Source organism: Arthrobacter sp. 9MFCol3.1 (genome assembly GCF_000620385.1).
Taxonomy (GTDB): domain Bacteria; phylum Actinomycetota; class Actinomycetes; order Actinomycetales; family Micrococcaceae; genus Arthrobacter.
This window is the reverse complement of sequence record NZ_JIBJ01000004.1, coordinates 282525-513210: the sequence shown is the minus strand read 5'-3', so window position 1 is coordinate 513210 and position 230686 is coordinate 282525. Positions and strand designations below refer to the sequence as shown.

General features: G+C 66.8%; 196 protein-coding genes. 69 read left to right on the top strand and 127 right to left on the bottom strand.

Features of this window, described 5'->3' with window-relative positions:
• Positions 1–295 precede the first annotated feature (295 nt).
• The 6 genes from tkt to pgl all read left to right on the top strand — a co-directional run bounded on the left by tkt (position 296) and on the right by pgl (position 8551).
• Entirely contained in the window at positions 296–2413 is a 2118-nt protein-coding gene (gene tkt, locus C560_RS0105100; protein WP_026537370.1) for a transketolase, read from the top strand.
• A gap of 63 nt (positions 2414–2476) precedes the next feature.
• Positions 2477–3592 carry a transaldolase gene (gene tal / locus C560_RS0105095; protein WP_026537369.1) on the top strand — a complete coding sequence of 372 codons (1116 nt, stop codon included), beginning with the start codon at positions 2477–2479 and terminating at the stop codon, positions 3590–3592.
• A 6-nt stretch (positions 3593–3598) separates the two neighbouring features.
• Complete coding sequence (locus C560_RS0105090; RefSeq protein WP_026537368.1) at positions 3599–5233, top strand: glucose-6-phosphate isomerase; 1635 nt, start codon at positions 3599–3601, stop codon at positions 5231–5233.
• Positions 5234–5248: 15 nt separating this feature from the next.
• Positions 5249–6811, top strand: coding sequence for a glucose-6-phosphate dehydrogenase (gene zwf, locus C560_RS0105085; RefSeq protein WP_018772990.1), 1563 nt, complete (start codon positions 5249–5251; stop codon positions 6809–6811).
• Positions 6808–7749: a glucose-6-phosphate dehydrogenase assembly protein OpcA gene (locus C560_RS0105080; protein WP_018772991.1), complete on the top strand. Its 942-nt coding sequence runs from the start codon at positions 6808–6810 to the stop codon at positions 7747–7749. The genes zwf and C560_RS0105080 overlap by 4 nt, the downstream gene beginning before the upstream one ends.
• Positions 7739–8551, top strand: a complete 813-nt coding sequence (gene pgl, locus C560_RS0105075) for a 6-phosphogluconolactonase (protein ID WP_026266348.1) — start codon at positions 7739–7741, stop codon at positions 8549–8551. Before C560_RS0105080 ends, pgl begins: the two co-directional genes overlap by 11 nt.
• Here the strand turns inward: pgl and C560_RS0105070 are convergent.
• The 17 genes from C560_RS0105070 to C560_RS0104990 all read right to left on the bottom strand — a co-directional run bounded on the left by C560_RS0105070 (position 8510) and on the right by C560_RS0104990 (position 28352).
• On the bottom strand, positions 8510–8905 hold the full coding sequence (locus C560_RS0105070; RefSeq protein WP_026537367.1) for an RNA polymerase-binding protein RbpA: 396 nt from the start codon (positions 8903–8905) through the stop codon (positions 8510–8512). The genes pgl and C560_RS0105070 overlap by 42 nt on opposite strands.
• Before the next feature lie 118 nt (positions 8906–9023).
• Positions 9024–9281 (bottom strand): preprotein translocase subunit SecG, encoded by a 258-nt coding sequence (secG, locus tag C560_RS0105065; RefSeq protein ID WP_018772994.1) that lies wholly within the window; start codon positions 9279–9281, stop codon positions 9024–9026.
• A gap of 48 nt (positions 9282–9329) precedes the next feature.
• Positions 9330–10145 (bottom strand): triose-phosphate isomerase, encoded by an 816-nt coding sequence (gene tpiA, locus C560_RS0105060; protein ID WP_018772995.1) that lies wholly within the window; start codon positions 10143–10145, stop codon positions 9330–9332.
• 110 nt (positions 10146–10255) lie between these two features.
• Complete coding sequence (locus C560_RS0105055) at positions 10256–11482, bottom strand: phosphoglycerate kinase (protein WP_018772996.1); 1227 nt, start codon at positions 11480–11482, stop codon at positions 10256–10258.
• A gap of 10 nt (positions 11483–11492) precedes the next feature.
• On the bottom strand, positions 11493–12503 hold the full coding sequence (gap, locus tag C560_RS0105050) for a type I glyceraldehyde-3-phosphate dehydrogenase (RefSeq protein WP_018772997.1): 1011 nt from the start codon (positions 12501–12503) through the stop codon (positions 11493–11495).
• 287 nt (positions 12504–12790) lie between these two features.
• The gene (locus C560_RS0105045) at positions 12791–13414 is read right to left on the bottom strand and encodes a superoxide dismutase (protein WP_018772998.1); all 624 of its coding nucleotides are present in this window, start codon (positions 13412–13414) and stop codon (positions 12791–12793) included.
• Positions 13415–13581: 167 nt separating this feature from the next.
• Positions 13582–14562: a DNA-binding protein WhiA gene (gene whiA / locus C560_RS0105040; protein WP_018772999.1), complete on the bottom strand. Its 981-nt coding sequence runs from the start codon at positions 14560–14562 to the stop codon at positions 13582–13584.
• A gap of 10 nt (positions 14563–14572) precedes the next feature.
• Positions 14573–15592 carry a gluconeogenesis factor YvcK family protein gene (locus C560_RS0105035; RefSeq protein WP_018773000.1) on the bottom strand — a complete coding sequence of 340 codons (1020 nt, stop codon included), beginning with the start codon at positions 15590–15592 and terminating at the stop codon, positions 14573–14575.
• Positions 15592–16515, bottom strand: coding sequence for an RNase adapter RapZ (gene rapZ / locus C560_RS0105030; protein ID WP_018773001.1), 924 nt, complete (start codon positions 16513–16515; stop codon positions 15592–15594). The genes C560_RS0105035 and rapZ overlap by 1 nt, the downstream gene beginning before the upstream one ends.
• Before the next feature lie 121 nt (positions 16516–16636).
• Positions 16637–18646 carry an excinuclease ABC subunit UvrC gene (gene uvrC / locus C560_RS0105025; RefSeq protein ID WP_026537366.1) on the bottom strand — a complete coding sequence of 670 codons (2010 nt, stop codon included), beginning with the start codon at positions 18644–18646 and terminating at the stop codon, positions 16637–16639.
• Positions 18647–18743: 97 nt separating this feature from the next.
• A complete protein-coding gene (locus tag C560_RS0105020) occupies positions 18744–19412 on the bottom strand; it encodes a lysophospholipid acyltransferase family protein (protein WP_026266350.1) in 669 nt (222 codons plus the stop codon).
• Positions 19399–20163: an HAD hydrolase-like protein gene (locus C560_RS0105015; protein WP_026537365.1), complete on the bottom strand. Its 765-nt coding sequence runs from the start codon at positions 20161–20163 to the stop codon at positions 19399–19401. The genes C560_RS0105020 and C560_RS0105015 overlap by 14 nt, the downstream gene beginning before the upstream one ends.
• Positions 20164–20326: 163 nt before the next feature.
• Complete coding sequence (gene uvrA / locus C560_RS0105010; protein WP_026537364.1) at positions 20327–23275, bottom strand: excinuclease ABC subunit UvrA; 2949 nt, start codon at positions 23273–23275, stop codon at positions 20327–20329.
• Between the two features lie 67 nt (positions 23276–23342).
• On the bottom strand, positions 23343–23735 hold the full coding sequence (locus C560_RS0105005; protein ID WP_018773006.1) for a GntR family transcriptional regulator: 393 nt from the start codon (positions 23733–23735) through the stop codon (positions 23343–23345).
• A complete protein-coding gene (locus tag C560_RS0105000; protein WP_331280258.1) occupies positions 23732–25573 on the bottom strand; it encodes an ABC transporter ATP-binding protein in 1842 nt (613 codons plus the stop codon). The genes C560_RS0105005 and C560_RS0105000 overlap by 4 nt, the downstream gene beginning before the upstream one ends.
• Before the next feature lie 113 nt (positions 25574–25686).
• Positions 25687–27438, bottom strand: a complete 1752-nt coding sequence (locus C560_RS0104995; RefSeq protein WP_197026114.1) for an ABC transporter ATP-binding protein — start codon at positions 27436–27438, stop codon at positions 25687–25689.
• A 134-nt stretch (positions 27439–27572) separates the two neighbouring features.
• Positions 27573–28352, bottom strand: coding sequence for a trans-aconitate 2-methyltransferase (locus C560_RS0104990; RefSeq protein WP_026537361.1), 780 nt, complete (start codon positions 28350–28352; stop codon positions 27573–27575).
• Positions 28353–28508: 156 nt separating this feature from the next.
• Here C560_RS0104990 and C560_RS0104985 point away from each other — a divergent pair, with 156 nt between their 5' ends.
• The 3 genes from C560_RS0104985 (at position 28509) to C560_RS0104975 (ending at position 33080) form a co-directional block, all read left to right on the top strand.
• Positions 28509–31055 carry a DEAD/DEAH box helicase gene (locus tag C560_RS0104985; RefSeq protein ID WP_026537360.1) on the top strand — a complete coding sequence of 849 codons (2547 nt, stop codon included), beginning with the start codon at positions 28509–28511 and terminating at the stop codon, positions 31053–31055.
• 89 nt (positions 31056–31144) lie between these two features.
• Positions 31145–31702: a GNAT family N-acetyltransferase gene (locus tag C560_RS21290; protein ID WP_051533006.1), complete on the top strand. Its 558-nt coding sequence runs from the start codon at positions 31145–31147 to the stop codon at positions 31700–31702.
• A 19-nt stretch (positions 31703–31721) separates the two neighbouring features.
• Positions 31722–33080, top strand: coding sequence for an alpha/beta fold hydrolase (locus C560_RS0104975; RefSeq protein WP_026537359.1), 1359 nt, complete (start codon positions 31722–31724; stop codon positions 33078–33080).
• Positions 33081–33229: 149 nt separating this feature from the next.
• Here the strand turns inward: C560_RS0104975 and C560_RS0104970 are convergent, their stop codons facing one another.
• From C560_RS0104970 to coaE, 3 genes are all read right to left on the bottom strand, one after another.
• A complete protein-coding gene (locus C560_RS0104970) occupies positions 33230–34258 on the bottom strand; it encodes a TerC family protein (protein ID WP_026537358.1) in 1029 nt (342 codons plus the stop codon).
• 163 nt (positions 34259–34421) lie between these two features.
• Positions 34422–36503: an excinuclease ABC subunit UvrB gene (uvrB, locus tag C560_RS0104965; RefSeq protein WP_018773014.1), complete on the bottom strand. Its 2082-nt coding sequence runs from the start codon at positions 36501–36503 to the stop codon at positions 34422–34424.
• Between the two features lie 40 nt (positions 36504–36543).
• Entirely contained in the window at positions 36544–37920 is a 1377-nt protein-coding gene (coaE, locus tag C560_RS21285) for a dephospho-CoA kinase (RefSeq protein ID WP_197026106.1), read from the bottom strand.
• Positions 37921–37942: 22 nt separating this feature from the next.
• Here coaE and C560_RS0104955 point away from each other — a divergent pair, with 22 nt between their 5' ends.
• Positions 37943–38644 (top strand): IMPACT family protein, encoded by a 702-nt coding sequence (locus C560_RS0104955; protein ID WP_026537357.1) that lies wholly within the window; start codon positions 37943–37945, stop codon positions 38642–38644.
• Positions 38628–39227 carry a GNAT family N-acetyltransferase gene (locus C560_RS0104950; protein ID WP_026537356.1) on the top strand — a complete coding sequence of 200 codons (600 nt, stop codon included), beginning with the start codon at positions 38628–38630 and terminating at the stop codon, positions 39225–39227. The genes C560_RS0104955 and C560_RS0104950 overlap by 17 nt, the downstream gene beginning before the upstream one ends.
• 674 nt (positions 39228–39901) lie before the next feature.
• Here C560_RS0104950 and rpsA read toward each other — a convergent pair.
• The 3 genes from rpsA to polA all read right to left on the bottom strand — a co-directional run bounded on the left by rpsA (position 39902) and on the right by polA (position 45879).
• Positions 39902–41377, bottom strand: coding sequence for a 30S ribosomal protein S1 (gene rpsA / locus C560_RS0104945; protein ID WP_026537355.1), 1476 nt, complete (start codon positions 41375–41377; stop codon positions 39902–39904).
• Between the two features lie 238 nt (positions 41378–41615).
• Positions 41616–42902, bottom strand: a complete 1287-nt coding sequence (locus C560_RS0104940) for a GNAT family N-acetyltransferase (protein ID WP_026537354.1) — start codon at positions 42900–42902, stop codon at positions 41616–41618.
• Positions 42903–42981: 79 nt separating this feature from the next.
• Positions 42982–45879, bottom strand: coding sequence for a DNA polymerase I (gene polA / locus C560_RS0104935; RefSeq protein ID WP_442853143.1), 2898 nt, complete (start codon positions 45877–45879; stop codon positions 42982–42984).
• On the opposite strand from polA, the gene C560_RS0104930 reads away from it, so the two are divergent.
• The gene (locus C560_RS0104930; RefSeq protein WP_026537352.1) at positions 45878–46342 is read left to right on the top strand and encodes a hotdog fold thioesterase; all 465 of its coding nucleotides are present in this window, start codon (positions 45878–45880) and stop codon (positions 46340–46342) included. The genes polA and C560_RS0104930 overlap by 2 nt on opposite strands.
• A gap of 40 nt (positions 46343–46382) precedes the next feature.
• On the opposite strand, the gene C560_RS0104925 is transcribed toward C560_RS0104930, so the two are convergent.
• The 7 genes from C560_RS0104925 to C560_RS0104895 form a co-directional block, all read right to left on the bottom strand.
• Positions 46383–46931 carry a dihydrofolate reductase family protein gene (locus C560_RS0104925; RefSeq protein WP_018773022.1) on the bottom strand — a complete coding sequence of 183 codons (549 nt, stop codon included), beginning with the start codon at positions 46929–46931 and terminating at the stop codon, positions 46383–46385.
• Between the two features lie 74 nt (positions 46932–47005).
• Positions 47006–47227 (bottom strand): hypothetical protein, encoded by a 222-nt coding sequence (locus C560_RS0104920; RefSeq protein ID WP_026537351.1) that lies wholly within the window; start codon positions 47225–47227, stop codon positions 47006–47008.
• On the bottom strand, positions 47224–48429 hold the full coding sequence (locus C560_RS0104915; RefSeq protein WP_026537350.1) for an inorganic phosphate transporter: 1206 nt from the start codon (positions 48427–48429) through the stop codon (positions 47224–47226). The genes C560_RS0104920 and C560_RS0104915 overlap by 4 nt, the downstream gene beginning before the upstream one ends.
• A gap of 266 nt (positions 48430–48695) precedes the next feature.
• On the bottom strand, positions 48696–49382 hold the full coding sequence (locus C560_RS0104910; RefSeq protein WP_026537349.1) for a hypothetical protein: 687 nt from the start codon (positions 49380–49382) through the stop codon (positions 48696–48698).
• A 102-nt stretch (positions 49383–49484) separates the two neighbouring features.
• The gene (locus C560_RS0104905) at positions 49485–50354 is read right to left on the bottom strand and encodes a universal stress protein (protein WP_026537348.1); all 870 of its coding nucleotides are present in this window, start codon (positions 50352–50354) and stop codon (positions 49485–49487) included.
• Positions 50355–50387: 33 nt separating this feature from the next.
• Positions 50388–51704 carry an erythromycin esterase family protein gene (locus tag C560_RS0104900; protein WP_026537347.1) on the bottom strand — a complete coding sequence of 439 codons (1317 nt, stop codon included), beginning with the start codon at positions 51702–51704 and terminating at the stop codon, positions 50388–50390.
• On the bottom strand, positions 51701–53083 hold the full coding sequence (locus C560_RS0104895) for an MBL fold metallo-hydrolase (RefSeq protein WP_026537346.1): 1383 nt from the start codon (positions 53081–53083) through the stop codon (positions 51701–51703). The genes C560_RS0104900 and C560_RS0104895 overlap by 4 nt, the downstream gene beginning before the upstream one ends.
• Before the next feature lie 335 nt (positions 53084–53418).
• Here C560_RS0104895 and C560_RS0104890 point away from each other — a divergent pair, with 335 nt between their 5' ends.
• Positions 53419–55158, top strand: a complete 1740-nt coding sequence (locus tag C560_RS0104890; RefSeq protein WP_026537345.1) for a long-chain-fatty-acid--CoA ligase — start codon at positions 53419–53421, stop codon at positions 55156–55158.
• A gap of 52 nt (positions 55159–55210) precedes the next feature.
• Here C560_RS0104890 and C560_RS0104885 read toward each other — a convergent pair whose 3' ends face one another.
• From C560_RS0104885 to C560_RS21270, 5 genes are all read right to left on the bottom strand, one after another.
• A complete protein-coding gene (locus C560_RS0104885) occupies positions 55211–56071 on the bottom strand; it encodes a hypothetical protein (RefSeq protein WP_026537344.1) in 861 nt (286 codons plus the stop codon).
• 1 nt (position 56072) lies between these two features.
• Positions 56073–57773, bottom strand: a complete 1701-nt coding sequence (locus tag C560_RS0104880; RefSeq protein ID WP_026537343.1) for a multicopper oxidase family protein — start codon at positions 57771–57773, stop codon at positions 56073–56075.
• Between the two features lie 117 nt (positions 57774–57890).
• The gene (locus C560_RS21280; RefSeq protein ID WP_043422514.1) at positions 57891–63269 is read right to left on the bottom strand and encodes a peroxidase family protein; all 5379 of its coding nucleotides are present in this window, start codon (positions 63267–63269) and stop codon (positions 57891–57893) included.
• 485 nt (positions 63270–63754) lie between these two features.
• A complete protein-coding gene (locus tag C560_RS21275) occupies positions 63755–64951 on the bottom strand; it encodes a glycosyltransferase (protein ID WP_231494267.1) in 1197 nt (398 codons plus the stop codon).
• On the bottom strand, positions 64890–65960 hold the full coding sequence (locus C560_RS21270) for an SDR family NAD(P)-dependent oxidoreductase (RefSeq protein WP_269320017.1): 1071 nt from the start codon (positions 65958–65960) through the stop codon (positions 64890–64892). The genes C560_RS21275 and C560_RS21270 overlap by 62 nt, the downstream gene beginning before the upstream one ends.
• A gap of 424 nt (positions 65961–66384) precedes the next feature.
• Between C560_RS21270 and C560_RS0104860 the strand changes: the two genes are divergently transcribed.
• Positions 66385–68733: an FdhF/YdeP family oxidoreductase gene (locus C560_RS0104860; protein WP_026537342.1), complete on the top strand. Its 2349-nt coding sequence runs from the start codon at positions 66385–66387 to the stop codon at positions 68731–68733.
• 109 nt (positions 68734–68842) lie between these two features.
• Here C560_RS0104860 and C560_RS23310 read toward each other — a convergent pair whose 3' ends face one another.
• On the bottom strand, positions 68843–68995 hold the full coding sequence (locus C560_RS23310; protein ID WP_018773036.1) for an LPXTG cell wall anchor domain-containing protein: 153 nt from the start codon (positions 68993–68995) through the stop codon (positions 68843–68845).
• A gap of 82 nt (positions 68996–69077) precedes the next feature.
• Entirely contained in the window at positions 69078–70478 is a 1401-nt protein-coding gene (locus tag C560_RS21265) for an MFS transporter (RefSeq protein ID WP_081801621.1), read from the bottom strand.
• A gap of 145 nt (positions 70479–70623) precedes the next feature.
• On the opposite strand from C560_RS21265, the gene C560_RS0104845 reads away from it, so the two are divergent.
• The 3 genes from C560_RS0104845 to C560_RS0104835 all read left to right on the top strand — a co-directional run bounded on the left by C560_RS0104845 (position 70624) and on the right by C560_RS0104835 (position 72955).
• Complete coding sequence (locus C560_RS0104845; RefSeq protein WP_026537341.1) at positions 70624–71169, top strand: hypothetical protein; 546 nt, start codon at positions 70624–70626, stop codon at positions 71167–71169.
• Between the two features lie 243 nt (positions 71170–71412).
• Positions 71413–71802: a VOC family protein gene (locus C560_RS0104840; RefSeq protein WP_026537340.1), complete on the top strand. Its 390-nt coding sequence runs from the start codon at positions 71413–71415 to the stop codon at positions 71800–71802.
• A 520-nt stretch (positions 71803–72322) separates the two neighbouring features.
• Positions 72323–72955 (top strand): CG0192-related protein, encoded by a 633-nt coding sequence (locus C560_RS0104835; RefSeq protein ID WP_026537339.1) that lies wholly within the window; start codon positions 72323–72325, stop codon positions 72953–72955.
• Between the two features lie 12 nt (positions 72956–72967).
• On the opposite strand, the gene C560_RS0104830 is transcribed toward C560_RS0104835, so the two are convergent.
• The 4 genes from C560_RS0104830 to C560_RS0104815 all read right to left on the bottom strand — a co-directional run bounded on the left by C560_RS0104830 (position 72968) and on the right by C560_RS0104815 (position 76084).
• On the bottom strand, positions 72968–74089 hold the full coding sequence (locus tag C560_RS0104830; protein WP_051533020.1) for a YihY/virulence factor BrkB family protein: 1122 nt from the start codon (positions 74087–74089) through the stop codon (positions 72968–72970).
• Between the two features lie 118 nt (positions 74090–74207).
• The gene (locus tag C560_RS0104825) at positions 74208–74816 is read right to left on the bottom strand and encodes a DUF3618 domain-containing protein (RefSeq protein WP_026537337.1); all 609 of its coding nucleotides are present in this window, start codon (positions 74814–74816) and stop codon (positions 74208–74210) included.
• Positions 74817–74834: 18 nt separating this feature from the next.
• Positions 74835–75236 (bottom strand): phage holin family protein, encoded by a 402-nt coding sequence (locus C560_RS0104820; RefSeq protein WP_043422603.1) that lies wholly within the window; start codon positions 75234–75236, stop codon positions 74835–74837.
• A gap of 8 nt (positions 75237–75244) precedes the next feature.
• Entirely contained in the window at positions 75245–76084 is an 840-nt protein-coding gene (locus C560_RS0104815) for a hypothetical protein (protein ID WP_026537335.1), read from the bottom strand.
• A 315-nt stretch (positions 76085–76399) separates the two neighbouring features.
• Here C560_RS0104815 and C560_RS22940 point away from each other — a divergent pair, with 315 nt between their 5' ends.
• From C560_RS22940 to C560_RS21260, 6 genes are all read left to right on the top strand, one after another.
• Positions 76400–76888, top strand: coding sequence for a MarR family winged helix-turn-helix transcriptional regulator (locus C560_RS22940; RefSeq protein WP_081801620.1), 489 nt, complete (start codon positions 76400–76402; stop codon positions 76886–76888).
• A gap of 171 nt (positions 76889–77059) precedes the next feature.
• On the top strand, positions 77060–77326 hold the full coding sequence (locus tag C560_RS0104805; RefSeq protein ID WP_018773045.1) for a GlsB/YeaQ/YmgE family stress response membrane protein: 267 nt from the start codon (positions 77060–77062) through the stop codon (positions 77324–77326).
• 312 nt (positions 77327–77638) lie between these two features.
• Positions 77639–78085: an Hsp20/alpha crystallin family protein gene (locus tag C560_RS0104800; RefSeq protein ID WP_026537333.1), complete on the top strand. Its 447-nt coding sequence runs from the start codon at positions 77639–77641 to the stop codon at positions 78083–78085.
• Positions 78086–78727: 642 nt separating this feature from the next.
• Complete coding sequence (locus C560_RS0104795; RefSeq protein WP_026537332.1) at positions 78728–79678, top strand: PRC and DUF2382 domain-containing protein; 951 nt, start codon at positions 78728–78730, stop codon at positions 79676–79678.
• 235 nt (positions 79679–79913) lie between these two features.
• Positions 79914–82580, top strand: a complete 2667-nt coding sequence (locus tag C560_RS0104790) for a PEP/pyruvate-binding domain-containing protein (RefSeq protein WP_026537331.1) — start codon at positions 79914–79916, stop codon at positions 82578–82580.
• A 167-nt stretch (positions 82581–82747) separates the two neighbouring features.
• A complete protein-coding gene (locus C560_RS21260) occupies positions 82748–83143 on the top strand; it encodes a DUF7793 family protein (RefSeq protein ID WP_051533004.1) in 396 nt (131 codons plus the stop codon).
• A gap of 142 nt (positions 83144–83285) precedes the next feature.
• Here C560_RS21260 and C560_RS0104780 read toward each other — a convergent pair whose 3' ends face one another.
• Entirely contained in the window at positions 83286–83876 is a 591-nt protein-coding gene (locus tag C560_RS0104780) for a helix-turn-helix domain-containing protein (RefSeq protein ID WP_026537330.1), read from the bottom strand.
• A gap of 156 nt (positions 83877–84032) precedes the next feature.
• Between C560_RS0104780 and C560_RS0104775 the strand changes: the two genes are divergently transcribed.
• Positions 84033–84668, top strand: coding sequence for a class I SAM-dependent methyltransferase (locus tag C560_RS0104775; RefSeq protein ID WP_026537329.1), 636 nt, complete (start codon positions 84033–84035; stop codon positions 84666–84668).
• Positions 84669–84705: 37 nt separating this feature from the next.
• Here the strand turns inward: C560_RS0104775 and C560_RS0104770 are convergent, their stop codons facing one another.
• Positions 84706–85026, bottom strand: coding sequence for a hypothetical protein (locus C560_RS0104770; RefSeq protein WP_081801619.1), 321 nt, complete (start codon positions 85024–85026; stop codon positions 84706–84708).
• Between the two features lie 461 nt (positions 85027–85487).
• Between C560_RS0104770 and C560_RS0104765 the strand changes: the two genes are divergently transcribed.
• Complete coding sequence (locus C560_RS0104765; RefSeq protein WP_026537327.1) at positions 85488–86162, top strand: ScbR family autoregulator-binding transcription factor; 675 nt, start codon at positions 85488–85490, stop codon at positions 86160–86162.
• A gap of 377 nt (positions 86163–86539) precedes the next feature.
• Here the strand turns inward: C560_RS0104765 and C560_RS0104760 are convergent, their stop codons facing one another.
• Entirely contained in the window at positions 86540–87028 is a 489-nt protein-coding gene (locus C560_RS0104760) for a GNAT family N-acetyltransferase (protein ID WP_051533003.1), read from the bottom strand.
• A gap of 632 nt (positions 87029–87660) precedes the next feature.
• On the opposite strand from C560_RS0104760, the gene C560_RS0104750 reads away from it, so the two are divergent.
• Positions 87661–88713, top strand: a complete 1053-nt coding sequence (locus C560_RS0104750; RefSeq protein ID WP_026537324.1) for a S66 family peptidase — start codon at positions 87661–87663, stop codon at positions 88711–88713.
• 40 nt (positions 88714–88753) lie between these two features.
• Here C560_RS0104750 and C560_RS0104745 read toward each other — a convergent pair whose 3' ends face one another.
• The 5 genes from C560_RS0104745 to C560_RS0104725 all read right to left on the bottom strand — a co-directional run bounded on the left by C560_RS0104745 (position 88754) and on the right by C560_RS0104725 (position 93308).
• On the bottom strand, positions 88754–90127 hold the full coding sequence (locus C560_RS0104745) for an FAD-binding oxidoreductase (protein WP_026537323.1): 1374 nt from the start codon (positions 90125–90127) through the stop codon (positions 88754–88756).
• Positions 90128–90187: 60 nt separating this feature from the next.
• The gene (locus tag C560_RS22600; RefSeq protein WP_051533002.1) at positions 90188–90637 is read right to left on the bottom strand and encodes a cupredoxin domain-containing protein; all 450 of its coding nucleotides are present in this window, start codon (positions 90635–90637) and stop codon (positions 90188–90190) included.
• A 114-nt stretch (positions 90638–90751) separates the two neighbouring features.
• On the bottom strand, positions 90752–91513 hold the full coding sequence (locus C560_RS0104735) for a MerR family transcriptional regulator (RefSeq protein WP_026537322.1): 762 nt from the start codon (positions 91511–91513) through the stop codon (positions 90752–90754).
• 18 nt (positions 91514–91531) lie between these two features.
• The gene (locus C560_RS21250) at positions 91532–92794 is read right to left on the bottom strand and encodes a Fic family protein (protein ID WP_231494265.1); all 1263 of its coding nucleotides are present in this window, start codon (positions 92792–92794) and stop codon (positions 91532–91534) included.
• Positions 92795–92918: 124 nt separating this feature from the next.
• A complete protein-coding gene (locus C560_RS0104725) occupies positions 92919–93308 on the bottom strand; it encodes a VOC family protein (RefSeq protein ID WP_026537321.1) in 390 nt (129 codons plus the stop codon).
• Between the two features lie 422 nt (positions 93309–93730).
• Between C560_RS0104725 and C560_RS23790 the strand changes: the two genes are divergently transcribed.
• Complete coding sequence (locus C560_RS23790; RefSeq protein ID WP_231386238.1) at positions 93731–93949, top strand: hypothetical protein; 219 nt, start codon at positions 93731–93733, stop codon at positions 93947–93949.
• Positions 93950–94084: 135 nt separating this feature from the next.
• Here C560_RS23790 and C560_RS0104715 read toward each other — a convergent pair whose 3' ends face one another.
• Entirely contained in the window at positions 94085–94477 is a 393-nt protein-coding gene (locus tag C560_RS0104715; RefSeq protein WP_043422505.1) for an SHOCT domain-containing protein, read from the bottom strand.
• Positions 94478–94582: 105 nt separating this feature from the next.
• Complete coding sequence (locus C560_RS23305) at positions 94583–94738, bottom strand: hypothetical protein (RefSeq protein WP_155855742.1); 156 nt, start codon at positions 94736–94738, stop codon at positions 94583–94585.
• 131 nt (positions 94739–94869) lie between these two features.
• On the opposite strand from C560_RS23305, the gene C560_RS0104705 reads away from it, so the two are divergent.
• Complete coding sequence (locus tag C560_RS0104705; protein WP_026537318.1) at positions 94870–95313, top strand: DUF3054 domain-containing protein; 444 nt, start codon at positions 94870–94872, stop codon at positions 95311–95313.
• 88 nt (positions 95314–95401) lie between these two features.
• Complete coding sequence (locus tag C560_RS0104700) at positions 95402–95683, top strand: Lrp/AsnC family transcriptional regulator (protein ID WP_018773069.1); 282 nt, start codon at positions 95402–95404, stop codon at positions 95681–95683.
• A 71-nt stretch (positions 95684–95754) separates the two neighbouring features.
• Here the strand turns inward: C560_RS0104700 and trpD are convergent, their stop codons facing one another.
• Positions 95755–96816 (bottom strand): anthranilate phosphoribosyltransferase, encoded by a 1062-nt coding sequence (trpD, locus tag C560_RS0104695; RefSeq protein ID WP_026537317.1) that lies wholly within the window; start codon positions 96814–96816, stop codon positions 95755–95757.
• A 112-nt stretch (positions 96817–96928) separates the two neighbouring features.
• Here trpD and ctaE point away from each other — a divergent pair, with 112 nt between their 5' ends.
• From ctaE to qcrB, 4 genes are all read left to right on the top strand, one after another.
• Positions 96929–97603: an aa3-type cytochrome oxidase subunit III gene (gene ctaE / locus C560_RS0104690; protein ID WP_279293852.1), complete on the top strand. Its 675-nt coding sequence runs from the start codon at positions 96929–96931 to the stop codon at positions 97601–97603.
• Between the two features lie 86 nt (positions 97604–97689).
• Positions 97690–98478: a cytochrome bc1 complex diheme cytochrome c subunit gene (gene qcrC, locus C560_RS0104685; RefSeq protein ID WP_026537316.1), complete on the top strand. Its 789-nt coding sequence runs from the start codon at positions 97690–97692 to the stop codon at positions 98476–98478.
• Positions 98479–98578: 100 nt separating this feature from the next.
• On the top strand, positions 98579–99649 hold the full coding sequence (gene qcrA / locus C560_RS0104680; RefSeq protein ID WP_026537315.1) for a cytochrome bc1 complex Rieske iron-sulfur subunit: 1071 nt from the start codon (positions 98579–98581) through the stop codon (positions 99647–99649).
• Positions 99627–101306 (top strand): cytochrome bc1 complex cytochrome b subunit, encoded by a 1680-nt coding sequence (gene qcrB, locus C560_RS0104675; protein WP_026537314.1) that lies wholly within the window; start codon positions 99627–99629, stop codon positions 101304–101306. The genes qcrA and qcrB overlap by 23 nt, the downstream gene beginning before the upstream one ends.
• A gap of 154 nt (positions 101307–101460) precedes the next feature.
• Here qcrB and C560_RS0104670 read toward each other — a convergent pair whose 3' ends face one another.
• Positions 101461–102252 (bottom strand): GntR family transcriptional regulator, encoded by a 792-nt coding sequence (locus C560_RS0104670; protein WP_026537313.1) that lies wholly within the window; start codon positions 102250–102252, stop codon positions 101461–101463.
• Between the two features lie 271 nt (positions 102253–102523).
• Between C560_RS0104670 and C560_RS0104665 the strand changes: the two genes are divergently transcribed.
• The gene (locus C560_RS0104665; protein WP_026537312.1) at positions 102524–102817 is read left to right on the top strand and encodes an HPr family phosphocarrier protein; all 294 of its coding nucleotides are present in this window, start codon (positions 102524–102526) and stop codon (positions 102815–102817) included.
• A gap of 155 nt (positions 102818–102972) precedes the next feature.
• Here the strand turns inward: C560_RS0104665 and C560_RS0104660 are convergent, their stop codons facing one another.
• The 5 genes from C560_RS0104660 to C560_RS0104640 form a co-directional block, all read right to left on the bottom strand.
• Positions 102973–103374 (bottom strand): cytochrome c oxidase subunit 4, encoded by a 402-nt coding sequence (locus C560_RS0104660; protein ID WP_026537311.1) that lies wholly within the window; start codon positions 103372–103374, stop codon positions 102973–102975.
• A complete protein-coding gene (gene ctaD, locus C560_RS0104655) occupies positions 103371–105092 on the bottom strand; it encodes an aa3-type cytochrome oxidase subunit I (protein WP_026537310.1) in 1722 nt (573 codons plus the stop codon). The genes C560_RS0104660 and ctaD overlap by 4 nt, the downstream gene beginning before the upstream one ends.
• Before the next feature lie 10 nt (positions 105093–105102).
• On the bottom strand, positions 105103–105975 hold the full coding sequence (ctaC, locus tag C560_RS0104650) for an aa3-type cytochrome oxidase subunit II (RefSeq protein ID WP_026537309.1): 873 nt from the start codon (positions 105973–105975) through the stop codon (positions 105103–105105).
• 207 nt (positions 105976–106182) lie between these two features.
• The gene (locus C560_RS0104645; protein ID WP_018773080.1) at positions 106183–106572 is read right to left on the bottom strand and encodes a HesB/IscA family protein; all 390 of its coding nucleotides are present in this window, start codon (positions 106570–106572) and stop codon (positions 106183–106185) included.
• A gap of 169 nt (positions 106573–106741) precedes the next feature.
• Positions 106742–108172 (bottom strand): dipeptidase, encoded by a 1431-nt coding sequence (locus C560_RS0104640; protein ID WP_026266366.1) that lies wholly within the window; start codon positions 108170–108172, stop codon positions 106742–106744.
• A 106-nt stretch (positions 108173–108278) separates the two neighbouring features.
• Between C560_RS0104640 and C560_RS0104635 the strand changes: the two genes are divergently transcribed.
• Positions 108279–108878, top strand: a complete 600-nt coding sequence (locus C560_RS0104635) for a DUF3043 domain-containing protein (RefSeq protein ID WP_026266367.1) — start codon at positions 108279–108281, stop codon at positions 108876–108878.
• Between the two features lie 101 nt (positions 108879–108979).
• On the opposite strand, the gene C560_RS0104630 is transcribed toward C560_RS0104635, so the two are convergent.
• The gene (locus tag C560_RS0104630) at positions 108980–110053 is read right to left on the bottom strand and encodes a quinone-dependent dihydroorotate dehydrogenase (RefSeq protein WP_026537308.1); all 1074 of its coding nucleotides are present in this window, start codon (positions 110051–110053) and stop codon (positions 108980–108982) included.
• Between the two features lie 144 nt (positions 110054–110197).
• Here C560_RS0104630 and C560_RS0104625 point away from each other — a divergent pair, with 144 nt between their 5' ends.
• Entirely contained in the window at positions 110198–111892 is a 1695-nt protein-coding gene (locus C560_RS0104625; protein ID WP_051533001.1) for an FAD-binding dehydrogenase, read from the top strand.
• A 45-nt stretch (positions 111893–111937) separates the two neighbouring features.
• A complete protein-coding gene (locus C560_RS0104620; protein ID WP_026537306.1) occupies positions 111938–112909 on the top strand; it encodes an alpha/beta hydrolase in 972 nt (323 codons plus the stop codon).
• Positions 112910–112915: 6 nt separating this feature from the next.
• On the opposite strand, the gene C560_RS0104615 is transcribed toward C560_RS0104620, so the two are convergent.
• The 3 genes from C560_RS0104615 to leuA form a co-directional block, all read right to left on the bottom strand.
• Complete coding sequence (locus C560_RS0104615) at positions 112916–113767, bottom strand: isoprenyl transferase (protein ID WP_018773086.1); 852 nt, start codon at positions 113765–113767, stop codon at positions 112916–112918.
• A gap of 20 nt (positions 113768–113787) precedes the next feature.
• On the bottom strand, positions 113788–114540 hold the full coding sequence (gene recO, locus C560_RS0104610) for a DNA repair protein RecO (RefSeq protein WP_018773087.1): 753 nt from the start codon (positions 114538–114540) through the stop codon (positions 113788–113790).
• 189 nt (positions 114541–114729) lie between these two features.
• Positions 114730–116469 (bottom strand): 2-isopropylmalate synthase, encoded by a 1740-nt coding sequence (leuA, locus tag C560_RS0104605; protein ID WP_026537305.1) that lies wholly within the window; start codon positions 116467–116469, stop codon positions 114730–114732.
• Positions 116470–116721: 252 nt separating this feature from the next.
• Here leuA and C560_RS0104600 point away from each other — a divergent pair, with 252 nt between their 5' ends.
• Together C560_RS0104600 and C560_RS21245 are read left to right on the top strand one after the other, a co-directional pair.
• Complete coding sequence (locus tag C560_RS0104600) at positions 116722–118674, top strand: M13 family metallopeptidase (RefSeq protein WP_026537304.1); 1953 nt, start codon at positions 116722–116724, stop codon at positions 118672–118674.
• A 218-nt stretch (positions 118675–118892) separates the two neighbouring features.
• A complete protein-coding gene (locus C560_RS21245) occupies positions 118893–119342 on the top strand; it encodes a hypothetical protein (RefSeq protein ID WP_155855741.1) in 450 nt (149 codons plus the stop codon).
• A 139-nt stretch (positions 119343–119481) separates the two neighbouring features.
• Here C560_RS21245 and C560_RS0104590 read toward each other — a convergent pair whose 3' ends face one another.
• From C560_RS0104590 to C560_RS23785, 6 genes are all read right to left on the bottom strand, one after another.
• A complete protein-coding gene (locus tag C560_RS0104590) occupies positions 119482–121053 on the bottom strand; it encodes an LCP family protein (RefSeq protein WP_026537303.1) in 1572 nt (523 codons plus the stop codon).
• A gap of 132 nt (positions 121054–121185) precedes the next feature.
• The gene (gene era, locus C560_RS0104585) at positions 121186–122145 is read right to left on the bottom strand and encodes a GTPase Era (RefSeq protein ID WP_018773093.1); all 960 of its coding nucleotides are present in this window, start codon (positions 122143–122145) and stop codon (positions 121186–121188) included.
• On the bottom strand, positions 122129–123460 hold the full coding sequence (locus C560_RS0104580; RefSeq protein ID WP_026537302.1) for a hemolysin family protein: 1332 nt from the start codon (positions 123458–123460) through the stop codon (positions 122129–122131). The genes era and C560_RS0104580 overlap by 17 nt, the downstream gene beginning before the upstream one ends.
• On the bottom strand, positions 123457–123930 hold the full coding sequence (gene ybeY, locus C560_RS0104575; RefSeq protein ID WP_026537301.1) for an rRNA maturation RNase YbeY: 474 nt from the start codon (positions 123928–123930) through the stop codon (positions 123457–123459). Before ybeY ends, C560_RS0104580 begins: the two co-directional genes overlap by 4 nt.
• Positions 123927–125015: a PhoH family protein gene (locus C560_RS0104570; protein WP_018773096.1), complete on the bottom strand. Its 1089-nt coding sequence runs from the start codon at positions 125013–125015 to the stop codon at positions 123927–123929. The genes ybeY and C560_RS0104570 overlap by 4 nt, the downstream gene beginning before the upstream one ends.
• 162 nt (positions 125016–125177) lie before the next feature.
• A complete protein-coding gene (locus C560_RS23785) occupies positions 125178–125366 on the bottom strand; it encodes a hypothetical protein (protein ID WP_026537300.1) in 189 nt (62 codons plus the stop codon).
• A 167-nt stretch (positions 125367–125533) separates the two neighbouring features.
• Between C560_RS23785 and C560_RS0104560 the strand changes: the two genes are divergently transcribed.
• On the top strand, positions 125534–126211 hold the full coding sequence (locus tag C560_RS0104560) for a class I SAM-dependent DNA methyltransferase (RefSeq protein WP_026537299.1): 678 nt from the start codon (positions 125534–125536) through the stop codon (positions 126209–126211).
• Positions 126212–126215: 4 nt separating this feature from the next.
• On the opposite strand, the gene C560_RS0104555 is transcribed toward C560_RS0104560, so the two are convergent.
• On the bottom strand, positions 126216–127262 hold the full coding sequence (locus C560_RS0104555) for an NAD-dependent epimerase/dehydratase family protein (RefSeq protein WP_026537298.1): 1047 nt from the start codon (positions 127260–127262) through the stop codon (positions 126216–126218).
• 60 nt (positions 127263–127322) lie between these two features.
• On the opposite strand from C560_RS0104555, the gene C560_RS0104550 reads away from it, so the two are divergent.
• Positions 127323–127766 carry a GNAT family N-acetyltransferase gene (locus C560_RS0104550; RefSeq protein ID WP_043422493.1) on the top strand — a complete coding sequence of 148 codons (444 nt, stop codon included), beginning with the start codon at positions 127323–127325 and terminating at the stop codon, positions 127764–127766.
• A 42-nt stretch (positions 127767–127808) separates the two neighbouring features.
• On the opposite strand, the gene C560_RS0104545 is transcribed toward C560_RS0104550, so the two are convergent.
• Both C560_RS0104545 and C560_RS0104540 read right to left on the bottom strand, forming a co-directional pair.
• On the bottom strand, positions 127809–128306 hold the full coding sequence (locus C560_RS0104545; RefSeq protein WP_026537296.1) for a GNAT family N-acetyltransferase: 498 nt from the start codon (positions 128304–128306) through the stop codon (positions 127809–127811).
• An 87-nt stretch (positions 128307–128393) separates the two neighbouring features.
• A complete protein-coding gene (locus C560_RS0104540) occupies positions 128394–129467 on the bottom strand; it encodes a DNA polymerase IV (RefSeq protein WP_442853142.1) in 1074 nt (357 codons plus the stop codon).
• Positions 129468–129821: 354 nt separating this feature from the next.
• On the opposite strand from C560_RS0104540, the gene C560_RS0104535 reads away from it, so the two are divergent.
• The gene (locus C560_RS0104535; protein ID WP_026537294.1) at positions 129822–130748 is read left to right on the top strand and encodes a GerMN domain-containing protein; all 927 of its coding nucleotides are present in this window, start codon (positions 129822–129824) and stop codon (positions 130746–130748) included.
• 52 nt (positions 130749–130800) lie between these two features.
• Here the strand turns inward: C560_RS0104535 and C560_RS0104530 are convergent, their stop codons facing one another.
• From C560_RS0104530 to hrcA, 3 genes are all read right to left on the bottom strand, one after another.
• Positions 130801–131589 (bottom strand): 16S rRNA (uracil(1498)-N(3))-methyltransferase, encoded by a 789-nt coding sequence (locus C560_RS0104530; RefSeq protein WP_026537293.1) that lies wholly within the window; start codon positions 131587–131589, stop codon positions 130801–130803.
• 2 nt (positions 131590–131591) lie between these two features.
• The gene (gene dnaJ / locus C560_RS0104525; protein ID WP_018773105.1) at positions 131592–132722 is read right to left on the bottom strand and encodes a molecular chaperone DnaJ; all 1131 of its coding nucleotides are present in this window, start codon (positions 132720–132722) and stop codon (positions 131592–131594) included.
• A gap of 77 nt (positions 132723–132799) precedes the next feature.
• Positions 132800–133813: a heat-inducible transcriptional repressor HrcA gene (gene hrcA, locus C560_RS0104520; protein WP_018773106.1), complete on the bottom strand. Its 1014-nt coding sequence runs from the start codon at positions 133811–133813 to the stop codon at positions 132800–132802.
• Positions 133814–134129: 316 nt separating this feature from the next.
• On the opposite strand from hrcA, the gene C560_RS0104515 reads away from it, so the two are divergent.
• Both C560_RS0104515 and C560_RS0104510 read left to right on the top strand, forming a co-directional pair.
• A complete protein-coding gene (locus C560_RS0104515) occupies positions 134130–134981 on the top strand; it encodes a DUF3097 domain-containing protein (RefSeq protein ID WP_026537292.1) in 852 nt (283 codons plus the stop codon).
• A 143-nt stretch (positions 134982–135124) separates the two neighbouring features.
• Positions 135125–135544 carry a DUF4870 domain-containing protein gene (locus C560_RS0104510; RefSeq protein WP_026537291.1) on the top strand — a complete coding sequence of 140 codons (420 nt, stop codon included), beginning with the start codon at positions 135125–135127 and terminating at the stop codon, positions 135542–135544.
• A 130-nt stretch (positions 135545–135674) separates the two neighbouring features.
• Here the strand turns inward: C560_RS0104510 and hemW are convergent, their stop codons facing one another.
• Together hemW and lepA are read right to left on the bottom strand one after the other, a co-directional pair.
• Positions 135675–136913, bottom strand: a complete 1239-nt coding sequence (gene hemW, locus C560_RS0104505; protein ID WP_026537290.1) for a radical SAM family heme chaperone HemW — start codon at positions 136911–136913, stop codon at positions 135675–135677.
• A 45-nt stretch (positions 136914–136958) separates the two neighbouring features.
• The gene (gene lepA / locus C560_RS0104500) at positions 136959–138812 is read right to left on the bottom strand and encodes a translation elongation factor 4 (RefSeq protein WP_026266375.1); all 1854 of its coding nucleotides are present in this window, start codon (positions 138810–138812) and stop codon (positions 136959–136961) included.
• Positions 138813–139171: 359 nt separating this feature from the next.
• Between lepA and C560_RS0104495 the strand changes: the two genes are divergently transcribed.
• The gene (locus C560_RS0104495; protein WP_026537289.1) at positions 139172–139789 is read left to right on the top strand and encodes a type II toxin-antitoxin system PemK/MazF family toxin; all 618 of its coding nucleotides are present in this window, start codon (positions 139172–139174) and stop codon (positions 139787–139789) included.
• 203 nt (positions 139790–139992) lie between these two features.
• Positions 139993–140253 (top strand): 30S ribosomal protein S20, encoded by a 261-nt coding sequence (gene rpsT, locus C560_RS0104490; RefSeq protein WP_018773112.1) that lies wholly within the window; start codon positions 139993–139995, stop codon positions 140251–140253.
• A 179-nt stretch (positions 140254–140432) separates the two neighbouring features.
• Here the strand turns inward: rpsT and holA are convergent, their stop codons facing one another.
• The 3 genes from holA to C560_RS0104475 all read right to left on the bottom strand — a co-directional run bounded on the left by holA (position 140433) and on the right by C560_RS0104475 (position 144116).
• Positions 140433–141449 (bottom strand): DNA polymerase III subunit delta, encoded by a 1017-nt coding sequence (gene holA, locus C560_RS0104485; protein ID WP_026537288.1) that lies wholly within the window; start codon positions 141447–141449, stop codon positions 140433–140435.
• The gene (locus C560_RS0104480) at positions 141383–143347 is read right to left on the bottom strand and encodes a ComEC/Rec2 family competence protein (RefSeq protein ID WP_231494264.1); all 1965 of its coding nucleotides are present in this window, start codon (positions 143345–143347) and stop codon (positions 141383–141385) included. Before C560_RS0104480 ends, holA begins: the two co-directional genes overlap by 67 nt.
• A gap of 103 nt (positions 143348–143450) precedes the next feature.
• A complete protein-coding gene (locus C560_RS0104475) occupies positions 143451–144116 on the bottom strand; it encodes a helix-hairpin-helix domain-containing protein (RefSeq protein ID WP_231494263.1) in 666 nt (221 codons plus the stop codon).
• 896 nt (positions 144117–145012) lie between these two features.
• Here C560_RS0104475 and C560_RS0104465 point away from each other — a divergent pair.
• Positions 145013–145582, top strand: a complete 570-nt coding sequence (locus C560_RS0104465) for a hypothetical protein (protein ID WP_026537285.1) — start codon at positions 145013–145015, stop codon at positions 145580–145582.
• Here the strand turns inward: C560_RS0104465 and C560_RS0104460 are convergent.
• From C560_RS0104460 to leuS, 3 genes are all read right to left on the bottom strand, one after another.
• Positions 145566–145751: a hypothetical protein gene (locus C560_RS0104460; protein WP_018773116.1), complete on the bottom strand. Its 186-nt coding sequence runs from the start codon at positions 145749–145751 to the stop codon at positions 145566–145568. The two genes, C560_RS0104465 and C560_RS0104460, sit on opposite strands and share 17 nt — an antisense overlap.
• Before the next feature lie 104 nt (positions 145752–145855).
• On the bottom strand, positions 145856–146932 hold the full coding sequence (locus C560_RS0104455) for a DegV family protein (protein ID WP_026537284.1): 1077 nt from the start codon (positions 146930–146932) through the stop codon (positions 145856–145858).
• A gap of 136 nt (positions 146933–147068) precedes the next feature.
• The gene (gene leuS, locus C560_RS0104450) at positions 147069–149600 is read right to left on the bottom strand and encodes a leucine--tRNA ligase (protein ID WP_026537283.1); all 2532 of its coding nucleotides are present in this window, start codon (positions 149598–149600) and stop codon (positions 147069–147071) included.
• A gap of 849 nt (positions 149601–150449) precedes the next feature.
• Here leuS and C560_RS0104440 point away from each other — a divergent pair.
• From C560_RS0104440 to C560_RS0104420, 4 genes are read left to right on the top strand one after another with little or no spacing between them, the layout of a single operon-like run.
• A complete protein-coding gene (locus C560_RS0104440) occupies positions 150450–153626 on the top strand; it encodes an efflux RND transporter permease subunit (RefSeq protein WP_026537282.1) in 3177 nt (1058 codons plus the stop codon).
• Positions 153623–154081: a hypothetical protein gene (locus C560_RS0104435; RefSeq protein ID WP_051532998.1), complete on the top strand. Its 459-nt coding sequence runs from the start codon at positions 153623–153625 to the stop codon at positions 154079–154081. The genes C560_RS0104440 and C560_RS0104435 overlap by 4 nt, the downstream gene beginning before the upstream one ends.
• 1 nt (position 154082) lies before the next feature.
• Positions 154083–157229, top strand: a complete 3147-nt coding sequence (locus tag C560_RS0104430) for an efflux RND transporter permease subunit (protein WP_026537280.1) — start codon at positions 154083–154085, stop codon at positions 157227–157229.
• Positions 157230–157259: 30 nt separating this feature from the next.
• Positions 157260–158195 carry a hypothetical protein gene (locus tag C560_RS0104420; RefSeq protein ID WP_231494262.1) on the top strand — a complete coding sequence of 312 codons (936 nt, stop codon included), beginning with the start codon at positions 157260–157262 and terminating at the stop codon, positions 158193–158195.
• Positions 158196–158328: 133 nt separating this feature from the next.
• Here C560_RS0104420 and glpK read toward each other — a convergent pair whose 3' ends face one another.
• From glpK to C560_RS0104405, 3 genes are all read right to left on the bottom strand, one after another.
• Positions 158329–159843 carry a glycerol kinase GlpK gene (glpK, locus tag C560_RS0104415; protein ID WP_026537278.1) on the bottom strand — a complete coding sequence of 505 codons (1515 nt, stop codon included), beginning with the start codon at positions 159841–159843 and terminating at the stop codon, positions 158329–158331.
• A 42-nt stretch (positions 159844–159885) separates the two neighbouring features.
• Complete coding sequence (locus C560_RS0104410) at positions 159886–160638, bottom strand: MIP/aquaporin family protein (RefSeq protein WP_026266377.1); 753 nt, start codon at positions 160636–160638, stop codon at positions 159886–159888.
• Positions 160639–160794: 156 nt separating this feature from the next.
• Complete coding sequence (locus C560_RS0104405; RefSeq protein ID WP_026537277.1) at positions 160795–162561, bottom strand: glycerol-3-phosphate dehydrogenase/oxidase; 1767 nt, start codon at positions 162559–162561, stop codon at positions 160795–160797.
• Between the two features lie 123 nt (positions 162562–162684).
• Between C560_RS0104405 and C560_RS0104400 the strand changes: the two genes are divergently transcribed.
• The 4 genes from C560_RS0104400 to C560_RS0104385 all read left to right on the top strand — a co-directional run bounded on the left by C560_RS0104400 (position 162685) and on the right by C560_RS0104385 (position 166626).
• Positions 162685–163647 carry a sugar-binding transcriptional regulator gene (locus tag C560_RS0104400; RefSeq protein WP_026537276.1) on the top strand — a complete coding sequence of 321 codons (963 nt, stop codon included), beginning with the start codon at positions 162685–162687 and terminating at the stop codon, positions 163645–163647.
• A gap of 83 nt (positions 163648–163730) precedes the next feature.
• Complete coding sequence (locus C560_RS0104395) at positions 163731–164600, top strand: aldo/keto reductase (protein ID WP_018773128.1); 870 nt, start codon at positions 163731–163733, stop codon at positions 164598–164600.
• Between the two features lie 11 nt (positions 164601–164611).
• Positions 164612–165538, top strand: a complete 927-nt coding sequence (locus tag C560_RS0104390; RefSeq protein WP_026537275.1) for an alpha/beta fold hydrolase — start codon at positions 164612–164614, stop codon at positions 165536–165538.
• On the top strand, positions 165535–166626 hold the full coding sequence (locus tag C560_RS0104385; RefSeq protein WP_026537274.1) for a glycosyltransferase family 4 protein: 1092 nt from the start codon (positions 165535–165537) through the stop codon (positions 166624–166626). Before C560_RS0104390 ends, C560_RS0104385 begins: the two co-directional genes overlap by 4 nt.
• Before the next feature lie 321 nt (positions 166627–166947).
• On the opposite strand, the gene C560_RS0104380 is transcribed toward C560_RS0104385, so the two are convergent.
• The 13 genes from C560_RS0104380 to pyrR form a co-directional block, all read right to left on the bottom strand.
• The gene (locus tag C560_RS0104380; RefSeq protein ID WP_026537273.1) at positions 166948–169140 is read right to left on the bottom strand and encodes a primosomal protein N'; all 2193 of its coding nucleotides are present in this window, start codon (positions 169138–169140) and stop codon (positions 166948–166950) included.
• A 236-nt stretch (positions 169141–169376) separates the two neighbouring features.
• Positions 169377–170612 carry a methionine adenosyltransferase gene (metK, locus tag C560_RS0104375; RefSeq protein WP_026537272.1) on the bottom strand — a complete coding sequence of 412 codons (1236 nt, stop codon included), beginning with the start codon at positions 170610–170612 and terminating at the stop codon, positions 169377–169379.
• A 77-nt stretch (positions 170613–170689) separates the two neighbouring features.
• The gene (locus C560_RS0104370; RefSeq protein ID WP_026537271.1) at positions 170690–172003 is read right to left on the bottom strand and encodes a bifunctional phosphopantothenoylcysteine decarboxylase/phosphopantothenate synthase; all 1314 of its coding nucleotides are present in this window, start codon (positions 172001–172003) and stop codon (positions 170690–170692) included.
• A gap of 52 nt (positions 172004–172055) precedes the next feature.
• On the bottom strand, positions 172056–172316 hold the full coding sequence (gene rpoZ, locus C560_RS0104365; RefSeq protein ID WP_018773134.1) for a DNA-directed RNA polymerase subunit omega: 261 nt from the start codon (positions 172314–172316) through the stop codon (positions 172056–172058).
• A 39-nt stretch (positions 172317–172355) separates the two neighbouring features.
• Positions 172356–172928, bottom strand: coding sequence for a guanylate kinase (gene gmk, locus C560_RS0104360; RefSeq protein WP_018773135.1), 573 nt, complete (start codon positions 172926–172928; stop codon positions 172356–172358).
• Between the two features lie 40 nt (positions 172929–172968).
• Complete coding sequence (gene mihF / locus C560_RS0104355; RefSeq protein WP_018773136.1) at positions 172969–173286, bottom strand: integration host factor, actinobacterial type; 318 nt, start codon at positions 173284–173286, stop codon at positions 172969–172971.
• A gap of 188 nt (positions 173287–173474) precedes the next feature.
• Positions 173475–174341, bottom strand: a complete 867-nt coding sequence (pyrF, locus tag C560_RS0104350; RefSeq protein WP_026537270.1) for an orotidine-5'-phosphate decarboxylase — start codon at positions 174339–174341, stop codon at positions 173475–173477.
• Positions 174334–177633, bottom strand: a complete 3300-nt coding sequence (gene carB, locus C560_RS0104345) for a carbamoyl-phosphate synthase large subunit (RefSeq protein ID WP_026537269.1) — start codon at positions 177631–177633, stop codon at positions 174334–174336. The genes pyrF and carB overlap by 8 nt, the downstream gene beginning before the upstream one ends.
• Complete coding sequence (gene carA / locus C560_RS0104340; protein ID WP_155855740.1) at positions 177633–178856, bottom strand: glutamine-hydrolyzing carbamoyl-phosphate synthase small subunit; 1224 nt, start codon at positions 178854–178856, stop codon at positions 177633–177635. The genes carB and carA overlap by 1 nt, the downstream gene beginning before the upstream one ends.
• Positions 178857–178923: 67 nt before the next feature.
• Complete coding sequence (locus C560_RS0104335; RefSeq protein ID WP_026537267.1) at positions 178924–179445, bottom strand: PH-like domain-containing protein; 522 nt, start codon at positions 179443–179445, stop codon at positions 178924–178926.
• Positions 179442–180830: a dihydroorotase gene (locus C560_RS0104330; RefSeq protein ID WP_026537266.1), complete on the bottom strand. Its 1389-nt coding sequence runs from the start codon at positions 180828–180830 to the stop codon at positions 179442–179444. Before C560_RS0104330 ends, C560_RS0104335 begins: the two co-directional genes overlap by 4 nt.
• Positions 180830–181900, bottom strand: coding sequence for an aspartate carbamoyltransferase catalytic subunit (locus C560_RS0104325; RefSeq protein WP_026537265.1), 1071 nt, complete (start codon positions 181898–181900; stop codon positions 180830–180832). Before C560_RS0104325 ends, C560_RS0104330 begins: the two co-directional genes overlap by 1 nt.
• Positions 181897–182496, bottom strand: coding sequence for a bifunctional pyr operon transcriptional regulator/uracil phosphoribosyltransferase PyrR (gene pyrR / locus C560_RS0104320; protein WP_026537264.1), 600 nt, complete (start codon positions 182494–182496; stop codon positions 181897–181899). The genes C560_RS0104325 and pyrR overlap by 4 nt, the downstream gene beginning before the upstream one ends.
• 136 nt (positions 182497–182632) lie before the next feature.
• On the opposite strand from pyrR, the gene C560_RS0104315 reads away from it, so the two are divergent.
• Positions 182633–183907, top strand: a complete 1275-nt coding sequence (locus C560_RS0104315; protein ID WP_026537263.1) for a PrsW family intramembrane metalloprotease — start codon at positions 182633–182635, stop codon at positions 183905–183907.
• 152 nt (positions 183908–184059) lie between these two features.
• Here the strand turns inward: C560_RS0104315 and C560_RS0104310 are convergent, their stop codons facing one another.
• The 17 genes from C560_RS0104310 to C560_RS0104230 all read right to left on the bottom strand — a co-directional run bounded on the left by C560_RS0104310 (position 184060) and on the right by C560_RS0104230 (position 199932).
• Positions 184060–184887: a cation diffusion facilitator family transporter gene (locus C560_RS0104310; protein WP_026537262.1), complete on the bottom strand. Its 828-nt coding sequence runs from the start codon at positions 184885–184887 to the stop codon at positions 184060–184062.
• Positions 184884–185210 carry an ArsR/SmtB family transcription factor gene (locus C560_RS0104305; RefSeq protein ID WP_026537261.1) on the bottom strand — a complete coding sequence of 109 codons (327 nt, stop codon included), beginning with the start codon at positions 185208–185210 and terminating at the stop codon, positions 184884–184886. The genes C560_RS0104310 and C560_RS0104305 overlap by 4 nt, the downstream gene beginning before the upstream one ends.
• A gap of 245 nt (positions 185211–185455) precedes the next feature.
• Positions 185456–185866, bottom strand: a complete 411-nt coding sequence (gene nusB / locus C560_RS0104300; RefSeq protein WP_018773145.1) for a transcription antitermination factor NusB — start codon at positions 185864–185866, stop codon at positions 185456–185458.
• A complete protein-coding gene (gene efp / locus C560_RS0104295) occupies positions 185866–186429 on the bottom strand; it encodes an elongation factor P (protein WP_018773146.1) in 564 nt (187 codons plus the stop codon). The genes nusB and efp overlap by 1 nt, the downstream gene beginning before the upstream one ends.
• Positions 186430–186584: 155 nt before the next feature.
• The gene (locus tag C560_RS0104290) at positions 186585–187103 is read right to left on the bottom strand and encodes a tetratricopeptide repeat protein (protein ID WP_026537260.1); all 519 of its coding nucleotides are present in this window, start codon (positions 187101–187103) and stop codon (positions 186585–186587) included.
• The gene (aroB, locus tag C560_RS0104285; RefSeq protein WP_026537259.1) at positions 187103–188194 is read right to left on the bottom strand and encodes a 3-dehydroquinate synthase; all 1092 of its coding nucleotides are present in this window, start codon (positions 188192–188194) and stop codon (positions 187103–187105) included. Before aroB ends, C560_RS0104290 begins: the two co-directional genes overlap by 1 nt.
• Positions 188194–188748 carry a shikimate kinase gene (locus C560_RS21235; RefSeq protein WP_269320014.1) on the bottom strand — a complete coding sequence of 185 codons (555 nt, stop codon included), beginning with the start codon at positions 188746–188748 and terminating at the stop codon, positions 188194–188196. Before C560_RS21235 ends, aroB begins: the two co-directional genes overlap by 1 nt.
• A gap of 65 nt (positions 188749–188813) precedes the next feature.
• Positions 188814–190013: a chorismate synthase gene (aroC, locus tag C560_RS0104275; RefSeq protein ID WP_026266381.1), complete on the bottom strand. Its 1200-nt coding sequence runs from the start codon at positions 190011–190013 to the stop codon at positions 188814–188816.
• Positions 190014–190039: 26 nt separating this feature from the next.
• Positions 190040–190951 (bottom strand): shikimate dehydrogenase, encoded by a 912-nt coding sequence (locus tag C560_RS0104270; RefSeq protein WP_026537257.1) that lies wholly within the window; start codon positions 190949–190951, stop codon positions 190040–190042.
• Complete coding sequence (mltG, locus tag C560_RS0104265; RefSeq protein WP_026537256.1) at positions 190948–192735, bottom strand: endolytic transglycosylase MltG; 1788 nt, start codon at positions 192733–192735, stop codon at positions 190948–190950. The genes C560_RS0104270 and mltG overlap by 4 nt, the downstream gene beginning before the upstream one ends.
• A complete protein-coding gene (ruvX, locus tag C560_RS0104260) occupies positions 192732–193316 on the bottom strand; it encodes a Holliday junction resolvase RuvX (RefSeq protein ID WP_026537255.1) in 585 nt (194 codons plus the stop codon). The genes mltG and ruvX overlap by 4 nt, the downstream gene beginning before the upstream one ends.
• Positions 193317–193326: 10 nt before the next feature.
• Positions 193327–196005, bottom strand: coding sequence for an alanine--tRNA ligase (alaS, locus tag C560_RS0104255; protein WP_026537254.1), 2679 nt, complete (start codon positions 196003–196005; stop codon positions 193327–193329).
• 175 nt (positions 196006–196180) lie between these two features.
• Entirely contained in the window at positions 196181–196447 is a 267-nt protein-coding gene (locus C560_RS21230; RefSeq protein ID WP_196802329.1) for a DUF6167 family protein, read from the bottom strand.
• A 19-nt stretch (positions 196448–196466) separates the two neighbouring features.
• Positions 196467–196841, bottom strand: coding sequence for a DUF948 domain-containing protein (locus C560_RS0104245; RefSeq protein WP_018773156.1), 375 nt, complete (start codon positions 196839–196841; stop codon positions 196467–196469).
• Between the two features lie 180 nt (positions 196842–197021).
• Positions 197022–197648 (bottom strand): 30S ribosomal protein S4, encoded by a 627-nt coding sequence (gene rpsD, locus C560_RS0104240; protein ID WP_018773157.1) that lies wholly within the window; start codon positions 197646–197648, stop codon positions 197022–197024.
• A 186-nt stretch (positions 197649–197834) separates the two neighbouring features.
• Entirely contained in the window at positions 197835–198233 is a 399-nt protein-coding gene (locus C560_RS0104235; RefSeq protein WP_026537253.1) for a hypothetical protein, read from the bottom strand.
• Between the two features lie 265 nt (positions 198234–198498).
• Positions 198499–199932, bottom strand: a complete 1434-nt coding sequence (locus C560_RS0104230; protein WP_026537252.1) for a replication-associated recombination protein A — start codon at positions 199930–199932, stop codon at positions 198499–198501.
• 64 nt (positions 199933–199996) lie between these two features.
• Here C560_RS0104230 and C560_RS0104225 point away from each other — a divergent pair, with 64 nt between their 5' ends.
• From C560_RS0104225 to C560_RS21225, 6 genes are all read left to right on the top strand, one after another.
• Positions 199997–200641 carry an acVLRF1 family peptidyl-tRNA hydrolase gene (locus C560_RS0104225; protein WP_026537251.1) on the top strand — a complete coding sequence of 215 codons (645 nt, stop codon included), beginning with the start codon at positions 199997–199999 and terminating at the stop codon, positions 200639–200641.
• Between the two features lie 421 nt (positions 200642–201062).
• Positions 201063–203576: a galactose oxidase early set domain-containing protein gene (locus C560_RS0104220; protein ID WP_231494261.1), complete on the top strand. Its 2514-nt coding sequence runs from the start codon at positions 201063–201065 to the stop codon at positions 203574–203576.
• Positions 203573–204298, top strand: coding sequence for an excalibur calcium-binding domain-containing protein (locus tag C560_RS0104215; RefSeq protein WP_026537249.1), 726 nt, complete (start codon positions 203573–203575; stop codon positions 204296–204298). The genes C560_RS0104220 and C560_RS0104215 overlap by 4 nt, the downstream gene beginning before the upstream one ends.
• 112 nt (positions 204299–204410) lie before the next feature.
• Positions 204411–205700, top strand: coding sequence for a glycosyltransferase family 2 protein (locus tag C560_RS0104210; protein WP_026537248.1), 1290 nt, complete (start codon positions 204411–204413; stop codon positions 205698–205700).
• 39 nt (positions 205701–205739) lie between these two features.
• Positions 205740–207359 (top strand): ArnT family glycosyltransferase, encoded by a 1620-nt coding sequence (locus tag C560_RS0104205; protein WP_026537247.1) that lies wholly within the window; start codon positions 205740–205742, stop codon positions 207357–207359.
• Between the two features lie 25 nt (positions 207360–207384).
• Positions 207385–208626 carry a glycosyltransferase gene (locus C560_RS21225; protein WP_051532997.1) on the top strand — a complete coding sequence of 414 codons (1242 nt, stop codon included), beginning with the start codon at positions 207385–207387 and terminating at the stop codon, positions 208624–208626.
• Positions 208627–208651: 25 nt separating this feature from the next.
• Here C560_RS21225 and C560_RS0104195 read toward each other — a convergent pair whose 3' ends face one another.
• Together C560_RS0104195 and aspS are read right to left on the bottom strand one after the other, a co-directional pair.
• On the bottom strand, positions 208652–209527 hold the full coding sequence (locus tag C560_RS0104195) for a GNAT family N-acetyltransferase (RefSeq protein ID WP_231494260.1): 876 nt from the start codon (positions 209525–209527) through the stop codon (positions 208652–208654).
• 119 nt (positions 209528–209646) lie between these two features.
• Positions 209647–211410: an aspartate--tRNA ligase gene (gene aspS, locus C560_RS0104190; protein ID WP_026537245.1), complete on the bottom strand. Its 1764-nt coding sequence runs from the start codon at positions 211408–211410 to the stop codon at positions 209647–209649.
• A 123-nt stretch (positions 211411–211533) separates the two neighbouring features.
• On the opposite strand from aspS, the gene C560_RS0104185 reads away from it, so the two are divergent.
• Positions 211534–212913, top strand: coding sequence for an APC family permease (locus C560_RS0104185; RefSeq protein WP_026537244.1), 1380 nt, complete (start codon positions 211534–211536; stop codon positions 212911–212913).
• Here the strand turns inward: C560_RS0104185 and hisS are convergent.
• A complete protein-coding gene (gene hisS / locus C560_RS0104180; protein WP_026537243.1) occupies positions 212910–214253 on the bottom strand; it encodes a histidine--tRNA ligase in 1344 nt (447 codons plus the stop codon). The genes C560_RS0104185 and hisS overlap by 4 nt on opposite strands.
• Positions 214254–214530: 277 nt before the next feature.
• Here hisS and C560_RS0104175 point away from each other — a divergent pair, with 277 nt between their 5' ends.
• The 3 genes from C560_RS0104175 (at position 214531) to C560_RS0104165 (ending at position 217833) form a co-directional block, all read left to right on the top strand.
• Positions 214531–215337, top strand: a complete 807-nt coding sequence (locus C560_RS0104175; protein WP_026537242.1) for a peptidylprolyl isomerase — start codon at positions 214531–214533, stop codon at positions 215335–215337.
• Positions 215338–215398: 61 nt separating this feature from the next.
• A complete protein-coding gene (locus tag C560_RS0104170; protein WP_026537241.1) occupies positions 215399–217063 on the top strand; it encodes a DUF349 domain-containing protein in 1665 nt (554 codons plus the stop codon).
• A 116-nt stretch (positions 217064–217179) separates the two neighbouring features.
• Positions 217180–217833 (top strand): type IV toxin-antitoxin system AbiEi family antitoxin, encoded by a 654-nt coding sequence (locus C560_RS0104165; protein WP_231494259.1) that lies wholly within the window; start codon positions 217180–217182, stop codon positions 217831–217833.
• Positions 217834–217875: 42 nt separating this feature from the next.
• Here the strand turns inward: C560_RS0104165 and C560_RS0104160 are convergent, their stop codons facing one another.
• The 9 genes from C560_RS0104160 to pdxT form a co-directional block, all read right to left on the bottom strand.
• Positions 217876–220194, bottom strand: a complete 2319-nt coding sequence (locus C560_RS0104160; protein WP_026266386.1) for a RelA/SpoT family protein — start codon at positions 220192–220194, stop codon at positions 217876–217878.
• A gap of 215 nt (positions 220195–220409) precedes the next feature.
• On the bottom strand, positions 220410–221429 hold the full coding sequence (gene secF / locus C560_RS0104155) for a protein translocase subunit SecF (protein WP_026537239.1): 1020 nt from the start codon (positions 221427–221429) through the stop codon (positions 220410–220412).
• Positions 221430–223205, bottom strand: coding sequence for a protein translocase subunit SecD (gene secD, locus C560_RS0104150; RefSeq protein WP_026537238.1), 1776 nt, complete (start codon positions 223203–223205; stop codon positions 221430–221432).
• Between the two features lie 105 nt (positions 223206–223310).
• Positions 223311–223733: a preprotein translocase subunit YajC gene (gene yajC / locus C560_RS0104145; RefSeq protein ID WP_026266388.1), complete on the bottom strand. Its 423-nt coding sequence runs from the start codon at positions 223731–223733 to the stop codon at positions 223311–223313.
• A 262-nt stretch (positions 223734–223995) separates the two neighbouring features.
• Entirely contained in the window at positions 223996–225120 is a 1125-nt protein-coding gene (gene ruvB, locus C560_RS0104140; protein ID WP_026537237.1) for a Holliday junction branch migration DNA helicase RuvB, read from the bottom strand.
• The gene (ruvA, locus tag C560_RS0104135) at positions 225113–225757 is read right to left on the bottom strand and encodes a Holliday junction branch migration protein RuvA (protein ID WP_026537236.1); all 645 of its coding nucleotides are present in this window, start codon (positions 225755–225757) and stop codon (positions 225113–225115) included. Before ruvA ends, ruvB begins: the two co-directional genes overlap by 8 nt.
• Before the next feature lie 125 nt (positions 225758–225882).
• Entirely contained in the window at positions 225883–226461 is a 579-nt protein-coding gene (ruvC, locus tag C560_RS0104130) for a crossover junction endodeoxyribonuclease RuvC (RefSeq protein WP_026537235.1), read from the bottom strand.
• A 48-nt stretch (positions 226462–226509) separates the two neighbouring features.
• Complete coding sequence (locus tag C560_RS0104125) at positions 226510–227265, bottom strand: YebC/PmpR family DNA-binding transcriptional regulator (protein WP_018773179.1); 756 nt, start codon at positions 227263–227265, stop codon at positions 226510–226512.
• A 3-nt stretch (positions 227266–227268) separates the two neighbouring features.
• On the bottom strand, positions 227269–227970 hold the full coding sequence (gene pdxT, locus C560_RS0104120; RefSeq protein WP_026537234.1) for a pyridoxal 5'-phosphate synthase glutaminase subunit PdxT: 702 nt from the start codon (positions 227968–227970) through the stop codon (positions 227269–227271).
• Between the two features lie 114 nt (positions 227971–228084).
• Between pdxT and C560_RS0104115 the strand changes: the two genes are divergently transcribed.
• From C560_RS0104115 to C560_RS0104105, 3 genes are read left to right on the top strand one after another with little or no spacing between them, the layout of a single operon-like run.
• Positions 228085–229374 carry a Mur ligase family protein gene (locus C560_RS0104115; RefSeq protein WP_026537233.1) on the top strand — a complete coding sequence of 430 codons (1290 nt, stop codon included), beginning with the start codon at positions 228085–228087 and terminating at the stop codon, positions 229372–229374.
• Positions 229371–230168, top strand: coding sequence for a type 1 glutamine amidotransferase (locus C560_RS0104110; RefSeq protein WP_018773182.1), 798 nt, complete (start codon positions 229371–229373; stop codon positions 230166–230168). Before C560_RS0104115 ends, C560_RS0104110 begins: the two co-directional genes overlap by 4 nt.
• Positions 230169–230173: 5 nt before the next feature.
• A complete protein-coding gene (locus C560_RS0104105; protein WP_026537232.1) occupies positions 230174–230662 on the top strand; it encodes a GNAT family N-acetyltransferase in 489 nt (162 codons plus the stop codon).
• The last annotated feature ends 24 nt before the right edge of the window (positions 230663–230686 follow it).

Genomic DNA, 230686 nt, shown 5'->3' with positions numbered 1-230686 from the left:
CTCACCGGCCCCGCGGCGGACGGTGATTCATATAAGCGAAATCAGGTCCAATTGGTGAGATATACGCTGACCACAAAGTGGAATGGGACTAGGCTGTCCTTAGATCAGCGCACACGGGCACGCATACAGGCACTTGCCGGACACGCGGCTCTGCATCTGCGTCTGAATGATAGATCAACGTTTCGATGGTGAACGGCTGGTACGAACCGCAGCGGGCACCGAACTGTGCCCGGGCGGAATATAGAGCGTACCGCCGGCCGTCAGCACAGAGAGGGGCCCGGTTTTCGTGCCACATTTGGAAGAGCAAGAACTGTCATGGACTGACTTGGACCAGCGCGCGGTGGACACCGTCCGTGTGCTGGCCGCGGATGCGGTGGAGAAGGTCGGAAACGGCCACCCGGGAACGGCGATGAGCCTGGCCCCGGCCGCGTATTTGTTGTTCCAGAAGCTGATGCGCCACGATCCGGCGAACCCGGACTGGCTGGGCCGCGACCGGTTCATCCTGTCGCCCGGACACACGTCCCTGACCCTGTACATCCAGCTGTTCCTCTCCGGCTACGGCCTGGAGCTGAAGGACCTGGAGGCGCTGCGGACCTGGGGCTCGCTGACCCCGGGCCACCCGGAGTACAAGCACACCAAGGGTGTAGAGATCACCACCGGCCCGCTGGGCCAGGGCCTGGCCTCCGCGGTCGGCTTCGCCTATTCCCAGCGCCGGATGCGCGGCCTGTTCGACGCCGACGCTCCCGCCGGCACGAGCCCGTTCGATCACACCATCTGGGTGATCGCCTCCGACGGCGACCTGCAGGAAGGCGTCACCTCCGAGGCGTCCTCACTCGCCGGGCACCAGGAACTGGGCAACCTCGTGGTGATCTACGACGAGAACCACATCTCGATCGAGGACGACACCGACGTGGCGTTCACCGAGGACGTCCTGGCCCGCTACGAGGCCTACGGCTGGCACACCCAGCGGGTCGACTGGACCCGTACCGGCGAATACGTCGAAGACGTGCAGGAACTGCACTCCGCACTGCTTGCCGCGAAGGCCGAAACCGGCAAGCCCTCCATCATCTCGCTGCGGACCATCATCGGGTACCCGGCGCCGAAGAAGCAGAACACCGGCAAGATCCACGGCTCCGCCCTGGGCGCTGAGGAAGTCGCGGCCCTGAAGAAGGTCCTGGGCTTCGACCCGGAACGCGCCTTCCAGGTCGATGAGGACGTCCTGGCCCACGCCCGGGCCGTCCAGGACCGCGGCGCGGCCGCCCGCACCGACTGGCAGGCCTCGTTCGAGGCGTGGCAGGCCGGCAACCCCGAGGCCGCTGCACTGCTGGAACGCGTCGAGGCGAAGAAGCTCCCGGGCGACTTCGAGGCCGCCCTGCCGGTCTTCGAGGCCGGCAAGGACGTCTCCACCCGGGCCGCCTCCGGGAAGGTCCTGAACGCGATCGGCCCGGTCATGCCCGAACTCTGGGGCGGCTCCGCCGACCTCGCGGAGTCGAACAACACCACGATCGAAGGCTCGCCCTCATTCATCCCCACGTCCCGGTCCACCGCGGCGTGGAAGGGCAACCCCTACGGCCGGGTCCTGCACTTCGGCATCCGCGAGCACGCCGCGGCATCGATCGTGAACGGCATCTCCCTGCACGGGCGCACCCGGGCGTTTTCCGGAACGTTCCTGATCTTCTCCGACTACCAGCGCCCCGCGATCCGGCTTGGCGCCCTCATGGGCGTCCCGTCGCTGTACGTCTGGACGCACGACTCGATCGGCCTGGGCGAGGACGGCCCCACGCACCAGCCCGTCGAGCAGCTCGCCTCCCTGCGTGCCATCCCGGGCCTGGACGTCGTCCGCCCGGGCGACGCGAACGAGGTTGCCGCGGCCTGGAAGGCCATGCTGGAAAACCACGAAAACCCCGCCGGGATCGTCCTGACCCGGCAGAACATCCCCACGTACGCCCGCGGCACCGGCGTGGCCGACGGCGACACCTTCGGCTCCACTGCCGGCGTCGAGAAGGGCGGCTACGTCCTGGCTGAGGCGTCGAAGGACGGCAACACCGTCGAAGCCCAGGTCATCCTGATCGGCACCGGCTCCGAGGTCCAGCTCGCCGTCAACGCCCGCGAGGCGCTGCAGGCCGAGGGCATCCCCACCCGTGTGGTGTCCATGCCCTGCGTGGAATGGTTCAACAAGCAGGACGCCGCCTACCGCGACGCCGTGCTGCCCCCGGCCGTGAAGGCACGCGTCTCGGTCGAGGCCGGACTGGCCCTGGGCTGGAAGGAATTCGTCGGCGACGCCGGCCGTTCCATCTCCCTGGAGCACTTCGGCGCGTCCGCGGACTACAAGCGCCTCTTCCAGGAATTCGGCATCACGGCAGAAGCAGTCGCCGCCGCCGCGAAGGAATCCCTCGCCGGCCTCACCAACTGATCCACCACCACGGTTCCGGGGGACGCTGTGCCCCCGGAACCCATGATTTCCAGGAGTTATGAAATGACTACCCCCACCCAGCAGCTCTCCGACGCCGGCGTCTCGATCTGGCTCGATGACCTCTCCCGCGGCCGCCTGCAGACCGGCACCCTGCGCAAGCTGATCGAAGAGAAGAACGTCGTTGGCGTCACCACCAACCCGTCGATCTTCCACGCCGCCATCACCGCCGGCCACGACTACGACGCCGTGATCGCCGCCCAGGCCGCGGCCGGCGCCACCGTCGAGGAGACCGTCTTCGAAATCACCACCACCGACGTGGCCGACGCCTGCGACCTGTTCGCCCCCGTCGCCGCAGCCACCAAGGGCGTCGACGGCCGCGTCTCCATCGAGGTCGACCCCCGCCTGGCCTGGGACACCGCCGGCACCATCGCCGAAGCGAAGCACCTCTACAAGAAGGTCAACAAGGACAACGTCCTGATCAAGATCCCGGCAACCCTCGAAGGCCTCGAGGCGATCACCGCCACCCTGGCCGAGGGCATCAGCGTCAACGTGACCCTGATCTTCTCGCTGGAACGCTACCGCGCCGTGATCAACGCCTTCCAGTCCGGGCTCGAGCAGGCCAAGGACAACGGCCACGACCTCTCCACGATCCACTCGGTCGCGTCCTTCTTCGTCTCCCGCGTCGATGCCGAAATCGACAAGCGCCTCAACGCCATCGGCACCGAGGAAGCCAAGGCACTCAGGGGCAAGGCCGGCCTGGCCAACGCCCGCCTGGCCTACCAGGTCTACGAGGAGCTGTTCTCCACCGAACGCTGGGCCCTGCTGGCCGAGGCCGGCGCCCTGCCGCAGCGCCCGCTCTGGGCTTCCACCGGCGTGAAGGACCCGGCCTACCCGGATACCCTCTACGTCACCGAACTCGTCGCCCCCGGCGTCGTCAACACCATGCCGGAGAAGACGCTCGACGCGACGTTCGACCACGGCACCGTCACGGGCGACACCGTCACCCGCGGCTACGACGACGCCAACGCCACGCTGAACTCCCTCGACGCACTGGGGATTTCCTACAACGAGGTCGTCGCTCTGCTCGAATCCGAAGGCCTGGACAAGTTCGTGGCCAGCTGGAAGGAACTGCTGGGCGACGTCGAAGGCGCCCTGGCCTCTGCACGGAAGGCTTCCTAACCCACCATGAGCACACTCAGCTACGACGCCACCGGCGCAGCCCGCCAGGCACATGAGCAGCACCTCCCGGCACTGCTGGAAGACCGCATTGCCACCCGGATCTTCGCGAAGGACCACACCCTATGGGGTCCGGACGCAGAGCAGGAATCCGCTGTCCGGCTGGGCTGGGTCGAGGCGGCCACCGTCTCCCAGCCGCTGGTCGGCGACATCCTCGAACTCCGCGATGCGCTGAAGGCCGAGGGCGTAACGCGGATCGTCCTCTGCGGCATGGGCGGTTCCTCCCTGGCGCCCGAAGTCATCGCGGGCACCGCTGGCGTCGAGCTGACTGTGCTGGACAGCACCGACCCCGAACAGGTCAGTGCCGCGGTGGCGGACCGGCTGGCCGAAACCGCCATTGTGGTTTCGTCCAAGTCCGGCTCCACCGTGGAAACCGATTCCCAGCGCCGGATCTTCGAGCAGGCGTTCACCGATGCCGGGATCGACGCGAAGAGCCGCATCATCATCGTCACCGACCCGGGGTCGCCGCTGGACAAGGCCTCACGGGAGGCCGGCTACCGCGCCGTCTTCAATGCAGACCCCAACGTCGGCGGCCGCTTCTCGGCCCTGACCGCGTTCGGGCTGGTCCCGTGCGGGCTGGCCGGAGTGGACATCCAGGCTTTCCTGGATGAGGCCGAAGAAGCCGCCGAGATCCTCAATGAGGACTCGGAGGACAACATCGGTCTCGCCCTCGGCACCGCACTGGGCGGCACCACCCCGCTGCGCAACAAGATCGTCATCGCGGAGGACGGGTCCGGGATCGTGGGCTTCGCCGACTGGGCCGAACAGCTCATCGCCGAATCCACGGGCAAGCTCGGCACCGGCGTGCTGCCGGTCGTGGCCGGTCCTGCCTCCCCGGAGGCCACCCTGGGCGCTCCCGATGTGCTGGTCATCCGGCTCGTCGCGGCGGACGCCGACGTGCAGCTCGGCGAGAACGAGGTCGCCATTGCCGGCGGCCTGGCCACGCAGATGATGGTGTGGGAATTCGCCACCGCCGTGGCCGGCCGCCTGCTGGGCATCAACCCGTTCGACCAGCCCGATGTCGAGGCAGCGAAAATCGCCGCCCGCGGCCTGCTGGACGAACAGCCCGAACCGACGCCGGCGAATTTCACCGACGGCGCCATCGAGGTCCGCGGCGGGGCATGGCTCGGCGACGCCGCCACCGCGGCAGAGGCGGTCGGCGCACTGCTCGCCGAACTCGGCCCGGACAACTACCTCAGCGTGCAGGCCTACTTCGACCGGCTCGCCTACGCCAGCTTCGAAGGCGTCCGGGACGAACTGGCCGCTGTCAGCGGACGCCCGGTCACCTTCGGCTGGGGCCCGCGGTTCCTGCACTCCACCGGCCAGTTCCACAAGGGCGGACCCGCGATCGGCGTCTTCCTGCAGGTCACGGCCGCGTCCGCGGCTGACCTGGCCATCCCGGACCGGCCGTTCACGTTCGGCGAGCTGATCTCGGCGCAGGCCGCGGGCGATGCCCAGGTCCTCTCCGAGCACGGCCGTCCGGTCCTCCGGCTGCACCTCACCGACCGCGCCGCGGGCGTGAAGCAGCTCCAGGAGCTCGTCACGTCCCTTGCCGGCCAGGCCGCATCCTCCACTGAAAGCTAAGGCACCCACGCAACCATGCCAGAAACCTACAACGGCGGCAGGAACACGGCCGGCCGGGGGCGCAATCCGCTCCGGGACCCCCGTGACCGCCGTCTGAACCGTATTGCCGGGCCGGCGTCGCTGGTCCTGTTCGGGGTGACCGGGGACCTCGCCCGCAAGAAGCTCATGCCGGCCGTGTATGACCTCGCCAACCGCGGGCTGCTGCCGCCGAGCTTCGCGCTGGTGGGCTTTGCCCGCCGCGAGTGGGAGAACGAGGACTTCGCGGCGGAGGTCAAGGAGTCCGTCAAGACCTACGCCCGCACCCCGTTCGATGAAACGGTCTGGAAGCAGCTCTCCGAGGGCATCCGCTTCGTGCAGGGCGAGTTCGACGACGACGAGGCGTTCAAGCGGCTCTCCGACACGATCGATGAACTCGACGAACAGCGCGGGACGCGGGGAAACCACGCGTTCTACCTTTCAATCCCGCCCAAGGCCTTCGAACAGGTTTGCCGCCAGCTCTCCAAGCACGGCCTGGCCCAGGCCGCGGGCGACAACTGGCGCCGCGTGGTGATCGAAAAGCCGTTCGGACACGACCTCGAATCGGCCCGCCAGCTCAATGACATCGTCGAGTCGGTGTTCCCGCCGGACGCGGTGTTCCGGATCGACCACTACCTGGGCAAGGAGACGGTGCAGAACATCCTGGCACTGCGCTTCGCCAACCAGCTCTTCGAGCCGCTCTGGAACGCCAACTATGTGGACCACGTCCAGATCACCATGGCCGAGGACATCGGCACGGGCGGCCGGGCCGGCTACTACGACGGCGTGGGCGCGGCCCGCGACGTCATCCAGAACCACCTGCTGCAGCTGCTGGCCCTGACAGCCATGGAGGAGCCGATCTCCTTTAACGCCGATGACCTGCGGGCCGAGAAGGAAAAGGTCCTCGCCGCCGTCAGGCTCCCCCACGACCTCTCCACCCACTCCGCCCGCGGTCAGTTCACCGGCGGCTGGCAGGGCGGCGAGGAAGTCCTCGGGTACCTGGAGGAAGAGGGCATCCCCGCCGATTCCAAGACCGAGACGTTCGCGGCGATCCGGGTGGACATCAACACCCGGCGCTGGTCCGGCGTGCCGTTCTACCTGCGTGCCGGAAAGCGGCTGGGGCGCCGGGTGACGGAGATCGCCGTCGTGTTCAAGCGCGCACCGAACCTGCTCTTCACCGACCACGGCGAGGACGACTTCGGCCAGAACGCCGTGGTGATCCGGGTCCAGCCTGACGAGGGCGCCACGATCCGGTTCGGCTCCAAGGTCCCGGGCACCCAGATGGAGGTCCGCGACGTCACCATGGACTTCGGCTACGGCCACTCCTTCACCGAGTCCAGCCCCGAAGCCTACGAACGCCTCATCCTGGACGTGCTCCTGGGAGAGCCGCCGCTGTTCCCCCGGCACCAGGAAGTCGAGCTGTCCTGGAAGATCCTGGATCCCTTCGAGAACTACTGGGCCGGCCTCGACGAACAGCCCCAGCCCTACGCTCCCGGCAGCTGGGGCCCTGCCTCGGCCGACGAGCTCCTTGCCCGCGACGGACGAACCTGGAGAAGGCCATGATCGTAGATCTTCCCGACACCACCACCTCCAAGATTTCCAAGAAGATCATGGCCCTGCGGGAGCAGGGCGGCGTGATCGCCCTGGGCCGGGTCCTGACCCTTGTGGTCGTCACCCGCTCCGGGCTCGAAGAGGAAGCCATCGAGGCAGCCAACGAGGCCAGCCGCGAACACCCGTGCCGGATCATCGTCCTCGCCGACGCCGGGGCCTCGGCCCCGACCCGGCTGGACGCCCAGATCCGCGTCGGCGGCGACGCCGGGGCCTCCGAGGTGATCCTGCTGCGCGGCTACGGCGAACTCGCCGAGGAAAGCGAATCCCTCGTCGCGGCCCTGCTGCTCCCGGACGCCCCGATCGTGGCGTGGTGGCCGCACGGCGCACCCAGGAATGCGTGCCAGACCTCGATCGGGGGCATCGCGCACCGCCGGATCACCGACTCGGCCAACGAAGCGGACCCGGTCGCGGCGCTGGAAAACATCCGCCGCACCTACAAGGCCGGCGACACGGACCTGGCCTGGACCCGGCTGACCAACTGGCGCATCCAGCTGGCTGCGGTCCTGGACCAGGTGGACGACTCACCGGTGACGGCCGTGGCCGTCGAGGGCGCCTCGGACTCCCCCAGCACCGTGCTCCTCGCCGCCTGGCTCACCCTGGCCCTGGACGTTCCCGTGACGATCGTGGCGGATCCGGCCGGAACCGGCATCCGGCGCGTCCGGCTGACCCGGCCCGGCGGCGACATCCAGCTTTTCCGGCCCGGGCTCACCATTGCGGAACTGACCCAGCCCGGCCAGCCCGCGCAGCGGATCTCACTGCCCCGCCGCAGCCTCAAGGACTGCCTGGCCGAGGAACTCCGCCGCCTGGATCCGGACGAAGTCTTCGGTGAAGTGATTACTATGGGACTGCCGCGTACCAATCTAAGGAGTGTCCGTCCCAGTGAGCGCTGACCCGAGAGTAAGCATCCATCCTGATTCGACCGTTCTGATGGCTGCGATCGCAGCCCGCCTGATTACCAAGCTTGTGGATATCCAGGACCGGCACGGCGAGGCCACGGTGGTGCTTACCGGGGGAACGATGGGCATCGGCTCGCTCAAGGCCGTGGCCGAGTCGCCGGCGGCGCGGGCCGTGGACTGGTCCAAGGTGAATTTCTGGTGGGGGGACGAGCGCTTTGTGGCGGCAGACGACGCCGAGCGCAACGCCCGACAGGCCCAGGATGCGCTCCTGTCCCACATCGGTGTTGATCCGGCGCGCGTCCATGTGCCCGGTTCCACCGATGACTTCGACAGCCCGGACGACGCGGCGGCCGACTATGCCCGCCGCCTCGCCGAGGCAGCGGCCGCCGAGCACGCCGCGGACATGTCCGACGACAGGCCGGAAATGCCGGCGCGGCTCCCCCGCCTGGACATTGTCCTCCTCGGCGTCGGGCCGGATGCGCACGTCGCCTCGCTCTTCCCGGAGCAAGCCGGCATCCGGGAGAAGGAACGGACTGTCGTGGGTGTCCACAACTCCCCCAAGCCGCCGCCGGCGCGGGTGTCGCTGACGTTGCCGGCGATCAATACGGCTTCCGAGGTGTGGATGGTGGTGGCCGGTGACGACAAGGCCGGCGCCGTAGGGCTCGCCCTGGCCGGCGCTAATCCGGTGCAGGTTCCCGCGGCGGGCCCGCGCGGCCGCCGGGAAACCCTGTGGCTGATTGACGAGAACGCGGCCTCACGGGTCCCGGAGCAGCTCGTCCGGAAGGGTGCGTCCTGAGCGTAGCCGTTCCAGCGCTCCGGCCAGCACGTCTTCGGCGTCCTGGCTGGAGCGCCGTTCTTTAACGTATTCCAGGTGCGTCTTGAAGCCCTCTGTCGGTGCTTCCTCCAGGGCAAACTTTGATTCGTCGCGGGTTGCGGTGCCGCCGCAGCGCCGGCAGTCCCAGACGCCGGGGATCTGTTCCTCCGGCAGCTGGGCGAACACGAGCGAGGTTTCATGGCCCTTGGCGCACCGGAAGGAGACACGAATACGGGGCTGGCGTACGCCGGCCCCGTTCAGTGGTTCATGGCGGGGAGATGCCCCCTCGGTGGCGCCCACGCGGATTCCCTTGAATCCGGAAGCAGAATGCAGCATCGGGAACTCCTGGCTACTTAGCTGGTGGAAGTGCAAGACGACAGCCACAGTGTAGTTCGTGAGTTCCCGATGCCGGGAGGGCCATAAGGACCCCATATGGAGTTTTCGGACGGGCGTCCTAGGAATCGGCGCCCGTGCTGAACCGCATGAGCAGGCCGAGGGCGATGATCACCACTCCCCAGGTGATTCCCAGGATGACGGTGAACCGGTTGAGGTTCCGTTCCGCGACCCCGGAGGAGCTCAGCCCCGAGCTCATGCCGCCGCCGAACATGTCGGACAGGCCGCCTCCGCGTCCCTTATGGAGCAGGATGAGCAACGTCAGCAGGAGGCTGGTGATGCCCAGGAGGACCTGCAGAATGACATGAAGAACGTCCACGACGGCCTTTCAGAAGGATTGGATTGCGGGGGTCAGGCTGTGTCCGGACTAATCCGTCAACAGGTGACTCTCGAACCTGACAATATTAGCAAACTCGGCAGCGTCCAGGCTGGCACCGCCGACCAGCAAGCCGTCGACGTCGCGCTCCTTGAGGATCGACGCCGCGTTGTTGGCCTTGACCGAGCCGCCGTAGAGCAGGCGGGTCTTGGCGGCCACGTCGGCGCCGAAGAGGGTGGACAGTTCGGCGCGGATGGCTGCGCACATTTCCTGCGCATCTTCCGGGCCCGCGACCTCGCCGGTGCCAATGGCCCACACGGGCTCGTAGGCAACCACGAGCTCGGCGGCCTGCTCCGGGGTGAGGCCTTCGACGCCGGCGCGCAGCTGGGCGAGGGTGTGGTCCACGTGGGTGCCGGCCTGCCGGATCTCCAGGCCTTCACCGACGCAGAGGACCGGGGTGATGCCATGCCGGAAGGCTGCCTTGGTCTTGGCGTTGAGCACGGCGTCGGACTCGTTATGGATGGTGCGGCGTTCGCTGTGGCCAACCAGGACGTAGCTGCAGGCAAGCTTGGCGAGGAACTGGCCGGAAATGTCGCCGGTGTAGGCGCCGGAGTCGAACTGGGAGAGGTCCTGGCCGCCGTAGACGACGGCGAGCTCGTCGCCCTGGACCAGCGTCTGAACGCCGCGGAGATCCGTGAACGGCGGGAAGACGGCGACCTCCACCCGGCTGTAGTCGTGCTTGGCGTCGGACAGGGTCCATGCCAGCTTCTGCAGGAGGGTGATGCCCTGGACGTGGTCCATGTTCATCTTCCAGTTGCCGGCGATGAAAGGCTTGCGGTCGAATTTACCGTTGGTTGACGTGGTCACATGATCTCCAGGAGTTCTTGGTGTGTGGGAGCAGCCGGCAGGGTACCCGGTTCGCTGCGGAGGGCACCCTGCCGGCTCAAATGCCGGTGCTTTTAGCGCGGTCTGTGCTTCTAACGGTCGAGGACGCTCAGGCCGGGGAGTTCCTTGCCTTCAAGGTACTCCAGGCTTGCGCCGCCGCCGGTGGAAATGTGGCCGAACGCCTCATCGGCGAAGCCGAGGGTCCGGACCGCTGCCGCCGAGTCGCCGCCGCCAACGACGGTGAACGCGTCCGTCTCGGTCAGGGCCTGGGCGATGGCCCGGGTACCGCCGGCGAAGGCCGCGAATTCGAACACGCCCATGGGCCCGTTCCAGAACACGGTCTTGGCGCCCTTGATCCGTTCCGCGAACGCCGCTGCCGATACCGGCCCGATGTCCAGCCCGATGCCCTGCGCTCCGAAGCTGCCCGACTCGATGGCGTCGGCCGCGACGGTCTCGTGCTCGGCGTCGGCGGCGAACTTGCTCGCCACCACAACATCGGTGGGCACAACGAACTCGGTGCCGGCGTCGGCGGCCCGCTTCAGGTAGTCCTGGACGACCGGGATCTGGTCCTCTTCGAGCAGGCTGCCCGCGACCTTGTGACCCGCGGCGGCGAGGAAGGTGAACAGCATGCCGCCGCCCACCAGGATCGTGTCCGCCTTGCCCAGGAGGTTGTCGATGACAGCGAGCTTGTCGGAGACCTTGGAGCCGCCGAGGACAACGACGTAGGGCCGCTGGGTGTCGGTGGTGAGCTTGCGCAGCACCTCGACCTCCGTGCGGACGAGGTCGCCCTGGTAGGACGGCAGCCGCGTGGCGACGTCGTACACGCTGGCGTGCTTGCGGTGCACGGCACCGAAGGCATCGTCGACGAAGGCGCCGTTATCACCGGTGAGCGCGACGAGTTCGTCCGCGAAGGCGCCGCGTTCGGCGTCGTCCTTGGACGTCTCCCGCGCGTCGAAGCGCACATTTTCCAGGACCAGCACTTCGCCGTCCTGCAGCGCGGCGGAGAGCTCCTTGGCCGACTCGCCGACGGTGTCAGTGGCAAGTGAGACCTTGAACCCGGCAAGCTCGGCCAGCCGTGCGGCTGCGGGCTTGAGTGAGTACTTCTCCTCCGGGGCGCCCTTGGGGCGGCCGAGGTGTGCTGTGACCAGCACGCGGGCACCGGCGTCCGTGAGCTTCGCCAGCACTGGCAGGGAGGCCTTGATGCGGCCATCGTCAGTCACTGTAGAGCCGTCGAGCGGCACGTTCAGGTCACTTCTGACCAGAACGTACCGCCCGCGGACACCATCAGCGATCAGTTCGTTGAGGGTGTGAAATGTCATGAGTCTTACCCTAGCCCAGCTTGGACGCGACAAGCTCCGTGAGGTCCACGAGGCGGTTGGAGTAACCCCACTCGTTGTCATACCAGGACACAACCTTGACCTGGTCGCCGATCACCTTGGTCAGGCCGGAATCGAAGATGGACGATGCCGGGTCGCCGACGATGTCCGAGGAGACGATCGGCTCGTCGGTGTAGGTCAGCAGGCCCTTGAGCTCCTCGGTCTCCGACGCTGCCTTGAGGGCGGCGTTGACTTCGGCGACCGTGGTCTCGCGGGAGACCGTGACGGTCAGGTCCGTGGCGGAACCGGTGGGGACGGGCACGCGGATGGCGTAGCCGTCGAGCTTGCCCTTGAGTTCCGGCAGGACCAGGCCGATTGCCTTGGCGGCACCGGTGGAGGTGGGCACCATGTTGATGGCGGCGGCGCGGGCGCGGCGGAGGTCCTTGTGCGGGCCGTCCTGCAGGTTCTGGTCGGCGGTGTAGGCGTGGATGGTGGTCATCAGGCCACGCTCGATGCCGAAGGCGTCATTGATGACCTTGGCCAGCGGGCCGAGGCAGTTGGTGGTGCAGGAGGCGTTGGAGATGATGTGGTGCGTGGCGCTGTCGTACAGGCCGTCGTTGACGCCCATCACGATCGTGATGTCCTCATCCGACGCGGGGGCGGAAATCAGGACCTTCTTGGCGCCGGCGTCGATGTGCTTCTGCGCATCGGCGGCCTTGGTGAAGAAGCCGGTGGACTCGATGACGATGTCGACGCCGAGCTCGCCCCAGGGCAGCTTCGCGGGATCGCGTTCGGCCAGGACCTTGATGATGTTGCCGTCGACGACGATGTTGCCGTCTTTGACCTCGATGGTTTCGGCCAGGCGGCCGCCCACGGAGTCGTACTTGAAGAGGTGAGCGAGGGCTTCCGGGCTCGTGAGGTCGTTGACCGCAACAATCTCAAGGTCTGCGCCCTGTGCGAGGGCGGCGCGGAAGTAGTTGCGGCCGATACGGCCAAAGCCGTTGATGCCAATACGGGTCGTCACGTTTTCAGTCTCCTTGGTGCTCTTGCGAGCACGACTAGTTGAGAAGGCGTTCAAGCCAACTAACAGATCCCGCACGCCATTGGGCAGAGATAATTACCAGATCGGAGGGCGACCAGCCACATTGCTGAAGGCTAACCGCCTTCCGTGATCCATCTTACGTTTAACCGGGACTGCCCCCGCAAGTGCAGGGGCAGTCCGTCCACATTTCGGGCCGACGGGCCCGTAATGTGAGGTTTGTTACAAACGGAAGTCGATTCCGTCACCCTGTGCAGGGTAATGGGACCTGCCTAGAGGGTGATGAGACCCGTCGCGTTCTTGCGGGCGGCGTCGAAGCGCTTGGCGACGTCGGCCCAGTTCACGATGTTCCAGAAGGCCTTGACGTAGTCAGCCTTGACGTTGACGTAGTCCAGGTAGAAAGCGTGCTCCCACATGTCCAGCATCAGCAGCGGGGTGGTGCCGAGTGCGACGTTGCCCTGCTGATCGTAGAGCTGTTCGATGACCAGGTTGCCGCCGATGGGTTCGTAGGCCAGGAAGCCCCAGCCGGAGCCCTGCAGGCCCAGCGCCGCGGCGCTGAACTGGGCACGGAATGCGTCGAACGAGCCGAAGGCGTCGTCAATGGCCGCGGCGAGCTCGCCCTCGGGCTTGTCGCCACCGTCCGGGGAGAGGTTCTTCCAGAAGACGGAGTGGTTGATGTGCCCGCCGGTGTGGAACGCGAGGTCCTTGGAGAGGCGGTTGATGTTGGCGAAGTCGCCCTTTTCGCGCGCCTCGGCCAGCTGGGCCAGGGCGTTGTTGGCGCCAGCCACATAGGCGGCGTGGTGCTTGCTGTGGTGCAGCTCCATGATCTTCGCGGAGATGTGCGGTTCCAGCGCTGCGTAGTCATAGTCGAGCTGGGGCAGTACGTACTCGGTCACAAAATCCTCCAATGTCGTGGACGGGTTGTCCGGTTCGGTAACTCTCGGATTGTGCATCCGGATGCGGGCATCCGGAAAATTGCGGTGGGATCCAACGGCGACAACCCGCCGCGGCTCCCGGGTATTTCCATTCCCGGTATATTCCTGCTGTTGATTCTAGGGGCGGGCTAGTCGTCGAGCATTTCCGGCGTCACATTGGCTTCCGTGCCCGGGATGCCGAGGTCCTGGGCCCGTTTGTCCGCCATGGCCAGGAGCCGGCGGATCCGGCCGGCGATGGCATCCTTGGTCATGACGGGGTCGGCGAGCCGGCCCAGCTCGTCCAGGCTGGCCTGCTTGTGCGCGACCCGGAGTTCACCGGCATACTTCAGATGGTCGGGTACGTCGTCGCCCAGGATTTCCAGGGCCCGGTCCACCCTGGCGCCGGCGGCCACGGCGGCCTGCGCGGAACGGCGCAGGTTCGCGTCATCGAAGTTGGCGAGCCGGTTGGCAGTGGCCCGGACTTCCTTGCGCATGCGGCGTTCCTCCCAGACCATCAGGGCGTCATGTGCGCCCATGCGCGTGAGCAACGCGGCGATCGTGTCGCCGTCGCGGATCACCACGCGGTCCACTCCCCTGACCTCGCGGGCCTTGGCCTGGATGCCCAGGCGGCGGGCGGCGCCGACGAGGGCCAGGGCCGATTCGGGGCCGGGGCAGGTGACTTCCATGGCCGAGGACCGGCCGGGCTCGGTGAGCGAGCCGTGGACCAGGAACGCGCCGCGCCAGACGGCTTCGGCGTCCGCGGCGGAGCCGTTGACCACTACCGACGGAAGGCCGCGCACGGGGCGGCCCCGCGCGTCCAGCAGTCCGGTCTGGCGGGCGAGGGCCTCACCGTCGCGCACCACCCGCACCACATAGCGGCTGCCGCGGCGCAGGCCGCCGCCGGAGACGACGATGATCTCGCTCTGGTGGCCGTACACCTCGGCGATGGCGGCGCGCAGCCGCCGGGCGGTCGACGCGAGGTCGACTTCGGCCTCGATCACAATCCGGCCCGAGATGATGTGCAGCCCGCCGGCGAAGCGGAGCATGGCCGAGACCTCGGCCTTGCGGACTGAGGACTTCTTGATATCCAGACGGGAAAGTTCTTCCTTGACTGATGCTGTCAGTGCCATGGCACCTTTCCTAACTATTCCCGAAAATATCGTGGTACGCCGTCGCCAGCCGCAACGGATCGTGGACCGGACGGCGACCAGACGCCCCCACTTTACCCAAGACCACCTCGGCACCGAGCATTCCTGCCGCCGCCTCGAAGTCGGGCAGGTTCTGCACCGACGCCGGGTCGGCCAGGATGACGTCGATCGTGAACTCCGGCGCGTACTCGCGCAGCACCCGGAGGTGGTCGGCGGCGGTCATGCCGGCGGTCTCCTTGGTATCTGTGGCCAGGTTCATGGTCAGGCACCGGCGGGCGGCCGTGTTGGCGAGGGCCTCGCGCATTTCGGGCAGCAACAGGTGCGGCAGGACGGACGTGTACCAGGAGCCCGGCCCGAGAATGACCCAGTCTGCCAGCTCGATCGCCGTCAGTGCCTCCGTGCAGGCCGGAGCGTTCTCAGGCAAGAGCCGGACGTGCTCCAGGGATCCTGCCACCGCGCACTTGGCCTGGCCGGTGAGGGTCTGCAGTGCCGTTGCGCCGTCCGGGGCGGTGACCCGGACCTGGCCCTCGATGGTCAGCGGGACGCTGGACATTGGCAGGACTTCGCCGCGGGCGCCGAGCAGGGCGCCGGCCCACTTCAGGCCCGCGACGGTGTCGCCCAGGAGCTCCCAGAGCGTGACGATCAGAAGGTTGCCCATCGCGTGTTCATCGAGGGAGCCGCCGCGTCCTTTGCCGGGCGCGAAGCGGTGCTGCATGACGTCGCGCCACGTGCGGCCCCAGTCGGTGTCATCGCACAGCGCGGACAGGGCCATCCGGAGATCGCCGGGCGGCAGGACGCCGTACTCTTCGCGGAGCCGGCCGGAGGAGCCGCCGTCGTCCGCGACCGTGACGATCGCGGTGAGCTCGGAGGTCAGCAGGCGCAGGGCCGACAGCGAGGCGGAGAGACCGTGGCCGCCGCCGAGCGCGACGACGGAGGGTCCTTTGTCCTGCTGGCTGGCGAAGGCCGCGCTGGCGGGCGGGACAAGGGGCAGCGGGCCGGTCAGCAGCGCCATTACTCGCGGCCCAGGTCCCGGTGCGTCGTGGTCACGGTGACGCGCGGATATTGCGCCAGCCTCCGTGAGAGTTCGACGGCGACCGCCACGGAACGGTGCTTGCCGCCGGTGCAGCCCACGGCGATGGTGGCGTAGTGCTTGTTCTCCCGCCGGTACCCGTCCAGGACCGGTTCGAGGGCCAGCACGTAGCGTTCCACGAAGTCGCTGACGCCTTGGGCCTCCAGCACGTAGTCGCTGACGTCCTTGTCCAGCCCGGTGTGTGGGCGCAACTGCGGCACCCAGTGCGGGTTGGGGATGAAGCGGGCATCGGCCACGAAGTTGGCATCGACCGGGAGTCCGTACTTGAAGCCGAAGCTCATGACGTTCAGCCGCAGCGCCACCGGCCCGGTCTCGCTGAAGAGTTCGGTGATGGCGGTGGCGAGGCCATGGACGTTGAGGGAGGACGTGTCCAGGACAATGTCGGCGGTGTCCTTCAATTCACGCACCAGCTCGCGTTCGGCGGCGATGCCGTCGAGGATCCGGCCGCCGCCCTGGAGCGGGTGGGGCCTGCGGCCCTGCTCGAAGCGGCGCACCAGGACGTCGTCGTTGGCGTCGAGGAACAGCACGCGGAAGCTCACGCCCGTGGCTTCCAGGGCGCGGAGCGCCGCGCGCATGTCGACGAACAGTTCCTTGCTCCGGACGTCCATCACGACGGCGAGCTTGGACATCGAGTGCGGTGTCCGGGACACCAGTTCGGCGAGCGTGCCGAGCATCTGCGGCGGCAGGTTTTCCACGACGTACCAGCCATGGTCCTCAAGGGCGTCCGAGGCGGTGCTGCGGCCGGCTCCCGACATTCCGGTCACCACGAGCAGTTCAGCCTCGACGGGTTTGACGGGTGTCATGCCGTCCGCATCCGTCTCGGATCCTGCCGTCGACTCTGCCATCAGTGAAGCCCCATCTCTGCCTGTGCGATTTGCTGTTCCGTCAGGTTTGCGCGCCGGCCGCGGTGATGCCGCGGCCGTGCCGTACCCAAGTCTTTACCCTAGCTAAGTTTGGCGGCGCTAGCTAAGTGTCGAGGATTTCGCCGGTGGTCATGTTGACGGCAGGAACCGTGGCGGCTTCCTCGAGGCCGCCGGCAGTGAAGTGCCGGACGATCGCGGCGGCCAGGGAGGGGCCGATCCCCTTGGCACCGACGAGTTCCTCCTGCGTCGCGGACTTGATTGCCTTGACGGAGCCGAACTCGGCCAGGAGGGCCTTGCGTTTGGACTCGCCCAGCCCGGGCACGCTGTCCAGCGCGGACACCGTCATGGCCTTGCCGCGCTTTTGCCGATGGAAGCTGATGGCGAAGCGGTGGGCCTCGTCGCGGATCCGCTGCAGCAGATACAGGCCGGCGGAGGCGCGCGGCAGGATCACCGGGAAGTCGCTGTCCGGCAGCCACACTTCCTCGAGCCGTTTAGCCAGGCCGACCACATAGACGTCCTCGATGCCCAGCTCGTCCAGCGCCCGCGCGGCGGCATTGACCTGCGGTTTGCCGCCGTCGACGACGACAAGGTTGGGCGGGTAGGCGAATTTGCTCCGCGGCGCCGGCGTCGTGGAGTCCGCGACCGCCGCGGCGGTTGCCGCGTCCAGGGCCGCCTGGTGCGCCGGTTTGGCCGCGGCCGCCGCGTGCTCGTTTTTCTCCTGGAGATAGTGCCGGAACCGGCGGGTCAGCACATCGTGCATGGCCGCCGTGTCGTCGGTGGCGGCGGCTCCGGTCACGGCGAACTTCCGGTAGTCGGACTTTTTCGGCAGGCCGTCCTCGACCACCACCATCGAGCCGACCACGTTGGTGCCCTGGACGTGCGAGATGTCGAAGCACTCGATCCGCAGCAGCGCCACGGGAAGCTCGAGCGCCTCCTGGATTTCCTGCAGGGCCTGGGAGCGCATGGTGAGGTCGCCGGCGCGCCGGGATTTATGGAGTTTGAGGGCGTGCTCGGCATTTTCACGGACCGTGGACAGGAGGGCGGCCTTGTCGCCGCGCTGGGGGACGCGGATGTCCACCCGGGCCCCGCGCAGGCCGCTAAGCCATTGTGCGAGCTCCGGGGCGTTGCTGGGTTCGGCGGGCACCAGCACTTCCCGGGGCAACCTGCCCTGCAGCCCGGCTTCCTCGCCGTAGACCTGCTGGAGCAGGTGTTCGACCAGTTCCGGGGTGGTGGAGTCCTCGACCTTTTCCACCACCCAGCCGCGCTGGCCGCGGATCCGTCCGCCGCGGACGTGGAAGACCTGGACGGCGGCCTCGAGTTCGTCTTCGTGCAGGGCGAAAACGTCGGCGTCCGTGCCCTCGGCCAGGACGACGGCGTTCCGTTCGAAGACCTTTTTCAGCGCCACGATGTCGTCCCGGAGCCGGGCCGCGCGCTCGTAGTCGAGCTCGGCGACCGCCGCGGCCATCTCCCGTTCCAGCCGGTTGACGAAGGGCTTGGCTTCGCCGCCCATGAACGTGCAGAAATCCTCGGCCAGGGCGCGGTGGTCCGCAGCGGAGATCCGGCCGACGCATGGCGCGGAGCATTTGTCGATGTAGCCGAGCAGGCAGGGCCGGCCGCTGGCTTCCGCGCGTTTGAGCACCCCGGGACTGCAGCTGCGCACCGGGAACACGCGCAGCAGGGTGTCCATGGTGTCCCGGATCGCGCCTGCGGTGTACGGGCCGAAGTACCGGGTCCCCTTCCGCCGGTCGCCGCGCAGCACCTGGACGCGCGGGTACTTCTCCCCCATCGTCACGGCGAGGTACGGGTAGCTTTTGTCGTCCCTGAACATCACGTTGAAGCGGGGCGTGAATTCCTTGATCCAGGTGTATTCCAGCTGCAGCGACTCGAGCTCGCTGCCCACCACGGTCCATTCGACGCTGCTGGCCGTGTGCACCATCGCGTAGGTTTTGGGCATGAGCCCGGCGGGGTTGGCGAAGTAGGTGTTCAGCCGGGCACGGAGGTTTTTGGCCTTGCCGACGTAGATGACCCGGCCGTGCGGATCGCGGAAGCGGTACACGCCCGGATTGGTCGGAATTTCACCCGTCTGGGGTCGGTAACTCGCTGGATCTGCCACAGATCAAGTCTACTGAGCCTCCGGCGGTGCCGTTGCACGTGCACCGCCGGAGGCCCGGCGGAGGCCTGGGGCAGGAAGCCGGGCAGGAAACCGCGGGCTATTCGGCCGACTTGCTCTGGTTGTAGCTGGTGGAGCGTTCCTGGCCGCTGAGGTCCGCGATGGCGTCCATGATGCGGTCCGTGACCTGGCGGCGGGCCGGCAGGGAATGGTCCGGTCCGGTCTTCTCGAAATACAGCGGCTCGCCCACCTTCATGGTGAAGTGCTGCGGTTTGACGGACTTGCTGTCCGCGGGCTGCAGGTGTTCGGTGCCGATCAGGCCCACCGGGATCACGGGCGCGCCCGTGGTGAGGGCCAGCCAGCCGACGCCGGTGCGGCCGCGGTACAGGATGCCGTCGCGGGAGCGGGTGCCTTCGGGATAGATGCCCACGCCCTTGCCGGAGTCGAGGATGTCCAGCAGCGTCTTCAGAGCCTGGACGCTCGCCGCCTGCTCGCCGCGTTCCACCGGAATGGAGCCCACGGCCTCGAAGAAGGACTTCATGGCTTTGCCCTTGATGCCGCCGGTGGTGAAATATTCAGCCTTCGCGAAGAATGCCACGGGCCGCGGCATGAGGGCCTGGACGATCACGCTGTCCAGGAAGGAGAGATGGTTCGGGGCCACGATGAACGGCCCGTCCTTGGGCACGTTTTCCAGGCCGATGACCGTGGGACGGCACGTGGTGGTTACCAGCCCCCGCGTGGTCCAGCGGATTGCGTCAAACATTGCCATCGGTGTGCACCTCGTTCAGGGCTGTGGTCCCCGGGCGTTCGGAGAGCCGGTTAATCGTCGCGTGTAGCGCCGCGGTGGTGTGCACGATCTCGACGGCACCGGCCGCGTGCAGTTCGCCGTCGGGCGCAAACCCCCAGCCTACGCCGATGCAGTCCAGTCCGTTCGCAGCGGCCCCGGCGACGTCCTGTGCCCGATCCCCCACCATCACGGCCCGGCCGACGGCCGAAGGGACAGCGACAGCCAGGTCCGAGAGCGCGGCAGCGACAATGCCGGCCTTGCCTTCTGGAACGGAGGCTTCTGGGACGGAGCCTTCGGGAACGGAGCCCGCGGCCTCGTCGGCGGCGGAGCCCCGGATGCTGTGGAAGAGCCCGGCGATGCCGTGGTGCGCCAGGACGGTGCGGGCCAGCCCTTCCGGCTTCTGGGTCGCGACGGCGATGGGCCGTCCTGCGGCGACAAAGTCCTCGAGGAGGCCGCGGATTCCCGGGTAGAGCCGGCTCTGCGCGATTCCCGTGGCAACGTAGTGCGCGCGGTAGATGCGGATGGCGTCTTCCAGCTGTGCGGCCGGAACGTCGGCGATTTCCGTCAGGGAATGGCTGAGCTTGGGCCCAATCATGGCGTCCATCCGGGACTTATCCGGAACCGGCAGGCCAAGTTCGGTGAGGGCCGCGGCGATTCCGTCCGTAATTCCCCCGGCGGGATCGACAAGAGTGCCGTCAAGGTCGAAGATCACGGGCACTGTTGTATGCGTCACCGGCTTAGTTTCTCACGAGTGTGCGGTTGCCAGAAATTCGCATGCTCCTTCGGGAATACATCACGTGGTACATCAGCGAATAGATCAGGCGGTGACATCCCTGCGGGGGACGCGTGCGGCGGAGGCATGCCTTGCCCGCCGCACGGTCCCCCGGCGTCCGGGGTCAGGCGAGGAGCTCGGCGAGGAACGCGGCGGTGTGGCTTTCGCTGGACTTGGCCACCTGCTCGGGGGTGCCGGACGCGACCACACGGCCGCCACCGGACCCGCCGTCGGGGCCAAGGTCCACGATCCAGTCGGCGCTCTTGATGACGTCGAGGTTGTGTTCGATCGTGATCACCGTGTTGCCCTTCTCCACGAGGCCCTGCAGCACCATGAGGAGCTTGCGGATGTCCTCGAAGTGCAGGCCGGTGGTGGGCTCGTCCAGGACGTAGACGCTGCGGCCGTTGGAGCGTTTCTGGAGCTCGGCTGCGAGCTTCACGCGCTGGGCCTCACCGCCGGAGAGCGTGGTGGCGGGCTGGCCCAGCCGGACGTAGCCAAGGCCGACGTCGACGAGCGTGTTGAGGTGCCGCGCGATCGGCGAGAAGGCCGCGAAGAACTCGGCCCCTTCCTCGATGGGCATGTTCAGCACATCAGCGATGGTCTTGCCCTTGTAGTGGACCTCCAGGGTTTCGCGATTGTACCGGGCGCCATGGCAGACCTCGCAGGGGACGTAGACGTCCGGCAGGAAGTTCATCTCGATCTTCAGGGTGCCGTCGCCGGAGCAGGCCTCGCAGCGGCCGCCCTTGACGTTGAAGGAGAACCGGCCCGGCAGGTAGCCGCGAACCTTGGCTTCGGTGGTCTCGGCGAACAGCTTCCGGATGTGGTCGAACACGCCGGTGTAGGTGGCCGGGTTCGAGCGCGGCGTGCGGCCGATGGGGCTCTGGTCGACGTGCACCACCTTGTCCAGGTGTTCGAGGCCCTGGACGGACTTGTGCCGGCCGGCCACCTGCTTGGCGCCGTTGAGCTTGTTGGCGAGCACTTTGTAGAGGATCTCGTTGACCAAGGTGGATTTGCCCGAGCCGCTGACGCCGGTGACGGCGGTGAAGAGGCCCAGCGGGAAACTGGCGTCGATGTTCAGGAGATTGTTCTCCTTCGCCCCGACCACCTTGAGCTCGCGCTTCTTGTCGTATTTGCGCCGCTTCTTCGGGATCTCAATTTTCCGCCGGCCCGAGAGGTAGTCGCCGGTGAGTGAGTCCGTGTTTTCCAGCAGTGCCTGGTAGGAACCGGAATGGACCACCATGCCGCCGTGCTCGCCGGCGCCCGGTCCGATGTCCACCACCCAGTCAGCCTCGTGGATGGTGTCCTCGTCATGCTCCACGACGATCAGGGTGTTGCCGAGGTCCCGGAGCCGGGTGAGTGTCTCGATCAGGCGGCGGTTGTCCCGCTGGTGCAGGCCGATCGAGGGTTCGTCCAGGACGTACAGCACGCCCACGAGACCGGAGCCGATCTGGGTGGCCAGCCGGATGCGCTGGGCTTCGCCGCCGGACAGGGTGCCGGAGGGCCGCTCCAGGTTCAGGTACTCGAGTCCGACGTCGAGGAGGAAGGTCAGCCGGGCCTGGATTTCCTTGAGGACCTGGTGGGCGATCTGGGCCTCACGGCCGGTAAGGACGAGGTTGTCGAGGAAGCCTGCGCATTCCCGCATGGGCAGCGCTGCGACCTCGGCGATCGACTTGCCGTTGATCAGCACCGAGAGCGACGCGGGGTTCAGCCGTGCCCCGTTGCAGGCCGGGCACGGGACCTGGCGCATGTATTCCTCGTAGCGGTCGCGCGCGTAGTCGGAATCGGTCTCGCCATGCTTGCGGTGGACGTACTGCACGACGCCCTCAAAGCCGGTGCTGTACTTGCGTTCCCGGCCGAAGCGGTTGCGGTATTGCACCACCACCTTGTGGTCCTTGCCGTGCAGGACGGTCTGCCGGACGTCATTGTCGAGCTTCTCCCACGCCGTCGTCATGGAGAAGCCGAGTTCCTCGGCGAGGCCGGCCAGCAGCCGGTTCCAGTACTCCGTGGTGGCGGTGCCCAGGGACCACGGCGCAATGGCCCCCTCGGAGAGCGAGAGCTCCGGGTTGGGGATGAGGAGTTCTTCATCGACCTCCAGCTTGGTGCCGATGCCGCTGCACGCGCTGCAGGCGCCGAACGGGTTGTTGAACGAGAAGGAGCGGGGCTCGATCTCGTCGATCGCCAGGGGGTGCTCGTTGGGGCAGGCGAGGTGTTCGGAGAACGCCCTGATCCGCTCGGGATCGTCCGCTTCGAGGTCGACGAATTCGGCCAGAATGCGGCCCTCCGCCAGTCCGAGGGCGGTTTCGACCGAGTCGGTCAGGCGCTGGCTGATGCCTTCCTTGACCACGAGGCGGTCCACCACCACTTCGATGGTGTGCTTGAACTGCTTGCCCAGCTTCGGCGGATCACTCAGGTGGACGAGCTCGCCGTCCACCCGGGCCCGCGAGTAGCCCTTGGCGGTGAGTTCCTTGAAAAGATCCACGAATTCGCCCTTGCGGCCGCGGACCACGGGTGCCAGCACCTGGAAGCGCGTGCCGTCCGGGAGTTCGAGCAGCTGGTCGACGATCTGCTGCGGGGTCTGCTTGGTCACAGGCTCCCCGCAGACGGGGCAGTGCGGCCGGCCCACACGGGCCCAGAGCAGGCGCATGTAGTCGTAAATCTCGGTGATGGTGCCCACGGTCGAGCGCGGGTTCTTGGACGTGGACTTCTGGTCGATGGACACCGCCGGCGAGAGGCCCTCGATGAAATCGACGTCGGGCTTGTCCACCTGGCCCAGGAACTGCCGGGCGTAGGCGGAGAGCGATTCGACGTAGCGGCGCTGGCCCTCGGCGAAGATGGTGTCGAAGGCGAGGGAGGACTTCCCGGAACCGGACAGGCCGGTGAACACGATCATGGCATCGCGCGGCAGGTCCAGGTCCACGTTGCGCAGGTTGTGCTCGCGGGCGCCCTTGACGACGAGTCGCGTCATGTCCGGACGTTTCAGGACGGGGCGGGACGGGACCGCATCCCGGACTGCCAGCGGCTCGACGGCGGAATGGACTTCAACGGCTGGATCTTCAGCTACAGCTTTAGGCACGAATCTAATGCTAATCGAAAACTTCTTCGAAAAACTATTCCGCGAGCCTAGGGCGGCACCGGATGTGCTACTGGCGGTCGTAGGCGGCGGCCAGCAATTGCACGGCCTCGGCAAAACTCGCACCCTGGGCCTTGGCGGCCGCGGCGAACTCCTCTGCGGCGGCGGACAGCGAACTCCAGGCCGCATCGCGGGCACACACAACGGTGCCGTTGCGGCCCTTGGTCACCACAACGCCGGCGGCCTCGAGTTCCTTGTAGGCCCGCGCCACGGTGTGCGGAGCCACGCCCAGCTCGCCGGCGAGGCTGCGCACGGCCGGAAGCCTGGTGCCCGGCGCGAGCGTGCCGTTGTCGGCGCGTTCAATGACGTAGAGCCGCAGCTGTTCGAAGAGCGGGACGGAGCTGGCCGGATTGGTCCGCCAGGATCCCGGGAAGCGCTCCCCCGCGGCGTCCGCGGGGCTCACTGTTCGGCCTTCCGGACGGCCGGGACCTGTTCGCGGCCGGCGAACTGGGCCTCGTACAAATCCTTGTAGAGGCCCCGCCGCGAAACCAGCTGCTGATGGGTGCCGTGTTCAACGATTCGTCCGTGGTCCATGACGAGAATTAGATCAGCGTCCCGGACCGTGGACAAACGGTGCGCGATCACGAAGCTCGTATGACCTTGCCGCAGCTGCTCCATGGCATGCCGGATCTGCACCTCCGTGCGGCTGTCGACGGAACTCGTCGCCTCGTCCAGCACCATGATGTTGCGCCCCGCGAGCTGCGCCCGTGCGATCGAGACGAGCTGGCGCTGGCCCCGGCTAAGGGAGTCGCCGTCGTTGCCGAGCATCGTGGCGTAGCCGGCCGGCAGGGACCGCACAAACTGGTCCACGTGGCTGGCGCGGGCCGCCGCGACGATGTCGGCGTCGGTGGCGCCGGGCCGGCCGTATTCGATGTTCTCCCGGATGCTGCCGGTAAACAGCCAGGCATCCTGCAGGACGATTCCGAAGGCGCGCCGCAGCTCGTCCCGCGGGATGGTGGCGATGTCCGTCGAGTCCACCAGGATCCGGCCGGAGTCGAGTTCGTAGAAGCGCATCAGGAGGTTGACGACGGTGGTCTTGCCGGCTCCGGTGTGTCCCACGATCGCCACCGTCTGTCCCGGGTCCACCGTGAAGGAGAGGTCCTTCACCACGGGGGTGCCGGGGCTGTAGCTGAAGCTGACGTGTTCGAACGTTACCCGGCCTGCCACCGCGCCCGGATCCAGTAAGTCGCCGGGCGTGGGCGGCGCAGGGGGTTTGCGTCCGTTGGAGGATTTGCGCGGGACATGGAACTTCCGCGCGGCCGTGCCGCCGCGCAGCTTGCCGGCGCCGTTTGCCGAAACGGCGGGCACAGCGCTGTCCGCAGGGATCTCCGGGGCGTCCAGCAGCTCGAACACGCGCTCGGCCGAGGCCAGGCAGGACTGCACGAGGGTCAGCATGCCGCCGATCTGGCTCACCGGCTGGCTGAAAAGGCGGGAGAACTGGACGAAGGCCTGGATGCCGCCGATCGTCAAGAGCCCTGCGGTGACCTGCAGCGCCCCCACAACAGCAATCGCGATGTAGTTGAGGTTGGCGACAAACACCAGCAGCGGCTGCACGATGCCGGAAAGGTACTGGGCGCGGGTGCTGGATCGCGTGAGCTTCTCGTTGCGCTCCCGGAAGCTCGCCGCCGACTCTTCCTGCCGGCCGAAAGCCTTCACCACTTCATGCCCGGTGAAGAATTCCTCGAGTTGGGCGTGCAGTGCCCCGGTGCTGCTCCACTGCTCCTTGAAGTGCGCCTGGGAGTGCCGGGCCACGAGGACCGTGATGACCGTGGACACCGGCACCGAGAGGACCGCGATCAGCGCCAGCAGCGGCGAGAGCCACAGCATCATGGCGAGTGCGGCCGAGAGCATCAGGACGGACATGATCAGCTGGTTGAGGAGCTGGTTGAGCGCCTGGGAGATATTGTCGACGTCGTTCGTGGCCCGGCTGAGCACGTCGCCGCGGCGCTGCTCCTCGAAATGGCTGGACGGCAGCACATGGAGTTTTTTTTCGACGGAGCCGCGGAGGCCGTAGCTGAGGCGCTGCACCGCGGTGGCGGTGAGGCTGCCCTGGATCCAGCTGAACAGCGACGCCCCGACGTACATGGCGGAAACCGCCAGCAGCCGCTCGGCCAGCTGTTGCTCGTCGAGGGAGCCGCCCAGGAAGCCATCGACGACGACGTCGGTGGCGTCGCCCAGGACCTTGGGCGCCGCCACGTTCAGTGTCACGAACGCACAGGTGGCGGCGATGACACCGGCCATCCGCCATTTCAGCGGCAGCAGCAGGCCAAGCAGCCGGGCGGCGGTGCGCCATTTGATGCGCTCCGGCACGCCGGGTCCGGCAACGGTCCCGGCGCGGTGTGCCCGCGCGCGGCTCACGGGGCTTCCTCCAGCACCAGCTGGGACGCGGCAATTTCCTGGTAGCTGGGCGAGGACTCCATGAGTTCGCTGTGTGTGCCCTGCGCGACGACCCGGCCGCCCTCCAGTACCAGGATCAGCCCGGCGTCCACGATTGTTGACACCCGCTCGGCCACGATCAGCACGGTCGCCGAGCGCAGCAGCGGCTCAATCGCTGCCCGGAGCCTGACGTCGGTGCCGTAGTCCAAAGCCGAGAAACTGTCATCGAACAGGTAGGCGGGGGCCCGCTTGAGCAGGGCCCGCGCGATGCACAGGCGCTGCCGTTCGCCGCCGGAGAAGTTGGTGCCACCCTGGCTTACGGGGGTTTCGAGCCCGAGCGGCAGGGCACGGACAAATTCGGCGGCCTGGGCAGCTTCGAGCGCCTGCCACAATTCGGGCTCGCTCGCGGCGGGCGCCCCGAGCCGGAGGTTCTCCGCGACCGTGTCCGCGAAAAGATAGGACTGCTGCGGGACTATAGCCATCAGGCCGCGCAGGACGTCCAGCGGCATCGCCCGCACGTTGTCCCCGCCGATGCTGATCTCCCCGGCCGTCGCGTCGAGGAACCGGGGCAGCAGGTTCAGGAGTGTCGTCTTGCCGCTGCCGGTCGCGCCGATGATCGCCGTCGTGGTCCCGGCCCTGGCGGTGAATGAGACGCCGTCCAGCACGGGCGCTTCGGCGCCGGGGTACGCGAAGGACACGTTCCGGAACTGGACAGCGCCAGAGCGGTCCGTCGCGGCAGTGGAGGCCCCACCGGCGGCAGTGGAGGCCCCGGCGGGAACGGCCGGATCCGCGATGGCCGGTTCCGTGTCCAGCACTGCGCGGATCCGTTCCGCGCACGCCGCTGCCCGGGGGGCGGTCATGAAGACGTACATCGCCATCATGATGGCAATCAGGATCTGCAGGATGTAGGCGATGAACGCCGTCAGCGCCCCCAGCCGCATTTCGCCGGCGTCGATCCGATGCCCGCCGAACCACACCACGAACACGGAGGAGATGTTGACCACGAACATGATCATCGGCATCATCGCCGCCACCAGGAGGGCGGACTGCAGATTGTTCCGGGTGAGGTCCTTGTTGGCTTCATCGAAGCGGCGGACCTCGTGGTCCTGCCGGACAAAGCCGCGGATAACATTCGCGCCGATGATCTGCTCCCGCAGCACCCGGCCGATCCGGTCCAGGAGGCCCTGGCCCTGGCGGTACAGGGGAATCAGGCGGCGGACGATCACCGTCATGATCACCGTCAGGACCGGGATCACCACGACCACGATCCAGGACAGCACCACGTCCTGGTGCACGGCCAGCACGATGCCGCCGATGAAGATCGCCGGTGCGGCAATCAGCATGATGAACACCAGGACGGCAAGGTTTTGGATCTGGGCGACGTCGTTGGTGGCCCGGGTCACGAGGCTGGGCGCCCCGAAAGCGCTGACCTCCTGGGAGGAGAAGGACTGCACCTTCGCGAACAGCTCCCCGCGCAGCTGGCCGCCAATCTCCATGGCGACCACGGCGCCCAGATATCCCGCCGCGACGGCCGTGATTACCTGGACGGCAGCGATTCCGGCCATCCAGGCCCCGAGGTGGAGGATCTCCCCGGTGTCCCCGCCGATGATGCCGTCGTCGATGATCGCGGCATTCAGGGTGGGCAGGAGCAGGTTGGCGGTGGCTTGAACGAGCTGCAGCACAGCGATGGCCAGCACGGTCCCCTTATGCGCGGACAACAGCCGCGACATCAGGCCTATAAGCACTGAACCTCCATTACTAGCCCAGGGCCCGGAATGGTGATCAGCCTAACGGCCGCCCCACACCGCCACGTCATTGTAAGCCCCATTCCGGAGTGCTTCGTGTCATCCGGCAGACACGCCGCCTACCCGCTTTTCTGCGCCACCGCGAACGTGCGGCGGAACGGGAAGACCGTCCCGTGCCGGCCTGCCGGATATGCGTCGTCCAGCCGTGCCGAATACTCGGATTCGAACTCCCTGGCCTCCTCCTCCGGGAGGGCCGCGAGGACCGGCCTGAGTCCGGTGCCGCGGACCCACTCCAACACCGGGTGGGCGCCCGGGAGCAGCTGCTGGTAGGTGGTCTCCCAGGCGTCGGCGGCACAACCGGCGTCGAGCATGATTTCCAGGTATTCCGCCGCTTCCCCCACCACGTCGTCGTGGCGCAGCACCCCGGCGAGCCGCCCCGCCCAGGCCGGAGATTCGGCCAGCTCCCGCATCAGGGTGTGCGACGGGGCATTGAAGTTCCCCGGCACTTGCAGCGCGAACCATGCGCCCGGCTTGAGGGCATCGAGCCATCCAGGCAGCAGCTTTCGGTGGCCGGGCACCCACTGCAAGGCCGCGTTGGTGACCACCACGTCCGTGTCGCCGGACGGCAGCCAGTGCTCAATGTCGGCCAGCTCGTAGGAGAGATTGGCCGCCGCGGCTGCGTGGTCCTTGGAAATGGCCAGCATTTCCGGCGACGAATCCAGACCGACCACCTGCGCGCCCGGCCAGCGGTCCGCGAGCGTCGCGGTCAGGTTTCCGGGTCCGCAGCCGAGGTCCACCACGTGCCGCGGTGCTTCGGCATGGATCCGCCCCGTCAGATCGAAAAATGGCCTGTCCCGGTAGTCCCCGAACTGCACATATTTCTCCGGATCCCACTTCATGGCTGCCTCCAGTTCCCGGCACGTTGTCCTAACCGAAGCCTAGTCCCGGCCCGTGGGACAGCCAAGGAAACGCGCCTGCGCTGCGTGCGGCGCACGGCCGGCGCCTGCCCTGCGTGCGGTGCCGCGGCTACCACGCGGGCACTAAGCTGGACAGCAATGAAACTCGTTGATCAGCTCCCCGCCCCGGCCGCCCGTATCCCCGGCAGGACGGGCCTGGACCCGGACGAGCTCTACACCCGGTTTGTCGAGTGGACCGAGACCCGCGGACTGGCCCTGTACACCGCCCAGGACGAGGCCATCATGGAGCTGGCCGCCGGCTCCAACGTCATCCTGGCCACCCCGACCGGGTCCGGGAAATCACTCGTCGCCATCGCCGCGCACTTCCAGGCCATGGCCCGCGGGCAGCGGAGCTACTACACCGCCCCGATCAAGGCCCTCGTCTCGGAAAAGTTCTTTGCCCTCTGTGAGATCTTCGGCGCCGACAACGTCGGCATGATCACCGGCGACTCCGGCGTGAACCAGGACGCCCCGATCATCTGCTGCACGGCCGAAATCCTGGCCAACATCGCACTGCGTGAAGGTTCGGCGGCGCAGCTAGGCGCCGTGATCATGGACGAGTTCCACTTCTACTCGGACCCGCAGCGCGGCTGGGCGTGGCAGGTTCCGCTGCTTGAACTGCCCCAGGCGCAGTTCCTGCTGATGTCGGCGACACTCGGCGACGTCAGCCGGTTCGAGGACGGCCTCAGCGAACTGACCGGCCGCACGACGACGACCGTCAGTTCCGCGGAACGCCCCATTCCGCTGCACTACTACTACGAACAGACCCCGGTCCACGAGACCCTCGAGGAGCTGCTCGCGACCAAGCAGGTCCCGGTGTATGTGGTCCACTTCAGCCAGGTCGAGGCGATCGACCGGGCCCAGAACCTGATGAGCATCAACGTCTGCACCCGCGAGGAAAAAGACAAGATCGCCGAGCTCATTGCCGGGTTCCGTTTCGCCGCAGGCTTCGGCAAGACCCTCAACCGGCTGGTCCGGCACGGGATCGGCGTCCACCACGCCGGCATGCTGCCGAAGTACCGCCGGCTGGTCGAACAGCTGGCCCAGGCCGGCCTGCTGAAAGTCATCTGCGGCACGGATACGCTCGGGGTAGGCATCAACGTGCCCATCCGCACCGTGCTGCTCACCGCCCTGAGCAAGTACGACGGCGTCCGCACCCGGCTGCTGAACTCCCGCGAGTTCCACCAGATCGCAGGGCGCGCCGGCCGCGCCGGCTATGACACCGCCGGGACCGTGGTGGTCCAGGCCCCGGAGCACGTGACGGAAAACGTGAAGGCGATGGCCAAGGCCACGGCCAAGTTCGGCGACGACCAGAAGAAGCTGCGCCAGGTGGTGAAGAAGAAGCCCCCGGAAGGCTTCGTGTCCTGGGGTGAACCGACGTACAAGCGGCTGGTCGAGTCCGTTCCCGATCCGCTGACGTCGAGTTTCACCGTGACGCACGCGATGCTGATGAACCTGATGGAACGCCCCGGCGACCCGTTCCAGGCCGCCCGCCGCCTGCTCACCGAAAACCACGAGACCCGTCCGGCCCAGCTGCGGCTCATGAAGAAGGCCCTGGGAATTTACCGCGAGCTGCTCGCTGCCGGCGTCGTGGAGCGGATCCCGGCCGCGGAGCAGGGCGCTGACGGCCGCACGGTCCGGCTCACGGTCCACCTGCAGGCAAACTTTGCCCTCAACCAGCCGCTGTCCCCGTTCGCGCTGGCCGCGCTGGAGCTGCTGGACCCGGAGTCGCCGTCGTACGCCCTGGACGTGGTGTCGGTGATCGAGGCCACCCTGGAGAAACCGCGCCAGATCCTCTCGGCACAGCAGAAGAAGGCACGCGGCGAGGCCATCGCGGCGATGAAGGCCGACGGCATCGAGTATGACCAGCGGATGGCAATGCTCGAAGAGGTCACCTACCCGCAGCCGCTCGCCGAGATCCTCGGCGAGGCCTTCGATGTCTACCGCAAGGCCGCGCCCTGGGTCGGCGACTTCGAGCTCGCGCCCAAGTCCGTGGTCCGGGACATGTACGAACGCGCCATGAACTTCGGCGAGTTCGTCCAGTTCTACGGCCTCGCCCGCTCCGAAGGGATCGTGCTGCGCTACCTCGCCGACGGTTTCAAGGCGCTCCGCCAGACCGTCCCGCAGGATGCCCTCCGTGAGGACCTCGAGGACCTCATCGCCTGGCTGGGAGAACTGGTCCGGCAGGTGGACTCCAGCCTGCTGGACGAATGGGAAGAGCTCACATCCGGCGCCGCGCCCACACCGCACGACGCTCCCCCGCCCCCGCCGCCCTCGCTGACCTCCAACATCCGGGCCTTCCGGGTGATGGTGCGCAACGAGATGTTCCGCCGCGTGGAACTGTTCGCCGATGAGGCCGCCACGGCCCTGGGCGAGCTCGACGCCGGCTCCGGCTGGGACGCGGAGCGCTGGGAAGATGCCCTCGATGACTACTTTGATGAGCACAACGACATCGGCACCGGCCCGGATGCCCGCGGCCCCGGGCTACTGATCATCACCGAGGAGCCCGGGGTGTGGAAGGTGCGGCAGATCTTCGATGACCCCGCCGGCAACCACGACTGGGGCATTTCCGCCGAAGTGGATCTGGCGGCCTCGGACGAGTCCGGGACCGCCGTCGTCCGCGTCACCGACGTCAACCGGCTCTAAGCGGGACGGCACGGGGCGGGCGCAGGGCTGAAAGCACGGCGGGCTTGAGCGCAGGGCCGGGGCCTTCGCGCCGCGGGTAAACTCGAACAATGAGTGTAATCCGGCCTGCCACAGCGCATGACGTCCCTGCCATCCTGCAGATGATCCACGACCTCGCCCTCTACGAGAAGGAACCGGACGCCGTCCGGAACACCCCCGAGATGCTCACCGAGGTCCTTTTCGGCGACAATCCCAAGGTCTTCGCCACGATGGCGGAGAACGCGGCGGGCGAGGTCCGCGGCTTTGCCCTCTGGTTCCTGAACTACTCCACGTGGGAGGGCGTGCACGGGATCTACCTGGAAGATCTCTACGTCAGGCCGGAGGCCCGCGGCGAGGGCCACGGCAAGGCACTCCTGCAGCACCTGGCGGCGACCGCCGTCGAGCGCGGCTACGCGCGCGTCGAATGGAGTGTCCTGGACTGGAACGAGCCCTCCATCAACTTCTACAGGAAGCTCGGCGCCTTGCCGATGGAGGAATGGTCCACCTTCCGCCTCACCGGAGCGGCACTGGCGGCTTTCGGCGGCCGCGCAGTTGCCGGTGCCGGCTCCCCGGCCGGCTCAAGCTCCGGTTCCCGCTCCGGTTCTCGCGAGGCGGCAACCCGTGGCTGATCTCCCAATGACTGGACTCATGGGAGCCTCCCTCCTGGAGACTGCATCCAGCGACGGGCGCAAAGTTCCGCACAGCGTCCGGGCACGCCACACCTACCGGGGCATGCGGACCGCGGAACACTACTTCCAGGTCCCCCTGGACCACTTCAGCGAGTCGGGGCGCCGCGGCGAAACCATCACCGTGTTCGCCCGCGAGTACGTGTCCACCGAACACAGCGAGGAAGCGGCCGCCGGGCTGCCCTGGCTGCTGTTCCTGCAGGGCGGTCCTGGTGGCCGCGGAAACCGGTTCCCGTCGCTGGGCGGCTGGAGCAAGGCCGCCGCGAAGGACTTCCGGATCCTCATGCTGGACCAGCGCGGCACCGGACTGTCCTCGCCCGTGGACCGCAACACGCTGCCGCTGCGCGGGACCGCCGCGGAGCAGGCCGACTACCTGAAGCACTTCCGCGCCGACTCGATCGTCGCCGACGCCGAGGCCATCAGGACCGCCCTGGACTCCGCCCCCTGGACCATCTACGGCCAGAGCTACGGCGGATTCTGCGCGCTCAGCTACCTCTCCTTCGCCCCCGAGGGGCTGCGCGAGGCACTCGTGACAGGCGGGCTGGCCCCGCTGGGCGGCTCCGCGGACCGTGTGTACCGGGCCACGTTCCAGCGGGTCGCGGCACGGAACGCCGAATACTTTGACTGGTACCCCGAGGACCGGGCCGCCATCACCCGGATCGCCAGGCACCTGCGGGAAACAGAGGAGGTCCTGGCCGACGGCGGCCGGCTCACGGTGGAACGGTTCCAGATGGTGGGCTCGTTCCTGGGCGGAAATACCCGGGTGGACGCGCTGCACCACCTGCTCGAGGACGCCTTCGTGGCCACACCCGGCGGCGACCGCCTCTCGGACGCCTTCCTGGAACAGGTCCGCGGCCTCGTGTCCCGGGCCGCGAACCCGCTGTATGCGTTGATGCACGAGTCCATCTACGCCCAGAACGGTGCCACCAACTGGGCCGCCTGGCGCGTGCTGGAGGAATTCCCCGAGTTCCGCCCCGACGCCGGCGAGCCGCTTCTGACCGGGGAAATGGTGTACCCGTGGTACTTCGAGCAGGACCCGGCGCTGCGCCCGCTGCAGGAGGTGGCCCGGCTCCTGGCCGAAAAGGACGACTGGGCGCCGCTCTACGATCCGGAGCGGCTGGCACTGAACACCGTGCCCGTCGCCGCGGCCGTCTACACCGACGACATCTACGTGGACCGGGAGCTGTCCCTGGAGACGGCGGCCGCGGTCCGGGGCCTGCAGGTCTGGGAGTCCGGCGAGTTCCACCACGACGGCATCGCGGACGACGGCGAGGCGATCTTCGGGCGCCTGCTGGGGATGGCCCGTTCCGCCCGCCGCTGACCCGGCCACCGGCCAGTCACGGTCCCGGCCCAATGGCGCCCGGCTCAACAGTTAGCCGAAACAGGTACGGCGCTGACCCCGCGAGGGGCCAGCGCCGTACTGCTGTGCGCTGCTAGGCATGCGCTGCCGGGTACCCCGGCGGTGCGGAACTAGTCGACGTCGCTCAGGCTCTTGCGTGAGTCCTCTTCCAGCCGGGCGTCCAGCTTCGACTTGGACGCCTTGGAGCTCACCAGGCTGGCGATCACCGCGATGACGATGGTGCCGATGATCACCCCGAGCGAGACGTAGGTGGGGATCTCGGGGGCCCATTCGATGTGCTGGCCGCCGTTGATGAACGGCAGCTCGTTGACGTGCATGGCGTGCAGGACCAGCTTGACACCGATGAACGCCAGGATCACGGACAGGGCGTGCTTGAGGTAGATGAGCCGGTTCATGAGGCCGCCGAGCAGGAAGTACAGCTGGCGCAGGCCCATGAGGGCGAAGATGTTGGCGGTGAAGACGATGAAGGCGCTCTGGGTGAGGCCGAAGATGGCCGGGATGGAGTCGACCGCGAAGAGCAGGTCCGTCATGCCGATGGTGACGAAGACGATCAGCATCGGGGTGAAAACCTTTTTGCCGTCGACGACGGTGCGGAGCTTGCCGCCGTCGAACTGCTCGGACATCGGCAGGACCCGGCGGATCCGGGCGATCAGCGGGTTTTCCTTGTCCTCCTCGTCCTCGCCCTCGTCCTGGGCCTGCTTCCAGGCGGTCCAGAGCAGGAAGGCGCCGAAGATGTAGAAGACCCAGCTGAACTGCTCGATCACAATCGCGCCGAGCATGATGAATATGCCGCGGAGGATCAGGGCGATGATGATGCCCACCATGAGCACTTCCTGCTGGTACTTTCTCGGTACCGAGAAGCGGGCCATGATGATGATGAAGACGAACAGGTTGTCGATGCTCAGGCTGTATTCGGTCACCCAGCCGGCGATGAACTGGCCGCCGAATTCCGGGCCGGTGAAGGCGAACATGGCGCCGGCGAAGACCAGGGCCAGGGCCACGTAGAACGCGACCCACAGTCCGGCTTCTTTCATGGAGGGCTCATGCGGGCGTTTGAGGACCATCAGCAGGTCGATGGCCAGAATGACGCCGAGGACGACAAACGAGCCGATCTCGAACCACAGGGGAAGCTCGGGCACGGGGGAAATACCTTTCGTAGGGTACAGCTCAGCGGTGTAAGTCTCTCCGACCGCCGGCGCATGACGCTGCCTGGCTGCCCGCTACGCCCGGCACGGCATCGTAGCCGTGCGTGTTGACGATCGTAGCGTTTCGGATACTCCCCTACGTTTGACCGAGTTTACCCTAGGCGTGCCCCGCGGATTGCATTTGCCGCAGTTCCTTCTTCAATTCGCCCACCTCATCGCGCAGCCGGGCGGCCAGTTCGAACTGCAGCTCCCCGGCTGCGGCGTGCATCTGTTCGGTCAGCTGTTCGATCAGGCCGACGAGGTCCTCTGCCGGCGCGGCGGCGAGACCGTCCGCACGGATGAGCGAGGTGCCCTTGCCCTTGCCGCGGTTCTTCCCGGCCGCGGCCAGCAGCTCGCGGGTGTCTGCGTCTTCCTTGGCCAGCTGGTCGGTGATGTCCGCGATCTTTTTCCGGAGCGGCTGGGGATCGATTCCGTTCTCCGTGTTGTAGGCCACCTGGATAGCGCGGCGGCGGTTCGTCTCGTCGATGGCGTGGGCCATCGAGTCGGTGATCCGGTCCGCGTACATGTGCACCTGGCCGGAGACGTTTCGGGCGGCGCGCCCGATGGTCTGGATCAGGGAAGTCGAGGAGCGCAGGAAGCCTTCCTTGTCCGCGTCCAGGATGCTGACCAGCGACACCTCCGGGAGGTCCAGGCCTTCACGGAGCAGGTTGATGCCGACGAGGACGTCGAAGACACCCATCCGCAGTTCGCGCAGGAGTTCCACGCGGCGCAGCGTGTCGACGTCGGAGTGCAGGTATTCCACCTTCACGCCATGGCCCAGCAGGTAGTCCGTCAGGTCCTCGGCCATCCGCTTGGTCAAGGTGGTGACCAGGACCCGCTCGTTCTTCGCGGTGCGGGTCCGGATTTCGCCCAGCAGGTCATCGATCTGCCCCTTCGTGGGCTTGACGACGACTTCGGGGTCGATCAGGCCGGTGGGGCGGATGATCTGCTGGACGAAGCCGTCGGACTTGCCGAGCTCGTACTTGCCCGGTGTGGCGGAGAGGTAGACGGTCTGGCCCACGCGGTCCTGGAACTCGTCCCATTTGAGCGGGCGGTTGTCCATCGCCGAGGGCAGCCTGAAGCCGTGGTCCACGAGGTTCCGCTTGCGGGACATGTCGCCCTCATACATGGCGCCGATCTGCGGCACGGTGACGTGGGATTCATCGATCACCAGGAGGAAGTCGTCCGGGAAGTAGTCGATCAGGCAGTGCGGCGCGGTCCCGCGGGCACGGCCGTCGATGTGCGAGGAATAGTTTTCGATGCCGTTGCAGAACCCCATCTGCTGCATCATTTCCAGGTCATAGGTGGTGCGCATCCGGAGCCGTTGGGCCTCGACCAGCTTGTTCTGGCTTTCCAGCACGGTGAGGCGCTCGGCCAGTTCGTCTTCGATCCGCTTGATCGCCCGGCCCATCCGTTCCGGACCGGCGACGTAGTGCGAGGCGGGGAAGACGTACATTTCGTTCTCGTCCCGGAGCACTTCGCCGGTCAACGGGTGGAGGGTCTGGATATTTTCGATCTCGTCACCGAAAAACTCGATCCGGATCGCCAGTTCCTCGTACATCGGAATGATTTCCACGGTGTCCCCGCGCACCCGGAACGTGCCGCGGTGGAAGTCCATGTCGTTGCGGGTGTACTGCATGGAGACGAACTTCCGGAGCAGGTCGTCGCGGTTCATTTCCGCCCCCTTGCGGAGCGTCACCATGCCGGCGATGTATTCTTCCGGGGTGCCGAGGCCGTAGATGCAGGAGACGGTGGCGACCACGATCACGTCGCGGCGGGTCAGCAGCGCGTTGGTGGCGGAGTGGCGGAGCCGTTCGACTTCCTCGTTGACGGAGGAGTCCTTCTCGATGAAGGTGTCCGTCTGGGCGACGTAGGCTTCCGGCTGGTAGTAGTCGTAGTAGGACACGAAGTATTCCACCGCGTTGTTCGGCAGCAGTTCGCGGAATTCGTTGGCCAGCTGCGCGGCGAGGGTCTTGTTCTGCACCATCACCAGGGTGGGACGCTGGACCTGCTCGATCAGCCAGGCCGTGGTCGCGCTCTTACCGGTACCGGTGGCGCCGAGCAGCACGACGTCTTTCTCGCCGTTCTTGATGCGCTCGGTCAGCTCTGCGATGGCGGCCGGCTGGTCACCCGCCGGCTGGAACTCACTGATGACCTCGAAGGGCGCCACGACGCGGTTGATTTCCTGGGCAAGACTCATGTACCTAATCTACCGCCGGGCTGTGACAGGATGGCCTGATTCAGCTTTGGGCAGTACCGGGGCCGACCCTGGCGCCGGCGCTTTGTCCCGGCGCAGGGCCGGTGGCAGGTGCCGTGGAAGAGCTGGCGGCAGGGGCCGTTGCGGCGGCGCCGCCAAAGGTGCCTGTACCGGCGTCGTCCGTTCCGCCGTCGTCTGCTCCGGCGCTGTCCGGGTACGACGGCGGCTGCCATCCCGTGCGCTGCACCCACGCTTCCATCCGGGGCGCGGCGTAGTCGGTGAACCAGCCCTCCTTGTCGGCCGCGTAGCCGGCGGTGGACTTGTCGACGTCGTGCAGCCCCGCGACCCGCTGCTTTTCGGCGACGTAGTCCGCCCGGGCCTCGGGATCGGCGCGCAGCCAGTCGCGGAAGCACAGCGCGTAGCGCCAGCCTGGCGAGCCGGCCGCGCGGAGGTGCAGATTCACCGGCCGGCCGGGGTCGGCGTTGCCGTGCAGCCGCTTGCCCCAGTCCGCAGGGTCCGGGTGCGAGGGCTTGGGGTTGTCGGCGATGATGCCGGGCCAGCGCGGGAATCCTGCGGCGGCCAACAGCGGCGCGATCCGGTCCGCGGCGTCGAGGTCCCGGACGCTGAGCTGGAGGTCGATCACATCTTTGGCGTCGAGGCCAGGGACGGCCGTGGACCCGATGTGGTCCACGGCCAGGACATCCCGTGGAACCGCTGCCCGCAGCCGGGAGATCAACCGGGAGGCCTGCGCGGCCCACGCGGGATCGGCCGGGGCGAGGACCGGCCCCGCCGTCCGTGGGGCAATCCTCTGCTCCTTGAGGTTCAGTGCGAACGGCGTCAGCCGCTCCTCCCACAGCGCGTTGACCGCGTGCCGGAGGCCCTCAAGGGTGCCTGAGTTATCCAGCACGACGTCCGCAGCGGCCAGCCGGTCCTCGCGGCCCGCCTGGGCTGCCATCCGGGCGCGCGCCTCGTCGGCGGTCATGTTGCGGTGTTCGGCCATGCGGTGGACCCGGACGTCGTCGGGGGCATCCACAACGACCACCAGATGGAAGTTCTTCCCTTGTCCGGTTTCGACCAGGAGCGGGATGTCCTGGACCACGACGGCGCCGGCCGGGGCGGCGGCGACCATCGCCGCGGCGCGCTCCCGCACCAACGGGTGGATGATCCCGTTGAGCGCGGCCAGGCGCTCCGGATCACCGAAGACCAGGGCACCGAGCCGTGCCCGGTCCAGCCGGCCGTCCGGGGTCAGGACGGCAGCACCGAAGGCCTCCACCACACTGGCCAGCCCGGGCGTACCCGGCTCCACAACCTCCCGGGCCAGCGCGTCGGCGTCGACAAGCACTGCTCCGAGGTCGCGCAGGCGCGCGGCAACTATGGACTTTCCCGAGGCGATTCCGCCGGTCAACCCGATCTTCAACACCTCACCAGACTAAACTGAACCGGTGGCAGATGCGGCGGAATTACCCGAGAGCAGGACGGCCGCTTACACCACCCTCGCCGCGGGGCCCGGGTTTCGCAACGAAATCGAGGTCAAGCGGTCCCGTTTCATCACCGTGCTGGCCCGCACGGCGGACGAGGACGCCGCCCGGGCCGTCCTGGGCCGGTTACGCCGGGAATTCCATGACGCACGGCATCACTGCTTCGCCTTCGTGCTCGGTCCCGACCGGGACGTCCAGCGGTCCAACGACGACGGCGAGCCGTCCGGCACCGCGGGCGTCCCCATGCTTGAGGCGCTGCTGAAGCGGGAGACCGCACCCGGCGTCACCGACCTCAGCGACGTCGCCGTCGTCGTCGTGCGCTATTTCGGAGGCATTCTCCTGGGTGCCGGCGGCCTGGTCCGGGCCTATTCCGAATCGGTGTCCGGCGCGCTGGAGCTCGCTCCCCTTGTGCGGCGCCGCCGGCTGCGCATTTGCTCGGTGCCGGCGCAGCACGCCGTGGCCGGCCGGCTCGAGAACGATCTGCGCGCCGCGGGGTATGTCATGGCCGAAACCCGTTACGAGGCGCAGACTACTGTCCTGAGGCTGGCCCTGCCGGATGATCCGGAAGAACTGGCCCGGGCCGCGGACCGTGTGGCCGCCATGTCGGCCGGCAGCGCGTCGCTGCTGCCCGGAGAAACGGAGTGGATCGATGTCCCCATCAGCTGAGCCTGTGCCCGCGGTCGAGCTGCTTGACGTCAGCGAGGAGCTACTCGAACAACTCCTGGAACTTGCGCTGCGGGACGCCGACGCCGACGAGGTCACCCCGCCGCTGGGCACGACCGCCGGCTGGAACACCGACCGGATCAGCTGGTTCCGCGAATTCCACCGCGCCGCCGCAGCCGGCCTGGACGGTCCAGCGGGGCAAAAGACGTGGGCCATCCGCTGCGACGGGCAGCTGGCAGGGTCCATCCGGCTCAAGCGGATGGACGCGGAGCCGGCAGAAGCGGGTGACGGCGCGGCTGGTGGTGCCGGGGCCGGTGGTGGTGGTGCCGGGGCCGGTGGTGGTGGGGCGCTGGAAACCGGGATCTGGCTCGCCCGGAGCTTCCGCGGCCGGGGTGTGGGCCGCGAGGCACTGCGCCTCGTCAAGGCTCGCGCCGCGTCGGCCGGGGCAGCCGTCCTGGTGGCCGAGACAACGGCCGGCAACGTCGGAGCCCTCGCGTTGCTGAAGTACGCGGGCGCCGAACTGGTGACCGGTGCTCCCTCGGAGACGGAGACGGTACCGGTCATAGGGAAGATCCCGCTGCGCTGAGGGCATAGCATCCGGGCCGAGTCCTGCTATGCCCATCCCACGTTCCCAACATTGGACATGCCCTCCGTCGGCAGCGCCTGGCTGCCTAAAGGAGCCTACATTCCAGGGGCGACCCCGTGCTTGTCCTGACAAGCAGGAAACGCGTGGCAGCTGCAGCCCAGTGCCTAGTGCCTAGTGCGAGGAATGGGCATGTCCGGTAGTCCGGGCGCCTTCGGGGCATGTCCGGCGCCACGGCCTGGCGTGTGCCTCCCAGCACTGGACATGTCCCGCGCCCAGGGCCAGGACTGGGCACAATCCACAAATGTCCACGGGCCGGCTCGAAAAATGGGCATGTCCCCGGAGGGAGGGCTTCAAAAATGGGCATGTCCGGTGGCCCGGGCGCCCGCGGGGCATGTCCGGCGCCAGGGCCTGACGCCTGCCTCCCAGCACTGGACATGTCCCGCGCCCAGGGTCAGGACTGGGCACAATCCACAAATGCCCACGGGCCAGCCCTAAGAATGGGCATGTCCCCCGGGGAAGGGTTCCAAAAATGGGCATGTCCCCGGAGGGAGGGCTTCAAGAATGGGCATGTCCCCCGGGGCACAAAGAAAGGTGGCCGCCCCCGAGGGGACGGCCACCTTCAAGCTACAAACTGCCTGGCCTCAGGGAGCGGACTCCGTGAGGGACACGGGCAATTAGTTGCCGGTCAGCTTCTCGCGCAGAGCGGCGAGAGCCTCGTCCGAAGCAAGCGTGCCTGCACCGGTCTCGGTCGCAGCCGGCTCGGAGGAGTAGCTGGTGGTGCCGGAATCGCTCTCGCCGGACGTTGCAGCCGCAGCGTCGTCGGCAGCGTGCTGGGCAACCTGCTTCTTGTGTGCTTCCCAGCGGGTCTGGGCGTCAGCGTACTGCTGCTCCCAGGCTGCGCGCTGGTTCTCGTAGCCTTCAAGCCACTCGTTGGACTCCGGGTCGAAGCCCTCCGGGTACTTGTAGTTGCCCTCTTCGTCGTACTCTGCGGCCATGCCGTAGAGAGCCGGATCGAATTCGGTGCTGTCGGCGTCGACGCCCTCGTTGGCCTGCTTGAGGGAGAGCGAGATGCGGCGGCGCTCGAGGTCAATGTCGATGACCTTGACGAACAGCTCGTCACCAACGGAGACAACCTGCTCGGCCAGCTCAACGTGGCGCACGGCGAGCTCGGAGATGTGGACCAGGCCTTCGATGCCGTCTTCAACGCGAACGAACGCGCCGAACGGAACCAGCTTGGTGACCTTACCCGGAACAACCTGCCCGAGGGCGTGGGTGCGGGCGAAGGTCTGCCACGGATCTTCCTGCGTAGCCTTGAGCGACAGGGAGACGCGCTCGCGGTCCAGGTCGACCTCGAGAACCTCGACGGTGACTTCCTGGCCAACTTCGACAACCTCGGACGGGTGGTCGATGTGCTTCCAGGACAGCTCGGAAACGTGAACCAGGCCGTCTACGCCGCCCAGGTCCACGAAGGCACCGAAGTTGACGATGGAGGAAACGACGCCGGGACGGACCTGGCCCTTTTCCAGCTTGTTGAGGAACGTGGAACGGACCTCGGACTGGGTCTGCTCGAGCCATGCACGGCGGGAAAGCACAACGTTGTTGCGGTTCTTGTCCAGCTCGATGATCTTGGCTTCGATCTGCTGACCGATGTACGGAGCGAGGTCGCGCACACGGCGCATCTCGACGAGGGATGCGGGCAGGAAGCCGCGCAGACCGATGTCGAGGATAAGACCACCCTTGACAACCTCGATGACGGTACCGGTGACAACACCGTCTTCTTCCTTGACCTTCTCGATGTCGCCCCAGGCACGCTCGTACTGAGCACGCTTCTTGGAGAGGATCAGGCGGCCTTCTTTGTCTTCCTTGGTGAGCACCAGGGCTTCGACCTGATCGCCAACGGAGACGACGTCTCCGGGGTCAACGTCGTGCTTGATGGAAAGCTCGCGGGAGGGAATGACACCTTCGGTCTTGTAACCGATGTCGAGCAGAACTTCGTCGCGGTCGACCTTGACGACGGTACCTTCGACGAGGTCTCCGTCGTTGAAGTACTTGATGGTGGCGTCGACAGCTGCGAGGAAGTCCTCAGCGGTACCGATGTCGTTAATGGCGACTACGGGGGTACCGGGCTTCTCGGTGGAGGTGATGGTCATGTAGTAGGGGCTCCGTTGTGGATAGTGAGTCGGTCAGGCAAACCGCTTCGCCGGCATTATGGAATGCAGGCCAAGAGCACGGCATCACAGCTAGCGATCCGCCGGGTCATCCTGATTTTGTGGATTGTAGATGCGCGCACGTAGTACGCGCCCGTTTAGTCTAGTCGTTTACGCGAACGCCGGTCAAAGCGCCCGGGAGTGTTCGCGTCGCCGGTGGCGCCGAAAGCGGGCCGGAGGCCTAGAAGTGCGTGAGGCAGTGCGGTGAACGCTCGACGGCGAACATGAGCCGCGCTGTCAGCGCCGCCCCGGCGGTGTGCTCGTTGATCCGGCCGGCAGCTTTCAGGGTCACGGGACAGACGGCGCCCAGGTAGATGGAACCGAGGTCCGCGACATCAAGGGACAGGTCCGGTTCGGCCTCCGGAGCCGGCGTCACCGTGGCCTCTCCCCCGCTGACCGTGAGAGCGAAGGTGCCGGCCGCGAAGCCGAGACCGTCCCTGATCGCGAGAACGACCGTCCCGTCGGCCGAGTAGCGCCGGGCCCCCAGCACCCGGACCGGGTCCAGGACCCTCAGCCACAGCATGTCGCGGTGGTCCGAGGCCTCGACGCAACGCGGATCCTCAAGCGCCCAGGCCAAGGGGTCGTCCACCGGCGCATCCTGCCAGCTGATCCGGTCCACAAGGTCCATGCTGCCCAGGAACTGCCAAAGTTCCAGGTACGCAGCGTCATTCGCGGCCACGAGGTCCACGATCTCCATGGTGTACGGCTTGGCGTCCCACCCGGCGAACTTATAGGACACGTACCCGTCCACCGTGCCGTCGGCGTCGTAGTGCAGGGCGCAGCGGATGGCCTCGTCCTCGCTGCCGTCGCGGCCGAGCATGCCCGAGGACCGCAGCCGGTACGCTTCCTGCCGCGAGATTGACCCGGGCATGGAGGCGTGGAGCCGCCCAAAGACCTTGGGGGCCAAATCCAAGAGGACTTTGCGGTCCGCAATCTCCACGGAGCCGGCGGGCGCATGGCGCAACCGGAAGCGCGGCCCGGTGTCGACCTTGATGCTGCGTTCGAAGGTGGCCACGCCGTAACCGAACCGGCCGTAGATCGAGGCCTCCGAGGCGGTCAGTGCCGCCAGCGCGACGCCGTCCGCCTTCGCCGCGGCAAGGTCTTCGGTCATCATTCGCCGCAGCAGCCCCTGCCGGCGGTGGGTCCCGCGCACCGTGACGGCCGTGACCAGCTGGGCCTCGAGCTCACGGCCGTAGCCGATGTTCAGGTCCTTGCGCAGGGTGGCGAAGGTCGCCACCGGGACGTCGGCCGCCAGCGAGTGGGCCGCGACGCCGTCGGCCTGGTAAACGCCGGTCATTTCGCGGTTGTCCACGAGATACATGGCCATGATCTTGTCCACGAAGTCGTCTTTGCGCGGCTCGTCGTAGAAGCCGATCCCGACCCCGTGCAGCCACGCCGTGCCTTGCGCGTAGTCCGCCGAGTCCTTCGCGACCGCGCGGAAACGCCTGAGCTCGTACTTATCTGCCATGTGCTTCTCCCCCTGAGAATCCTGCGAATCCTGAAGTCCCGGCATTGCCGGAACGAAAACCTGCCGGAACCGGTAGGCGTTAGTGCCCCGCCTCGTACCAGCTTGAGCCGATGCCGATCTGGACGTCCAACGGAACGCTGAGGTCCGCGGCCGAGCCCATTTGCTCGGTCACCAGCTTCTCCACCGCCTCGCGCTCACCCTCGGCGACTTCGAGGACCAGTTCATCATGGACCTGCAAGAGCATGCGCGATTTCAGGCCCTGTGCCGCCAGTTCCCCGTGCACGCCCAGCATGGCACGCTTGATGATGTCCGCCGCCGATCCCTGGATCGGAGAGTTCAGCGCGATGCGCTCCGCATTCTCGCGCAGCTGGCGGTCGGTGCTGGTCAGGTCGGGCAGGTAGCGCCGGCGCCCCTCGATGGTGGCGGTGTAGCCGTCGATCCGGGCCTGGTCCACCACGCCGCGGAGATAGTCACGGACGGCCCCGAACCGGTCGAAGTAGTCCTTCATGAGGGTCCGTGCCTCGTCAACGGAGATCTCCAGCTGCTTGGACAACCCGAACGAGGTCAGACCGTATGCGAGACCATAGGACATCGCCTTGACCTTGGACCGCATGGCGCTGGTCACCTGGTCGGTGGGCACATGGAAGATGTTCGAGCCCACGAACCGGTGGAGGTCTTCGCCGTCCTTGTAGGCCTGGATCAGGCCGGCATCGCCCGAGAGGTGCGCCATGATGCGCATTTCGATCTGCGAGTAGTCGGCGGAGAGCAGGCACTCGTAGCCCTCGCTGACCACAAAGATGCCGCGGACGCGCCGGCCTTCCTCGCTGCGGATCGGGATGTTCTGCAGGTTGGGGTTGTTGGAGGAGATCCGGCCCGTGGCTGCGACGTTCTGCGCGTAGGTGGTGTGGATCCGGCCGTCTTCCGTGACGGACTTCTTCAGCGACTCCAGCATCTGGCGCAGCTTCGACGACTCCCGGTGCGCCATGAGCTGGACCAGGAATTCGTGCCCGGTTTTTTCCAGCAGGTTTTTGAGCGAGGCGGCGTCGGTGGTGTAGCCGGACTTGATTTTCTTGGTCTTCGGCAGCTGGAGTTCATCGAACAGCACGGTCTGGAGCTGCTTCGGCGAACCAAGATTGACCTCGTGGCCGATCGCGGCGAACGCCAGCTCCTGCGCGTTGTCGATCACCTTGGCGAGGTCCGAGAGCTGCTCGTCCATGCGGGGCATGTCGATGGCGATTCCCGCGAGTTCCATATCGGCGAGGACACGGCTGACGGGCAGTTCCAGCGTGGTGAGCAGGTCCTGGGCTTTGCGTTCCTTCAATTCTGATTCGAAGAAGCGGCTAAGGGCCTGGACGACGGCGGCCACGTGGACCAGCGCGCCGGCACTGGCGGCGTCGTCGCCGTCGAACGCCAGCTCCAGCTGGCCCGCCTTGGCCGCCTCGGTCGAAACCGAGATGTTCAGGTGATGCTGCGCCAGCTCGGCGAGTTCATAGCTGCGGCGGTCGGGCTGGATGAGGTAGCCGGAGATGGAGGTGTCATCCACCACGCCCTCCAGTTCCAATCCGCGGGCGGCGAGGGCCTTCAGGGCAGCCTTGAACCCGTGCACCACCTTCGGTGCATTGGCGTCACGCAGCCATTCTGCCAGGACGTTTTCGGCGGCAGCATCCTGGCTGGCCAGGTCGATGTAGACGGCGGAGTCGTCGCGGACGATCGCCACCGCGGCGGCGTCCTCGCCGATCCGGCCCGGCACGAGGTCCACCGCCACCGCGGAGCGCGTGCCGGCACCGGCAGCGAGGAACGCGCCGAGCTCGGCTGCGTCCGACGGGACCACGAAGTCGGGCGTTTCGAGGCTTTCCCGGTCGGCTTCGGCAACTTCACTGCCGTAGAGGGCAAAGAGCCGGGTGCGGATGGTTTTGAATTCCAGGGCGTCGAACAACTCCTCGAGGGCGGCCTGGTCCGGCCGGGGGTCCGCGAGCTCGTCCAGTGTCACCGGCAGGTCCAGGTCGGTGTGAAGCCTGTTGAGGCGCCGGTTGCGCTTGACGTCGTCAACGTATTCGCGCAGGGAGTCCCCTACTTTCCCGCCGATCGCGTCGAGGTTCTCCAGGACACCCTCCAGGCCGCCGTAAAGGTTGATCCATTTTGCTGCGGTCTTGGGCCCGACGCCGGGAACGCCGGGGAGGTTGTCCGCGGACTCCCCCACCAGGGCGGCAAGGTCCGAGTACTGGGCCGGGCTAACGAAATACTTCTCCTGGATGGCGTCCGCGTCCATGCGGGGAATATCGCTGACACCCTTCCTGGGGTACAGGACAAAAACGTTGTCGGTGATGAGCTGGAAGGCGTCGCGGTCGCCTGAGACCAACAGCACCTCGTAACCGGCTTTTTCCCCCATTGCGGCGAGCGTGGCCAGGATGTCGTCAGCTTCCCAACCGGGCATTTTGATGGTCTTGATGCCCCAGGCGCCCATGACCTTGTCGATGAGGTCGATCTGGCCGCTCATTTCCCGCGGGGTCTCGTTGCGTCCGCCCTTGTACTCGCTGTACTCGGCCTTGCGGTGCGTCGTGTCATCGGAGACGTCGAACGCAACCGCCACGTGGGTGGGCTTTTGCTCCTTGATCAGGTTGATCAGCATGGAGGTGAAGCCGTGGACGGCGTTCGTGTGCTGGCCCGTGGCGGTGGAGAACTTGTCCGCGGGCAGGGCGAAGAACGCCCGGAACGCCATGGAGTGTCCGTCGAGCACCAGTAGCCGCGGCTGGTCCGTGATCGGGATCACGGGAGCCTCGGTGGCGGAAACCGACGCCCCGGCCCGGCTGGATTTTCCGGCCGGCTTGGCCGCAACCACTGAATCCGGCTCAGTTGCCGGGATAAGGTCTGCGGAAAGGGGGGCAGCAGAAAGAGGGGCAGCATTCTGGGGGGCAGCACTTTTGGAAGCAAGGGCCGGTTTGGTAGTTTCACTCACAGGTGCCAGCCTAGTTCCCATGATGGACAATTTCACGCCCGGCCCGTACGCAACCGAGCTCGCGGCGGCCGGGGTTCCCTTGGAGATGCACGATTGGCTGGGCCAGTACGGCGTCGGAGCCCTCGTGGTGAAGATGGGCATCCACTTCCTCGAAATGAGCCCGGAGCGCACCGTGGCCACCATGCCGGTGGAGGGCAATACCCAGGTGGCCGGCATTTTGCACGGCGGTGCCCACGTCGTCCTGGCCGAAACCCTGGGTTCGTTCGCCGCGGGCCTGCACGCCGGTCCCAACCGGCAGGCGCTGGGGATCGAGGTCGGGGCGACGCACCACCGGGCTATCTCCGAAGGCATCGTCACCGGCACCTGCACGGCCATCCACCTCGGCCGGACCCTCGCCACCCACGAGATCGTGATGACCGACGAGCACGGCCGGCGGCTCTCCACCGCCCGGATCACAAACCTTATCCGCGATATCGCGCGCTAGGGAACGCACCGCCTGCGGTACCGGATCTGGCCGGATCCGGCTACGTCCGGCCCGGGAAGCGGTACCGCAACTCCACGATGCCCCGGCCCAAGGTGCGGGAAGACGTCAGCTCGAGCGGCGGCGTCGGGCCCGCCATGGGCAGCAACGGCTTGCCGCTGCCCAGGACCACGGGAATGACCGAGACAATCAGTTCGTCCAGCAGCCCGGCGTCCGCGAACTGCGCCGCGAGCACGCCTCCACCGACAACCCACACGTTCCGGCCGCCCGCCGCGTCTTTGAGGTCGTCCACGAACTCGCCCACGGCCCCGCGAACGAACGTCACATCTGCGCCCTCCGGGGCGGAGTGTTCATGGCGGGTGAAGACCCAGGAGGGTGTGCCCGGATACGGCCACGTGTCCGGTTCATGCTCCCGAAGCCACGCGTAGGTCTCGCCGCCCATGACAATGCAGCCGACGTCGGCCATGAACGCGTCATAGCTGTCCTGTCCGCCCTCAAAGCCGTCGAACTGCAGCAGCCAGGCCAGATTGTCGTCGGCAGTGGCGATAAACCCGTCCAGTGACGAGGCCACGAAGTACTGGAAGCTCACCATGGCCCCAGCCTAGCGAATCCGGTAACCGGTTTCCCATCCCCGTGGCGCACCGGCTGCACGGCCGCGCGGACGCCCTACTTGTGGAAGTAAGGAATGATCAGGTAGAGCCCGTAGAGGATCGCACAGCCGCACACGGCGAAGCAGCCGTACGCGAGCGGCCGGATCCACGACGGCGGCGAGTTCCGGATGTCGCCCGCGATGGCGGTCAGCCGGACACCCAGGGCGTAGAGGACGACGACCGTCACTGCGGAGACAAGCGTGGCACCTGCCACACTGAACAGTTCCAACCATTTCATCGCTGGACACCACCGTTCTTGATCGCCTTCGCGGCGGACTTCTTCTTGCGGAATTGCACGGCCTGGCCGACTTCCTCGATCTGGACCGCGTTGTGGTGGCCGACATGGGATTTGCGCGAATGCACGAACATGTAGGCGACGGCGGCGGTGCCGGCGACGGCCGCGATGACCACTCCCACGACCCCGGTTTGCACGAGCAACGCTGTCAGTGCGCCCACGATTCCGGCCGCGGGGAGGGTGAACAGCCAGCCGATGGCAATCCGGCCCGCGGTTCCCCACCGCACGGTGGTGCCGCGGCGTCCCATTCCGGAGCCGATGACTGAGCCGGAGGCCACCTGTGTGGTGGACAGGGCGAAGCCCAGGTGCGAGGAGGCAAGAATAGCGGCGGCGGTGCTGGTCTCTGCGGAGAATCCCTGGGCGGGCTTCACTTCGGTGAGGCCAGAGCCCATGGTGCGGATGATCCGCCAGCCGCCGGCATAGGTGCCGATCGCGATGGCCAGGGCGCAGGCCGTGATGACCCACCACTGGGGGTCGGAACCGGCGGGCTGGGTGCCGGCCGCGATCAGGACCAGCGTGATGATGCCCATGGTCTTCTGGGCGTCGTTGGTTCCGTGCGCCAGCGCCACAAGGCTGGACGTGAAGACCTGCCCGGTCCGGAATCCGCCGCGCTTCTGCGTGAGTTTGTCACCGGTTTCCGGGTCGTGGCGGGAGGTCAGGGCGTAGGCCAGCCGCGTGCACAAGTAGGCGACGCCGCCGGCGATGATCGGGGCGAACACGGCGGGAAGAATGACCTTCTGCAGGAGCGACTCGAAGTTGATCGAGTGAATGCCGATGCCGGCGATCGCGGCGCCGATCAGGCCGCCGAAGAGGGCGTGGGAGGAACTGGACGGCAGGCCCTTGAGCCAGGTGATCATGTTCCAGAGGATGGCGCCCATCAGCCCGGCGAAGATGATGTCCGGGGTGATCTGGACACCGTCCGAGCCTTCCTTGATGATGCCGCCCGAGACGGTCTTGGCGACTTCCGTGGAGAGGAACGCTCCCACAAGGTTCAGCACCGCCGCGAGGGCAACTGCTGTTTTCGGTTTGATGGCGCCGGTCGCGATGGGGGTAGCCATGGCGTTCGCGGTGTCATGAAATCCGTTGGTGAAGTCGAAGAACAGCGCCAGCGATATCACTAGCGCCACCATTACGGTGATTTCCACCTGTTGCCCAATCTGCAGTGTCCATGGTCAGCAGTTCCATCCCCGGCGCCGCATGGCCACCAGGTTCATCCGGGGTCGGTCCCGATGAACTCACGGTGGTCGCTTATGCAGCTTGAAACCTTATCGATGGTACGTGGGAATGTGGGCGGGGCAAAACGTGCCAGAAGACCCTAAATTCGGTCCGCCCGGGCGGCGGGGGCATTCGCCGTGGCGGTGCGATGCCGGTCACAGCGGGCACCGTGGGGCTCCGCCGGATGCGGCGCACCTTAGACGGCCCGGCGGGCGTCCGGCGCCGGACCAGCATCGAGCATCGAAGCGATCCTGTCCTCCAGCGCCGCGAGCGTCGCCTCGGGCAGCACGATGAGCCCGTCGAGTTCCCGGCGGGCGCGCCTGTAGGCCGTCTGCCGCTCGGCGGGAGTCGCGGCCGCGTCCGAAGCGATCCGCAGAAGTTTCCGGGCCGTCTCCAGCCGCTGGCGTTCGGGACCGGTGAACTTGCTGTCCCTGATCCGCTTGGCTTCCCGTTCGGCGACGTCGAATGCGAGCTCAAAGCTGGTCACGGCTGCCCGGTACTCCGCAAGTCGTACGGCGGTCCTGACTTCGGCCGGGGCGGCGGGCCGCAGCCCGTCGGCCTCGCGCTTGGCCCGCAGGAAAGCCACGGTGAGCGGCTCCCGGACATCCGTCATGACCGGATAGTCGATCAGCTTGCCCACGTCGAGTTCGTAGTCCAGCCAGCGCTTGTTGACGGTGTCGTGCGCCTTCATGAGGGCCAGCACGTCGGCCTGGCTGGCCTGCTCTGCCTGCGCCGCCTGGTTCTTAAGCGTGTAGAGCTCCACCCGGCGGCGGTGCCGGCGTTCAGCGGCTTTGGACCAGGACCGCGCCCACCCGCCAGCCAGTCCGCTCAGGGGGAAGACGAGCCACCAAAAGTGAGTGACGAAATTGAAGAAGGGGTCCACGGCATCATCCTCCCATCCGTGGGCGACGCCGGAAAGCCCCCTCCAAAAGGGGGCCTTCCACCCGTTCCGGGTCCTGCCGGCAACGGGTTGCCTGCCTGGCGGTCAGTCCCCGTGCTTGACCTTGTGCACCCGCGTGACGATGGTGGGGCACGGCACGTTGAGGAGAACTGCGTGTGCCGTGGAGCCGAGCACTGTCCGGGAGAACCCGCCACGTCCGCGGCTTCCGATCACCAATTCCCTGGCGCCGGCGGCGATATCCACGAGGGCCTTGGCCGGTTCGGTGTTCGTCTCCAGGCGCTGGTGAACCACCAGATCGGGATATTTGTCGCCGAGCCCGGCGACCGACTCGGCGAGGACAATCCGGTCCTCTTCGACGATGCTCTCGGCGAGACCGCTGGTCGGCAGCTGCTTCTCGACCCACCGGGCAGGGCTCTTGAACGCGAGGACCACGGTGAGCTCGTCTCCACCCCGGTCGGCTTCTGCGGCCGCGACAGCGACGGCCTGCAGCGACTCCTCGGAGCCGTCCACGCCGACCACAACGCCCTCTGCCCCGGCGGCCGGTTTCGCCGGCACGACCGCTACCGGGCATTCCGAGGCCGAGACAACCTGCAGGGCCCGGTCCGTCATGGGGCCGCCGCCCATCCAGTGTTTGTCGTGCCCGCCGACCACGATCATGGCGGCCTCCTTGGACACGTCCCGGAGCACCGAGCCGCCGCTGCCATGACGGAGCTGGATGTCTACCGTGACCTCCGGGGCCTGCTGCCGGGCGGCCTCCTCCGCGTCCCGAAGCAGTTCCATCCCCGATTCCCGGATGATCTCGTGGTACTGGAAATCCGGCGACATCCAGCGGTCGTCCACGGCGTGAACGACCGTGACCGGGAGCTTGTCCCGGGCGGCCCGTTTAAGGGCCCAGGCCAGGGCGGCGTTGCTGCCCGCCGAGCCGTTGATGCCGACAATGATTGCTTTGCTCATGCTGGTTCCTGCTTTCCTGGAATGCACACCGGCCTAGTATCCGGTGGGCTCGGTCTCGAACTCCGGTTCTTGGGGCGGGCCTTCATGGTGCACCGGCCGCAGCGGTGCGGTGTGTTCCAGCCAGATGAGGGCATCGTAGCGCTCCCCCATTCGGGTCGGAACGTAGTTTCCGGCGTCCCTTTCCGGGTGGTAGACGACGCCGATCGCCCGGTGCCCGAGCCGTGTCGAAAGCCATGGCCCGGTCCTGTCGTCGCCGAACTCCAGCACCGCGGGCACCCCCAGGGCCTGGTGCAGGAAGTCTTCGTGGCTGCCCGGGCGTGCTTCCGGCACCGCCAGGATGCGTTCGGGGCGGCCCCACCCGTCGGAGGCGATCACGGAGCCGCGATGGGCTGCGAAGCCGACCAGCAGCACCCCTTCGCCCGCGTGGCGTTCGCGCAGCAGCTGCCCGACGTTGACCAGGCCGTCCTGCGCCATGTCGGTGGCCCGGGCGTCGCCGATGTGCGTGTTGTGTTCCCAGATCAGGCCCTTCGACGCCGGCCCCAGGTGCCTGCTGACCCGGTCGATGGTGTCGGCCATATGGTGGTCGCGGACGTTCCAGGACTGCCGGTCGCCGCGGACCATGATGCGGTAGTAGTGTTCGGCGTTGGCCGCGACTTCAGCGTTCTGGACGGCGTCGAAGGCGTCCTCCTCATGGTGGCCCGGGCTGAAGGCCCGGTTCCTGACCTCGGTCAGGAGGGCCACAACGTCGGGCTCGCAGGACTGCGGAACAAGCCGCGTGCTCCAGGCATACTGGTGCGGGTCCTCGTGGTGGGGCAGGAAGCACTGCCATGCGCGCTCGGCCGCCGGCACGGCGTCGGGAACGTTCTCCTGCAGCCAGCCAATGATTTCGCGCAGCGAATCCCAGAGCGAGTAGACATCCAGTCCGTAGAACCCGACACGTTTGTCCAGCGGCCTGGCCAGGTTCCAGCTGCGCAGCCAGTCCAGGAACGCCGCGACTTCCTCGTTGGCCCACATCCAGGTCGGCCAGCGTTCAAAACCGCCCAGCAGCGCGTGGACGCCCTGGTCCTTCCCGTCCTGGCCGCGGACCCAGCGGTTGATGCGCCAGCAGTCGGGCCAGTCCCCTTCCACCCCAATCCAGTTGTAGCCTTCCTCCGCGATGAGCCTCCTGCTGAGCGTGTCACGCCAGGTGTAGAACTCGTGGGTGCCGTGGGAGGCCTCGCCGATGGCGACAAAACGGCAGTCGGCCGCGCGCCGCACGAGGCCGCTGAGGTCCCGATCGGTTTTCAGCGGCCGGGCGAGGTCGTGGATCTCCTTGAGCACGGTGGTGCGGGTGACGGCCCCGGGATTCATCGCGGATCCTCGATATCGATCGTTTCCAGGTATTCGGGCACCCTGGCCCGCCACCCGAGTTCGCGTTTGATCCTGATACGCAGGGCGTCCGACGCGTCCGGGTCACCGTGCGTGATATAGGTCATGCGCGGCTCTATTTCCGCCGCCTTCATCCACGCGATGATGGCGTCGCCGTCGGCGTGCGCGGACAGGCTTTCCATCTGGATAACCTCGGCCCGCACCTTGACGTCCTCCCCGTAGATGCGCAGCTCGCGTTCACCGGCAGCCAGGGTGGCCCCCCGCGTGCCGCTGGCCTGGTAACCGCTGAGGATGATGGCGTTTTTCGGGTCGGGGCCGTACGCCGCGACGTGGTGCAGGATCCGTCCGCCAGTCAGCATGCCGCTGGCCGAGATGATGATCATGGGCCCGCCGCGCAGGTTCAGCAACTTGGATTCGTCCACTGTGCGGGTGAGTTTGGCCAGCTTGTACATGTCCACGTATTCCTCCCGCTTGAGCCGGTGTTCTTCGGGGTGGCGCTGGTACATTTCGGAGGCGTCGATGGCCATGGGGCTGTTCAGGTAGACCGGGATGCGGGGAATCGCGCCCTTGCGCAAGAGCCGGGACAGGTACAGCATGAGCGTTTCGGCCCGGCCGACGGCAAACGCGGCAAACATGATGACCCCACCGCGTTTCGCGACGCGGTTGATGATTGCTCCCAGCAGCTGCTCCGGGTCCTCGGTGGAGTGTTTCCTGTTGCCGTACGTTGATTCCGTCACCAGGATGCCGGTCTCGCCGAGCGGACGGGGCGGGTACATGAACGGGTCATCGGCGCGGCCCAGGTCCCCGGTGAAGTGCACCGACTGAGAGCCAAGCCGGACGTGCACCTGGGCGGCCCCCAGGATGTGCCCGGCCGGCACAAACGTCAGCTCCATGCCGCCGCCCAGATCGCGGGGAACGTCAAAATCGAGGATTTTGAATCTGTTAAGGGACGCAACGGCGTCCGCAGCCGTGTAGAGCGGCAGTGCGGGATCATGCGCTGATGACCCCCGATGCGAGGCGTACCGGGCCTCTTCCTCCTGCAGGTGGCCGCTGTCCGGCAGGATGAGTTTGCACAGGTCCGTGGTCCCGGCCGTGGCATACACGGGGCCGACGAACCCGTCCCTGACCAGAGCAGGGACATAACCGGTGTGGTCCAGGTGCGCGTGGGTCAGGACCACGGCGTCGATGGACCGCGGCGGCACCGGAAAGGGCGCCCGATTTCGCTCGCGGCTGCGCTTGTAGCCCTGGAAGAGTCCGCAGTCCACCAGCACCCGCCCGCCGCCGGCGTCGATCAGGTAGCGTGAACCGGTCACAGTGTCGGTGGCACCAAGGAAGTTCAGGCTCGGCTGTTGGTGCTTCATGGCGCTCCCGTGGACCTTTTGCGTTGCGCAAACCCGTGACCTGCACGAACCTGTGACCTGCGCAAACCTCTGAACTGCGTGGCCCGGAGAAATGCGCGGCCCGGAGAAATGCGCGGATCTGCGGCTCGCTGTGTACGCCCCAGCTTCCGCCCGGGCCTGCCAAGCGCCAAGGGCCAAAAGTCACCTCCGGGCCAGCGCCGCCCGCCCGAGTCCCTTCCCGCTGCGCGCAACCGCACGGGCCCGCCCCGGTAGGATTTTCTGACGGGCCCGGCCGGGCCCGCGGCCGGAAGCCCGGCACAGCCCCGCACAGCGCAGCCCAGTGGCAAGGACACACCATGAGCACCACATCCGCAGGGGCCCGACGTCCCGACCGCCCCTGGACCCGCCACTACAGCCCCGGCGTTCCCGCCAGCCTCAAGCTCCCGGAGGGGTCCCTGGTCGACCTGATGGACTCGTCCGTCCGGCGCTACGGGAAGAAGACAGCGCTCGAATTCTTCGGCGCGCGTACCAGCTACAGCGACCTCGGCACCGCCATCAACAGGGCGGCCGCGGGCCTGAAGAAGCTCGGCGTCCAAGCCGGTGACCGGGTGGCACTCGTCCTGCCGAACTGCCCGCAACACATCGTCGCGTTCCACGCGGCTCTGCGCCTGGGCGCCGTCGTCGTCGAGCACAACCCCTTATATACGGACCGCGAACTGCGCCACCAGTTCGAGGACCACGGCGCCACCGTCGCCATTGTCTGGGACAAGGCCGTGGACAAGGTCCGCCAACTGCCCGCCGACGTCGGGCTGCGAAGCATCGTCTCCGTCGAACTGATACCGGCGATGCCGCTGTTGCAACGGATCGCGCTGCGGCTCCCCGTACCGGCGGCCCGCGCGGCGCGCGCCGCCTTGGCCGCCGGCAAGCACCCGCCCCGGCCCGCGGCGCAGCCGGCACGCCGGACCGTACTGGCGTGGAAAGACCTTCTTGGCGCCGGCAGCCTGAAGAAAAGGCATCCGCGCCCGGCCGCCGCCGACCTGGCCGTCATCCAATACACCAGCGGCACCACGGGCCGGCCCAAAGGCGCCATGCTGACCCATGCCAATCTGCAGGCCAACGCCGCGCAGGGCCGCGCCTGGGTGCCCGGGCTCAAAGACGGCCGGGAAACCGTGTACGCGGTGCTGCCCATGTTCCACGCCTACGGGCTGACGCTGTGCATGACGTTTGCCCTGAGCATCGGCGCGAAGCTGGTGCTGTTCCCCAAGTTCGACGTCGACCTTGTGCTGAAGGCGCAGAGGAAATCGCCCGCCACGTTCCTGCCGGCGGTGCCGCCGATCTACGACCGCATCGCCGCGGCGGCCGCCGAGCGCGGTATTGCACTGGACAGCATCCGCTTTTCCATCTCGGGGGCGATGAACCTGCCGACAGCGACGGTGGATACGTGGGAGAAGGCGACCGGAGGCTACCTGATCGAGGGCTACGGCCTGACGGAAACCTCACCCATCGCCCTGGGCAACCCTTTCGGGCCCACACGGAAACCGGGAACAGTGGGTGTCCCGTTCCCCCTGACGGACATTCGTGTGGTTGACCCTCGCAACGTTCTCCTGGACCGTCCCCCGGGCGCCGAGGGCGAGCTCCTGATCCGGGGCCCGCAGGTTTTTGCCGGTTACTGGAACCGGCCGAAGGAAACGGAGGAAGCGCTGCTGGAAGGCGGCTGGTTCCGCACCGGCGACATTGTCTCGGTGGACAAGGATGATTTTGTGACCGTCCGGGACCGGATCAAGGAACTGATCATCACGGGGGGCTTCAACGTCTCCCCCACGGAAGTGGAAGACGTCCTCTCCGGATACGCCGGTGTCCAAGACGTGTGCGTGGTGGGACTGCCCCGCCCGGGCGGCGGCGAAGATGTGGTTGCCGCCGTCGTCCCGTCCGCGGGCTCTGGCCTGGACCAGGAGGCGCTGCTCGCGTTTGCCCGGGAGAACCTGGCCGCCTACAAAGTGCCGCGCCGCGTTGCCGTCATGGACGAGCTGCCGCGTTCGCTGATCGGCAAGGTCCTGCGCCGCGAGATCCGCGACACCCTCGTGGCCGGCCGGTAGCGTTCCCCTTGCCCCCCCGGCCGGCCACTGGTGCGGTCAGTCCCAGGGCTCCTCAGTGTCCTGAATCATCGGTGCCTGTGCCGTGACTGGCCGTGTCCTCAGGGGCTGCGCCTTCGTTGTGCCCTTCGTGATCCGCGCTGTCCTCAGCCGAGGGCTCCGGGGCCGGTTCCGGTTCGCGGGACAGGTCGACGCCCTCCCCGGTGGTCGAGCGGGGGACCAGCGAAACGGTAGCCGGTTCCACCCCTGCGCCGCGGGCGATGCCGTTCCGCACGGATTCCACCAGCGCGTCGCTGAGCAGCGGTCCCGTGTAGCTGACGGTCAGGGTTCTGCCCTTCAGGGAGGTCGCGTAGTTGCCCAGCGCGTCCGACAGAATGCCTTCCTCGGCGATGGCATGGGCCGAGGCTGCCGGATCGGCCGCCTGTACCGTGAACTGGAGATCGTGGACCAGGACCGAGGCGGCATGGATGTGCTCCACACCGGGGTTGCTCCCCTCCGGGCCGAAGGCCAGTTCGGCCAGCTTCTGCGCATCATCGCTGGTGCTTCCGGGCGGCAACGCCAGGATGAGGTCCGGAGAAAGGTGCTCAAGGACCCCCGGGTCGAGCACATCCGGGGAGATGCCGGACAGGACGGTGCCGCCGGCAGCCGCGGCCCGCTCGAGCTGGGCACGCAATGCGCCGAGGTCGGCCTCCGGGGCCGGGTGGACGGCGATGACGGCGCGGCGCCGCACCATCAGCCCGTCGTGGCTCACGGCCGGACGGCCGTTGCCGACGTCGGTCCCCGTCTCGAGCGAGACGGGCGCGGCGCTCGGCGCTGCCGTCGGCGAAGGCTGGGCCGGGGCCGGCGGCCCGCCCGTGCAGCCGCTCAGCGCCAGCACCAGCAGGGCCGCCACGCCCACTGTCTCAACGCGGCCCATCTCAGGTCCCCGCGGGCAGGCCGGGCCGGTACACCGGCGGGAACGCGTCCGGGGCAGTGGTGTCGAGGACCGGCGGATCGGAGGTGATGGGGTCGTTGGTACGGAGGTCGCCCACCGAGAACTGCACCATCATGTCGTGGTCCTCATGGACCAGGTTGTGGCAGTGGATCATGTAACGCCCACCCCCGCCGGTACCGGTGTCGAACTGCATGAGGGTGGTGATGGACTCGTTCTCGCCGGCGTAGAAGACATCCTTGGGGCCCTTCTCCCAGGCAAACGGCAGGCCTCCGTTGGTGTTCCTCGCGATGATTTTGGCGTCAATCAGGTGGATGTGCACCGGATGGAACCATCCCCCGGAAGCGTTGATGATGGTCCATTGCTCGACGTCGAAGGGCTGGGGGTTGCCGAACAGCTTGGTGAACCCGGATTTCTCCACATCGGCCCACGTGACGCCGTTGATAGTCCACTGGCCGTTTGCGCGGAAGAATTTCAGCTCGCGCTTCGCCTTGGCCATCGCCGGGGTGAGGCTCATGGTGGGGATGCCGCCCCGGGCCGCGTTGACGGAGCCGCCATCGTCCAGGGTGGCTGGGATGCTGGAAATGGAACCGGTCCCCGAGCCGGAGTCGGCCACCACCTGGAAGCGCATGATCTTGCCGGTGTTGGCGAAGTCGATGTTGTTCTTATTGCTGAGGTTCCGCAGCTCGATCAGCTGGCCGGTCCGGTATTTACGGAAGTCGATCAGGACCTCGTAGCGTTCCGCTGTGCCCTGCCGCCAGGACTTCACGGCCTGCACTTTGGGAACCATGCCGGCGTCGGCGCCCACCACATAGATGGGATCCCCCGTGGACAGCGTTGGCCGGTAGGACCGCGAAATCGAGGCGACGAGCACCCGGAACCGGTAGATCCGGGGCTTGACCTTCATGGTGGGCCACGGCACGCCGTTGACCATGATGATGTCGCCCCAGAGCCCCTTCTGGTCGTTGTCGTTGTAGCCGAGCGAGCCGTCGGCGTTAAACATCGCGTCAGAGATCATGAGCGGTACGTCGAATTCTCCCTGCGGCAGCTGCGCCCGCTCGTACTTGTCGGACAGCGGATAGAAACCCGCCAGCCCTGAATACACGTTCTGGGCGGTGATGTGGTGCTTGTGGTCGTGGTACCACAGGGTCCGCGCCGTCTGGAAATTGGGGTAGCGGTAGTTCTTGACGTTGCCCGGCACGGTGATGTCGTTGGCATAGCCGTCGTACTGCGGCAGCGACGCTGAGCCGTGTAGGTGGGTGACGGTATCAAAGCGGGCCGGCTGAACCAGCCCGGCGGCGGGCAGCGCGTTGCGGATCCGCACCTCAATCCGGGTGCCTTGGGTGGCCCGGATCGTAGGACCCGGAAAGATGCCGTTGTAGCCGGCCACGGTGGTGTTCAGCCCCGGCAAGAACCGGGCCTGGCCGAGCTTCTGGGTGAGGGCATAGCGGGCGAACGGACGGGCCGGGTCGCCGCCGTCGAAACCCGTCTGAAAGGGGACCAGCTCCGGCGGGCGGCGAAACACTCCCGCATAGGGAACCGGCATGTTTTCGGGTGCAAGTTGGCTGGCGGTGATGACCGGTGTGCTCGGCCCAGTGGTGGGGATGTCGTCATCGCCGCCACTGAGTCCGGCAAGGCCGAGGGCGCTGACGGCGCCCAGTTTGAAGATCTCTCGTCGTGTAGTCATGGCCCCTCCAAGTGGGCAATAGAGCTGTATACCGTGTCGAAAAGTGGCTTTCCAACAAGTGAGGAAGCCGGCCGGCGGACCGCTACAGGCCCGCCGGCCGGCGTTCTCAGACTGCTGCTACAGTGCTGATCCCGTGGTGAATGTCCACGACCGGCTGGGCAACGGGTTGCCTGCCAGATCGCGGATCAGGGTGGTGCCGCCAGTGATGATTACCCTGTACTGGGTGTTGGCGAGGAGCGTGGCACTGGGGTTGATGGTCAGCACCCTGGTCGTGGCGTTGTAAGTCACCGCGACCGCGATGTCGGCTCCCGTTGTTGCCCGGACGATCCGGACACTGCCTGCAGCGGTGTACCCGGTGATGGGCTCACTGAACGCCACCGTCGTGTTGCTGTTCCGCAGCACCCCTACGGCTCCCGCAGCGGGGGTCGAGGAGGTGATGACAGGAAGAGGTCCCGACGTGAACGTCCACGTGCTCGTCGCCATCGTGTTGCCCGCAAGGTCACGGACGCCGGAGACGGTCACGGTGTAGAGGCGGTCTGCCGGCAGCGTTGCTACCGGGTTGAGCGTCGCGACGCGGGTCAGCGAATTGTAGGAGACGACGGCGGCGATCGCCGTGGTGCCCTGCCGCAGTTGGAAGTTCGTTCCCGTCACTCCCGTCACCGCTTCGCTAAACGTTGCCGTCACGTTGGCACCCTGGCTGACCGAGAATGCCCCCGGTGCAGGGGACCGCGCTGTCAGGGTGGGAGCCACGAATTCGGTACGCGGTGTCACCGCTGCGGTGCGGGCCGAGAATCCGCCCGTACCCACTGCGTTGACGGCTGCGACGTCGAACGTGTACGCCGTCCCGTTGGTCAGTCCCGTCACGACGACGCTTCCAACGTTCCCGGTGACTGCCTGCGTACGTGCCAGGGTAGTTCCGGCGAAGGCCCGCACCGTGTAGCCGGTGATGGCGGATCCGCCGGTGTTAGCCGGTGCGGTCCACCTCACGGTCGCCGAGGCATTCCCTGCCGTGACTGAACCGATGGTCGGCGCTCCCGGTGCGGTCGCCGTCGTCGGGCTCACCGTGTTGGAGAGTGCCGAGAACGGGCTGTCACCGAGGGCGTTGCTGGCCAGGACCTGGAACCGGTACTGGGATCCGTTCGTCAGACCGGTAACCACCAGGCTGGTGGCGCCAGCCGGGGCGGCGCGCAACGCACCGACCTGGACGCCGGCCGGGTTGGTCGTCACGTCGAGCACCTTCACGGCGAATGCGTCGGCAGGGCCGACCGTCGGGGCCGTCCAGCGGACCGTTGCCTGCCCGGCGCCGGCGGTTGCCGTGCCGATGACCGGAGCAGTTGGCAGGACTGTGTCGGAGAACTGCAGGAACTCGATGTTGCGGATCGTGTCCGTGCCATCGGCGCCGACGTTGTCCACCACCGTGGTGGTCGAGCCCGCCGAGCCCACTGTGCCGTTCCCGCCGGTGGTGGTGACGGTGTAGTTGGCCCGCGGCCCGGTGAAGATCGCGACGTCCCGGTTGCCCGCGGTTTCGAGGGCGGTGGGGGTGACGATTTCACGTACGGCCACCAGGTTGCCCGGGTTGACCACGCCGGCCGCTACGGCGGCCGCCAGGGTCATCGGGTTACCTGTCTGGTACTGGCGCTCCATGAGGTCGGTCGTGCCGATCTCCGCTCCTGCGTCGTCCCGCACGCTGATGCGGATCTTCAGGGACCGGTCACCGTCGAGCACGTCGTTGCCGCCGCGGCCCTCGAGCTTGTCGCTGCCAAGGCCGCCGATGATGATGTTGCCATCACCCCAGACCGGACCGGTCAGCGGGCAGACACCCATCGGTGAGAGTGCTTCCACGGGTGCAAGCGGGGTTGTCGGCGCCGGGAGGATGGCTGCCAGGCCGGCGATCCGGTTGATGCCCGTCTGGTCGAGGACGTCGCAGCCGCTAAAGCCGGCACCACCTACGGTGCTGGGCACTTCGTCGTCACCTCGGATCACGTCGTCAAACTTGGAGCCCGAGTTGGCCTCCACTTCCTGCCAGCGGTCGCGGTTGACCACAACGGGCAGCGGAACACCAACGAGGTTGTTGTTGATCTTCATGTCGTCGTCGGCGGGCACGGTGTCGTACTGGTGCGAGGCCCAGTCGAAGCCGGCTGAACCGGCGTAGCGGTCGATCGCAGCGTTGCTCGTCATGATGTCGTCGCCACCCTCGGCGTCGTAGTCGTTCTCGCCAACCTGTCCGACGAAGATGTCGTTTCCGGGCTTCGTCTGGGCCGGGTCATCGAAGAACGGTGCGCCGTGGTCGCCGATCAGCAGGTCCTGCCCGGATCCGCCTTGGATCCAGTCATCGCCGCCGTCACCGAACGTGGCATCGGCACCGTCACCGGACTGCACGAAGTCGTTTCCTTCGCCGGCAAACGTTTCGTTGTCGTTGGCGCCACCGTTGGTGAAGTCCTGGCCGTCGCCGCCCATGTTGATGTCGTCACCGATACCGGAGTTGAGGTAGTCGTTATCCGGACCGCCCTTGAGCACGTCGGCCCCCGAGAGATCGGTGATCCTGTCGTTGCCCGTGCCGCCGAGTGCGATGTCGTCGCCGCCCTGGCCTTCAATGACGTCGTTGCCCTCGTTGCCGAGGAACGTGTCGTTGTCGTTGCCGCCGGTGACCCGGTCAGCGTTGGCGGTGCCGTTGTAGACCGACTGGCCGTTGATGCCGCTCGGATCGACTGTGTTTTTCTCCATGTACTGGATGGTGCCGTCCGGCTTGCGCAGGAGCAGCAGGTTCTCCTGGCACTCGCTGGCCGGGTCATCGGCGACCGTGGCCCCCGATGCCGTGTAGCCCGCCGGAGTGCCGGCCAGGTTGCCCAGCTGGAACTTGCAGTCGGCGGTGCCGAACGCATCGGCCTTGAGCGAGTGCGCGTTGGTGTTGCGCATGATCATCTCGGCAAAGGAGTTGCTCTCCAGCTGCGCCCGCAGGTTCATGCCCGGTGTGCGCAGCAGGTAGTAGAACCGGTCGCCGTTCTGCAGGTCGGTCAGCTGGTTCTCGAACACGTAGTTGAACGTGCTGCCCAGGAGCCCGCCGAAGAGGTTGGTCTTCTCCGCGAGGCCGCCAACCCAGAGGTCGACCTTGTTCAGGCCGGTCTCCTGCGTCGCCCAAGGACCGGCACTGTTCATGAAGTCCGTCATGTCAGCCGTGGGAGGGGTTGCCAGGGTGCCGGGATCAACGATTGCCTTGGCCGCTGCCCGCTTGCCTGCCAGCGTGGTTTCGCTGGTGATGGTCGGGTAGGTGCCGTAGGCGGCTACAAAGTTGATCAGCGATTCCGGGTGCTTCAGGTTCTGCCCGAAATCCGCCCAGCTCGTATACGGCGCCAGTTGCGCATCGCCCGTTTCGTTGTTGATCTGGCGCCGCAGCTCGTTGAGCGGCGGAACGCCTTCGGAACGGGCACGCGTCATATTGATCGTCGCCAGGTCCAGGGGAAGACCCAGCAGGTTATTGCGCAGGGTGCCCGTCACGAACTCGTCGAGTTCGTTGCCGACCTGGTCGCTCATGCCCATGACGATGCTCCCGGCGGCCTCTTCCGAGGTCAGGGACCCCGCCGATCCGCCGTTGGTGTACTCGGGCGGGTTCAGGAAGCCATCCAGCAGGGAAATGGAGTTGTCGGTGCCGTCCGCGTTGGTCCTGGCGATCGTCTCGGTGAGCATCGAGTGCCCGAACCGGTAGACCGCGTGGGCGAACTCTGCCCTCACGGCCGCGTTGATGTCCGTGTGGTAGACGTGGAACGGCTGGACCGCAGGCTGGACCTTCCGGGCGAACTCCTCGAAGACCAGGTGCTGGTATTCCATTTCCGTGACGAACCGTGCCGCCTGGAACAGGCGTTCGCCGTTCCAGCCGTTGGCACCGGCGGCCAGCTTCCACTCCGCCAGAGCGGCGACGCCCTTGGCCGAAGTGTCGTTGGTCAGGGTGTTCTCGATGTCCGCGACGAGCCGGTCATGCTCGGAGTGGAACACCTGGTGGATCGTGGTCAGGCCGATGTTTTCGTTGACGCGGCCGTCACCGGCACAGAAGTGCGCGTTGAGCATTTCGTCGTCGTACGTCCCGGCGGGCTGGTTCGCAAAATCCGCGGAGGCCGTGTTGTCGGTGTCCGGGGTGGGCGCGACGGGCGGCGTGGCAGGGTTGTGGTCCACGTCCTGAGGCGACGGGTCGGCGTTGTGCGCGATGTCGGTCAGGAACGGGGTGTCGAAGTGCCGCACGTTTGCGGGCACCGGGACAGGATTTGCCGTGTCGCCCTCAACAAGTCCGGTCAGCGTAACGTATTGCGGCAGGCCCCGGGCGGGGCCGGGAATGAACTTGCCGTACGGGTCAGCTGCGATCATCGGGATGTTGGTGACATCCTTGTCCTCGAGCCTGAGGCCAAGGAAAATCGCTGCCTGCGACTTGACGTCCGCCCACGTGGCCATGCCGCCGGCTGTGGGGCCGGCAGGACCGCCGAGGAGCTTGCCGGTTGAAACCGGCCTGCCGGCGGCGTTGTTGATGTACTCCCGCAGGAACACCTGGTGCGAGGGATGGGAAGTGTAGGTCTGGGACTGGTCCACGAAGGGCGAGTCCGTGTTGGCGGCTTCCTGGACGTCATCCGCGGTACCGAGGATTCCGTCGTCGCCCGGCTGGTTCTGGGCCCGGGTGAGGACCATGAACGCGTTCGGGCTGTTGGGGGCCACTTCGTCTCCCGTATTGGCCCTGCCATCAGGGCCCACGGTAATCAGCGGATCGTCGGCCTTGAGCGGGACGAACACCGTTCCGCCGCCCTTGACCGTCTGATCCACACCGTGGTCGAAGAACTGACCGAACAGGGTGAACAGGGAGTTGTACGGCGGGGAGAGTCCGACGTCGGTGGTGACGTTGGGGATGAACAGCGTATCACCCGTGGGGACGCAGCCGGCCGGCACAGCCTCGACCGGCGGAGACGCCAATGGGTCAGGATCAGTGGTACAGGGGAACAGCCCGGGGTTGCCCTGGGTCCGGACCGGGAACCCGGCGGCAGCCACGGCGGCTGGATTGGTGGATGTCTGGTCCACGACCAGATTGCTGATCTGGCGTGGCTGGGAGTCGAACACGTTGCCCGACTTCTGCGCGTAGGAGGACGTGCCGGCAGGGCCGAACCCGGCGGGCACGGTGTCGGCGGTGTTAAACGACGGCGTCGCATGACGCGGAAAAAGCTGATCGGCGGCCCCATACGTTTCGCGGCCCTTGATCAAGTTGTTGCAGGAGCCGTCAACCGTACGGAGGCCGTAGGAGGTGAGGGCGTCGGGGACTTGGTTGGGACCCGGCCCGACCAGCGCCCCGCAAGGGCCGGTGGCCGACGTCGTGTTGGCGACGTGTGCCTCGGCGATCTTGATCTGCTTGAGGATATAGGCCAGGTCGGCCGGGGTGACGGTGAAGCCTGCGCCGACGGGTGCCGGCGCAGCGTTGGCGCCAAGCGCCGTTGTGGTGAGTCCGATAAAGCTGAGCAGGGTCATCGCTGTCCCTGCGGCAACTGCGCGGGTTGGCCGACTAAAGGCACGTCTTTGGCCGTCGACCTTCCTGCATGCGAACAAATTCATTGCACACCTGCCTCTTCGAGTGAGTGATGGTGCAAGAGTGCTGGGCGATTCCTTGGAGAAAACTGGAACCGGCCGGTAACTAACGATCCGGACCACGGTCCGGGGATTTCCGGGGCCTCGGGCCACCCGGACCGCGGGCTGGAAGTACGCGCGCCGACACCTTAGGCTACTCGCACCGAGGCCGACGGCGGCAACGTAGCCTACGTGGGAACTACCGCGCTGACGTGCCGTCGGAGAATAACAGCCGGGTAACGACTACCCCTCGAGGACTCGAATTTTTGGCCTCCACTACCTGAGGCTTACGCACAGCAGATCCCCAGCTTGCGCCAAGGTGGTGCTGGTATGGGCGGTGCCGCCGCTGGCGGGCCAAGCCGCTAGCCTGAGGGACAGCGGCACACTGGCTATGTGCTGGCTATCCCCACTGCGTTCCTGCGACGTGGGCGCGTCGCACTGGAACCCCCAGAGCCACGGCGGAACCTGATGAGTCCGAAGTTCTTCTCCGGAATTGCCATGGCAAAGTACCAAACCATGCCGAGGGGCAGAATGATCAGGCTTGTGATCAGTGTGTAGAAAGGCATCAGCAATAGCCAGCGATTCCGATCTTTCCAGTGGACGACATAAATCATGCCGAAGTAGAGACCGGCTGCGGCCAGCAGCGACAGCCCGGGATGCACGAGCGCTTCCCACCGAAGAAGGAGAAAAGCAAACAGTACGACACTGCCGTATGTCCAGAAGAACGGATGCCAAAAGCAGAAACGGATATTCACAATATACAAACGGAATTCCCCGCCCGCCCAGGCCAGGCGCTGCCGCCACCAGGACCGCAGCGTCGCTGGTACTTCCGTGTTCACGGCGAACGGGATGTGTGTCATGCGGTATCCAAGGCGCTCACCGAGCAATCCTGTCTCAACGTCATTCCCCTGGAAGAAGAGTGAATGCTGCGCCATGATGGCCCGCATCGCAGATGTTGTTCCTGCGTGGCATGCGCCGCTCAGAAGCCACGGCATGACGAACCGGAGACGCATGGCCAGGCGGTACTCATGCCGCTGCAACTGGACCAAGGCGGGCCCCTCCGCCTGCGGCACCAGTTCAATGGAGGCGACGTCGTCACCCCGCCTCCGAAGCTCTCCCACCAGCTCTGACAGCGGGCGGACCGACGTCGAGTCCGCATCCAGGCATACGACATAGTCGGCTTGCACAACAGTGTTCAGCGCGTCCCTGATCACCCGGTCTCGCACGGTGCCGCCCGTCCGGCGCCGGGTTCCGGCCGCGGGAGGAGCGTAATCGCTGTAGAAAATCCGGAACCCGTGGTTCGCTGCTATTTCCTCCAACGATTGCCGGAAATCGTCGGTTTCGCCGGAGGTCGTGCAGAGGATGATCTGGGGGCCGTAGCTATGGAGATAGTCCAGGTTGGTCAAATACCGGATGTCACCGTAAATGGGGACAAGTACATCGAACGACAAGCCCTGAAGGGACTCGCTGCCGGCGTCACGATGTTCCGTTCGGAAGCGGCTGCTGCGGGCCGCTCCGACAGCGTCAATTAAGACTGCCAGAAGGGGCAGTGCTAAGAGCGCCAGAAGAGAGGCTGTCCAGTCCATCGTTTACCTTTCCAGCAGTAGTGAATTCGAGGGCCTCGCGAACGAGTGCGGGGTGCGCGCCGTGCTCTACGAGCTCGCGAAGCAGTGCCAGTGCGCCGTCAATCGGATACGCTCCGACGTCGACCTTCGAGATCCGCGGATGGGGCGTGGCATAGTGGGTTTCGCGCAGGTCGAAAAGTTCCTCGGACATCTTTTCGCCGGGGCGGAGCCCGGTGTACTCAACCTCAGGCATCGGGCAGTTGACCAATTCGACATACCGGCGCAGCAGCGACTCGATCCGCACCGGCGCACCCATGTCCAGCACGTACGTTTCCCCGCCGGAAGCGAGACAGGCGGCTTCGATCACCAGGCCGGCCGCTTCGGGGATGGTCATGAAATAGCGTGCGACACCGGGATCGGTAATCCGGATCGTCTGTCCCGTTTGAATTTGCGTCATGAGCGTGGGCAGAAATGAGCCTCGGCTGCCCAGGACATTTCCAAAGCGAACACTGGCCACTTTGGTCGCCGAGGTCTCGGCGTACTTGCCGGCAACGTGCTCGGCGAGCCGCTTGGACCATCCCAACGCCGACGTCGGATTTGCCGCCTTGTCCGTGCTGATGTTGACAATCCTGTCCACGCCCGCGGCCATTGCGGCACGCACTACGGACTGGGTCCCAAAGACATTGGTCTTGACGGCCGCTTCGGGGGCCCTCTCCAAGAGCGGCAGGTGCTTGTGCGCTGCGGCGTGGAACACCACATCCGGACGGACCTCCTGCATGATGCGCCGCATCAACTGCTCGTCGCGGATGTCGGCCAGCCGGTAGACGTCGTCATCCAGCAGTGCCATGCCTTCCAGGTCCATTTGCAGGTTATAGAGGGCGAACTCGTCGTTATCGACGCAGAAGACCTTGCCGGCTTCCAGCGTATTCATCTGGCGCACGATCTCTGACCCGATGGAACCCCCGGCGCCCGTCACCAGGATGGTTCTGCCTTGGATCAAGGCTTTCGCAGCAGACCCGTAAACGTGCATCGACTCTCTGCCAAGTAGTCGGTCGGCCCAAATCTTTTCCATCGCACTGCCCCCAAGTTCAAAAAATTGTTCGGCTTCTGATTGAGCAAATTCATCGCAGGACAGATCTCCTCGGCTCCGCCAAGGAGGCGGCCGAACGCAAATGAATACCCGCATGCCGCAGGGCCGTGACCCTGGAATCCGTTGGTTTTCCCCCACTGAGACCTTCCACCCCAACAACACACGGCTTTTTTCTCGGCAACACGAGTAGCTGGTACCTGTAAATGGGCTCGGGCACTACTTGGTAAGGAGGACTAGCCCACGGGCCAGGCCCGGCCAATTGCTTGCGGCGCTCCGGTCAAGCTGATAGGCCTGAAGGTAAGGTGCAGAGTGGCAGATCAGCACGCCGCCCCGTCCGGGTGGTGGTTGCAGAAGGGAAATTCACGTGACTCGCAAGACTCCTCATCTCGAGGAACCGTCCGAGCAGGATCTCGTCGTCGGGGACGGGCCGAAAAGCTGGGCCGCCGGTGTCCCGGGCGTGTACCACTCCATGAAGCCGGCCATCGAACAGATGGGACTGAACCGGACCCGCAAGACCGTCATGGCGATGAACCAGAAGGACGGCTTCGACTGCCCGAGCTGCGCGTGGCCGGATCCGCACCACCGCAAGGCATTCGAGTTCTGCGAAAACGGGGCCAAAGCGGTGACCTGGGAGGCGACCCCGGTGGTGGTTCCCGAAACTTTCTGGGCCGAGAATTCGGTCAGCGACCTGCGCAGCCAGACCGAGTACTGGCTTGGCATGCAGGGCCGGCTGACCGAACCGGTGTACAAAGCCGCCGGCGAGGACCACTACAAGGCGGTCAGCTGGAACGAGGCGCTCCGGCTCGTGGCCGACAAGCTCAAGGGCCTGGACTCCCCCGACCAGGCGGCGTTCTACACCAGCGGCCGGACCTCGAACGAGGCCGCCTTCCTCTACCAGCTGATGGTCCGCGGCTACGGCACCAACAACCTGCCGGACTGCTCCAATATGTGCCACGAATCATCCGGCTGGGCCATGGGCCAGACCATTGGCATCGGCAAGGCGACCGTCAGCTTCGACGACTACGCCCGGGCCGACCTGATCATCATCATGGGCCAGAACCCAGGCACCAACCATCCCCGGATGATGACCGAACTCGAGGCGTGCAAGCGCAACGGCGGCGAGATCGTGGCCGTCAATCCCCTCCCCGAAGCCGGCCTCCGCCGGTACAAGAACCCGCAGCAAGTCAACGGGGTCATTGGTCACGGCGTCCAGATCGCGGACCAGTTCCTCCAGATCCGGATCGGCGGCGACATGGCGCTGTTGCAGGCCGTATCCAAGCGCGTCCTCGACGCCGAGACTAAGAACCCCGGGACAGTCCTGGACCACGCCTTCCTGGCCGAACACTGCGAGGGACTCGAGGAGCTCAAGGAGCACCTCGCCGGGCTGGATGAGCGCACGGTGCTCGAGGCCACGGGCCTGCGCAGCGAGGACATCGACGAGCTCGCCGCCCGCTACCTCAAGGCTGAGAAAGTCATCATCACCTGGGCCATGGGCATCACGCAGCAGAAAAAGGGTGTTGCCACCATCAAGGAGATCATCAACCTCCTGCTGCTGCGCGGCAACATCGGCAAGCCCGGCGCCGGCGCCTCCCCCATCCGCGGGCACAGCAACGTGCAGGGCGACCGGACCATGGGCATCTGGGAGCAGATGCCGCAGTCCTTCATGGAGGCCCTCGGCGAGGAGTTCGACTTCGAGCCGCCCCGCGAACATGGCGCGGACGCCGTCGAGACCATCAACAAGATGCGCGCGGGCGAGATCAAGGTATTCGTCGCCCTGGGCGGCAACCTGGTGGGTGCCATCTCGGACACGAACGCCGCCGAGGCTGCCATGCAAAACACGGAGATGACGGTCCAGATCTCGACCAAGCTGAACCGCTCGCATACTGTGACGGGCCGCGAGGCCCTGATCCTCCCCACGATGGGCCGCACCGAGATCGACATCCAGGAATCCGGTCCGCAGTTCGTTTCGGTGGAGGACACCGTCTGCGCCGTGCACCCGTCCTGGGGCAGCGTCGAGCCGGTGTCCCATCATCTGCTCTCGGAGCCGGCCATCGTGAGCCGGCTGGGCAAACTCCTGGTGGGCGACAAGATCAGGGCAGACTGGGACGGTTATGAGAAGAACTACGACCTCATCCGGGATCACATTTCGCACGTGGTGGGCGGCTGCAAGGATTACAACCAACGGATCCGGCAGGAAGGCGGGTTTGTCCTCGCCCACGGTCCCCGCGACTCCCGCACATTCCCCACGCCCACCGGCAAGGCCGTGCTGACAGTCAATGACCTTGAACTTGTCGAACGGCCCGAGGGAACCCTGATCCTGCAGAGCATGCGCTCCCACGACCAGTTCAACACGACCATCTACTCGCACAACGACCGCTACCGGGGCATCAAAAAAGGCCGCCATGTGGTGTTCGTCAACCCTGACGACATCGTCGAACTCGGCCTTGCGGACGGTCAGTACGTGGACGTCCGCGGCGTGTACGACGACGGTGAGGAACGCGTGGTGCGCAAGTTCCGTGTGGTGTCCTATCCCACGGCACGCGGTTGCGCTGCTGCCTATTACCCCGAAGCCAACGTGCTGGTGCCGCTGAACCACACGGCCGAAGGCAGCAACACGCCAGTCTCGAAGGCAGTCATCGTCCGGCTCGAGCCGAGCCTGGACCAGACGCCCGACGCCGCGGCAACAGCCCCTGCCCGGGTGGCCTCACCCTAGTCAGTTGCCAAAGTCACCCGCCAGCCGGGGCCGGGCCGGGCCGGTCCGAACGAAAACGGCGGCCGATCCTGAAGGGACCGGCCGCCGCCGAATGGATATCAGGGTTGCATCAGGCCTTGGCCTTTCGCTTCACCCAGCCCCATACAGCCGTGGCCACCAGGAGTACCAGGCCGATGATGGCCAACCAGAGCAGGCCCTTCACGGCGAAGCCGAGGATCGAAAGAACAAGCCAAATGATAAGCAGTGTGATTATTAGTCCCATACCGAAAGCCTATGCCACCCGTGTGGCCGTGGTGGCGCAACGACGCTCCGGCCCCGGACACAAGCTCTGAACGCGGCCCGTCCTATGGGCCAGGTTTGAAAATCCGACGGCTCCGGGTGCTTTGGGATGGGACCTTCTGCGTTGCCCGAAGTGCGGGCCGCTTGGGCCGGTTCTGGATACCGACGGCGGAAACTATGCCCCCGAGTATCAACAACACCGCCGTCACCGCCACCATCCGGTGAAATCCATCGAGCTCAAGTTCGCCGCCCACGACCAGGCCTACCAGAGCGATGCCGATCAGACCGGCTACCCTGCTGACGGCGTTATTCACTGCCGAGCCGATGCCGGCCTGTTGTTCCGAAACCGAACCGAGAATGGCGGCGGTCAGTGGGGCGACTGTCGCCGAGAGCCCGACGGCGAACAGCAGGATCCCAGGCATCAACTGGGTCCAATAGTTGACCGGGATCTCAGTCGCGAGCATCAGGAGGTAGCCGCCGCCGGCGAGAGCAGGTCCGAAGGCCATGAACCACCTCGGTCCGAACCGCCCGGCTAGTGAACCAAACCATGACGCCAGGAGGATGTTGACGATGCTGACCGGAAGCAATACCAGCGCGGCCATCGTCGCCGGAAACCCTGCGACCTGCTGCAGGAAAAGCACGATGATGAATCCCCCGATCGACAATGCGGCGTACACAAATGCCGTAGCAACGTTGCCGACGGCAAAGTTTCGGACGGAGAAGAGGCTGAGGGGCAAGAGCGGCTGATGCGCCGTCCTTTCGTGCCAAATGAATCCGGCGAGGCACAGGATGCCGAGGGCGAGGGGCATCAGAATGAGCGGACTCCCCCAGCCGTAGTTGCCCTGTTCGATCAACGCGTAGACCGGCCCCGCCAACCCAAGCACACAGAGCACAGCACCCGGGTAGTCGATCCGCACGCCCTTCTTGCGAACATCCTTGGCCCGCAGCACGGCTAGCAAGTACAAAGTCACGGCAATGGGCAGGACGTTGATTCCGAAGATCCAGCGCCAGCCCACCGAATCTACGAGCACTCCGCCGAGCAGGGGTCCGGCGATGAAAGCCACGGTCGTACCAGCTGTCCACTGGCCGATTGCCTTCGCCCGGGGCGCTTCGTCGAAGTTTGATGTGATCAGGGCCAGGGAACTGGGAACCAGCAAGGCGCCCGCGACGCCTTGAAGCGCCCTGGCCAGGACCAGCCAGTCCGCTGTGGGGGCCAGCGCACACATCACTGATGTCGCGCCGAACCCGATCAGGCCTGCGCGGAGAACGACAACCCGGCCCAGCAAATCAGAGAGCGAACCGGCGACCAGGATCAGTGACCCCAGGGTGATCAGGTAGGCATCGACAACCCATTGCTGCGTCGTCAGTCCGCCGCCCAGTTCACGGGAAATGGCCGGCAGCGCTACGTTGATGACGCTGCCGTCGAGAAACGACACAAAGGAGGCGAGAATCGCGATCCACAGCACGAGCCTCTGCGTACGCGGCGACGGTAGGGAACCCACCCCTCAAGCTAACACCCGCACCCCTCCGACGGTCTCACCGGGAAGGATGGAAAAACCCTCCTGGGCCACGCTGTGCGGTGAGCTGGGCCAAGCGAGGTACTCTGCGACGATGCTGAACACCCTCAACCCTTGCCGCTTGTTCATCACGGGCGCCAGCGGATCTGGAACGACAACCCTCGGCCGGGCAATCGCCAACCAGTGGGCAGTACCCCACGCCGACGCCGACGACTACTTCTGGCAGCCGACATCACCGCCGTACCGGGAAAAGCGGACGCCGCCGGAGCGCATATCGTTGATGCGCGAAGTCTTCCTGCCGCGGAGTGCCTGGGTTCTTTCGGGTTCCATCATGGGCTGGGGCGAGGACCTCGTGGAGAAGATTGATGCTGCAGTGCTCCTCACCCTCGATCCGGAGTCGCGCATGTCGCGGCTGCGGGCGAGGGAACGAATCAGGTTTCGCGAACTGGCCAAAACAGGCGGGATCAACGAGACAGCCCATGAGGAGTTCTTGTCCTGGGCGCGAGGTTATGACGACCCCGATTTCGCGGGCCGGAACCTCCGCCGACATGAACAGTGGCTGTCAACTCTGCCCTGCCCCGTCCTTCGAATCGACAGCTCCCGGCCAGTGGACGACCTCGTGCACGCCATAACCCGATAGGCCAGAAGTCCCGTCCCGCGCTGCGGCCGGGGACCACCGTCATAGTCGACCGAAACTTCACGCGCCGGCCCTACCTTGCCGGGCCGGATGGTGCTGGCTGGATCACTCTGAAGGAATCTCAATGGAGTTGTCAACGGATTCCGGCGTGCCCTTTGGGCGTCCCAGCTGGTCTGCGGTCGGCAAGGTTCCCGCGCCGACGTGCACAAAAGGGAGGCGGTCTGGGGTCCTGCTAGCGTTGCACTCATGACGACTCAGCAGATCGCCCTTGGTGCGATCAACATGGAGGCCCAGGATCCAGCCACGCTTGCCGAATTTTGGGCGTCCGTGACCGGCGCCTTGCCCTCACCCGGTGGTGACAGCGTCTACCTGCCACCTGCTGGTCCCGGAGGGTTCGCGATGTTCTTCCAACCCATGACCGGTCCTCGCCCCGAGCACCAGGCGTTCCACCTCGACCTGACTGTCCCCTGGGGGTCACGACAGGCAGAGGTCGAACGCCTCCTGAGCCTCGGAGCCACCTACCAGTGGGACGTCCTGGACGAATTCCCCCACGTGCAGTGGACAACTCTTGCTGATCTGGAGGGGAACCTCTTCTGCGTGGCCGAACACCCACCTACAGACCAACAGGGTGCGTGAGCCGACCCCTGGCGGAGGTCTCTCCTTCTTCGTAGTTCCGTAGCCGTACAGTTTCCCGTTCCCGTCGCCGGTGCGGCGACGGCAAGATGATTTACGCATCACGGGAACCGTCCTCGTTGGCTTCAGACTAAAGCTCGCGCTCGATCCGCGCCATTAACCGATCTTGGGTAACGGGACGGCCCGAAGCACTCCCGGCGTTTTCTCATCGCGAAGGGCTCAGGCGGCCAGCCCGGCTGCCTGCGGCAGTGTCGGCGTGTTGGTGGTTCCGTCACGGAGCATGGCCCAAAGGACGTTGAGTCGACGGCGGGCATGTCGCGTCTCTCAATCAGCGGTCGGCCCATCGGGGTGGCGGGCGGCCAATCCTTCGGAGCCGTCACGCGCGAGTTGTCCGGCCACAGCAACAAAGCCATACCCGCCTCCCCTGGGTAGCCACGAGCCTACAACGGCCACGGAAAACTACCCGTCAACAAAATGAGGACAGCCTGCCCGAACTCTCCGGGCCGCGGTTAGGCTTGCAGTCATGGCGATCATCCACCAGGCAGAACTGCAGCCGACGAAACTTGAACTTCTCGCAGAGTGGCTCCCCCGCCAGCCGTGGTTCACGGAACCCGACACGGCAGCGCTGCACAAAGTGGGCTCCTACCGGTTCGACGACCCCGCCGGCGAGGTCGGCATAGAAACCATCATCGTGTCTGTGGGCAGCTCCACTTTTCAAGTCCCACTCACGTACAGGGCCCAGCCCTTGGCTGGCGCGGAACCCTGGTTGGTCGGCACGATGCAGCACTCGGTACTCGGCCCGAGATGGGTTTACGATGCCTGCGCCGACCCAATCTACGTGGCAGCCCTGGCGGCGAGCATCATGTTGGGACGCCCGCAGGCCGAGCAATACCTCCAAAAAGGGGAAAACCTGGAACTCCTGGCCCAGACGGTCTCCGTGCAAAACACTGGACCGAAACTCGAGGCAGTTCCTGACGTCTCTTCGGCGGCACCGCGCGCCACCGACGCCGGCACCGCTATCGAGGCTGCCGGCCTCCACTTGCTCGTTATCCGGCGGCTGGACCTGGATGAGCACCCTGTCGGCCCGCTCGCGCTCACCGGCACCTGGGAAGGTCAGAGGGACAACGTCAAACTCGCCGCCATCAGTGATGCCTGACTTTTCCGCAAGCTAGGGGCGCTCCACTCCGTCGGTGTCCCGAGGACGTTTTTGGTCATCCTGCGGTTCAGGCTGGTTCCCGTGCTGTTCCCGCAGCTCGCGTCCGCGGCGAATGTCTTCTTCTTCGCGGGCCTGGAGCTTGTCGCTCTGTTTCGTATCCCGTGGTGGCAATTGGATGGTCTCTTCGGCCTCAATGCCGGCTTGGAGTTGGCGTCCACGCTCCATTTCGGCGTCGAACTCGGCACCGAACAGCAGCGACATGTTCAAGATCCAGAGCCACAGCAGCGAGATAATAACGCCGCCGATCGCACCATAGGTCTTCTCGTAGCTGTTGAAGTTGGCCGCATAGAAAGCGAAGGCCAGGGATGCCAGCAGGAAGATGACCAGGGCGATAGCGGAACCAAGGCTCATCCAGCGGAACTTGGGCTGCTTGACGTTCGGCGTGGCGTAGTAGAGGATGGCGATCGCCAAAATCACGAGCAACAAAATCACCGGCCACTTGAGAATGTTCCATGCCGTAAGGACTGCCCCGCCCAGGCCGATCGCGTTGCCGACGGCCTCGGCCACCGGCCCGCTCAGAACCAGCATGGCCGAAAGCACGAGAACGATCAGCACGGTGGCAATGGTGACGGCGAGCATCGTGCCCCGAAGTTTGATGAACGGCCGGCCCTCGTCGATTTCGTAGATCCGGTTCATTGCCCGGCCAAAAGCCCCGACATAGCCGGAGGCGGACCAGAGGGCGGTGACGATGCCGATTACCAGAGTGAGTCCAGCCGCGGAGGAACTGCTGAGTTGCTCGACGGGTTGTTTGATTGCCTCCACAGTTTCAGCGGGCGCGAATCCCTGGACGATCTCCAGGAGTGCGGACGTGGTCTTCTCTGCCTGCCCGAAGATGCCCAGCAAGGACACGAGGGCCAACAGCGCCGGGAAAATTGAGAGGACCGAGTAATAGGTCAGGGCTGCGGCGAGATCCGGGCACTGGTCTTTCGTGAATTCACGCAGGGTCTTCTTGGTGATGTACTTCCACGAGGGCTTAGTGACGTCGGTCGGGCTGTCCGGTTTGCGGGAGTCGTCCGGGGCGGGTGCCGTGCGGGCCTTGGCGGTGCTGCTCTCGTCCGTTTCGGCGTCGGTCATGGATTCATCTTCTGCCCTGGTTGGGTTCTTGGCCATGGAGATTCCTTCGTGGTGTTAAGTGAAACGGCCGGCCGCCCAGCGCATCAGCGAGGGCAGCCGGCCGTATTCAGACGCGGGCTCAGGCCTGCTGAACGTTATCCTTCGCTTCGGCGGTGCGATCCTTGACGTCAGCCACAGCGCTCTGCCCGTCTGCCTTGAGATGATCGGTGGCGTCCGCGGCAGTGGCCTTGACGTTAGCCATGGCTTCCTGGGCGGGCTCCTTCAGCCCTTCGGCCACGTGCTTGGCGGCGTCCGTCAGTTCCGTGGTGAGGGGCTCGGCTGCCGATTTGAGGGCATCAGCGGCTTCACGCTCCTTTTGGCTGGCCGGGATCAGGGAGGAAACGAGCAGGCCTGCCCCGAAGGCAATCAGCCCTGCAGCCAGCGGGTTCCCCTGGGTCCTGTTCTTCAGCTGGCCCGGCGCGCCCGCAACCGCAGAGCCCGCGTCACTCACGTGCGCGCCGACGGATCCGGTGGCGGAGTGGACGTGGTCGGTGGTGTGGTCTGCGGCTCCCATGACTTTATCCTTCACTCCGAAGACGGCGTCTTTGACGTTCTCTTTGACTCTGTCCGTCTGCCGCTGGACGATGTGCGACGGCGTGACCTTGTCAGCGACGGCGTCCACGTTGGTGCCCAGGCGGGCACGGGTTGCTTCAATATCTGCTCGGATGACATCCGGGTTTTCACTCATCGTGTTTCCTCGCTGAATCTAGGAGTTGGGTTTTAGGGTGGGCGGGATTTCCTGGAGGGTTTCGGCCGTTCTCGGCATGCCCTTGATCGCGTTCAGTTCCTTGCGGCCCATGGCTGCCAGAACGGCGGCGACAACTGCCCAAATGACGGCGACAACGACGCCGGACCAGCCCAGTCCCATCACATTCCCCAGCGCCCACCAAAGCGCCAAAGAGAGGAACAGGAGCACGAAGTGGCCCGCGACGCCAGCTCCGGCGAGCATGCCGGTGCCTTTGCCTGCCCGTGTGGCGGACTGCTTGAGTTCGATCTTGGCCAGTTCCACCTCCTGACGCATCAGGGTGGACATGTCCCGTGTGACCTCACCAAGAAGGTCACCGAGGGAAGTCGATTCAGCCTTTGCCTGCGCGGCTGTGGGAGGCATTTCGCTGCTCATCGACGGCCGCCGTCAAAGGGGTCATCGCGCAGCGGATCACCCTGCTGCAAAGGCTCACCCGCCACAGACTCTGAGGACCGGCGGCCCTGCCCGGCGTCGCGGAGCGGATCGCGGGTTCCCAAATCGGAGTCCAGCGGATTCGGCGGGTAGGTGTCCGCGAGGCCCGCCGTCGTGGTTTGCGGAGCGGGCATCTGGACGGGCGGCGGCGGAACCGCTACCCCGGTATCGGGGATCCGGCCGGCAGTGGACGGTCCGGCAGCGGTGGCGCCCGTCGTCTCGGGAGCCCCGGCGCTCAGGCTGCGGCTCAGACGCCCGGCCAGTACTCCGGCTCCGGCCGCGAGCAGGAGGAAGGTGCCCGGGCGCTGGCGGGCAAAGGACTTCACCTCGGTCAGCAGCGACCCCGGGTCCCGGCCATCGAGCCAGGACGCAACAGCGGAGGACCGCTCGGCGGCTTGGCGGACGAGGTCGGTGGCCACGCCGGGCTGATCCGAGGCGGACGCCATGGAATGCAACTCGCCGGCGACGGATCGCAAACCTTCGGCGACCTTCTGCTGCTGGGTTCCTGCCTGCTCGGTGAGATCGGATTTGGCCTGGTGCAACAGGTCCCGGGCATTGGTCTTGACTTCGGCGGCAACGTTGACTGCCTCGGTCTTGGCCGTCTCGGCGACGTTCTGGGCAGCGTCCGCCGCGTGCCGCGTCACGTCCGCAGCTTCGTCCCTGGCCGCTTCCTGTTTCGAGTCAGCCCGTCCAGTACCTTGCGGGGGCACAACTCCAACGCCGGCGTACCGGTCCGGGGAAACTTCGGGTGTTGCCTGGGCCCATGGATTCTGTGTCATCGTTGCTCTCTTTCAGGAATGGTCCGCTTGGGATCGTGACTAGCGCTACCGGATGAAATTAGTAAGCACGGTTACTAACTTGATAGTAAGCACACTTGCTATATGGAGCGCAAGCCCTCCGTTGAAAATCGGAGGGCCCGGCTCCCGCCTTCCCCACGACGCACCGCGCACCTGCAGGCGGCGTGCGAAAAATAGTAAGCATACTTGCCAAAAGGGTGTCCGGCATGCATAGGGTGGAGGATCAGCGCCGGCGCTTTTTGCCGCCGTCGCGGGCAGCGTGACCTTCGTTGCCACCCAATCAGGAAGGCCTTCTTCGTGATCCTCGCCCGTGAGCCCCACGCCCGGGACAGCTACCGGCTTCTGACGGCAGCGGCCCGTCTAGTCCAGCGCCTCCACGACGATGCCTTGGCTCCGCTGGGATTGACGCGTGCCGCCGTCATCGCCCTGGAAGCCGTGGCACCCCGCCCCATGTACCAGGAGCAGCTCGCCGCAAAAGTCCATGTCCAAGGCCAAACGCTCGGCCGCGTCCTGGCCCGGCTCGAGGACGGGGGGTTGGTCACGAGGACGCGAAACCCGGAGGATCGGCGCCAGTTTCGGGTCGAAATTACCGACGCCGGCAACGCCGCACTGCAGGCGGCCTCTCGCGCCGAGCATGCGGCCGTTCCTGCCGACTTCGACGGGTGGGAGGCCTTGTCTGAACAACTCGCCCGGTTTGTGGAGTTCTTCCAGGCTCCACGGCCGGGAACTCCAGGTTCCGACGGCCCTCCGCCCACCCAAGTCCGGCCCCCAGCTTCAATGAACTAGCCTCCCCGGCCGGCGCCCGCGGCCGGCCGCCGCTTCCCGTGGGGGCGGGACCGGACAGGGATGAGCGAGATCCAAGGCCGCAACGCCGGGTATTGCGCGTTACTACGCATGCTGATTAAATCGCCGTTACGGCCGCATTCCACGACCGGTATACCGAAAGGAAGTACAAAGATGGGAATTCTTGCTTTTCTCATTCTCGGCCTTATCGCCGGAGCTATCGCCAAGGCGATCCTTCCGGGCCGGCAGGGAGGCGGCTGGCTGATCACACTCGTTGTTGGGGTCGTGGGCGCAATCCTCGGAGGTTGGATCGGCTCGCTGATCTTCGGCGGAGGCCTCGCTGACTTCTTCGATCTCCGGACCTGGCTTCTCTCCATCCTCGGGGCCGTCATTGTGCTCCTGATCTATGGCGCCCTCGCCGGTCGCAGGACCAGGGCGTAGCAGGCTCGGCCCTTCGGGTGCAGGGCTGCCCCTGATGGCGTCCTGCAACATCTGTTCGGCGGCTGCGGGCCGGTTCTGGAACACCCGGCAAGGAACTCCGGGGGTCTCACGGCCCGCATCCGCCGAATCCAACCTCATGCCAGGCCCCCTGCCCGCCACGCTTCGTTGAGCACAGGCTCCGAAAGTCCTCAAGAGCAGCTCCCGCGGCCAGCGTCGCCGTCAGAAGTAGTAGCCGCCAAAGCGGCCGATGTTACGGCTCCGCGCGCATCCGGCCTCACGGGACCAGAGATGCAAAACAGCAAGGAGATAGAGATGGACAACCTATTCCGCCGCACGGGCATCGACGTGCCCGAACCTGTCCGGCGTTTCCTGCAGGTCGAGACCGACACCTGGCTCAGAGTCGAAGAATACCGGGACGGAAACACCTTGGTGGTCCGAACCGACATCCCCGGCATCGATCCCGACAGGGACATAGATATCACCGTCACCGAGGGCAACTTGAACATTGTGGCCCGGCGCACGGAACCTGCGCACAAGGATCAGCCGGGTTACCGCAGCGAAGTGCGGTACGGCGAATATTCGCGCATCGTCCCGCTCCCCCGCGGGGCGGACACTGACAACGTCGAGGCCAGCTACATCGACGGTGTCCTGGAGATCCGCGCCCAGATCCCGGAGCAGTCCGGAGCATCCGCCACGAAAGTCCACGTCTCCCGCGGCGGAAGCCAGTCACCGGAAGCACCTGAGAACTTCGTGACCTGACCGGCAATTCCGGCACTCGACTCAACCGGCACTCTCACCAGCGATCACGGCCGCGCGCCTTCAGGGCACCGCTGGGACCCAGATCTGCAGCGCCCTGCGCTCACCACGTCGCATTCCATCCTCCTCAGCAGAGCGGCTCGGCCGTGCCCCGTCGGGCTTCCCGTGCCTGCCGGCGGAGCCCAGCCGCCGGGATCTCAACTATTCATAAGGGTGCTTCCTAACAAAACCCGACTCGTGATATAACACAGAAAAAGGCGCGGGAGAGCTCCCTGCGCAACGGGACCGGTCCCAGCCTCCTGATCGAATGGCGGCGCATATCATTGGACATTTTGCACCGGCTCCAAGCCGGACTGGCGGTGGTGACAACGTTCATCCCCCAGTCTCTACTCGCTTTCGCCCTCAGGCCGCCGCTCGCGAAGGTGTCGCCCAGGACCCTGCCCCTGCCAGATCTGCGGGTCGTCCTCGGAAGTTCTCAGCTGAGCGTACTGCCGACCGATGGCCCCTTCCCGGAGTTCGCAGCGCCACGGACGCTTCCAAAGCACCGGGCAGCACCAAAACGTACTGTCCGGTACCGGTCAGGCAGTCCATCAAGGGCTCCCGGCCGGACCCACCATTCCAATCGAGGAGATCCAAGGAGACGTCGTGCTCACCACAGAACAAATTGACCGTCTGCTCAGCCAAGGCGCAAATGTCCTTTCGGGAGACGGAGAAAAGATCGGCTCGATCGGCCAGGTCTTCGTAGACAACGAGGCCGGACAGCCCAGCTGGGTGACCGTCCGAACGGGCTTGTTCGGGATGTCCGAATCATTCGTGCCCCTTGAGGGTGCTCGACTGGAGGGCAATGACATCGTCGTTCCTTACAACAAGAATCAGGTCAAAGACGCGCCAAGGATCGACGCCGATCGGCCTCTGGAGCCTGCCGAGGAAGACCGGCTCTACGAGCACTACCGGATGGAGAGCGGACGCACCTTCACCGAAGCGAATACAGCTGACGCGGCCCCCACCACACAACAAGACACCACCGAAACGGACCGCGCGGAAACCCGCGACGCCACCGGCACCGCCGGATACACCACCACCACACCCACCACCGACGCCGGCCCGGCCCCCACCACACAACAAGACACCACCGAAACGGACCGCGCGGAAACCCGCGACGCCACCGGCACCGCCGGATACGCCACCACCACACCCACCACCGACGCCGGCCCGGACCCCACCACACAACAAGACACCACCCGCACGAACCCCGCGGAAACCCGCGACGCCACCGGCACGGGCCGCGCACGCCTGCGCAAGTACGTCACGACGGAAACCGTCACCAGGACGGTGCCAGTGCAGCGCGAAGAGGTTCGCATCGAGCGGGAACCGATTGCCGAGGAAGACCGCGGCGAGTTCGCGGGCCGTCCGGACAGCGACGACGAGGTAATCCTTCACGAAGAGCGAGTCATAGTCACCAAGGAGACCGTCCCGGTTGAACGGGTCCGCATCGTTACTGAAACGGTCACCGATGAAGTCACCATCCGTGAGAAGGTCCACAAAGAACACTTCGACGACCAGGGGTCCGAGGGCGCCGAAGACAGCCGCGATTGAGCATTCGATCCGAGTAGAGGCCCGGGGCAACGGCTACGGCTATCGCCCCGGGCATCTCGTTGTCGAACTGGAGGCCGGAGCCATTCGTGACTCCGGGCCACACGCTCGGCCGGCGGCGTCAACGGGATACCTTGGCCCCGCACGGCTATGGCCTCTTGCCTGCGGCGGTGCCAGTATGTTGGGAATCAGGCTCAACCACGGAGCCCCCGGCTCCGGGCGGAAAGGACTCGAGGTCATGACCTACATCAACAACTTCGGCGATGTGGGGCGAGGCGACATTGCCGTGGCCGGCGGCAAGGGCGTCGGACTGGGCGGCCTCAGCCAGGCAGGACTGCCGGTCCCTCCGGGGTTTGTGCTGAACACCGCAGCCTATACGGATTATGTGGCTGCCAACCATCTCGGGCCTGGCATCCAAGAACTGGCCACCCTGTCGCCGACGGCGGCGCCCCAGGACTACGAGGAAGCCTCGCAACGCATCCGCGCCCTCTTTACCGGCGGCACCATGCCGGCCGGGATAGCGGCGGAACTCAGCGCCGCCTACGGGAGGCTCGGCAACGGGGACGCGGCCGTGGCGGTGCGCTCCTCCGCCACGGCCGAGGACCTCGCCTCAGCCAGCTTCGCCGGGCAACAGGAAACCTACCTCAACGTCCGCGGGGAAGAGGCCCTGGCCGCGGCCGTGACCGAGTGCTGGGCTTCCCTGTGGACGGCGCGTGCCATGGCCTACCGCGCCCGTGAAGGCATCGGACCGGACACGGTGCGCCTCGCCGTCGTGGTCCAGCAGATGGTCGACGCCGAGGCGGCCGGGGTGATGTTCACCGCCAATCCGGCCAACGGACGCCGCGACCAGACGCTGATCAGTGCAGCATGGGGTCTGGGCGAGTCCGTCGTCAGCGGATCGGTCACCACGGATGACGTCGTCGTCGAAGTGGAGACGGGCCATGTGCTGTCGCGCCGGACAGCTGACAAGGAGGTCATGACCGTCTACGCGGAGCGCGGCACCGTGGAGCAGCCGGTGCCGGCGGCGCGCCGTCGCCAGGCCGTACTGGACGACCGGGCGGCGGCCGAGCTGGCCGGCTACGGCACACGGATTACGGATCATTTCGGGTCGCCGCAGGACATCGAATGGGCACGCGCCGGTGGCGAGTTCTTCATCCTGCAATCCCGGCCCATCACCGCACTGCCCGAACCGGCAGCCGACGTCCCGGACGCCTGGCCGGTGCCCTACCGGCACGGGCTGTACTTCCGGGCAAGCATCGTTGAACAGCTGCCCGACCCGCTCTCGCCGCTGTTCGCCGACCTCATTGACGGCTCGGTGTCCCGGTCGCTGAGGGCCCTGATGGCCGGCGCCGTCGGGAAGGAAGTAATCCGCGAGGACGACGTCGGGCTGCCCACCATCAACGGCTACGCCTATTACTACTACCGCAACTCGGGAATGTGGCGGGTGATGGGCAAGTCGCTGACCGCGATGCGCGCGCTGGCCCGCGGCAAGGCGCATATGGGAGTGGCCGGCTGGCGGGAATTTTCGCATCCCCGCTACGAGGAGGTGATCAAGGACTGGTCGGCGAAGCCCGTCGGGGAGCTCTCCGGCGAGGAACTGCTCGCGGGTGTGCAGACGCTGCTGGACGGTGGCACGGTGTACTACACGGCCGTGCAGTCCATCATTCCGATCGCCGCTACAAGCGAAATCTCCTTCCGGGCCTACTACGACAAGTTCGTTCGGCGCGACGGCGATCCCCCCGCCCAGACCTTCCTCCTCGGCTACGACAGCGAACCCATCCGCGCCGAGAAGTCGCTGTACGACCTCGCAGCCTGGGCCCGGGACGTCCCGGGGCTGGCCCCGGCGATCCTCAACGCCCCCACCGCGGCACTGGCCGGGTCGCAGCGCACCGGATTCCCGCCTGCCGGCGTGGACCCGGCATCCTGGCAGCGCTGGCATGCCCGTTTCCAGGAGCACCTCGGGCGGTTCGGCCATGCGGTCTACAACCTGGACTTCGTCAGCCCGGTGCCGGCCGACGATCCCTCGCCGCTGCTGGAGACGGTGAAGTTTTACCTGCGGGGACAGGGCAATGACCCGTACGAGCGCCAGCGGCTCTCGGCCGCCCGCCGCGAGGAGGAAACGAGCCGGATCATCGCCCGGCTCGGGCCGAGGCGCCGTGCCGCGTTCCTCCGGTTGCTCCGGTGGGCGCAAAATGCGGCCCCGATCCGCGAGGATGCCCTGGCCGACGTCGGCCTGGCGTGGCCGCTGTTGCGTCGGATGCTGTTCGAGCTCGGACGACGGCTGGTCGGCTCCGGTGTCATCGCCGAGCCCGGCGACGTCTTCTGGCTGCGCCACCGGGAGTTGCGCAGCGCCGTCGAGTTCGGCCTTGCCGGGCCGGGCACACCGGCGGCCGTGGCAATTACCGGGGCAGACCGGCCCGTCCGCGCCGGTGCCGTCGAGGAGCGCAAGATGCTGTGGCGGGGCCGGGCCAAGGCCGCTGCCCCGCAACTGCTGCCGGAGAGCCGGTGGATGGAGCGGGCCTTCGGCTCCATGATGCCGGCGGGCCCGCAGGACCAGCCCGGCGACGTCATCAAGGGCGCCGGCGCCAGCTCCGGCCAGGTCACCGCCCCCGCCCGCGTCCTGAGCGGGCCCCAGGATTTCGGCCTGATGGAGCCCGGGGACGTCCTAGTGGCGCGCATCACCACCCCGGCCTGGACCTCGCTGTTCGCGATGGCCTCCGCCGTGGTCACCGACGTCGGCGGGCCGTTGAGCCACAGTTCAATCGTGGCCCGCGAGTATGGCATCCCGGCCGTACTGGGCACCGGCGTGGCCACCCAGCGGCTCACCAGCGGCCAGCGAATCCGTGTGGACGGCGACGCCGGCACCGTCACGATCTCGGATCAGGTCGTTGGGCAGGGGCCGTGACCGGAAGCCGTCAAAACGCTCCTGCCGCCCGCTAGTGCGCGATGATGCGGGGCCTCCGCGGACCACTTATGCGCTCCTGCCCTTTGCCGTCATGCCGTGTGATTGTTCAACACGTCACATTTATTCCGCGGGGTGGGCTACCCTCATCGGAAGACTAAGGGGAACTCATGGCGGATATCGCGTTGACCTGCACAAACGCAAAGTTGGACCTGGATGCGGAGGGCGCCTTCCACCTGACTTGGAAGCCCGGCTCCACGGTCTCGGCAGCCGATGCCGACGCCGTCGTTGCGGCCGTCCGCGCGGTGAGTGGAACCAGTCGGCAGCCGATGATTGTGGAGGTTGTGGACGTGTGCATGAGTCCCGGGGCGAGAGAGACGCTGTTGGCGAAGCGCTTCGTCTCAGCAGTGGCACTGGTCGGGACTTCCGTCGTGGACCGCGTGGTAGCCGCGGCGCTGCTGCGCCAACAGGATTGCCCGCACGGATATTTCACGTCCGTCGACGTTGCCAGGCAGTGGCTGGGACAATTGACTGCTCCCGCGGCAGAAGAAGGATCCGCGGCATAACCGTGAGGACCCAGGCCGGCTGACCGGCCCGGAACCCGGCACACGCTGCACATCGTCGAACTTGAGCTCCTCGAAGGCGGGATGCTGGCCCTCCGGATGGCGCCGGCAGCGGCCTAAGGAGTGAGCCCGTCAGAGGATGCGCCTAGCTATCGCGTTTGGGTGCAGCCCGGACGTGGGCGCGCTGACCTTGTTTGCCGATGAGGCTGAGGAATTCAACCGGCCCGGCGCTGGTGGCGCCGAACCAGTGCGGGGTTCGGGTGTCGAACTCCACGGCTTCGCCGGGCCTGAGGATCAGGTCATGTTCACCGAGGACGAGGCGCAAGGTGCCGTTGAGGACATAGGCCCAGTCGTAGCCTTCGTGGGTGCGCAGCTGAGGCTCCTGTCCATCCCGCCCCTTGGGGAGGATGAACTTGTAGGCCTGAATACCGCCTGGCCGGCGCGTGAGCGGCAGGATCGTCGACCCGTCTGCACCGGCGACGGGCCGCAGATTGAGCCGGGGGTCGCCGGTCGGCGGCGCATCGACGAGTTCGTCGAGGGTTACCCCGTGCACGCGGGCCAGTGGAAGGAGCTGCTCGAGGGTGGGCCGCCGCAGGCCTGCTTCGAGTCTGGAGAGTGTGCTGGCGGAGATGCCTGTCTGCTCGGCGAGGTCAGCGAGTGTGACGTCACGGCGGAGTCGCAGGCGCTTGAGGCGCGGCCCGACGGCGCTGAGTGTGTGGTCGAGATCGTCGCTCATGGGGCCATTTTGCCATTCGGCAATACCGCTTGCACGCCCACGTGATTGTTCACGACCATGGAATCTCAAGCGTAATCAGATCGGAAGGGGTTCCAGATGGCCGAGACGGCAGGGACATCGTCAGGGGAAGAAGCTGGGGGACGCGATGGGGATGCTATGACGCACAGCTTCGACAAGGACTACTGGCAAGGGCACTGGGCATTGGCCCACGGTGCCGCGCAGGCAGATTCGGGAGGGAGTGCCCCGAACCCGCATCTCGTCCGCGAAACCAGCGGACTCGCACCGGGTACAGCGCTGGATGCCGGGTGCGGGACAGGGGCCGAGGCGACTTGGCTGGCCGCGCGCGGCTGGCAGGTCACCGGCGCCGACATCTCCGGCGCTGCCCTCGCTCAGGCGGCCGAGCGTGCCGAAGGGCAGTCCGCGCCCGGCAGAGTGACCTGGGTCGAGGCGGACCTGACGTCGTGGGCGCCGGGAGGCCGGTTCGACCTTGTGACCACCCACTACGCGCACCCGGCGATGCCGCAGCTTGCCTTCTACGAACGCATCTCGCACTGGGTAGCCCCCGGCGGCACACTGTTGATCGTCGGGCACCTGCACGGTCCCGCCACCCCGGGGCATGGGCACCGTCCTCCCCCGGAAGCGACTGTCACCCTGGCGGACATCACCAGGGGTCTCGACTCTGCCGTATGGAGCATCGCGAGTGCCGAGGAGATCACACGGACGCTCCCCGGGCCCGGTGACCGCGCTCTCCCGCTGCACGACGTCGTCGTGCGCGCCACCCGACACAGCTGACCTGACCGCTTCCCGCGCGCTACACCCCCGGTCCTGCTCAGTCCGGCAGGCTGGCATCGATCGGGAAGGTCATGAACGCCGGCGTCTCGTACGGATGAACGGACAGCGCCGCGTCGACGACGGCGTTACGACGGGAGTGGGGGAAGATCGCCTCGATCCGGGTTTCCGGCACCTCCTCGGGAGAGCCGACGACGCCGACGGCCGGGTTCGCGCCGGGCAGCGGGGTAAAGCGCCCGGTGCCGTCGAGGCTGAACGAGCAGTGTGAGTAATTGCCCAGCTTGCCGGCCCCGGCGTCGCCAATGGCCTGCCTGACCGCGGACGCGGCGTCGGTGGGGACATAGATGACCAGACAATCCATGGGCTCCATGGCAGAAAGTCTGCCACGGGGCACCGAGGAGTACTGGGGCCAGACGCCGGAGCGGGTGCGTGCACCGGGCGTCCGGGCGCCCGCACCGGCCTTAGTCGAAGCGGCCCATCATCCCCTCGTCCTAACAGTGACGCGTCCTGCCGGAGCCTCGGCTGGCGCACCGGTAACGCCGAGCTCCGGAGCCGGAGGCTCTGGTTTGGCCAAGAAAGTACCGGCCCGTGCCGTGGCAGAAGTTGCAGCCGATCCACCGCTACAAGACGGTTGACCGCTTTGCTAGGATCGGACCAGGCTTTCGTCTCCTACCTTTCAGTTGGCTACTGGTGGGTCCCGGAGTTGCGACGCGACAGCGGGTGCTTCAGAGAACGCCGGCAGGCGGAACTCCCGATCACTCCGCGCAGCGGGTGGGTGAAGATCCTGCTTCCACGTCCCAGAGTTGAAGTTGAGGTTCATAGATGGTCCTTCAGGATCGCGCGAAGGCCACCCGCGGCGCCATTGTCGTCGGTGCCGCTGCAGTTTTTGAGGAGCATGGCTACGGCAGTGCCAGCTTGACCCAGGTCTCTGAGGCGGCCGGGGTGACCAAGGGCGCCCTCTATTTCCACTTTCAGTCCAAGGAAGATCTCGCCAGGGCGGTCATCGAGGAGCAGCATCGGATCGTCGTGGCCGAAAGCGAGAGCATCCTTGCCGGGGAATGGCCAGGCCTGACGGCAATGATCCTGCTGTGCCGCGCTTTTGGACTCCAGCTCGTGCACGAGCCAGTTGTGAGGGCCGGCATCCGATTGACGTTTGAGGCGACGGCTTTTGGTCCGCCCGTGCGCGGCCCCTACGAGGACTGGATCGCCGTAATGGAGCAGCTTACCGAGCGGGCCAAGGCAGAATTGCAGGTCCGGCCTTCCATCGACGCCGGAACATTTGCCCGATACCTTGTTGCTTCGTTCACCGGGGTTCAGATGGTCTCCGGAGTACTTACCGACCGCGCGGACGTCATGCAACGGATCGAAGAAATGTGGGAGATCGTGCTGCCGGGGATCATGCATGACGAATTCAACGAGGACCCTCATGCCCTCTCCGGACTGGTTTCCACTGGAAGCCTCAGCCCGACAGGGATTCGTACCCCACCAGCACCGTGACCGCCTCGCACGGCCAGCGAGGGCTGCGACTCCGGAGCAGGAGGTGCCTTGCGCGCCCTCCTCGGGACTTTCTGCGAGCCCAACTCCCATAAACCGGATGACCGCCTTGTTTTAGCGCTGGTGGTCAATTATTCTTGTCTCGGATCCATTGGGGACTCCGCTTGAAGAGGGCTGTGTCGGGGCGCATTTATTGGGGGGCGCCGGCACAGCCCCCCGGACTGGACGGTCCGCCATGAGTATCACAAGCCTGTTCGCGGCGACCGCCGCCGTCACGTTTGAACTTGAACAAGTCTCCGCCTATGGTTTTCTGAGGCGCCCCGATGCATCCCCCAATAGCATCGGGGCGTCCCCATGTTCCGAGGCTTGGAGCGGCAACCTCAGAGGGAAAGTTTGAAGCCTACGTGCGACGCTTCGAAGCCAAGCCGCTCATAGAACCGGTGTGCTGCGACCCTGGACTGGTCAGACGTGAGCTGAACCAGTTGTGCGCCACGTCGGCGCCCTTCTGCGACCGCCCACGAGATCATCGCCCCTCCAAGGCCAAGGCTCCGAAGGTCGGACCGGACACGTACTGCTTCGATCTGCAGCCGTGTAGCTCCGCCTCTGGCCAAGCCGGGAATGAATGTAAGTTGCATGGTCCCAACCACTTCATTTTCGGTCGAGACAACTACGAGAAGAAGCTGCGCGGGGTCCGCATCAATCGCCTGGAAAGCAAGATCGTAGGGATTCCGGTGCTCGATTGCAATCGAGTCGACAGAGGCTCGGAGCTGGTCGGCAGCCAGCAGCCCAACAATCGAAGCCACATCATATGATTCAGCTTTCCTGATTGTGAATCGGCGGCCGGGCAGTTCCAGTTCAGCGAGAGTCATTTCCTCAGTATTCCAGCCATCGAAAATCAGCCAGGCGCGGCCTACCGTCCATTGTGGCTCGACGCATGTTTGTCCATAGCTTCCCCCGTTTAGTCTCAGTCGCGGCCATTACAGCCGCCGTTAATGCATTGCCCGTTGCCCACCGCCGGGGGCGACGTCAGCCGGCCCGGTCGCTACGATAAGCCCTGAGTGCGTCCTCCCTGATCCACTTTCGGGTCAGGAAAGCGTCCAGAACGAACGAAGCGCCGAGGGCCGTCCAGGAAATCCACACTGGCGCAAGGCCGGCAATCACCCAGACCCCGACTGCAACAACGAAGCCGACAGAGACGTAGCCATAGATTCGGCGTGCACGGGTCGCGAATCGTGCCTCTTGCGTCTCACGAAAGTAGTTCAGCATCAGTCCCCCAAGGTTCGAATCGGAGCCTACAGCACCGGTTGCGCCAAATGGCGAAAATGGATGAGTGGGAGATACGGCTATAACCCACAAAATTTCTGAATCACGGATTTATCAGGCTCGCCACCCGCAGCGCCATATGGTCCGCGCCTCCTCCGCAGCATGGTTGAGGATCCTGCACCGGCACGTCGGGGCGTCGAGTTGCCTCGAACCACGCCCCATCTGATTCGATGAGTGAATGGATCATTCGCAGCTGAAGCTGTCCGCCCCGAAGCTCGTTGCGGGCGATCGGGTCGCGGTTCTCTCCCCGTCCTTCGCCGCCCCGGGATACGCCCCGGCCGTGCATGAGCAGGCGATGCGGCGGCTCACTGCGGCTACGGGGTTGATCCCTGTGGAATTCCCGACGACTCGCAAGCTCGGATCCAGTCCCGAGGAACGGGCGGCAGACATCAATGCGGCGTTCGCCGATCCCAGCATCCACGCTATTCTCGCCACCATCGGCGGCGACGACCAGATCACGGTCGTACCTCATCTCGACGAGGCGGCCGTCCGGGCGAATCCAAAGATCTTCATCGGATACAGCGACAACACCAACCTGCTCAACTGGTTGTGGTCACTCGGGATATCCGCATATTACGGCGGTTCGACCCAAGTCCACCTCGGCGCCGGGCCGGGTGCGGACGACGTCCACGTCGCTTCCCTGCGGGCTGCGCTGCTCACCGGGGGCGAGCTCGACATTACCGATCCCGGGGAGTCAGAGGACTTCGGGCCGGATTGGCTCGATCCGCGGGCACTCGTCGAATACGGCGACCGCGAACCCACCGAACCCTGGGCGTGGACGGGCGCCGAACGCACGGTCTCCGGTTACACGTGGGGTGGCTGCGTCGAAGTCCTCGACCAGCTCGCCATCGCCGACAGGCTGCCTTCCGTCGACGCGCTCCGGGGCGCAATCTTGATCCTCGAAACCAGCGAACTGCTCGCTCCCGCAGATTGGGTCAAGCGATGGGTTCGTGCGCTCGGCGAGCGTGGTGTCCTGGGGGCGGTCGACGGCGTGATGGTCGCCAGGCCTCCCGTCAGCAGCCACGGGCAGGTTCCGCCTGCCGCCGAACGGGCTCGGCTGCGCGCCGCACAGCGCGATGTGGTCAGCACCGAAATCGCACGGTACAACCCGGATGCCGTCGTGTGCATCGGGGTACCCTTCGGGCACACCCGGCCGCAGTGGATCCTCCCCTACGGCAGTCGAATTCAACTCGATGGAGAAGCTAGGACGGTTACCGCCAGCTATGCGTGATCGTGGCTGTCAGTACCCGGACACGAGTCATCGTCATTTCCTATCCGGTGGGGCGCACGTTTTGATTTGAGCGGAAGAGGTTGATGGGGTCGTATGCGGCCTTGACTGCGGCCAGCCGATCGTAGTTCGCGCCGTAGGCTGCCCTCACGCGTTCCTCCCCTTCCTGGCCCAGATCGTTGACGTATACACCGCTCGCGGCAAATGGCTGCATCGCTTCGAAGAAGGCGCGGGCCCAGCCGACGTGCCGCTCCGTTTCTGCCGGATCAGACCACTGCGCCAGGATGAGGAGTTCGCTCTGGGACCGGCGATGCGGAAATGCCGTGGCTGCCGGGGGAACCCTCGCGGCCACACCGTGCAGTTGCTGCATTCCGATGCCGCTCGCCGCTGAAGGCATCTCGGCCGCAAATTGGAGCAGGACATCGATGGCGCCGGCGGTGAAGTCAGTGAAGAAACTCGATTTCCAATAGTGGTTCCGGCCCCGCGGAAAGCCGGCGTCGTGGGCGCTCTGCCAAGCGCAATAGTCGGTTGGAACCACCACGTCCACTGCTGGGCCGAGCTCGCGCAGGGGTCGGAGCGCCAGCGCCGCCTCATCATGCCCGCCGCTCCAGCAGACGCCGACGCCGAAAACAGGGCGCCCATTGGCGTCACACCCCAGGCTGGCCGACATCGAGAGCTCGTCGGGGCAGGAAGCGGCGAATCCGGGATAGAACTCCAGGACCTCCCTTGTCCGTTCGGCCGGGAATGAGAGCGCTCCGGCAAGAACCTGCCCGACGGGATGCAAAGCATAGGTGAAAGACGTGACAACGCCGAAGTTGCCGCCGCCCCCACGGATGGCCCAGTAGAGGTCTGCGTGTTGGTCGGGGCTCGCCGTCAGCAGCCTGCCATCCGAAGTCACGATGTCGGCGGCCAGCACGTTGTCGCAAGCGAGCCCGTGTTTGCCGTTGAGCCAGCCGATGCCACCCCCGAGGGTCAAGCCGGCGATGCCGGTAACCGACACGACTCCGAGCGGCGTGGCCAGGCCGTGCGCCTGAGTTGCGACGTCAAGGTCGGCCAGGAGCGCACCCGCTCCAGCCACGGCGGCCCGCCGTTCGGCGTCGACCTGAACGCTCTTCATGCCGGAGCAATCCAGCATGAGCCCATGGGCGCCAACCGCGTTCCCTGCCACGTTGTGGCCGCCGCCCTTAATGGAGACGGGGAGATCCTTTTCCCGGGCGAAGGTCACTGCACGGCGAATATCGTCGGCGTCGGCCGGGCGGACAATCATGTCCGGACGGCGGTCAATCATCGCGTTGAAGACCTTCCGGGCTTCGTCGTAGCCGACGTCCCCTGGACGCAACAGCAGGCCCCGGAGCGCCGAACTCAAGCCATCGACGTCGGCCGGATCAAGCGACGGTGAGGGGGTCCGGAAAGCCACGCCACGGCACCTTTCTCGTTCGAGATCATCAGGAACGCTCCCCGGCCCACGGCGTCGTGCTCATTTGACCGTCAGTGAGCCGTGCATGTTGGGGTGGTAGGTGCAGTGAAAGGCGTAGGTCCCCGGTTCGGAAGGTGCCTTGAATGTGGCCGTACCGCCGTTTTCCTTGACCTCGACATCAAAGAGGGTCGCATTCTGGTCAGCGGTTACCGTGTGCTCGGCAGTGTCCATGTTGATCACCTTCACCTCAGCGCCGGGAGCCACGGCACCCGGGATCTCGTAGGCGAAGTTGCTGATCGTGATGGTCACGGCGGCGGCGTTTGCCGCCCCGCTGCCCGGTCCTGACTGGGCGGATCCCGCCGGGGCAGACGGTTCCATCGACATGCTGGGAGAGGTCCCGGCCGTCGTGGCGGGCGCCGGCGTCTGCGTTCCGCCGCCTCCGGCACAGCCGCTCAGCCCGATCAGTACCGTTGCCAGCACAAGTGCAGTCCGTGTCTTGTTGCTCGTCATGATGTGCCGTCCTCAACGCTGGAGGGGGCTGAGGAATCAGCCCGGCTTCCTTCCATTCTGCATCCGCCACCATCAAAAAGCACCGCCAAATAGCTGCGTCAGAGAACACGGCCATCAGGGCTGCGCCCTTGCCTTTTGCAGGTAGGCCATGAGTCCGGCCAGTTGCTCCGGGGTCCAAGGCAGATCGGTGCTGAGGGCAGCCTGATTGTCCTGCCACATGGAACGGGCCGCGGCTTTGGTCCCTTCGCCGGCGTGGAACATAGATCCGATTTCGTCCCATGCCGTGGCCCAGTCCCGGATGGCCGGATCAGATACCGGCGTCCCATTTTCGACGTGTCTGAGGCCCTCCTCGACCAATGCGGCCCATCGCACCTTGGCGGCCTCGATGCTGTCGCTGCCAAGTTCGGCTCTGCGGCCGGCCAGTTCCTGTCGCTGTTCTGGTGTGAAGAAGTTTTCCATCATGGTGATCATCTCCAAAGTTGCCATGAACTGTTCCGGTGCCGGCATGGCGGCCCCGTCGATGCGCGACAGCAAGTCGCATATCCGGTCCTGCACCGCCTGGACCTGCTCGACCTGCCGGCGCAGGTGCAGCAATTGTCTTTCCAGGAGCGTGCGCAGCGAGCCCATGTCATCGGCAGGGGTTCCCAGTGCGGCGCCGATTTCGGCCAGCGGCAGGCCCAGCATCTGCAGCGCCCGGATCCGGTAGAGCCGCCGGACGTCGTCCTCGGAGTAGCGGCGGTGGCCGGAAGCCGTCCGCCGGCCTGCCGACAGCAACCCAATCTCGTCGTAGTGATGAAGGGCCCGGACCGTGACTCCAGATGCTTTGGCAAGGTCGCCGATGCTCCACTGGCCCGCGGCACCGCTCGTCTCTGTCATGTGATCCACCGTAGATCCTCACCCCGCGTGAAGATCAAGTCCCTCCGCCGCCCCTTGGGGACCGGCCGCCGGTTCGGGTTCCGTCCCCGGTCGGCCGGCCTTCCCGACGTCGGCCAGCCGGTTGTTCAGCCGGTCCACCTCGTCGAGGACTTCGGTCGCCGCCCAGGCGCGGCTGCGCTTGGACTGGGTGACCGGGGTGATGACTCCGGCGGTGGAGAGCCGCTGCAGTGCGGCGTAGACGGAGCTCTCGGCGACGCCGGCAATATGGGCAGCGCTGTGGGCCTCGAACACGGGCCGCTCCAGCAGCCACGGGATGATCTTCTCGTCCGCGGATCCTCTCCGGGGCCTGGCCAGCTCCAGCCACATCGCCGGCAGCGCATCGAGGGCGGCGACGGATTCCCGGGCCGCATCAGAGGCGCGGACAGCGGAACGGGCCAGGTAGAGCACGAACGGATCGGCATCACCGGAGCGGTAGTTGTTGACCAGACTGAAGTACGTGTCGACGTCTGCGACCATCGCCGACGCGATCGGGGTGACGGTGTTCTTGGTGAGCCCACGACGCCGGGATATCGCGCCAATGAGGGCCCGCCCGATCCGGCCGTTGCCGTCGGTGAACGGGTGGATGGACTCGAAGTGGGCGTGGGCGATCGCCGCCTGCGCCATGATCGGCACGTCGCGGCGGTTGCAGAAGACCATCAGGTCTTCCATCAGGTCCGGCACGAGCTCCGGCGGGGGCGGGACGTGGATGGCGCCGCGCGGTGAATGGTCGCTGCCGCCGATCCAGTTCTGCACGTCCCTGAGCCGGCCGGCGTGTGGGCCGTCCATCGGGTCGTCTTTCATGAGCGTGTGATGGGCGGCCAGCATAGCCTCCAGCCGGATCTCGCCGGTCCGCCCGGCGTCGTCGATCATCCCTTGCACAGCGTCGGCGGCAGCCACCATGGAGCGGGCGTCGTCACTGGCCTTGAGCCCGATCATGGCCCGTGCGTAGTCGTCGCGGTTGGCGTTGACGTGCTCGATTTTGGAGGAGGAGACCGCCTCGCTGCGGAGCAGGAACCCGCTGATGGCGGCCATCCGCGTGCCGGCGGTGACGTCCAGGGACGCTATGGCGACGGCGGCCTCTTCCAGGGCGACGATGGTCTCACGCCCCGGATCGAACCAGCTCCCGGCGATCAAGGGCGGCAGCGAGACCACAACCTCAGAGAATTCCCGGTCTTCGCGGGGCGGCCGCCCAGACGACTTCCACGGCATCGTCTTGCTGCCGTGCGCAGGCCAGCGGGTCATGGATCCTCCGGAAGTCTAAATAGTCACCTTGCTATTTAGACTTTAGGGGCTAAACATGAATAACGCGATGCGTGTTTGGGGGAACCCGCCGTGGCGGAGCAGTCTGCCGTCGAATGCTCCAGCCCTAGGAGCCGGCTTGCCTAGCCTCCGGCCCCGTAGCTTCCTGTATGACCCAGCGGTTGCCGTCCGGGTCACTGAAGTAGGCGAAGGCGATTCCACCCATGTCTTGGACTTCGCTGACTTCCGCTCCCCGCTGGAGCAGCTCAGCCCGCGTGGACGCCATTTCGGGGACCACCAATTGCAGGCCCTCCAGGCTGCCCGGCGGCATGCTGGTCATTCCCGTGCCGATGACGATAGAGGTGGCAGAGCCGGGTGGCGTGAGTTGCACGACCCTCATGCCCGGTATGTATTCGACGTCGTGGTCCAGGACGAACCCGAGTCGGTCCATATAGAACGACTTGGCCTTGTCCACATCACTGACGGGTACTTGTACGACCTCGAGGCGCATCTCCATGCGCCCCACAATACCCCGGCGGTCTCGCCGGCAGACAGGGACGGACAATCCCGCTGCGAGGAGGTCGGATGACGCCTGCCGCGATTTTTCGAATACACGAATAAGCTCTCCACAGCTACGACAACATGTATGAAGCGCCGGAGCGCAGCGCCGGGAGGAACCGGGTTCGCGAAGGCCCGGGAAATTGCTCGTCAAGCTCGCGGCACAGTGGACACACGTTGCGGCTTGGGACAGCTACAAGGAGATGGAATTAGATGCCGCTAGATCAGCTTTTCGCAATACTCGCTTGCATACTTCTGGCTGGCCTGACCGTTTTCCAAGGGGCGTTGGCCGCCGGTGCCCCGCTCGGGAGATTGGCGTGGGGCGGAAACCACCGTGTCCTCCCAGCCAAACTGCGAATCGGGAGCGCCGCAACCATTGCCGTGTACGCACTCTTCGCCTACGCCGCGCTCGCAAAGGCCGACTTTGTCCCGGCCTTGGTCAGCGAATCCTTTACGGCGGTCACCGTGTGGGTGATGACGGCATACTTCGTGCTTGGCGTCCTCATGAACGGGATCTCCCGCAGTAAACCTGAGCGTCTCGTCATGACCCCCACCACGCTTGCCCTTGCAGCCCTCTACCTGGGACTTGCACTCCACTGATGTCCAGCAGGGGAATCAGCAAGCATAGCTCGCGCCGAACCTCGCGCCGGACGTTGCGCACGCCAAAGGAAAACGCAGCCGCGACGACGCCTGCGTTTTCCGCTGATGCGGTGGCCGACTTTGAAGGCAGTGGAGTCAGGCCTGGCTCAGCGCCTTCGCCTTAACAGCGTCGAATTCGCTCTGGGTCAGCGTGCCGGCGTCGAGAAGTTCCTTGGCCTTTGCGATTTCCTGGGTGGGGGACGCCTTGGCCACGGAGCGGATGTATTCCGTTGTTGCCGCTTCTGCCTGCTGGGCGCTGCGGGCCTGGCGCTCGGCCATGCTGCGGCCCCGCGCGATCAGGTATACGAGAACCGTGAGGAACGGCACGAAGATCAGGAAGATGACCCACACGGCTTTGAGCCAACCGCTGAGTTCGCGGTCCCGGAAGATGTCTGTGATAACCGCAAACAGTGCGAAGAGATACGCGATGAACGCGAATGACCAAAAGAACAGCCAAATGAAGTTCCAGAATTGCTCCACGGGAGCCATCCTTCCGTTCTGAGGAGGCCCTGCTGGCATCCTTATGCGCCAAGCTAGTCTCCCGGGCTGTGCGCCGTTAGGACCAAAGGGCCTGATTTCAGCGGAGTGGCGGGCCTAGAAGAAGTGCAGCTCGCTGGCCACATCCGGCGAGGGGTGCACCACGGGAGCCTGGCCAAGTTCGAGCAGGATGTCGTTAATGCTCAGCTGGCCGTCCAGCTGAGGATCCAGCTGCACCGGGACAACAGCCTCCGGAACGGCGTCGCTACTCATGCCACGATCATATGTGCGGACAGTCCCTGAGCCTGGGGGCCACGCCGACCGGGGTCCGGGGCGGGCACCGGGGGCGTCATGCGTAGTCCTCCTGCAGGGCGGCGATGGCCAGCGGGACTAGGCTTGGATGTATGCCTTCTCCAGCCCCCAGACTCCCCCGCCCGTCCGCTCAGGGCAGTCCACGTACCGGCCTCCGGCCCGCGCAGACAGCGGCCCTGGCCGCATGCGCGGATGCACTGCTGATTCTGCTCTTCGCAGCGATTGGGCGCGACGCGCACCAGCGCGGAGAAATCATCACAGGTGTCTTTGCGACGGCGTGGCCGTTCCTCACGGGCGCGGCACTGGCCTGGCTGGTCCTGCGGTTGTGGCATGACCCCCTGCGGGTGTGGCCCGCCGGCGTCGCTGTCTGGCTTGGAGCCGTCGGCGTCGGAATGATCCTGCGGGCCCTCACCGGGCAGACGGTGGTCCTGCCCTTCATCATCGTGGCCCTGCTGAGCCTGGCCGTTTTCCTCCTGGGTTACCGCCTTGTGGCCGCGGGCGTTCGGCGGCTGCGTTCACGCCGCCGCCAGGCCTAATGCACTAGGCTTGCAGAAGATGGCAGCGCCCGCGCAAGGGCCGCCGACAGGCCCGCAAACGGCGCAACCGATCCGGAAAGGTTCACACGTGGTCACCGCATTCGTCCTGATCAAGACAAACGCCTCACGCATCCCGGAGACCGCCGAGGAAATCTCTGCTATCCCGGGGATCAGCGAGGTCTATTCCGTAACGGGCGAGTGGGACCTGATCGCCATCGCCCGGGTCGCCAAGCACGAGGACCTGGCGGACGTCATCGCGGACAAGCTCTCGAAAGTGCCCGGCGTCGCGCACACCACCACGCAGATCGCGTTCCGCGCGTACTCCCAGCACGACCTCGATGCGGCCTTTGCCCTCGGTTTCGAGCAGTAGCGAACAATCCACATACCAGCAGCACACAGGACGGGCCCGGCAGAATCTGCCGGGCCCGTCCTACTTGATCTTTAGGCGGTCTGAGACAGGGCAACCCACCTGTCCAGCACGGCGGCCGCCGCTCCGGATTCAATGGACTGCTCGGCGCGGCTAAACGCGGCGGCCATGCGCTCCGCCAGCGGACCCACGGCGTCGAGGTCGAACGCCACCAGTCCGGCCGCGGCGTTGAGCAGCGCCGCATCGCGGGCCGGCCCCGGCGCACCGCCCAGGACGGCCCGGACGACGGCGGCATTCGCCACCGCGTCGCCGCCGCGCAGCTCCTCCAGTGTGGCCTTCCGGATGCCGAGATCGCGCGGATCAAACATCTCTTCAGTTACCTCACCGTTGCGGATCTCCCACACCCGCGACGGGCCGGTGGTGGTGAGCTCGTCCAGTCCGTCATTGCCGCGGAAAACCAGGCCCCGGCTGCCGCGCTTGGCCAGCACTCCGGCCACCAGCGGGGCCATCTGCTCATTGGCGACGCCCACCGCCGATGCCTGGACATGTGCCGGGTTGACCATGGGGCCAAGGAAGTTGAACGCCGTCGGAACGCCGAGTTCGCGGCGGGCGACGGCGGCATGCCGCATGGAGGGGTGGAAAACCTGGGCGAAGCAAAACGTGATTCCCGCCTCTTCGGCGTTGAGTGCCACGCGGGGAATGGGAAGATCCAGCCGGACGCCGAGGGCCTCCAGGACATCGGCGGATCCCGACGAGGACGACGACGCACGGTTGCCGTGCTTGACCACCCTGGCCCCCGCTCCGGCGGCGATGAGGGCGGCCATCGTGGAGATGTTGACGGTGTTCTGCTGGTCCCCACCAGTGCCGACGATGTCCAGCTTCTCACCGGCAATGTCAATGGGGTTGGCGTTGGCGATCATCGCCTCCACGAGGCCGGCAAGCTCATCCACGGTCTCGCCCTTGGCTCGCAGCGCCACCAGGAATCCCGCCACCTGGGCCGGCGTCGCCTCACCGGACATGATGGAGTTCATGGCCCACTCAGTGCTCCCGGCAGTGAGGTCGGCGCCGCTGATGAGAGCGTTGATGAGCCGCGGCCAGGTGTTGCCTGCCGCCTGTGCAGATGCCTGTGAAGTCACCTCCCGATGCTATCGAGGTCGGCCCCGCAAAGACCAATGTGAACCCCGCCGGGAACTTTTCCGCGCGAATTCGCGTCTTTGTAGAAAAAGTCCTCCGAAAACGCGGTTTGCGTTGGGCAGGACGGACTTTTATAGACATAATGTCTATGTGACATCTGCGACCCATGCCCCCAGTACCCCGGCGCACCCGACGCTGAACCGCCCGAACATGGTTTCTGTTGGAACCGTTGTGTGGCTGTCCAGTGAGTTGATGTTCTTCGCCGGTCTCTTCGCCATGTACTTCACACTCCGTTCGACTTCCGGACTGATGTGGGCCGAAGAGACAGCCAAGCTCAACTTCCCGTTTGCGCTCGTTAACACGATCGTCCTCGTGGCAAGTTCCTTTACTTGCCAGATGGGCGTCTTCGCTGCCGAGCGGCTCCAGCCGCGCCGGACCGGCGGACGCTTCAGCTTTACCCAGTGGGGGATGAACGGATGGTTCATCCTGACATTCCTCATGGGTTCCTTCTTCGTCGCCGGCCAGGCGACCGAGTACGCCATGCTCGTTTCCGAGCATGTCTCGCTGTCGTCCAACGCCTACGGTTCGGCCTTTTACATCACGACGGGCTTCCACGGCCTGCACGTCATCGGCGGTCTGATTGCCTTCCTGCTCATCATGGGCCGCTCCTTCGCCGCGAAGAAGTTCGGACACTTTGAAGCGACTTCGGCGATCGTCACCTCGTACTACTGGCACTTCGTGGACGTCGTCTGGATTGGCCTCTTCCTGGTCATCTACGTCCTCAAGTAGTCAGACTTGACTCTTTTTCTACAAGAGGCAGAATTTCAAGAAGCGGCTCCCGGAGCCACCGCAGGATCGAATAAAGGAACCACCACGTGAAGGCACTCTCGCAGAAGCGACGTCACCCACTGGCAGCAATTGCACTGCTGCTGATGGGCCTCTTGGTCACGGGTGGGCTGTACGCCGTTGCCACCACCGTCAACCAGGCCAAGGCCGACACCACCACCTACAGCGCAAGCGACGTAGAGGAAGGCGGCAAACTCTTTGCCGCCAACTGCGCCACCTGCCACGGCATGGGTGCCAGCGGATCGCAGGCCGGACCGTCCCTTGTGGGCGTCGGCGCCGCCGCTGTTGACTTCCAGGTCGGCACCGGCCGCATGCCCATGCAGATGAACGGCCCGCAGGCCTACAAGAAGCCCGCCCAGTTCAATGAGGAACAGACCAAGCAGCTGGCTGCTTACGTTGCATCCCTCGGCCCCGGCCCGGCCATTCCCGAGGCAGGTGTGCTCGATGAGAAGGGCGACGCCGCCAAGGGTGGCGAGCTGTTCCGCACGAACTGCGCCATGTGCCACAACGCTGCCGCTGCCGGCGGTGCCCTGACCCGGGGCAAGTTCGCCCCGGCCCTCGCAGGTGTCTCCGGCCAGCACATCTACGAAGCCATGGTTACCGGCCCGCAGAACATGCCGGTCTTCAGCGACGCGAACATCTCCCCGGAGGGCAAGCGCGACATCATCACGTTCCTGAAGCAGATTGAGGCCAACGGTTCGCCCGGCGGCGCCGATCTTGGCGCACTGGGACCGGTTTCCGAAGGTCTCTTTGTCTGGATTGCCGGCCTGGGCGTCATCATCGCGTTCACCATCTGGCTCACGTCCCGCACGTCCTAAACGGACCTTGCACCTGTAAGAATTTTCTGCTGACCCGTCAGCAGTTTGAATTGAAACCTAACTCGGCACTCGCCGAGACGAGAGAAGGATGAGGCGAATTATGGGCAACCATAGTGACGGCGGTCCGAACGACTCGGGCACCGTAGCTACGGCTGGTCAGAATGAGGTGGAGAAATTCCAGGATCCTGGAATTCCCCCGCACCGTTTGCGCCTGGCTGACACGGACCCGAAGGCCGCAAAAAAGGCAGAACGGCAGGTAGCCCTTCTGTTCGGCATCTCGGTCGTTGGCACCTTGATATTCCTGGTGGCGTATTTCGCGATCGATCTGGGGGATGACTCCACGATCGCCACGATCCGTCTCCAGAATGCACTGCTGGGCCTGGGTACCGCGTTCGCGATGCTGGGCATCGGCACCGGTATCGTCCACTGGGCCAAGGCCCTCATGCCGGACCACGAGGTCTCAGAAGAGCGCCACGCGATCCGCACCGAGGAAGACCGCCAGGCCGCCGTCCGCATCGTCGATGACATTGTGGAGGAAACCGGCATCAAGCGCCGGCCGCTGATCCGCAACACCCTGCTCGGCGCCGTCGCACTGGCGCCCCTGCCGGCCCTTGCCATCTTTGGTGACCTCGGTCCCCGGCCGGATGACACGCTGGCCCACACCATGTGGGCCCCGCAGGACGGCAAACTCAAGCGTCTCGCCCGCGACCCCGATGGCACTCCGATCAAGGCCGCGGACGTCACTTTGGGCTCTGCTTTCCACGTCATCCCGGAAGGGCTGAACGAGCTGAGCGAAGGCAAGCTGAATGAGAAGGCTAAGTCCGTTGTTCTCCTCATGCGCCTGAACCCCGAGGAGCTCCACCCCTCTCCCGGGCGCGAAGACTGGGCCTACAACGGAATCGTTGCCTACTCCAAGATCTGCACCCACGTGGGCTGCCCTGTTGCCCTCTATGAGCAGCAGACGCACCACCTGCTGTGCCCGTGCCACCAGTCCACCTTCGACCTGACCCAGCAGTGCAAGGTGATCTTTGGCCCCGCCAGCCGCCCTCTCCCCCAGCTGCCGATCTCCGTCGACTCTGAGGGTTACCTCGTCGCCACGAGCGACTTCCATGAACCTGTTGGACCGAGCTACTGGGAGCGTGAGCAGCATGTCCTCATCCCTAACTCCTGATGCCCCCGTCTTCGTCGCCAAGACGAAAGGCGGCCGCATCACCGACTTCGTCGACCAGCGTGTTGGCGGCTCCGGAATCCTCCGTGAGTTCGGCCGGAAGGTCTTCCCTGACCACTGGTCGTTCATGTTCGGCGAAGTGGCGCTGTACTCCTTCGTCATCCTGTTGCTCTCCGGCACTTTCCTGACCTTCTTCTTCGATCCGTCCATGGCGGAGACGCACTACGCGGGCTCTTACACGCCCCTGAAGAACGTCGAAATGTCCGTGGCGTACAGCTCCTCACTGGACATCTCCTTCGATGTCCGCGGCGGCATGTTCATGCGCCAGGTACACCACTGGTCAGCCCTGCTGTTCGTGGCCTCTGTCTCCGTGCACATGCTTCGCGTGTTCTTCACCGGCGCATTCCGCAAGCCCCGCGAACTGAACTGGGTAGTAGGCAGCGTCCTGCTCATCCTCTCCATGGCCGCAGGCTTCACCGGCTACTCACTCCCCGATGACCTGCTCTCCGGCAACGGCCTGCGGATTATCGACGGCGTCATCAAGTCCATCCCGGTCATCGGCACCTACACCTCGTTCTTCCTCTTCGGCGGCGAGTTCCCGGGCACCATGATCATCAGCCGCCTGTACATGCTCCACATCCTCCTGGTTCCCGCGCTCATCCTGCTGATGATCGTGATGCACCTCTTCATGGTGGTTGTGCACAAGCACACGCAGTACCCCGGCCCCGGCCGCAATGACGGCAACGTCGTCGGCTACCCCCTGGGACCGGTTTACGCGGCGAAGGCCGGCGGCTTCTTCTTCATCGTGTTCGGTGTCGTTGCCCTCATGGCGGCGTTCTTCACCATCAACCCGATTTGGAACTACGGCCCGTACGACCCCTCCCCGGTTTCGGCTGGCACCCAGCCTGACTGGTACATCGGTTTCGTTGACGGCGCCCTGCGCCTGATGCCGGGCACGATCGGTGACTGGAAGGTTGAGCAGATCTGGTTCGGCCACGTGTTCACGTTCAACGTGCTGCTTCCGGCCCTGGTCCCCGCGGGCATCCTCTTCACGGTCATGTTTGCCTACCCGTGGATCGAACGCTGGATCACCAAGGACAACCGTGAGCACCACGTCCTGGACCGTCCCCGCAACGCTCCTACCCGTACGGCAATCGGCATGGCCGGTTTCGTCTGGTACTGCGTGATGTGGGCAGCCGCCGGCTCGGACCTCATCGCCACCCACTTCCACGTGGCCCTGAACGATGTGACCTATTGGCTGCGCGCGCTGTTCTTCATCGGCCCGGTCATCGCGTTCATCGTCACGAAGCGGGTCGCCCTGGCGCTCCAGCGCAAGGACCGCGAGATTGCCCTGCACGGCCGCGAAACCGGCCGCATCGTGCGCCTGCCGCACGGAGAGTTCATCGAGGTCCACGCCCCGCTGGATGAATACAAGCGCTACAAGCTGGTCGGCTTCGAGTCCCCGGCCCCGCTCCCCGCGGTGCCGAACGAGAACGGCGTCGTCGACCGCAGGGAAAAGCGCCGCGCGAAGCTGTCCCGCTGGTTCTTCGAGGACCGGGTTGCCCCGGCCACTCCGGCAGAGCTGGAGGCCGCCCACGGCCACCACGGCGCCCACGAGGCTGTCGAAGCTGCAGAGTCCCAGAAGACGCTGAGCCACTAGGCAGTACCAAGCAATACACAGGAAGGCCCGGTCCCCTTGGGGACCGGGCCTTCCTGCATTCCCAACGAAACAACAGAAACAACAACAACGCGGGGTCACTTCGCGCCCCTAACCCCCCTCGGGATGGGCGCGAAGTGACCCCGCGTTGTTGGTGCTACGGGCGGTACCCCGAGGCGTAGTTGCGGGTAGGCCGGACGCCGGGGCGTTGCAGGGGCACCCAGAGCTTGTAGCGGTCAGCCCGGTAGTAGGACACGGAGTAGTCCACCATGGCACGGGCCACAAAGGCGTGCCGCTGGATCTTCAGCAGCGGAGTGCCGACCTCGACGTTCAGGAGCCGGGCCGTGGACGGCGACGCCGCCGTGGCCTCGATCATGTCCTCGCCCCACTCCATCACCAGCCCGTAGCGTTCGCTCAGCACGTTGTACAGGGACGTGGGCGGTTCGCCGTCCAGCAGCCCGGGAACCCGGTGGGCCGGGATGAAGTTCTCGTCCACACTCATCGGCTCGTTGTCGGCCAGCAGGAGGCGCCGGAACCGGACCAGTGGTGTCCCTTCCTCCAACTGCAGCTCGCGGGCCAGGAACGCGCTCGCGCCAATCTGCTCGAAGCTCAGGACCTTGGCGGCGGGGACCATGCCGCGGCGCTGCATCTCTTCGCTGTAGGAGGTCAGCTTCACCTGGAGATCCAGCTTGGGTTTGCGCACAAACGTGCCCAGGCCCACGACGCGCTCGATCACTTCCTCGCCCACAAGGGCGTCGATGGCCTGGCGCACAGTCATCCGGGCCAGGCCGAAGCGCTGGGCGAGGTCCCGTTCGGAGGGCAGGGCGGATCCGGGCGGGCAGGCGGCGGCGATGTGCGCCCGCAGGATTTCCCGCAACTGCACGTAGATCGGCACCCCGCTCTCACGGTCGATCTCGCCGATCATTTTGGACGCGTTAGTGGACGCCATGCTTCAGCCTCCGGTCGCGGCCCGGCGCGGGAAAAACACTCATATCTCAAGGGTAAGCCCGTGGCCCGGCAGGTCTAGACCACGCCGCCGACTCAAGTCGTGCGGGGCACTCCCCCGCGGCTACCCTAGAAGGTAAAGACCGGTGCCGGGGCAAGGGCGCCCGCCCGGTCCGACGGAATGCCTGCCGAACGTCTCCACCTGGATCGCGCTCGGGTGGCCGGCCAGCCCAGTAGCAGCACGTACAGAACAACACCAGCATGAGGGAGTCCCGTTGCCAGTTCGCAAGGCAATCGTCATGGCCGCCATCGGCCTCCACGCCCGGCCGGCGGCAGTATTTGTCCGGGCGGTCACGGCGACCGGCCTCCCGGTGACCATCAGCAAGGACGGCAGGCCCGGCGTCGACGCCCGTTCGCTGCTGGAGGTCATGACCGAGGACTTCGAGTGCGGCTGTGAGGTGGAGCTGGCCGTCGCTGTGGACGCCCTCCCGGCCGCCTGCAGCCCCGCAGAGGCCGAGGGTGCGCTGGAGGAACTCCGGATCCTCTTGGAGTCGGCAGCGGCGTCCTGAGGGGCGCACGCGGGCCGGTCGCGCGAGGGCGCACCACACCCAGCCGGCAGGAACAAGCCCCGGCAGCAACAAGGAAGCAAGGCACTAACGACGGCGGGCCCCACCATTGGTGGGGCCCGCCGTCGTTTGTTCTGAACTTCTAGTCCGGATGCGCGCTAATGCGCGTGGTCACCACGGCTGTACTCGTAGACCCAGCCGACCAGTGCGACCACTGCCATTCCGCCGGCGATGAAGACGATCCACCAGCCCACGGCCAGGCCGAGGAACCCTGCGGCGCAGGACAGGCCCAGCATCAGCGGCCACCAGCTCCAGGGGCTGAAGTGTCCCTGCTCGCCGGCGCCTTCGTGGATCTCGGCGTCGTTGCGGTCCTCGGGGCGCATGCCCACGCGCCGGCCGGTGAAGCCGAGGTAGGCGCCGATCATGCCGGCGAGGCCACCGACCAGCAGGATGGCCAGTGCGCCCACCCATTCGGTCCAGTTGGTCAGGTAACCGTAGATGAATGCCACGGGCACGAAGAAGAAGACGCCGTAGCCAAAGATCCTTGATTCGATTTTCACTTGGCGGTGTCCTTCTGGTCGGCGTTACCGAGAGCCGCTGCTGCCGGAGCAGGCGAATCGACGGTGTAGGACTGGGAAAGCTCCGGGTGGTGCAGGTCCAGGGCAGGACGCTCGGAGCGGATGCGGGGCAGGGAGGTGAAGTTGTGGCGCGGCGGCGGGCAGGACGTGGCCCACTCCAGGGAGGCACCGAAGCCCCACGGGTCATCAACTTCCACACGCTCGTTGCTGCGCCAGGTGATGTAGACGTTCCAGAAGAACGGAATCAGCGACGCGCCGAGGACGAACGAGGCGATCGTGGAGAACTGGTTCATCCACGTGAAGTTGTCCTGCGGCATGTAGTCGGCGTAGCGGCGGGGCATGCCCTCGACACCGAGCCAGTGCTGGATCAGGAAGGTGCCGTGGAAGCCAAGGAACAGCATCCAGAAGTGGATCTTGCCGAGACGCTCGTTGAGCATCTTGCCGGTCCACTTGGGCCACCAGAAGTAGAAGCCGGCGAACATGGCGAACACGACGGTGCCGAAGACCACGTAGTGGAAGTGCGCCACCACGAAGTAGGAGTCCGAGACGTGGAAGTCCAGCGGCGGCGAGGCCAGGATGATGCCGGTGAGGCCACCGAAGAGGAACGTCGCCAGGAAGCCGATGCTCCACAGCATGGGGGTCTCAAACGTGATGGAACCGCGCCACATGGTGCCGATCCAGTTGAAGAACTTCACGCCGGTCGGAACGGCGATGAGCATCGTCATGAAGGAGAAGAACGGCAGCAGTACCGAGCCGGTGACGTACATGTGGTGGGCCCACACGGTCACGGACAGGGCGGCGATGGAGATGGTCGCGTAGACCAGGCCCTTGTAGCCGAAGATCGGCTTGCGGCTGAAGACCGGGAAGATCTCGGAGACGATGCCGAAGAACGGCAGCGCAATGATGTACACCTCAGGGTGGCCGAAGAACCAGAACAGGTGCTGCCAGAGGACGGCACCGCCGTTCTCGGGGTCGAAGATGTGCGCACCGAAGCGGCGGTCCGCACCGAGGGCAAACAGCGCGGCGGCCAGCGGCGGGAAGGCCATCAGGACCAGGATGGAGGTTACGAGGGCGTTCCAGGTGAAGATCGGCATCCGCCACATGGTCATGCCCGGGGCGCGCATGCAGATGATGGTGGTGATGAAGTTGACCGCACCAAGGATGGTGCCGAAGCCGGAGAGCGCCAGACCGAAGACCCAGAGGTCACCGCCGACGCCGGGGCTGAACGTGGTGTTGGACAGCGGCGCGTACGCGAACCAGCCGAACGACGCGGCGCCCTGCGGGGTGATGAAGCCGGAGACGGCGATCGTGGAGCCGAAGAGGAAGAACCAGAAGGCCAGTGCGTTCAGTCGCGGGAAGGCGACGTCGGGGGCACCGATCTGCAGCGGCATGATGACGTTGGTGAAGCCGGCGAACAGCGGCGTCGCGAACATCAGCAGCATGACGGTGCCGTGCATGGTGAAGAGCTGGTTGTACTGCTCTTTGGTCTGCAGGATCTGCATGCCGGGTTCGAAGAGCTCGGCACGGATCAGCAGCGCCATGATGCCGCCGAAGCAGAAGAAGATGAACGACGCGATCAGGTACATGTACCCGATCGTCTTGTGGTCGGTCGAGGTGATCCAGTTGACGACGATGCGTCCCTTGGACTTCGGTACTACGGGAGTCTCGAGGATCCCGGCGGATTGAGTGTAAGTTGCCACGTCGCTCCCCTTACTTGGTTTCGGCCGGGGCCGGGTTGCGGTCGTACTCTTCACCGAGCAGGCCGGTGTTCCCGTCCTGGCGCAGCTTGTCCATGTGCGCCTGGAACTCCGACTCGGAGACAACCTTCACGCGGAACAGCATTTCGGAGTGGTACTCGCCACAGAGTTCGGCGCACTTACCGTCGTAGGTGCCCTCCCTGGTGGGCGTCAACCGGATGTAGTTGGTCTTGCCGGGAATCATGTCCCGCTTCTGCAGGAAGGCAGGGACCCAGAAGGAGTGGATGACGTCGCGCGCGTTGAGCTCGAGGTCAACCGACTTGTTGACCGGCAGGTACAGGGTGGGCAGCTTTTCCTTGTCCACGTCGTTGCCGGTCAGGTGCGCCTGGACGCCCGCTTCGTGCACGTCCTCGGTGACGACGTTGCCCTTCAAGTAGTTGAAGTCCCAGGCCCACTGCTTGCCGCGGACGTCGACGACGACGTCGGCCGGCGTTGAGCGGTCATCGATCGACTGCTGGTCACGGTCGGTGAAGTAGAAGAACACCAGGACCATGAACAGCGGGATCGTCAGGTAGAACACTTCAAGCGGAAGGTTGAAGCTGTTCTGGCGCGGGAAGCCCACGGTGCCCTTGCGGCGCCGGTAAGCGACGATGCACCAGATCATCAGGCCCCAGGTGATGATGCCGACGACCAGCGCGGCAATCCATGAGTTGACCCAGAGGTCCATGATGAGGTCAGTGTGATTGGTGGTGCCACGCTCGGTGGGCAACCAGCCCTTCTGTACCTCTGGTGAACATCCAGTCAAAGCCAACGCGCCGGCTAGTGCCAAGCCAGTGATCGTAGTGATCTGTTTGCGTCGGCTGCCGGTTCGGTTCTGCGAACTCACAGACGGCCCTTCCTACTTGTTGCTGTTGCCCCGCAAATTACGGGCAGGGCAAACGAAAAGTTTTACTACTCGGTGTAGAGCTTACCGCTCCCCGGGAGTTTTCGCCCACATGTCCGCACCGTGCGTCGGGAGCTTTTTGTAGGCGCCGCTCGTTGAGGATCCTGCGGCACTAAGGCCGGGCAAAATGCCCGGCCTTAGTGGAAGGAATTAGTGGAAAGAATCTCCGCAGGCGCAGGACCCGCCGGCGTTCGGGTTGTCGATCGTGAAGCCCTGCTTGGCGATGGTGTCCTCGAAATCGATGCTGGCACCGCTGAGGTAAGGAACGCTCATCTTGTCGACGACGACCTCCACGCCGTCGTAGTCGCGCACAGCGTCCCCGTCGAGCAGCCGCTCGTCGAAGTACAGCTGGTAAATCAGGCCGGAGCAACCGCCGGGCTGCACGGCAACGCGGAGGCGCAGATCGGTGCGGCCTTCCTGCTCCAGCAGGCTGCGGACCTTACCGGCCGCGACGTCGGTCAGCATGACCTCGTGCGTGGCCAGCTCGCCGGTCTCGGCGGCAGTGTTGCCGGCGCTGTTTTCATTGGTTGTAGTGCTCATGGCCTACCTTCTTGCAACGGTGGTGGCGGCCCCGCTCGCACGGTGCCCGCCCCTACTTAAACGGTATGGGCTATAGCTACATGCTACTTCGCGCAGCCTTGTAGCTCTAACTCCTGACGTAACTGTGGGAGACGGCTGGATGTTCCCCGGGCCCGCCAGTGCGCGGGGGCTAGAGCGCGCCCTCGTCGTTCAGGCGCGCGAGCAGCAGGGCCTCGGCGACAATCGCGTTCCGGAAGTCTCCCAGGTGCAGCGATTCGTTGGCGCTGTGGGCGCGGGAATCGGGATCCTCGACGCCGGTGACCAGGATCTGCACGTCCGGGTAGAGATCCGTCAGGTCCGCGATGAAGGGAATCGATCCGCCGATCCCCATTTCGACGGCGGGCACGCCCCAGGCCTCGCCGAGGGCCCACATGGCCACGGACGCGGCCTTCGAGCTCGTGTCGGTCAGGAAGGAATTGCCGCTCTCCCCCGGGGTGAATACGACCTGCGCGCCGAACGGGGCGTGGTCCTCGACGTGCTTGCGGACAGCCTCCATGGCGGCTTCCGGGTCCTGGCCCGGGGCCAGGCGCAGGCTGAACTTGGCCCGTGCCCGCGGCAGCAGGGTGTTGGAGGCTACGTCCACGGCCGGGGCGTCAAAACCGATGATGGACAGGGCGGGCTTGGTCCACATGCGTGAGGCAATGCTGCCGGTCCCGGCGAGTTTCACGCCGTCGAGCACGGAGGCGTCAGCGCGGTACTCCTCCTCGGTGAGGTCGACAACGACGTCATCGCGGCTCACGAGGCCCTTGATCGCGACGCTGCCCTCGTCGTCGTGGAGGGTGGCGATCAGGCGGGCCAGCAGGGTCGGGGCATCGAGCACCGGGCCGCCGAACATGCCCGAATGCACGGCGTGGTCCAGAACCTTGACCTCGATGGTGCCGTCCACCAGGCCGCGCAGGCTGGTGGTGAGGGCCGGAATGCCGACCTTCCAGTTGCTGGAATCGGCTACGACGATCACGTCCGCGCGGAGCAGCTCGCGGTGGGTTTCCAGGAACTGCCGGAACGTTGGCGAGCCGGCCTCCTCTTCGCCCTCGAAGAAGAACGTCACGCCCAGGCCCAGTTCGTCCCCGAGTACGCGCGTCACTGCCGAGTATGCGGCGACGTGGGCGAGGATGCCGGCCTTGTCATCGGCGGCGCCGCGGCCGAAGAGCCTGCCGTCGCGCTCGACGGCGGTGAAGGGGTCGGTTTCCCACAGTGCCAGGTCACCGGTGGGCTGGACGTCGTGGTGGGCGTACAGCAGGACTGTCGGTTTGCCCTCCGCGGCCGGGCGGCGGGCGACGACGGCGGGCCCGCCGGGCGTCCCGTCTTCCTTGTCGCAGCGGAGGATCCGGACGTCGTCGAAGCCGCTGGCCCGTACGAGGCTGGCGACGGCGTCGGCGCTGCGGTTCAACGGAGCAGGATCAAAGCTGGGCCAGGCGATGCCCGGAATGGCGACAAGGTCCGTCAGCTGGCCGATCGTCTCGTCGAACGATTCGGCAACGGCCTGGCGGAGGGCCTCGGCATCGATGGTGCCGTCGTGGTCCATGGTGGTCTGCGGGTTCCCCGCGGTAGATGAAGTCATGGCCAAAACACTACCCGTGCTCTGAATCACTACAAACAGCGTCACGGCCGGGCCTGCACCGTGTGGGCTGGGTCTCGGGCCTGTGTCTGCGGGGTATTCTTTAGGGGTGTTTGGACGTAAAAAGGAAGCGCCTTCGGCGCAGGACGTAGTTGACCAGCAGGCATCCGAGGCAGCAGCCCGTAGCGCCGTGACCGGCAAGGGCGCACCCACGCCCAAGCGCAGCGCCCAGGAGGCGGCCCGCAAGCGGCCCCTCGTGCCGGAGGACCGCAAGGCTTCCAAGGCTGCCGAGCGCGCCGCCGTCACGGAGCAGCGGCTCAAGATGCGGCAGGCCATGGACACCGGTGATGAGAAGTTCCTGCCGCTGCGGGACAAGGGTCCGCAGAAGCGGTTCGCCCGTGATTTCGTCGATGCCCGCTTCAGCCTTGGCGAGTTCCTCATGTTCGGTGCCCTGCTGTTTGTCATCATCTCCTTGCTCGTGCCGGCCTCCAGTGCACAGATGGTCTACGTCCTGGGCGCCTTCTGGGTCATGTTCCTCGCGGTCTTCGTGGACGTCTTCATCCTCTCCCGCAAGCTCAAGAAGCGGCTCGGCGAAAAGTTCGGCGACGTCGAGCGCGGCACCGTCTGGTACGGCTCCATGCGCTCCCTGCAGTTCCGCCGCCTGCGCCTGCCCAAGCCCCAGGTCCGGCGCGGCGAGTACCCCGCTTAACAGTCCCTTCCACTATTTTTCAACCGAGAAGCCCCCGGCAGTCACCTGCCGGGGGCTTCTTGGTTGCAGCGAAAACGTCCGGGCCAGGGTACCCGGGAGCTTTAGCGCCGGCTCGGGTGGGTGGCCAGCAGCCGGTTGATGCGGGCGGCCCAGAAGGGGCCCTCATAAAGGAACGCCGTGTAGCCCTGGACGAGGGTGGCACCGGCGTCCAGCCGTGCCTGCACATCCTGCGCCGTTTCGACGCCGCCCACCGAGACCAGGGTCAGTGCTCCGCCGGTGACGGACTTGAGCCGGGCCAGGACCTCCAGGGACCGCTTCTTCAGGGGTGCCCCGGAAAGACCCCCTGCCCCGCACGCCTCGACCTTGTCGGGGCTGGAGGCGAGCCCGGTGCGGGCGATCGTGGTGTTCGTGGCGATGATGCCGTCCAGCTTCAGGTCGAGCGCCAGTCGCGCGACGTCGTCGATGTCCTCATCGCTGAGGTCGGGCGCGATCTTGACCAGGAGGGGAACGTGGCGGCCGGCGGCCTTGTCCGCCTCCTCCCCCACAGCGCTCAGCAGCGGGCGCAGGGTCTCCACGTCCTGCAGCAACCGAAGCCCCGGGGTGTTGGGCGAGCTGACGTTCACCACGAGATAATCCGCTGCGGGGGCAAGGCTGCGCGCGCTGATCAGGTAATCGGACACCGCGTCCTCGAGCCCAACCACCTTGCTCTTGCCGATGTTCACCCCGATCACGGGCCGGACGCCGGGGTGCTGGCGCTGCAGGGCGGCGCGGGCGGACTTGAGGCGCGGGGCCACCGCCGCGGCGCCGTCGTTGTTGAACCCCATGCGGTTGATGACGGCCCTGTCCTCCACAAGGCGGAAGAGCCGCGGCGCCGGGTTCCCGGGCTGGGCCTGACCGGTGATGGTGCCGACCTCCACATGGCCGAAGCCGAGCTCGGCCAGCGCCTCGATGCCGAGGCCTTCCTTGTCGAACCCGGCCGCCAGGCCGAACGGCGACGGGAAGGTCAGGCCGAACGCCTGGGTCTGCAGCGACGCCGCCGGGGCGGTCACCTTCTGCAGCAACCGCCCGGCACCGCAGCTGTGGGCGAGGCGGATGGCCTTGAACCCGATCTTATGGGCGCGTTCGGCGTCCATCCATGAGAAGGCCAGCCGGAAGAATGTGGGATATACGCGCATGCCTCTAGTTTTCCGGTTCGGGCCGCGCAGACCAAACCAGTGCGCCGGTGACTGCCGTTGTGACTGCCGTTGTGGCTGCAACGCCGCACGCCCCGGCCCCGGCCCCGGCGGCCGAAGGGCACCGAGGCGAGCTAGCATGAAGCCATGACCAGCGATGAGGGTGTCGGAACGGGCGGTTATGGGGCATCAGGGCGCGGGATCGAGGCCGACGTCGTGGTGGTCGGCGCCGGCCTGGCCGGGCTCGTGGCCGCTGCCCAGGCCTATGCCGCCGGCAGCCGGGTGGCGGTGCTCGATCAGGAACCCGAGGCCTCCGTCGGCGGCCAGGCGCACTGGTCCTTCGGCGGCCTTTTCCTGGTCAACACCCCGGAACAGCGGCGGCTTGGGGTGCGGGACAGCGAAGAGCTGGCCCTCGCCGACTGGCATGCGTCCGCGGGATTCGACCGGCCGGAGGACGCCCGGGCCAAGGACTGGGCGGCGGCGTACGTGAACTTTGCCGCCGGGGAGAAGCGCGCCTGGCTCGCCTCGCTGGGCGTCGGGCTGTTTCCCCTGGTGCAGTGGGCCGAACGCGGAGGCTACGGTCCGGACGGCCACGGCAATACTGTCCCGCGCTTCCATGTCGCGTGGGGCACGGGACCTGCTCTGGTGGCCCCCTTCCTTGCCAAACTGCGCGAAGGCGAAGCTGCCGGCCGCGTGTCCTTCCATTTCCGCCACCGCGCCACCGGGCTCGTGAAAACCGCGGGCCGGGTCAGCGGCGTGCGCGGCGAACTGCTCGAGGCCAGCGGCGCGGGCCGGGGCGAACGCTCTTCACGGCGTGTGGCCGGAAGTTTCGAGGCTGCGGCCGCGGCCGTGGTGGTGACAAGCGGCGGGATCGGCGGCAACCACGATACGGTCCGCAAGCAGTGGCCGGGCGGCGCGGCGCCGGAGCGGATGTTAAGCGGCGTGCCGGCATCCGTGGACGGGGATTTCCTCCCCGCCGTGGGCCGCGCCGGCGGACACCTCATCAACGAGGACCGGATGTGGCACTACCCGGAGGGCATCCACAACCATGCCCCGGTCTGGCCGCGGCACGGCATCCGGATCCTGCCCGGACCGTCGGCCCTGTGGCTGGACGCGACCGGGCGGATGCTCCCGCCTCCCCTGTTTCCGGGCTTCGATTCCCTCGGCGCCCTCCGCCACATCCTGGCCACGGGACATGCCCATTCATGGTTCGTCCTGAACCGCAGCATCGCCCTGAAGGAGTTCGCGCTGTCCGGATCCGAGCAGAACCCGGATCTCACGGGCAAGGATGTCCGGCGGCTGGTCTCACGGCTGAAGCCCGGCAGCGACACGCCGCTGCAGCTGTTCCTGGACCGCGGGGTCGACTTCCTGCAGGCACGGGACCCCGCCGGGCTGGCCAGCCGGATGAACGATTTGACGGGCGGGCAGCTCATCGACCCCGCGGCCCTGGAGCAGCTGATCCGCGACCGGGACCGGCAGTTCTCCAGCGGGATGGGCAAGGATCCGCAACTGGCGGCGATCCGGGCAGCACGGCGTTTCGCCACCGACAAGATCATGCGGGTGGCTCCGCCGCACCGGCTGCTGGATCCGCGGCACGGTCCGCTGCTTGCCGTCCGGCTCTCGGTCCTGACGCGCAAGAGCCTTGGCGGTGTGCAGACGGATCTGCAGTCGCGGGTCCTGGATGCCGGCGGGCAGCCGGTGCCCGGGCTGTTCGCGGCCGGTGAGGCCGCAGGGTTTGGCGGCGGCGGAATCCACGGCTACCGGGCACTCGAGGGGACGTTCCTGGGCGGGTGTCTCTTCTCCGGACGTTCGGCGGGCTATGCCGCGGCGTCCGCGGCATAGCCGGCACGCAGCAAGCACAGAGTCAGCAGCGCAGGAGGAAAGTCGATGCAGTGGCGGACCGACATTCTGGGGGATGACTTCCAGGCGTGCGCCTTCGAGGCCGCCGGCCCCGACGGTGTGCTGCGCACGGCCACCCTGGTCCGCCATACCCCGCTCCCGCCGGCACCATCGGGATTGCCGGCCCGGGCCGTGCTGTTCCTGCACGGCTGGAGTGACTATTTCTTCAATGAGGAGCTCGCGGAATTCTGGGCGGGGCAGGGGTTTGAGTTTTTCGCCCTCGACATGCACAACCATGGCCGCAGCCTGCGCCCGGGAACCCACGGCGGCTACGTCGCGGACCTGGACAACTACGACGCCGAAATCACCGCAGCGATCGGGATCATCGGCTCGCTCCGGCCCACCGGCAAGGCGCCGCCGGTGACGCTGATGGGACACTCCACCGGCGGCCTGATCGCTGCGCTGTGGGCCGACCGGCATCCGGGGGTGGTGTCACAGCTGGTCCTGGACAGCCCGTGGCTGGAAGTCCACGGCAGCCCCGCCCTGCGCCGGGCCGCGCGGACCATGGTGGAGCCGTTCGCCCGGTTCTGGCCAGAGTCGGTGATCCGGCTGCCCGAGCGGGCCTTCTACTGGCGCAGCATCAGCAGCGCCGCGGAGGGCGAGTGGGCCCTGGACGATGCCTACCGCCCGCCGCACGCCTTTCCGGTCCGCGCCGGCTGGCTTAGCGCCGTGCTCGCCGGACAGTCCAGGGTCGCCCGTGGCCTGAACATCGATGTACCCATCCTGGTGCTCATCTCGGGCGCCAGCGCCAACGGGATGTTCTGGAAGGAGTCCATGCGCCGCACGGACGCGGTCCTGGACGTGAACACGATCGCCCTCCGCGCGCTCAGCCTGGGCCGCACCGTGACGCTGGAACGGATTGACGGCGCCCTGCATGACGTCTTCCTCTCCGCCCCGCGGGTCCGGGCTGACGCCTATGCCCGGTTGTCCCGGTGGATCAGGGCATACGTCTACGATTGACGCGGATCAGCTGACCTGGCCGCCCGCGGCGGGAGCGGCATCGATGGCTCCACCGTAGCGGCGGTCCCGCTGCGCGTAGATCTCGACGGCGTCCCACAGGGTCCGGCGGTCCACGTCCGGCCACAGGGTATCCAGGAACACGAACTCGGCGTAGGCCGACTGCCACAGCATGAAATTGGACAGCCGCTGTTCCCCCGAGCTGCGCAGGAACAGGTCAACGTCGGGCAGGTCGGGCTCGTCCAGGAACTTCTGGATGGTCCGCTCGGTGATGGCGCCCGGCTTGAGCCGGCCCTGCGCCACTTCCTCGGCGATCGCGGCGACGGCGTCGGCGATCTCGGCGCGTCCGCCATAGTTGACGCACATGTTCAGGGTGCAGGTGCTGTTGCCGCGGGTGTAGTCCTCGGCCTCTTCAAGCTCGCGGATCACCGAGCCCCACAGTTTCGGACGCCTCCCGGACCAGCGGATGCGGACCCCCCAGTCGTCGAGCTGGTTCCGCTGCCGGCGCAGCACGTCCTTGTTGAAGCCCATCAGGAAGCGCACCTCCTCGGGGGAGCGCCGCCAGTTCTCGGTGGAGAAGGCGTACACGCTCACGTGCTCGATCCCCAGCTCGATCGCACCGGCCATGACGTCCAGCAGCGCAGGCTCCCCCGCCTTGTGGCCCTCGATCCGCGGCAGGCCGCGCTGGTTAGCCCAGCGCCCGTTGCCGTCCATGACGATCGCCACATGCCTCGGGATGAACTCCGCGGGAATCGCGGGCGGAACAGCCCCGGACGGGTGCGGATACGGAGCCACCACCGGGGTGGTCCGCCGCCGGCCGTTGGCCTGTTTCGCCTGGCTCTTCTCCAGGTTCTTTCCCAAGCTTCTTCCCAATGCCACTTTTACGTTCGCTCCACATGTTTGAGGGATTTCAGGACTCGTTCCAGGTGCCACTGGAGGTAGCTGGCCACCAGACCGGCCGCTTCCCGGCGGTGGACGGACGCGGAGGCATCCGCCGTCGTCCAGTTCCCGGTGAGCAGGGCACCCATCAGGAGTACCGTCTCCGGGGCCGGGGCGGGCGATCCCGGCGGCCGGCACGCGTGGCAGACCATGCCGCCAAGCGGCGCGGAAAAGGCGGTGTGCGGCCCGGGTGCACCGCACCGGGCGCAGTCGGTGAAGCTGGGCGCCCAGCCGCCGGTCGCGAGGGCGCGGAGCAGGTAGGAATCCAGGATGAGTTCGGGGGCGTGGTCGCCCCGGCTCAGGGACGCGAGGGCACCCACCAGGAGGTTGTATTGGGCGGTTCCGGCTTCGCCGTCGACGTCCGTGAGCTTCTCCGCCGTCTCGGTCATGGCGGCCGCCACCGTGTACCGGCCATAGTCCGCGGCGATGTTTCCGCCGTAGGCGCCCTTGGCCACGGCCTGCGTGACGACGTCCAGGGTGCGTCCGGAAATCAGCTGGAGATCGGCCACCATGAACGGTTCCAGCCTGGCACCGAAGCGGCTGCTGGTGCGCCGGACGCCCTTCGCCACCGCCCGCACCTGGCCGTGGTGCTTGGTCAGCAGGGTAATGATCCGGTCGGCCTCGCCCAGCTTGTGGGTGCGCAGTACGACGGCGTCATCACGGTAGGCGCGCGCTGCGAAGGATTGTTGGACCACAGTTAATCTTCGCACTGTCTTTGCGGAATCACGGCATGGGCAGCACCGCCGAGGCAAAACGCGTTGGCAAAAAACTACGCCGCCGGAATGTTCCGGCGGCGCAGCATGCGTTGGTTCGACAGTGCCCGCCCGTCCGCGGACGGACCAGGCACGGTCGGATCAGGCAAGTCCAGTTCAGGCAGGGTCGGTTCAGGCGCGGGCGTCCCGGATGGCGCGGTTCACGGCCGAGATGACGGCCTTGAGGGCGGACGTGCTCGTGTTGGCGTCAATCCCCACGCCCCAGAGCACGCGCTCACCCACGGCGCACTCGACATACGCGGCGGCCAGGGCGCTGCCGCCCTCGGAGAGTGCGTGTTCGCTGTAGTCCAGGACCCGGACGTCCACGCCGTCCTCCCGCAGGATGCTCAGCAGGGCCGCGATGGGGCCGTTGCCGGTCCCGGTCCGGCGGACCTGGGTCCCGTCGATCTTCAGGGCGGCGGTCAGGGTCATGTCGCCGTCTTCGTCCGTCTCGGTGCTGATCGAGCCGAGGGCGTAGCGGCCCCACTGCTTGTCGGCAGAGCCCGAGGGCAGGTACTCGTCCTGGAAGACCTGCCACAGCTGGGGTCCGCTGACTTCTCCGCCGACCGTGTCGGTCCGCTTCTGGATGACGCCGGAGAACTCGATCTGGGCGCGGCGCGGCAGGTCCAGGCTGTGCTCGTTCTTGAGCAGGTACGCGACGCCGCCCTTGCCGGACTGTGAGTTGACCCGGATGACCGCCTCGTAGCTGCGGCCAAGGTCTTTCGGGTCCACCGGCAGGTAGGGGACCTGCCAGGTGTAGTCGGCCACGTCCTTGCCCGCTGCGGCCGCGTCCTTTTCGAGGGCCTCCAGGCCCTTCTTGATTGCGTCCTGGTGCGAGCCGGAGAACGCCGTGAAGACGAGGTCTCCGCCGTACGGGGACCGCTCGGCCACGGGCAGCTGGTTGCAGTACTCCACCGTGCGCCGGATTTCGTCGATGTCGGAGAAATCGATCATCGGGTCGATGCCCTGGACGAACATGTTCAGGCCCAGCGTCACCAGGTCCACGTTGCCGGTCCGTTCGCCGTTCCCGAAGAGGCAGCCCTCGATCCGGTCTGCGCCGGCCAGGTAGCCCAGCTCGGCGGCGGCGACGCCGGTGCCGCGGTCGTTGTGCGGGTGCAGGGACAGGATGATGCCTTCGCGCGGGTGCAGGTTCCGGCTCATCCACTCGATGGAGTCGGCGTAGACATTGGGGGTGGCCATTTCCACCGTGGCGGGCAGGTTGATGATGACCTGCCGGTCCGCCGAGGCCTCGAAGACGTCGGCAATCGCGTTGCAGACCCGGATCGCGTACTCCAGTTCGGTGCCGGTGAAGGACTCGGGCGAGTATTCGTAGGTGATGTGCGTATCGGCGAGGGTTTCCTCGTACTTCTTGCACAGCCGTGCACCCTGCAGGGCGATGTCCAGGATGCCGTCTTCGTCCTGGTTGAAGACCACCCGGCGCTGCAGGACGGACGTGGAGTTGTAGAGGTGGACGATGGCCTGCTTCGCCCCGACCAGGGACTCATAGGTCCGCTCGATCAGGTGCTCGCGGGCCTGGGTCAGCACCTGGATCGTGACGTCGTCGGGGATGTGGTTGCCCTCGATCAGCTGCCGCACGAAGTCGAAGTCGGTCTGCGATGCCGAGGGGAACCCGACCTCGATCTCCTTGTAGCCCATCCGGACCAGCAGGTCGAACATCTTCAGCTTGCGGGCCGGGCTCATGGGATCAATGAGGGCCTGGTTGCCGTCGCGCAGGTCCACGGCGCACCAGCGCGGGGCCTTGGTGATGACTTTGTCCGGCCAGGTGCGGTCCGGCAGTTCAACGGTGATCTGGTCCTGGAACGGGACGTAGCGGTGGACCGGCATTCCTGAGGGCTTCTGTGCGTTTCGCATTACAATCGGGGCCTTTTCTGTGATTCTTGGTGAAAGGGTGGCCGGGCAACACAAACTCCGCAGCGAGGGTGGGCCTTGCGCTAGATCGCGTCTGAGGCCTCGCCGCGGCAGCTAAGAAGGAGCAGTTCTGCGCGCACCTTTTCACAGTAACACGGGTGCGTAAGATGAAGGAGCCAGACCACCGTAACGTCCACCATGCAGACCGTGCGCCGGCAAACGCTCCGGGCCGGACTGCCTCTCAAAGGAGCATCCGTGCCACTTTCGGGGATCGATCTGTCCACCATCGACGCCAGCGTCCGCCCGCAGGACGACCTGTACCAGCATGTGAATGGCGGCTGGCTCAACAGCACGGTCATCCCGGACGACCGGCCGCTGGAGGGCACGTTTACCGCCCTGCGCGACGCGTCGGAGCTCGCGGTGAAGGAGATCATCGAGCAGGCCGCCGCACGCGGCGCGGAGGCTACCGGCATCGAGCGCAAGATTGGGGACCTGTACAACAGCTTCATGGACGAAGCGGCGGTGGAGGCCAAGGGCCTGGACCCGCTCCGGGCGCGGCTGGCGGAGGTGTTCGCGACGACGTCGGTGCCCGGTCTCGTGGCGCTGGCCGGGCGGCTGTTCCGCGCCGACGTCTCCGGGCTTTTCTACATTTACCCCGCCCCGGATGCCGGAAACCCGGACCGGGTCCTGCTCTACACCGGCCAGGGCGGCCTGGGCCTGCCCGATGAGTCCTATTACCGGGAGGCGAAGTTCGCCCCGATGGTCCAGGCCTACCGTGCACATGTGGGGGCCATGCTGGGCCTCGCTGATGTGGCCGACCCCGAGGGGGCGGCCGGTCGCGTGGTGGCGCTGGAAACTGCACTGGCCTCGCACCACTGGGACAACGTGACATTGCGGAATCCGCAAAAGACGTACAACTTGAAGTCTGCCGAGGAAGCGGCGGAGCTGTTCCCCCTGCTGGCCGACTGGTTCGACGCGGCCGGCATCGAGCCGGAAAAGCGTGCCGAGCTGGTGGTTAGCACCCCGGATTTCTTCTCCGGCGCGGCCTCGCTGCTGGACTCCGAACCGCTGGCGACCTGGCAGGAATGGCTCGCCATGCGGGTGGTCAGCGCGGCCGCCCCGTACCTGTCTTCCGAGTTCGTGGACGCGAACTTCGCGTTTTATGGCACCACCCTGAGCGGTACGCCGCGGATCAAGGACCGCTGGAAGCGCGGCGTCGCGGTGGTCGAGGCGGCCCTCGGGGAGGCGGTCGGGCAGATCTACGTGGCCGAACATTTCCCGGAGGGGCACAAGGCGCGCATGCAGACCCTCGTGGCCAACCTGATCGAGGCGTACCGGGAGTCCATCACCGGGCTGGCCTGGATGGGCGAGGCAACCAAGCTCGAGGCCCTGAAGAAGCTGGATTCATTCCGCGCCAAGATCGGCTTCCCGGACAAGTGGATCGACTACTCCGCCGTGGAGATCGACCCCGCCGATCTGCTCGGGAACGTGGAGCGTGCGCACAGCGCCGACGTCGACCGCCACCTCGACGAGGTCGGCAAGCCCGTGGACCGCGAGAAGTGGCTGATGACGCCGCAGACGGTCAACGCCTACTACCATCCGCTTCTGAACGAGATCGTGTTTCCCGCAGCCATGCTGCAGCCCCCGTTCTTCACTGCCGACGCCGATGACGCCGTCAACTACGGCGGCATCGGTGCCGTGATTGGCCATGAAATCGGCCACGGCTTCGATGACCAGGGCTCGCAGTACGACGGCAGCGGCCTGTTGCGCAACTGGTGGACCGAGGACGACCGCACCGCCTTTGAGGCTCTGGCCTCGCGGCTCGTGGCGCAGTTCGATGCCCTCTCCCCCACGGCCGCCCCCGGCCACACCGTCAACGGCAAGCTGACCCTGGGTGAGAACATCGGCGACCTGGGCGGCCTCACCATCGGCTATAAGGCCTACCTGATCAGCCTCGACGGGCAGGAACCGCCCGTGCTCGACGGCATGACCGGGGCGCAGCGGTTCTTCGCGTCCTGGGCCGCGGGGTGGCGGCAGGTCATCCGGACTGAAGAGGCCATCCGCCGGCTCGCCACGGATCCGCACTCCCCCAACGAGTTCCGCACGAACGCCATCGCCAAAAACCTTGACGCCTTCCATGCGGCGTTCGGCGTCACGGACCAGGACGGCATGTGGATGGCACCGCAGGAGCGCGTCAGCATCTGGTGACCAGAAGACCCGGGGCGATGCGGATGCCGCAGGCCCCGGGTCCAGCCGGAGCACCCCGCCCCACTGCCGTCCCCAATGAGGGCTTTGTTCTCTGTCGCCCTGCCGGGGCAGAGCATTCACTGAACCTAAAGGGCGAAGAAGGACTTCGCCAGGCAAGCGACGACTATGTGCTCCAAGCGCTGGTGGGGTGGGCCCGTGAAAAGGCCACACTGGAGGGCATGGGCGAGGTTATGCGCTCCTACCAGGCTGACCCCGGCAGCTATCAGGCACAGATTAGCTACCTCGGACGCGTCGTGGCTGAGAACACACCAGCCGCAGCCCGGTTCATCGACGTCCTTACCGATGAGAGCGAGACGATCATCAGGGCCGGCATTTCGGACGGCACGATGCGCCCCTCCGACGACCCGCGGGCGCTGGCCGTCCTGACCGCCACGATGGTCGTGGGCCTGATAACCATGGGACCGCACATTGAACGCACCCTCGGGCTGCCGGCCTCACAGCAGCAAATGCTGCTCCGTCTCGCTCTGCCGGCCTTGGAGCTATACACGCACGGCCTGTACACCAACGACTCTTACCTGAGACTCGTCCGAAACGCCGTCTCAGCCCTGCAGCCGGAGCACAATGAGCGGGAGACGCCGGGCACGGGATCCTCGGAGGCACCAGCGTAGCCGGGCGGCAACGGAACGGGCCTGCTGCGACGGCTGCGGCGCCGAAACAACACCTCCGCAGGCCGTCGCCCAAACCCCTGACCAGAAAAAGGGTCCCCGTTCAGAGAAGTCTGAACGGGGACCCTTTTTGCGGGCGGGGCTAGCGCGTGATCAGCGCCGGGTTGGCCTGCTGGCAGACGGTGTCACCGGCGGTCTGGTTGACGATGTCCTTGGGCAGTTGCGGGGCGGCAGCGGCGGCGGTCGGCGTCCCGTTGGCGAAGTCACTGCCCAGGTAGACCTGGACCCCGGTTACTCCGGCGGCCGGGAGCACCCGGTCCGGCGCCACGCCGAGCAGGGCCGCGACGTCCGCGGCCACGTCAGCGGAGTCCGCGCCGTAGTAGACCGCCGTCGCGGCGACGGGCGGAGCCGTCAACTGGCCCACCTGGGTGAAGCCGGCGCCCGTGATGGCCTGCATGATTTCCTGGGTCCGGGCCGGAACGCCCGAGCCGTTGGCCACGGTGACGGGCTGCAGCGTCTTGTCATACGCCGGGGCGGTGGGGCTGGGAGTCGGCGTCGGCGTGGCGCTGGCACTCGGGGAAGTGCTCGGCTTCGCGGTCGGATCCGTCAGGTCCACGTCGTTGCGCATGGCGGCGAACAGCTGGGATGCCGCGGGCTCGGCCAGCTGCAGCCGGTTGATGTCCGCTTCGGCCGGGACTGTCGGGGTGGCAACGAAGGCTACCTTGCCGACGTCGATGTTCTTGAGCCGGTTGCCCACGGTCAGCAACGTCGGCACCGAGGCCAGGCCGTCGTCGATGGTCAGGTTCTTGGTGATCGCGTCCGCGATGCCAAGCATCCGGGCCGGGTTGGTGAGCGTGCCGTCGTCCTTGATCTTCCGGGTCAGGGCCGACAGGAAGCCCTGCTGGGCCTTGATCCGGCCGAGGTCGCCGCCGTCGCCGAAGGCGTGCCGGGTGCGGACGAAGGACAATGCCTGCTCGCCCTGGACGGTGGAGGTGCCCTTGGGCAGCCGCAGCTTCGAATCGGGGTCGTAGACGGCGTCGCTGACACACACTGACACGCCACCGACGGCGTTGGAGAGTTCCTTGACGGCGTTGAAGTCGGCCATCATGAAGTGGTCGATTTCCAGGCCGGTGAGCTTGTTGACGGTGTCCACGGCGCAGCCGATGCCGGCCTCGGACATTGCCGAGTTGATCATGACACCGGTCTGGGCCGGGTACTCCTTGTTGGTTTTCGGATCCTTGCATTTGGGGATATCGACCAGCAGGTCGCGGGGGAAGCTGACCACGTTGACCCGCTTGTTGTCCGCGGAGATGTCCATCAGCATCATCACATCCGAGTGCCCGTAGCCGGTTGCGTCATCGCTGGTGCCGTACTGCGAGTTCTTCCCGTCGCGCGTGTCCGAGCCGAGGATCAGGATCTGCATCCGGTCCGTCGAATCGTTCACGGCACCCTCGGTCTTGGTGCTGCCGGCGCTCAGCGGGGCCTTTGTGAGGTTGCCCTGGAGCCGGATGGCCCAGTAGGCGCCGAAAGCGATCACGCCGACCAAAAGCACGGCCACCACGCCCGTGAAGACTTTCAGCCAGGTGGGGGTCCGGCGGGCGGAGCCGAGGTGGCGGGCCGGACCAACGGCGGGATCGGCCGTGTGCCGGGCAGCGGCAGTTGACCGTGCCGGCGGGGCGGAGCCGTCGGCACGGTTGTCGCGGGGTCGAGCCACTTGTTGAGCCTTCCTAAACGAACGGGGAGTCAGCCCATTTTAGAGTCCGAATCTGAGAAAACGCCGATGGCCCTCTCTTGGGAGCGGCGGGAAGGCCCAACGGCCAAAATAGGGGCCCAGGAACAGCGCGGTTCAGAAGCCCAGTTTGACGAGCTGCTTCGGGTCGCGCTGCCAGTCCTTGGCGACCTTGACGTGCAGGTCGAGGTAGATCCGGGCACCGAGCAGCGCCTCGATTGCCTTGCGCGCGTTGGTCCCGACCTCGCGGAGCCGGGCGCCGCCCTTGCCGATGATGATGGCCTTCTGGGAGGGGCGCTCGACGTACAGGTTGACGCGGACGTCCAGGAACGGCCGGTCTTCGGGTCGGCCTTCCCGCGGAACGATCTCATCGACGACGACCGCCAGGGAGTGCGGCAATTCGTCGCGGACGCCTTCGAGGGCCGCTTCCCGGATGAGTTCGGCGATCATCACCGCTTCCGGTTCGTCCGTCAGGTGACCGTCCGGGTACAGCGGCGGCGACGCCGGCATGTGGCCGATCAGGACGTCGGCAAGGGTGTCGACCTGGAATCCGTCCGTGGCGGAGACCGGGACGATGTCCTTCCAGCCCTCCTCGCCGAGGACCTCGCGGCCCAGGGCGGCGACGGCGAGCAGCTGCTCGGTGAGGGCCTGGCGGTCCACGGTGTCGGCCTTGGTCACGATCGCGATGATGGGCTTGTTGGGGATGGCGGCGAGCTGGGCGGCAATGAACTTGTCCCCGGGGCCGATCTTCTCGTTGGCCGGCAGGCAGAAGCCGATCGCGTCGACCTCGGCGAGGGTGTCGGCGACCAGTTCGTTCAGCCGCTTCCCCAGCAGCGTGCGCGGGCGGTGCAGGCCCGGGGTGTCGACGAGGATCAGCTGGGCGTCGTCCCGGTGCACGATGCCACGGATTGTGTGGCGCGTGGTCTGGGGCTTGGCCGAGGTGATCGCGACTTTTTGGCCGACCAGGGCGTTGGTGAGGGTGGACTTGCCCGCATTTGGCCGCCCGACCAGCACCGAGAAACCGGCGCGGTAGCCGCCGTAGGCTGCTTCGCCGTCGGACTTATTCTGCTTGCTCACGTGAGACTCCCTGTTGGATTGGTGCGGCCTCGTCGAGAAGGTCTTCAAGGTCAGTTTGTTCTTTTGCCACGGCGGCCGCAATGATGTGGCTGACGCGGTTCCGCCGGCCCTCCAGCCTGTCGGCGCGGAGGGTCAGTCCGTGGACCTGGACGGTGCTGCCGACAATCGGCACCCGCCCGAGGGCCTTGGCGAGCAGGCCGCCCACGGTGTCCACTTCGTCGTCGTCGAGCTCGAGGTCGAAGAGTTCGCCGAGGTCCTCGATGCTCATGCGGGCGCTGACACGGTAGCTTCCGTCCCCCAGGGCCACGGCCTCGGCGCTTTCGGTGTCGTATTCGTCCACGATTTCGCCGACGATTTCCTCGATGAGGTCCTCGAGCGTGACCAGCCCCGCAGTTCCGCCGTATTCGTCAATGACGATCGCAACGTGCGTGGATTCTTTCTGGAGTTCGCGCAGCAGGTCACTGACGAGCTTCGAGTCCGGCACGTAGCGGACCTCGCGGGCCACCTCGTCCACGACCGGGGGTTCCTCGTCCGGGCCGAGGTTGTGGAGCGAGGCGGCAACGTCCTTCAAGTACACAATGCCCAGGATCTGGTCCGTGTTTTCGCCGATGACCGGGATCCGCGAATACCCGGAGCGCAGGAACAGCGACATCGCACGGTGCAGGCTGGATCCGGAGTCGATCGTGAGGATGTCGGTCCGCGGCACCATCACGGAGCGGACCAGGGTATCCCCGAAGTCGAAGACCGACTGGATCAGCTCGGCCTCGTTGTCCTCGATCACGTCGGACTCGGTGGCCCGGTCCACGAGTTCGCGGAATTCCTCTTCGCTGAAGAACGCCTCGCTGTCGGCCGGCGCGCCGGGCGCCACGACGCTGCCGAGCCGCACCAGCCAGCCCGGGATCGGGCCGAGCACGGCATAGAGGGACCGGACCAGCGGGGCGCTGAACCGGACCAGGGCCGCGGAATGGACCCGGCCGAGCTGCCGCGGGGACACCCCGACGATCACGAAGCCGACCAGCGCCATGATGCCGGTGGCCGCCAGCCCGGCCAGCCAGACGTTGTCCAGCATGCTGTAGAGGAGGACGGTGACGGCGACGGCGGCGGCCATCTCGAACCAGACCCGCCAGAACCGCAGGGCGCGCATGTGCCCCACGGGCTGGGCCAGGATGCGTTTGAGCGAGGTGCCCCTGCTGTTCAGGACCGCCTGTTCGGCGTCGTGCCGGGGCAGGAAGTTGAAAGCGGACTCGGCAGCGGTGAGCACTGCGGCAAAGCTAAGGAACACCAGCGCCATGCCGGCGAGGATCAGTGGGGTCACTGAACCGTCTCGGACGGGGCTGCTTTGCCGGTGAAGGCGGTCAGGAGTTCGCGCTGCAGCCCGAACATCTCTTCCTTCTCTTCCGGCTCGGCGTGGTCATGGCCCAGCAGGTGCAGGATGCCGTGCGTGGTCAGCAGCAGCATCTCGTCCTGGGTGGAGTGGCCGGCGTTGCGGGCCTGGACCTCGGCCACCTGGGGGCAGATGGCGATATCGCCGAGCATGCCCTGCGGTGTCGGCTTGTCCGGCGTGCCCGGGGTCAGCTCGTCCATGGGGACCGAGAGGACGTCGGTGGAGCCGGGCTCGTCCATCAGTTCGAGGTGCAGCTTTTCCATGGCCGGTTCGTCCACCAGCAGGATGGACAGCTCCGCCTGTGGGTGGATGTAGAGGCTTTCGAAGATGAAACGCGACAGCGCCACGAGTTCGGACTCGTCCACGACGACGCCGGATTCGTTGTTAACCTCAATGCTCATGCGTGTTCTCCCCGCGTTTCCCGGGCAACGGAGTGCTTGACCCGGTTCCTTTGGACTTCGTCCCAGATGCTGTACGCGTTGACGATATCCCCCACGAGGCGGTGCCGGACGACGTCGGAGGCATCCAGGATCGAGAAGTTGACGTCCTCGATTCCCTGCAGGATCTCCTCGACAATCCTGAGCCCCGAGCGGGTGCCGAAGGGCAGGTCCACCTGGGTGATGTCGCCGGTGACCACCATCTTGGAGCCGAAGCCCAGACGGGTCAGGAACATCTTCATCTGCTCCGGCGTGGTGTTCTGGGCCTCATCGAGGATGATGAAGGCATCGTTGAGCGTGCGGCCCCGCATGTAGGCCAGCGGGGCGACCTCGATGGTGCCGGCGGCCATGAGGCGGGGAATGGATTCGGGGTCCATCATGTCGTGCAGGGCGTCGTAGAGCGGCCGCAGGTAGGGGTCGATCTTGTCGCTCAGGGTGCCCGGCAGGAAGCCGAGCCGCTCCCCCGCCTCGACGGCAGGCCGGGTCAGGATGATGCGGCTGACTTCCTTCTGCTGCAGGGCCTGGACGGCCTTGGCCATCGCCAGGTAGGTCTTGCCGGTACCGGCCGGCCCGATCCCGAAGATGACCGTGTTGGCGTCGATCGCGTCCACATAGTTCTTCTGGTTCAGCGTCTTGGGCCGGATGGTCTTCCCGCGGGTGGAGAGGATGTTGGTGGTCAGCACTTCCACGGGGTTCTGCAGTGACTGGCTGCGGAGCATGGAGACGAGTTGCTGCAGCACGGCCGGGGTGATGACGGTGCCTCGGGCCACCAGCCCGCGCACCTCGTTGAGCAGGCGCATGATGCGCGGCACGTCGGCGGCCGGACCGCTGATCGCAAGCTCGTTGCCCCGGACGTGGAAATCGACGGCGGGGAACTGGTTTTCGATGAACCTTAGGGCTTCGTCATGGCTGCCCAGCGACTGGACCATCTGCTCTGAGTCGTCGAACAAGACCACCTCCGTCCGCAGCCCTGGTAGGGAGTGGGGAAATTCCCCTGCGGTGCGTTCTCGGGCGCTGAACCGGGCCTTGCCGTTCGCTGCTTCAGTCATGGTGTTGGCCCGCGGGCCTCTGGTCCCCTCCAGTATGAATATGGTCTGTCGCCGTGATCCGTACCGACGGCGGTTCGCACCGCCCGCGGCCGGGGTCAACGGGTTCTTCCATCTTACGCCAGCGCGGCGCGGCCGACGCCGGAGGGGATCCGGCGTCGGCCGTTACGGGTGCGTATTGCCGAAGACGACCCACCCATCCAGCCAGTGGGCGCCTGTTGCCGGGCACGGCTGTTCCGCGGTGAAACCGGCCGGCCCGTGCTGCGTTGCCGCGGTGATCACCGTCAGCCCGGCGGCGAAGTGTCCGAGAATGTGGCGGAGTGCCTTCGGGCTGAGATCAGTTTGTTCCGTCATGGCGGGACCTTTCGAGCGCTGGTAGCCCCAATCAACCACCGCGGACACGGGTTCCCAAGCCGGCCGCAACGCACAGTCGCGCAGCGACACAACGCGTCACGGACCCGTTGCATGACGTAAGAATCGGGCGCCACGGGTTCGCCGGCCATGGCCGTTAGGCTCGGTTGATGGCAAACCACGAAAACTTGATGGCCGTCAGATCCGCGTACGACACGGTCGCCGAGACCTATTCAGCGGTGATCCCGGATACCAGCTTCGAGGCCACGCTGGATATGGCCATGGTGGACCACTTCATCGCGCACCTGCGCGCCACGGCAGACCGGACGGTGATCGACGTCGGATGCGGCACCGGACGAATGACCAGTTACGTCGGCCACGCGGGGCTGAACGTCAGCGGTGTCGACGTGTCGCCCGAAATGGTCCGGGTCGCGCAACAACTGCATCCCGGTATGCTGTTCGAAGTCGGAGAACTGGCGGACCTGCCCAAAGCCGACGCAGCCGCGGACGGCGTCCTCGCCTGGTATTCAATCATCCACTCTCCCCCGACGGCGCTGCCGGCGATCGCGCGCGAGTTCTGGAGAGCGCTCCGCCCTGGCGGTTCGGCGCTCGTCGCTTTCCACGCCGGCAGCGGCCACCACACGGTTGACCGCGCCTACGGACATGACGTCCAGCTCCGCACGGAACTGCACGCCCCCGACGAGGTGGCGCTCCGGTTCACGGAACAGGGCTTTGCGATGCGCGCCCAGCTGGTGCGTTCACCGCGAGCCATGGAAAAACATCCGCAGGCCGCCATTCTCGTCGACAAACCCATAGCCCCTTCAACCCTTAGCCCCCTAAACCCTTAGCCCATCACAGGGGACGTTGGCGTGTCCGCAGGGCAGAACCGGCGGTGAACTGCTCTTCACGGCTGTAGTCGAGATAGTGCCCGAGGGACGGATCATCGGTTCCCGGCATGGCTCCGGCCGCTGCCGCCTTCACCAGCCAGTCCACCTGATGCGGAATGGTCTGGGCGTATGTCCCAACCGGCTCATAGGCCAGGTCGAGGGAGGCCTTGGTGCTGAGTACCAGCGGGGGCCGGAAATCCCACGGGTGGTCGCCGAGGCCCGCGGGTGCGCTGTCATCCAAGAGCACCTCTTCCCAGTGGTGGCCCAGGTGGCGGGCGATTGCTGCGGCGATCTGCCGGGCATTCGGCGCATCTGGATCGGCGCTGTTGAGGATCCGTGCCGCGGGCACGGCGGCCACCCGCTCCACGAGGGCCGCCGTGTTCACCGCTGCCGTCGTGTGGTCCGCGCCCTGCCCCGCATGGGCCAGGAATACGGCCGGGCGCCGGTCGAGCACCCGTTTGACGAACATCCATTCCCGGGGCAGGGCCGCGCCCTCACCATGTACCTTGGAGGCCCGCATCACTGTCACCGGATGGCCGCTGTCCAGGAGGGTGTGCTCTGCGGCCACCTTGTTCGCGCCATAGCCTTCCCGGGAACGGTATTCCCCGGCTCCCGGCCGCATGGTCGGATTGCCCTCGAGGATGGGCGCCTCAAAGCGGGGCGGTATATCGGAATTGACGTGGTTGCCGGCGGCGTCGACGTACACGGCCTTGCTGGAGAGCATGACGGCGGAGGTCACCGCGGCCAGGTGCGGCAGAAGTTGCCGGGCGTCGGCCTCCGTGTAACACGCCGCGTCCACGAGGAGATCGGCACCACCGGCCATCACCCCGGCCAGGGCGGCGTCGTCACGACGTTCGGCGGCGATAAATCGGGCACCGGCGGCAGCCAGGTCAGCCGGCATCTTGGTCCGGTCCCGGCCCGTCATGTCCACGGCCCAGCCGGCACGGATCAGCCGCCACGCAATTGCGCGGCCGAGAACGCCAGTGCCTCCAAGGATCACAGCCCGTTTCATGGGTCCGACTCTAACGGACGGGTGCTTTGGGCGGACGCACCGCCAAAGTAGGGTACTTCCATGTTCATCATTCGCGAAGGGCGCCCAGACGATGTGCCCGGCCTTGCGGTGCTAAGGGCCACGTGGGCGGCGGAACAGGACCCCGCACTCATGGACGATCCAGCCTTCGACGCCACCTTTAGAGAGTGGATGACTGCCAGTCCCCGAAAGTTCTTCGTGGCCGACTACGGTGGCGAACTAGTCGGGATGCTCAACCTGATGATTTTCGAGCGGATGCCCAAACCGGGGACGGAATCGTCCCGGTGGGTCTATCTGGGCAACGCCTACGTCCTTCCGGAGTTTCGGAACGCCGGAGTCGGCGGCCAACTGGTGGATGCCTCGATCCGGTTCGCGCAAAGCATCAATGCCGTACGGATGGTGCTTTCCCCCTCCGACGAATCACGCGACTTTTACGCACGGCTTGGTTTCGAGCCGGCCGCGGAACTGAACATTCTCAGGTTCTGACGCCTCGGATCCGCCAGGCCGATGCGGCGTGGATGTGCCCGGCTAAATGTCGGAGCGGACCATCCTTATCTCCGGTAGTTCCTCCCAGTCGGGTGAAAGCAATTTTCGTGTCCCATCGGGCTGAAAACCGTTCTTGGCATAGAAGGCCTGAGCACGGGGGTTGGCCTCAAGCACCCACAGGTAGGCGGGTAAATCGCCGAGGGCGGCCCTCAGCAGGGCTTCCCCGAGCCCAGTGCCATGGGTGCGCCCCAGCGTGTAGATGGAGTAAAGCTCAAGTTCTCCGGGCAAGTCATCGTCACGTCCCCTGCCTGCGTCGGCAAATCCGACGATTTCATTGCCCTTGTCCAGGGCGATGATTCGAGGCTCGGCGCTGTCCAGATAAGGCCGGCGTTTTTCCACACGCTCCGGGATGCTGGCACGGCGCGCATCGAAGAACGCCGCGGACAGAAGGTGCCCGTAGCATTCCTCATGGGCCCGGGTGTGCATCCGGACTACGGCATCAGCGTCCCCACCCGCGGCCTGGCGGATCTGGTATTCCATCCTCCCAGCCTAGCTTTGACTTGAGGGGTTCCCAGAGTCATCTTCAGCCTGCCCGCAGAACGCTGCGGCGCTAAGGCAGCGACGCCGTCACCAACCGCCGCGCGTCGGCGTATGTCCCGTTCGGGCATCGTCGGGCATTGCCATTTCGGCCCGCAGGCCCAGGAGCCGGATCGGACGGCCCGCTTCGATTCCGGCTGCGAGGTCCAAGGCCCGCGCGAGGATTTCGTCCCGGTCGAATGTCTCGGGAATCTTCCTCGCGTGGGTCTTGGTGACGAACGGCGCGTAGCGAACCTTCAGGGTCAGCCCAACCACGGGCCGTCCTTCGGCCACAACATCCTCCAGGACACGCGCCGTCAGCTCCCTCACGGCGCCGTCCACCTGGGCGGGCTCGGTCAGGTCGCGCTGGAAGGTGGTCTCCCGGCTGTGCCCGCGGGCAACCCACGGGGTGGCGTCCACAACGCTGGCGCCGTCCCCGCGTCCGAGCTCCGCGTACCAGGGTCCCATCCTGGGGCCGAACTCCGGCACCAGGTCTTGGGGGTCGGACGCGGCGAGCTCGGCGACTGTGTTGATGCCGAGTTTTGCCAGCCGGCCCGACACCTTGGTTCCGACACCCCACAGGTCCTTGGTGGGCCGACTGCCCATGACAGCGAGCCAGTTCCCGGCAGTGAGACGGGAGACGCCGGCCGGCTTGCCGAAACCGGTGGCGACCTTGGCTCGGACCAGGGTGTCGCCGATGCCCACACTGCAATGCAGCTGCGTACGCTCCAGGACAGCGGCCTGCACCTGCCGGGCGTAGGCTTCCGGATTCTCTGTCTTGATGCCCACAAAGGCTTCGTCCCACCCCAACACCTGCACGGTGGCGCCGGGCTGCGCGCGCAGGGTGGCCATGACCGTTTCAGACGCCGCCAGGTAAGCCTCCTGATCGACGGGCAGGATCACGGCGTCGGGCACTTTCCGGGCCGCAATGCGTAAGGGCATGCCGGAACCCACGCCGAACGCCCTGGCTTCGTAGGATGCGGTCGACACCACGGCGCGTTCCGTAGGATCGCCCCGGCCGCCGACAATGATCGGCTTGCCAGCAAGCTCCGGCCGCCGGAGTACTTCGACAGCCGCGATGAACTGGTCGAGATCGACGTGCAGCACCCACGGGATTCCGCTCACGCCACCAGTCTGCCCTAAACGACCCCGGCAGGGATCGCTGGCTCAGCAACGAGGGGCGCCATCGGCGTCCGCGCCTGGAACCACCAGCGGGCCACTTTAGGTATCAACTTTGTATCGGCCTCATATCGTTCCCGTTGCAGTTCCGGCGCCGGGGCCCAAACCCGGCTGCCGCGCCGTGCCCGTGTGCCATGCTGGAATCCGGCTCCCCCGGGATCGCCGGGCCGGTCTCCGGCCGGTGAGGGACGGGCGGCCGCCAGCGGTCGACGACGGCTACAAACGGATCATCACCGCGGAACGCGGGGCGTAAGACGAAGGGACAGCGGCATCAGCAAGCGTGGAGTTCAGCAGCCATCGGTGGGGCGCATCCGCCGCGCCGCGCTGGCGTTGGCGCTGCCTGCCGCCCTCGTCCTGTCCGGCTGCGTGGCGACGCCGCAAAGCGGCATCACGAATTCCAGCAGCCCGTCGGAACTCATTCCCGTCCCGGCGTCGGGCGTGCCCACCACGAGCGCTCCGCTCGAGACAGCCCAGACGTCGAACAAGGCTCCCGTGTATTGGATCGGCCGGGGCAATGACAACGCGTTTCTGTACCGCGAGTTCCGCGACGTACCGGACCAGGACAATCCCGTCACCCGCGCCCTGCGGGTCATGATGTCGCAGAAGCCGCTGGATCCGGATTTTTTCACGCCCTGGCAGAATCCGAAGAAGCTGGCGACGTCGATTTCCGGCAAGAACGTCATCACCGTGGATGTCTCCGCTGATGCCTTCAACAGCAACGTGGATGCGGCCATGGCCGAGCGCGCCATCCAGCAGCTCGTCTACACGGCGACAGCTGCCGCGGCCAGCGCCGGCCTCATCGATGCCGGACAGCAGGTCCAGGTGGTTGTGCTGGTGGACGGTCACACGGACTACGTCGCCTTCAACCATGTCCGTCTGGGCGAACCGACGTCCCGCAGCGCCGGGATGGTGGCCCCTGTGTGGATCATTGATCCGCAGGAGGGCACGTCCGTGGGCGACGGTTCGGTCAAGATCCGTGGCCGCAGCACCGTCCAGGGCGGGAAGCTCCGCTGGGCGATCCTCAAGGTTGACGGCGACAGCGACAACGCCAAGACCGCGTATCTCAACGGCAGCGCCACGGCCTCGGCCGATGCAACCCAGTCCGGGCTGTTCACCTTGTCCGTGAACCTCGGCCCGGGCAATTACGAGGTCCGGGTGTCGCAGGTGGACGCATCCGACAGCGCCAAGGAAGTATTCCAGGACACCCGCGGGTTCACGGTCAAATAACCGTCACCGTCAAATAGCCGTCCCTGTCACCGGTGACGGCGGCTGCCGCAGGTCACCAGCGGCCGAGGATGTCGCTGGCCAGCACGGTGGCGGCGGGCCCGGCCGTGGACGAGCGCAGCACATGGTGCCCCAAAAGGGCCGTGACCGCGCCGGCGTCGCAGAGCCGGGTCACCTCCCGCGGGCTGATGCCGCCTTCCGGACCCACGATCAGCAGGACCTCACGGGATCCGGCATCGCCTGCCATGACCTCGCCGGGCTGCGCGGATTCCAACCAGGATTCGAGCACTTGCCGCAGCGGGCGCACGGCGTCTTCATGCAGGATGACGGCGAGGTCTGCCGCCGCCACGGCCGCCTGCAGCCCGGCACCGTCGACGGCGGCCCGGACCTCGGGAATCCATGCCCGGCGCGCCTGTTTGGCGGCGGCCGTCACCACCGACTGCCATTTGGCATGCGCCTTCGCGGCCCGCTCAGCCTTCCACCGCACGATGGACCGCTCGGCCTGCCAGGGAATGACGGCGTCGATGCCCAACTCAGTCGCGGTCTCGGCCGCGAGTTCGTCGCGATCGCCCTTGGCGAGGGCCTGGACCAGGACCAGCCGGGTTCCGGGCCGCGGTTCCTCGGCAAGGTCCACGCATTCGACGGTCAGCTCCCCGGGAGCGACGGCGGTCACGGTGCCGGTCAGGCGTTTGCCGGCGCCGTCCGCGATGTCGACGGTTTCCCCGACGGCGATCCGCTTGACGGTGACGGCGTGGCGTGCCTCGCCGCCCTCAAGGACGAAGGCCGAGCCGGGGACCTGCTGGTCCAGGGTGCCTGGGGCGGTGAAGAAGACCGGGTTACTCACCGCTACAGGTTACCGAGCCGGTCCCGCAGTTTGGCGAAGACGCCGCCGCTGGCCGCAAGCTTTCCTTCCGTGAGGTGCTCGCCGCGGTGCTTGGCCAACTGGCGGAGCAGTTCCTCCTGAACGTGATCGAGCTTGACCGGCGTTTCCACCTGCAGGTGCACCTTCAGGTCGCCGCGGCCGTGGCCGCGCAGGTGCGTGACGCCCAGGCCGCGCAGGGTGATGATCTCGCCCGACTGGGTGCCGGCCTTGACGTCGATCTCCTGCTGACCGTCGAAGGTGTCGAGGGAAATTTCGGTGCCAAGCGCGGCAGCGGTCATGGGAATGTTGAGGCTCGCGTGGAGGTCATCGCCCTCGCGCACGTAGGTGGGGTCGTTGTTGACCCGGATCTCCACGTACAGGTCCCCGGCGGGGCCGCCGGCAGGGCCCGCTTCGCCCTGGCCGGACAGCTGGATGCGGGTACCGGTGGCGACGCCGGCCGGGACCTTGACGGTCAGGGAACGGCGGCTGCGGATCCGGCCCTGGCCGCTGCATTCGTTGCAGGGGTCCTTGATGACGGTGCCGAAGCCCTCGCAGGATCCGCAGGGGGCGGACGTCATGACCTGACCCAGGATCGACCGTACGGCGCGCTGGACCTGACCGCTGCCGCCACAGATGTCGCAGCGGACCGGGTGGGTGCCCTCGCGGCAGCAGGACCCCTCGCACGTGGGGCAGATGACGGCCGTGTCGACCTCGAGCTTCTTGTTCACGCCGAACACGGCGTCGCGGAGGTCGATGCGGACGCTGATCAGGGCGTCCTGGCCGCGGCGGACCCGGGACGCCGGGCCGCCCTGGCCGCCGCCGGCGCCGAAGAAGGTCTCGAAGATGTCCTGGAAGGCGAAGCCCTGGCCCGAGTAGCTGCCGCCGCCGAAGCCGTTGTCGGTGCCGTTCTCGTTGCCGGTGGTGTCGTAGACCCGGCGCTTCTGCGGATCAGAGAGGACCTCGTAGGCGTGGGTGACGGCCTTGAACCTGTCCGAGGCGTCCTCCCCGGGGTTCACGTCCGGGTGCAGGGTGCGGGCCAGTTTCCGGTAGGCCTTCTTGATCTCCTCCCCCGATGCGTCGCGGGAGACTCCAAGAACGTCGTAGTGGCTGCTCAAAGTGTGTATCTCTTCCTTTTCGTACTGCCTGTGGGGCACTGCCTGTGGGCAAGAAGTCGTGTTCGGTCCCGGGCCTGTCAGGGCCCCAGGATCCTCGAAAGGTAGCGGGCCACCGCGCGGACGGCGGCCATGGTGGTGGGATAGTCCATCCGGGTGGGGCCGAGCACGCCGACCTTGGCCGTGGCGTCCGGCCCGTAAGCGGTGGCCACAACGGAGGCCTCGGCCAGACCGTCGTAAGGGTTTTCCCGGCCGATGCTGACCGTGACTCCCCGCGGGTCTTCGGCCATTTCGCTGAGCAGGCGGAGCATGACCACCTGCTCCTCGAGGGCCTCCAGCACGGGGCCGATGCTGAGCGGGAAGTCCACGTTGGAGCGGGCAAGGTTGGCGGTGCCGGCCATGACCATGCGCTCTTCGCGGCTGCTCGTGGCCAGGGCCTCCAGGCCGCGGGCCAGCGCCTGGGCCGCTCCGCGCCGCGCGGGCGGGCCACCGGCAACGACGGCGGGCAGCAGCTGCGGCATCAGGCTCAGCGGGGTTCCGGAGAGGCTGGCCAGAAAGCTGGTACGCAGTTCGGCCAACGCGTCGTCGGGAAGGTCCTGCCCGACGTCGATCACGCGCTGCTCCACCTTTCCGGTGTCCGCGATCAGTACCGCCAGCACTTTCCGGGGCGCCAGCAGCACGAACTCGATGTGCCGCACCCGGGCGCGGCTGAGCAACGGATACTGCACGACGGCGACCTGGTTGGTCAGGTGCGAGAGGAGCCTCACGGTCCGGTCAAGGATGTCGTCGAGGTCGTCGGATCCTTCCAGCAGCGCCTGGATGGCCCGGCGCTCGGCCGGGGACAACGGCTTCACCGCTGAGATCTGGTCGACGAAAAGCCGGTAGCCCTTGTCAGTGGGGATCCGGCCGGCGCTCGTGTGCGGTGCCGTGATCAGGCCCTCGTCTTCCAGCGCCGCCATGTCGTTTCGGATCGTGGCGCTGGAGACGCCGAGATGGTGCCGCTCCACGAGCGCTTTGGAACCCACGGGCTCACGCGAATGAACGTAGTCCTCCACGATGGCGCGCAGCACTTCGAGTTTGCGCGGTTCGCTCACGCTCCACCTCCAATCGACTGTCCCGCAGTCGGTGCCGTCCGCCGTGTCCGTCCGGGTCCACAAGTGCTGCACGGACGGTCCGCAACAGGACAAGGGTTAGCACTCGACATGCCTAAGTGCTAACCAGTCTAATATGAGTCGCCGCGTTGTTAGCATTGGATTCGCTCCAGGCGTGGCCCGCGGGAACGCGATTCCCGTCACGCCGGTGCCGAGACCGTGGCAGCCGCTGCCGTTGCCGCGCCGTCGCGGTCCGGTTCCGGCCCCGGAGAGTTCCACCGACCGCCGTACATTCCGAGTGCAAAGTTAGCGTGTAGAGATGTCGTACCAGAACTGGGGACCCCAGGACCTGTCCGCCCCCGCCAAGACCCAGTTGCCGGAAGTCCCGGTGGAACGCGGGATGGTCCTCGAGGAGGTCCAGTCCGGCTGGGTGGGGGCCGTGACCCGGGTGGAGAAGTCCGGCGGCATGCACGTGGTGGCGTTGGAGGACCGGCGGGGCAAGTCGCGGTCCTTCCGCCTCGGCTTTGGCTTCCTCCTGGAGGGCCAGCCCATCCGCCTGATGCCGCCGGCCCCGAAGAAAGCGGCACCGGCCGCCGGTGCCGGCCGCACGGCGTCGGGCTCGGTGCGGGTGGCGGGGCAGCGCGCCCAAGTGGCCAAGGCCAGCCGTATCTGGGTGGAAGGAAAGCACGACGCCGAACTGGTGGAGAAGGTGTGGGGCGATGACCTCCGGGTGGAGGGCATCGTCGTCGAACCCCTGCACGGCATTGACGACCTCGCAGCCGCCGTGGCGGAGTTCGGCCCGGGCCCGGGGCGGCGCCTCGGCGTACTCGTGGACCACCTGGTGCCCGACTCCAAGGAGTCGCGGATCGCCGATGCCGTCATGGCCTCACCGGGCGCCGCCGGCAACGTCCTCATCGTGGGGCACCCCTACGTGGACGTGTGGCAGGCCATCCGGCCCGCGGTCCTGGGGATCGAGCAGTGGCCCGTGATCCCCCGCGGCATGGACTGGAAGACCGGCATCCTGATGGCTTTCGGCTGGCCCCACTCCACAAAGGAGGACATCGGCCTGGGCTGGCAGAAACTCCTGGGTGCTGTCCGCAGCTACGCTGATCTGGAGGCGTCGCTGCTCGGCCGCGTGGAAGAGGTCATTGACTTCCTCACCGTGCCCTAGTCCGCCGCGGCGGCCGCCCCTGATCTCCATTTCCGGGTGCGAGCAAGTATTCTTGAAACGGCGGCCGCGCTTCCAGTGCGGTCCCGGCTAGTTCAGGCACAACCCAGGCAGCAACGCATCACCGCAATCCGAAGGGCTACACCGTGGCAGATAACGCACGCGAACACACGGGCAATCAGGCTGGCCATGGCCAGCCCCCGTACCATGGGGTTCCGGCAAACGCGCTGCCGCTGACGGCCAGCGAGGACCGGCAGTGGGCCACGCTCGCCCACTTCGGCGGCATCCTGGGCTGCGTGCCGTCGCTGCTGATCTACCTCATCTTCAAGGACCGCGGCCCGTTCACGGCGCAGGAATCCAAGGAAGCCCTCAATTTCACGCTGCCGCCGACCCTCGCCGCAGTGCTGGCCAATCTGCTGGTCTTCATCCCGGTGGTGGGCAACCTCTTCGCCGTGCTCGCCACGGTGATCTGGATTGCTGTGACGTGCTTCTCGGTCGCGGCAGGCATCCACGTCAACCGCGGCCAGCCGCACCGTTACGAGTTCAACCTGCGCTGGATCAAATAGCCGGCCGGACCAAACTAGAGAGAGCCGGCCGCTGCCCGTATGGGGCAGCGGCCGGCTCTTTTTTGTGCCGCCGGCCGTGTGCGGCCGCTACTGCAGGCAGCCAAGCTGTGGACGCGTTGCGGCCGGCAGACTAGTCCGGCAGGATCCTGCGGACGACGGCGTCGGCCAGCAGCCGGCCTTTGAGCGTGAGGATGAGCCGGCCCTTGAACGCGGCCGCGGGGTCCACGAGGCCGTCAGCGATCAGCCCCGCGACGGCGTGCCTGCCGGTGTCCCCCAGGCCGCCGAGGCTCGGGATATCGAGTCCGGAGTTCAGCCGGGCCTCGAGCATGACGCGTTCCACGTTGCGGGTTTCGCTGTCCAGCGTTTCACGTCCGGCGGCCGGTGAGACGCCGGCGCCGAGGCGGTTGGCGTAGGCGGTGGGGTGCTTGACGTTCCACCAGCGGACGCCGCCGACGTGCGAGTGCGCCCCGGGCCCGATGCCCCACCAGTCGTCCCCGCGCCAGTAGGCGAGGTTGTGCCGGCAGGCCTGTTCGGGGGTGCGGGACCAGTTACTGACCTCGTACCAGGCGAGCCCGGCGGCGGAAATCAGCTCGTCGGCGAGTTCGTATTTGGCGGCGTGGTCGTCGTCGTCAATTTCCGGGACTTCGCCACGGCGGATCTGCGCGGCAAGCTTGGTGCCGTCTTCAACGATCAAGGCATAGGCGCTGATGTGGTCGGGGGCGTAGGAGAGCGCGGTCTCGAGCGAGTAGCGCCAGTCTTCCAGCGACTCCCCCGGCGTCCCGTAAATGAGGTCGAGGCTGACGGCGAGCCCGGCATCGCGCGCCCACTGCACCACCTCTGGCACCCGGCTCGGCGTGTGGGTGCGGTCCAGGACCTTCAGGACATGCGGCACGGCCGACTGCATGCCGAACGAGACCCGGGTGAACCCGGCGTCGGCGAGCAGCTGCAGGGATGCGGGCGTGACCGAATCGGGGTTCGCCTCGGTGGTTACCTCGGCGCCGGGCTGCAGGCCCCAGGCGCCGATCGCGGCTGTGAGGATGCGCGCCAGGTCCTGCGCCGGCAGCAGCGTGGGGGTGCCGCCGCCGAAGAAGACCGTGCTGAGCGGACGGTCAGGCAGGCCGCTGCCCCTCAGGGCCGCGGCGGCGAACTCCACTTCCGCGATCGCGGTGGCGGCGTAGGCGTCCTGGGAGGCCCCGCCGCCCAGCTCGGTGGCGGTGTAGGTGTTGAAGTCGCAGTACCCGCAGCGGACCGCGCAGAACGGGATGTGCACATACAACCCGAAAGCGCGCTGACCGGCGCCCTCGCGCGCCTGGGCGGGCAGGAGCCCGTCCGGCGGCGCCGGGTCGCCGAGGGGAAGGACGCTAGGCACGGGCCTGGCCTGCCGATACTGCAGCAACAGTCATTACCTGCACCGTTACTTCTTGGCCTTGTCCTTGGACTCGTCCGTTGTCAGCGCGGCGATGAAGGCCTCCTGCGGCACCTCGACGCGTCCCACCATCTTCATGCGCTTCTTGCCTTCCTTCTGCTTTTCCAGCAGCTTGCGCTTTCGGGTGATGTCACCGCCGTAGCACTTGGCCAGGACATCCTTGCGGATGGCGCGGATGCTTTCGCGGGCGATGATCCGGGAGCCGATGGCGGCCTGGATGGGCACCTCGAACTGCTGGCGCGGAATGAGTTCGCGCAGCTTGCCGGTCATCATCACGCCGTAGGCGTAGGCCTTGTCACGGTGGGTGATGGCGGAGAACGCATCAACCTGCTCGCCCTGGAGCATGATGTCCACCTTGACCAGGTCGGCCACCTGCTCGCCGTCGGCCTTCCAGTCCAGTGACCCGTAGCCGCGGGTCTTGGACTTGAGGATGTCGAAGAAATCGAAGACGATTTCGGCCAGCGGCAGGCGGTAACGGATTTCCACCCGGTCCTCGGAGAGGTAGTCCATGCCGCCCATGACGCCGCGCCGGCTCTGGCACAGCTCCATGATGGCGCCGACAAACTCGTTCGGCGCAAGGATGGTGGCGGACACCATCGGCTCGCGGACTTCCGCGATCTTGCCGGTGGGGTATTCGCTGGGGTTAGTGACGTGGACGACCTTCTTGTCCTCCAGCGTCACCTCGTATTCCACGTTGGGTGCGGTGGAAATCAGGTCCAGGTTGTATTCGCGTTCGAGCCGCTCGCGGGTGATTTCCAGGTGCAGCAGGCCCAGGAAACCCACCCGGAAGCCGAATCCCAGCGCGGCCGACGTTTCCGGCTCATACACAAGCGCGGCGTCGTTGAGCATCAGCTTCTCCAGCGCATCGCGGAGCACCGGATAGTCCGTGCCATCGAGCGGATACAGGCCGGAGAAGACCATTGGCTTGGCGTCCGCATAGCCGGGGAGGGACTCGGTGGCCGGCTTGGCGAGGTTGGTGACGGTGTCGCCCACCTTGGACAGGCGGACGTCCTTCACCCCGGTGATGAGGTAGCCCACCTCGCCGACGCCAAGGCCCTTGGAGGGGGTGGGTTCCGGGGAGCTCACACCGATCTCAAGGAGCTCGTGCGTGGCACGGGTGGACATCATCTGGATGCGTTCACGCGGGTGCAGCATGCCGTCGACCACGCGGACGTAGGTGACCACACCGCGGTAGGTGTCGTAGACCGAGTCGAAGATCATGGCCCGGGCGGGGGCGTTCGGGTCGCCCACCGGGGCCGGCAGGTCGCGGACGATCTTGTCCAGCAGGACCTCTACGCCCATGCCGGTCTTGCCGGAGACGCGGAGCACGTCGTCGGGGTCGCCGCCGATCAGGTTGGCGAGTTCCGCCGCGTACTTCTCCGGCTGTGCTGCCGGGAGGTCGATCTTGTTCAGGACCGGGATGATCGTGAGGTTGTTTTCCATCGCCAGGTAGAGGTTGGCGAGGGTCTGGGCCTCGATGCCCTGGGCCGCGTCCACCAGCAGGATCGCACCTTCGCAGGCCGCGAGCGAGCGGGAGACCTCGTACGTGAAGTCGACGTGCCCGGGGGTGTCGATCATGTTCAGCGCGTAGCTGGTGCCGTCGAGTTCCCAGGGCATGCGGACGGCCTGGGATTTGATGGTGATGCCGCGTTCGCGCTCAATATCCATGCGGTCCAGGTACTGGGCCTTCATGTCACGGGACTGGACAACACCAGTGAACTGGAGCATCCGGTCGGCCAGTGTGGATTTGCCGTGGTCAATGTGCGCAATGATGCAGAAGTTCCGGATGATGGCCGGATCTGTTGCGGCGGGCACCGGGGCGGTGCGGGCCATGGGAGACACGCAGGGTCCTTACTGTTGGCATTACTGTTGGCTTTTCCACGGCTCGGTGCGGATGCTCGTATGCCATCCTGCGACGTGGCGCATTTCTGTCCCTATAGTCTCCCACGTCCGGGCCAGTGGCAGTGCATCCCTGTGTTGCGTTGCGCACTCTGCCAGCTCCGGTGGACTCTCGGCGGGATTCCGCCCGCGGATCTGGCCTCGATTCCGCTGCAGTTCCGGGGGCAGCATCCGCCTGCCGCCTGCCGCGCACCGCCCCTCTCGCCCTCCCTTACCCTGCCCCTTTCTCTGCCCTTCCCCTGCCCCTTTCCCTGCCCCTTTCTATGCCCTTCCCTGCGGGAGGTTGCCGGTATGGTTTCCCCATGGCTTGGAACTTACGATCGATCAGCGGCGCCGTCCGCGATGCCCTGCGCTTCCTGGACAAACTCGGCGGCTCCGCACCGGGGACCACCCGCGGGCCGGCGGCGAAACCCGCCGGAAAACCTGTCGGAAAGCCTGCGGCGAAGCGGCGGCCCGGCCAGGCACGTCCCGGCACCCCGACCCGCGCCACGGGCGGCACCCCGGCCGCCGGACTGTCCGGGACATATCCCGGCGACTTCCGGGGGCGGGCCGCCGTCCGCTACGCCCCCGCACCCAACGGCCTGCCCGAGCCCGGAGAAATCGTCTGGACCTGGGTGCCCTACGAGGAGGACTATTCCCAGGGCAAAGACCGTCCGGTGCTGCTGGTGGGCACCAGTGGCCGGTATTTGCTGGGACTGATGCTGACGAGCAAGGACCACGACGGCGACTCCCGCCGGTCGGATGACTACGTGGACATCGGCACGGGACCCTGGGACCGCCAGGGCCGGCCCAGCGAAGCGAAGCTGGACCGGGTTCTGCAGATCAATTCCAAGGACATCCGGCGCGAAGGGGCGATCCTGGACGCCGGCCGCTTCAACCTCGTCGCGGCCGCGCTGCGGGAGAGTCGCGGCTGGAGCTGACCCGGCGGACACCCTGTGCGGCGGCGGATCGCCACCCGCACTCGTGCCTGCACGTTGATCTCTGCTATTATTTACAGCTGTGTGTCCGTGCAGGTCGACGGCCACAGATGGTTGGTCGCCATAGGTATCCCCACGCCGCTCAGTCAATGGCCAATCTGAAAGCCCTCTAGACCATTTTCCGCATTGAAAAAGAGAGTTCACACGTGGCTAATATCAAGTCCCAGAAGAAGCGCATCCTGACCAACGAAAAGGCTCGCCTGCGCAACAACGCAGTCAAGTCCGAGCTGAAGACGGCCATCCGCGCCGTCAACACCGCCGTTGAGTCCACCGACAAGGATGCTGCGGCTGTTGCACTGCTTTCTGCCAGCCGCAAGCTGGACAAGGCCGTCAGCAAGGGTGTTCTCCACAAGAACAACGCTGCAAACCGCAAGTCGGCCATCTCCAAGAAGGTCAACGCGCTCTAAGGTTTCCAGTTCACTTGAACTGATGATTGTGGCCGGCACCCCTTGGGTGCCGGCCACATCCTTTTAAGCCGTACCGTCATGAACCAACTTCGCGCCAATTCGGGTACGACGCCAACTGGCGGCGCCGGGTCCGGGTCTGCGGGGCCGACCCGCCTGGCCGATACGTTCGAACGCGGGTGTCAGGAACTTCGGGCTGAAGTGGCAATCACCGTCACCGCATGTTCCACGGCATAAACGGGATCCCGGGAGAGGCCCTTGACCTGGGCGTCGGCCTCGGCGGTGACCTGGATGGAGCGGACCAGCCCCTCGGGCGTCCAGCGCCGGACTTCCCGCTGGGCCTGTTCGACGAGCCAGGGCTGCATTCCCAGTTGCTTGGCGATCTGCGAGGACGATCCCTGCGCACCGGCCACCTTCGCCAGGGAGCGCAACTTCGACGCCAGGGCAGCCACGATCGGAACGGGGTCCGCACCGGTAGCCAGGGCATGGCGAAGTGTGGAGAGGGCCAGGGGGCCGTTGCCGGCCATCGCGGCGTCTGCGACCTTGAAAGCTGTTGCCTCGACCCGGCCGCCATAGTACTTGTCCACCATTGCCGAGTCCACGCCGGTGGTGGCGTCAGCGATCAGCTGGCCGCAGGCGGCGGCGAGTTCCGCAAGTTGCGCGCCGACGGCGTTGACGAGGGCGTGCACGGCGTCGGGCTCGATACGACGGGAGGCCGCCCGGAACTCGGCCGTGACGAAGGCGATTTTCTCGGCGTCCTTCTTGAGCGGTTGGCAGTCGACTACGGGCCAGCCCGCGGCCTTGATGGCGTCCAGCAGCTTCTTGCCGCGCACTCCCCCGCCGTGGCGGAGCACCAGGAAGGCGTCCGGTTCCGGCTGGGCCACATATTTCAGGGCATCGGCGAGGAACACATCGTTCATCGCCTCGAGCCCGTCGACCTCGATAAGCTTTTGTTCGCCGAACAGTGAAGGGCTGACGTTCATTGCCAGGGACCCGGCCGTGTAGCTGCCGGCATTGAGCCGCGTAATTTCGACGTCGGGCGCCGCCGCGCGGACTTGCCCGCGGATACGGTCCATGGCTCGGGCACCCAGGTAGTCTTCCGGACCGCCCACCAGGACGACGGCAGCAGGTGTCACGTCGCGCCAGGTGGCGGTGTTCGACGCCGAGGTCCTGGGCCGTTGGGTCTGGGCAGCAGCCACTCGTGATTCCTCCCGGAAGTTGGTTTGCGGACTCTAAGCGTCCCACGCCCGGACCGGTGGTCCAAGCCGCGGCTAAAGGTCTGCCGGGCGGCCGACCGTGCCGCCGCCTGCGACCGTCCGTCGAGGACGGCCACCACCCGCGCGTGCGCCGCCAGGACACCCCGAACAACCGCGGCCGGGTGCAGGGCGAGCCACGCCGCCGCCAGCACAGTCGCGGAAAAGAGTCCCATGGTGGCTACGCCGAAGGCCCCTTCCGGCCAAGGCAAGACGGCGCCCGGGAGGGCCGCGAAAAGCCGTGCGACCCCCGCCACCGCGCCTGCGAAGACAGCAGCTGGGGCCATGAGGAGACCCGCTGCGGCGGGGACAGCGGGCAGGAGCGCCGCGCCGGCCGTGCCGAGGAGTGTTACTGGCGCCACGAGCGCTGCAGCGGCCATATTCGCGGGCAGGGCGTAGGCGCCGAACTGCGGCTGCAACAGTACGATCGCCGGGGCGCAGAAGAGCTGGGCGGAGAGGGGGACGGCGACGCCGGCTGCCGCCCAGCGCGGCACCGAGGGTGGCAGCCAGTCCATGATGCGGCGTCCGGTGACAACGATTCCCAGCGTGGCCAGGACCGAGAGCAGGAACCCGAAACTGGTCGCCAGGACCGGCTGCGCCACCAGCAGGCCGATGACGGCCACGCAGAGCAGGCTGAGTCCGCGCCCTGCCCGGCCAAAGGCCACGGACGCGAGGCCGATGCTGCCCATGAGCGAGGCTCTCAGCACGCTGGGATCGGGTCCCACCATGAGGACGAACAGCGCGAGCCCCGCGAGACTGGCCCCAGCGGCTGCCGTGCGCGGAAGCCGGAGGGTGCGGGCGGTGAGCAGCAGCGTCCCCAGGATCAGGCTGCAGTTTGCCCCGCTGACGGCTGTCAGGTGCGTCATCCCGACGGTCTTCATGGCGGCTTCCAACTCGGCGTCCAGGGCGCTGGTGTCGCCGGTGACCATGCCGGGCAGCAGCCCGCCGGCGTCGCCCCCGAACCTTGCCGCCGCGGCGGTGAAGGCGCGGCGCAGCTCCCCGGGGCCCTGCTGCCAGGGCCCGGGTCCGCGCAACAGGGTCGGCGCGGACGTCGCTGCCAGGAGTCCCGCCTCCGGCTGTCCTGGCGCGGCCGGCCGGAGCTTGCCTGTGGCGCGCAGGTGCTGGCCCGGAACGGCGTCTCCCCACGAGGCCCCGCCCATGACGACGAGTCGGGCGTCCCCGGCGACCCTGTGGCCGCCGAAGGTCATCGCGGTCAGCTTCACGGGAACTGCCCAGCGGTCGGCCAGGCCACCGGCCCCGGGAATCCTGAGCCGCCGCGGGGCGCCTGCAATTTCCAGTTCCGCGACGACGGCCGCCCCGGCGGCCACGGCTTCGGCGATTGCGCCGTCATGCCGCTGGGAGGCCTCGACGGCGGCGTGCGCGGCCGCCGCGAGGGAGAGCAACAGCGCCACTGCCACCGTGGCACGTAAGCTGCGCGGAGCCGCCCGCCCGGCACTGGGGCCGAGCCCGGCGCCGCCGCGCCCAATCCTGGCGCGCCGCTTCCTCGCCGGCCGGATCCCAGAACGGCCGAGGTTGACGCGGCCGGGCAAGAAGAGCATGATTCCGGCCGCCGCCGCCAGGGCAGTGCAGAGGCCGGCCAGTCCAGCAGGGGGCAACCAATTCCCGGCACCGGCGGTACCCCAGACGAGGAGTGCCGGGAACACCAGCCGCAGGTCCGTCCGCCGTCTCCGTGCGATCTGGCACTGACGAGAGGCGGTGTCACGCGCGGGTTCGAGGGCTTCGCGGATCCGGCCGGCGGCCACCGGATCATCGTTCCCCTTGCGCGCCGGGGAACGGACGGCCGCGTCGGCGTAGCGCCGCCAGCGGCTCGGTGGGACCCTCACAGAACCCAGCCGGCTGGTCCGATTCACGCCGGGCTGTGCACTGCCGGGGTTTGCACTGCCGGGCTGTGCAGTGTCAGGCGGTGCGATGTCAGGCTGTGCCACGTCAAATACCCACCAACGGGAGCAGGGCCTCGAGCAACTTCGGACCGATCCCGTCAACGGCGTCGAGCTCCTGCACGGTCTTGAACCGCCCGTGCTGCCGGCGCCAGTCCACGATCCGCTGCGCCAGCACCGGCCCGACGCGCGGGAGAGTCCCGAGTTCCTCGAGGCCGGCGGTGTTGAGGTTGACCTTCCCACCACCGCTGACTGGCCCTGTGCCGCCCGCACCGGAACCGGGCGCAGATGAGCCACCCGCGGGCGCACCCGGCTCATCGGGTTCGCCGCGGATCGGCACCAGGACTTTCTGCCCATCCTCCAGGACGGCTGCCAGGTTGAGCCGGTCAGGGTCCCCGAGGCCAGTGGGTCCGCCGGCGGCCGCAATCGCCTCGTGCAGACGGCTTCCCGCCGGCAGTTGAACCACCCCCGGGCTGGCCACGGCACCGGCGACATGGACCTCGATGCTTTCCGGATCCCCGGAGCCACCGTCTCCCGGAGGCGCGGCTGTCTCGCCAGTTGCCGGACCGGATGCTTCCTCGCCAGCGGGGACGGAGTCGCTGAGAGCCACCACCTGGGCACCGCCGGTGCCGGCCTGCCACCAGAAGCAGCCGCCCAGCAGCACGGCGAGGACGCCCAGCAGCGCCGCAGCCTGCACCCCGGTCCTGGCCCGCAATCGCAAAGTCAGCGGCTGCCTCCCTGCACGGCGGTACCCGCGGGTTGCATCCGCATGGTGTGAAGGGTCGCCCCCAACGCGCCGTCCAGCAGCGCGGACGGCATCAGCGGCCCGGGTCGGAACAGGGGTGTCTGGTGCCGACGCCTGCACCTCCAACAGCCCCATGGAGTTGCCTGGTTCCTGGCCGGGATCCGGGAATTTGCCCGGATACGCGGCGTCCCCCGCATCCCGGGCATCCCCGTGCGTCGCCGCCAGGCGTTCACGGGCAGCCCTAACTCCCGTGTCGGATCCAGCTCCCGGGTTGCGGCGTGACATGGAAACGACTCTAGGCAGCCCTCACGCCCGCTGATACCGGGGACCGGGCGTATGTGGAAATACCTGAGTAATACGCGTAGATCCGCGGCATCAGGCAAGTATTCCCTACGCTGGTGCCCGCCCGGACCCGGTGGTAACGTCTGCATCCAATCGAGAAGACTTTGCCGGCTGGGGGCAACCCTGATCGCCTGGATGTGAACATCAGGCGGCGAAAGCTGGTGTGCAATGAAGTGGTTGTTTGGGCCCGCGGCGGTTCTGGCGCTTGGCGGTGCCATGCTGCCGGCCCCGCCCGTTGTGGCAGACACAACGCAAGCCACCTCAACCCAGGTCGTGAAGTTTTCTCTGGAAAGCAGCTTCTGCCCTCAGCACGGTCTTTACGGCATAGCGCATGTTTCGGTCGACGGCACCGCGGGAATGAATGCCGACCAGAATTTTATCTGGACGACCCAAACAGCCGCCACATCCATCCATGCCGTTCCGCCGCAGGGCGCCGTCGCCAATGTCACGATTGTCTACCACTGCAACGTCCAGGTGCTCTGGTGGCTGGAGCCCGGCAGCGCCCACAGGGTGAAAGCGGCCCTTTGGGTCAACGGCTCAGGCGAGCAGCCCAGCTACACGATCGGGCCGAATCAGCCAGCCCCCGGGCCGACGCCTCCAACAACGCCCCCGCCAACGACTCCGCCTGCATCGACGGCGCCGACGACCCTGCCATCAACCGCCCCGCCGACGTCAGTGTCAACAACCGCGCCCACGCCTTTGCCAACGACCCTGACGACGATCCCGGCACCCCTCGCGCCGACCCCGCCGCCGGCGGCCATACCGACCACCGAGCCAACGTCCGAGCCAGTCACCGCGCCGACGACCCCGGCAACGCCCGCCCCGCCACCGTCCGAGCCAACCATCCCGCCAACGCCAGCGCCGACGGTCGCGCCAACCGTCCCGCCAGCGTCCGAGCCAACCATCCCGCCAACGTCCGAGCCAGCCACCCCACCAACCTCCGAGCCATCGTCGGAGCCAACGACCGTGCCAGCGACACCGCCAACGGCATCGTCCACACCTGCGTCGACGGAATCGCCGACGCCCGGACGGACATCGCCCGTGCCTACCCCCTGAAACGCAGCTACAGCCCGGGGCTCACTTCTGATAGGTGATGTACGCCTCGTACTGCACCCGCCACTTGTCCGCGGCCTTGGGATCCGGCACCGTGGTGGTGAGGAACTGAACGCTGGTCACTTGGCCCTTGAGGTATTTCAGCCACTTGGTCACCTCTTCGGCGACGTCGCGGTCGAATTGGGCTACGTGGTGCACCTGCATTGCCATGGCGGCCTCCGGATTCGCATGTTCGGTGGAGTGACTTTACCTCCGCCGCCCGTTCACGGCCAGAGGCCAGCGCCCGCGCAGATGGAGCGGATGGACCCGCCGGACTAGTTCCCGGCTTCCGTCGCCTCGGCCGCCGCCCCGCCAGGGCCCGCTTCCCCGCCCGCCGGGGCAGCGACGTCCCCGGCGAAGGCATCGGGCTTCGCTGCGGTTGGGGTGCTGCCCTCCCCCACGATCACCGCCAGCACACCGAGCCCCGCATGGGCCGCCAGGACGGCCGGGAGTGCGCTGATCTGGGCCGGCGGGCATTCCGGCAATGCCACGGCCAGGCGCCGGGCAAGGTCTTCGGCCTCGGCCTGGTTGCCGAAGTGGTGCACCGCCAGCCGTGCCTGCCCGGCAGGGCGGGCGGAGGCGTCGGCGGCCACGATTTCTTCGAGCCGTGCGATGGCCTTCCCCGCTGACCGGACCTTTTCCAACGGGATAATCCGGCCATCGTCTACCGCCAGGATGGGTTTGATCGAGAACATGGTCCCCCAGAGCGAGGCCGCCGCCCCGATCCGGCCGCCCCGGCGCAACTGTTCCAGGCTCGGCACATAGAAGTACACTTTGGTGCGGTCCAGCCTGTCCTGCGCGAAGGCCAACACCTCGGCCGCGCTCCTGCCGTCGGCGGCCGCGACCACCGCGCCCTGCACGCCCATCCCCTGCGCCATTCCAACCGTCCGGGAGTCGAGAACCTCTACCGGGATGCCGACCCGTTGGGCTGCCAGGCGGGCGGCGTCGGCAGTCCCGGAAAGCCCTGCGGAGATGTGAATGGAGACCACGGACTGGAAGCCACGCTCGCTGGCCTCCCGGTAGGCGTGTTCAAACTGCCCCGGTGACGGACGCGAGGTCTTGACGGGCTTGCCGCTGGCCAGGGCCACGGCGATGGTCTCCGCAATGTCGTCCTCACCTTCGCCGTAGATTTCGGCGCCGACCATAACGGGCATGGGGACTACAGTGAGCCGACCGTCAGCAGCGAGAGCCCGGATCCAGTCGGCGGGCAGCGCGGCGGCGGAGTCCGTGACCACCGCAACCTGCACGACGGCGGCCGGAGCCGCTTCGGGGATGCTTCCCCGGGAACCCTGCCGCAGGCGAACAAGCCGCTCGCGCAGCCATGGCCAGCCTGACGGCTCGCGGTCTGGCACGAAGGACCTCCTGCGGTGGGGGGACGCATGGACTTTTTGCCGGCGAGGGCAATCGTGCCCGTCCCATTGCCTGCACTGGTTGCCTGTACTGGCCGCCGGGGTCAACCGGCGGCCAGTGTCAGGCTAGTACGCCCGGCTAGGCCGGGACGATGTTGACCAGTTTAGGCGCCCGCACGATCACCGTGCGAAGGGCACGGCCGTCGAGGGCGCGCTGGACATTTTCTGATGCCAGCGCCAGTTCGCGCAGGTCTTCCTCGGAGATGTCCGGGGAAACCTCCAGCCGGTCCCGCACCTTGCCCTGCACCTGGACGACGGCGGTGACCGTGTCCTCCACGAGCAGCGCTTCGTCGTGGGTGGGCCAGCCGGCGTTGGCGACCGATGCCGGGTGCCCCAGGACGTTCCACAGGTCCTCGGCGGTATAGGGCGCAAACAGGCTCAGGATGACGGCTACTGCTTCCACGGCTTCGCGGACTGCGGGGTCTGCGCCGCCGGCACCGCCGACTGCGTCAATAGTCTTGCGGGTGGCGTTGACCAGTTCCATCAGCTTTGCCACAACCACGTTGAACTTGTTGTGCTCCAGCAGTGCCTGCGCATCGGCGATCGTGCGGTGGGTGACGGTACGCAGGGCACGGTCACCGGTGGCGACGTCGACGCCGGGTGCGCTTGTTACGTCCTGGCCGAGGCGCCAGGCCCGGGCCAGGAACTTCGCGGAGCCCGACGGCGATACGTCCGCCCAATCGACGTCGTCCTCCGGCGGGGAGGCGAAGATCATGGTCAGGCGGACAGCGTCGACGCCGAACTTGTCCAGCTGTTCGCCGAGGTCGACGCCGTTGCCCAGGGACTTGCTCATGGCCTTGCCGCCGTTGAGGACCTGCCCCTGGTTCAGCAGCGCGCTGAACGGCTCGTCCGCCTCGATCATGCCGAGGTCATGGATGACCTTGGTGAAGAACCGCGCATAGAGCAGGTGCAGGATGGCGTGCTCCACGCCTCCCACGTACTGGCCCACAGGCATCCAGTCGTTGATCTTCTCCGGATCGAACGGACCGCCGGTGTACTGCGGGGAGACGAAGCGCAGGAAGTACCAGGAGGAATCCACGAAGGTGTCCATGGTGTCCGTGTCCCGCTTGGCCGGGCCGTGGCAGTTAGGGCACTCGACATTGACCCAGCTTTCGACCGCGGCGAGCGGCGACGTGCCCTTCGGGGACAGGTCTTCGCCGCGCAGGTCCGCCGGCAGGGTCACGGGCAGCTGATCGTCCGGGACCGGGACCTCGCCGCAGGCCGGGCAATGGATGATGGGGATCGGGGTGCCCCAGAACCGCTGCCGGCTGAGCAGCCAGTCACGCAGCCGGAAGTTCACGAACTTCTCGCCGGTGCCCAACTCGCGCAGGATTTCGATGGCCGCCGGGATGGCCTCGGCCTTCGGCAGCCCGTCGAGCCCGCCGGAGTTAATCAGGGTTCCCTCGCCGGTGGTGGCGATGCCCGTGGCAGCGGGGTCTTCCTCGCCGGTGTCCAGGACTGCCCGGACGGGCAGGTCAAAGGTCTTGGCGAAGTCGAGGTCGCGCTGGTCATGGGCTGGTACGGCCATGATGGCGCCTGTGCCGTAGTCGGCCAGGACATAGTCGGCGGCCCAGACGGGCAGCTTTTCGCCGTTGAGCGGGTTGGTCGCGTAGCGCCCGGTGAAGACGCCCGTCTTTTCGCGCTCGGTGGACTGGCGCTCGATCTCGGAGAGCGCCTTGACCTGTTCGCGGTAGGCGTCCAGGGCAGCGGCGTGCTCGTCGGTGACCAGTTCGACGGCGAGCGGCGCGTCGGCGGCGACGACGAAGAACGTGGCGCCGTAGAGAGTGTCCGGACGCGTCGTGAACACGGTGACATCCTTGGCGGCTTTGCCGCCGTCGGCCTCGATCACGAAGTTGACGTGGGCGCCCTCGGAACGGCCGATCCAGTTTTTCTGCATCGCGAGGACGCGTTCGGGCCAGTGCCCGCGCAGTTCGTCCATGTCATCGAGCAGGCGGTCGGCGTAGTCGGTGATCTTGAAATACCACTGGTTCAGGGACTTCTTGGTCACAGGAGTGCCACACCGCTCGCAGGACCCGTTGACCACCTGTTCGTTGGCCAGCACGGTCTGGTCCTTGGGGCACCAGTTGACCGGCGAATTCTTTCGGTAGGCCAGTCCACGCTCGTAGAACCGCGTGAACAGCCACTGGGTCCAGCGGTAGTACTCCGGGTCGGAAGTGTGCAGCCGGCGGGACCAGTCCGCAGAGATTGCGTAGCGCTTGAACGACGCGGCCTGGGTGTCAATGTTGGCGTACGTCCACTCGCTGGGGTGCGCGTTGCGTTTGATCGCTGCATTCTCCGCGGGCAGGCCAAAGGAGTCCCAGCCGATCGGGTGCAGCACGTCGTAGCCCTGCTGGCGCAGGTAGCGCGCCACGACGTCGCCCATCGCGAACGCCTCGGCGTGGCCCATATGAAGGTCACCGGACGGATACGGGAACATGTCCAGCACGTAGCGGCGTTCCTTAGAGCCGTCATCAAGCGGCGTGAAGACCTTCAGGTCTTCCCAGACCTGCGGCCATTTGGCTTCCATTGCCGCGAAGCTGTAGGCACCTTCCTCGGGCCCCTCCGCCGCGGCTGCTGGCGATCCGGTCTGTGTTTCCGGCTGAACGCTCACTGCTGGCCTCTTCTGTTCTATGCGGCCTGTTATCCCAGGCCTGTCTACCTTCAGGCCTGCCTGCCGCCAGGCCTGTTCACCATCAAGTCTGCACTGTCACGGCCGGCTGGCCGGTCCCGACTCCATACTGTCCGTACGTGTTACTCCTGCTGTTACTTCGTGCGTTGCGGCCCGGAATGCACCCCGGACACACAAAAGCCCCTCGACATGGAGGGGCCGCCGCTCGGCAATCCGGGGACTCTTCGGAATCGAGGTCTCGTCGGGATGCCGGGCGGCTAGCTAAGCAGGAGCACGGCGCGCATAGGACCACTTTAGCCCCTCGGGCTGGTTCGCGCTGAACGGACGGGGCCGGTGGCGGCCCGGTAATCGCAGTCGACTCGCGCTCCGGAGCCCGGCGCGTCCCGCTATGTCCACAATTGTTACAAATGACATACCTATGGAATAGCGGTACTTACTGCCAATTGCCGGACCCATCGGGCGAGTAGTCACGACGAAAATTCGAGTAGTTTGGCGTAGAAATGCAGGTAGAAAAACAATGAATACTCGGGTGGCCGTCCGCGTGCGGCCAGCCCGTTCCACGAAGTCTGATCCGAATGCGGATTATGGGCCTCCATGCTGGGAGAAACCCGTGAAAACCCGGGGGCGAGGCTTAAAATTTTGATCTTGCCAAACGATTCAAATGGGAACACTATTCGATAAAGATCAGCAAATGGGATCTCTTGGGGGGATTCGCAAATGGTCTCGGGTTGAGGAGCCTGCCATGAATCACTTGCGCAATTCTGCCGTGCAACTGCCGAAAACCCCCACCGGCCGCATTTACGCCGCCGGTTCCCTGGAACAGAGCTAGCCATGTTCGGCTGGATCACCCGTTTCAGTCTGCAGTTCCGCATCCTGGTTCTCGCCCTGGCCGCTGGACTCATTGCCTTCGGGGTAGTGAACGTCCCCCATGTCGCCATCGACAGCATGCCCGAGTTCGCCCCGGCGCACGTTGAGATCCAGACCGAGGCCTTGGGCCTCTCAGCTGCCGAAGTTGAACAGCTCATCACGTCTCCAATGGAAGCCGACCTCCTTAACGGTGTGGCGTGGCTCGATGAAATCCGGTCCAAATCGGTCCCGGGCCTGTCCTCCATCGAGCTCGTCTTCGAGCCGGGCACCGACCTTCTGCGAGCGCGCCAACTTGTGGCCGAACGCATGACCCAGGCCCACGCACTGCCGAACGTCTCGGCACCGCCGTTGATTATGCAGCCACTGTCGTCCACCAGCCGTGTCCTCATGGTCCGGATGAACTCCAAGGAGCTCTCCGGCATTGAAATGTCGGTCCTGGCCCGGTGGAAGATCAAGCCGCGGCTGATCGGCATCCCCGGTGTCGCCAACGTTTCCATCTGGGGCCAGCGCGAGCAGCAGCTCCAGGTCGAGGTGACCCCCACGCAGATGCGTGACAAGGGCATCACGCTCGAACAGATCATTAAGACCACGGGCAACGCCGTCTGGGTGTCTCCGCTGACCTTCCTTGAGGCGTCTACCCCCGGCACAGGCGGGTTCGTGGAGTCGCCGAGCCAGCGACTGGGCATCCAGCATGTCCTGCCCATCCGCACGCCCGACGACCTGTCCAAGGTCAGTGTCGAAGACGCCCCATCTCCCATGCTCCTTGGTGACATCGCCCAGGTGAAGGCGGACCACCAGCCGCTGATCGGAGACGCCGTCGTCGGCCAGGATGCAGGCCTCCTGCTGGTCGTGGAGAAGTTCCCCGGAACCAGCACGCTGCAGGTCACCAAGGACATCGAAGCTGCCCTGAACGACATGCAGCCCGGGCTTTCCGGAATCCAGATGGACACTTCCGTCTTCCGGCCCGCCTCCTTCCTGCAGGATGCCGTGGACGGACTCGGCGTGGCCCTGCTCGTGAGCCTCCTGCTTGCTGTCCTGCTTTTCTGGCTACTCTTCCGGTCGTGGCGTGTCGCCGCTATTGCCCTCGTGGCCATCACCACGACAGTCATGGCGGCAGCAGTGGTGCTCTACTTGACCGAGTCCACACTGAATATCTCGATCCTGGCCGGCATCCTCCTTGGTGTGTCCGTGATTGTGGGAGACATCGTGGAAGATGTGCAGGCGCAGCGGCGCCGGCCCCTGCAGGCCACCGAGACCGAGACTGATGCCACCATCCGATTCCGTATGGTCCAACTCGTCCGCAACGTCCGCACACCTCTGTTCCACGCATCCCTCATCATGGTGGTCGCGCTTATTCCAACGCTGTTCATTCCTGGCGTCGGCGGTGCGTTCTTCCATCCGCTGTTCTGGTCAATGGCCCTGACGCTTGCTGTGTCAATGCTCGTGGGCCTGTCCGTGACACCGGTACTGGCGTATCTCCTGCTTCCCCGTGAAACGGCCCCACGGACCGAATCGAGCGGTGTTGCGCGGGCGCGGTCCTACTACGACCGGGCTCTCGAGGGCGGACGTTCCCGCCGCACCCTCGGCATCATCGCTGTCGCCGTCGTTGGCCTGCTGGGACTCGCCGCAGCATCCCAGCTGGTCGGAACCCGGGCGGTCATTCCGACGCTTCCGGACCGAACGCTCCTGGTGCAGTGGGACTCCATGGCCGGCACGTCCAACGACGAGGTCCGCAGGGTGGCGTCGAAGGCCTCCGATGAGCTGCGGACCCTGCCGGGGGTTTCGGGCGTTGGCGGGCATATCGGCCGCGCCATTTCCTCCGACCAGATTGTGAGCAACAGTTCCGCGGAGCTCTGGGTCACCATCACACCGGATGCCGACTTCAGCGAAACGGAAAGGGCAGTCCGCGACGTCGTCCAGGGCTACCCGGGCATCGCCAACAACGTCGTGAACTACTCCCAGCAGAAGATCGGCGCACAGAACACCCACATGGATCCGGGATTCGCGGTCCGCGTCTATGGAACCGAGATGCCGGTTCTGCGCGAGAAGGCCGAAGAGGTCCGCAAGGCCATCGAGAAGATCGACGGCGTGCAGAACCCGACGATCAACGCCAGCGCGATGACACCCATCGTCGAAGTCGAGGTCAACCTCGAGGCGGCGCAAAAGGTCGGGATCAAACCCGGCGACGCCCGGCGCGCCGCTGCGGCCCTGATGCAAGGCATTGTGGTCGGCAACCTCTTCGAAGAACAGAAGGTCTTTGAAGTGGTGGTGCGCGGGGCAGTGGACGTCAGGGATGACCTGACCAGCATCCGCGAACTCCTGCTCGACACGCCAAACGGCGGCCAGGTCCAGCTGGGCCAGATCGCCGACGTACGACTCGTCCCCAACGAGGTCGTGATCCTGCACGATGACACGTCCCGCAGGATCGACGTCGTGGCCGACGTCAGCGGACGGCCGCTGGCCGACATTCAGCGCGACATTGAAACGGCCATCCAGCAGATCCAGTTCCCGCTGGAATACCACGCGGAGATCCCCACGAAGTATGCCCAGATGCAGGATGCCGCCGCCCTTTTGCTCTGGCTTGCGGCAGCAGCGCTCCTCGGAGTGTTCCTGCTGCTCCAGACGGCGGTCCGGAGCTGGAAGCTGGCCCTCGCCAACTTCCTGGCACTGCCGGCGGCGCTGGCGGGGGCTGCCGTGGCAGCTTGGATCGCGGGAGGCGCCATCAGTGTGCTGGCGCTCACGGCGTTTGCCGCCGTGCTGGCCATCGCTGGCCGCAACGCGGCACTTCTCTCTGCCCGCGCGGATGAACTGTGGCGCGCAGCCCCGCAGGAGTCCCATGAAAAAGTCGTCATGATGGCAGCCAGGGACCGGGTATCGCCCATCCTGAAGTCCGCCCTGATCACGGTGGCGATTCTGATCCCGCCGGGACTTTTCGGCGGCGCCGTGGGTGGAGCCCTCCTGGGGCCGATAGCCCTGATCATTGTCACCGGACTTATCACTACAACCCTCATCGGGATCTTCGTACTCCCCCTGCTCGCACTCTGGTTCGGGCCCCGGTCCGCCCCTGAGGAGTGGGCCGAAGTCTACGAAGCCGAGGTTCCCGTTCAGCCCGACATGCAGGAAAAGGTGGAAGCAAAATGACCAGCCAAAAGCCCCAACTCCGTCTGGCCCTGGCGGCCGCAGCCTGTGCCGCCGCGCTATTCACCCTCCCGGCATGCGCACAGTCCACAGCGGTGGCACCCGCTGCGGCGGCAGGTGCGGCTCCGGTCAAGGTGGAAAAGAACGCCACCACCGGCATCGCCAAGCTGACCGTGACCGAACACGGCCTGGCCCGCATCGAGCTGAAGACGGAACCCGTTAAGGCGGGCACCGGAACGGACGTGCTGCTGCCATATGCGTCGCTGTTGTATGACGCCAATGGCAAGACCTGGGTCTACACCACCCCCGCACCGAGAGTGTTCGAACGCCAAGCCGTCACCGTCAGCAAGATCGAAGGCGGCGTGGTGACGGCCAGCAAAGGCCCCGCCGTCGGGACTGCAGTGGTAACGGTAGGCGCGGTCGAACTATTTGGCGCCGAGTTGAACACGGGTAAATGACATGCGCCGGATAGTCGCAGCCAGTCTGAGGTTCAGATCGATCGTCATCGCGCTCGCTGTGGCGCTGATGGTCGTGGGCGGCGCGCAGCTCAGCAGCGCTTCGGTGGACGTATTCCCCGAGTTCGCACCACCGAAAGTCGAGGTCCAGACAGCCTGCCTGGGACTTACCGCCGCTGAGGTCGAAGAGCTGGTGTCGGTTCCCATGGAAGAGGCGTTCAACGGCATTGATGGTCTCGATCACATGAGGTCAAAGTCAGTCCCCCAGCTCTCGTCGATTGTGATGGAGTTCGAGAACGGCACTGACCTGCTCACGGCCAGGCAACTGGTGTCGGAACGCCTGGCAACGGTCATCCCGACCCTGCCCACCTGGGCTGCCCCTCCGCTCATGCTGCAGCCCTTGTCCTCGACCAGTCGCGTCATGAAGATCGGCCTGTCCTCGGACACCCGCTCACTCATCGAGATGTCCATGATTTCCTACTGGAACATCAGGGCTCATCTGCTGCGGGTTCCGGGCGTAGCCAATGTGGCCATCTGGGGCGAACGCCTCCAGATGCTTCAAGTGCAGGTTGATCCCGCCAAACTGGCGGCCAACAACGTCACCCTGGAAAACGTGATGAGCTCAACCTCCGATGCCCTGGACGCTGGTCTGTTGCAGTACTCCCCCGGCGCCCTCATCGGAACTGGCGGCTCGCTCGATACACCCAGCCAGAGTATTGGCATCCGTCACGTACAGGCCATCACGTCCCCGGCCGACCTTGCCCAGGTTGCTTTGGAGGAGCGCGAGGGACTGCCTCCCCTGCGGCTCGCTGACGTGGCGAACGTCGTCGAGGACCACCAGCAGCTGATCGGTGACGCGGTGATCAACGGCGGCCCCGGCCTGATGCTGATCGTTGAAAAGCTGCCGTGGGGCAACACGCTCGAAGTCACGCGCGGCGTGGAGGAGGCGCTCAAAGAACTGCAGCCCGGCCTGACCGGGATCGCAGTCGACACCACCTTGTTCCGGCCGGCGTCATTCATCGAGGAGTCCCTCGGCAACCTGAGCCTCGCACTCCTGCTGGGCTGCCTCCTGGTGGTCCTCGTGCTCAGCGTCTTCCTGTTCCAATGGCGGACGGCGCTGGTCAGCGTGACGGCGATCCCGCTGTCATTGATGGCAGCGGCCCTGGTGCTCTATTGGACCGGGGGCACGATAAATACGATGGTGCTTGCGGGGCTGGTGATTGCCGTCGGGGTGGTGGTGGACGATGCCATCATCGACGTCGAGAACATCGTCAGACGGCTCCGGCACCACCGTGCGAGCGGCGGCACCGAAAGTACCGCCCGTGTGGTCGTCAATGCCTCGCTTGAGGTCCGCGGACCTATTGTGTACGCCACCTTGATCATCGTCGCCGCCACGGTGCCGATCTTCTTCCTGGACGGGTTGACCGGCGCGTTCTTCCGGCCGCTGGCCACTTCGTACACCCTCGCCGTGATGGCCTCCATGCTGGTGGCCCTCACTGTCACCCCGGCCATGGCGTACATCTTCCTCCGGAACGCCAAGCTGGAGGACCGGGATCCCCCGGTAGTCAGGGTGCTGAAGCGCTGGTACGGCAAGTTGCTCCGGCCCATGGTCCGCAGGCCCGCCCCGGGATATCTCGCCTTGGGCGCTCTCGGCGTCATCGGCCTTGTGGCGGCGCCGCTGCTGGGCCAATCATTGCTCCCGTCGTTCAAGGAGCGGGATTTCCTGATGCACTGGCTCACGCAGCCTGGCACGTCCAACGCCGAGGAAGTCCGTGTCAGCCAACTGGCCTGCAAGGAACTCATGACAATCCCAGGGGTGAACAATTGCGGGTCCCACATCGGGCAGGCATTCAACGCCGATGAGGTTGTGGGCGTCTACTTCGGCGAGAACTGGATCAGCGTTGACCCCTCAGTGGACTATGACAAAACGCTGGCCTCCATCACGGAAGTGGTGGACGGCTATCCCGGAATCGTGCGGGACGTCCAAACCTACCTCAAGGAGCGCATCCGCGAGGTGCTGACGGGAACTGGCTACGCGGTCGTCGTTCGCGTGTACGGAGACGACCTCGCGACGCTGCGCACGGAAGCTGACAAGATCAAGGGCATTCTGGGCGGCATTGACGGAGCCATCGGCGCAAAGGTCGCTCTCCAGGCGAACATTCCACAAATCAACGTGGAAGTGAACCTGGAGGCCGCCAATCGCTACGGGCTGAAGCCGGGCGATGTGCGACGCGCCGCGGCCACCCTGGTTTCCGGCGAAGAAGTGGGCGACGTCTACCGTGACGGCAAGGCCTACGACGTCCAGGTGTGGAGCGCACCGGAAATCCGGACCAGTGTCACGAGCATTGAGAACCTCCCACTCGATACGCCGAGCGGGCAAAGGATCCGGTTGGCCGATGTCGCCACGATTTCGGTCAAACCCACGCCCAACGTCATTGAACGCTCGGAGGGTTCCAGGCGCATCGACGTCAGTGCCAACGTCAAGGAAGGCGATCTGGCCAAGGTTGTGGAGACATTGAAATCGGAGATGGAGTCGGTTCAGTTCCCGGTCGGCTATGAAGCGGTTGTCCTCGGCGAATACGCTGAACGCCAGGCCGCCTCACAACGGCTGCTGCTTTACTCGATTGGCGCGGTCCTCGTGGTCTTCCTCCTGCTCCAGGCGGCGTTCCGCAGTTGGCGGTTGGCCGTCCTGGCCATCCTGACGCTGCCGGTCGCCTTGGTCGGTGGCGTGATTGCTGCCCACCTCAGCGGCGGGATCCTGTCGCTGGGTTCCTTGGTCGGATTCCTGACCCTGATGGGTATCGCAGCCCGCAACGGCATCCTGCTCATCAACCACTGCCAGCACCTGGAACAGTTCGAGGGAATGACCTTCGGACCTGCCTTGGTGTTGCGGGGGGCTTCCGAGCGGTTGTCGCCGATTCTGATGACCACTCTTGCCACTGCGCTGGCCCTTGTGCCACTGGTGGTGATGGGGAACCTCCCCGGCCATGAGATTGAGCACCCCATGGCGGTGGTCATTCTGGGCGGCCTTGTCACGTCGACACTGGTCAACCTGTTCATCGTCCCATCGCTCTACCTGCGGTTCGCCAAGAAGGGCCCGTCACGCCGTGACCGCCAGCCCGGCCAGCCGGAACCCGTCCCTGTCGCCTAATACCACCACCAATAAGGAGAGGCAAGTCAGATGACACCACTGTCTAAGAGATTAACCGCTTACGGCTCCGCGGTCTTGCTGGTGGTGGCGTCGCTGACGGCGGCGACGGCGGCCGCGGCGACGGCCACCGCCGCGCCGGCGGCCACGAGTACCAAGGAACTGTGCGGCCCCGGCTCGGTGCTGAGGTTCAACCGTTCCGCGTTCCCGGCAAAACCGAATATCGACAACCAGTGGCTCAGGCTCAGGCCCGGGATGCAATACACCACAACCGGCAAAGTAATCTCCCCGGACGGGACGACCACCCGCACGGTTGTCAGCACCGTCACAGGGCTAACCAAGGTCATTGACGGGGTCAAGACGATCGTGGTCTGGGACCGGGACTACTCCGACGGTGAACTCGTGGAGTCCGAACTCGCATTCTTCGCCCAAACGGAGAAAGGGACAGTCTGGCTCTTCGGCGAGTATCCGGAGGAGTACGAGGACGGGAAGCTGGTCGGCGCGCCCAGCACGTTCATCAGCGGGATCGACAGGGCCCGGGCCGGCATCGCCATGCAGGCCAAGCCGCACCGGAACACCCCTGCATACGTCCAGGCCTATGCCCCCACCGTGGACTTCCTGGACTGCGGGGACGTGTTCGCGAAGTACCAACGAGTCTGCGTCCCGACGGGATGCTACAACGACGTGCTGGTGATTGATGAGTTCAACCCGCTCGACCCGCCAAGCGCCGGGCACCAGCGCAAGTTCTACTCAGCCGGGACCGGGCTCATCAAGGTGACAGCAGTCGGCGGCGAAGACCAAGAGTTCATGGACCTGGTCAAGATCACCAGGCTCACCAGCGCGGTGCTGGACAGGATCAACACCCGTGCCCTTGAGCTCGACAGCAGGGGCTACACGGTCAGCAAGGACGTCTACGCCAAGACGCCGCGTGCTGTCGTGAGGACCCCGTCTACGCGGCCTGTTCCCTGAGGGACAAACCCGACGCGGGACAGCGCTGACGCAGACAGTGAAGAGCTCCGGCCAGGTTTCCCTGGCCGGAGCTCTTCTTTGTCCGCCGAAGCCGTACCCGCCGGGGCGGCACCCGGCGGGTCGGTGTGTGCGCCTACTTCACGTCGTCGTCAACCCAGTCCATGGACTTGGTGACGGCCTTCTTCCAGAGACGCATCTGGCGTTCCCGCTCGGCCTGGTCCATTTGCGGCTCCCACCGCTTGTCCTCGGCCCAGTTGGCCGAGCACTCGCCCAGGTCCTTCCAGAATCCGACCGCCAGGCCGGCCGCGTAGGCTGCGCCCAGCGCCGTCGTCTCGACCACCTTCGGACGGATGACCGGCACGCCAAGGATGTCCGCCTGGAACTGCATCAGGGCGTCGTTGGCGACCATGCCGCCGTCGACCTTCAGCTCCGTCAGCGGGACGCCGGAATCGGCGTTGACGGCGTCGAGCACCTCGCGGGTCTGGAAGGCGGTGGCCTCCAGCGCCGCTCGGGCAATATGGGCCTTGGTAACAAAGCGGGTCAGGCCCACAATGGCGCCACGGGCGTCCGAGCGCCAGTACGGCGCGAAGAGGCCGGAGAACGCCGGAACAATGTACACCCCGCCGTTGTCCTCCACCGAGGCCGCGAGGGCCTCGACCTCCGGGGCGCTGCTGATCATGCCGAGGTTGTCCCGCAGCCACTGGATCAAGGAACCGGTGACGGCAATGGAGCCCTCCAGCGCGTAGTGCGGCGCCGCGTCGCCGAGCTTGTAGCCGACGGTGGTCAGCAGCCCGTTCTTGGAATGGATAATCTCCTCGGCCGTGTTGAAGATCAGGAAGCAGCCCGTGCCGTAGGTGTTCTTGGCTTCCCCGGCATCGAACGCCGCCTGCCCGAACGTGGCCGCCTGCTGGTCGCCCAGGATGCCGGCCACAGGAACCTCGCGCAGCAACTGGGAGGTGTGCACCGTGCCGTAGACCTCGGAGGAGGACTTGATGGTCGGCATCATGGAGGCCGGGACACCGAACGCGTCCAGGATCTCCTGGTCCCATGACAGCGTCTCAAGGTCCATGAACATGGTGCGTGAGGCGTTGGTCACGTCCGTGACGTGCACTCCGCCGTCGGTCCCGCCGGTCAGGTTCCAGAGCACCCAGCAGTCGGTGTTGCCGAAGACGAGGTCACCGGCCTCCGCCTTGGCCCGGGCGCCTTCGACGTTGTCCAGGATCCACTTGATCTTGGTGCCCGAGAAGTAGGTCGCCAGCGGCAGGCCCACCTTCTGCTTGAAACGTTCAACCCCGCCGTCCTTCGCGAGTTCGTCCACGATCGGCTGGGTGCGGGTGTCCTGCCACACGATGGCGTTGTAGATCGCCTCGCCGGTGGTCTTGTCCCACACCACCGCTGTTTCGCGCTGGTTGGTGATGCCGACGGCGGCGATGTCGTGCCGGGTCAGGTTCGCCTTGGACAGGGCCGAGCCGATCACTTCGCGGGTGTTGTTCCAGATTTCAGCGGGGTTGTGCTCCACCCAGCCGGGCTGGGGGAAGATCTGCTCGTGCTCCATCTGGCCGGAGGAGACGATGCTGCCGCTGTGGTCGAACACGATGGCGCGGGTACTCGTGGTGCCCTGGTCGATGGCAACTACGTACTGGTTCATATTGACGTCCTTGTCTGTTTAGCGTGGCAGTTGATCTGGCAATCAGAGGGGCAGTACAGGGGGGATGATCGGCACAACCGCGGCCACGAGGCCGCCGAGGCCGCCACCGATCAGGGGTCCGACGACCGGGATCCAGGAGTAGCTCCAGTCGGAGGACCCCTTGCCCTTCATGGGGAGCAGGGCGTGCGCGATGCGCGGGCCCAGGTCACGGGCCGGGTTGATGGCGTAGCCGGTGGGGCCGCCGAGGGAAACACCGATGCCGACAACCAGCAGGGCGACCGCAAGCGGGCCAAGTCCGGACGGTGTCCCGCCGAAGGTCAGGATGACGAAGACGAGGACAAAGGTGCCGATGATCTCGGTGATCAGGTTCCACGGGTTCGAGCGGATCGCCGGGCCGGTGGAGAAGACGGCCAGCTGGCTGGCGGGCTCGGATTCGGCATCGAAGTGCTGCCGGTAGGCCAGCCACATGATGACGGCGCCCAGGAAGGCGCCGGTCAGTTCCCCGCCGAAGTAGGTCAGGGTTGAGGCGAAGTCGACCGGAACGCCGGGGGCGTACAGCTTCTTGCCGTTGACCAACAGGCCGAAAGTCACGGCAGGGTTCAGGTGTGCACCTGAGATGGCGGCAACATAGACACCGGAGAAGACGGCAATGCCCCATCCCCAGGTCACCATCAGGAACCCGCCGTTGTTGCCCTTAGTGCCTTTGAGCGCAACGTTGGCCACCACGCCGCAACCCAGCAGGGTCAGCATGGCGGTACCGAATAATTCGGATAGGAAAACTATTCCAAGAGACATCTTTGACTCCTCTATTTTCTGTTGTCGGCGTCCGCGAGTTTGGAAGCCGTGGGGCCGGCAGCATGTTCGTGCTGCCGGCCAGCCACTGCGCCGGCCGCCGGGGCGGACCGCGCAGTGCTTGCACCCGGGCTTCCCTGCCCGGGCACGCAAGCAATATCAGGCGACCAGGCTGTGGACCCGGACACCGTGGAACCGTTGGAGCACCTCCTGTGCGTGGCTGATCTCTGTGGCCCGGCGTGCCGCGTCCCAGCCGAGCGGTCCGGAAAGGATGTCCGCGACTTCGTTCAGCAGTTCCCCGGTCACCAGGCCGCGGAAAGCCAGGGACGTGCGGCGGATGAGGACGTCCACGAGGTGCCCGATCTGCTCGTGGGCGGCCATGAACTCCAGTTCGCGGGTGCTCAGCTCACGCGTCGAATGCAGCAGCCGGTCCGGCCCGCCGGCCGGCCCGTCCAGGAACCGGATGACTTCTTCGGCGCGAGTCCCGTAGCGGGTCAGCAGCCCGGTGACGCGGGCGGCGTCGCGGCCGGCCGACATGTGGGCCTTGATCCAGCGCTGGACGCCGTCCTCGCTGTCCGGGAACCCTGCTCCGCCGCCGATGGCGAGCTTCGCCGTCGAAACCTTCCGTTCCAGGCCGAGTTCGGCCAGGACGTCGTTGCTCAGGTGCTCGGCCAGGGCCCGGAACGTGGTCCACTTGCCGCCCACGAGGCTGAGGACGGCTCCGCCCGCCGCCTGCCGGCGTTCGATCCGGTAGTCCCGGCTGACGAACCCGGGCTGGGTGGCGTCATGCTTCGGCAGCGGGCGCACACCGGAGAACGAGTAGACAATCTGGTCCCGGCCCACCGGGATGTCCGGGAAGACGTGGCCGATCAGGTCAAAGAAGTAGTCGATTTCCGCCTCGGTGCACACGGCGTCCTGGGCCATATCGGCGTCGACGTCGGTGGTGCCGACCAGGACGCGGTCCCCCATCGGATAGATCAGCACGATCCGGCCGTCGGTGTGCTCGAAGAAAATCTCGCGGCCGTTGCACGCCGCGAGCAGCTCCGGATGGTCCAGCACGATGTGCGAACCTTTGGTGCCGCCCATGAACGACGACGCCGCCCCCATGGCCTCGTTGGTCAGGTCGACCCAGGCGCCGGTGGTGTTCACCACGACGTCGGCAGTGAAGTCGAACATCTCGCCGGTCAGTTCGTCACGCAACTGGACCGTGGTTCCGGGGGTGCCGCTGGTCCCGGAGCCGCCCAGGGAGACAAGCGAGACGTAGTTGCTGGCGCGGGCGTGGCTGTCCGCGCCGCCGGCCTTCTCGCCGTCCTGGAGCACGTCGAGGGTGAGGCGCTCGGGGTTGTGGACCGAGGCGTCGAAGTAGGTGGCCGCGTATTTGATCCCGGGGTGCAGCCGGGGCAGCTCCTCCAGGGCGCGCTTGCGTCCGCGGAACTGGTGGCGCGGGACCGTGCCGCCGTCGCGGGAGAAGAAGTCGTACATGCTCAGGCCGAGCTTGATCAGGAACGCCCCGCGTTCGGTGTGCTTGCCCTGCTTGTGGGTCAGGAAGCGCATGGGGGCGGCCAGGACTCCGGAGAAGGTGCTGAAGATCGGGATCGTGGTCTGCAGCGGCTTGACGTAGTGCGGTGCGATCCGCAGGAGCCTGTTGCGCTCGGTCACGGACTCCTGGACGAGGCGGAACTCGCCATTTTCGAGGTACCGGATGCCGCCGTGGATCATGTGGGAGGAGGCGCCGCTGGCGCCCTGGCAATAATCGCCGCGCTCAACGAGCGCCACGTCCACGCCCTGCAGCGCCAGGTCACGGAACGTGCCGACCCCGTTGATTCCGCCTCCGATGATCAGAACCTGCGCGTGCCGCCGCGTCCGCAGCTTCTGCACCGAGGCGCGATCGTTCGCCGGTGTGCCGACTGAGTCCTTCTGTCCCAAAACTGCTCCCTTGGGTTTGATTCTGTGCGGCACGCCCGTGGCGCGGCGCCGTTCAACACTATTCTTTGGACTAATGGAAAATGGAGTCAAGCACTATGCACAAACGTGCAGATGGGAAATTTCATGATGCAATCACGCCAGTCCGACGCCCTCCGCGCGGCCCAGCTGTATTACCTGCAGGACCTGACCATGGATGCCATCGCCCGCGAGCTCCGGACGTCCCGGTCCACGGTTTCGCGGCTGTTGTCGGCGGCGCGCGATTCGGGTCTGGTGCAGATCCAGATCCGCAGCCCGCTGGACACCGGGCCCGAACTCGAGGGCATGATCCGCGCCGAGTACAAGGTGGATGTCCATGTCGTTCCGGTGGTGGACACGCTCAATGAGGCGGAAACACTGGACCGGGTGGCCATGCAGGCCGCCCGGACGATCGGACCGCTGGTGGACTCCAACGCCATCATCGGCGTCGCATGGGGCTCCACCCTGAGTGCCGTGAGCCGGCACCTGACGCGCAAGATCACCCACGACAGCGTGATCGTCCAGCTCAACGGCGCCGGGAACATGCAGACCACCGGCATCACCTATGCCTCCGACATCATGCGGCGGTTCGGCAGCGCCTACGGAGCACGGGTGGAACAGTTTCCCGTACCGGCCTTCTTCGACCACGCCGCGACCAAAAAGGCCATGTGGAATGAGCGCAGTGTTCAGCGGATCCTGGAGTTGCAGGCCAGGATGAGCATCGCGATCTTTGGTGTCGGATCGGTCGACGCCGACTACCCCAGCCACGTCTACGCCGGCGGCTACCTCGATGAAGACGACTTGAACGTGCTGGCGAACTCCGATGTGGTGGGCGATGTGGCCACGGTGTTCTTCCGCGCAGACGGGTCCTCGGACGGCATCACGCTCAACGCGCGGTCCACCGGCCCGGGCCTGGCCCAGCTCCGCCAGGTCCGGCGCCGCATCTGCGTGGTGTCAGGTGCCTCCAAGATCAACGGGCTCAGGGGCGCGCTGGCGGCAGGACTGGCCACCGACCTGATCCTGGACGAGGCCAGCGCCCGCAGGCTGGTCCGGTTCGACGGACTGGGCTGAGCGGCAGCGGGGCACCGTGGCCGGCGTGGTCTGCAGCAACGGCGGTCCGGCATCCGCCAGCGCCAGTGGGTAAAGTCTTTGTCATGAGACTCTCCCCCCGGCTGACCCTGAACAACGGCGTATTGATCGACCGGCTGGGATTCGGGCTGTACAAGGTTCCCCCGGCCGACGCCGCCAGCCTGGTGACCATGGCGGTCGAGACCGGCTACCGGCACTTCGACACCGCCGCCATGTACGGCAACGAGACCGGCGTCGGCAAGGGAATCGGTGCCCTGTCCGGATTTGAGGGCACCGGCGGCGGCCCCGGGGAAACCGCGCCCTATGTTTCCCGCCAGGACCTCTTCATCACCACCAAGGTCTGGAACGACGACCACGGCTACGACGCCACCATGCGTGCGTTCGACACCTCGATCTCCAACCTCGGCCTGGAGTACATCGACCTCTACCTGATCCATTGGCCGTGCGCGCGCCGTGGCCTGTTCCCGGAAACGTACCGGGCCCTTGAGACGCTGTACCGCGAGGGCAAGGTGCGCGCAATCGGCGTCTCCAACTTCCAGCCCCAGCACCTGGACCGGCTCCTGGAAACGGCGGAGGTGGTCCCCGCCGTGAACCAGATCGAGCTTCATCCCTGGCTGCAGCAGGATGAACTGCGGGAAAAGCACGAGGTCCTGGGCATCCGCACGGAGGCGTGGAGTCCTTTAGGCCGCGGCCAGGTCCTGAAGGACCCGGTGATCCTGGCCCTCGCGGCCGAACACGACCGCACTCCGGCGCAAATCATCCTGCGCTGGCACCTGCAGCTGGGCAATATCGCCATTCCCAAGGCCAGCTCGTCCGGGCGGATCCGTGAAAACTTCGAGGTCTTCGACTTTGAGCTCTCCCCGCTGGATATGACGGAGGTCGGCGGCCTCGAACGCGGCTTCCGGACCGGCTCCCACCCCGACAACGTCGCATAGGATTCGAACTAATGGAACAAGTGGATACCGGGCCCTCACGCGCGCCCCTGTTCAGCGGCGGACTCGACGCCCGCACCCGGGCCGCGGCCGTTGAGGTTGACGGCGCCCGGATCGCGTACTGGGTCTACGAACCCGCCGAGGTCACCGCCGAGACACGCACCATCCTGGTGGTGCACGGGTTCCGCGGCGACCACCACGGCCTGCTCCGGGTAGCCGACCAGCTGACGGACATGCGCCTGATCATGCCGGACCTGCCGGGCTTCGGCAGCTCGGCTGCCTTCGCAGGAACAGGGCACAGCGTTGCCGCCTACTGCCAATTCGTTGAAGGCTTCATGGCCGCGCTGGGGTTGGGCGCGGACACGGTCCTGTTGGGGCATTCGTTCGGTTCGATCATCGCCAGCCATTTCGTGGCGGCCAGGCCCGGCGCCGTGGCCGAGCTGATCCTGGTCAATCCCATCGCGGCGCCTGCCCTCGAAGGGCCCAAAGGCCTGATGACGAAGCTTGCGGTGCTCTACTACGAGGCCGCCGCACGCCTTCCCCAGCGGTTCGGGCTGGCCCTGCTGCGCAGCCAGGCGATCGTGCGGGTGATGAGCGTGACCATGGCCAAGACCGGGGACAAGGACATCCGCCGGTTCGTGCACGCCCAGCACAGCGCCTATTTTTCGTCCTTCGCGGACCGGGACAGCCTGCTTCAGGCCTTCAAGGCCTCGGTGGGCAGCAACGTCACCGAGGTGGCCAGCGAACTGACGCTTCCGGTTCTGCTGATCGCGGGAGAGAAGGACGAGATCGCCATGCTGGCGGACCAGCACAAACTCGCGGCGCGGCTCCCTGACGGGAGGCTGGAAGTCATTCCCGGCGTCGGACACCTGATCCACTACGAAACCCCCGAACCCGCCGCCCGCTACATCCGACGCTTCCTGAAGGACCACGCCGCGTGAAGATTCTCATTGATGCCCGCTTCACCCGGCTGGACCAGCACGACGGGATCAGCCGCTACGGCGCCAGCCTGATCGCGGCGGCGGCCAAGATCGCCGACGTCTCAATGCTGATCAGCGACCCCCGCCAGCTCGCGCTCCTGCCCGAAGTTCCGTACACCGTGATCAACAGCCCGCTGTCCCCGGCCGAACTCTTCGTGGCGGCCAGGGTCAACAAGCTGGGCGCGGACGTGGTGGTGTGCCCCATGCAGACCATGGGCAGCTGGGGCCGGAAGTACGCCCTGGTGCTGACCCTGCACGACCTCATCTACTATGAGCACCCCACTCCTCCCGGATTCCTGCCGGCCCCGGTCAGGGTCCTGTGGCGGCTGTACCACAAGGCCTTCTGGCCCCAGCGGCTTCTGCTGAACCGGGCGGACATCGTGGCAACGATCAGCTCCACCACGGCGGCCCTGATGGCGAAGTACCGGCTCACCCGGCGTCCCGTCAGGATTGTCGGCAACGCCCCCCAGCACGGCCACACCCCCCGCGACCCCGGTGCGGGGGCCGACAAGACGCTGCTCTACATGGGTTCCTTCATGCCCTACAAGAACGTGGAGACCATGGTCCGCGGCATGGCGGAGTTGCCGGATATGACCCTCCATCTGCTCAGCCGCATCGCCCCGGAGCGGCGGGCCGAGCTCGAGGCCCTGGCCCCGGAGGGCGCAAACATCGTCTTCCACAACGGTGTGACCGACGCCGAGTACGAGGCCCTCCTGGCACGCACCACCGCCCTGATCAGCCTGTCCCGGGCCGAGGGCTATGGCCTGCCGCTCGTCGAGGCCATGTCGCACGGCACGCCGGTCATTGCCAGCGACATCCCGATCTTCCGGGAAGTCGGCGACGACGCCGTCAGCTACGTGCATCCGGACTCCCCGGCGGAGTTTGCCGAGGCGGTGCGCACGCTTGAGGACCCCGCCCTGTGGAAAGCCCGTTCCCGCCGTTCCGTGGAGCGGGCGGCAGACTTCAGCTGGGACGAGTCGGCGCGGCGGCTCGTGGCCGTCGCCGAAGAGGCCGTCGCGCTTCGGAACCGGCCTCGCGGCCGGAGATAGCCGGAACGGCCGTAAGCGGCCGGCTCGGAGATCCACGCCGCACCCGCGGCGGGGCCGGGATGACGCCGGGGCCACGGGTCCCCGACCACCCATTTGTCGCAGAGGGCCGCTATAGGGGTCTCATTCCGGCCATCTGTGGCGAATGGCTGTCCGCAGGCAGGCCCGTTGCATGGGCGGGGCCGCGGGCCAGGGTGGGGCCGCCGTCCAGGGTGAGGCCGCCGGGCCCGGTGGGGCCGCCGCGCATGGGCGGGTGGGCCGCCGCGCATGGGCGGGTCCGCCGTGCCGGGGGGCCAGTGAGCCGCGGGGACGCCTTGGAAGGTTCTAGAGGACGTCGACGCCGTCCAGGCGCAGCTGCACCGGGTCGTCGCTGCGCCTGGCTGCGGCCGCCGCCTTGACGGCCCGCATGACGGCCGTGGCGGCCGCGGCCTGGGCGTAGGGGATGAACAGCAGGGTCCGGACTTCCTCGCCGGAATCCCGGGGCACAGTATCCCGCGACGGCCCAGCATCCTTTGGCCCTGTGCGGCCGGCCCCCGCGGCTGCCGGCAGGATGACAGGCGCGGGCCCGGCCGTCCGGAGGACGGTTCCCTGCGCCGCCAGCTGGTGCTGAATGGCATCCGTGAAATGGCCGACGGCGGTCCTGCCGCCGGTGACGGAGGCGACCCGCACGGCGGGCGGCAGCTGCAGCTCCTGCCGCAGTGCCAGTTCACGGCTGGCGTACCCGGCGGGATCCCAGCGCAGCAGGGCGCCGACCCCGGCGGCGTCGTCGGCCGTAATGACCACCAGTCCGCCCTCGGAAGCCGGCCGCACCAGGGCCGCGGCGTTGAACCAGCGGCGGACTGCGTCCTCCCCCGCCCTCAGGTTCTCCCGGCGCAGCAGCGAATCGCCGTCGAGCAGCAGGGCTGCGGCGTAGCCGCCGGCGGCCACCGGTTCGGCACCGACGGTTGCCACCACGAGGGCCGTGGTCTCCGCAACGGTGGCCTTGATCTGGTCCCCGGAAGAGGTAATGACCGGTTTCCCCGGAAAGGCCCGGCCGAGCTCCTCCGCGGTGCGGAGGGCTCCCGTGGCGCCGCGCCGGAGCCTGGCGCCGTTGCACGTCCCGCAGCGCCATGCCGGAGCCGGTGCCGAGCACCAGCGGCACTGCGGCACGGCGCTGCTCCCGGCCGGGCCGGCGATCGCCAGGGGCCCGCTGCAGGCGGTGCAGCGGGCAGGTTCCCGGCAGGTGTCGCACACCAGCGAGGGGGCGTAGCCGGCGCGGGCCACCTGGACCAGGACCGGACCGCGTTCCAGGCCCTCCTTGGCAGCCCGCCAGGCCGCGCCGGGGAGGCGGGCGATGCGGGCGAGCGGGTCATGCTCAAGTTCGTAGCTGTCGGCCGTGTTCAGGACGCGCGGGACTGTCCGCCGCAAGACGGTCCGGTCCGCTTCCACGGCCTGGGCCCAGCCGGAGCCGACCAGCCGCTCCGTTTCGGTGCTGCGCGAATGGGCCGCGAGCAGGCACGCGGCTCCTTCCTGGGCCGCCCGCAGCAGGAGGACTTCGCGGGTGTGTGCGTACGGTGACCGCTGCTCAATGTGGAGGTCGTCGCCGTCGTCCCAGCAGACCACGAGGCCGAGGTTCGGCACCGGCGCGTAGGCGGCGGACCGGGTACCCACCGCGACTCCGGCGGCGCCGCTAAGCACGCGCAGGAAACTGCGGTAGCGCGGCGTCTGGCCGTCGTCGGCGGTGAGCCGGGCGACGTCGCCGGCGGGAAGCAGTTTCAGCAGGGCAGATTCCACGCGGTCGAGGTCCCGGTAGTCGGGCACCACCACGACGGCGCCGCGGCCCGAGATCCGGACCGCAGCCACGGCTTCGGCGATCATTCGCGGCCAGCTGGCGGGCCCGTACCCCTGCAGGGCGGTCAGCACGGCCCGGGGCGACTCCCCCGCGGCGAGGTGCGCGAGGAACGCCGCACCGTTGCGGTACCGGGTCCAGATGCTGCCGGCGGCCGGAGACGGAAGCGACACGTCGGTCGCCAGACCGAACATCTCAGTGCCGAAGAGTCCTGGGTCGAGCCGGCCGTCCGGGGCGAATTCCTTTTCGAGTTTGGCCATGCGCGGCGGCACGGCAACGCGCAGGACATCGCTGACGGTTCCGGCGTAGCGCGCGGCGATCCGGCCGGCGAGCTCGGCCACGGCGGGGGTCAGGACCGGCACGGCGGAGAGCACCTTGTGCAGCGGCACGAGGGGGTGGCCGGCGTCGGACCCGGCCGTGCGCTCCAGCAGGTATCCGGCCAGTTCCTGCCCGTTGAACTTGACCTTGACCCGGGCTCCGGGCAGGGCTGCGGCGTCGAGGGCGGCGGGCACGCTGTAGTCGAAAGGCCGGTCCAGGTGTGGGAGCGAGGATTCGATCAGCACCCGCGCCACCGGCAGGTGCGCGGCAAGGGCGGGCCCGGACGCTTCCGCGGCGGAGGCGGGAAAGCCCTGGAGCAGGGAGAGCTGCTGGGGTTCGCCGGGCGCGCCGCCGGCAGGATTGGGACTCACTGCTCGCACCTCCCCTCGGGCTAAATGGCGGTTTCTCCAATGCACTGTGATCTTGGAAAACTGTGATCTTGGAAAACTTTGATGCTGGAAAACTGTGATGCTGGAAAAACTGTGACGCTAAGAAAAACTGTAGCCAGGCCACCGGAGGGCGGCCTGGCTACAGTGCATCACACAGGACTGACAAACTCACCATCAAAACAAACCGCCCGGACGGCTTCGGACGGTGTGGCCCGGCCTTAGGCGTTGAAGAACGCCTTCAGCTCGTCCACCCGGTCCAGGCGTTCCCAGGTGAAGTCCGGGTCTTCGCGGCCGAAGTGTCCGTGGGCGGCGGTCTTGGCGTAGATCGGGCGCTTGAGGTCGAGGGCGTCGATGATGGCCCGTGGGCGCAGGTCGAAGATCTCGGCGATCGCGGCGCTGATCCGGGCCGGGTCCACGGTTTCGGTTCCGAACGTCTCAACGTAGGTTCCCACCGGGCGGGCCTGCCCGATCGCGTAGGCGATCTGGATTTCGGCGCGCTTGGCGAGGCCGGCGGCCACCACGTTCTTGGCGACCCAGCGCATGGCGTAGGCGGCCGAGCGGTCCACCTTCGACGGGTCCTTGCCGGAGAACGCGCCGCCGCCGTGGCGGGCCATGCCGCCATAGGTGTCGACGATGATCTTGCGGCCGGTGAGGCCGGCGTCGCCCACCGGGCCGCCAATCACAAAGGCGCCTGCGGGGTTGAGGATGTTGCGGGTCCGTGAGGTGTCCAGGTTGGACAGCGCCATGACCGGTCCCACCACGTGCTCGGCGAGGTCGGCCCGGAGCCGGTCGAGGCTGGTGCCCTCGGCGTGCTGGCTGGAGATGACGACGGTCTCGACCGAGACCGGACGGTCGCCGTCGTAGCCCACGGTGACCTGGGTCTTGCCGTCCGGGCGCAGGTAGTCGAGTTCGCCGTTCTTGCGGACCTCGGTCAGCCGCTCGGAGAGCCGGTGCGCGAGCCAGATCGGCACGGGCATGTAGGACGGCGTCTCGTCGCTGGCGTAGCCGAACATGAGTCCCTGGTCGCCGGCGCCCTGGAGGTCGTAGTCGTCCTCCTGGCGGCCTTCACGCGCTTCGAGGGAGTTGAACACGCCGCCGGCGATGTCGTTGGACTGCTGGCCGATGGACACCGAGACGCCGCACCGGGCGCCGTCGAAGCCGTTGGCCGAAGAATCGTACCCGATGCCCAGGATGGTCTCCCGGACTATCTGGGGGATCTCGACGTAGGCGTCGGTGGTGACCTCGCCCGCGACGTGGACCAGCCCGGTGGTGGCCAGCGTCTCCACGGCTACCCGGGACTCGGGGTCTTTGTCGAGCAGGGCGTCGAGGATCGCATCGCTGATCTGGTCACAGATCTTGTCGGGGTGGCCCTCCGTCACCGACTCGGATGTGAAGAGCCGGAGCGCGGCGGGCGTGGACCCGTGGAAGGCGGGGATGTGCAGCGGTAAAGTCACTCAACTACCTTACTGGTTGGATAACGGACGTCCGGCGGCGTGTGTCCCCGTGCTAAGGAGATGTTGGTTACGCCGGGCTACGCCGGCGGTACAGCCCGGCTCAGCTCGGCGCTGATCCGGTCGATCACGGCAGCCGCGACGTCGGATTTGGAACCCGACGCCTCTTGGGGTTCGGAGCCGTCGCGGGAAAGGATGACTACTGAGTTCGTGTCCTCACCAAAGACCAAGTCCCGGCCCACTTGGTTGACGACGAGCAGGTCACAGGCTTTCCGGCGCAGCTTGTCCCGGGCATAGTCCAGGACGTCACCGCCGGCGTCGCCCGTCTCGGCGGCGAAGCCGACGATCAGCTGGTTCCGGGACGCGGCGTCGCGGACCTCGACGAGCTCGCGCAGGATGTCCGGGTTGCGCACCAGGTTGATCACGGGGTCGGCGACGTCGTCGCGCTTCTTGATCTTGGTCCCGGCGACGTCCGCCGGGCGGAAGTCCGCGACGGCGGCAGCCATGATGACGACGTTGGAGTCGGCGGCGGCGTGCAGGGCCGCCTCCCGCAGTTCCAGGGCAGTTTCGACCTGGACGAGTTCGACGCCGGCGGGCGCCGGGACCTCCATGTGGGCGGCCAGGAGGCGGACGCGGGCGCCGGCCGCACTGGCGGCCGCGGCCAGGGCCACGCCCTGCTTGCCGGAGGAGCGGTTGCCGAGGAACCGCACGGGGTCCAGCGGTTCCCGGGTGCCGCCGGCACTGATGGTCACCGTCAGCCCGGCCAACGGCGGGACCGCCGGCTGCGCCGCTGCCGGCCCGGCGGCCGGGGCGGTGTGCACGTCAGCCTTAACGGCCGGCATGGCTGCCGAAGCGGCGGATGCGGCGGCGCCGGCGAGGGCCATGGCGGCGGTGAAGATCGCCTCGGGCTCGGGCAGGCGGCCGGGGCCGGAGTCGGCGCCGGTGAGCCGGCCGCTCGCGGGTTCCAGCACCGTGACACCGCGGCTGCGCAGGGTTTCGACGTTGGCTTCGGTGGCGGGGTGTTGCCACATTTCGGTGTGCATGGCCGGGGCCATGAGCACCGGGCAGTCGCCGGCCATCAGCAGGGTGTTGGTGAGGAGGTCATCGGCCTGGCCGGTGGCCGCACGGGCCAGGAGGTCGGCCGTGGCCGGGGCCACGACGATCAGTTCGGCCTCGTGGCCGAGCCGGACGTGGTTGACCGTGTGGACGGCGTCGAACACGCTGTTGCTCACCGGGTGCCCGGACAGGGCCTCCCACGTGGCGACGCCGACGAAGCGGGTGGCCGCCTCGGTGGGGATGACCGTGACGTCATGCCCGGCTTCAGTAAAAAGCCGGAGGAGCGATGCCACCTTGTAGGCGGCAATCCCTCCCCCGACTCCGAGGACTATGCGCACGTGATCTCCGTCAGCAGGCAGTCTGTTTACTTGGCTCTTCCCGCGGAGGGAATTACTCTGCGGTTTCGATCGGCGTGGAGACGAGCTTGCCTTCGTTGATCTCGCGCAGCGCGATCGACAGGGACTTCTCGTTCAGCTTGGTGTCGACCAGCGGGCCAACGTACTCAAACAGGCCCTCATGCAGCTGGGCGTAGTACGCGTTGATCTGGCGTGCGCGCTTGGCACCGAAAATCACCAGTCCGTACTTCGAGTCGGCGGCCTTCAGCAGCTCGTCGATCGGCGGGTTGATGATGCCTTCAAGGTTCGTGGACACGAATTCTCCAAATTCTAACGGGCCGGTACGTCCCGGCGCCTAGCGCGGGTTCGGGGTCAGCCCCATGAGTGAAACAAGCTCGTCCGCTGCCCGACGAACGTCATCATTGATGACGGTGTGGTCGAACTCCGGTTCAGCGGCAAGTTCTAGTTTAGCGGTTTCCAGCCTCTGCTGTTGTTCTTCGGTGCTTTCCGTGCCGCGGCCGACCAGCCGGCGGACCATTTCGTCCCAGCTCGGGGGCGCCAGGAACACAAACTGGGCATCCGGGACGGCCTGCTTGACCTGCCGGGCGCCCTGCAGGTCGATCTCCAGCAGCACCGAGCGCCCCTCGGCAATAGCGGCGTCAACCGTGCTGCGCAGCGTGCCGTAGCGGTTCCGGCCGTGGACGACGGCCCATTCGAGCAATTCGCCGTTTTCGACCAAAGAATCGAATTCCTCAGCCGATTTGAAGAAGTAGTGGATCCCGTCCTGCTCCCCCGGCCGCGGCGGGCGCGTGGTGGCCGACACGGAGAGCCAGACGCCGGGATAGTTATCCCGGATGTAGGTGGACACGGTGCCTTTGCCAACAGCCGTCGGGCCGGCGAGGACTGTCAGTCCCGGTTTCTTGCTCACATATTCCTTTGGGCGGTGGTGGGCAACTCGGCGGACCGAGCTACTTGTCGTCAATAAAATCTACCAGCGCCCGGCGCTGGTGGATTCCCAGGCCGCGGACCCGTCGGGACTGTGCGATGCCGAGCTGGTCCATGATGGCCGCCGCCCGGACCCGGCCGATCCCGGGCAGGGCCTCGAGCAGCTCCACGATTCTCATGCGGGCAATGGCGTCGTCGGATTCGGCGGCGCTGATGACTTTGGCGATGGTCAGCTCGCCCGTCTTGAGGCGCTCCTTGGCCTCGGCCCTGGTGGCCCTTGCGGCAGCAGCCTTGCGAAGGGCGTCGGAACGCTCCTGAGGAGTGAGTGGTCTCAAACTCACGGAAGGCCTCCCTGCATGGCGGGACGGGGCACTCATGCCCTTGCCCCGAACCTACCGTCACGCGGCGGCAGAAATCAATGGAAATCTGCGCGCCGGCCAGTTCGGGAACGGAAAAGCGCAGTCCCCGGACGGGGCAGCCCGCGGCCCGGGTCCGTTGGCTCCGGTCCCGGGCCGGTGTGCGGCTGCCGCTAGGCGGCGAGGAGTTCGTCGAGGGTGCGCCGCGCGGCATCCCGGAGGGCCTGCTGCTGCGGTCCGGCGCCGAGGATGTCCCGGCTTGAGGTGCCCAGGACCTGGGGATAGGCCGCACCGAAAGTGCGGCGCAGGTCCGCGGCGGTGGCTCCCTGCGCACCCAGCCCGGGGGCAAGGATGGGCCCGCGGACCGCCGCCAGATCGAGATCCAGTGCCGTGAGGGCCGAGCCCACCGTGGCGCCGACCACCAGGCCTACGGAACCAAGGGAACCGTCATAGCGGCGGTTCTCCACCGCGGCCGCTTCCGTGATCCGCCGCGCCACGGAGTCCGTCCCGCCGACGTGCTGGACCGAGGCTCCCTCCGGGTTCGAGGTCAGCGCCAGGACGAACACCCCGCGCCCGGTCTCGGCCGCCAGGTCCAGGGCGGGCCGGAGTGACTCGAAGCCCAAGTACGGGCTCAACGTCACCGAATCCGCGGCCAGGGCCGAACCGTCCCGCAGCCAGGCGTCCGCGTAGGCGGCCATGGTGGAGCCGATGTCGCCGCGTTTGGCGTCCGCGATGGTCAGCACGGACGCTTCAGCGGCCGCCGCCAGGGTGCGTTCGAGCACGGCGATGCCGGCCGAGCCGTGGCGCTCATACAGGGCCACCTGCGGTTTCACCGCGGCAGCGAGGGAACCCACGGCCTCCAGCACGGTCAGCGAGAAGCGTTCCAGCCCGGCGGCGTCGTCACCCAGCCCCCAGCGCTGCAGCAGCGCCGGGTGCGGGTCGATGCCGACGCACAGCGGTCCGCGGGCCGCCATGGCCCGTCCCAGCCGGGAGCCGAAGGACTCCCGGCCGGCCGTTTCGGCGGCGGATGCCTCAGGCATCCTGGAGCGCCTTCAGGTTCGCGGCGTGCTCCTGCAGGCTCGTGACAGACCATTCATAGGTGCGCAACGCCTCGATGGCCTGGACGGCGGCGTTGAACTCGGCCACGGTGGTGATGCACGGGATGCCGATCGACGTCGCGGCGGCACGGAGTTCGTAGCCGTCGCTGCGGGCCTCGCCACCGGAGGGGGTGTTGAAGACCATGTCGATCTCGCCGGCGATGATGAGGTCGGCGATGGTGCCTTCACCCTCGGCGCTGGAACCTTCGGCGACCTTCCGGACCGGGGTGGCCTGGATGCCGTTGCGGCGGAGCACGTCCGCCGTGCCGCCGGTGGAGACGATCTCGAAGCCGAGGTCCGAGAGCCGCTTGACGCCCATGATGACCGAGCGCTTGTCCCGGTTGGCCACCGAGACAAAGATCTTGCCCTCGGTGGGCAGCGCGTTGTTCGCGGCCGCCTGGCTCTTGGCGAAGGCCGTGTCGAAGTGCTTGTCGATGCCCATGACCTCGCCCGTGGAGCGCATTTCCGGGCCGAGCAGGGAATCCACCACCTTGCCCTCGGGGGTGCGGAAGCGGCTGAACGGCAGCACGGCTTCCTTGACCGAGAACGGCGCGTCCAGCGGCAGGGTGGAGCCGTCGCCGCTCTCCGGCAGCATCTTGTAGGCGCTGCGGAGCTGGTTGATGGTGACGCCGGTGCCGATCAGGGCCGCGGCTTTCGCCATCTGCACACCGGTGGCCTTGGAGACGAACGGCACGGTGCGGGAGGCGCGCGGGTTGGCTTCGAGGACGTAGAGCACGTCGGAGGCCAGGGCGAACTGGATGTTGATCAGGCCGCGGACGCCCACGCCCTCGGCGATGGCCAGAGTGGCGGTGCGGACCCGTTCCAGCACGTTGCCGCCCAGGGTGATGGGCGGCAGCACGCAGGCCGAGTCGCCGGAGTGGATGCCGGCCTCCTCGATGTGTTCCATGATGCCGCCGAGGTACATCTCCGTGCCGTCGTAGAGGGCATCGACGTCGATCTCGACGGCGTCCTCAAGGAAGCGGTCGATCAGCACCGGGTGGTCCGGCGTGATTTCGGTCGCGTTGGCGATGTAGCGGGAGAGGTTGGGCTCGTCGTAGACGATCTCCATGCCGCGCCCGCCGAGGACGTAGGAGGGGCGGACCAGGACGGGGTAGCCGATTTCGTCGGCGATCTTCTTGGCGTCCTCGAAGGACACGGCGGTGCCGTTCTTCGGCGAGACGAGCCCGGCCTTGTCGAGGACGCGAGAGAAGGCGCCGCGGTGCTCGGCGAGGTCGATTGCCTCCGGCGAGGTGCCGAGGATCGGCACGCCGGCGTCGGCGAGCTGCTGGGCGAGCTTGAGCGGGGTCTGGCCGCCGAGCTGGACGAAGACGCCCATGACCCCGCCGGTGCGCTCCTCGGCCGCGATGACCTCGAGGACGTCCTCCAGGGTGAGCGGCTCGAAGTAGAGCCGGGTGGAGACGTCGTAGTCCGTGGAGACGGTTTCCGGGTTGCAGTTGACCATCACGGTCTCGTAGCCGGCCTTGCGCAGCGCCATGGAGGCGTGCACGCAGGAGTAGTCGAATTCGATGCCCTGGCCGATCCGGTTGGGGCCGGACCCGAGGATGATGATGGACGGCTTGGCGTGCAGCGCCACCTCGTCCTCCTCGTCATAGGAGGAGTAGTGGTACGGGGTGTAGGCGGCGAACTCGGCCGCGCAGGTGTCCACGGTCTTGTAGACGGGACGGATGCCCAGGGCCTGCCGGACCCCGCGGACGACGTCCTCGGAGTTGTGGGTCAGCGCACCGATCTGTTCGTCGGAGAAGCCGTGGCGCTTGGCGCGGGTCAGCATCTCCGGGGTCAGCGCCGCGGCCTGGCGGATTTCGAGGGAGATCTCGTTCAGCAGCTGGAGCTGGTCCAGGTACCAGGGGTCGATCTTGGTCGCCTCGAAGAGCTGTTCGACGGTGGCGCCGCCGAGCATGGCGCGCTGCACCTGGTGCAGGCGCTCGGTGGTGGGGCGCTTGGCCTTCTCGATCAGCTCCGCGACTTCCCATTCCGGGACGTGGCTGAAGTCCAGCTGGGAGCCCTTCTGTTCAAGGGAGCGCAGCGCCTTCTGCAGCGCCTCGGTGAAGTTCCGGCCCATGGCCATGGCCTCGCCCACCGACTTCATGGTGGTGGTCAGGGTGGGGTCCGCCGCCGGGAACTTCTCGAAGGCGAAGCGCGGGACCTTCACCACCACGTAGTCCAGGGTCGGTTCGAAGGACGCCGGGGTCTTCTGGGTGATGTCGTTCGGGATCTCGTCCAGGGTGTAGCCGAGGGACAGCTTCGTGGCGATCTTGGCGATCGCGAAGCCGGTGGCCTTGGACGCGAGGGCGGAGGAACGGGAGACGCGGGGGTTCATTTCAATCACGACGACGCGGCCGGTGTCAGGCTCGACGGCGAACTGGATGTTGCAGCCGCCGGTGTCGACGCCGACCTCGCGGATGACGGCGATGGAGATGTCGCGCAGCCGCTGGTATTCGCGGTCCGTCAGGGTCAGGGCCGGGGCGACGGTGATCGAGTCGCCGGTGTGCACGCCGACCGGGTCGAAGTTCTCGATGGAGCAGACCACCACGACGTTGTCGTTCTTGTCCCGCATCATCTCGAGCTCGTACTCCTTCCAGCCGAGGATGCTCTCTTCGAGCAGCACCTCGGACGTGGGGCTGTACTGCAGGCCCTGGCCGACAATCCGGCGCAGGTCCCCCTCGTCGTAGGCCAGCCCGGAGCCCAGGCCGCCCATGGTGAAGGAGGGCCGGACGACCATCGGGTAACCGAGGTCCCCGGCCGCCTCGAGTGCCTCGTCCATGGTGTGGATGATGTGGCTGCGGGCCGACTCGGCGCCGCAGCGCTCCACGACGCCCTTGAACTTCTCGCGGTCCTCGCCAAGCTCAATCGCGGCAATATTGGCGCCGATCAGCTCGACGTTGTACTTCTCCAGGACGCCGTTCTTGTCCAGCGCGATGGCCGTGTTCAGGGCCGTCTGGCCGCCGAGGGTCGGCAGGAGCGCGTCGGGGCGCTCCTTGGCGATGATCTTCTCCACCACTTCGGGAGTGATCGGCTCGACGTAGGTCGCGTCAGCGAACTCGGGGTCCGTCATGATTGTGGCCGGGTTGGAGTTGACGAGGATGACCCGCAGGCCTTCCTCCTTGAGGACGCGCAGTGCCTGGGTGCCGGAGTAATCGAATTCGGCCGCCTGGCCGATCACGATCGGGCCGGACCCGATGACCATGACGCTCTTGAGGTCAGTTCTCTTGGGCATTACTTCGTGTCCTCAGTCTTGGAATCGGTGGCAGTCTTTGTGCCGGTCTCTGTCGTTGAAGAAGCGTCCGCCATCAGCTCGATGAAGCGGTCGAAGAGGTAGGCGGCGTCGTGCGGGCCGGCGGCCGCCTCGGGGTGGTACTGCACGGAGAAGGCCGGAATGTCCAGGCAGGACAGGCCCTCGACGACGTCGTCGTTGAGGCTCACGTGGCTGACCTCGACACGGCCGAAGCGTTCCTCAGGGGCCTGGGTGGCGCCGTTGAGGGGGGCGTCGACGGCGAAGCCGTGGTTTTGCGAGGTGATTTCGACCTTGCCGGTGCGGCGGTCCATCACCGGCTGGTTCAGGCCGCGGTGGCCGTAGCGCAGCTTGTATGTGCCGAAGCCGAGGGCCCGGCCCAGGATCTGGTTGCCGAAGCAGATGCCGAAGTACGGGATCTTCTCATCGAGCACGGAGCGCAGCAGCGCCACCTGGTTGTCCGCGGTGGCGGGGTCGCCGGGGCCGTTGGACATGAAGAAGCCGTCGGGGTTGACGGCCTGGACGTCGGCGAGGGTTGCCGTGGCGGGCAGCACGTGCACCCGGACCCCGCGCTCGGCGAAGCGGACCGGGGTCATGCGCTTGATGCCCAAATCGATAGCGGCAATGCTGAACCGCGGCTCGCCGTCCCAGCCGAAGTCCTTGGGCTCCACCGTGTAGGCGGCGTCCACGCTGACTTCCTCGGCAAGCCGGGATCCTTCCATCGGCGCGCTGGCCAGGACGGCGTCGACGAGGTCCTTGTCCGTGGCGCGGGCGGCGTCGCCGGAGAAGATGCCGGCGCGCATGGTCTTGTGTTCGCGCAGGTGGCGGGTGATGGCGCGGGTGTCGACGCCCTGGATGCCGACGATCCCCTGCTCGACGAGCTCGTCGTCGAGGGAGCGTTCGGAACGCCAGTTGGAGGGCCGGCGCGCGGCGTCGCGGACGATGTAGCCGGCCACCCAGATGCGGCGGGACTCGGCGTCGTCGGTGTTGACGCCGGTGTTGCCAATGTGCGGCGCGGTCTGCACCACGAGCTGGCGTGCGTAGGAGGGGTCGGTGATGGTCTCCTGGTAGCCGGTCATGCCGGTCGCGAAGACTGCCTCGCCGAGGGCCGTTCCGGTGGCGCCGTAGCTGGTGCCACGGAAAATCCGGCCGTCCTCGAGCACGAGGACTGCGGGGGTGGATGCTGCTGCGGCGGGTGTTGCTGTCACTGAATTTTCTGGCACTGTTTTTTCTGACACTGAATTTTCTGGCACTTCGTTGGCTTCCGTCACGTCGTTACTTTCCACTATCGGCTTCTGCCTGAGGGGCTGCGGAGATCAAATTTTGGAGGGTGGTGAGGAGCACGGCTTTGTCCTCGGCGCGGCGCGTCCGGTAGCCGGTGTCGAGCTCGTGGGAACCGAGCATCCAGCTGAGCACCAGCAGGCCGTCCTTTTCCACGAACTTTCCGGCCATGCCGCTTTCCTGCCGCACACCGGTGAGGCGTCCGGCCGGGATGAACACCGGGCCGGCGCCCGACCGCTCGAACAGCACGCCTTCGGGGTGCACGGAGAGCCTGGCGTTGGTGCGGATGCCCAGATGGTGCACGGCGATCCGGTCCAGCCAGTCACCGGCCGTGGTGGAGGCGACGTACTGGCCGTCGGCGGCGGCCAGCGGAGCGCCGAGTCCGGCCGGAACCTCGGGGAGGGGCTCGACGTCGGACTGGCGGCGCAGGCGGTTACGCCAGCCGACTGCGATGAGGGCAAGCGCGACGCCAATCAGGACGAGCGTGAAGAGCAGGGAAAGGTCCTTGACACTCACGGGCGGCGGCCCGCCGGTCCGGCGTCGAGCGCATCGACCGGCCACCGGTACGGGGTGTTGAGTTTTCCGTCGAGAACGGTCGGGTGGCCCTTGAAAAACGTCGCCACTACCTTCCCCGGCAGTTCCCGGCCGGCAAACGGAGAGTTTCGGCCCATGGTTGCCATCTTAGAAGGGTCCACGGTCCAGCGCGCAGCCGGGTCCACGAGTATGACGTTGGCCGGCTCCCCCGCCTCGAGCGGCCGGCCTTGGTCCTGGACCCGGCCGATGGCGGCCGGCGCCGTAGAGGTCACACGGGCGAAGTCCTCCCAGCCCATCAGGCCCGTTTCGATCATGGTGTGCTGCACCACCGAGAGCGCGGTTTCCAGCCCGGTCATGCCCATGGCTGCCTGCGCCCATTCGCATTCCTTGTGTTCGCTCGGGTGCGGGGCGTGGTCGGTGCCGACTACGTCTATCGTGCCGTCGGCCAGGGCAGCCCGGAGGGCCTGGACATCGGCGTCAGTGCGCAGCGGCGGGTTGACCTTGTAGACGGGGTCGTAGCTGCGGGCGAGTTCATCGGTGAGCCAGAGGTGGTGCGGGGTGACCTCGGCTGTGACGTTGACGCCGCGGGACTTGGCCCAGCGGATGATCTCCACGGACCCGGCCGTGGAGACGTGGCAGACGTGCAGGCGGGAACCGACGTGCTGGGCCAGTAGCACGTCACGGGCGATGATGCTCTCTTCGGCGACGGCCGGCCAGCCGGCCAGGCCGAGGACGGCAGAGACCTCGCCCTCGTTCATCTGGGCGCCGGCGGTGAGGCGGGGTTCCTGCGCGTGCTGGGCCACGACGCCGTCGAACGCCTTGACGTATTCGAGCGCGCGGCGCATCAGCACCGGATCGTGCACGCAGATGCCGTCATCGGAGAACACCCGAACGTGGGCGCGGGAGTCTGCCATGGCGCCGAGCTCGGCGAGCTGCTCCCCCGCGAGGCCCACGGTGACCGCGCCTACCGGGCGGACATCCACCCAGCCGGCGGTCCGGCCAAGGGTGAGGACTTGCTCCACGACGCCGGCGGTGTCCGCCACCGGGGTGCTGTTGGCCATGGCGTGCACGGCCGTGTAGCCGCCCAGGGCGGCGGCGCGGGTGCCGGTTTCGACGGTTTCGGCGTCTTCACGGCCGGGTTCGCGCAGGTGGGTGTGGATGTCCACCATGCCCGGGAGCGCGACGAGGCCCGCGGCGTCGATGACTGTCGCGTCCCGCACCCCGGCAACGTCGGCGTCCAGCTGCCGGCCGCGGGCGGCGATCACGCCGTCCCGGATCAGGAGGTCTTCGGCTGCTCCGCCCAGGATCGAGGCACCCCGGATGAGGTAGGCGCCGCTGTTATCTGCGTTCTGGTGCTGATCGGCCATCAGTGGCTCTCCTGGTGGGAATAAGTAAGGTTCGGGTTGGCGGCGTGGGCCGCAGACGCGGCCGCAGGGGCGGCCGCAGAGGCAGAAACTGTTGCGGCGGCGGGCTCGCGGTTCTCTCCGGACAGCAGCAGGTACAGTGCCGCCATCCGGACCGAAACGCCGTTGCGGACCTGCGCCAGCACGGTGGAGCGGGGCGAGTCGGCCGCGGCCGCGGAGATTTCCAGGCCGCGGTTCATCGGACCCGGGTGCATGATGATGGTGTCCTTGAGCCCCAGGCTGTCGAGGGCACGGAGCCGGTTGTCGTCGAAGCCCCAGCGGCGCGAGTACTCGCGGGTGGTGGGGAAGAAGGAGGCATTCATCCGTTCGCCCTGGACGCGGAGCATCATCATGGCGTCCACGCCCTGCGCGAGGGTCTCGTCGAGGTCGAAGCTGACCGCGCACGGCCATTTTTCGACGCCGACGGGCAGCAGCGTGGGCGGCGCGACGAGGGTGACCTCGGCGCCGAGGGTGCGCAGCAGCCAGACGTTGGAGCGGGCCACGCGCGAATGCAGGACGTCACCGGCGATGGCGACGCGCATGCCTTTGAGGTCGGCGCCGGCCGACGGTGTTCCGGCCAGCTTCGACCAGTGCCGGCGCATGGTGAACGCGTCCAGCAACGCCTGGGTGGGGTGTTCGTGGGTGCCGTCGCCGGCGTTGATGACGGCGGCGTCGATCCAGTCGGTCGCGGCGAGCCGGTGCGGGGCGCCGGAGGCCCAGTGCCGGATGACCACCGCGTCGGCGCCCATCGCCGCGAGCGTCTGGGCGGTGTCCTTCAGCGACTCGCCCTTGGAGACGGACGAGCCCTTCGCGGCGAAGTTAATGACATCGGCGGAGAGCCGCTTGGCGGCGGCCTCGAAGGAGATCCGGGTGCGGGTGGAGTCCTCGAAGAAGAGGTTGACCACGGTGCGCCCGCGCAGGGCGGGGAGCTTTTTGACCTCGCGCTCCCCCACGGCCGCCATTTCCTCGGCGGTGTCAAGGATGCGGATGGCGTTGTGCAGGCTCAGGTCTTCGGTGGAGAGCAGGTGCCTCATGCGGTGGCCTCGATGACCACTTCATTGACGGGGGCGCCGTCCACAGAATCGGTTTCCTCGAGCCGGACCCGGACCTTCTCCGATGAGGAGGTGGGCAGGTTCTTGCCTACATGGTCCGCGCGGATGGGCAGTTCCCGGTGGCCACGGTCGATCAGCACGGCGAGGCGGACAATCCGCGGCCGGCCGAGGTCGATGATGGCGTCCAGGGCCGCCCGGATGGTGCGTCCGGAATAGAGGACGTCGTCGATCAGCACCACAACTTTGTTGTCGATGCCGGTGCGCGGCAGCTGGGTGGGGTACGGCGGCCTGGTGGGCTGGTGGGAGAGGTCGTCGCGGAACATCGTGACGTCGAGTTGGCCGACAATCGCGGCGGCGTCCACGGTGGGATCCGCGGCGGCGATCTTGGCGGCGAGGCGGACGGCGAGGGGATAGCCCCGGCGCGGGATGCCCAGCAGGACGAGGTCCTGGGAGCCCTTGTTGGCCTCGAGAATTTCATGGGCGATACGAGTGAGGGCGCGGTCGATGTCAGCCTGGTTGAGGACAACCCGGGTGAGCACCACCTGCGCCGGACCCGGTGCTGAAGGCACGGAAGTCAAAGCTCGTCTCCCCTTTCCCCGCCTCACGGGACGGAATTAAAAAAGGATTATTTGCTCTTTCAAATTACCACAACGGCACTGCCGCCCCGTCGCCGCCGGAATGCGTTTAACCTCACACGGACATAGGCTCGGTTCCATGACGATGAACGAGCCGCGGCCGGGGCACGGGCAACCCGGAGGCTCCCGCCAGCGGCCGCTGCCGGAGCAAGCGAACCCGACGTGGCTGGGGCGGGTCCAGCCGGCGTACTACCAGCGGCCCCCTGCCAACGACCGCAGCCAGTTCCAGCCGGCGCTGCCTCCCGCCCGGCCGGCGGGCGGCGGCCCGGGCTGGAAGAACGGCCGCGGCTCCGGCGTTTTCGGCCTCGTGCTGGCCGGCGGATTCCTGGCGTTCCTCGGCCTCTTCCTGGTCCTTCCCTTCCTGCTGGAGAGGACCGGAATCGCCGGCTTTGCTGTCGGCTTCGTCGCCTCACTGATTCCCCTGGCGACCGTGTTGCTGACGGTGCGCTTCATCGACCGCTGGGAACCCGAGCCGAGGGCCCTGCTGCTTTTCGCGTTTGCCTGGGGAGCCATCGTCTCGATCGCGGTGACGATGCTGATCCAGCCCTATTTCTCACTGGTGGCGGGGCCCGCCTCGGGACTGGACTATACGACGTTCGCTGTGACGGTCCAGGCGCCGGTGGTGGAGGAATTCGCGAAGTCCCTGGGGCTGCTGTTGCTCGTGCTCTATGCCCCGAAACACTTTAACGGACCGGTCGACGGTGTGGTGTTCGCCTTCACGATCGCGGCGGGCTTCGCGTTTACCGAAAACATCCTCTACTTCGGCCGCGCCATCGCCGAATCAAGCGACCCCGGCACGGACCTCGCGGTGGTCTTCTTTCTCCGCGGGGTCCTCTCACCCTTCGCCCACGCCATTTTCACGGGTACCACGGGCCTGGTGATGGGCTTCGCCGCCAGCCGCGGGAACACCGGACTGTCCGTGCTGGCGTTCTTCGCCGGCCTCGTTCCCGCGATGCTGCTGCACAGCGCCTGGAACAGCATGGGCCGGGACTTCCTGGACCGGTATGTGATGGTGCAGGTGCCGATCTTCCTGCTGGCCGTGCTGGTGATCGCGCTGCTGCGGGTGGCTGAGCGCAGGCTCACCCGCCAGCGGCTCAAGGAATACGCGGCCGCGGGCTGGTTCACCGCGGCCGAGGTCGAAATGCTGGCCACCACGGCCGGCCGCCGTTCGGCGCTGCGCTGGGCCAAGTCCACCGGGCGGGGCGCACAGATGAAGGCCCTGCTCGATGCCGCCACCCAGCTCGCCCTCACCCGGCAACGGATCCTCAGCGGCCGGGACGTGCCGGCCCACCAGCGCGATGAGCAGCACCAGCTCGCCCGGATCGCCGCACTCCGGGCCGCCGTCGTCGGCTAGGCAACGGCGGACGCCAGCGGGACCAGGGCGGTTTCCCACAACGTCGCAACACCGTCTGAAACTGGTGTTGATGCATGCAGCTCTTGCTTCTACGGGCTAGCGGCGTCGTCGAGCAGCTGCGATCCGCACGTTCCGTGCGGTCTAACCAGCACTCACCGATCAGCCGGTTTCGTCCCGAGAGCCAAGGTCACCGGCGCCGGCTTCGCATCGGCCTGGCACCCGGCGCAGCAGGCCCCTTCCTGCGCCGCCGGGGCCGAAGCCACGGATACTGCAGGGCTGGTTGTGCCAACTGCCTGTGCACAGCAGTCATCGTCTTCGCCGCCGTGCCCTTGGCCGTGCGCGTCATCGGCGTGGGGAAGGGCGCAGCACGCTACCCCACGCCAGGCGTTGATGCCTTCACGGACCGCGATGCCGGCGATGACCAGGGCGGCGCCGGCGTCGGCCCACCACCAGCCCAGCGTGCTGTTGAGGACCAGGCCAACGAGTAGGACGGCGGAAAGGTAGGTGCATAGAAGGGTCTGTTTGGAATCGGCGACGGCCGTCCGGGACCCGAGTTCCCGCCCTGCCCGGCGCTGGGCCCAGGACAGCACGGGCATGATCGCCAGGCTCAACGCTGCGATCACAATGCCCGGCAGGGAATGCTGCGCTTCACCGGCACCGGTCAGGGACCGGATGGAGTCAATGGCCACGAACGCGGCGAGGGCGAAGAACGAGATGGCAATGATCCGCAGCGTCAGGTGCTCGCGCCGTTCAGGATCCATCGAGGAGAACTGCCACGACAGCGCCACTGCCGAGGTCACCTCGATGACCGAGTCCAGCCCGAAACCGATCAACGCAGCAGAGTCGGCGACGTTGCCGGCCCAGAGCGCCACGACGGCCTCAACGACGTTGTAGGTGATGGTCGCGGCCGCGAACAGCCGGATGCGGCGGTTCAGCACGGCACGGCGTTCCCGGGTGGGTGCCTGCAGCCGCGCCGTCATACGAGGCACTCCCCGTCCGGGGCGCAGCACGCCGGATCAACAGCGAGAACAACACCGAGCAGATCTTGGATCGCAAGGCCCAACCGCGCGTCCGCCAGCTCATACCGGGTCCGCCGCCCGTCAGGAACAGCCACCACCAGCCCACAGCCACGCAGGCACGTCAGATGGTTGGACATGCTCTGGCGGGAAACACCCAGCGCCTCAGCCAAATCCGAGGGATAGGACGGGGCATCTGAGAGTGCCAGGAGGATCCGGGCGCGGGTTGGGTCTGACACTGCATAGCCAAATCTGGCCAGCACGGGTGCCTGCGTGAGCATTTCCATCCACACAAAGTACAACGCATGATGTATTCACGCAATTCTGTACTCTCACATGCTACCGTCCCCCGCGGACACGCCCGCGCTTCACCGTGGTAGTACTAGTCTCGAGCTCACGCCTCTCCTGTTACGTTCGGATCAGACCTGTTGCGACGTTTATGAGAAACCGACCAGTACATGACGGTCACCGGGGGAACAGAAAGAACCCCGGCCAGGATGTCCTGGCCGGGGTTCTTCGGGGCGCCGAGAGCTTACGCCAGCAGCGAGGGCTTCAGCTGCTGCAGCCGGCCCAGCAGGCCGTTGATGAACGACGGCGACTCGTCCGTGGAGAGCGTCTTGGCCAGGGCCACAGCCTCGCTGACCGCCACGCCGTCCGGGACGTCATCGTTGTAGAGCAGTTCCCAGGTGCCGATCCGCAGGATGATGCGGTCCACGGAGGGCATGCGCTCCAGGGTCCAGCCCTGCGAATAGGTCTCCAGGAATTCGTCGATGGCCACCTGGTGCGAGACCACGCCTTCGACGATTTCGAGGGTGTACGGGTTGACGATCTGGTCGGTCTGCTCGCGGCGGGACTTCAGCACGTCGAACGCCGAGGCCGAGCGCTGCTCGGCCTCAAAGAGCACATCGAGGGCCCGGTTCCGGGCCTTACCGCGCGCACTCACTAGTCGTTGACCCGGCCGAGGTAGCTGCCGTCGCGGGTGTCGACCTTGACCTTGGTGTTGTTCTCGACGAACAGCGGCACCTGGATCTCGTACCCGGTTTCGAGGGTGGCGGGCTTGGTGCCTGCCGAGGAGCGGTCGCCCTGCAGGCCCGGCTCGGTGTAGGTGATCTCGAGGACGACGCTCGGGGGCAGTTCGATGTAGAGCGGGTTGCCCTCGTGGATGGCGATGTTGACCATCTGGTTCTCGAGCATGAAGTTGGTGGCGTCGCCGACGGTCGCAGCCGAGACGGTGAGCTGGTCGAAGTCCGAGGTGTCCATGAAGACGAAGTCGGCACCGTCCTGGTACAGGTACTGGTAGTCGCGGCGGTCCACCGTGGCGGTCTCAATCTTCAATCCGGCGTTGAAGGTCTTGTCGACGACCTTGCCGGACATCACGTTGCGCATCTTGGTGCGCACGAACGCGCCACCCTTGCCGGGCTTGACGTGCTGGAACTCGATGATGTTCCAAAGCTGGCCCTCGAGCTTAAGGACGGTTCCGTTCTTGATGTCGTTAGTGGTTGCCACTGTATCCTCTTAGTTTCTCTCTGGTTCCATCAGGCCGGTGCTATCGGCCGGACGATCTATGCCGGGCCGGCAAGCCAAGCGGCCCGCCAGCGCGTATTTGTCAAAAATCCAAGATCTATTCTACCGGTTCCGGCGGACAGCTGCCTGACGCAGGCTCAGGACTGCTGTTCCAGCACGTCCCTGGCGCGCTGCAACGCCACGGTGGAGGCGTAGATGAGGGCCGCGTCGGCGGACCCGGCGACGCGCAGATCCAGCGCCTTGGCGAAGGATTCCACGGCGGCGCCGGTGTTCCCGCCAGCAAAGTAGGACCGGCCGAGGTGCTGGCGGACGGCGGCCTCCTCCAGGGTGCCCTGGGTCTCAGCGAGGAGCTGGCGGAACACCTCCACGGCCCGGTCGAACCGGTTCGAGACCCGGAGCACGTCCGCCTCGAAAATCCGCAGCCGGAGCGAGCCGGGGTCCTTGTAGCGGGCCTCGGCGAGGAGGTCCGCGGCTTCGGCCGCGTGCCCCTCGACGAGCCGGACGAGAATCAGGTCCCCGGGGTCCGTCGAGGCTGCCAGCGCCTCGGCCAGGACCTCGTCATTGACGATCTGGGGCATCAGGGACTGCGGGTTGATCCGGATCCCGGGAAATCCCGCGTCCGGCCACTCGCTCGTGCCGCCCTTGACCATGTTCATCAGGAGGCAATCTCCTGGTAGGCGGCAAACAGCAGGGACGTGTCCGGGACATCGAGGATCCCGGGCCGGCCGACGCCGTCGAGCACCACGAACCGCAACAGGTCACCGCGGGATTTCTTGTCCCGGCGCATGCCGTCCAGAAGGGCCTGCCAGCGGTCGCGGCGGTACGTGATGGGAAGCCCGAGGCTTTCCAGGATGCTGCGGTGCCTGTCGGCGTCGGCGTCGCTGAGCCGGCCGACGCTGCGGGCGAGCTCGGCGGCGAACATCATGCCCACGGAGACGGCGGCGCCGTGCCGCCAGGAGTAGCGCTCGGCGAGTTCGATCGCGTGGCCCAGGGTGTGGCCGTAGTTCAGGATCTCGCGCTGGCCGGTTTCCAACAGGTCCTCGGACACGACCCGGGCCTTGACGGTGATGGCGCGTTCGATCAGTTCCCGCAGGATGTCCGAGCGCGGATCGGAGACCGCGGACGGGTCCTTTTCGATCAGGTCCAGGATGGCCGGGTCGGCGATGAAGCCGCATTTGATGACCTCGGCCATGCCGGAGATGATCTCGTTCTTCGGCAGCGTCTCCAGCGTGTCGAGGTCCGCGAGGACGCCGGCGGGCGGGTGGAACGCGCCCACCAGGTTCTTGCCCTCGGCGGTGTTGATCCCGGTCTTGCCGCCGACCGAGGCGTCCACCATGCCCAGCAGGCTCGTGGGCATGTGGATGACCTTCACGCCGCGCAGCCAGGTCGCGGCGACAAAGCCGGCCAGGTCCGTGACGGCGCCGCCGCCGACGGCGACGATGGCGTCGGAGCGGGTGAAGTCGTTCTGCCCCAGCACCTGCCAGCAGAAGGAGGCGACCTCGATGTGTTTGCCCTCTTCGGCGTCGGGGATTTCCGCGGTCAGCGCGGTGAAGCCGGCGGCGGCCAGCTCTTCCCGGACGGTGTCCCCGGTCAGCCGCAGCGCGCGTGGGTGGATGACCAGGACGCGCTTGACGCGCTCGCCCAGCAGGCCCGGCAGGCTTGCCAGGAGGCCGCGGCCCACTACGACGTCGTAGTTCTCACCCGGCGTTTGTCCGGTGACTTTGATGACGGTTGATTCGGTACTCACTATTCAACTTCCTTTGTCGACGCCGGAGTGGGCGCCGCCGCGGCCTTAGCCGCGGCGTGCTCCCCCAGCGCATCTTCCAGCCGGTGAGCCAGCTCCGGAACGCTGCCGCGCCGGACATCGAGGACGAGGTCGGCGAGCCGTTCGTAGACCGGTTGCCGGGTGGCGAACAAGGTCCGCCACCGGCCCATGGCGTCGCCGGCCAGGAGCGGCCGGCCCGAATTTCTGGCGATGCGTTCCGCCACAGTCTCGGCGTCGCATTCGAGGTATACAACGGTACAGCGGCCCAGGAGCTGCTGCGTACCGGAGTCAAGGACGGCCCCGCCGCCGAGCGAAATGATGGCGGTGCCGCCCTGTGCCTCTTCGATGGCCTGGGCCACGGCCCGGGCCTCCATCTCGCGGAAGGCGTGCTCGCCCCGGCTGGCGAAGATCTCGGCGATCGTCCCGTGCTGGGCCACCACGAGGGCATCGGTGTCCATGAAGGCGCACCCCAGGTGCTGGGCGAGCTGTTGCCCGATCGCCGACTTGCCCACCGCCATCGGTCCGATCAGGACCACCGGGCCGACGTTTCTTGCGGCGGGCGCCGCCGCAACGGAGGGCCCGTCGGTGTTCCCGGCCGGCACTAGTGGCCGATCGAGTCCAGGGACGCCGGAATGCTGTCCAGGTAACCCTTGATGTTGCGGGCAGTCTCCTGCACGGAGTCACCGCCGAATTTTTCCGCGACCGCTTCGGCGATCACGAGGGCCACCATGGCCTCGGCCACCACACCGGCGGCCGGCACGGCACAGACGTCGGAGCGCTGGTGGTGGGCCTTGGCGGCCTCCCCCGTGCTGACGTCGACCGTCCTGAGGGCGCGGGGCACGGTGGCGATCGGTTTCATGGCGGCACGGACGCGCAGGACATCGCCGATGCTCATGCCGCCCTCGATCCCGCCTGCGCGGTTGGAGGTGCGGATGATCTTTCCGTCGGCGTCCTTGACGATCTCGTCGTGGGCGGCGGAGCCGCGGCGCGCCGCGGTCAGGAACCCGTCGCCGACCTCAACGCCCTTGATGGCCTGGATGCCCATCAGGGCCGCCGCCAGCCGTGAGTCGAGGCGCCGGTCCCAGTGGACGTAGCTGCCGAGTCCCGGCGGGAGCCCGTAGGCGAGTACTTCCACGACGCCGCCGAGGGTTTCGCCTTCCTTGTGCGCGACGTCGACCTCGGCCACCATGGCGTCCGAGGTTTCGCGGTCGAAGCAGCGCAACGGGTCGGCGTCCAGGGCGATCACGTTGCCCGGGACCGGCAGCGGCCGGCCTTCCGGCACGGCTACGCTGGCGATGGATACGGTGTGGGAGACGAGTTCAATGCCGAGCTGCTTGAGGAACGCCGCGGCGACCGTGCCGAGCGCCACCCGCGTGGCCGTTTCGCGGGCGCTGGCGCGCTCCAGGACCGGGCGGGCCTCGTCGAAGCCGTATTTCTGCATGCCGGTGAAGTCGGCGTGGCCGGGCCGCGGGCGCGTCAGCGGGGCGTTCCGGGCCTGGTCGGCCAGGATTTCGGGCTCCACGGGATCGGAGGACATGATCTGTTCCCACTTGGGCCATTCGGTGTTGCCGACCTGGATGGCGACGGGGCCGCCCTGGGTCAGGCCATGGCGGACTCCGCCGAGGATCGTCACCACGTCCTGCTCGAATTTCATCCGGGCACCTCGGCCATAGCCGAGCCGGCGGCGGGCCAGCGCCTCGCTGATGTGGGCGCTGGTGAGTTCCACACCGGCGGGCACGCCTTCAATTATTCCGACCAGTGCCGGGCCATGGGATTCTCCGGCAGTCAACCAACGCAACATACATTCCATCCTGCCATGTCCGGCGGTTAGAACACCCGTCGGGGCGCTCCGACTGCGTCACACATCACATCTGTGACTCCGGCCGGGAGGGCCTCGCCCAGCCCGGTGAAGTGCCGTACCTGCTCCACCGCCTGGTAGATCAGCATTTCCAGTCCGGGGACCACGGTGCCGCCGGCTTCCTGCCAGACCGCGGCGATCCGGCTTGGCCATGGATCGTAGGCGACGTCCAGGAGGACGCCCGGGCTGCCGTGCGCCGGCAGCGCGCTCGACGGATTCGCCTCCAGCTCTTCGGCCAGTTCACCGGCCAGTGCGTCCGCCGCGCGGGGCGGCAGCGTGGAGATGACGACGTCGGCGGCGGCGACGGCGGCTGCCGCGCCGGCGAGGGGAAGGACCCGGACGGGGACGCCTACGGCGTCGGCAGCTGCGCGGGCTTCCGCCGCGCGGCTGACATCGCGGACGAACACTGCGGCGGACACCGCCCCCAGCTCCTTGAGCGCCGCGACGGCTGCTGCCGCGGTCCCGCCCCCGCCGAGGATCACGGCCGTGGGCGCCGAGGCTGCCCCCGCATGCCGGAGCGCGTTGACGATCCCGGCGACGTCGGTGTTGTACGCGACCAGCCGGGTGTGGCCAGCACTGCCGCCGTCGGATTCGAACGCCACCGTGTTGACGACCCCGAGTACGCGGCCGACGCCCCGGACCTCGTCCACTTCCGCCACCATGGCCGACTTGAGCGGCATGGTGACCGACAGGCCCCGCCAGGAACCGTCAGCGCGCACCTCGTCCCTGACCTGCCGCATGAAATCCGGCAGGGCGGCCTCGGTCACGTCAATGGCGGAGTAGGCAATGTCCACGCCGAGGTGGGCGTACGCGGCCCGGTGCAGCGCCGGCGACTTCGAATGGCTGATGGGATGCCCAAGGACGGCCGCCCGCAGCGTCATACGCAGCGTCCCGGGTTGGCCTCGCACCAGGCGTTGTACTGCGCCACGTAGCCGTTGTGCTCCGCCAGGGTCTTGGAGAACTTGGTCTCCTTGGTGTCCAGGTTGATGGTGACCCAGTAGAGGAAGTTGTTGGACTTGGGCTTGGCGGCGGCGTCAATGGCCGTCTTGCCGGGAGAACCGATGGGGCCGGCCGGCAGTCCCTGGTTGGCGTAGGTGTTGTACAGGTTCGACTTGTCAGCCTTCTGGGCCTCGTCGATGTGGAAGCTGCGGATGCCCAGGCCATAGGTGACGGTGGCATCGGACTGGATGAGCCCGTTGGTCTCGGTGTTGTTGGGCTTGAGGCGGTTGTAGATAGCCCCGGCCACGTCGCCGTATTCGGCCTGGCCGCCTTCGGCCTGGACGATGCTTGCTACCGTCAAGACGTCGTACTGTTTCGCGGGATCGGTGACGCCCTGGGCCTTGAGTTCAGCCTGGGTGTTGCCGACGAGCTTCTGCATAATGTCCTTGGCGGAGGAACCCAACGGGAAGCGGTACTCTCCCGGCGAAAGGTAGCCTTCGAGGTTCTTGGCTTTGGCCGGGACGCCGAACTGCGCGGGCGCATCGCTGAGCGCTTTCAGCTCCTGAACAGAAATCCCGGTGCCCTCGGAAATCGCCTGCAGGGATTCGCCGATCCGCAACCCGGCGCTGAGCGCAAAGTACATGACCTTGTCCTGGCCCTTGTTGAGCAGGACATCCACGGCATCGGAGTTCTTCATTTCCTGGCGCATCGAGAACGTGCCCGGGTTCAGGGCACCGCCCGAAGCGGTGAACTCCTTGAGGAACGTGTCCGCGTTCGCCACGACCTTCTTCGACTGCAGCTCGGTGGCCACGGACCGCGGCCCGGCGCCGGGTTCAACCGTGATAGTGACCTCACCGGTTCCGGGGCCGGGGTAGTCGGCCATGGTGTCCCCGCCCAGGAGCGGCTTGAGGAACTGGGCGCCGACGGCGATTGCGACGACGAAGACCGTCAGGGTCAGCACCAGGGCCAGGAAGCGGCGCCGGCGGCGGACCTTCTTGGACGGACCCTTGTTGTGGCGGACCGCTCCGGCCAGCAGCTCCTCGCCCGGGTCGCCGTGGTACTCAGCGTCCGGGTGCGGCTGTGCCTGGGGGTCACCGGAGTTGTCGTAGGCATGGTGCGCCTCGTCGAGGGGGTGCGGGGCGTAGCCATCGTGGACGCCGGCGTCATGGGCAGCCGCATCGTGGCGGGCCTCGTAGCCGAGCCGTCCCGCTGACGCATAGACGACGTCCTCGTGGCCAACGTCGTCGCGGACGGGCTCGCCGGGGACAGGTTCTTCGTGGACAGGTACTTCGCGCACGGGGATCAGCTGTGTGAAGTCTTCGTGCGCGGGCTCATCGTGCGCTGTTTCCCGGTGCACGGGCTCTTCACGCACGGCTTCCTCGTGCACAGTCTCTTCAGGAACTGCTTCTTCTTGCACAGGTTCTACACGCACAGGCTCTTCCTGCGCGGCTTCTTCGTGCACGGGCTCTTCACGAACGGCTTCTTCGTGCACGGTCGGAGCCGCGTCGGGGAGTTCCGGTGCCGCCTGCGGCAGTTCGCGGTCCTGTGCCGGTGCCGGGGCCGGGGTAGGGACGTCCGCTCCCGTCTCAAAAGCCTGCGGCGGGATCACGTTGTGGCCCTGGGTGGCCAGAAGCTTCTCCCGGGCCCGGATTTCTTTGCGCGTCAGCGGTCGGCCGGCGCCACCAAGGGCGTCACCGGAGGAGTCATCACTGTTGACCGGGCTCACTGTAGCCTTCCATGTTCTGAAGAGTGCGTCTGTACTGCCGGGCCGGTCTGTGCGCCGCCTCCGGTCGGCCCCGGCGCAGACTCCGCGTACACGCGGGTTCCGACCTCCGTTCCCCTGGCCTTTTGCATATCAATCGCATGTTGCAGAATACCTGCCGCCGCAACCTGATCAACAACTGTACGGTGATTCCTGCTGCTCATGCCAGCCTCGTGCAGGTTGCGGTGCGCGGTCACGGTGCTGAGCCGCTCGTCAATCAGGCGCACGGGCACCTCGGATCCGGCGTCGCGCAGGGCCAGTGCCAGCAGCTGTGCGTACTCTGTGGCCATCCTGGCGGAGGCGTGTTCTTCGCCCTTCATGGTGCGCGGCAGTCCCACGAAAATCTCCACGGCGTCCAGCTCCGCGGCCAGGGCGGCCAGGAGTCGCACGTCGGTGTTCTTTTTCGCGTTCCGCTGCAGCGTGCGCAGCGGGGTCGCCAGGATTCCGTCGCGGTCGCAGACGGCCACGCCCACGCGGACGGTGCCGACGTCCACCCCGAGCTTCACGCCCCGGGGATAGACGCCGGCAACAGCAGCTTCAGACACGTGGGCTCCGCTATCGCCGGGTAATGGCGTCCACGACGGCGCCGAGGGCAGCGCCGACCTTGGCGGCGTCGGTGCCGCCGCCCTGGGCGACGTCGTCCTTGCCGCCGCCGCCGCCGCCGAGGATGCCTGCGGCGAGGCGCACCAGGGCGCCGGCCTTGACTCCGGCTGCCCGGGCGGCTTCGTTGGTGGCGATCAGGATCACGGGACGGTCGTTGCTGACACCGGCCACCGCGACGGCGGCGGGCTCGGAACCGAGACGCGTCCGCAGGTCCAGGGCCAGGCCGCGCAGGTCGTCCGCGCCGCTGACCTGGCCGGCGTCGTGCGCAATGACCTTGACGCCGGCGGCGTCCTGGGCGGTGCCGACCAGCTGGGCAGCGGCGGCCGTGAGCTGCTCCTTGCGCAGCCGCTCGAGTTCCTTTTCGGCCGTCTTGAGCTTGGTCAGGGTGCTGGAAATCCGGTCCGCGAGCAGCCCGGAGGGAACCTTCAGCATTTCCGTGAGTTCGGTGACAAGTGCCCGCTCCGCGGCCAGGTGCCGGAAGGCGTCCATGCCCACGAAGGCTTCGACGCGGCGGTTTCCTGAGCCGACCGACTGTTCGCCGAGCAGGGACAGGCTGCCGATCAGCGAGGTGTTTTCGACGTGCGTGCCGCCGCAGAGCTCGCGGGACCAGGCACCGTCGATTTCCACGACGCGGACCTCGTTGCCGTAGTTTTCGCCGAACAGCGCCATGGCGCCGAGCGCCTTGGCCTCAGCGAGTCCCATGATCTTGGTTTCCACCCGGAAGTTGTTGCGGATGGCGATGTTGGAGACTTCCTCGATCTCGGACCGGGTGGCGGCGCTCAGGCCCTCGCCCCAGGCGAAGTCGAAGCGCAGGTAGCCGGCCTTGTTGAAGGAGCCGCGCTGCAGGGCCTCCGGGCCGAGGATCTGGTGCAGGGCCGCGTGCACAATGTGCGTGCCGGTGTGGGCCTGCTCCGCGGCGTGCCGGCGTTCCCGGTCCACGGCGGCCTGAACCAGCGAGTCGGCACCGATTTCGCCTTCGCGGACGATTGCCTTGTGGACGCTGAGGCCCTTGACGGGGCGCTGGACATCCAGGACCTCGACGACGAAGCCGTCGCCGGTGATCAGCCCGGTGTCGGCAGCCTGGCCGCCGGCCTCGGCGTAGAACGGCGTCTCGGCCAGGACCAGTTCGATTTCGTCGCCGGTGGAGGCCTGGGCGACCTTCCGGCCGCCGGACAGGATGCCGCGGACCTTGGACTCGCCCTGGAGCTCGGTGTAGCCGGTGAAGACGGTCTCGCCGGCGGACAGCAGTTCCTGGAACGCGCTGAGGTCCGCGTGCGAACCCTTCTTGCCCTTGGCGTCGGCCTGGGCGCGCTGGCGCTGTTCGAGCATGAGCTTGCGGAACTCGGGCTCGTCGACTTTCAGCCCGGCCTCTTCGGCCATTTCCAGGGTGAGGTCGATCGGGAAGCCGTAGGTGTCATGCAGGGCAAAGGCGTCGGCGCCGGAGAGCGGCTGGTTGGCGGCCTTGGACTCCTTGACGGCGTCCTCGAGGCGGGCGGTGCCCGACGCGATGGTGCGCAGGAACGCCTTCTCTTCGGCGTAGGCAATCCGGCTGATGCGCTCGAAGTCGGTCTCGACGATCGGGTAGACACCCTTCATGGCGTCCCGCGAGGCAGGCAGCAGCTCCGGCAGGCAGGCCTTTTCGACACCGAGCAGGCGCATGGAGCGGACGGCCCGGCGGATCAGGCGGCGCAGCACGTAGCCGCGGCCCTCGTTGGAGGGGGTCACGCCGTCGGCGATCAGCATGAGCGCCGAGCGGATGTGGTCGGCCACGACGCGCATGCGGACGTCGTCCGTGTGGTGCGGGTCCTCGGCGGACTCAGCGGAGGTGTACTCCCGGCCGGAGAGCGCCGCGGCCCGGTCGATGACGGGACGGACCTGGTCCGTCTCGTACATGTTCTCGACGTCCTGGAGGATCATCGCGAGGCGCTCCATGCCGAGGCCCGTGTCGATGTTCTTCTTGGGCAGCTCTCCGGTGATGTCGAAATCCACCTTGGAGCGGACGTTGTCGATCTGGTACTGCATGAACACGAGGTTCCAGATCTCGACGTAGCGGTTTTCGTCGGCGATGGGGCCGCCCTCGACGCCGTAGGACGGTCCGCGGTCGTAGTAGATCTCCGAGCAGGGACCGGCCGGACCGGGCTGGCCGGTGGACCAGTAGTTATCGGCCTTGCCCATCCGCTGGATCCGTTCGCCCGGCATGCCGGTGTTCTTCAGCCACAGCTGCTCGGCCTCGTCGTCCTCTTCATAGACGGTGACCCAGAGCAGCTCCGGCGGCAGTCCGTACCCGCCGTCGTCCACGCTGGTGGTCAGGAGCTCCCACGCGAACTTGATGGCGTCTTCCTTGAAGTAGTCGCCAAAGGAGAAGTTGCCGCACATCTGGAAGAAGGTGCCGTGGCGGGCTGTTTTCCCGACTTCCTCGATGTCACCGGTCCGGATGCACTTCTGCACGCTGGTGGCCCGTTGGTAGGGGGCCTCCTCACGTGCCGTCAGATACGGGATGAACGGGACCATGCCGGCCACCGTGAACAGCAGGGACGGGTCGCTGGAGACCAGGGAGGCGGAGGGCACGGCGGTGTGCCCCTTGCTGACAAAAAAGTCGATCCAGCGCTTGGTGATCTCCTGCGACTTCATGAGCTGATTTCTTACCCTTCAATATTCACTGCGATATGTGGCCCGCGTAGGTGTTGCGCGGGACGAGCTGGGGACCGGCACTGATCCGGGCCCGTCATTCTGGTGCCCGCCACCGGGGGCGTTGGCGCGCCGTCACCCCCGGTGACGGGCACCTTACTTACTAATTCTCTCCCGGCTAGCGCCGGACCGCATCCCGGCGGGCGACGGTGCCGCCGGAAGCCAGGTCCGTTGCGGTCTCGATCCCGAGTGCCGCGCGGAGTTCGGACTCCCGCTCGCCCATGCCGTCGCGGATGGCATCGGCGAAGTCGAGCAGGCCGTCCGCCAGCCGTCCGACAGCCCGGTTCAGGCCCTCAGGGCCGAGGGCGGACTGGGCTTCTGTGACCTTGCGGAAAGCGATGACGCCGATTGCGACGCCGATTCCCATCCAGATGATTCTGTTCATGTCAGGTGCTCCCGGAGGGTTAGCGGCTGCGGCGGCCGGTGGCGGGCTTTTTGCGGGTGCTGAAGGCGGAGCGCACACCGTAGCTGAAGGCTGCCACCTTGATCAGCGGCGAGCCTACGGTGGCGGCCATGAGCGAGGACAGCGCCGAGATGTTGGCGGAGGCGTCCGAGACGTTCGAGGAGATGCCGTCAACCTTCTTCAGCTGCTCGTTGGTGGTGGTCACCGTGGCGGTGACCTCGTCCATGAGCGGGGTGGCGCCGTCGCTGATGGAGCGGATGGTGGTCCGCATTTCGTCGAACACTCCCCCGAGCTTCAGGATCGGCACGGCGAGCAGCAAGACCAGCAGTGCAAACACTCCAGCCGCGATCAGGCCGGCAATATCGCCACCAGACATAGACACTCATCTCCTTGAACTGCAGTGGATACCTGCTTGTTGCGTCGGGTTCCGACGGTTTCGGCCGGCAGTTTAAACCGGCAGGCAGAGCCTGCTCCCGGGGAACTCCCCCAAGTACCTTACATACAAAGAAGCCCGCGGCGCTTGCCACGGGCTTCTTTGTAGGTGATGCCTTTTGAATTAGCGTGCGTAGAATTCCACGACGAGCTGCTCTTCGCAGGTCACGGGGATCTCGGAACGCTTGGGGCGGCGCACCAGGCGGGCCTGCAGGGCGTCAAGCTTGACGTCCAGGTAAGCCGGAACGATCGGCAGGACGTCGCGGTGAGCGCCGGCTGCTGCAACCTGGAACGGAGGCATGGTCTCGCTGCGGCTGTGAACGTGGACCAGCTGGCCCTCGCCGACGCGGAAAGACGGGCGGTCAACGCGGATGCCGTCAACGAGGATGTGGCGGTGCACAACCAGCTGGCGGGCCTGGGCGATGGTGCGGGCGAAGCCGGCACGCAGCACGAGGGCGTCGAGACGCATTTCGAGCAGTTCGATCAGGTTTTCACCGGTCAGGCCCTTGGTGCGGCGTGCTTCTTCGAAGGCACGGGTCATCTGGGCTTCGCGGATGCCGTACTGGGCGCGCAGACGCTGCTTTTCGCGCAGACGTACGGCGTAGTCGGAGTCCTGCTTCTTGCGGGCACGGCCATGCTCACCGGGGCCGTACGGGCGGCGCTCCATGTACTTGGCGGCCTTGGGGGTCAGAGCGATGCCGAGTGCGCGCGAAAGGCGTGCGGTACGGCGAGCACGAGTGTTGTTAGCCACTTGTGTCCTTCCAATATCTGCGGTGTGTCAGTGTTACTGGCCTCCACGATGGAGAGCATCGGCCAACCGCTGCCTTTTGCTACTGGGCACAGGGCAACCCTCATCAAATGCGAAGATTCAATGGATTGTGCGTCCGTACCTTGCCAGACAACGAACAAGCCTACCAGATCCGGCCGACGGACCGGCTCAGATCCGGGCGTGCACTCCCCTGGCTCCGCTGCGCCCGAAGGACGCCGCCCCCAGGAATTCCACGGCCACGAACGGTTTCGGACCCACCACCCATTCGTCGTGACCGGGCGGAATCGCGTAGGTGTCGTTGGCGTGGATCGTGGAGCGCAGCCCTTCGGCCGTTTCAACTTCCATCTCACCGGAAATGCAGAATCCGAGATGGTGGTGCAGGCAGACGTCGGTCTGCTCGTAGGGCCGGGTGTTAACCGACCAACGCCAGCCCGGGCCCAGGATCAACCGGGCCACCGAGTAGTCGTTCACCGTGCAGAGGTCGAATTCGGCCTTGTCCGGGCACCGTTTCTTGTCCGGCACATCGAAGGACTTCACTGCCATGGCTGTAACGAAGTTGATACTCATGGGGCACCTGCTGGGGAGGGGGCGGGAACGCTCGCGGTGGATGACCTGGGATGGAGCGAAGCCGGCTGCCGTTCCAGGCTCCCGGTAGCGGGAGCCGGCATGTGCCCGCGCTGTCCCCTGCGCCGCACGGACGGTCAGCAGATCCGTGCTGACATATTTCCACGTTAGACCTCTTGGCCCCTATGTCAACGGCGGATTCCGGCGCCGCGGCCCGGCTGCCGACCAGCCGCTGGTCACGGGCGTTCGCGGGCGGTTCGCGAGCGGTTCAGGTGCCGCGGATGATCTTCCGAAGCCGTTCGAGCCGGGTGGAGATGTCGCGTTCGGCCCCGTTGCCGGTGGGTTCGTAGTAGTTGCGCCCGACGAGGTCATCGGGCGGGTACTGCTGGGTGGCGACGGCGTGCGGGGCGTCATGGGCGTATTTGTAGCCTTTGCCGTGGCCCAGCTGTTTTGATCCCGGGTAGTGGGCATCGCGCAGGTGGGCGGGGATGCCGTTCCCGAGCCCGGCACGGACGTCGGCGATCGCCTGGTTAATGCCCATGTACGCGGCGTTGGACTTCGGTGCGGTGGCCAGATGCACCACGGCCTCGGCAAGGATGATGCGGCCTTCCGGCATGCCGATCAGCTGCACGGCCTGGGCCGCCGCGACGGCGGTCTGCAGCGCCGTCGGGTCAGCCATGCCGACGTCTTCGGCCGCCGAGATCACGATCCGGCGGGCCACGAACCGGGGGTCCTCACCCGCCTCCAGCATCCGGGCGAGATAGTGCAGTGCGGCGTCGACGTCGGAGCCCCGGATCGATTTAATGAACGCGCTGGCGACGTCGTAGTGCTGGTCCCCGGCCCGGTCGTAGCGGACGGAGGCGACATCCAGGGCGCGCTCCGTGTGCTTGAGGTCGATCTTCACCGGAGCCGCATCGGCGTCGTCCGCGTCCCCGAACGCGACGCCGGCCGCGGCCTCGAGCGCAGTCAGCGCCCGTCGGGCGTCGCCGCCGGAGAGCCGGACGAGGTGCGCCAGGGCGTCGTCGCTGAGTTCTACTTTGCCGCCGAGCCCGCGGACATCCGTCGCGGCCCGCAGGAGCAGGCCCTCGACGTCGGCGTCGGTGAGCGGCTTGAGGGTCAGCAGGAGGGACCGCGAGAGCAGCGGGGAGACGACGGAGAAGGACGGGTTTTCGGTGGTCGCGGCGACCAGCACCACCCAGCGGTTTTCGACGCCGGGCAGCAGGGCGTCCTGCTGCGCTTTGTTGAAGCGGTGGATCTCGTCCAGGAACAGCACGGTGGTGGTCTTGTAGAGGTCCCGGGCAGTGAGGGCCTCGTCCATGACGCGGCGGACGTCCTTGACTCCGGCGGTGATGGCGGAGAGCTCGACGAACTTCCGCCCGGGGCCCTTGGCGATGACGTGCGCGAGCGTGGTTTTGCCGGTTCCTGGAGGCCCCCAGAGAATCAGTGAACTGGGGCCCGCGGGGCCGGTCGCGTCGGAGCCGGCCGCCAGCTGGCGCAGCGGGGAACCTTGGCCGAGGAGGTGCTGCTGGCCCACGACATCATCGAGGGTGCGCGGCCGCATCCGGACGGCGAGGGGGCTCCGTGGCGACGCTGGCCCGGCGGCAGACCGGGCGTGGCCGGAATCGTCGGTGGCACCCTCGGCTGCGCCGAAGTCGTCGCTGCCGTCGGCGTTGTCCCGCCCTGCACCAAAGAGATCATCCACATAGATAGGCTACTTCTAGTTCCTGCCGCCCCTCACCCTCATCCCCCGCAACGGAGTACCTGCCATGTCCAGCCCCGAGACCCGTGTGGCTTTCGTCTCCGGCGACCGGCTGCCGGGCTGGGTGGACCGCTTCGCCGCGAGCCACGGGGCACTGGCGGAGGAGGAGCTCGACGCCGGCCTGCAGCTGCGCGCCGCCGACGGCGCCGTGGCCGTCCTCCGGGCGCCCTGGCCCGTGGACGGCCGGCCCGGCAGCGGCCACGACGCCATCTCCCGGCTGGCCTCCCTGGCCGGGCAGCCCCGGAGCATCGGCACCGTCCTGGTCCGCCGCGGCGGATATTCGGTGGCTGTGGTCAGCGCCGGCGCCGTGCTGGCGTCCAAGACCGGCACGCGCCACGTCCAGTCGCGGACGGCTGCGGGTGGCTGGTCCCAGCAACGTTTTGCCCGGCGGCGCGCCAACCAGGCCGATGCCCTCGTGGAGGCTGTCGCCGAGCACGCCGGACGGATCTTCGCTGAGCACCGGGTCGAATACCTCGCGCCCGGCGGCGACCGGGCCCTGGCGGACCAAGTGCTCGCCGAGCCCGTGCTCCGGCGCTACGCCGGCCTGACGCGGCTCGCGTTCCTGGACGTCCCGGATCCACGCGCGGCGGTACTGAAGAAGGCCGCCGCGGAGCTGTGCTCCGTGCGGATCCTGGTGACCGACCCGCAGTAGTTCCTGCCGCACAGGCTCCCGCCGGGTAGGCGCCGGCCCCGGATGCGGCTCATTTTGTGTCTCTTACAGCGTCCCCGCAGTTTCTCTGCCCGGCAGCTCCGGCCGGGCGCGGGAGCACCGGAGGGGCGCTGACCTTGGCTTCCACCCGGTGACCAAGTAGTTCGGCGGGGTCCCCGTCCACCACCTGAGTACACCCCGCATTCCGGCGCGGTGCGAAGTCGAGTAATTTTTACTCGTTCCCCCTGCATTTTGCCGCCCATAGACTCAAACACATCCCTTTGTCACTGAAATCAAAAGCTAATGGGGAATTCAATGTGCAACATTGACCATCCGATTCCCAGAATGACAAATACGGAATCAACGCCCACCGAAAACAGGATTTACAACGGCAGAATACGCAACGCACTGGATGCGGCGGGCCGTGAATAACCTACAACGCCCCCGGCGCCTCATAGCGCTCATCCTGGCGTTCCTTATTCCCCTGAACTTTATCGTGGGCGCCGCCGCTCTGGCAGCCGACCCCGTCAACCTCGTGAGGAACCCGTCTCTGGAGGAAGGTGCCGTGGACGCCACATGCTACAAGCGGGCCGGCTGGGGAACCGAAGGCGACTGGAGTTTCGTCCAGGGACGGCTCGGCGGCAGGGCGGCATCAGTCACTCTCCAGGGCCATACGGCGGGCGACCGCAAACTCGTCCAGGAGGAGAGTACCCAATGTGCACCTGCTGTGGTCCCCGGCCGCGGCTACACCATTCAAGTCTGGTACAAGTCCACGGCGCCCGTGTCGCTCACCCTGTTCCGCCATTCAGCCCAGGGCTGGAGCTACTGGGGCGATATCCAGCAGCAGGCACCGGCAGCGGACTGGACCCTCGCCACTGCCCCCACCCCCACGATCCCCGACGGAACGGATTTCCTAAGCTTCGGGCTGTCGCTCGCAATTGACGGGACGCTGGCGACCGATGACTATTCCCTGACGGAAATTCCTGCGCCGGCGCAAAACACCACCGAATTGATAATTAACGGAAGCCTCGCGGACGGAACTCCCACACCGGCGTGCTTTATGCTGGCCGGTTGGGGAAACCGACAAATAGCGACTTCACTCTCAAATGACGTCCCGGCAAATTCACCCGCCGGAACGCGATCCTTCGCAATAAGTGCCAGCGCATATCAGTCCGGAGACGCAAAACTCATCCAATCGGACGCGCCGGGCTGCGCACCCGCCGTCACACCAGGGGAACAATACGACTTCAAGGTCGACTACAAGTCCACCGCGGCCGGCCCGTCCGGCCTGACCGTCTTCAGCCATACCGTCAACGGCTGGCAGTACTGGACCGATCTGAAGGAATTGCCGCCAGTCCCCGGCTGGACGACAGGCCAGGCGCGAACACCGGCGATCCCCAACGGCGTCGACCGTATTGCCCTGGGTGTTTCCATCGCCGGCAACGGCACCTTGTCGACCACCAACTACTCGCTGGCCAAATACGACGCAGCGGGACCGCCTCCGGTGGGCGGGCCGGACGCCGTCGGCTCCTGGGAAATCCTGTCATCGCAAATGCCCGTGCGGGCGCTGCATTCAACGCTGCTCCACGACGGACGCCTGCTGCTGATCGCCGGTTCGGGCAACGACGAGACGAACTTCAATGCAGGGTCATTCCGGGCCGTGGTCTGGTCACCCAGCACCAATGTCTTCAAGAACGTCCCGGTGCCCTACGACATGTTTTGTGCCGGACACGTGACCCTGCCCGACGGGAAAGTACTCCTCGCCGGCGGCACCCAGGCGTTCCCCACCGCCAATGTGGGGCCCACAACTTTCCAGGGATCCAAGAAGAGCTACTACTTCGACCCCGCGGACGACGCCTTCCATCAGCTCTCGGACATGGCCGGGGCCCACTGGTACCCGTCACTGACGAAACTGGGCAACGGTGACATCTGGTCCGCCGGCGGCCTCGATGAAAAAGCCCAGGGCACGGTCCTGACGGAGATGTTCGACACCTCGGCCATGAGGTGGCTGCCGCAGAACCAGGTGCCGCAGACCTGGAGCTTCTGGGGCACCTACCCGCACATGTTCCTTCTTGAAAACGGCAGGATGTTCTATTCCGGGGGCCACACCTTCGGCAACGGGCTGCCGGGGACGGGCTCGTCGATCTACGACTGGGCAACCGCGCAGATCTGGGATGTCCCCGGGCTGCGGCAAAAGGATCTCAGGGACCAGGCCGGCTCCGTTTTCATCGGTCCAGTCCAGGACCAGAAGCTCATGATCGTTGGCGGCGGCAACGCCGACGGCAACACCCCCGGCATCAACCTGGTCGACATCATCGACCTCAAACAGCCGAGCCCGCACTACGTGCCCGGACCAGACCTTCCCGGACCCGGCAAGATGTACGTCAACGTCCTGAACCTTCCCGACCGCTCCGTGCTTGCGGCTAACGGCGGGCAGTTGAACCGTTCTGGAAACATCCAGACGGCTGCCATCTACACTCCGTCGACCAACTCCTGGAAGACTGTGGCGGCAGACCCGGTTGGCCGCAATTACCACTCGACGTCGATTCTCCTGCCGGACGGCCGGGTGGCGGTCATGGGCTCCAACCCGCTGGATAATTCCTTCGAAGCCAGGATCTCGGTCTACAGTCCGCCGTACCTGTTCAAGGGACCCCGGCCGGCCATCACATCGGCTCCCGGCCAGGTGGGCCACGGGCAGAATGTGCAGATCGCTGTGACCGGCGATGTCGCCGCCGCCTCCCTCATCCCGCCGATGTCCCAGACCCACCAGACCGACACCAACGCGCGCGTCGTCGACCTGCCGCTGGCGGGCACGGGCGCGGACCGCACCGTGCAAATCCCCAGCAATCCGAACCTCCTGCCGCCCGGGCCGTACATGCTCACCGTGTTGTCCGCTGACGGAATCCCCAGTGTTGCCCGTTGGGTGTGGGTTTCATGAGGCGCGGCACAGAAACCGCAACGGGCAGTGCCCGCGGGGCACGCGTCGTCGTCGCCCTGACGACGGCGGGCCTGGCAGCCGCGGCAGCCATGGTCTGGGGCGGGATGTCCGCCGTCGCCACGGTCAGTGCGGTCAACGCCGGTCCGCGCGCGAGCCAAATTCCACCGGCTGCCACGCCGGCCGAAGCGCCCACCGGCGCCCGGCCGGGGCCGTCCGCCACCACGGACGCGGCCACGGACCCCACCCAGGACGCCACCGGTTCCGGCAACGCAGTGAAACTGGGGCCCATTCCCCCGGTTTCCGCGGGGCCTCAGGCGTCCACGTCAGCAGGCGACGCACCCGAAGTCTCCCTGGCTGAGGCGGCGCGGACGGAAGCCGGCGCGGCCGCCTCCTTGCCGGAGGGCGGCAATTCCATGGGCCTCAAGCAGCGGGGCCCCGTTGACCCGGTAGCGGTGCTGTCCGGCAAGAGCCTGTCCCTGGGCGGTTGTCTGCCCCAGTACGGCTCCGACGGACAGTGCCTTCCCGCCATTCCGCCGAGCATGAGCCGGCACCTGAAGGAAATGAAGGACGCTGGCCTCGACCCCGGGTCCATGCCGCCTACATGGACCTGCACCGAGGTCCGTACCTACTTCAAGGGCGGACTCGCCGTGCGCAAAGCGCACGTCGATCCGCAAAAGCTCGACGCCAACCATGACGGCGTCGCCTGCGGTGCGGCCGACTAGCCGCCGCGTCCCTTCCCGGGCCCGCCTGCGGTCCTGCTGACTGTCCACCCGACTGACGATCCCGCGCGTTTCCGAGATCCCCTGCTTCCACCTACCCCATTGGAGCTCCGTCATGTCCGCTACCTTCCTGGCCAGCGCCCTCGTCGTCATCATCGCCCTGGCACTCTTTGCCATCGCAGTGTCCACCCTTTACCTGAACACGTACGCATGGTGGGACCCCAAGACGCAGGTGCGGACCTCCTACTCCGGCCTTCAGGGGACGGAGGGACATTCGTTTTCGCTGATCATGCCGTGCCGGAACGAACGCGAAGAGGTCATGCGCGCCACCTTGGCCGCGCTCCTGGCACAGACCCATTCGCGCAAGGAGATCATCATCTCGGTCGGACATGACGACACCGAGACGGTGGAGGTCGCACACCGGCTCGCCCGGGAGTTTCCGGAGTTCGTCCGGGTCAGTGTCGACGTCAGCGAGCGGAAGAACAAGCCGCGGCAGCTGAACCAAGCGCTGTCGATGTGCCGCTACAGCGTGGTCGGGGTTTTCGACGCCGAGTCGATCGCGGCCGAAGAACTCCTGGCCCATATCGACAGTGTCTTCACCACCAAGAACGCCGACGTCGTCCAGGGTGCCGTGCAGCTGATCAACTACAAGGACACGTGGTATTCGCTGCGGAACTGCCTTGAATACTTCACGTGGTTCCGGTCCAGGCTGCACGCCCATTCCCGGCAGGGATTCATTCCCCTCGGCGGCAACACCGTGTTCATCAAGCGTGAACTGCTGATGGCGGTGGGCGGCTGGGACGGCTCCTGCCTCGCCGAGGATTGTGATCTCGGTGTGCGCCTGTCGACGCTGCGCCGGAAGATCGTGGTGGCCTATTCGCCGCAATTGGTCACGCGCGAGGAGACGCCCGACAGCCTGTCCGGGCTCGTCCGGCAACGCACCCGCTGGTCCCTCGGATTCATGCAGGTCTTCGCCAAGGGCGACTGGAAGGCCCTGCCGTCCCGGCGGATGCGGACCATCGCCTGGTGGACCCTGATGCAGCAGCATTTCATGGCACTGGCCGGCGTCTGCATTCCCATCGCCATCGCGGCGGCGATCTGGGGCAATTTCCCGCTGGTGGTCACGTTGATCACCTTCCTGCCGCTGGTGCCCACGCTGGTGACTGTCGCCTTCGATGTCTGCATGCTCCACGAGTTCGGCCGCGACCATAAGTTCGCCATCAGCTGGTACGACTACTTCCGCCTCGTTGCCGGCACTCCCCTCTACCAGATGGTCCTGGCCTTCGCGGCTCTGCGGGCTTTGTTCAAGTTCGGGCGCCGCGATTTTGCCTGGGAAAAGACCGACCATTCCGGATCCCATCTGTCCTACCTCGTCCCCGGCACTGCCGCACCGGCACGGCAATAGCAACCCAGTGACATTGCAACGTCCCCTCAGGAGGCAGTCATGGCAACCACGGACCTAAAAGCCGCTCCACCAGCGGCGGCCGGCGCCCCGGGTGCAAAGGCCGAACGCGCGCCCAAACACCGCGGCACAGCGCACGGCCCCACGTTCAACCTCAGGTTCCTCCCGTTGTGGGACAAGGTTGCCCTCGCTGCGCTGGCCGTCGCCGCGGCCGTCCTCAGCCTGTGGAATCTCGACGGAGCGCCCAGCTACCAGGACGACGAAGGCACCTACACCTCCCAGGCCTTCGCCGTGCACTCGGGAACCCTGGCCCCCTACACCTACTGGTACGACCATCCGCCGCTGGGATGGATCCAGATAGCCTCACTGAACTGGCTGCCGAACCTGCTCGGACTCGGCGACGGCACCTCCATCGGTGCCACCCGGTACGTTATTTCGGTGTACTTCGTGGCCAGTGCGCTGCTGCTCTACATGGTGGCCCGCAGGCTGGGCATGCGTATTCCCTTCGCGGCCCTGACAACCGTGCTCTTCATCCTGTCCCCGCTCTCCCTGGTGCTCGGACGGCAGATCTACCTCGACAACATCGGTGTGCCCTGGCTCCTGCTGGCCTTCTATCTGGCGCTGTCTTCGCGGGACGCGCTGTGGCACCACGTGGGAGCCGGGATCTGTTTCGCGGTCGCCGTGCTCTCGAAGGAAACCCTGTCCATCTTCGGCCCGGCCCTGCTGCTGGCCCTGATGTACCGGCCGAAATGGAGCAACCGGCTATTTTCGGTGGTTGGCTTCCTCACCGCCGGCGGACTGCTCCTGGCCTTCTACCCGCTGTCGGCACTGCTGCGCAACGAGCTCCTCTCCGGACCCGGTCACGTCTCGCTCCAGGATGCCCTCGCCTACCAGCTGCTGAACCGTTCCGGCTCGGGCACCATCTTCGAGGCCGGCTCCAGCCGCGCGGAGTTGCTCGCAGGCTGGCTCTACTTTGACAAGTACCTGATCGCGGCCGGACTGGTGGCCGCCGTCGTCTGTCTGCTGCGCCCGCGGTCCCGGATTCTCTTCGTCGCCATTGCCTCCTTCGCCACGCCGATTGTGCTCGGCCAGGGCTACCTCCCGGCGATGTACATCATCGGCGTAATCCCGTTCCTGGCGTTGGCGTGCGGCTCGGCCGTGGACATCGCCTGGAGCGGGGCGGAAGGGCTCGCCCGCCGCGCGCCGGGCCTGACCCGGCCGCTGCAGGCCGCGTTCGTTGCCGTGCTGTCGGCATCTTTGCTCCTGATGTCGGTGCCGCAGTGGTTTGAGCAGGACAGAACGCTCCTTACCGCCCAGACCAATTCCAACTGGCGCAGCGCCATGACCTGGGTCCAGGACAACGTCTCACGGAGCGACGTCGTCCTCGCCCCCTACTCCATGTGGCACGACCTGAATTCAAGCGGCTGGAACAACGCCTGGACCATGATCGCCACGGAGAAACCGGACCTCGACAAGCAATACGACATTGAACGGCCCGGCGGGTGGCGGGAAATCCGCTGGATCATCGTCGGCCCGTCCGTCACGGCCAACATCGACTCCCTGGGCCTGAGCCGGGTGAAGACGGCCCTGCAGAACTCGGAGGAAGTCCAGACCTTCGGCGAATGGAGCGTGCACCGCGTCATCAATCCCCCGTCCACCTAGGACGCTGACGAACAGGACGGCAGTCATGAAACTTTCAGTCATCGTCCCCACGCGCAATGAGGCGCCGAACGTCCAACAATTGATCGGCCGGGCTGCCGAGGCCTGCCGTGAAATCGACGCAGAACTCGTGTTCGTTGACGACTCCACGGACAACACCCGGGACGTCATTGCGGCCGTCGCCGCGACGGAGCCAATGCGCATCAGGGTGATCCACCGGGAGGCGCCCGCCGGCGGCCTGAGCGGCGCCGTAGTGGATGGCGTGCGGTCCAGCGGCGCCGAGTTTTGCATGGTGATGAGCGGCGATCTCCAGCATCCGCCGGAACTCATCCCCGCCCTGCTCGCGGAGCTCGAACACAACGACGCCGACGTCGTGGTCGCCTCGCGCTACGGTGCCGGCTGCAGCGGCCGCGTCCCCGGCACTGGCGGCAGCAGCGGCGGCGTGGCGACATGGTCCCGCCGTGTCCTCTCGGCCGGGGCCACGCGCATCACGCTGGCACTGTTTCCCCTGCGGCTGCGGGGCTGTTCTGATCCCATGACGGGGTTCTTCGGAGTGCGGCGCTCCGCCATTGAGTGCAGCGCGCTGCGGCCCAGCGGGTTCAAGATCCTGCTGGAAATCCTGGCCCGGCACCAACTCACAGTGTCCGAAGTTCCGTTTACCCCCGGACTGCGGACCGCAGGCAGGTCCAAGGCGGGGGTGGGCCAGGGGCTGCGCTTCCTCCGGCAGCTCGGCGAGCTGCGTGCGGGAACGGCCGCGCTGTTCGCCGCCGTGGGCGCTGCCGGGACCGTGCTGAACCTTGCGATCATGGCATTCCTGCTCTCCTCCGGAACATACTTCGTCGCGGCCGCCGTCGTGGCCGCGGAGCTGACGATCGTCTCGAACTTCCTGATGCAGGAACACGTTGTCTTCGGCACCCTGCCGCACAAGGCCAACGGCTTGCGGACCCGGTTTGCGCAATCGTTCTGTTTCAACAATCTGGAGGCCCTGGCCCGGCTTCCAGTCCTGATGCTGGCCGTGAACGTCCTGGCCATCGACGCCGTCCTGGCGCAGGCCGCGACGCTCCTGGCGGCGTTCGTGGTGCGGTATTTGTACCACTCGAGGATCGTGTATTCGGCTAAACCCGCGCGCACTCCCGGCGCCGGCCGGACGGCGACCAACGGCGGGGGGATCGCGCGGGCCCGGGGACGCCTCCGCCGGCAGCTGGCCCGCGGCCCCGGGGCTCACAACCTGGGGACGGGCGGGCTCGGAAATGGGCACGCCGGCGAGTGAACGTGACGGCCGCCGGACGGCCCGGCTAGCAGCCGGTCAGGTGCCGCTTGGGCCTGTCCTGACGGTAGAGGTAGCGGCCGGCTTCGCGGAAGCCGGCGCGGGCGTACAGCTCACGGGCACCGGCGTTGGAGGCCATGACCAGCAGCCAGTACCCCGCCAGGCCGCGGGCCCCGCCCTCGTGCAGCAGCGCCTGGACCACCCGGCTGCCATAGCCCCGACGCCGCGCATCCGGCCGCGTTGCCATGCAGTACAGCCCGCCCCACCCGGGCCCGGACGGGCCGGTGTTGGGCAAGGCGAGGCGTGCGACGGCGGCCGACGCCCCGCCGTCGTCCCGGACGAGGGCGTACAGGGCCGGGCACCCGGCCAGGATGCGGCGGGCCACGGCGAGCTCGTCCGCTCCCCCGCGGCCGTCGACGCTCCACCACAGCTCAAGCCATTCCGCCGACGGCTCGGCGGAGATTTCCACGGCAGGTCCGGGGCCGCCGGTATCAGGGCCGGGTACGGACTCCGCCCAAGGGCCGCGGACCAGGACCAGGGTTTCGGACTGCCGGGTGAACCCTTCGTCATCGAGCATCGCGTGCAGCGCCGCATGGGGCGGGCCGTCGAAGACCTGGAAAATCAGCGGAAGCCGGCGGTTCCGGTACCAAAGCCGGGCCTCCCGGAGCGCGGCCAGCAGCCGGTGCGGGTCATCATCGCCGGGAAGCCGCGCCCAGACCGAGTTTGCCCGTTGCGTCACGCCGGAGGCCGCCCGCAGCACCCAGCCGCCCGATTCCTCCCGTTCGGCAGCCGGCCACGCGGCATCCATCAGCCCTTCCAGCCCCGGAATGGCCAGGAGGCTCGCTTCAGGGGCCGCATCCGGGTCCGGTTCCGGGCCCGCATCGGACATCGGGTTCAGGTCCATCGAGGTTCTCCGTCCGGAACAGTTGCGGCCGATCATGACAGCGGCAGGTGCCCTCCGGTTGCCCGGGGAGCCCCTGCCGCTACGGCTGGTGTTTCCAGCCTGGTTGTGCCGTCCGCGGCCTACTTGGCCTCGGGCTTGAAGTCGACGCCGGCTTCCTTGCGCTGCTGCGCCGTGATCGGAGCGGGAGCCTGGGTCAGCGGGTCGAAGCCGCCACCGGACTTCGGGAACGCGATGACGTCGCGGATGGACTCCACGCCGGCCAGCAGGGCAACCACGCGGTCCCAGCCGAACGCGATGCCGCCGTGCGGAGGGGCACCGAACTTGAAGCCCTCCAGCAGGAAGCCGAACTTGGTCTGCGCGTCTTCCTTGTCCAGGCCCATGAGCTCGAAGACCCGTTCCTGGACGTCGCGTTCGTGGATACGGATCGAGCCGCCGCCAATTTCGTTGCCGTTGCAGACGATGTCGTAGGCGTAGGACAGCGCCGACTCGGGATCCGTGTCGAAGGAGTCCATGAACTCGGGCTTGGGCGAGGTGAACGCGTGGTGCACGGCGGTCCACTTGCCGGCGCCGACGGCGACGTCGCCGGAGGCGACCGCGGCGGCGGCGGGCTCGAACATCGGCGCGTCCACGACCCAGCAGAAGGCCCAGTCAGCGGGGTTGATGAGCCCGGTGCGGTGGCCGATCTCGACGCGGGCCGCGCCGAGGAGCGCACGGGACGGGGTCTTCTCGCCGGCTGCGAAGAAGATGCAGTCACCGGGCTTGGCGCCGACGGCGTCGGCGAGGCCAGCACGCTCGGTCTCGGTGAGGTTCTTGGCGACGGGACCGGCGAGTTCGCCGTCCTCCTTGTAGAGCACGTACGCCAGGCCCTTGGCGCCGCGCTGCTTGGCCCATTCCTGCCAGGCGTCGAGGGCGCGGCGGGCCTGGGAGGCGCCGCCGGGCATGACGACGGCGCCGACGTAGGGCGCCTTGAAGACACCGAAGTTGGTGTCCTTGAAGAATTCGGTCAGCTCGGTGAGCTCCTGGCCGAAGCGCAGGTCCGGCTTGTCCGAGCCGTAGCGGGCCATGGCGTCGTGGTAGGTGATGCGCTGGATCGGCGTCGGGATCTCGACGTCGATCAGCTTCCACAGGGCCTGGACGATGTTCTCGCCCAGGCGGATGATGTCGTCCTGTTCCACGAAGCTGGCCTCGATGTCCAGCTGCGTGAATTCCGGCTGGCGGTCCGCGCGGAAGTCTTCATCGCGGTAGCAGCGGGCGATCTGGTAATACTTTTCGAAGCCGCCCACCTGAAGGAGCTGCTTGAACAGCTGCGGGGACTGCGGCAGCGCGTACCAGGAACCCGGCGCCAGGCGTGCGGGGACCACGAAGTCGCGGGCGCCTTCCGGCGTCGAACGGGTCAGCGTGGGGGTTTCGATCTCCACATAGCCGTCCTGGTGGAGCAGTTCGCGGGCCACGCGGTTGGCTTCCGAGCGCAGGCGCAGGTTGCGGGCGGGGCCGGGGCGGCGCAGGTCCAGGTAGCGGTGCTTCAGGCGTGCTTCCTCGCCCACCTCTACGTGCTCGTCGATCTGGAACGGCAGCGGATCCGAGGTGTTGAGGATGGTGACCTTCTCGGCCATGACCTCGATCTCGCCGGTGGGAAGCGCCGGGTTCTCGTTGCCTTCGGGACGCTGGGAGACGGTGCCGACGATCTGCAGCACATACTCGTTGCGCAGTCCGTGGAAGACCTCTTCTTCGCGGACCACAACCTGGGCGACGCCGGACGCGTCGCGCAGGTCAACGAATGCGACACCACCGTGGTCACGACGCCGGCCGACCCAGCCGGCGAGGGTTACGGTTTGTCCAATGTGCTCGGAGCGAAGTGATCCGAGGTCATGTGTGCGCAGCACAGCACGCCTTTCTGAAGAAGACAGAGGGAAAATCAAAAGCGATATTAAAACAATGACGTTCTAATAGGATCGCTACGGGAACGATCCCGTTCGAGTTTACCCGTTGGAAAGGCCCCTTCCGCCATGGCAACCCGGCACAACGGAACCCAGCCCGGTGACCAGCCCCGTGACCAGCCCCGTGATCAGCCCGGCGGCCGGCCCGGCCCGCAGCGGCCACACCAGCGGCTGCAGCGCCGGCTCGGCGTGTTCGATTCCACGGCAATCGGCCTGGGGTCGATGCTGGGCGCCGGTGTGTTCGTCGTGTTCTCCCCCGCCGCCGCCCTGGCCGGGCCGCTGCTGACACTCGCCGTGGCCGTGGCCGGCGTCATCGCCTACTGCAATGCCGTCGCGTCGGCGCAGCTGGCGGCAAGGTACCCCGCCAGCGGCGGCACCTACGTGTACGGGCGACGGCAGCTCGGCCAGTGGCCCGGCTTCATTGCGGGCTGGGGTTTCATCACGGGCAAGACGGCGTCCTGCGCGGCGATGGCGCTGACGTTCGGGCACTACGTGGCGCCGGCCTATGCCACGCCGCTGGCGGTCGCCGGCGTCGTCGCCCTCACGGGAGTTAATCTGCTTGGCATCACGCGGACCGCGTTGCTGACCAGGATCCTGCTGGCCGTGGTGTTGGCCACGCTCGTCTTCGTCGCCGTGGCCTCCCTGCTCGGCCCGCACCCGGCGGGCGCCCCCGCGGTGTCGGCGGCGCCGGCCTACCCCGCGCCGCCCTCCGGCGGCTGGGGCGTCCTTCCCGCGGCGGGGCTGATGTTCTTTGCCTTTGCGGGCTATGCGCGGATCGCGACCCTGGGTGAGGAGGTCAAGGATCCCGCCCGTACCATTCCGCGGGCCATCCTGGCCGCACTGGCCGGGGCCTTCGTGATCTACCTTGGCCTGGCCGCGCTGCTGCAGTGGCACTTGCCGCCGCAGCAGCTGGCGGGTTCGACGGCGCCGCTGCTGGACGCGGTGGAGGCCTCCCGCCTCAGCGGCGGCGTCCCGTTCGTCCAGGCCGGCGCGACGGCCGCCTGTCTGGGCGCGCTGCTGGCCCTGATCACCGGGGTCGGCAGGACCACTTTGGCGATGGCGCGGGAACGGGACCTGCCCGCCCCGCTGGCCAGGGTGGGCCGCGCCCGCAGCGTCCCGTTCACGGCGGAACTGGCCGTCGCGGCCGCCGTCGTCATCCTGCTGCTGAGCACCGATGTGATGACCGTGGTCGGATTTTCCAGTTTCGGCGTGCTGGTCTATTACGCCGTGACCAACGCCGCGGCTTTCACGCTGTCCGGCCGCCCCTGGCATGCGCCGCGCTGGCTCAATGTGCTGGGCTTCCTCGGCTGCCTGATCCTGGCCGTCACCCTGCCGCCGGCCTCCGTGCTGTTCATGGCGGCGGTGCTGGCGGCAGGGGTGGCCGGGCGGTTCCTCGTCGTGCGGGTGCGCAGGACGCGGGCCAACAGCGGGCCTGCCCGGAAGGCCTAGCGCGCGGCGATGACGCGCACGTGCAGGTCCTCCTCGGAGGGCGTCCACGAGTCCGGGTCGGCGTCGTACTGCTCGCCCGTGCGGATGTCCTTGACCTGGTGTTTGCCGTCGTCGTCGGTGAACCAGACAAACGGAATGCCGCGACGGTCGGCGAATTTGATCTGCTTGCCGAACTTCTCGGCTTTAGCGGCGACCTCCGTGGCGATGCCACGGCTGCGCAGCTGCGCCGCGACATCCTGCGCGGCGGCCCAGCTGTCGTCGTTGTTCAGGGTCACCAGCACGGCGGTCGGCACGGAGCGCGTGGCTTTGGCCAGGTCCTGGCTCAGGATCCGCGATACCAGGCGGGTCACGCCGATCGAGAGGCCGACGCCGGGGAACTTCCGGTTGCCCTTGCTCGCCAGGGCGTCGTAGCGGCCGCCGGAGCAGATCGAACCCAGCTGTTCGTGCCCCATCAGGACGGTTTCCACCACGGTGCCCGTGTAGTAGTCGAGGCCGCGGGCGATGCTGAGATCGGCTACGACCCGTCCCGGCGCGTGCTGGACGGCGGCCGCAATGACCTGCTCCAGCTCGTTCAGGCCTTCCTCCAACAGCTCGTTGGTGACGCCCAGCGCCCGGACCTGCTCCACGAAGGACGTGTCCGTGGTGCGGATGCCCGCGAGCTTCAGGGCAGCCTGCGCCTGATCGTCGGTGGCGCCGAGTTCCTCCTTGAGCAACTCGGCCACCTTCGCCGGCCCGACCTTCTCGAGTTTGTCGATGCTGCGCAGGACGCCCGCGGTGTCCGTGAGGCCGATCCCGGTGTAGAAGCCCTCGGCCAGTTTGCGGTTGTTGATCCGCAGCAGGAAGTCGGGGATGGGCAGCGCGTTGAGCGCCTCGGCAATCACGAGGGCGATTTCGACGTCGTACCGGAACGGCAGTTCGCCGTCGCCGACAACATCGATGTCCGCCTGGGTGAACTCGCGGGCCCGTCCCTCCTGGGGACGTTCACCGCGCCAGACCTTCTGGATCTGGTAACGGCGGAACGGGAACGCCAGGTAGCCGGCGTTTTCCACGACGTACCGGGCGAACGGCACGGTGAGGTCGAAGTGCAGGGCAAGGGCGTGCGGGTCAACCTTGGCAGCGGTGTCCGCGTCCTCGTCCTGGAGCCGGCTCAGTCCGTAGACCTCTTTATCGATTTCCCCCTTGCGCAGCAACTGGCCCACGGTCTCCACGGCGCGGGTCTCGATCGAGGAGAAACCATGGAGCTCGAAAGTCCGGCGCAGCGTGTCCAGCACATGGAGTTCCACCAGCCGCTCCTCGGGGAGCCACTCGGGGAATCCTGACAGGGAGGCTGTGCGTGCCATGGTGAAATTTTCTCCTCTGGTTACCACTGCGGTATCTCGTTGCTACTGCAGTATGTTCGGGCGCGGGCGTCAGGCGGCATTCTCACTGTCGAAACGTGACGAAGATAAGCGGCAGACCGGCCAGTCGTGCATAAACTGTGTGCGGCAGTCAGTTTATGCGTTCGGCGCCCGCTTCTTCCAACGGAGCCGGCCCGGCGGGGCTGCCTGCAGCTTGCTGCTGCTACCGCGACGGCGCCTACGGCCCGTTATGGTGGCGGCCATACAACCAGGAGGACCTTTGGCGGCCAGTTCACGCAGCGCACGCGAGGCGAAGCGGCGCGTCCAGCAGATGGAGGCCAGGCGCGGCCTGCGCCGGGACCAGGACAAGCGCCGCAAGCGCGACAACGTCGTCGCCATCAGCGCCGGCACGGCGGCAATTGGCCTGGCCTTGGTGCTGCAGCTGACCGTTTTCGCCTCCAATCCGACCGAAGAGGAGTTCGCGGCCGTGCAGGAGGGACTGAACAGCCCGTCGGCATCCGCTACACCCACCGCGGCCCCGACGAATGGCGCGAACATCCCCAAGCCGGAGACCGCCGCGGGCAAGACGTTCACGGGCGAGCTCAAGCTCAACCGCGGCACGCTCGGCGTCGAGTTCGACGGCACGAAGGCCCCCCAGGCCGCGGCGGTCTTCAAATCCCTTGCCGACCAGAAGTTCTACGACGGCGTCAGCTGCCACCGGCTGACCACGGCCGAGAACTTCGGCGTACTCCAGTGCGGGTCCAAGGCCGGCGACGGCAGCAGCGACCCGAGCTACACCTGGGGCCCGCTGGAAAACACCCCGCCGGACAACAAGTACCCCGCCGGAACGATCGCCGTGGCCCGGACTGGCGGGAACGCGAACGGCAACGGAACCCAGTTCTTCATTGTGTACAAGGACACAGTCATTCCAGCGGATGCCGCCGGCGGCTATACGGTGGTGGGCAAGGTGACCTCGGGGCTCGACGTGGTGGGCGGTATTGCCGCCGCCGGACTGAAGCCTGGCGACAACGCCACCGACGGCGCACCTGTGGAACCAGTCACGATAGACTCGTTCTCACTGAAGTAACCAGCCGCGGCCCTAAAGGCCGTGGTCCCGGTATTTCCCTCCAAGCGAAAGACTTCTAGCGGTGACAGACAGTCAGAAATCCGACGAAACATTGGCAACAGCAGCTGCCAACGAAACCGAAGCCGAGGCAACCCCAGCCGAGAGTGCCGGCGCTGCCGTAGACGCCGCCGGCGAGACCGCGGAACCCGCGGCCCCGGCCGCCGCAGGCGAGGAGCCCGCCGAGGCATCCGAACCCACTGTGTCGGCGGAACCAGCCGAGGCGGCGGAGACGACGGAGACGGCGGAGACGGCGGAGACGGCGGAGACGGCGGCGGCTGTTGACGGAGCCGAAGCGACTCCCGCATCGGCTCCGACGCCGGGCCCCACGGCCGCGCGTCCCGCGCCGAGCCCGGCAGCGTTTGCCGCCCGGCCGAAGGCCAAGCCGTCGGCGGCCGCACCGGCTCCCGCGCCGGTGGCCGTGTCCTCCGCAGCCTCACTGGCCGAAGCGGCCCGCTGGGGCCGAGTTGAAGGCGACGGCCACGTCTTCCTGACCGTTGACGGCACGGAATACCCCGTAGGCCAGTACCCGGGGGTCAGCGCCGACGAGGCCTTGGGCTACTTCGCCCGGAAGTTCGACGACGTCGTGGCCCAGATCGTCCTGCTTGAACAGCGGGTGAGCTCCAAGGCGCCCACCGCGGACATGCAGAAGACCGTCACGCACTTGCGCGAGCAGCTCGCCGAACGGAACATGGTGGGCGACTTCCGCTCCGCCGAGGCCCGGCTGGACGCGCTGGTGACGCAGATCGGCGAGCTGGAAAAGGCCGAGAAAGCCGAACACGACGCCGTCCGGGCCGCTGAGCTTGCCGCCCGCGAGGCCATCGTGGCCGAGGCCGAGGAAATCGCCGGCCACGATCCCGCGCAGATCCAGTGGAAGACCTCCAGTGCGCGGATGAACGAACTCTTCGAGAGCTGGAAGACCGCACAGAAGAGCGGCGTCCGGCTCGGCCGCAGCAACGAGGACGCGCTGTGGAAGCGGTTCCGCGCCGCCCGCACGGTGTTTGACCGGCACCGCCGCGCCTACTTCTCCCAGCTGGACAGCAACAATTCGGCGGCCAAGGCCGTAAAAGAGAAGCTGATCACCGAAGCCGAGGCCCTGTCCTCCTCGACCGACTGGGGTTTTGCCGCCGGCGAGTACCGCCGCCTGATGGATGAGTGGAAGGCCTCCCCCCGCGCCAGCCGCAAGGACGACGACGCGCTGTGGGCACGCTTCCGCGCCGCCCAGGACGTCTTCTTCACCAACCGGCAGGCAGCCAACGACGAGATCGACCAGGAATACGGTGCGAACCTGGTGGTAAAGGAAGCGCTCCTGGTGGAGGCCAACGAGCTCCTGCCGATCAAGGATCTCGCGGCAGCCAAGAAGGCACTGCAGTCCATCCGGGACCGCTGGGAAGAAGCCGGCAAAGTGCCGCGCGCCGACATGGGTCGCGTCGAGGCCGGCCTGCGGAAGGTGGAGGACGCTGTCCGCCAGGCCGAGGACGAAAACTGGAAGCGCTCCAACCCGGAGACGAAGGCACGCACCAACAGCGCCCTCACCCAGCTCGAAGCCGCCATTGCCGGTCTCAAGGAAGACCTGGCCAAGGCGGAGAAGGCCGGCGACGAACGCAAGATCAAGGCCGCCCGGGAAGCCCTCGAGGCACGCCAGGCCTGGCTGGAGCAGCTCGAGCGCTCAGCGAGCGAGCTCTCCTAGGCACGCTGCAGCCCAGTACGAAGTACACCAGCAGGTCAGTCCAGGCCCCGTTCCGGTTATCCACATGACCGGTACGGGGCCTGTTCTATGTCCTGGGAACCGGGAACGATGGCGGAATGGTACCCATGCCCCGCGCTCCCGCCGCCCCACCGGTTCCGGGCCGGCACGCCCCGGGGCCGAGGGGGCCGGGTCCGGGAAACTGCGAACTCTACTCCCCCGGCGCGCTGTTCTCCTGGCCCGAGCTGCAGGCCATGGCAGCCGACGGCGTGCTGACGCAGCTGTATCAGCGCGGCTACCTGCCACCCGGGGCCGATGCCAGTCCGCAGCTTCGCGCGCGTGCCGCGTCCCTGGCGGTGGCGCCGGCGATCCGGCAGCGGGTTGTGGCGGGCCGGATGACCGCGGCGTGGATCTATGGGTGTGCCACGGAGCCGGACCGTCTGGCGCTGCTGGTTGACGCCAACCGGCGGATTTCCAGCCTGCGGTCCGTGCGCGGCTGCACCTTCCACGAAGTTCGGCTGGGGCCGTTCGACGTCGTGAGCATGGGAGGCCTGATGGTGTCCAGTCCGTTGCGCACGGCCGTGGACGTGGCGATGCACGTGGATGAGGAACGGGCCCTGCCGGCCCTGAGGGCGCTGCTGGCTCGTCCCGAACTGGGCGTGCGCCTGCGGCTGCTCAGGCTTGCCGTTGACGCGAGTCCGCGCGTCCCGCACAAACGGGCGGCCCTCGCGAAGCTCGCCGCCCTCGTGGCAGAGCCGGCGGCACCGGATTGACCCCGCTCTCTCCAGGGTCGGGCCGAGCCGTGAACTGCCGGGTCAGCTGCGGCGGCGGTTTCCGGTGGTGCGGTACACGTCGAAGACGCCGTCGATCCTGCGGACCGCGCTGAGCACGTGGCTGAGGTACTTGGGGTCGCCCATCTCGAAGGCAAACTTGGAGATGGCCACCCGGTCCGTGGACGTGTGGACGCTCGCCGCCAGGATGTTGACGTGGTTTTCCGAGAGCACCCGCGTGACGTCGGAGAGCAGCGATTTGCGGTCCAGCGCCTCGACCTGGATCTCCACCAGGAACACGCTGGACTGTGTGGGGGCCCAGTCCACCTCCACGATCCTGTCCGGCTGGTCCATCAGGCCGCTCACGTTCGTGCAGTCGGTCCGGTGCACAGAGACCCCGGAGCCGCGCGTGACGAAGCCGAGGATCGGATCCGGCGGGACCGGCGTGCAGCACCGGGCCAGTTTCACCCAGACGTCGTCCACGCCGCGGACAACAACACCGGAATCGGAGAAGCGGGCCTTGCTGACCTGGGTCGGGATGGAGACCTCGGTGAGGGCATCGTCCGGGTGCTCGTTCCCGCCGAGGCTCTCCACCAGGCGTTCCATCACGGACTGCGCGGAGGTGTGGCCGTCGCCCACACCGGCGTAGAGCCCGGAGATGTCGGCGTACTTGAAGTCCTCCGCGATCGCCGCGAGGGCGTCGTGGGTCATGAGCCGCTGCAGCGGGAGGTTTTGCTTCCGCATTGCCTTGGTCAGCAGGTCCTTGCCGCGGTCGATCGCTTCCTCGCGGCGTTCCTTGCTGAACCATTGCCTGATCTTGTTCCGGGCCCGGGCACTCTTGACGAAGTGCTGCCAGTCCTGGCTGGGGCCGGCGCCTTCGGCCTTGGACGTGAAGATCTCGACCCAGTCGCCGTGGTTCAGTTCGCTGTTGAGCGGAACGAGCTTGCCGTTGACGCGCGCGCCGATGGTCCGGTGGCCTACCTCGGTGTGCACCGCGTACGCGAAGTCGACGGGCGTGGACCCGGCGGGGAGGGCCATGACCTCGCCCTTGGGGGTGAAGACGAACACTTCCCGGGCGTTGATCTCAAAGCGCAGGGAGTCGAGGAATTCGCCGGGGTCCGACGTCTCCTGCTGCCAGTCCACGAGGGACCGCAGCCAGCCCATGTCGCCGTCGCGCGGGCTGCCGGGGCCGGCGGCCGTCCGGTTCGGCTGGTCCTTGTACTTCCAGTGCGCGGCGACGCCGTACTCGGCCCGGCGGTGCATCTCGTGGGTGCGGATCTGGATTTCCACCGGCTTGCCGCCGGGACCGATCACCGTGGTGTGCAGCGACTGGTACATGTTGAACTTGGGCATCGCGATGTAGTCCTTGAACCGCCCGGGCAGGGGGTTCCAGCGCGAGTGCATCGCGCCCAGGGCCGCGTAACAGTCCCGGACTGAATCGACCAGGACGCGCACGCCCATGAGGTCGTTGATGTCGTCGAAGTCTTTGTCGCGGACGATCATCTTCTGGTAGATCGAGTAGTAGTGCTTTGGCCGTCCGGTGATCGTGGCCTTGATCTTCGCGGTCCGGAGGTCCTCGGTGATCTGGTTGCGGATGACCGCGAGGTTCTTTTCGCGCTCCGGGGTCCGGTCCCCCACCATGCGCACGATTTCCTCGTACACCTTCGGGTAGAGGGCAGCGAAGGACAGATCCTCCAGCTCCCACTTGATGGTGTTCATGCCGAGCCGGTGGGCCAGCGGCGCGAAGATCTCCAGCGTTTCGCGCGCCTTGCGGGCCGAGGACTCGGCCGAGACAAAACGCCAGGTGCGGGCGTTGTGGAGCCGGTCGGCGAGTTTGATCATCAGGACGCGGATGTCCTTGGCCATGGCGACGACCATCTTGCGCACAGTCTCGGACTGGGCAGCCTCACCGAAGCTGACCTTGTCCAGCTTCGTGACGCCGTCCACCAGCATGGCCACTTCCGGGCCGAACTCGGTCTTGAGGTCGGCGAGCGTGTAGGACGTGTCCTCGACAGTGTCGTGCAGCAGGGCCGCGGCCAGCGTGGTGCCACTGAGGCCGAGTTCGGCGAGGATGGTGGCCACCGCGACCGGGTGGGTGATGTATGGGTCACCGCTCTTGCGCTTCTGGCCCCGGTGGCAGCGCTCGGCCACCACGAAGGCGCGCTGGATGAGGTCGAAATCCTCTTTGGGGTTGTTGGCGCGCACCGTGCGCAACAACGGCTCCAGGATCGGCGAGTACGCCGGAGCGCCGCGGCCCGTCAGCCGGGCAAGGCGGGACCTCGTGCGTTCGCGACGGCCGGGGAAAGTGGGCCGGGCACCGGAATTGTCAACCGGCACGGGAACATCGGGGCGTCCGGGAGCCACCAGGCCAGTCTGTGACCCCTGGCCTTGGCCCTTGTCCGCTGGTGCCTCCGGCACCGGCGTCGAACGTTCTTCCAATGGAGCACCTCTCGCGACCGGTTAATTATTCAAGTGTATTCCCGCAGCAGGATACTTCGATAACCGGCGGGGATACGGCGACGGGCCGGAGGCCGTCGAAAGGGACGGTCTCCGGCCCGTTTGTGGCCGCTTGGGACGGTTCAGGCCGTGGCGGGCGATGCCGGCGCCGCGGTCTTGGCTGCCGCTTCGGCGCGCCTCTGCTCAACCCGCTTGGCCTGCTTGACCAGGTCGGGTTCGCCCTGCCGCAGCGCGGCGTACAGCGGAGCCGCGATGAAGATCGTGGCGGCGGTGCCGACCAGGATGCCCACGAACAGCGCCAGGGACAGGTCCCGCAGGGTTCCGGCACCGAGCAGCCCGGCCCCGATGAAGAGGATCGCGCCGACCGGCAGGATGGCCACCACCATGGTGTTGATGGACCGGACCAGGGTCTGGTTGATGGCGAGGTTGACCTCTTCGGCGAAGGTCCGCCGGGTGGAGGCCTGCATGTCCGAGGTGTTCTCCCGGATCTTGTCGAACACCACCACGGTGTCGTACAGCGAGTAGCTGAGCACCGTGAGGAAGCCGATGATGGCGGACGGCGTCACTTCGAAGTCGCTGAGGCCGTAAACACCGGCGGTCATGAACATTGTGACGGCCATGCCGACAAGTGCCGAGAGCGACATCTTCCAGGTCCGGAAGTAGAGCGCCATCAGCACGGCGGCCAGGCCCACAAAGATTGCCAGGCCCATCAGTGCCTGCTTCGTAACGTCCGCACCCCAGGTGGGGCCGACGAAGGTTGACGTGACTTCGTTATCCGTCACGCCGTAGGCCTTGGTGAGGCCTTCCTTGATCTGCAGCGTCTCGTCGTCGGAGAGCTTGTCCGTCTGGATCCGCATGGTCGTGCCGGCGACGTTCGCCACGCGCGGCACGGACCCCGCCACGACGTCCGTGACGGCCTTCTCGCCGAGGGAGGCCTCGGTGGTCTTGACGTTGGAGACCGTGAACTCGGAGCCGCCGCGGAACTCGATGCCGAGGTTGAATCCACCCTTGGCGACCGGGATCAGGATCGAGAGCGCGACGGCGATTCCGGCGATCAGGAACCAGATCTTCCTGTAGCCGACGAAGTCGTACGAGCGCTTGCCCGTGTACAGCTCATTGCCGAATGTTGAGAAGTTGACCATTTACTTGCCCTCCTTGGACGCGCTCTTGGAGGTACCGGCGAGCTGTGCCTGTTGTGCCTGATCCTGCTTTTCGGCGAGACGGCGTTCTGCAATGGTCATCCGGCGCTCTGCCTCGGCGGCGGCACCGGTGTTCTTCGCCCGTACTACTGCCACGGGCTTGTCCTCCGGGGTACGCATCCGGCCGGCACCGCGGTACAGCGGGACGGCGCCGAGGCGCTTCGGGTCCAGGCCCGAGAACCGGTGGCCCTCGCCGAAGAACTTGGTGCGGGCCAGCAGCTGCAGGGTGGGGTGGGTGAACATGAAGACGACGATGAGGTCGGCGATCGCGGTGAGGCCGAGGGTGAACGCGAAGCCGCGGACGTTGCCCACTGCCACGAAGAACAGCACGACGGCGGCGAGGAGGTTCACGGCCTTGGACGCGAGGATGGTGCGCTTGGCCCGTTTCCAGCCATTTTCGACGGCCGAGACCAGGCCGCGTCCTTCGCGGAGCTCATCGCGGATGCGCTCGAAGTAGACGATGAACGAGTCGGCCGTCTGGCCGATGGCCACGATCAGGCCGGCGACGCCGGCGAGCGAAAGCCGGTAGTTTTCGGTCCAGCCCAGGATGGCGATGGCCAGGAACGTCAGCACGCCGGCGATCACGAGGGAGGCCACGGTCACGAAGCCAAGTGCCCGGTACTGGAACAGCGAGTAGATCACCACGAGCAGCAGGCCGATCAGGCCGGCAAGCATACCCATGCGGAGCTGCTCCCCGCCCAGGGTCGCCGAGATCTGCTGTTCGCTCTGGATTTCGAAGCTGATCGGCAGGGCACCGAAACGGAGCTGGTCGGAGAGGGCCTTGGCCGACTCCTCGGTGAACCCGCCGGTGATCTGCGGCCGGCCGTCGGTGATGACGGCGAGGGAGCGCGGGGCGGAGATGACCTGGTCGTCCAGGACGATAGCGAACTGGGACTTCGGATCCGAGCCGGTCTGGCCGCCGCCGGCGGCGTAGAACTGGTACAGGCGCTCGGTGATTTCCTTGAACTTGGTGGTGCCCGCGTCATCGAACTGGATGTTGACGGCCCATTCATTGGTCACGGCACCCTGGGCGCCGCGCTGCAGCTGGAACGAGGAGGACTTGATGTTCGAGCCCTTCACCTCCACCGGACCGAGGATGTACTTGATGGCCGGCGAATTGGCCGACGCCGGCTCGCAGGTCACCAGCGGCTTGGTCGGGTCCGAGCGCTGCTGCTTGTCCTGGGAGGGATTGTCGCAGTCGAGCGCCTCGAACTGCTTGTAGACCTCGGGGGTAACCCAGTTCTCGTCGCTGCTGTTGGCGGGTGCGGCAGTCGGCTTCGGCAGCTGGGCGTCCGGGGTCCTGGACGCGGCGGGGACCGCTGCGCCGGGACCGGTCTGGATGACCGGGCGGAAGTTCATGTCGGCGGAAGCCTGGATCAGCGCACGGGTTTCCTTGGCAGGGGTTCCCGGGAGGCTGACGACGACGTTGCGGCCGGACTGCGTGCTGATTTCCGCTTCCGCGACACCTGAGCCGTCCACGCGCTGGCGAATGATCGCCACGGCCTGGTTGAGCTGGTCTTCGGTGATACCCGAACCGCCCTCAACCTTGGGCGCCAGGATCATCTGGGTGCCACCTTCAAGGTCCAGTGCGAGCTTTGGAGCCCAGCCCGCCTGGCCGGCCATCGTGCCGCCCGCCAGGACAGCCGTCATGGCGGCGATGATTACGCCAAGCCAGACCAGCATCCTGATGGCTGAGTATTTGGGGCCAGTTCGTGCCATTGTCGATCTTTCTATTATTTACGGCGGATCCGCCGGCGCGGGCTCTGGGCCCCCGCCGGCGGATGCCCGCAACCGTTGCTTCGCGGGATAGCTCAGGAAGGCAGACTAGCTGTCTTTTTTGCCTTCGTCGTTGAGGCGGCGCAGGGTTTCCTCGGGCGTTTCGGTGCGCGGCGCGTCGTGGACCGGGGCGCTGGCGTCCGTGCCCTCAGCACCCAGCTTCTCGGTGGTCAGCGAGGACGCGTCGTCGGGAACGACGGTCGGCTCCTCGGCAGCAACAACCGGCTCCACAATTTTGGTGACGGCCTGGCGGTGCACGGTGGCGGTGTTCCCCGGGGAGAGCTCCAGCGTGACCTTGTTCTCGGCCTCATCGATGTTCACGATCCGGCCGAACAGCCCGAAGCTCGTCATGACCTCAACACCGGGCTCGAACTTGGACTGAAGCTGTGCCTGCTGCTGCTGGGTCTTCTTGTTGCGGCGGAACATCATGAAGACGAAAAGTCCGAGCATGACGAACAGGAGAATCGTCATGATGTCGATGCCGCCGCCGGCCTGCGGCTGGGTCTGGGCAGAAATAAGTCCGAACACAGGGATTGTTCCGTTCTGTACTTGCATAGCTGTTTTTCAGCAACGTCCGTTTGCTCCGGGCGGCGCGGGCAGGGGTCTGCGCAGCAAACTGGCAGCGAGACCGTCCCCCAGACCGCCGGCGGCTACCTGCTCTCCGCCCACGGAAACAAAACCCGAACGTGCCGAGCGTCATACCAGTCTAAAGGGAAAAGCTGAAAGAACGGTGCTAGCGGCTGTTACCGATCCATTGAGGATCGGTTTCTTCGCCAAGGTCCCCGCCGGGCCCGCCCATCGGGCTCTGGCCCAGCTCGTCGGCCTGGAACAGCTCGAGCGGGTCCTGGCCGAAGGCGCCGGCCGGAACGGCGAAGCCCAGGTGCGTCCATGCCGGCGCCAGGGCAATGCGGCCGCGCGGCGTCCGGCCCAGCAGTCCCTCCCGCACCAGATAGGGCTCGGCGACCGTTTCCACGGTCTCCGTTTCCTCGCCGACGGCGATCGCGAGCGTGGACAGGCCGACCGGCCCGCCGCCGAACTTGGTAATGAGGGCCTCGAGAACGGCACGGTCCAGCCGGTCCAGGCCGCGCTTGTCCACCTCATACATGTCCAGGGCCGCAGACGCCGCCCGCGCATCGATTTGCTCAATGCCGTGCACGAGCGCCCAGTCCCGGACGCGGCGCAGGAGCCGGTTGGCGATGCGCGGCGTGCCCCGGGACCGGCCGGCGATCTCGCTGAATCCGGCGGAATTGACCTTCAGGTCCAGCAGGCCGGCGGAACGGCGCAGGACCAGTTCCAGCTCCTCGACGGAGTAAAACTCAAGGTGGCCGGTGAAACCGAAGCGGTCCCGCAGCGGCCCGGGAAGGAGGCCCGCCCGCGTGGTGGCGCCGACGAGGGTGAAGGGCGGCAGCTCCAGCGGAATGGCCGTGGCGCCGGCGCCCTTGCCGACGACGATATCGACGCGGAAATCCTCCATCGCCATGTACAGCATTTCCTCGGCCGGCCGGGACATGCGGTGGATTTCATCCAGGAACAGGACCTCGCCCTCGGAGAGCGAGGAAAGGATGGCCGCGAGGTCACCCGCGTGCTGGATGGCCGGGCCGCTGCTGATCCGCAGCGGGACGTTCATTTCGGCCGCGATGATCATGGACAGGGTGGTCTTGCCCAGGCCGGGAGGGCCCGAGAGCAGCACGTGGTCCGCGCTGCGGCCACGCATGCGCGAGGCCTCCAGGACGAGGGAGAGCTGCTTGCGGACCCGGTGCTGGCCCACGAAGTCGTGCAGGTTCTTGGGCCGCAGGGCGGCTTCGATGACCCGCTCCTCCGGCTCCTCTCCCCCGGCGACGATCGACGGCTCAGCCACGCGCGCCTACCCGGTTTCCGGCGCGGGCGCCGTCCTGGCCCAGCCAGCGCAGCGTCGCGCGGAGAATCTCCGCCACATTGCCGTTGGCGGCAAGGTCCGGGGAATCAGCCAGGGACTTGTCGATGCTGGCCGTGGCATCCTTTTCGGACCAGCCCAGGCTAGTCATCGCGGCCACCACCTGCGGCTTCCAGACTGATTCCGCGGACACGGCCGCCACGGGCGCGCCGGCAGTGCCGTGCGGCACAAGCTTGCCGGCGAGTTCGAGCACGATCCGGCCGGCCACCTTCGGTCCGATGCCGGGGACCTTCGTGAAGGCCTTGCCGTCGCCGGAGTGTGCGGCCACCCGGATGGCTTCCGGCTCGTGGACGGCCAGCACAGCCAGGGCGAGGCGGGGACCGACGCCGCTGACGCTGAGCAGCACGTCAAACACCTCGCGCTCGTCATCGCTCGCGAAGCCGAACAGGGTCAGCGAGTCCTCCCGCACGATCAGGGACGTGAACAGCTTTCCCCCTTCACCCACCCGGAGGCCGCTGAGGGTCTGCGGTGTGGCGTTGACGCTCATGCCGGCGCCGTTGAGGTCGATCACGGCGGAGGACAGGCCAACATGCGCAACGGTTCCGCGAAGAAAACTGATCAAGGCCGGGCTCCTGGTCTAACTGACGTCTGTAACTGGGGGATTGAAGAAAGTACGGCCCGGCACGCCGGCTATCCGAACATATCTACGAATACCCTACCAAGCTCCGCGGCGCCACGGCCGGACATTCAGCGCGCACGGCGCGCTTTTGCCTCCGCGTCCGCCCACGCCCGCTGCGCCGGAGTGAGGGCCTGGCTGCCCGGCCCCGTCGTCGAGACGGCGGCGCCGCTGCCGGCCCGCCAGGCATGGGTGATGGCCAACGCGAGGGCGTCGGCGGCGTCGGCCGGGCGCGGGGGCGCGTCCAGCCGGAGGATCTTGGTCACCAGCTTGGTGACGGCGTCCTTGTTCGAGGTCCCGCTTCCCGTCACGGCGGCCTTGACCTCCGACGGGGTGTGCAGCGCCACCGGGATGCCACGGCGCGCGGCGGCCGCAATCACCACGCCGGAGGCCTGCGCCACCCCCATGACCGTGCTGACGTTGAGCTGGGAAAAGACCCGTTCCACGGCGAGGACGTGCGGCTCGTACTTGTCCAGCCACTCATCGATGGATGTGGCGATGACCAGCAGCCGCTGGTCCAGGCTCTCCTCGGGGGAAGTTCCCACGACGCCGAAGGCCACCATGGTGGCCCGCCGGTTCCGCTCGACGTCGACGACGCCGATCCCGCAACGGGTGAGGCCCGGGTCAACCCCCAACACGCGCAGCGTCACGCTTGGGCCGTCAAGACCGGGCCTCAACGTCTCGGCGAGGTGAGCGCGTCACTCAGCTTCCAGTGCGGCCTGCACTTCGTCGCTGAGGTCGGCGTTGCTGTAGACGTTCTGGACGTCGTCGAGCTCTTCCAGGGCGTCCACGAGCTTCATGAACTTCTTGGCGGCGTCGAGGTCCAGCGGCACCTGCATGGACGGCACAAACTCGGCCTCGTCGGTGTCGTACTCGATGCCGGCTTCCTTGAGGGCATCGCGGATGGCCTGCAGGTCGGTCGGCTCGGAGTGGATCTCGAAGCTGTCGCCGTTGTCCTTGACTTCCTCTGCCCCGGCGTCGAGGACTGCCATCAGGACGTCGTCCTCGCTGAGGCCGTTCTTCGGCAGCGAAACGACGCCCTTGCGGGAGAAGAGGTAGCTGACGGAGCCGGGATCGGCGATCGTGCCGCCGTTGCGGGAGATGGCGAGCCGGACCTCGGAGGCGGCACGGTTCTTGTTGTCCGTGAGGCACTCGATCAGCAGCGCGGAACCCTGCGGGCCGCGGCACTCGTACATGATTTCCGTGTAGTCGACGACCTCGCCGGTGAGCCCGGCGCCGCGCTTGATGGCGCGGTCGATATTGTCAGCGGGCACCGACGTCTTCTTGGCCTTGGTGACGGCCAGTTCCAGGCTGGGGTTGCCGGAGAGGTCAGGGCCGCCCATGCGCGCCGCGACTTCGATGTTCTTGATCAGCTTGGCGAACGACTTGGCCCGGCGGCTATCAAGGATGGCCTTCTTGTGCTTGGTCGTCGCCCATTTGGAGTGGCCTGACATGCTTTACGCTTCTCCTCTGATCATTCGAATAAACAGTTCATGCACGCGCTTTTCCCCCGTCACTTCCGGGTGGAAGGAGGTGGCCAGCAGCTTGCCGGAACGCACTGCAACAATTCTAGCCGTCCCGTCCAGGGATCCGGGGTGGCCGGCTTTCGACGGTTCCACCTGGGCGAGGACTTCGACGCCGTCGCCGACGCGCTCCACCCAGGGCCCGCGGATGAAGACGGCGTGGACCGGGGCCACTGCCCCGCCGGCGGCGCTGAACCCGAGCCCCCTGAAGTCCAGGTCCGTCTCGAAGGACTCACGCTGCCGGCCGAAGGCGTTGCGGCGCACGGTGATGTCGAGTCCGCCGAACGTCTGCTGCGGGTTTCCGGCCAGGTCCTTCGCCGGGTCCGCGATCTCGTCCGCCAGCAGGATCATCCCGGCGCACGAGCCGTAGACGGGCAGGCCGGCCTGGATGCGTTCGCGCAGCGGATCCCGGAGCCCGAAGATCCTGGCGAGCTTGTCGATCGTGGTCGATTCGCCGCCGGGGATGATGAGCCCGTCCAGGCCCTCGAGTTCGGCGGGACGCCGGATCCCGACGCCCGCGGCACCGGCGGCTTCCACGGCATGCAGATGCTCCCGGAAATCGCCCTGGAGCGCCAGGACACCAATCCGGAGGCCCGAACCCGCGCGGGATTCAGGGGAAAAAGAGGGGGTGGTCATCCCCACAGCATAATGCGCTGCGCCGCGCCGCAGCGCATGGAAGGCGCATGGAAGGCGCCTGCAACGGCCCCGGGCGTCCGGGTTCCATGCCGCTGCTGGGATATATTACAGAGCATGCTTTACTTCAGCGTTCCGCTCGGCAAGTTCGTCCGCCGGGTCTCCCGGCTCAGGGGCGGAGGCTCGGCCCTCCCCGGGCTGGTGGTCGAAAAAATCGACCCCGATTTCATGCGGCGGACGTTGTCCACGCTGCCGCTGGGGGTCGCCGTCGTCAGTGGCACGAACGGGAAGACCACCACCACCAAGATGGTGGTGGAACTGCTCGAGAGCCAGGGGCTGAAGGTCTTCACCAACCGCACCGGCAGCAACTTCACCCGCGGCGTGGCCGCGGCGCTCCTGGGCGAGGTGGACTGGCGGGGCCGACTCGATGCCGACGTCGCGGTCCTGGAACTGGACGAGGCGCATGCCGTGCACTTCGTCAACAAGGTCCCGCCGCGGTACAGCCTCCTGCTCAATGTCCTCCGCGACCAGCTGGACCGTTTCGGCGAGATCGACAAGACCGCCGAGCTGCTCCAGCACATCGCGTCCAAGACCACCGGGACCGTGGTGCTGAACCGGGAAGACCCGCGGGTCGCCCGGATCGCGCAGACCCTGGACGGGCCGGAGGTGCTCTACTTCGGGCTGGACGATTCCCTGCTGAGCACCTTCCCCAACGACGACGACATGCGCGCCGCCCCGGGCAGCCCGGTGCCGGCCGCCCCCGCCCGGCCCGCCGCCGACGTCGTGTTGCGCCGCGTGGGCGCCGACGACGCCGATTTCGAGTACGACGGCGCGACGGTCACCACGGGGATGAAACTGCGCGGCGTCTACAACATCTTCAATGCCGCCGCCGCGCTGACCCTGGCCCGCGGTGTCGCGGGCGCCCGCGGCACCGGGACCGACCAGGCCGGCCTGCTCACGGCGCTGTCCAAGGTGGCGCCGGCGTTCGGCCGCGGCGAAAGCCTCGTGGTCGATGGCCTCCCGCTGGAACTGGTCCTGGTCAAGAACCCCAGCGGTTTCCGGCTCGGCCTCAAATCCTTCCCGGCCGCGGGGTACGCCACGATGATCGCGATCAACGACAACTACGCAGACGGCCGGGACATGTCCTGGCTGTGGGACGTCGAATTCGACACGCTCCGCGACGGCGGCGTGGACCAGCTCACGGGCTCCCGCGCGTATGACATGGCGCTGCGGCTGCAGTACGACGACGTCGCGATCGGCGCCGTCGACACGGAAATTGCGCCGGCACTGGCAGCGTTCATCCGCGGCGGCGAGGGCAAGCCGAAGAGGATTTTCTGCACCTACACGGCCATGCTGGCCATCCGCCGCGAGCTGTCCAAAATCACCACAGTGGAGGTGGTCTCATGACCCCCCGGTCCCCCGAAACCCCGCACGAGCTGTCCTTTGGGCACGAACTTCCGCCCGAAGATTCCGCGGCCCCCAGCAAGGGAACCATCCGGGTCCTGCAGCTCTACCCGCGGGACATGAACATTTACGGCGACTGGGGCAACGCCCTGGTCCTCGCGCAGCGGCTGCGCTGGCACGGCTACACGCCGGAACTGCTCGAATACAACGTTGGTGACCCGTTCCCGGCAGACGTGGACCTGATCGTCGGTGGCGGCGGACAGGACAGCGGACAGCTCGTCATCCAGGACGACCTCCTCTCGCGCGAGTCCACCCTGAAGCAGATGGCCGACGACGGCACCCCGATGCTCGTGATCTGCGGGCTGTACCAGCTGTTCGGGAAGTTCTTCAAGACCCGGCTCGGGTCCGTCCTGCCGGGCATCGGCATCCTGGACGTGGAGACCCACGGCACCGATGAGCGCCTGATCGGGAACGTCACGGTCTCCTCCCCCGAGTTCGGCAGCATCCTGGGCTATGAGAACCACAGCGGCCAGACCACACTGGGACCGGGCGTCGAACCTCTCGGGACCACCGCCAAAGGCACTGGCAACAACAGCACCGACGGCCAGGAGGGCGCCCGCTACCGCAACATCGTGGCGAGCTACCTGCACGGCTCGCTGCTGCCCAAGAACCCGGCCCTGGCGGATTTCCTGATCCGGACCGCCGTCGAACGCAAATACGGCAGCTTCACCCCGGGCACCCCGGACGACTCCTACGCGGTGCTGGCGCGCGAACACGCCGCCCGCCGGCCCCGCTGACCGGGATGGCAGGCACCGGCGGCGGCACGATCCGGATTGGGCGCGACACGCCCGGGCGGCAGGACGTCCTGCAGCTGCTGGGTGAGCACCTCGCCGACATGTACGCGACCTCCCCGCCGGAAAGCGTCCACGCCCTTGATCCCGCCGCGCTGGCCGGCCCCGGCGTCAGCTTCTGGACGGCCCGGCAGGACTCCCGGCTCCTGGGCTGCGCGGCGCTGAAACACCTGGCCTCCGGCGACGCCGAGATCAAGTCGATGCGGACCGCGCATGCAGCCCGCGGGCGCGGTGTGGCCTCGGCGCTGCTGCGCCACCTTCTGGCGGAGGCCCGGGACAGCGGCTACGAACGCTTGTTCCTGGAGACGGGAAGCCAGGAGTTTTTCGCCCCCGCGCGGCGGCTGTACGAACGGCACGGCTTCATGGGCTGCCCGCCGTTCGCCGGCTACGAAGCCGACCCCAACAGCGTCTTCATGAGCCTGCGCCTCGACGCCGGGTAGCAGCCCGGCAGCTTTCCACGGCCC

Excerpts from the sequence above, each read along its gene's own strand:
- C560_RS0104895 (WP_026537346.1), bottom strand. The coding sequence starts at position 53,083 with ATGAAGCACCAACAGCCGAGCCTGAACTTCCTTGGTGCCACCGACACT.
- C560_RS0104735 (WP_026537322.1), bottom strand. The coding sequence starts at position 91,513 with ATGACAGAGACGAGCGGTGCCGCGGGCCAGTGGAGCATCGGCGACCTT.
- C560_RS21250 (WP_231494265.1), bottom strand. The coding sequence starts at position 92,794 with ATGACCCGCTGGCCTGCGCACGGCAGCAAGACGATGCCGTGGAAGTCG.
- aroC (WP_026266381.1), bottom strand. The coding sequence starts at position 190,013 with ATGTTGCGTTGGTTGACTGCCGGAGAATCCCATGGCCCGGCACTGGTC.
- C560_RS21280 (WP_043422514.1), bottom strand. The coding sequence starts at position 63,269 with ATGACCCTGCTCAGCTTTATCGGACTCACCACAACGGCGCTTGGCGCC.
- C560_RS0104245 (WP_018773156.1), bottom strand. The coding sequence starts at position 196,841 with ATGTCTGGTGGCGATATTGCCGGCCTGATCGCGGCTGGAGTGTTTGCA.
- C560_RS0104705 (WP_026537318.1), top strand. The coding sequence starts at position 94,870 with ATGCCTTCTCCAGCCCCCAGACTCCCCCGCCCGTCCGCTCAGGGCAGT.
- C560_RS0104430 (WP_026537280.1), top strand. The coding sequence starts at position 154,083 with ATGCGCCGGATAGTCGCAGCCAGTCTGAGGTTCAGATCGATCGTCATC.
- C560_RS0104835 (WP_026537339.1), top strand. The coding sequence starts at position 72,323 with ATGGCGATCATCCACCAGGCAGAACTGCAGCCGACGAAACTTGAACTT.
- zwf (WP_018772990.1), top strand. The coding sequence starts at position 5,249 with ATGCCAGAAACCTACAACGGCGGCAGGAACACGGCCGGCCGGGGGCGC.
- C560_RS0104390 (WP_026537275.1), top strand. The coding sequence starts at position 164,612 with ATGGAACAAGTGGATACCGGGCCCTCACGCGCGCCCCTGTTCAGCGGC.
- C560_RS21230 (WP_196802329.1), bottom strand. The coding sequence starts at position 196,447 with ATGAACAGAATCATCTGGATGGGAATCGGCGTCGCAATCGGCGTCATC.
- C560_RS0104820 (WP_043422603.1), bottom strand. The coding sequence starts at position 75,236 with ATGCCTCCCACAGCCGCGCAGGCAAAGGCTGAATCGACTTCCCTCGGT.
- C560_RS0104235 (WP_026537253.1), bottom strand. The coding sequence starts at position 198,233 with ATGAGTATCAACTTCGTTACAGCCATGGCAGTGAAGTCCTTCGATGTG.
- C560_RS0104995 (WP_197026114.1), bottom strand. The coding sequence starts at position 27,438 with ATGTCGCGGCTGTTGTCCGCGCATAAGGGGACCGTGCTGGCCATCGCT.
- C560_RS0104940 (WP_026537354.1), bottom strand. The coding sequence starts at position 42,902 with ATGGCAGATAAGTACGAGCTCAGGCGTTTCCGCGCGGTCGCGAAGGAC.
- C560_RS0104630 (WP_026537308.1), bottom strand. The coding sequence starts at position 110,053 with ATGCGCGTATATCCCACATTCTTCCGGCTGGCCTTCTCATGGATGGAC.
- C560_RS0104770 (WP_081801619.1), bottom strand. The coding sequence starts at position 85,026 with ATGGATTGTCTGGTCATCTATGTCCCCACCGACGCCGCGTCCGCGGTC.
- C560_RS0104305 (WP_026537261.1), bottom strand. The coding sequence starts at position 185,210 with ATGGAAATGCTCACGCAGGCACCCGTGCTGGCCAGATTTGGCTATGCA.
- C560_RS0105055 (WP_018772996.1), bottom strand. The coding sequence starts at position 11,482 with ATGACATTTCACACCCTCAACGAACTGATCGCTGATGGTGTCCGCGGG.
- C560_RS0105080 (WP_018772991.1), top strand. The coding sequence starts at position 6,808 with ATGATCGTAGATCTTCCCGACACCACCACCTCCAAGATTTCCAAGAAG.
- C560_RS0104110 (WP_018773182.1), top strand. The coding sequence starts at position 229,371 with ATGACCCCCCGGTCCCCCGAAACCCCGCACGAGCTGTCCTTTGGGCAC.
- C560_RS0104920 (WP_026537351.1), bottom strand. The coding sequence starts at position 47,227 with ATGAAATGGTTGGAACTGTTCAGTGTGGCAGGTGCCACGCTTGTCTCC.
- C560_RS0104270 (WP_026537257.1), bottom strand. The coding sequence starts at position 190,951 with ATGACGCTGCGGGCGGCCGTCCTTGGGCATCCCATCAGCCATTCGAAG.
- C560_RS0104765 (WP_026537327.1), top strand. The coding sequence starts at position 85,488 with ATGGTCCTTCAGGATCGCGCGAAGGCCACCCGCGGCGCCATTGTCGTC.
- C560_RS23305 (WP_155855742.1), bottom strand. The coding sequence starts at position 94,738 with ATGAGTAGCGACGCCGTTCCGGAGGCTGTTGTCCCGGTGCAGCTGGAT.
- C560_RS0105020 (WP_026266350.1), bottom strand. The coding sequence starts at position 19,412 with ATGGCAATGTTTGACGCAATCCGCTGGACCACGCGGGGGCTGGTAACC.
- pdxT (WP_026537234.1), bottom strand. The coding sequence starts at position 227,970 with ATGACCACCCCCTCTTTTTCCCCTGAATCCCGCGCGGGTTCGGGCCTC.
- C560_RS23310 (WP_018773036.1), bottom strand. The coding sequence starts at position 68,995 with ATGGGACTAATAATCACACTGCTTATCATTTGGCTTGTTCTTTCGATC.
- C560_RS0104395 (WP_018773128.1), top strand. The coding sequence starts at position 163,731 with ATGAGACTCTCCCCCCGGCTGACCCTGAACAACGGCGTATTGATCGAC.
- polA (WP_442853143.1), bottom strand. The coding sequence starts at position 45,879 with ATGGGAACTAGGCTGGCACCTGTGAGTGAAACTACCAAACCGGCCCTT.
- C560_RS0104290 (WP_026537260.1), bottom strand. The coding sequence starts at position 187,103 with ATGAACATGGTCAAGGGCGGCACGAGCGAGTGGCCGGACGCGGGATTT.
- glpK (WP_026537278.1), bottom strand. The coding sequence starts at position 159,843 with ATGAACCAGTACGTAGTTGCCATCGACCAGGGCACCACGAGTACCCGC.
- C560_RS0104125 (WP_018773179.1), bottom strand. The coding sequence starts at position 227,265 with ATGTCAGGCCACTCCAAATGGGCGACGACCAAGCACAAGAAGGCCATC.
- C560_RS0104330 (WP_026537266.1), bottom strand. The coding sequence starts at position 180,830 with ATGGCCGATCAGCACCAGAACGCAGATAACAGCGGCGCCTACCTCATC.
- C560_RS21245 (WP_155855741.1), top strand. The coding sequence starts at position 118,893 with ATGGGCGAGGTTATGCGCTCCTACCAGGCTGACCCCGGCAGCTATCAG.
- C560_RS22600 (WP_051533002.1), bottom strand. The coding sequence starts at position 90,637 with ATGACGAGCAACAAGACACGGACTGCACTTGTGCTGGCAACGGTACTG.
- C560_RS0104215 (WP_026537249.1), top strand. The coding sequence starts at position 203,573 with ATGAGGCGCGGCACAGAAACCGCAACGGGCAGTGCCCGCGGGGCACGC.
- C560_RS0104670 (WP_026537313.1), bottom strand. The coding sequence starts at position 102,252 with ATGGCGTCCACTAACGCGTCCAAAATGATCGGCGAGATCGACCGTGAG.
- C560_RS21290 (WP_051533006.1), top strand. The coding sequence starts at position 31,145 with ATGAGTGTAATCCGGCCTGCCACAGCGCATGACGTCCCTGCCATCCTG.
- C560_RS0104930 (WP_026537352.1), top strand. The coding sequence starts at position 45,878 with ATGATGGACAATTTCACGCCCGGCCCGTACGCAACCGAGCTCGCGGCG.
- C560_RS0104620 (WP_026537306.1), top strand. The coding sequence starts at position 111,938 with ATGCAGTGGCGGACCGACATTCTGGGGGATGACTTCCAGGCGTGCGCC.
- C560_RS0104420 (WP_231494262.1), top strand. The coding sequence starts at position 157,260 with ATGACACCACTGTCTAAGAGATTAACCGCTTACGGCTCCGCGGTCTTG.
- C560_RS0105035 (WP_018773000.1), bottom strand. The coding sequence starts at position 15,592 with ATGGCGCTGCTGACCGGCCCGCTGCCCCTTGTCCCGCCCGCCAGCGCG.
- C560_RS0105070 (WP_026537367.1), bottom strand. The coding sequence starts at position 8,905 with ATGCTGCATTCTGCTTCCGGATTCAAGGGAATCCGCGTGGGCGCCACC.
- C560_RS0104780 (WP_026537330.1), bottom strand. The coding sequence starts at position 83,876 with ATGAGCGACGATCTCGACCACACACTCAGCGCCGTCGGGCCGCGCCTC.
- leuA (WP_026537305.1), bottom strand. The coding sequence starts at position 116,469 with ATGCGAAACGCACAGAAGCCCTCAGGAATGCCGGTCCACCGCTACGTC.
- C560_RS0105000 (WP_331280258.1), bottom strand. The coding sequence starts at position 25,573 with ATGGCCGGTGTCATCGCCGCCACCTGTGCGTTCGTGACACTGAACGTG.
- hisS (WP_026537243.1), bottom strand. The coding sequence starts at position 214,253 with ATGGCACGCACAGCCTCCCTGTCAGGATTCCCCGAGTGGCTCCCCGAG.
- C560_RS0104825 (WP_026537337.1), bottom strand. The coding sequence starts at position 74,816 with ATGAGTGAAAACCCGGATGTCATCCGAGCAGATATTGAAGCAACCCGT.
- C560_RS0104545 (WP_026537296.1), bottom strand. The coding sequence starts at position 128,306 with ATGGAATACCAGATCCGCCAGGCCGCGGGTGGGGACGCTGATGCCGTA.
- C560_RS0104800 (WP_026537333.1), top strand. The coding sequence starts at position 77,639 with ATGGACAACCTATTCCGCCGCACGGGCATCGACGTGCCCGAACCTGTC.
- C560_RS0104555 (WP_026537298.1), bottom strand. The coding sequence starts at position 127,262 with ATGAAACGGGCTGTGATCCTTGGAGGCACTGGCGTTCTCGGCCGCGCA.
- C560_RS0104410 (WP_026266377.1), bottom strand. The coding sequence starts at position 160,638 with ATGTCTCTTGGAATAGTTTTCCTATCCGAATTATTCGGTACCGCCATG.
- C560_RS0104645 (WP_018773080.1), bottom strand. The coding sequence starts at position 106,572 with ATGAGCACTACAACCAATGAAAACAGCGCCGGCAACACTGCCGCCGAG.
- C560_RS21270 (WP_269320017.1), bottom strand. The coding sequence starts at position 65,960 with ATGCACGTTTACGGGTCTGCTGCGAAAGCCTTGATCCAAGGCAGAACC.
- C560_RS0104715 (WP_043422505.1), bottom strand. The coding sequence starts at position 94,477 with ATGGCTCCCGTGGAGCAATTCTGGAACTTCATTTGGCTGTTCTTTTGG.
- C560_RS0104775 (WP_026537329.1), top strand. The coding sequence starts at position 84,033 with ATGACGCACAGCTTCGACAAGGACTACTGGCAAGGGCACTGGGCATTG.
- C560_RS0104790 (WP_026537331.1), top strand. The coding sequence starts at position 79,914 with ATGACCTACATCAACAACTTCGGCGATGTGGGGCGAGGCGACATTGCC.
- C560_RS0104640 (WP_026266366.1), bottom strand. The coding sequence starts at position 108,172 with ATGACTTCATCTACCGCGGGGAACCCGCAGACCACCATGGACCACGAC.
- C560_RS21260 (WP_051533004.1), top strand. The coding sequence starts at position 82,748 with ATGGCGGATATCGCGTTGACCTGCACAAACGCAAAGTTGGACCTGGAT.
- yajC (WP_026266388.1), bottom strand. The coding sequence starts at position 223,733 with ATGACGATTCTCCTGTTCGTCATGCTCGGACTTTTCGTCTTCATGATG.
- C560_RS0104225 (WP_026537251.1), top strand. The coding sequence starts at position 199,997 with ATGTCCAGCCCCGAGACCCGTGTGGCTTTCGTCTCCGGCGACCGGCTG.
- C560_RS0105090 (WP_026537368.1), top strand. The coding sequence starts at position 3,599 with ATGAGCACACTCAGCTACGACGCCACCGGCGCAGCCCGCCAGGCACAT.
- alaS (WP_026537254.1), bottom strand. The coding sequence starts at position 196,005 with ATGAAGTCGCAGGAGATCACCAAGCGCTGGATCGACTTTTTTGTCAGC.
- carB (WP_026537269.1), bottom strand. The coding sequence starts at position 177,633 with ATGCCCAAGAGAACTGACCTCAAGAGCGTCATGGTCATCGGGTCCGGC.
- C560_RS0104905 (WP_026537348.1), bottom strand. The coding sequence starts at position 50,354 with ATGAGCAAAGCAATCATTGTCGGCATCAACGGCTCGGCGGGCAGCAAC.
- ybeY (WP_026537301.1), bottom strand. The coding sequence starts at position 123,930 with ATGAGCATTGAGGTTAACAACGAATCCGGCGTCGTCGTGGACGAGTCC.
- C560_RS0104985 (WP_026537360.1), top strand. The coding sequence starts at position 28,509 with ATGAAACTCGTTGATCAGCTCCCCGCCCCGGCCGCCCGTATCCCCGGC.
- uvrB (WP_018773014.1), bottom strand. The coding sequence starts at position 36,503 with ATGAGTCTTGCCCAGGAAATCAACCGCGTCGTGGCGCCCTTCGAGGTC.
- C560_RS0104760 (WP_051533003.1), bottom strand. The coding sequence starts at position 87,028 with ATGACTCTCGCTGAACTGGAACTGCCCGGCCGCCGATTCACAATCAGG.
- C560_RS0104830 (WP_051533020.1), bottom strand. The coding sequence starts at position 74,089 with ATGACCGACGCCGAAACGGACGAGAGCAGCACCGCCAAGGCCCGCACG.
- qcrA (WP_026537315.1), top strand. The coding sequence starts at position 98,579 with ATGGGCAACCATAGTGACGGCGGTCCGAACGACTCGGGCACCGTAGCT.
- C560_RS0104515 (WP_026537292.1), top strand. The coding sequence starts at position 134,130 with ATGTCGTACCAGAACTGGGGACCCCAGGACCTGTCCGCCCCCGCCAAG.
- C560_RS0104495 (WP_026537289.1), top strand. The coding sequence starts at position 139,172 with ATGGCTTGGAACTTACGATCGATCAGCGGCGCCGTCCGCGATGCCCTG.
- C560_RS0104185 (WP_026537244.1), top strand. The coding sequence starts at position 211,534 with ATGGCAACCCGGCACAACGGAACCCAGCCCGGTGACCAGCCCCGTGAC.
- C560_RS0104925 (WP_018773022.1), bottom strand. The coding sequence starts at position 46,931 with ATGGTGAGCTTCCAGTACTTCGTGGCCTCGTCACTGGACGGGTTTATC.
- C560_RS0104975 (WP_026537359.1), top strand. The coding sequence starts at position 31,722 with ATGGGAGCCTCCCTCCTGGAGACTGCATCCAGCGACGGGCGCAAAGTT.
- C560_RS0104560 (WP_026537299.1), top strand. The coding sequence starts at position 125,534 with ATGGCAAACCACGAAAACTTGATGGCCGTCAGATCCGCGTACGACACG.
- C560_RS0104815 (WP_026537335.1), bottom strand. The coding sequence starts at position 76,084 with ATGACACAGAATCCATGGGCCCAGGCAACACCCGAAGTTTCCCCGGAC.
- C560_RS0104550 (WP_043422493.1), top strand. The coding sequence starts at position 127,323 with ATGTTCATCATTCGCGAAGGGCGCCCAGACGATGTGCCCGGCCTTGCG.
- C560_RS0104900 (WP_026537347.1), bottom strand. The coding sequence starts at position 51,704 with ATGAATCCCGGGGCCGTCACCCGCACCACCGTGCTCAAGGAGATCCAC.
- secD (WP_026537238.1), bottom strand. The coding sequence starts at position 223,205 with ATGGCACGAACTGGCCCCAAATACTCAGCCATCAGGATGCTGGTCTGG.
- C560_RS0104440 (WP_026537282.1), top strand. The coding sequence starts at position 150,450 with ATGTTCGGCTGGATCACCCGTTTCAGTCTGCAGTTCCGCATCCTGGTT.
- C560_RS0104400 (WP_026537276.1), top strand. The coding sequence starts at position 162,685 with ATGATGCAATCACGCCAGTCCGACGCCCTCCGCGCGGCCCAGCTGTAT.
- C560_RS0104890 (WP_026537345.1), top strand. The coding sequence starts at position 53,419 with ATGAGCACCACATCCGCAGGGGCCCGACGTCCCGACCGCCCCTGGACC.
- C560_RS0104205 (WP_026537247.1), top strand. The coding sequence starts at position 205,740 with ATGGCAACCACGGACCTAAAAGCCGCTCCACCAGCGGCGGCCGGCGCC.
- C560_RS0104435 (WP_051532998.1), top strand. The coding sequence starts at position 153,623 with ATGACCAGCCAAAAGCCCCAACTCCGTCTGGCCCTGGCGGCCGCAGCC.
- C560_RS0104105 (WP_026537232.1), top strand. The coding sequence starts at position 230,174 with ATGGCAGGCACCGGCGGCGGCACGATCCGGATTGGGCGCGACACGCCC.
- secF (WP_026537239.1), bottom strand. The coding sequence starts at position 221,429 with ATGGTCAACTTCTCAACATTCGGCAATGAGCTGTACACGGGCAAGCGC.
- C560_RS21225 (WP_051532997.1), top strand. The coding sequence starts at position 207,385 with ATGAAACTTTCAGTCATCGTCCCCACGCGCAATGAGGCGCCGAACGTC.
- rpsA (WP_026537355.1), bottom strand. The coding sequence starts at position 41,377 with ATGACCATCACCTCCACCGAGAAGCCCGGTACCCCCGTAGTCGCCATT.
- C560_RS0104840 (WP_026537340.1), top strand. The coding sequence starts at position 71,413 with ATGACGACTCAGCAGATCGCCCTTGGTGCGATCAACATGGAGGCCCAG.
- C560_RS0104805 (WP_018773045.1), top strand. The coding sequence starts at position 77,060 with ATGGGAATTCTTGCTTTTCTCATTCTCGGCCTTATCGCCGGAGCTATC.
- C560_RS0104750 (WP_026537324.1), top strand. The coding sequence starts at position 87,661 with ATGGATCATTCGCAGCTGAAGCTGTCCGCCCCGAAGCTCGTTGCGGGC.
- C560_RS23785 (WP_026537300.1), bottom strand. The coding sequence starts at position 125,366 with ATGACGGAACAAACTGATCTCAGCCCGAAGGCACTCCGCCACATTCTC.
- C560_RS0104325 (WP_026537265.1), bottom strand. The coding sequence starts at position 181,900 with ATGAGGCACCTGCTCTCCACCGAAGACCTGAGCCTGCACAACGCCATC.
- C560_RS0104570 (WP_018773096.1), bottom strand. The coding sequence starts at position 125,015 with ATGACTGAAGCAGCGAACGGCAAGGCCCGGTTCAGCGCCCGAGAACGC.
- C560_RS0104990 (WP_026537361.1), bottom strand. The coding sequence starts at position 28,352 with ATGAAGTGGGATCCGGAGAAATATGTGCAGTTCGGGGACTACCGGGAC.
- C560_RS21275 (WP_231494267.1), bottom strand. The coding sequence starts at position 64,951 with ATGGACTGGACAGCCTCTCTTCTGGCGCTCTTAGCACTGCCCCTTCTG.
- C560_RS0104115 (WP_026537233.1), top strand. The coding sequence starts at position 228,085 with ATGCTTTACTTCAGCGTTCCGCTCGGCAAGTTCGTCCGCCGGGTCTCC.
- pyrF (WP_026537270.1), bottom strand. The coding sequence starts at position 174,341 with ATGCCTGAGGCATCCGCCGCCGAAACGGCCGGCCGGGAGTCCTTCGGC.
- C560_RS0104880 (WP_026537343.1), bottom strand. The coding sequence starts at position 57,773 with ATGACTACACGACGAGAGATCTTCAAACTGGGCGCCGTCAGCGCCCTC.
- C560_RS0104725 (WP_026537321.1), bottom strand. The coding sequence starts at position 93,308 with ATGGAGATGCGCCTCGAGGTCGTACAAGTACCCGTCAGTGATGTGGAC.
- C560_RS0104885 (WP_026537344.1), bottom strand. The coding sequence starts at position 56,071 with ATGGGCCGCGTTGAGACAGTGGGCGTGGCGGCCCTGCTGGTGCTGGCG.
- C560_RS0104210 (WP_026537248.1), top strand. The coding sequence starts at position 204,411 with ATGTCCGCTACCTTCCTGGCCAGCGCCCTCGTCGTCATCATCGCCCTG.
- rapZ (WP_018773001.1), bottom strand. The coding sequence starts at position 16,515 with ATGGCAGAGTCGACGGCAGGATCCGAGACGGATGCGGACGGCATGACA.
- qcrB (WP_026537314.1), top strand. The coding sequence starts at position 99,627 with ATGTCCTCATCCCTAACTCCTGATGCCCCCGTCTTCGTCGCCAAGACG.
- C560_RS0104625 (WP_051533001.1), top strand. The coding sequence starts at position 110,198 with ATGACCAGCGATGAGGGTGTCGGAACGGGCGGTTATGGGGCATCAGGG.
- whiA (WP_018772999.1), bottom strand. The coding sequence starts at position 14,562 with ATGGCACTGACAGCATCAGTCAAGGAAGAACTTTCCCGTCTGGATATC.
- C560_RS0104950 (WP_026537356.1), top strand. The coding sequence starts at position 38,628 with ATGTCCCCATCAGCTGAGCCTGTGCCCGCGGTCGAGCTGCTTGACGTC.
- C560_RS0104195 (WP_231494260.1), bottom strand. The coding sequence starts at position 209,527 with ATGGACCTGAACCCGATGTCCGATGCGGGCCCGGAACCGGACCCGGAT.
- C560_RS0104315 (WP_026537263.1), top strand. The coding sequence starts at position 182,633 with ATGACGATGAACGAGCCGCGGCCGGGGCACGGGCAACCCGGAGGCTCC.
- tal (WP_026537369.1), top strand. The coding sequence starts at position 2,477 with ATGACTACCCCCACCCAGCAGCTCTCCGACGCCGGCGTCTCGATCTGG.
- C560_RS0104460 (WP_018773116.1), bottom strand. The coding sequence starts at position 145,751 with ATGGCAATGCAGGTGCACCACGTAGCCCAATTCGACCGCGACGTCGCC.
- C560_RS0104845 (WP_026537341.1), top strand. The coding sequence starts at position 70,624 with ATGCTGAACACCCTCAACCCTTGCCGCTTGTTCATCACGGGCGCCAGC.
- C560_RS0104165 (WP_231494259.1), top strand. The coding sequence starts at position 217,180 with ATGGTACCCATGCCCCGCGCTCCCGCCGCCCCACCGGTTCCGGGCCGG.
- C560_RS0104310 (WP_026537262.1), bottom strand. The coding sequence starts at position 184,887 with ATGACGGCGCGGCTGCAGGCACCCACCCGGGAACGCCGTGCCGTGCTG.